This window comes from Ignavibacteriales bacterium (genome assembly GCA_020635255.1).
In the GTDB taxonomy this organism is placed as follows: Bacteria; Bacteroidota; Ignavibacteria; order Tepidaquicellales; family Tepidaquicellaceae; genus JAEYVS01.
The window spans coordinates 1-230,686 of the sequence record JACKAC010000001.1; the positions used below are offsets into that span (position 1 = coordinate 1).

A 230,686-nucleotide genomic window follows, 5' to 3' on the forward strand; every position below is an offset into this window, starting at 1 on the left:
ACATATGTAGATAATCTTTAGTTATCCTTTATTGAAATCAAATTATATTAATAATTATATTAATATCCTATGAAATTTGTATTGTATTAAAATTATTAAGTTTGAGGAGAGCTTAAGTAGCATATTATTGACCTAAATTAATGAAAATGATTGTATTTAATACTCTCTGAAAGTTTTATAACTTACATGTTCTTTGGAATCAAAACACGAAATATGCAAACAGTCGAGGAAGCAGTAAAAGGATTTTTACATCATTGCAAATACGAAAAACAATTAAGCGATAAAACATTAAAGGCATATGGTATAGATTTGAATCAGTTCAGTGAAATAGTGCAAACCAATAAAAGGTTTTATATGGAAGAGGTTTCGAAGCTACAGGTAAAAATCTTCCTTCAGAAATTAGGTGAAAGGCATAAGGTTAAAACGATCAAACGGAAAATTGCTTCAACCAAGGCTCTCTTTAATTTCTATGAATATGAAAATGATTCTTTTATAAATCCATTCAGGAAGATAAGAATTAAGATGAAAGAACCTTTCAAAATTCCATCAGTTCTAACTGTAGCTGAAGTCAGCACAATATTGAATCAAATGTACGAAAGTAAAAAGCAGCTCCTTAATTCAAGCAAGTACTCATATAAAGTTTGGGTTCGTGATATTGCCATACTTGAGCTTTTATTCGCAACGGGATTAAGGGTTTCCGAACTTTCCCATCTTCTTAATGATGATGTGGACTTGGTTCAGGGGCAAATTAAAGTGACGGGGAAAGGGAACAAAGAAAGGATCTTGCATTTTGGAATCAAAGAAACAGCCGAAATACTTCTAGAGTATAAAACCTTGTTTAGAGACGGAGCCGACGGAATCAAATATTTTTTCTTTAACAGGCAAAAGAAACGCTTAACAGAAGCATCTATCCGTACTATTGTTAAGAAACATTCGAGCATTATTGATCAAAAGGTAACTCCTCATACATACAGGCATACATTCGCAACAGTATTATTGGATGAAGGTGTAGATATAAAACACATTCAGCATTTACTTGGACATAGCTCCATACTTACGACACAGATATATACACATGTAAGCAGTAAAATGCAAAAGCAGATTATAATAGAAAAACACCCCAGAAATTATTTTTCCTTTAGGTCAACGGAAAATTAATATGACAACGAAATTTACTTTATCCTCTCATATATCCCCATGACATCTTCGACGGCTTTTTGCATGTCAGGGATCTTTATGTGTTCGTTATGCGTGTGGGCGGTGAAGATGCTTCCGGGTCCGTACATCATTGGTTTGCCGAGGTTAGGAAGCTCAGGCGCGTCTGAACCGTAAGACACCACTCCTGTTTCAAAGCCGTCAACAATGTGAAATTCGATCGGGCGGTCTCCGTAAGCGAACTCTATCTTTGTCCGATCGTCCGTTATCTCGTTGACCATCTTGACGAGTATATCGTGAGTGAGGAAGGTCGTTCGGAAAAATATTTTCATAGAGACGTAATCGGAGATTATATTGCGCGCGTTATCGGATGAGAGGCTGCCGATATTATAGGTAGTTTTTCCGAGGAGCGGGTCTTCGGGAAATTCCAGTTCGTTCATCCTGTTTACAAAGTCCACCATTCTTTGAATCGCGTTATCACCATGTTCGGGGTAGCCTGAGTGGAAGGCTTTGCCGAAGAACTGCGCTTCAGCGAGCATGTTACCCTTTTGCGCTTTAATTAGTTTATTTTCTGTGGGTTCGCCGACGATCACGTATTTACATCCTTGGATAACTTTATTTGCGGCTTGCGCGCCGTAAGATCCTACTTCCTCACCGGCTAGCATAAGGAGACCGAAATTAGTCTCGCCTTTTTCATGGAGCCTTTTGCAGACTTCAGCGAGATAGGCTATCTGTCCTTTGGCGTCACATGATCCGCGCCCGTAAATGGTATCGCCTTCTATCCGGGGCGGAATGTACGGGGGTACGGTATCGAAGTGAGAGCAGAATATAACTTCCGGTTTTCCCCATTTATAGTAGAGATTTACCATTCCATTGTCTATATCCTGAATTTCCAGCTCCGCACCATCGGGGGAGAAGTTATCTTTAATGTATTCAGCCACGGAATTTTCCATACCGGAAGTGGATTCCACGCCCATTATTTCGATAAGAAAGTCTATCATTTTAAGTAAATTATGAGATTTTTATGCTAAAATAGTTATTTTAATATTAATCATCAGTATAGAACCGGAAATCTTATCTACTTGAAAATATAAATTAATAAGGTTAATTTAGTTGTTTACCAAAAGATTTGGTTAATATTAAGATAAAATGAAGAATATCCATCCAAAATACTACAGATGTGAAGTAAAATGCAACTGTGGTGAGACATTCGTGACCAGGTCAACCGTACCGGAGATCAAGGTGGAAATCTGTTCAGCCTGCCACCCGTTCTTTACCGGCACCCAAAAGATAGTTGACACCGCCGGAAGAGTAGAGAAATTCAGGAAGAAATACGGCAAGGTTCAGTCTGCGAAAACAACCGAAGCATCATAGTTAAAAGCATATATCAGAACTTAAAAGCCATCTTCCCGAACAAGATGGCTTTTTTATTTACTCTATATTGCGTTTATTTCTTTATATGATAATACAATAAGGAGTCCTCAATGAAGGTAATAATTTTTGAAGACAGGGGTTACGAAGACCTGTATCCAATTACGTACCTGCGCCCCTCCTATGCTTTGAAGAGCGGAGCATTTACTATCTTTGAAACGATGGAGAGGGAGATGGGCGAGGGGTATGAGATACTTCTTCACTGCAGAAGCTATATGTCGGCTTATCTGAAGGAATGCTTTCCGGACAGGATAGTAAATAACATTCCTTCAGAGGACGTAATGTTCCTAAACGGAAGGTTCCTTATGAGCAAGGTTTTACTACCGGCATTTTCCGATGCATCAAAAAAAGATACGGTCTGGACACATAACGGCGACGTATTGTTTGCTTATGTCTCTGCCGGGAAAGTTGCTCCACTGAAGGAGAAAGCGGAGAGCCAGGGTGATAACGTACTTTCTTTAAAGGATTTCACGGATGCAGGGCTAAACAGCGAGGTTATTACAAAAGAGGATTTTTCGAACGATATTATCGAAATAAAATATCCGTGGGACATACGCAGGTATTTTTCTTATCTGCTGGAGAGGGACATAATGTACAGGGTCAGACTTAACCCAACACTGCTCCATGTATATGACGGTATGCAGATAATCTCACGTGAAGACATGATGAACATTAATTTCGGTAAAGCCGTTAACTTTTATCCAAACATCGTTCTCGACTGTAAAGCCGGCGGGATAGTCATAGATGACGAGACCGAGATAGAGCCTTACGTTTTCATTAAGGGACCTGTATTCATCGGTAAGAACTGTAAAATAAAATCCGGCACTAAAATATACGGACCCTGCTATATAGGAGATCATTCTAAGGTAGCGGGTGAAATCTCCGCAAGTATCTTTCATTCATACGTTAATAAGCAGCACGACGGGTTCATTGGTGATTCATACATCTGCCCGATGGTTAATCTCGGCGCCGATACGGTAACGAGTAATCTTAAAAATAATTATTCGAACATTAAGGTAAAGGTAAGGGGTGAGGAGATCGATACAGGGACACAATTCCTGGGAAGCGTTATAGGGGATCATTCGAAATTCGGTATAAATACGATGCTTAATACAGGAACGTCGGTCGGGATATTCGCGAATGTATTTGGAGGGGGGTTTCCTCCGAAGCAGATAGGGTCGTTTTCATGGAATGAGATCGGTAAAAAGCCGGAAAAGTATGATATAGAGAAAGCTCTCGAAACAGCCGAGCAGACAATGAGCAGGAGAAATCTCGAGGTTTCGAGCGCATACGAGTCGCTGGTCAGGAAATTATATGAAGAAACAGCAGTTTAGGGAGTGGCATTGGGAAAAAATAAGGTAATTTGGATTGAAAAAAGCAGTATAAATCCTTATTTTTAGAGTTCTTGTCTTTAATTTAAAGTTTTTTGAGGGGCGGTTAGCTCAGTTGGTTAGAGCGCTACGTTGACATCGTAGAGGTCATTGGTTCGACTCCATTACCGCCCACATTTATTCAATAATAAAAAAGATCCGGTCATGGGCAAATTAAGATTATCTTTACTTTTATTGTTTGCAGTGATTTTTTTCTCTGCAAATAACGGGTACTCACAGTCTGATAACTTTATCACTCAGTACGACCCATATATTATTTCGTTAAAACAATTTACGTTTTACTATCCGGTCGATGAAGATCCGCTTAATGCAACATCTAACATGATTATCGTCATACAGGGTAATATAGGAACACAGAAGAACGCCTTCATAAAGTTCCTAACCGCCGATCAACTTTCATTCGTGAGCGCGAGGGAATTTGAAGACGGTTATATACAGGAAGTCGGTGTACTAGATAAGCAGGGGGCACTTATCCCTCCGTTAAAGGACATACAGGGGAAGAATTTTCTCGAACTGACCATAAGCGGTTACGCAGACCTGACCCAAAGTGATTTTGATAAGATAAAAAGCATTGCAGGGGCAGGATTATTAGCGGTTTCAACTTCACTTCGGGATCCATTTCTTGGAATTTATAAAAACTATCCCCAACCTTCTGAAGTTCTAAAGCCTACCGACGAAAGGTGGGCTGAAGCAGAAGCATTCCTGGCAGGTATGGGAACAAGGAAGAAAGTGAATCTCGGTTCTGTTACACTGAGCATCCCTATGGTTACCGATGTTAAGAATATTTCGGGAGGGGATAACCTTGTTGCAGGTGATAAGACAGTCTCCGAAGAGAAGGGCAGGACTATTGCAATTGTTAATTTCAGAGAACTTGATGATGAGCGCATTGTTGCCGACCAGGAATATTCAACGGAACTATACCAGATGTTTCTAAAGCATGCCGGTACACCGTCCAATCAATCAGCTCTTACAGGGGATATGATAGAGCTGACAGATTTCAAAGCTGAAGGATTCAAGGATAAGAACGATGTTTATATCAATCCAGAAGCAAAGAAACAGCTGGGATACATTCTTGAGGTATTAATAGCGGCAGTACCGATAAAGAATGACACCGTTGAAACAACCACTGCAACTCTGCCTCTTGAATTGCAGATAGCGCTGGATTATTTCCGCACGAATATGACACAGGAAGAAACGAGATTTAATAAGTATATATTTGAAAGGTATATAGCTGATGAATCAAGTAAAGCAAAGCTGAAAAGGGAGATAGACAGGATCAGGAAGTATTACAATTACATGAACTAATTAGAGACATTACTTGGCAGATAAAATTAAAATAACGTTTCCGGACGGGAACAGTAAAGAGTACGATAAAGGCGTAAGCTCGTTCGATATAGCTAAGTCAATCAGCAACGGGCTGGCTAACGATGTGCTTGTGGCTGAGGTTAACGGGAAAATGACAGACCTCAGCGCTCCTTTGGATGAGGACTCTGCGGTCGTATTCCATAAATTCGACTCGCCGAAGGGCAGGGAAGTTTACTGGCATACTACGTCTCACCTTATGGCTCAAGCAATAGAGGAGCTATTCCCGGGGGCGAAGTTTGGTGTAGGACCTCCCATAGAGGGCGGATTTTATTATGATATAGATTCTGAGCATAAGTTCACAGAAGATGATCTGAATAAGATCGCAGAAAGGATGAAGGAGATAGCCGCGAGGGATCTTCACCCGGTGAGGGAAGAACTGCCAAGACAGGATGCAATAGAGTATTTTAAGACTAAGAGAAATGATCCGTACAAAGTAGAGATACTCGAGACTATTGCAAAGGATGAAGATGTTGTTTCGCTTTATCACCAGGGAGAATTCACTGACCTATGCAGGGGACCGCATCTGCCTACTACGGATAAAATAAAAGCGGTCAAGCTGATGTCGGTGTCGGGTTCTTACTGGCGCGGTGATGAGAATAGGCAGATGCTTCAGCGTATCTACGGTATTTCATTTCCGAAAGAAAAGGAACTGCAGGCATATATCGATAAGATCGAAGAAGCAAAGAAGCGTGATAACAGGAAACTCGGGCATGAGCTGGAGCTGTTTATGATATCGCCGAATGTCGGAGGCGGGCTCCCTATATGGCTGCCAAAAGGCGCGGTGCTGAGAATGCAATTGGAAGATTTCCTTAAAGCGGAACAGCAGAAGCGAGGTTATTCACCGGTCTATACACCTCATATAGCTAAGATAGATCTTTATAAAACGTCGGGGCATTATCCTTATTACAAGGATTCGCAGTATCCTCCGTTGCAGTTCGAAGATGAGACGGGGAAAAAGGAAGAGTACCTACTAAAGCCGATGAACTGCCCGCACCATCACCAGATATATTCTCATAAGCCAAGAAGCTACAGGGACCTTCCCGTAAGGCTGGCTGAGTTTGGAACGGTATACAGATACGAGCAGTCGGGTGAGCTTAACGGACTGATACGAGTTAGAGGGTTTACTGTAGACGATTCCCATATATACTGTACACAGGAGCAATTGATGGACGAGCTGTGTGATGTGATAGAGCTTACGACATTCGTTTTTTCAACATTAGGGTTTAAAGATTTTAAGACTAGGCTTTCGTTCAGGGATCCAGAGAACAAAGATAAGTACGGCGGTACAGACGAGATGTGGGAACAAGCAGAAAAGGACGTAAAGGAAGCCGCCGACAAAATGGGTCTGAATTATTTCATCGGTATCGGCGAAGCGAGCTTTTACGGACCGAAGCTGGATTTTATTGTGCAGGATGCATTAGGCAGACCATGGCAATTAGGTACAGCACAGGTCGATTACGTGATGCCGGAGAGGTTCGATCTTACGTATGTAGGAAGTGATGGGCAGAAGCACCGCCCGATAATTATTCACCGCGCGCCATTCGGTTCAATGGAGAGATTTATCGGTGTGCTGATTGAGAATTACGCGGGTAATTTCCCTGTGTGGCTCGCGCCTGTTCAGGTACAGGTTATTCCTGTTTCCGAAAATTCTAATGATTACGCTGAGGAAGTTTACGCTACATTAAAGGCGGACAAGATACGAGCTGAGATAGACCTTAAAGGAGAAAAAATAGGATATAAGATACGTGAAGCCGAAAGCATGAAAATTCCGTATATGCTCATAGTTGGGGACAAAGAAAAGGAAAACAGGACGGTTTCTGTGAGAAAACACAAAGAAGGCGATATAGGCGTTATGGCATTGAATGAGTTTATGGAAAAGGTTAATTTAGAAATTTCCAAAAAATCAGCGTAAACAGCTGGTATATAAAGTATTATTTATTAATTAATTAAAAATAACTTATTAAAGATAACAGAAGAGATCCGCGAAGAAGAGCACCACGTGAGAGGGTGAATGAATATATTCGGGCTAATGAAGTCAGAGTAATCGATGAAGAAGGTAATGCGCTTGGAATCATGGCTCCGCAGGAGGCGTTAAGGATCGCACAGGCGAGAGGATACGATCTTGTAGAGATCTCGCCAAATGCAAAACCGCCTGTATGTAAGATAATAGATTACGGAAAATTCAATTACGAGAGACAGAAGAAAGAGAAGCAGGCAAAGAAGAATCAATCAGTAATGCATGTAAAGGAAATTCGTTTTAATCCTAATACAGATGAACACGACGTAGATTTTAAGACGAAGCATTTGAGAGAGTTTTTGATGGAGGGACACAAAGTAAAAGCAACGGTAATGTTTCGGGGAAGAATGATAACACATCCGGAGATAGGGCGCGAGCTAATGGATAATGTTCTTTCAAAGCTGGAAGATATTGGGAAGCTGGAAGCACCTCCTAAAATGGAAGGTAAACAGCTGATCGCTTATCTAACTCCGGACAGAGGAAAGATAAAATCTATGCAGGACAGAATGGAGAAAGAGAAAAAGATGGAAGAGAAACTCCGCCAGAGAAATGACGAGGGGGAAGAAGATGGAAAAGCAGAAGAAGATAAAACCGGAGATAAACAAGAAGATCAATAATTAACAAGGATATATAAAAATGCCAAAAATGAAATCAAACCGCGGCGCATCAAAGAGATTCAAGGTGACCGCAAACGGCAAGGTGAAAAGGCACAAAGCCTACGCCAACCACATCCTTACCAAAAAGTCGCCGGGCAGAAAGAGAAAACTGCGCGCTGCTGCGATGGTAACGGAAGCGGATGCAAACAGAGTTAAGAGGATGCTCTTAGCCGAGTAGTACCAATCTATTTTTTTAACAAGAAGAGGTTCACAAATTCCTCATAATATATTTCGGGGATGCCTCAATTTTAAAAACGAAAGGAAGTAAAATTAATGCCACGTTCACGAAACAAAGTCGCTTCACACAGAAGAAGGAAGCGCATTCTAAAATCAGCCAAAGGATACTGGGGTGCCAGGAGTAAAGTTTACACGGTTGCCAAGAACGCAGTAGAGAAAGGCTTAACCCACGCTTACAAAGACAGAAAGCAGAAAAAGAGAGAATACAGGAAACTGTGGATCACCAGGATCAATGCCGCAGCAAGAATGAATGGTATGTCCTATTCGCAGCTGATAGGCGCTCTCAGAAAGAAAAACATAGATATTAACAGGAAGACCCTGGCAGATCTGGCTTACGACAATATGGATGCATTCAATGAGATCGCGAAGTTTGCCAAGAGCTGATAGACCCGCCGGGTTTTATTGCTGAAATTATAAGGCGGGATAACTATACCCGCCTTTTTTATTTACAAATATTTACCGTCCGCGACAGGCTAATATGATAGACAAAATAGAAAAGTTAAAAGAAGAGATACAAAATTGTAACGGCAGTATTAATGATGCCGGTGCGCTTGAAGATTTTCGTCTGAAATATCTCAGCAGGCACGGGCAGATCAGCATTTTATTCGAGGACTTTAAAAGCGTTGATAAAGAGAATAAGGGCAAGGTGGGTAAGGCTCTCAACGAGCTGAAGAACCTGGCTCAGGGCATTTATGATGAAAAGAAAGCATCATTGGACAGCGGAAGCGCTGGAGAGAGTGGTATAGATATTACACTCCCCGGAAGAACCTTCAATGTTGGGACGAAACACCTCGTAACGCAGGCTCTCGAAGAAATAACTTCCATATTCGCGAAGATAGGATTTACAGTATATGACGGGCTGGAACTAGAGGATGAGTACCATAACTTCGATGCTTTAAACACGCCAGAATACCATCCGTCGCGTGACATGCAGGACACATTTTATCTGAAAAATCCAACCGGTGACGACAAGAGATATGTATTGAGGACGCACACCTCCCCGGGACAGATCAGGGTAATGGAAGAGAATAAGCCCCCTGTTAGAGTGATAGTTCCGGGCAGATGTTTCCGCAACGAAGCAATAAGTGCAAGAAGCCTGGAAATGTTTAACCAGGTGGAAGGGCTGTACGTAGATAAGAATGTGACTTTGAGCGAGCTAAAAGCCACGCTTCAGTATTTCGTTCGGGAATTTTACGGTAAGGACCTGAAAACGAGATTCCGTCCGAGCTATTTTCCATTCACGGAGCCATCTGCTGAGATGGACGTGGAGTGCTATCTATGCGAAGGAAAGGGATGCAGAGTATGTAAGTACACGGGATGGTTGGAGATACTTGGATGCGGTATGGTAGACCCGGAGGTGTTTAAACACGTCGGGTATGACCCGGAGGTTTATACCGGGTATGCGTTTGGCATGGGTATAGAGAGAACGCTTATGGTAAGGCACGGAATCCCTGACATTAGAATGTTTTATGAAAACGACATAAGATTTTTAAAACAATTTAAATAATTTTAAATTAACCAAGGAGAATCCAAAATGCTAAAGGGATCTTTAGTAACTCTCGCGCTGGTACTATTCACATGCATGGTGCTGATTGCATGCGGTGACAAAAAGAACGAGACTTCAGGCACCACCAACAAAACAGATCAAACAACAACAACAAGTAATACTACTCAAACCAAAACCGATGGTACAATGACTGACACAACCAAAAAGGAAGAAGCAACCGACAAGAAGAGCGGTTCAGAAAGCGACATCGTAGTCGTAGAAACAAACATGGGTACATTTAAAATAAAGCTATTCTCAGAAAAGGCTCCGATCACCACATCGAACTTCCGTGACCTGGTAGAGAAAGGATTTTATAATGGAATTACATTCCACAGGGTAATAGACGGATTTATGATTCAGGGCGGAGATCCGACAGGAACAGGTACAGGCGGATCAGACAAGACTATCCCGGACGAATTCGATAAGAGCTTAAGGCATAATAAAGCAGGTATTCTCTCAATGGCTAACAGAGGACCAAACACCGGAACATCTCAGTTTTTCATTACGCTTGCTCCTCAACCGCATCTCGATGACAAGCACGCAGTATTTGGGGAAGTGACAGAGGGAATGGATGTAATTAAGGCGATTGGAAAGGTAGAAACAGGTCCCGGAGACAAACCTGTAACGCCGGTTGTTATGGAAAAAGTCTATATGGAAGAATAATCCAAAGTTAGATGCTTAATTCTAAAAGGGCAGCCTCGGCTGCCTTTTTTATTGCAATAAAAAAACCCCGCAATCAAAGAATGCGGGGTTTGGCAAAACCTATTAATATGCTACTGTATCGGGACTGTTTGTAAGAATTGGTTTATCCCTGCAGTATTTATTTTTACGTCGACTGTAACCCTAAATGGAAATAACCCGCCTGCATCGGAAGTACTCTTAAGATAGAGCATACCGTAAACAGGTTTGCTTGTAATTCCACTGGTATACTTACCTTCAAGGTAGAATGCATATACCCTGTGGGATGTGAGTGGATAGTTGAAATATTCAGATCCGGGGTATTTAGTTGTTTGGTTAGCAAAATCCAAAGCAGTTAATGTGTCAGCATTTCCAGTCGATTTCCAGATCCTGGAAAGTGTATCCCATTGAGCTTCAGTGATATCTTCCCATTCAATAAACTGACCAAAGAGAGTCTTTTTACCTTGGGCGATATTATCGAGTGATTGATCACCAGATCTCCAGAAAAAATCAAATCCTGAACCATTTGGATTTAAGCCGTCGCTTACTAAAGCGACATCTTTATTTGTAGATGCAGAACTATCAACTAGTCCTAAGAGCAAGTTTAAAGCGGAAGGTGAAGCTCCTCCGAAACTTCCATTATTAGGGTCTACTTCCTGGACTACAAGATTGCTAAATACCATAACATTCGGATCATTTTGTGTACCGCCCGATGTACCTGAATCTTCGCAGTCGCCACCTGTTAAAGTGATTCCTGCAATAATCGCTATAATTAATGTTAAATAGATCTTTTTCATTTTATACGTTTGATTAATAAAGAATCTTATGTTTAATGAATTGCTCGATGAGTTTGTTCCACTCTCAGAATGGTAAAATTAGCCAAATACCCTGAAAAATAAAATGTTAAAGATGATCATCGGCTTGTAAAACATTGATTTAATAATGTTTAAAAACATGCTTTATGTCTACTTTACAACACCAACAGTCAGCCCGTCGCCAATTGGGACAAGAAGTGACTCTATCCGAGGATCGGTTCCCATGAGGTCGTTAGTAACCTGTATACCGCGAAGGTCGGGGTCACCGGAGGCGTCTTCTATCACTCTTCCGTCCTTAATCATATTATCGAATGCAATCACAGTGCCTGTATTGGATAGCTGTAATGCAAACTCGAAATATTTAGGATAGCTTATTTTGTCAGCGTCGATAAAGATGAAGTCGAATTTTTTCCCGTCAGCAACAAGATTTTCCATAACGGATACAGCATCGCCCACAATCCTTTCGACTTTATCCCCAAGTCCTGCTTTTTTGAAATAGACTCCGGCAAGCGCAGAATTTTTTTCTTCTATATCTACGGTCGTAAGTTTGCCCCCGTCTTCAAGACCGCGGGCAATATACATTCCACTGAATCCTGTCAGTGTGCCAATCTCCAGAGCATTTTTAGCACGTGCCATTCTGCAGAGGAGATACATAAACTTCCCCTGTTCGGGAGCAACCTGTATCAGCGGAATTTCTGCTTTCTCGGTTTCCACAATCAATTCATCAAGCAGCGGATCTTTTTCGACAAAGGTATCGAGAATATAGTTATATAGTTCCTTATTCAAAGGAACACTTTTCATTTCTTTCATAAGAATCTAGTTGTTTTCTGGTTTTGATCGCCTCTTTGCCTTTCTTGTAAGGAATACCACAAGTCCTATAAACAGCCCGTATACCATTCCAATAAGAACGGATGCAATTATAATAAAGAACTCAGGTGCCAGGTTCTCGGGCATTTCACTAAGCCTTTCGAGCACGTTAGGATTATTCAGAAGGTACTTTTCCCAAAAAATGGCGGTGACGAGTCCATTAAACAGTGAGTCCAGGAATCCAACTAAAAAACCCTGTGTAACAAGAAGCCGTTCGGAAGTTTTTTCTATAACAAGTGCCGATATCAGGGCTATTACCAGCCATAGGATCCACTCCAGCCCGCTGGTAACTCCGAACACATTTAAAACTCCCATCAATATCCCAAAAAGGGAGAGTGGGAGAACAGATTTCCAATTCATGATATATATTTAAATTAATTGAATATTTGTTTTAGATGGTGCTCCATGTGATCAACGTAATCAGTAATCAGCCATTCAGTATCAAAGATCTCACCTGCGATGTCCCATTTAACGGAAAGTTTATCCTCAGGGTAACGGGATAAAATGTGAAGAATGTGTGTATTATAAGCCTTCCATAATGCGACGATGTCCGCAGTACTTTCATCAGCATATTTTTGATTTATTACCCAATCATCCTGCGCATATTTAATAAGTTTAAGGGGCTCACCTTCGAAGAGGGGTCTTACGAATCGTGAATGATTATTACAAGCGGAGTCGATCAGATGTCCAAGTATCTCTTTTTTTGACCATTTACCGGGAGCCGGTTTTGTACTCACAGTCTGCTCGTCGAACTCAGAGAATTTGACCGGAACATCATTAATATGCTTTCTAAGTCTTTCTAAAGCGTCGGAAATCATAATATTTGGGCGATTTTTTTAAGTAATATTGAAGTTACCAAAGGAAATAATCAGGTGAAATCTAAAATTCAGGGTAGAAAACTCTTTTAATGCTCTTGGCTTTGCCAGTCTCAGTAAATATTTCGCAAACTACTCCGGCAAATCGGAGGTCTCCGTCAGCGACAATATGTTTTTGCGGAGTACCGTACTTGAACCTCTTAATTGACTGTTCTTTTTTCATTCCGATGACAGAGTCATACGCTCCTGTCATGCCTACGTCGGAAATATAAGCTGTACCTTCGGGAAGTACTCTGTTATCGGCAGTAGGAATATGGGTATGTGTACCAACCACCACACTGGCTTTACCGTCGGCGTACCATCCGAAAGCCATTTTCTCGGCGGTAGCTTCTGCATGGAAGTCAATGAAAAGGATGTTTGTCTCTTCTTTTATTTTTTCATAAGCCCAGTCGAATGCTTTGAAGGGACACTCCAGCGGTTTCATTAATGCTCTTCCGAGCAGATTTAATACACCAATTTTAATTCCCGAATCGGGTATTGTGTATATGCCATATCCCCTTCCGTAAACTCCTTTCGGGTAATTTAGCGGACGCAGGACGTTGGTGGCATCATTAAAATACTTATGGGCCTGAATCTTGTCCATTGTATGATTCCCGCCTGAAAGGACATCGATACCGAGAGCGAGAAGGTTTTTAGCATCTTTCTCGAGCGTACCCATACCTTCGGTAATATTTTCTGCGTTAGCTATTACAAAGTCCGTTTTGTATTTGGTCTTAAAGCTGGGGAGGAGAGATTTGGTAAGATTATACCCGGGTTCCCCGATAATATCGCCGATGAATAAAACGTTAATAGTTTCTTTCAAAGAGAAAAGAGATTATTGATAAAATTCGAATTTGAGATTAAAAATATTCATCAACGTCCAACCCGCGCCACTCGCAGTAGAGTTTTAGATCCGACTGCAATGATTTAAAAATGGCGGCAAGCGCTACGGCATCATCGGTGAGTCCCAGTATAGGGATAAAATCAGGCATCAGGTCCAATGGATTAAGAAAATATAAAATACCAATACTGATAAGCCCTATACTTCTCCACGGTATTTCAGTATACCGCTTGGCTTTATAATCTTTTATCATCTGGAGGGCAAGTCTGACCTGCATATACAGTTTTTCAAAGTGATTCCTGTTAAGCTTTTTGGTCTTTTGCTCGATCTCCTTTTCATGGACGATAACTTCGTCGATCTTTTCCGGGGTTACCTCTTTACTTTCCTGCTCAATCTTTTCTATAATTTCTTCTTCGGTGACCTCAATATTATGCTTATTCATATAACCATCGTGTTTTGTCTAATATATAGTAAATTAGTATTTTATTCAATCCGATACAGACTAAATCTCCATAGATATGATCCTATATCCATATTCTCTAAACAAAATTTCTTTGTTTAGGATGCCCTCTATTTCGACAGAAATAGGGAATATCTCAGCCAGCGGACAATTTGGGAACCAGCGACGTTCCTCCGGAACGATAATGAAGAGTCCTTTATCATCCCCAGTCGCTGTGAAGGTTTTCAAATCACCCGTGAAGAGAGGCAATGAAAGTTCGTTATATAATTTATCGTAGAACTCTTTAACATTTTGGACGGGCATGCCGATCTCGCTGACGGAGCAGATGCTTCTACCGGAAAATTTTTCATTCGAAGCATTATCCAGTCCGTGTCTCGCAATAAACTCGATTATATTCCCAACCGGATCATAAAAATAGATGGAGTGAGCATTCCAAGCTTTGAAGTCAAAGATACTTTGACCGTCGAGTGTAATGAGGTTTGCCTTTCCTTTGAGCCACTCGATTGAATCGTCAAGCTGATTTTCGGGTATATTAAAAGCAAAATGATAAAACGCTTCGGAAGATGCAGTGTCATTCTCAAATGTAAGCAAGGTACTGCCTGCTTTTACAGAGAAAGCATTAGTATCTGAGTGAGTAATCTCCATTTCCAGTACGATCGAATAAAAATCGTAGAGTTTGGTGAGGTCATCTGTTTTAAGTGTTATACTTTGTATATTCATAAATTAAAAAAAGCATCTTTCTAGAAGATGCTTTTGGATTGTAAAACTTTTATTAAAAGCCCTGCTAAGCCCCTGTTGCAGGTTGTTCTTTTTTCTGACCGTAAACGAGAGCAATGCCTATTGTAGCTAGCAACGTCATAAATCCAATTATGACAGCATCAACTATTATTGCCTGCCAATTGCTGATCTGCATACTCGCATACATGTAGAAGATATATGGAATAGATGAATAAAAGCCCAGCCATATACCGCATGTAAATCCCTGTCCTGCCGGAGATCCGCCTTTATTGAAGAACTTCGAGTAAATAAGGCTAATCAATAGCGCTTGCAGAAGATTAGCTACAATGATAGCCCACATTCTGAAGGACGCCATCGGTCTCGCTATATCTCCATAGGCAACCTCAAGATACTTAGCAAATAAGATACCGTAAAATAACCATCCAAGAAGAAACAGTACTAAGAAACCAACAATTGTAGAGATTATTAATTTCATACCCTTACTCCTTTTGGTTAATAAAATTTTTTTAAAAGGACCTTCTATTTTTAAGATGGAAAGAAAAGAACAACTAATGTCAAAGTTACATTATTTAATTTTAAATTACCTAACAAAAAGATGATATGAAGGATATGAGCAATATTAAAGAAGTGAGAACTTATTGTAATATGGTGCTTAACACGGACTTAATCCGATTACCCACAGACCTGCTTAAAAACACGCAGAAAGTTAAGACCGAGTATTTTGCGGACATCATCCTGGGTATAACCCTCTTCAAGCATTTTCTTTGTAAGATTGGGATACATTGTTACGTCCGCTAATTCGGAAGGAGGATTGATACCGCCGTCAAAATCCGAACCTATACCTACGTAGTCCACACCTACAAGATTTTTTATGTAGTCAATATGGTCAAAAACCTTTTGAAGCGTGGATCCACCGAGAAATGTCTCGTGAAAGCTTACCTGTATTACGCCGCCGGATTTTGCAATAGCCTTTATCTGTTCGTCGGAGAGATTTCGGTAATGCGGATTTATAGAATATACGTTTGAATGTGAGGCTATGATGGGATTTTTGGAAGTTTCTATCACATCCCAGAAAGATTCTTCACCCAGGTGAGAAACATCAATAAGCATCCCGACCTCATCCATTCTTTTGATTACCTGCACACCAAAGTCCGTAAGCCCACCCTGAATACCTCGTTCTACCTCATCACGCGCAGACGAAGCGATGGAGTTAGAATTATTCCATGTCAGTCCGATGTATCGTACGCCCATATCGTAAAATCGGTTTATATTATCGAGATCTCCCTCGACAGCGGTACCACCTTCTATGCCGATCAGTCCGCATATTTTCCCTTCTCCAACTATACGCATGATATCGTCATAATTTTTTGCGAACTCTATATCATCAGGAAAATCTGTCTGGAGAGAATGAAGCCTGTCTATCTGCTCAACCGCAAACGAATAAGAGTTCCTGACCTTGCTCATAGGTATCCAGTCAGAAAAAACCTGAACGTCCAGTCCGCCAGCGCGGAATTTAGGCAGGTCCGACTGTGTACGGGGATTATCTTTCCCGAACTTTGCGTTACGGTAAAACATCTGGTAAACGAAATCATTATGTGTATCAACCAATATTGCATCGTAATGAAGCTCTTCAGGTGTTAGCTGTTTTGTGGAATCTTCCATTTTTACGGAGATGTCTTTTGTTTCGGATTTGATGCTTGTTTGCTTTACTTCGGGCTTATTGCATAACACGGTGCTCTTTAGAATAAAAAACAAAGAGGTGCAGGTTACAAGAACTATTAATATTATGCTTAAAGTTTTTTTCATTTTAATATTCCAGGTCATCTCCCATCATAGATGATCGATCAGTGTTAATTGCTGTGAGAGCGAATTCATAATGAGCGGGGAAAACAAAGAATTTAATAGGTTGCTTCATTGCCATGCGGGAAAGCGGTGAATTGAATATTTCAAGAGTCATTGTAGCATTACTGTCGCCAGTAACTTTAAATGGGATATCCTCATCATTAAGCTTGGCTTTTATAAGCTGAGCCTCCATGGGGTCATAAGTAACGCAAAGTTCAACAAGATCGCTCATAGTCTAAAAATTATCTATCCATATGATAAAATCAAGATATTATATGTCAATTTCATTTCTGCATAATATGGCGGCTTTTTCGGCGGCATCTATATATTTATCCAGAACGGTTATATGCCCCATCTTTCTGCCAATACGGGTTTCATTTTTACCGTAAATGTGAACATATGTCCTAAAATTTTGAAGAGCAGATCCAAGGCGGGTAAGCTTTGCGGCAGCATCTTTCTCACCGAGGATATTGATCATGACGGCTGACTCTTCCCTCATAGTTACATCACCCAGCGGAAGGTCAAGAACCGCCCTAATATGGTTTTCGAATTGGGATGTGTAGCACCCCTCTATGGAGTAATGTCCTGTATTGTGTACCCGGGGAGCAAGTTCATTCACAAGGATAGAGTTATCCTCCATTAGGAACATTTCTATCCCCATTACGCCAACGTAATCCAATTTTTCCAGGATCGTTGAAGCAATATTATTCACCTGTTCTTTAATTTCCGTGAATTTCTTTTCGGAAGCTTTAACGATGTGACAAATGTGATCTTTTTGGATAGTCTCAACAACAGGATAAATTTTCATCTCACCACTCTTACTCCTTGCTGCCTGGGTAGCAATCTCGATCTTAAAATCCACAAATGATTCGCACATAAGTTCGCCTCGTGCGCCGATGGTTTCAAGGGCAGTGTCAATATCATTTTCCGAGTCTATCTTGTAATTACCCTTCCCATCATATCCCATTGTCCTAGATTTCAATATCACAGGGTAGCCATGAACTCCAGCGAAGGAAGTGATGTCCTCCATTGTCTTTACCGGTACAAAATCCGCAACCGGTATACCGAGGTCTTCAAGAGTTTGTTTCTGAATTAATTTGTCCTGTATAAGCTTGATAATTTTTGAGCAGGGATGAACTGCTTTACCCAGAGATTCCAGGTACTCTATTTTTTGGTAGTCAATAAATTCATTTTCGAGTGTAACTATATCACATGAGTCAGCAAACTTGTGAAGGGTTTCATCATCGTGCCAGTCTCCAACTATCTCATCTTTTGTCAACATCCCGGCCGGGGACGAGGCAGTCTTCGAAAGAATTACAAATTCAAAGCCGAACTTGTAACAATCTTCCATAATCATCCGGGCTAGCTGCCCTCCGCCTAAAATGCCTATTCTCAAATTTCCCCCTGTTATGTTAATTATTACTTAGAAAGCAGTCTATTATATTCGGCAGGATCATTGATTATATTCACTGCCTTTTGAAGCTGTTTATCCGTCGGGAAAGTTGCCTCGATCTGGGCAAACTCTTCGACAAGTCTTTTGTTGATCTCTTCAGAGATGCTTCTTATTATTTCTTCCCTGGCAGATTCGAGTTCGCCCGATTCCGAGGACTCCACTTCCTGCATGATCTTATCCAGATATGTCATGTAATCAGATGAGAAATCTTTATTATTTGCCATATCCTTAAGCTCGTTGACCTTTTTCTCAGCCTTAGATTCGTAATTGAAACCATAGCTGGAGAGGAAGTTCTTAAAATCCTGGAATACAACATCATCAACAGTAACAACATTTACACCAGGGTGGGATTCCAGGTAGTAATCTGCGTATTTGAAGAACATGTCTTTATTTACAAGGGCCTGATGAACCTCGCTTTCGGGTTTGACGTCAACCTCGACATCCGGTGTAATGCCGCCGTTGGCGTAAACGGTTCGTCCGTTTAGTGTGCGGAACTCCTTTTGCAAGAATTGTGAAGTATTGAGGAACACGCCGCTTTTGTTTTCAGTGAAATAATCCTTGCTCTGTATCCATCTACCCGATGGAGTAAAATATCTCTGGTTAGTGATCTTAAGTTGTGTATCGTTATTAATGTCTTTTATCTGCTGGACGAGACCCTTTCCAAAAGATTTTGATCCCACTATGACACCTCTATCCAGGTCTTGGATAGCGCCTGCAACAATCTCAGATGCCGAGGCAGTATTTTCATTTATTAGCACAATCAGAGGAACTTCGTCGCCTGCAAGCGGATCTTCTTTAGAGAAATATTTCTTTTCAGAATCTTCCTGTTTACCTTTAGTAATGACAAGCAGGCTGTTCTTTTTGACGAGCTTATTAAGAATGCCCGTTGCGGCATCCAGGAGACCTCCGCCGTTATCCCGCAGATCAAGTACAATGCCCCTTAGATTACCAGATGATTTAAGAGATTTTATTATGTTTTCAACTTCGTTTTCAGCATTGCGAGTAAAACGGTCAAGCTTTATATATCCAATGCCTTGCGCGTCCCCAGTAAGGTATCCATAATAGGAAACGTTTTTTAGGCTTATCTCTTCCCGTGTGAGAGTGAAGTCAAGTATATTACCGTCTCTATCTACCTTTACATTTATTTGTGAACCTACCGGACCTCTTATAACGTATCTTAACTTATCCAGGTCAATATTAGATGTATTTTGCCCGTCTATTTCGATAATTTGATCGCCTCTTCTCAGACCTTTGCGCTGGGCTTCATACCCGCTTAATACATCTGTAACCCTCAGGATACTATCGCGAATCTCCACAGTAATGCCTATACCGCCGTATTTGCCTGTAGTAATAAGTTCAATTTGATCCCTGCTGTCTTCATCGTAAAACACAGTATATGGATCGAGAGTGGAAAGCATTCCATTTATACCGGCTTTGACGAACTTATCCATGTCGATGTCATCGACATAATTCAATGCGATCTCTTTGTAAACATTTCCGAACTCGTCGAGATTCTTATTTATCTTATCATAAATATCATCCTGAGGTCTTCCTCCGTCTGCAAGGGCGTACCCGTTGAGAGTGGTTAAGAAAAGGATCAGAATCAATGGTTTGATAAAAAATCTAAGTCCCATAAATTTGCTTTTCTTGTATTGCATAACAATGTCCTTCCTGTTAATAAAAATTATTTTATTCTTTTATTATATATTTCTACGATATTTGAATGGATATGTTCGATACTTTCTCGTCCATCAAGTAATTTTACTCTTCTTTTATTTTTAGATGCAATATCGAGATATCCGTTTATAACTTTGCTGAAGTAACTACTTTTTTTTTGTTCGATCCTATCGTATTTACGTTTGCCTTTCTTTCTCTTCAGCGATTCCTTGTAAGATATATTAATTAAAAAAGTTAAATCCGGTAATAAGTTTCCGGAAGCAATCGAGTTCAGTTTTTTTATCGTGTTAAGGTCAACTTTTCCGCCATATCCTTGATATGCCGTGGATGAATCAAAATACCTGTCGCAAATAACGGTATATCCTTTGTCCAGATGCGGTTTTATGACTTCCTGAGTCAGCTGGCACCTTGCAGCAGAAAATAGCAGGAATTCTGTCATATCGTCCACTTTTGAATCAGACTTATGAAGAAGAATATTCCTAATTTGTTCTGAAATTGCTGTACCGCCCGGTTCCCTGAGGAGGATGACCTTTTTTGTTTTCTTCTTTAAGTATTTAAAAAACAACTTTGCCTGCGTGGATTTTCCGCTCAGGTCTATCCCTTCAAATGTGATAAACAAAAATAACGACTTTTATTAGCAAAAGGTAAATTATATAATTTTGTGTAGATTAGCAAAATAATTATTTGTTAAGGAATGCCCACTTAAATAATTTATTTATTGAAATCTTTAAATTTACTATTTTCCATGAATACCTTAGGGGAGATTATTGAATTATATATACAGAATATTCTTACTTTTACTGCTGGCAATATTTGCTTCAACTGCCTATTCCCAGGAGGAAGAGGAAGAATCTTCCCCCGATACACTCACTGTAGGAATGTATGTGTTTTCCGTCTATGACATTGATTTCCCACAGAATCAGCTAAATGTAGATTTTTATATCTGGTATACGTTTAAAAATGATAGTCTCAATCCTTCGGAGACGTTCGAGCTTGTGAATGATAAGCAGTATGAAAAGCAAACAGTATTTACGGAGGATTACGGGGAGGTGAATTACCAGACCTTCAGAGTGAATAGTGTGATCAGGGAAAAGTGGGATATATCCAATTTTCCATTCGATGAGCATACGATAGAGATAGTAGTGGAGGATTTTGACGATAAGAACAGCGTTGTGTTTATACCGGATCTCGCCGGGACTAAACTGGATAGCGGAGTAATGAATTCGCTAAAGTACTGGGAGCTGGTGGACTATGGAATAAAAGAGGTGGATTATGTTTATGAAACAAACTACGGAGACCCAACTGTATCATCAACGGATTATCCACCGTATTCAAGAATAGTATTTTACTTCACCATTAAGAGACAGGGATTCAGTCTGTTCATAAAGCTCTTTGTAGGGCTATTCATATCTATTTTACTTTCGCTAATAACGTTCCTCATAAATCCGATGGACCTCGACCCGAGGTTCGGATTGTCAGTGGGTGCACTTTTTGCCGCGATTGCTAACTCATTTGTGATTGCGTCAACACTGCCAGAATCCTCCAGCTTTACATTTGTGGATATACTGCATAACCTTTCCTATGTATATATCTTCTTGTGTATATTTATTTCCGCAATCTCCCTTAAGCTGTGGGAATCGGGTAAACAGGAAGCATCCAAACGTCTTGACAGGATATCACTAATTGTAATGTCCGCTACTATTGTAATTATAGGGGTGTTCTTCTATTTCTCGGTTACTTAAGCAAATCCAAGGTTCTCCTCTCAAAACATTGACTAAAACTATGCCTTTTTATATATTTGTTTAGTAGAGTTGATATGATAAATCAAACATCGGGTATATCAAAAGACTATTATTATTATTTATCCTGCTCTTTCTGGAAATAACCTCATTTTTACTTATATCCTATATGAGGTATAACAACCAGGGTCTAATGCTGGAAAGCCTGGATTTTATGAAGACGGGCAATCTGATTAGCATAATTTTCTTTGGACTGATCACCATTCTTATTACCATCAATATATTCATAAATTCCGATATCAAAGATTCATCGCTTATATTATTAAATATTGTGGCGGCTTCGAGTCTTTTTATATTATTTATATTCGGCAGTATATTTTCGAAAGACGACAAAGTATATTTTACCTTTGCCTTTATTGCAGGAAATATATTCGTTCTTCTTTCTCTTCTCTCACTGACATTTTCCAGATCGAAAAAGTTACATCCGGTAAAGAAGATATTTTGGACGGTTTTAGTGCTTTCGGTGTGTATCTTTATAATTTTTTTACAAATATATAATTATAAAGACGACTCAGGTAAATATCTTTCAGGTAATAAGGAGAAAAACGTTGCTGATGCGGGAATAATATTCGGCGCGGCGGTATGGGGAGGTAACCGACCTTCACCGGTATTACGTGAAAGAATAAACAAGGGATTTGAGATCTATGATGCCGGGCTGGTTCCATTGCTTGTGCTGACGGGGAGTGGATCCCCAGAAGAGATGACCGAGTCAGAAGTAGCCCGCAACGAGTTAATAAAATACGGCGTAAAAGAGAAGGACATAATTTTTGAGAAGGTGACTAATTCGACGTTCGAGCAGATAACTTATGTGAGAGACAATTTATACAGGAGGAGGAATTGGGACAGGATAGTGGTCGTATCAGATAATTATCATTTATTCAGGATAAAGGAAATATGCAAATTTAACGATCTGAATACGATTACAATAGCGTCAGATACGCCGCTTTCGACACAGGGAGGCATTCTTTTTTGCTTAAAAGAGAGTGTAGCAGTATTAATGTACTGGGTACTTGGATTTGGTTGATTAAGATTTATCTTTATAGATATAATAATTATTAATAACTTCAGGTAATGGTATCCAAAAGACGAGAAGTACGGATAAAGGTAATGCAGGTTCTTTACGCCAGCGAAATCTCCAAGGAGCCGTTGGATAAAATTAAGAACGATCTTCTAACTGAGATAGAGGATGAGGATAGTATTAATTTTTCCAACAATCTAATCGACAAGGTTTCGGAAAATATTCCCATGCTCGACGAGTTTATCGTAAAGAAAGTAGAGAACTGGGAGTTCGAACGCATTGCCATAGTAGATAAGATCATTCTTAGAATGGGTATAGCCGAGCTTTTGTTTTTTCCGGACATCCCCCCCAAAGTTTCCATAAACGAAGCAATAGATATAGCTAAGGATTTTTGTACCAAGAACAGCGGAAAGTTCGTCAATGGTGTACTTGATGCGGTACTCGATGAGCTTAAGAAAGAGAATAAGCTGGAAAAATCAGGCAGGGGATTGCTGGATCTGAAAAAGAAAAAAGAACAGCATTCGGGTACGAAGTAGTTTGTAGTTTCTTAATACGGGTTCCTTTCACAATTTTAACTGTGCATGAAGAATAAATCCAGGGTTTTTGCGTGGTCTTTATTTGACTTTGCTAACTCATCCTATGCAGTTATAATTGTTGCTTTTGTCTTCGCCGTATATTTCACGACTGTTATCGCTGGTAATGAGTCCATAGGTGACTTTTACTGGGGTATTGGAATAAACATTTCAATGATAATTACCGCAGTATTGAGTCCTGTCTGCGGGGCAATAACCGACCTTACTCACACCAAGAAAAAATATCTCTTCTTTTTTACTATGTTGAGCGTAATAGGCACGGCACTTATGTATTTTACCGGACCGGGAACGGTCTTTTACGCGCTGGTATTATTTATCGTATCAAATACAGGATTTCAGACAGGGCTCGCGCTATATGATGCGTTTATCCCGGAGATGGTGGATGAGAAGTATTATAACAAGGTGTCGGGAATAGGTTACGCTGTAGGATATATCGGATCACTTTTATCGGTTGTTTTGGTTTTGCCTTTTAAGGATGACCCTAATATGCTATTCGTGATATGCTCTGCAGTTTTTTTTATATTTGCCCTTCCATTGTTCCTCTTCGTGCCGGAAGAGAAGCCGCTAGCACCGGTTGAGCAAAAAAAACTTTTTAAATATGGTTTTAAAAAGGTTATAGGAACAATAAAGAACATTAATGAGTATCCGAATTTAAGGAATTTCCTATTGTCTTTCTTTTTCTATATCGATGCAGTGAATACTATAATATTCTTTGCGGGTATATATGCAGCTAAGACATTAAACTTTGATGTGCCTCAACTGGCGATATTTTTCATTATCGTTCAACTTACGGCGATGGTAGGATCTTTCCTATTCGGATTTATTGGGGATAAGATAGGAATATTGAGATCTATCACAATAAATCTTATGTTCTGGACTTTGATTGTAATATATATTTTCTTTTTTATAAACAAGGATTCAGTTGTAATGATCGCGGGAATGAATATACACCAATTTTTTATAGTGGGCGGCTTTGCAGGGTTGTTCCTCGGTTCTACTCAAAGTCTGTCACGGGCTATGATGAGTAAACTTGTGCCATACGTATCTAAAACTGAGTTTTTCGGATTCTATGGGCTAATGGACAAAACATCCACGCTTGTGGGACCGCTTACTTTTGGAGCAGTATCGTTTCTTTCTGGGGGTAATCAAAGTTTAGCAGTACTATCTGTGGGGGTGTTTTTCGTTGTAGGTATGCTGTTACTTAAAAAAGTCAAAGAAACTTAATCCAAAAAATATGAAAAGAACAAAAGACCCTCTTCTTCCCAATGGTGAACTTCAACACCTTATCAAACTGCTTGATGACGAGAGTGATTTTGTTTATGAAAATGTAAAAGAGCGCCTCATTTATCACGGCGATAATTCAATTAATTTTATCAAGGAATATGCCGATCTAAAAGACCCGCTGATAATGATGCGGGCAAACGAGATCATTTCCATGATAAACTTTGACCAGCTTTACGAGAAATTCAGAAACTTAAGACTAAGGAACAATAAAGACCTGCTCGAGGAGGCAGTATTTCTAATCTCAATGTACGGATATCCGGACGTGAATATCGAAAATTATAAAATGATCCTGGATAAGATGGCATTGGACATAGAGAAAAGGATCGATGACAGGGGATTGCTTAATCATTCGACTCTGGATACAATCAACATCATTAACGATTATCTTTTTGTAGAGAGAAAGTTTTACGGGAATTCGGACAATTATTATGACCCGGACAATAGCTTTATAAATAAAGTACTTGATAAAAAAGTAGGCATACCGGTTACAATATCTATACTATATATACTCCTAGCGAAGAGGCTTAACTTGCCTATATTCGGAGTGAATCTGCCGTCCCATTTTATTATAAAATACCAAGATAGCAGTGAAGAGTTTTTTATCGATCCTTTCAATAAGGGAATAGTTATTTCAAGAGACGAGGTGATACAATTTTTAGATAAGCTGGGACTAGACGAGGAAGAGTTTAATCATATTCCTTATTTGAAAATTGCTGAGGACAAGGAGATAATAAAGAGGGTATTCGCAAATCTGATTAATGTATACGAAAAGGATAAAGACGAGCTCCGGATTTCACAAATAAAGAAGCTATCATCGTATTTTGATTAGGTTATTCGAGGTCGAAGTATTTTTTGAAGTTATTCCTTAACTCATCCGCAGATGGAGATACGGAGTCATATTCCCGGCGGGATACTATAATAGTCTTGCCTTCTTTTCTTTCGCGCCTGTATCCGAACAGGTGGAAAATATTCATCACTAAAAAACGAGCAATATTAGTGTTAATTATATAAGAACTGGGCTCGTTGGGGTTTTTGTTTATTCCGGGCAGAATACCGAGAAGCTTTTCAGCATGGAGTTTGCGCATGAAGCCGGAAATCCCCAGCCAAACCGGATTTATTAGATTTACAATGAAGAATCCCTCCCCGCCTAATTTCTGATACAATGGCATAAAAATATTTCCGTACCGGGGAGACTTTATATCACCATCTTTATTCTTTGCAAGAATCTCACCTTTATTTACGATCTGAAAATTTACAAATCCCGGCTTCATTACAAAACCCTCGTCCTTTTTTAGCCTATATACATATGATATTTCGTATATCTTTCTCTCACCGGGTGAAGTTTTGGCAAGCGTGTGGTAATATTTATTAAAGTCTGGAATATCATTCAAGTTAATGCATCCGGCGTTTTTGAGGAACTCCCAGATGATGGAAATGTGATTTTCAATTGAGGATAATGAATCGTGCTGACCTCCTTCAAATATTACAGATGTGAGTCCGATCTCATTCAAACTGCTAAAAAGCGTGCCGTCCATTCTTTCCTCTAATCCTAATATAATAGGAGAAGGGATATCTTTGACCATCTTTCTGCTTCTGAGAGTATCGCTGATCCCAAGGAAGGGGATACTTTCGGCAGAAGTTGTATGAAGGTCAAATAGAACCGGCCTGCCGTCGCTTGAGGAAATTATCTCGTAAATGGTTTTAATTATTGAATCTCTTTCAGATAATTCATGTATCCCCGTTTCCTCTCCATTTTTATCCCATAACCTGTTGAGGTCTTTATCAATGTATCGTTCACTTCGTCTGAGAGCTTCGAGGTTGCCGGCAAGAGCGTACATTGTTCCGTTGAAGGGGGGTTTTATTTTATTTAAGGTATGCAGTACATATTCTAGAGCAAATATACCTGATGGTTCATTTCCGTGCATACCCCCCAAAAAAATCGCCAGCGGACCCGGGGAGGTCCCGCCATACTTACCGATAATTCTACTTACTTTTACTTTTTTGTCTAATGGTTTACTATAAACTTCAATCAAAACGTTACTTGAGTTCTTTAAAAAGTCTTCGCGTTATCTTTAAAAAATCATGCTCTGTTATGAGGCCAACTATCTTATTGTCTTTTAATACAACTGTGCAACTGAGGTTATTTTTCCTCATGTGACGCAGTACATCCTCAGTAAGAGCATAAGGAGGTACTGAATAAACATCCTTTTGCATAATATCGGCGATTGTAAGGTCCTCCGTTGATTCCCCTTTCCTTTTTGCGAAGTGATGCATAATAATACCGGCAGTTACAATACCAACGAATTCACCATTTTTGTTTTCAACGGGTACGTGACGAATTTTTCGCCAGTCCATAATATTAACTACCAGTTCTATAGGATTGTCTTCATATACAGTTATCAAATCCTTAGACATTATTGCATGGACTTCCTTAAACCTGTTCACCCACCCTGCTTCATCTATATCCGCCGGTTCCCACTCATGAACGGGTGTATTTTTTTTCTGCCTATTATAGATACCTGCAGTAAGTGCTATTACAGATTCGTCTTTGGTGGACTCCTTTTTCAGGTTATTAAATGAATCGGAGATCCATTGTGAACCGGTCCGTCCGGTTTTTACCCGCTTTTCTATGATTCCAAGATATTTTGTAATGTCATCACTATCGACATTTGCTTTTATTAAACCGCTTGCTGCTATCGGGAGGAGCTCATCCAGTATCAGGTTTTGCGGGGTGACCGTTTTATCGTTTACCCACTTGAATTGTGCACCTAATCCTTGTCTTGCAGCACGAATAAAATTATCTTTTGCATCATCAAAGTCCATCATAGATGAAATATTCTCGTATTGTTCAGGTAGACCGCACATCATACCCAGCCAAAAAGCTGAATTTGCTGTTTCATCAATAATAGAAGGTCCTGAAGGTAATACCCTGTTTTCGATCCTGATGTGGGGCTTTTCATTGTAAACACCGTAGCAAACCCTATTCCATCTGTAGACAGATCCGTTGTGTGTTCGCAAGGCTGTTAGTTTGGGTATCTTTCCCTTTAAAACCAATTCCATTGAGTTTTCTTCGATCTCCGGCTTTATCAAAACTTTGTGACGCGCAATGTCCTCCCTAAATATCTCAACAAAAGAGCTTCTCACCCACTCATTTCCAAAAGTTACCCGCGGCAATCTATCCCTTATTGAACTGTCGGTTTGGCGGACATCCACAGATTGTTGAAAAAGAGCTATTCTGGTTTCCCACCATAGTCTCTTTCCAAGTAATAGAGGGGAATTAGTAGCACTGGCGACCAAGGGAGCTGTTATTGCCTGCGCCCAGTTATACATACTTGCAAATTTTTCAGGATCTATTTGGAGATGTACTTGAAAACTCATATTACTGCTCTCAAACATTACGGAGTCCGAACGGGTTATCAATTCATCAATACCGGCTATCCTGAACTCGAATGACTCACCTCTTAGTTTTTTCAACGCATCATCCAGAGCTTTATACCGTGGAATTGGTGTGATATTTTCAATTGTTAAATCGGAATGTCTTATTGTAGGTAGGATTCCTACCAGCATTACTCTATACCCGTCTTCTTCTATTGCTTCTTCAGCTTTTGCAATCTTTGCTGAGAGATCAGTTTCCATATCAGAAAAGCACTTACCCGTTAATTCCAGAGGGTCAAGATTGATTTCCAGATTGAACCGTGCAAGTTCTGTTGTATAGTGGTCATCGTTAATTTTATCAAGTGATTCCATAATTACAGGAGCAGGTCTGTATGATGAATCAATGAAACAAACTTCCTGCTCGGCACCCATCCTGCAGATGCCGCTCTCCAGCATTCCATTTTCCAGCATAATATCGAGAGCTTTAATGTCATCGAGAAGATGCTGTATAAATGAATTACTTTCTTTAGGATCTATTGCCTGTACTTTCCTATCTGACATTTTGTTGGTTAGGTCTTATAATATACTGACACTATTGTCTTAATGGCAATGATATATGTCACAAGGTAATAAAAAAGCCTTTAAAGCATTGCTTTAAAGGCTGGTACCCGGGACCGGGGTCGAACCGGTACTGCCCTTGCAGGCAACAGGATTTTAAGTCCTGCGCGTCTACCAATTCCGCCACCCGGGCGCTTAGAACTGTCAAGTTACCATTTTTGCGGGTTTTTTTCCATACTAATATATATAATACATTAGGATATTATATAGTTATAATGCTATTGAAGGTCCAGATATAATTAGGGTTAGTGATATTAGTATTGAATAAACAATATTTATTTCGCGCAACATTATGGTAGAAGTGGCATGGTAATTGTAATATTATTATTTGCAATGGGATTATTATCTCTTAGACGGTTTTTATTTTAACAAAAAATTTATATATTCATGCAGAATACTGCTGTAAATTCAGACCTCAAAAAACCAGGTATGAGCAATACGATAAAAGTTGTTTTATCTATTATTGTAGAAGTAGCTATCATTGCTGTATGGCTTATTGTGCTTGCTCCCTGGTATAATTCAACCCAGATCATAGCTGAAAATATTTCAAATTCCGGCACAAAGGAATCTATTTATAATCCTCCTATTAGTGACATTAAGCAATACCGTATGATTTATAGATATAACGGATCAAGAGATTTGATCATTGACCTAATGGAGGAAGATAGAGCAAAATTTGCAGTTGTATATCATGGGGATTCTAATTTTGAACTGACATTGCTCACAAACGAGAGACAAGAGTACAGAATTATTACCGATCAAAAAGGACCGTTTGAATTTGTTCAGTCAGTTGACGTTCCCTATACAGGACCTTACCTGATAAAAGTGCAAACAGTTGGTGATTGGTCAATAGAGCAAAGATAAGGTAGTTTGCACATTGAAAGAGTTTTAAAGTAGTAAAAATAAATAGGGTAAGTAAAGAAAAAGGGTGTTAGTTTAACACCCTTTTTTTATTATCTATATTAGAATTATTATTGTACTATTTGTAGAATATCTTAATTCGGTCTATCTCTTTCGAGAGTTCAGGTATGTATTTAGGGTTTAAGCGCATTGCAATTTCCCAATCTTTCATTGCTTCCCTGTATTGTCCGGTAAGTTTATAAATAACACCTCTATTGTAGTATGCTTTAGCAAGTCTCGGGTCTATCTCTATTACCTTTGTATACATTATGAGTGATGAGTCATACTGCTGTATGTAATCATAAACGACACCCTTATTAAAATAAGCAATTGTATCATCAGGTCTGATGAATATTGCCGTATCATAGTCTCTTAACGCAAGCTGATAATGCTTTAGCCTTTCATGAGCATTACCTCTATTATGGTATGCAGAATTATTTGTCTTTACCTGAGCAATGTATCTATCATAGTCTCGGATAGCTTCTTCATATAGTTTTATGTTTTGCAGATGATTTCCTCTATCCAGGGATGCCTCTGGGCTAAGTGAATCCCTGTCACCAAGGTAGTTATTTTTTTCCCATTCGTGAATATTATAAACCTTGTAAATGCTATCACGGGGAATGTTATACCCGTCATGGAAAGTATCTAAAGTATCCTGATAATCATAATATCCCTTTCCATATACGTCAGTACTATCATAATATGGCTGGTTAGTACCCGGGACTGTAGAACCAGTTAGCTTAGACACATCCACACTGACTTCTGAAGCAGTATTGTTAGCTTTCTGGCATCCTGTTAAGACAAGAATTATAAACAGGATCAGATTAATTGCAAATACAAAATAATATTTTTTGAGTATGCCCATAATATAAATTAAAGTTTATTATATCGATAGTTTAGCAACTATCCTGGACTTAATAGACTCTCAAGAAAGCAGAATTTTACTACTTCTCTGGAGTCAGTTAAGTAACAAGATAACAGTAGCTTGCCCACTTTTTAGGGAATAAGTTGACAAAAAACTATCAAAATATATACAGTAAATTACAATTTTTGTACCAAAAAAAGCTAATTCATCATGAATTTTACAAAATCTCTAGAGGTAATAGGACCAAAGTAATGATGCATGTCCACCTCATCCAGAATCCTTTCAATTTCAGTTTCTTCAAATTTGGTGTTAATTAAAAGTTCTTCGATCTCGAGCATTTCGCCATGAGCCAGAAAGTCTCCATAGATCTTTATATCAGTAATAATCCCATCTTTTACATGGAGTCTCATATCAACCTGCCCGAATTCAAACCGGTTTATTTTTTTGATATTAAATTCGGGTGACCTACCGTAATTCCAGTTCCATGCGCGGTATTTCTCATTCGATAGTTTATCGACCTTTTCCCATTCCTCATCACTAAGCTCATAAACCGATGAGGGTTCGTTTTCAAAAATCTTCTTTATCAACCTTTCTCGGAATTCTTCAATTGTAATAATTTCCGAAAGAAATTCGGTAATATTTGCAACTCTACTCCGGACTGATTTAATACCTTTGCTTTCAATTTTATCTGTTTTTACATTTAAAGCTTCAACAACATCCTCAAGAGTTGAATTAAAAAGAAGAGTACCGTGGCTGAGCATCGATTTTGTATTGGAGAATTGCGCATTGCCGGAGATCTTTCTCCCCTCAACAATAATGTCATTTCGTCCGCTGAGTTCTGCGCTCACTCCCATGTCTTTCAGAGTATCTATGACCGGCTGAGTAAATTTTTTAAAATTATGAAGGCTCTTAATATCATACTTTGTCATAAAGCTGAAATTAAGGTTACCGCGATCGTGATAAACTGCACCGCCCCCGGAGACACGCCTTACAACGTGAATATTGTTTGCTTTGACGTAGTCAGAATTGATTTCTTCAATTGTGTTCTGATGTTTGCCGATTATAATGGAAGGTTCATTGATGTAAAAAAGCAGGTAATTCTTTCCCTCAAAGTCGAGATTGCGTACACAATATTCCTCGAGAGCAAGATTAATCGTCGGATCGTTAATGTCTTTATTATTTATTAACTGCATAGAGTAATTATGGTTTTAAGTTCTTTGTAATATCATCCAGCATAGGCTTAAAGTCCTCCTGAAAGAATTCGTAATAGGTCTTATCGCCCTGTATATCCATTATGCCAGTTTTTTCTATCGTTTCTTTATATGTTTCATAACATAAAAGTCCGTCTTTCATTTTTTGTTTATCTTCTTCGGTAACGTCAATAGCGCAGTCCAGTATATCATCCGATGAACCATTAATATGGAAGATATTGTCTTCGTTTGCTTTTTTTGCATCTTTTTCACTCAGTGTGAAGAATGCAAGCCTTTTTAGATAGTCCGCTCCTTCATCTTTCATTTGGAGATAGACTCTTTTAACAACGGCATGCTGAACCAGGTGGTCATGGAAACCGCTTATTCCGTGAACTGGATAGGTTACCAAAATATCAGGTTTGATCCTCTCGATTTCCTCGCGCACTATTTTTTCGATTTCGCGGGGATCCATTTCCTTTAGCCCACTGTCAGGTAGATCTAGGACGGTCATGCCGGTAAGCCCGAGAGCTTTCTCAACATTAAGCATCTCTTTATACCGGACTTCGCCCATTTCTTCGACAGATAAACCAAGCTTATGTCTTTGCTTTGTAGCCCCTCCTTTTGTAAGTGTGAGGAGGTATATCTCATGTCCAGCTCTCTGCTGTGCAGAGATACCCAAGGCAGGTCCAAACGATTCATCGTCTGGGTGTGGAAATATATAAAGTATCTTCATTCTTAATTCCTTAAAATTTTGTTTTGTTTATGAATTACATCTCTAAAATTATCTTGCTTTGTGAATCCGTAATTGTGTCCGTCCTTTGACCATCCTTGTGCTTCGAATGACCATAACAGAAAGCCTTGAATACCCTTTTTGAAATACTTTTCCATTTCGTTCTCTACTATTTTTATCCGATCGAGTTTCAGATTGTTTTTGTAGCCAATCTCTCCAAGGTAGAAAGGTTTTTTTAATTCCCGGGCAATAGAGATATTCTTGCCTATGTAATTTCTCCACAGCCACTTAAGAGTGAATGGAAAGGTAATACTCTTCCCGAATTTTTTCAGCCATAATCTTTTTACGAGGAGCGGTATATATGTAATATAATAGTTTGTAAGTTCAAATAATTTGGCAGAATAATGTTTTCCCTTGAATCTGTATAAAGTATCAAGTCTTTCAGCTATTGTCGCGTCAAAACTATAATCATGAACAGAGACTGCATCGAGAAAGGGTATTTCGTAGAGTTTCCGAAAGTTCTTTGTAGAAAAACGTGTAAGCTCTCCTCCATATTTACTTCCCAGGCCTCCTATCGTGCCTATTGAAAGCAAATGATTCTCATCTGCTTTCTTTATTCGAGTGGCTACATCGCGAATGAAGTTATAGAAAACATCGAATGAATCGGATTCAGGTTCATTAATTACTTCCCAGAGCAGAATTACCGGTGTATCCTTGAGAGCAGATACCATTTTTATCGCATATGGGAGATAAGTATTTTTATAACCTGTAGCAAACCATTCATCATTCACAACATAATCCTGCATATAACCCCATTTATCTGCAAGTACAGGAATCAGGTATATAGAGAACTTGTTTGCTGTATTACAAAGATCGATAAGCTTTTCAGGTTTAAGAGGTTCAAATGCCCAGAACCTTATGACTTTGAATCCTTCATTGAACGCATCTTCTATCATCCTGTCCGAAACATTCTTTTCCATAAAAGCCAGTTCATACATATTACATCCTACAAAACGGAATGGTTTACTATTAACGGAAAAATTTCCGTTTGTATTTTTTACAAAGCTAGTCAAGTCGGTTGATGTTGTAAACAAAAAAAGCAGTCCCGGAATCCGGAACTGCAAATTGTAAAGATAAACTTCTCTAAACTTTTTCTATCTCTTTAGTTCCAAGCAGTCCCGTCGGTTTAAATATCAGGATTATTATGAGTATCGCAAATGCTACCGCGTCCCTGAAAGTAGGGGACAAATATCCAACTGTTAAAGTTTCTACTACGCCAATGACTAAGCCACCTAGTGCCGCACCCGGAAAATTGCCTATTCCACCAAGAACCGCCGCAATGAACGCTTTCAACCCGGGTAACAATCCCATCAGTGGGTCAATGCTGGGGTAGTTTATACTATATAAAATTCCTGCCGCCCCTGCTAGAGCCGACCCTATTGCAAATGTGAAAGATATAACTGTATCTATGTTGATTCCCATTAAAGATGAAGCAGTCATATTATTTGAGACAGCGCGGATAGCTGTTCCAATCTTTGTCTTCATAACAATAAATCTCAAAGCGAGCATCAGAATTATCGCAGAAATAATAACGACGATCTGGTTTGAATCTATTTGCGCACCGCCAACGGAAATTTTATACCCCTCAAGGATATTTGGGAATGACCTTGGCGCGGCTCCAAAAATAAGCTGACCCGTATATTGAAGAAACAGGGAAACACCGATGGCAGTTATGAGAACAGTTAGTTTGGAAGATCTTCTAAGCGGGCGGTAAGCAAGTTTTTCTATAGTTACACCAATGGCGGCTGTGATTATCATCGTCAGCAGAAGAATTATCAACGCCATAGGGAGGTTACTGGTATCAATCCCGAATGCTTTTGCAAGATAATATCCTGAGAAAGCCCCAAGCATAAAAACCTCACCGTGGGCAAAGTTTATGAACTTAAGTATTCCATATACCATAGTATACCCCAGTGCTATGAGGGCATAAATGCTTCCTAGTGAAAGACCGTTTATTAGCTGTTGAATAAACTCACTCATATATTATGGGGCGATCGTTTCTTTATAAGTGAACTTACCGTCTTTTATCTCCATTACAACCGCAGGCTTTATAGCGTTCCGCTGATCATTAATGGTTATTGTTCCTGTCACACCGTCATAGTTTTGAGTCGATGCTAATGCATCTCTTATCTTTTGCCCATCAGTTGAGCCAGCCCTCTGAATTGCATCAAAAAGAATCATTCCGGCATCATATGACAGAAACGCCATAGCGTCAGGTGTCGAACCGTATTTTTCTTTATACTTTTTAATAAAGTCCTGTATCTTTGGGTTAGGGTCTTCTATCGAAACGTGAGTAGAAAAAAAGCAACCTTCCAACGCATCCTTTGCTTTTCCTTCTAGCAGTTTTTCCGATTCCCAGCCGTCACCACCAAATAATGGAACTGTGATGCCAATTTCTCGCGCCTGTATCCCGATGAGGTTCATCTCAGTATAATATCCCGGAATAAAAATGGCTTCAGGGTTTAATGCTTTAAGTGATGTGAGCTGAGCTTTAAAATCCTTGTCACCTGCAGAATATTTTTGCTCACCTACTATCTCTCCACCCATTTCTGTAAATACTCTTTTAAAATTGTCTGCCAGCCCAGTAGAATAGGCATTCTTTTGATCTACGAGCAGGGCAACTCTTTTAACTTTCATTGAATTTAGAGCAAACTTGCTCATTACGGTTGCCTGGAATGGGTCAATGAAACATACTCTGAAAACATAATCACCAACGTTTGTTACTTCCGGGTTAGTTGACGCAGGGGTGACCATTGGGATCTTACTCTGCTGGCAAATCGGTGCTGCAGCGAGACTGAGTGATGAAGCAACTTCACCAACGATCGCAACCACCTTATCTCTATTGATGAGCTTCTGAACGACAGTTTGTACTTCATTTGTCTTTCCCTGATCGTCTTCACTTATTAATTTTATCTGCTTTCCGAGCACTCCACCTTTATTGTTTATTTCTTCAACGGCAAGTTTAAGTCCGTTATCGGAAGAAATTCCAAATGTAGCTTTATCTCCTGTGAGCGAGGCATATTCGCCAATTAGTATCTCATTCTCGGAGCCGGCATTTTTGCAGGAATAAAAAATGCCACTGAAAGCAAATACAGCTAAAATTAATAAAAGAAGGGGTAACCTTAGTGTATGTTTCATAATGATTTTATTGGTTTTAGGTATGGAATTGTAAAAAATAACGTAATTCGTTAATAAATACAATAAATAAGAGATTGAGGAAATATTGAAAGATTATTTTTTGGCGGATTCCAGGTATAGATCTAGGGCATTTTCAATAAAATCGTCTAATTCCCTGCCGCTCATTTTCTTTAGCCTGTCTTTGATATATAATGATGCTAGTCCGTGGACGAATGCCCATGTCGATATTGTTGCTGTCATCAGGTCATATCCTTTAAAATAGCCGGCATTAATGCATTCCTGTATATTTTCTTTTAAATAATCGAATGATTTATGACTCACATCCGAAGTGATTTCATCGTAATAATCCTCTAAGGGTGCTTTCATAAGAAACATTAATTCAAAATACTCTGGATTTTCGACCGCAAATCGAATGTAGATCTTACCGCTTTCTTTTAGCTTTTCGAGGGGATCGGTAATATCATCAGCTTTGATCTGTTCTGCATAAAATGCATCGAATGCCAGAAAACACAAAACAAAGAATATTTGACCTTTACTCTTGTAATATAGGTAGATCGTACCCGGACTGTACTCTATTTTCTCAGCAATTTTCCTGATGGATACATTTTCATATCCATCCTTCATAAATAGTTCTCTTGCAGCATCAAGGATTTTTTGCTGCATTTCAAGCTTTTCACGCTCTTTTCGCTCTTTTGTACCCATTATCGGATTTATTAAACATGATTTAAATTACTGAACACCGTTCATAGTTACAACTGAAAAATAAGATTAACAAACGATAACCATAAAAATTTTGGCTTTTATAATAACTAATTTATTCTGATTTTTTTATATGAAATCCAGAACCTTTATATCTTCGTTAATTTTCGGTTTAATTCTTGCAATTCTATTGATAGGTATTAAATCACTGGAATACACCTATTTTTCATATAAGATAGGATTGGATGTTTACATTGGGATAATAGCCCTGGCGTTCCTTATAATCGGGGTTTATTTTGGAGCAACATACAGCAGGAGAAAGGAAGCGAAATTTCTAATTAAGCTTAGAGAAGAATCTAAAAGAGCCGGATTCACTGAACCCACTATAAATTTTGACGCGGTTAATGGTTCAGATCTCAGTAAAAGGGAATTAGAAGTATTACGAGAGATAGCTATGGGATATACCAATAAAGAGATAGGAGAGAAGCTTTTCGTTTCAGAGAATACTATAAAAACTCATTTAAACAATATCTACATGAAGCTTGAGGTTAATAGGAGGACCCAGGCGATCTCCCGTGCGCGTGAATTGAATATTATTACCTGATAATTTTACCTAAACCCTGTATTTCCAATCTCCATTTTAAAATCATACTTTCGGGTGATGCATTGAATTCAATTCGATTGTATATTTGTAATGTATTTAAAAAATAAATATAACATAATGCATACAACGGCAATTCGACATGGTATTTTTGCAGCAGGGATAATGATCCTTGTTCTGGTAGTCCTTTATTTTCTTTTCAGTCCATATACTCTTCTAGATCTTGGAGAGGTCATGGGATATGCTACTATGGTGATAGCAATGTCCATGATATTTATCGGGATAAAAAGGTACCGCGACAATGAATTAAATGGATGTATTACTTTCAAACAAGCATTTGGATTGGGAGCGTATATAGCGGCTATAGGCTCTTTCATTTATGGAATTTTTGAGGGGCTTTTTTACGAGTTCTCCGATTTCAAAGAACTGTATTTGGATTTTTATATCGATAAGATTAAAAACAGTGGGCAAAGCCCGGAGGCTATTCATCAGCAGCTTCAGGAGATGAATCAACAGTTTGCAATGTGGGATAGCCCTTTTATGATGGGCTTACTAATGTTTCTTACTGTATTTATTATTGGTTTACTTATAGCGCTTATCTCCGCTGCTATTCTGAAAAAGTATCCGGAGACTGTAGCACAAACCTGATAAAAGGGATTAATCCTTGTAATATTCCTGAAGGCTTTTTACGCTGAGGTTTCCTTTTTTCATGTCGCGGATCCCCTGAACGACAGAGCCTGCTGCGGATAAGGTTGTAATGAATGGTATTTTATACTGCACAGCCGCCCACCCGATCGCATATTCATCGAAACGGGACTCTTCGCCAAGCGGTGTATTTATTACGAGGTTTATTTCTTTGTTTTTTATCATATCGACTACATTAGGACGTCCTTCGTTCACTTTGTAAACAGCTTCCGATTTTATCCCGTTGTCATTCAAAAACTTACTTGTACCGCTGGTTGCAACGATTCCAAATCTAAGCTTTACAAATTCTTTTACCAAATCAACTGCCTTCAGCTTTTTATCGTTATTATTAAGGCTGACGAAGATGTTTCCTTCGAGCGGAAGGGAATTGCCGGTTGATTCCTGTGACTTTGCCATAGAGGAGCCAAATGATTTTGAGATTCCCATTACTTCGCCTGTCGAGCGCATCTCCGGTCCGAGGAACATCTTTGCTCGCGGGAATTTTTGGAAAGGGAAAACGGATTCTTTTATACCTATGTATTTCAAGTCTTCCGGATCTTTCAGCTTACCCATATCCTTAAGCTTCTTACCGATAATTACTTTTGCAGCAATAGATGCTATTGGAACGCCGGTGGTTTTACTTACAAATGGTACCGTTCGCGAAGCTCGCGGATTTGCCTCTATAACATAAACTACGTTGTCCTTAATAGCATATTGAATATTTATCAGCCCAACTACATTCAATGCTTTTGCTATTTTCTTTGTGTACGATCGTATTTCTTTTAAATTCTTTTTTGTGAGAGAAACAGGGGGAAGTATCGAGGTACTGTCGCCCGAGTGTATTCCCGCCTCCTCGATATGCTGCATGATACCTGCAATATAAACATCCTTCCCGTCACTTACTGCATCGACATCTATTTCACGTGCTTCCTCGAGGAAGTCATCTATCAATACCGGGTGTTCCTCAGAATACTTAACAGCTTCATGAAAGAATTTGGTGAGAGATTCGTTATTATAAACTATCTCCATTGCTCTTCCTCCAAGTACATAAGATGGACGAACAAGTACGGGGTATTCTATCTTATTTGCAATGCGCAATGCAGTGCGGAGTGTCTTTGCTGTGCCGTATTCAGGTTTTGGAATGCCAAGGCTGTCTAAAAGCTTCCCAAACTTTTTCCTATCCTCAGCAACATCAATATTTTTTGATGAAGTTCCCAGTATCTTAAGCCCGTTCTTTTCGAGCTCCTTTGCAATCTTAAGAGGAGTTTGACCGCCGAAACTTACAATTATTCCCTTAACGTTTTTTTGATAACGAACGATATTCAACACATCCTCGGTAGTCAGGGGTTCAAAGAAAAGTTTATCTGTCGTGTCATAGTCGGTCGATACTGTCTCCGGGTTGCAGTTTATCATGATAGTCTCATATCCCTCTTCGCGTAAAGCCTTTACACATCTCACACAGCAATAGTCGAATTCGATTCCCTGGCCTATCCTGTTGGGTCCGCCTCCAAGGATTATAACTTTTTCTCTGTCTGATGATTCGGTCTCGTTGAATTTTTCATATGCAGAGTAATGGTAAGGAGTGTTTGCCTCGAATTCTGCAGCACAAGTATCAACAGTTTTGTAAATAGGATAGATCTCATTCTTATTCCTGAAATCTCTTACTTCTTTTTCAGTGGTCTTTAAGATGTAAGCTAACTGCTTGTCGGAAAAGCCGTATTTCTTTGCTTTTAATAGCAGTTCGTTGGAGATCTTCTTCATCTAATATATTGTAACGTATTTTCTCATAAAAAATCCCGACTTAAACCGGGATTTGAAACTGATTATTTAAAATAACAAGCATTATTCTGCTGTCACCATTGGCTTTTCACCGACAACTATCCCATGGCTTCCAACTGTTTCATAATCATATCCTTCCATTCCGGCGATCGAATTGCTTAGCTCCATAAACACTTCCTCCGAATCATCGAAGCTGAAGCTGTGTCCCATTACCGAAGCAATGTTCTTTATCACTTTCCATGCCGGACGGGCATTGAACTTCTTGCCGTGTGTCCATCTGTCATTATGTGCTCCGAACTTATCCCATCTCGATACTGAGTATTCACCGATCAGCCTTTCCTGATCGAGAGTTGTCACTGCCGGCCTGATCCTCTGCACCCTTTTCTGAAAATTCACGAAAGTACCGTTTATCTCGGCATAACATGAATCCGAGAAAAGCACGTTCGCTTGGTCAGTATAATTGTTCCTTCTTTGAATATGCTGAATGCTTGTCTGTATGTTATGGATATAATTTTCAGCTCCCGGCATCCTCATAGCGTCATCATTCAGAACATATAATAACTTGTATTTTCCGCTTTGTAAATCTGCGAGATCTTTGTCGTTTAACTCCCTTATGGCGAGTAGCTTTAAACCGGCTGAATTTGGAGTCATGTCAGATTTTCTGAGCAGGTCGTCTCCGAAACTTCCATCAATGTGCGGGATATAAACTATATTTTCTGTTCCTACAACATCCTTAGCCAGTTTTTTAAGTGTATAGTTGTCTTCAAGAGTAGAGAATGGCGAGGCAACAAATAATATTTCGTCAGCCGAATAATTTTTCAACTCGTTTACAGCCTTGGAGATCGCTTCGTCCCAGCTGACCTGTATTTGCCTGTCTTCACCGCTGTTTGATTCCGATTCTGAAAGCTTTATTTGCGGTTCGTCAATTCTTTCATCTGAATTATTAACCCATTTGTATGTGTTCAGTCTTCCCCAGTCGCATAGCCAGTATTCGTTCACGTCCATATTTTCTCTCGGCTCTATCCTTAGTATCTGGTTGTTCCTGACACCGATTATTGAATTACATCCTCTGGAACATCCAGGGCATACACTGTCGGTGAAAGACATTTCCCAAACTCTCGATTTGAAGCGGAAGTCTTTTGATGTTAGTGCGCCTACCGGGCATATCTCGATCACATTCATCGAATACGGATTGTCTAGCTCTTCTCCGGGGAAGGTCTCAATTGTTACCTTCTCGCCTCTTTGCACGAAAGTCAGTTGTGGTGATTTTGCGACCTCATCGCAGAACCTTATACACCTGGAACAGCTGATACACCTTTCCTGATCGAACATAATATTAGGACCAAGATCGACTCTTTTATCTTTATGATTCTTTTCCTCATCATAGCGTGAATACCCGACACCGTATTTATATGCGTAATCCTGCAGCTTACACTCGCCGGCTTCATCACAAATAGGGCAGTCGAGCGGGTGATTGATAAGCAGGAATTCCATTACAGCGTTCTGTGCATGGATTGCTTTTTCATTAGTCGAATGAACCACCATACCTTCAGCTGCTTGTGTCGCGCAAGCTATTGATAGCTTTGGTGTGCCCTCGATGTCAACCAGGCATATCCTGCAGTTACCCGATACCGATAATCCTGGGTGCCAACAAAAGTTAGGAAGGGTTATTCCGGAATCCTTTGCTGCTTTGATAATTGTGTCACCCGGGTTGAATTCTATTTCGCGGTCGTCTAATGTAAACTTGGGCATAAATTATTGATATTAAAGAGGAAAGACATTCTTAAAAATCTATCTGACAAAATTACTATTAATTTTATCCTTTATCAATTCAGAATAAATGACAAATTTGCGCTATGGATCCCGTACTTTACATCATTTTAGCCGTTCTGCTGGTAGCCGTCATTCTTTTGTTTTTCCTGGTAAAAAAGTCCGGCTCGACGCAATCTGATACTAACCGTCAGCTGGTCGATGTATCCTCAAAATTGCTTGAAAGCATTAATGAACAGAAAACCCAGATTGCTATCCAGAATGAAAAGCTTGAAAGCCAGCGAAATGACACATTTAATGCTCTGAATAAATTCCAGTCCGACATAAATGCATTCCGCGAAGAGGTTTCGCGCAATCTATCGAATGCAAACTTTCACCTGCAGTCCAGCAATAAGGTCATCGGCGACGTGAAAGAACGTTTCGGAGAAATTATGGAAACAACGAAACACATCTATAACGTCGGTAAAAATATTTCCGAACTCGAAAACATTCTCAAAGCACCAAAACTAAGGGGCAACCTTGGCGAATACCTGCTGGAGGAACTGTTGAAACAGATACTACCGTCGGAAAGCTATTCCAAATCACATAAGTTTAATAGCGGTGAGCGGGTCGATTTCGTTATTCATCTTGGTGATAAGCTGGTGCCGGTTGATTCGAAGTTCCCGCTGGAGAATTTTCGTAAATACCTTAGCAGCAAGGATGAGCAGGAGAGGGAACTCTTTTACCGCGAATCTTTGAAAAATGTCCGTAAGCACATTGACGACATAGCGAAGAAATATATCCGTCCTGATGAAAAGACCTTCGACTTCGCAATGATGTACATTCCTGCTGAGAATGTCTATTATGAAGTGATCGTACGTGATACGGTTTACCGTGACGAAAAGAGTCTCTACCTCTATGCTATGGAAAAACGTGTCATACCCGTTTCACCTAACAGCATGTTCGCATATCTGCAGTCTATTCTTATTGGATTAAAAGGAATGGAAGTAGAAAAGAATGCCGAGCAGATCATTTCTAATATGGCAATGCTGAATATTGAACTTGATAAATTTGCGGATGAGTTTAAAGTGATGGGTTCTCACCTGGTAAATGCCGGAAAGAAATACCGTGATGCAGAAAAACGTCTCGACCACTTCGAAAACAAGCTTGGAAACATCATGCCAAAGGATCAGCTCCTGGGCAGAGATGAAGATGAACTCGATGATGGTACCGAGCTCCGCCTCATAAAATAATTAGTTCAGATACTCTTCCGTTAGATCTTCACCCGTCTTTCTTGATAAAAACCTGAATTCGTCCAGTGAGATTTCACTGTCAGCTTCAACCTTTATTCTCAATTTATACTTAAACGAAAGTTTTCTTATTCTGCTGAATAGACCGTGAATAAGATATGCCTCGAGTATCGGGTTTACCTTTAATTCCAGCGGATGTATCGCATGACCGCCCTTGTATCTTTGTATCCATCTTTCGAGGTTGGTCATGAAGCTGGTCCTCGACAGAACTGTGCCCGTGCCTTTACAGAGCGGGCATGTATCATATACCCTGTGAAGTATGTTCTGCCTTATTCTCTGACGGGTGATCTGCACCAGGCCGAACTCGCTCATGGGAAGTATTGTCGCTTTTGCTCTGTCCTTCCGGAATTCCTTCCTCAATTCATCGTAAAGTTTTCGCCTGCTCTTCTCTTCATACAGGTCGATAAAGTCTATAACAATTATACCGCCAATATCCCTGAGTCTCAGCTGCCTGACGATCTCCTTACCGGCTTCTATGTTAGTATTGAGAGAGTTAACTTCCTGGTTTGAGCTACGGGCATACTTACCGCTGTTCACATCGATTACCGTCATCGCTTCAGTTGTTTCGATGATGATATAGCCCGCTCCCTTTATCCATACTTTCTTGTTTAGGGAACTGTCTATCTGGCGTTCTATATTATAGAGATCGAATAAAGGCTGGTTGCCGGTATATAGATCGAGTTTTTTTACAAACCCCGGGGATGATTCTTCCAGGTTGGTTTTTATTTCCCGGTAAAGTTTTTTCGAATCGATTACTATTTTACTTACGTCCTCTTTAAAGAGGTCCCTTACCACTGATGAAGTAGTTGAAACGTCCTTATATAATATCGTCGGTGGTTTTTGTGTCTTAACCTTGTTCTCGATCTCGTTCCATGTCGATAAAAGCTTGTTGAGGTCATCGAGTATAAGCGAATCTTCCTTTCCGCTTGCGACGGTACGTATTATTAGCCCGTATCCTTTTGGCAGGGCTGATCTGACAAGCTTTCTGAGTCTGTATCTCTCTTTGGAGTTATAGATCTTTCTTGACAGCCCGACCTTTCTGTGGAAGGGCATCAGTACCAGGTACCTGCCTGGTAACGATACCTTTGAAGTTACTCTCACACCTTTGTTTGCGACAGGCTCTTTTGTGATCTGGACTATTATGTCCTGCCCGCGTGTGAGGTTTACATCGGGGTTCTTGCTGTATCGGTTATCCCGCTTGCCCTGGTATTTCTTTGGAGGCTCTTTTACCTGTTCTTCTTCTTCCTCGTCGTCATCATCTTCATCGAATTCATCTTCGCCTAGCAGGCTGTAGTATTCATCTGATGTGGTTATATCGGAGAAGTGCAGGAACGCATCCTGCTGGAAACCGATGTCGATAAATGCCGCGCGGATCCCTTTCATTACCTTTGCAACTTTGCCAAGGTAAATGTCTCCTACGTTCCTTTCGTTTTCGGGGCTTTCCGTAAAATATTCGGTGAGCTTTCCTTCCTCTAAAATGGCTATACGTCTCTCATTAGAGCCTGAATTGATAAAAATCTCTTTTTTCATAAAGTCTAAATTAGTTCTTCACTGCAAGCGTGTGCTCTAGGAGTTCATGGATGCGAGGAACTCTTCATTAGACTTTGTGCCTTTCATCTTATCGAGGAGGAATTCCATTGCCTCAACCGGGTTGTAATCAGAAAGAAGCTTCCTGAGGAGCCATACCCTGTTGAGTGTGGCGTCATCGATAAGCAGTTCTTCTTTCCTGGTACCCGATTTGTTGAGGTCAATAGCCGGGAATACTCTTCTGTCGGACAATCTTCTGTCTAGAACTATCTCCATGTTACCCGTTCCTTTGAATTCTTCAAAGATAACTTCGTCCATACGGCTTCCGGTCTCGATAAGAGCCGTCGCTATTATGGTGAGGCTTCCGCCTTCATCCACGTTACGAGCCGCGCCGAAGAATCGTTTGGGTTTATGGAGTGCGTTTGCGTCCACACCCCCGGAAAGTATCTTTCCGCTGTGTGGTATGACAGTATTGTGCGCTCTGGCAAGTCTTGTGATACTGTCTAGCAGTATCACCACATCCTTTTTAGCTTCTACGAGCCTTTTCGCTTTTTGCAGTACTATTTCCGAAACCTGTACGTGTCTTTCCGGCGGTTCGTCAAATGTCGAGCTCACAACTTCGGCATTTACGTTACGGCTCATATCCGTAACCTCTTCTGGTCTTTCGTCTATGAGCAATACGATCGGATGGATCTCCGGGTGGTTTCGCGTGATGCTGTTTACTATTGTTTGAAGCAAAATCGTTTTACCGCTTTTGGGAGGTGAAACAATGAGACCTCTTTGTCCTTTACCAATTGGTGTGAACAGGTCCATTATTCTCATCCCGTACTCGGACGGCGCTGCCTCCAGCTTTATCTGTACGTCGGGATAAAGCGGGGTCAGGTTGTCGAAAAGTGTTCTGTCGCGTATCTTATCGGGATCGCCAAAGTTCACTTCCTCGACTTTCAGCAGTGCAAAGAATCGCTCTCCTTCTTTCGGAGGGCGCACCTGCCCGCTGACCGTATCGCCTGTTCTCAGGGAGAACTTCTTTATCTGCGAAGGTGATACGTATATGTCGTCCGGTGACGGCAGATAATTGTAATCCGCCGATCTTAAAAAGCCGTACCCATCGGGAAGCACTTCGAGAACACCTACAGCATAGGCGTAACCGTCCTTGCCGTCTTTCTTCGTTTGCGCTTCCACAATTTTGTAAATGAGTTCCTGCTTTTTAAGATCGCTGTAGTCGGAGACTTTCAGTTCCTTTGCGATCGCCAGTAGCTCGGATACCTTTTTCGATTTCAGTTCAGCCATGTTCTTGGCGGCTGAATCATCCATTTCCTCAACGCCCTTTGTGCCGTTGGTTTGGTTTTTAGTTTTCGTGTCCATTAATATGTCCTTTTGTTAAAGTATGCTTACCGTAGAACCGGTAGAGCGGTGTGCTATAAAACGTGAGATAAGTTTATAAGTTGGATTAAATATTTATTTAAAACGTAATTTATATTGAAGAATATGATTCAGATCTTGGTGTGTAGGTCTGATGTAATACAAAACTATACTTTCTAAGTTAAAGTTTCAAGTAAAATATATACGTGAAAAAAACCTCCTTTTTGCATAGAAATCCTGCGGTCTGGAATTAGTTTAAAATTGAATTTGCCTCCCTAAATAATTAATTTAGCCTCATGTCGAAGAAATCTCCTGCTGGAAGAAAGCAATCCAGGCAAACCCAAAAGAAACAGGCTTCAAAAAGCATCATTAACTTCGAGATCCCGTTCTCACCTAACCGGAATCAGAAGATAATGATTTATGCCGGGATATTCATTTTGGCCCTGGTTTTGCCCATTATTTACATTAATTACGCCGTCGGAGTGAATGGTGGATTTGGCTTTCCGCTCGATGACCCATGGATACACCTGACCTTTGCAAAGAATCTTGCCCAGTACCGGAGTTTCTCATATTTCAAAGATCAGATGGCTACTGCCGGATCTACGTCGCCGATATATACCTTTCTTGCCGCAATAGCTTTCATTTTCACGCAGAACGAGATGGTGCTGAGTTATGTGCTGGGCATTTCATTCTTAGTGCTTTCTGCTCTGGCTTTTTACCGCCTCAGCTCATTCGAGTTCGGTAAGGAGAATATTTTTGCCATCGTCTGCGCGGCGATCTTCGTCCTGGATAAGTGGATGAACTTCATTTCCGTATCCGGCATGGAAACCACCATGTACATTTTCTTCCTTGTCGCCTGCGCATACTTTTATAAAAAGCGTCACGCTATACCGTTCGCGATTTTCCTCGGGCTGATACTCTGGGGCCGTCCCGACGGTGTCGCATTCATCGGAGCGCTCGTTGTGGATTACTTCCTTGTGCGATATTATTCTAAATCCGATTCCGCGCTCACGCTATTTAATAAACAGGAATTGATAAAGATTGCTGTCATCTTCGGCGGTATCATAGTCCTGTACTTTATAATGAACTATATCCTCTCCGGTTCGTTACTTCCGAATACTTATAATGCCAAGCTAACCTATTATTCACCCGAGTTCCGAAGCAGGGGAGATTTCCTTCATTTCGAGGTCTGGGATTACTTCACTAACGGCGCTTATGCTGTCATTATGGCAGGGTTCATTTTCTCTGTGCTTAAGCTTCTCTTCGATTTCACAAAGAAAAAATACAATACGAATTTTCTCTATATACTATTCATCTTTGCACTGGTTTTCATTTACTGGTATAAACTTCCTTACGCGCACCGTTTCGGGCGTTACATGATGCCCATCATCCCGTTCTTTATACTCGTTTCTACTCTTGGTATACGCGATCTCGGAAGGCTCATCGGTTCCTTTATGAAAAGCAAGGAAATAGGCAACGGGATTGTTTTCATATCATTAGCGGTTATCCTATTCATGGGATATGGTAATTACAACGACAACAAAGAAAACTACGCCATCGAAAATAAATACATCAGCGATCGGCAGGTAGCCGCCGCTATGTGGCTAAAAGAGCATACAAAAGATGGCGACGTCATCGGTACACACGATGTCGGCGCGATTGGCTTTTACAGCGGTCGCAAGATCGTCGACGTTGCGGGACTCGTTACACCGGAACTTATTAATAAGATCAATGATAACGACTACGTTACCTATATGGAGGATTATATGAAACAGCAGGGGGTTACACACCTGGCGTTTCTTCGTGAGTGGTACACCGTGGTCAACCAGACACCGCTCTTTACGACCGGTTCCACACTTCCGCCGGAAGTGATGGAGATATATGCTTATATCCCCGATTCTACACTGATTGTATCAAAGGAAGTAAAGAGCATGCTCCTGTATGCCCGTGAAATGCTTGCCCAGAAAGCTCCCCAGCAGGCTATCCAGGTACTGTTGCAGGCTGTACAAAAAGAACCGCGGTCGTCTTACACGTATTTCCTTTTAGGTTATGCATACTCTATGATGAACGATCCAAACGGCTTCGAATCCAATATGCAGAAGGCTGTAGAGTATTTCCCGGATTACACTGACGCACTCCTTAATCTCGGCAACCTTTATCTCAGCCGGCAGGATTATTCAAATGCTAAAACTTTACTCGAACGGGCAAAGAATACAGCCCCGGATAATCCAAAGGTTTTGGAATTATATAATAAACTTCCCGATTCCCTCAAGGCGGGAGGCTAACAGTTAACTTGCGAATACAAAAAGAGTGACGATGAATAAGAATAGCGATGATAGTTTTTTTGGAAAAGCTGCAAAGCTCGGTAGAGACTTCCTTACCTATATAAAGGATGAAGTAATACCCTTTGTGTCAAAACACCTTGATAAGATTCCATATAAAAAGATTCGGATTATTTATCCTTTCGCGCTGGTATTAAACGTCCTTCTTTTTATTTTTATTATTTACAGTGTCTTTTTTAATAAGAATACCTGGCAGGGCGACAATGACAGGCTTATCACTATTAGCAAAGGATCAGGTCTTAACGAAATAGCCGAGCTCCTCTCTAAAGAAAAGATCATTGAAAACACTTACACATTTAAACTTGCCGCCCGGCTTTCCGGCAAGGACAGGGAAATACTGCCCCGAAGATATATTTTTGTAAGCGGGTTGACGAATAGAGAGATACTCAATCTTCTTACCGATAAAGACCTAGTACAGACCGTGAAGTTCCGTGTACCAGAAGGTGTTACTATTAAAAAACTCTCGTCACTTGTGGAGCAAAAGCTTCTTCTTTCTGCAGACGAATTCAAACACGCTACTGAGAACAAAACCATAATTGATAAGCTTGGGCTTGGAAGCGAAGTGAAGAACCTCGAGGGATTTCTTTTCCCTGATACATATGTGATATCTATCAACCTCGATGAGGATGGTTTAGTTAAAGTTTTTACGGATGAATTTATTCAAAGAGTAGTGGATGATGACCAGATATCTTCTGCGCTTAAACGCAGGAAAGAAACTCTTCTTAAGGCGATAACAATGGCTTCTATTATAGAAGGGGAAACCTACCTCAAGGATGAGATGCCCGTCATATCAGGGGTATATCATAACCGTCTAAGGAAGCACATGCGCCTTGAGGCTGACCCAACTGTCCAGTACATTCTCCCCGATGGACCCAAAAGCCGCCTGCTGTATGAAGACCTTAAGACAGACTCACCCTATAATACATACCGCAATTACGGTTTACCCCCTGGACCTATAAATAACCCCGGGTTCGATGCGATCAAAGCCGCGCTGAATCCCGATTCTCATAACTATCTTTTCTTCGTAGCTACAGGAAAAGGAGGGCATAAATTTTCCGAAACATACGAACAGCATAAACAGGCAGCTGATGAGTACAGGAAAGAGTTAAAGAAAAAGCAAAACAACAAATAGATATTGCAAAGCGGTAAAGTAAATACCGGAGCGCTATATTCACTTTTTTTAAGACTGGACTTCAGGGATAAGCGCAGTGTGGGGTTTAAGAAACTGATCGGTGTTCTCATTGCATATTTTTTTGCTAACTTCTTCCTATCGTTTGGAAACTTCAGAAACTTCGATGAGGTAAGTTTTGTAATACTGTCGATGTCCACTAATGCGTTTTTTCTTTCCTTCATACTTCTCAATGACTTTATTAGTCTCTTCCTTGTAAAAAGTGAATCTGAAACCATATACGCTCTTCCCATTAAACAGGAGGACATATTTCTATCAAAGTTTTTTGCTGCATACAGCTTTATGGTATTTTACGCGGCAGCCATTATTCTTCCCCAGGTTATTTTCTTCTATCAATATAATGAGAATATTATAGGCACTCTTGCTTTTTTATACTCAGTGTTCCTTTTTAATATCTTCATTATTTCCTGTCTTGCACTGTTTTATATCTTCATTTTGAGGTATTTCGTAAAGTTCTCATATACGTTTATTTACATGATCAACATTTGCTTCCTGGTTTATGTCTTTTATTCGAGTACGGTAAGGGGGAGAGCCATGGGAGAGGGAAGGTCATCGGTTTTCTCATATTCTTTTGTAGATATCCTTCCGCAGACTTTGTTCGCGAAAGGTGTCGCAGAACCTGTCTGGCTGATTATTCTTACTTTGATCACGATCGTTGCCGCCGGTTTATTTTATCTTCTTTTGAGAAAAAATTACTCACGTATTACCTCCGGTGTGCAGGCAATTAATAACAGGGCAAAGAACCGCTCGGCTATTAATCCATTCACAAAACTGGCAAATGCCATTGATAAGATCATAACTACGGTCTTTGTGCGCAATCACCTCCAGCGGGCGTCATATTATTTAATGAGAAACCAGCTTTCCAATTCACGCGTTTTCAAACTGCGCTATTTTGTCTTTCTTCTTATGCCGCTTGTATTCACCGGGATTGCAGTCTTCTCGGGACTTGCCGGAACTGTGATATTTGAGAAGGGGGATATGTCATCTTACTCGAATGTTCTCATCCTTAGCCCCTCTATACTCTTTATATATGTCCTTTGTGCACGCCTTATAATTTCAAATACACGCATAGCTGACACAAATTCCAATGATTCCGAGTGGATATACAGGTCGCTTCCTGTAGGCGGTGTTGTGCAGATGCGTCTCGGCATACTTAAGTTCATTATGTCCCATCTCCTTATCCCCATGATAATTGTAGTCGGTTTGTTGTTAAGCTATCGCATGGACCCGCTCAGTATAATACTTAACTTATTGTTTGCGACTGCGGGGGTTTTCTTTATTAGTAGTATTCTTTACAGGTTCGATAAATATTATCCTTTCACCCAGGACAGCTCAAAGATGGACTCGGCAAGCAAATTCATCGAAGTTCTTTTCACCATCTTTCTAGCGCTTATTATATTCATTTCTCAGCTTTTTATTTTTAAAAATATTATATTTATCATTACATCCATTCCGGTGCTTTTTTTACTGGGAGGTATTATTTTGAGAACTCAAAGAACCTGATATCTAAAGGGGAGTAATATCATGAATGATCAACAAAGCTCTGTAACAACACAAACTGAAACTGCTCCGTTGATCCGTACTTTCGACGGTACCGGCAGGAATATCATACTGGCAATGACAGGGACCAGCGGAGCTATCTACGGACTCCGCATGCTCCGCGCTCTCCTGCTAAATGAGTTTCATGTAGATCTTATCATGTCTGACTTCGCGCAGTTCACCCTTTATAAGGAATGTAATGTTGAAATAAAAGCAAGCAATGTGACCGGTCTTTTCCCCGATGTACCGGCTCACAAAGTTTCCATCTCTGTCCACAGTAATCTCGATCTGAAATCCAATATCTTCACTAACGAATATAAATGCAGTGGGATGATCGTCTCTCCGTGTGCTATGGGCATCCTCGCGGGTATCGCTAACGGTAGCGCGCGCAACCTTATAGAAAAATCTGCGGATTACGCCTTTTCATACAGGTCGCCACTGATACTGGTGCCTCGCGAAACGCCGATCAATAAGATACATCTTCATAACATGGAGAAGATAATGGATAATGGAGGAATGATCGTTCCGGCTATGCCGAGCTTTGAATACGCTCCAAAAGATTTTAATGATCTTGCTGACTTTGTCGCGGGAAGGGTGCTCGAACTTCTCTGTACTAATGACAAACCATTAGCCTAAGATCTCGCTTCTAAAAATCCCAGCCAAAAAAGAATTGGTGGAATAACCCGCTTTGGAGGTGTGTGAAGTTGTTCTCTATCCTTTTACCTACGTCATATCTTAATATCAAAAATCCGAAAGTATTAATTTTTAGGCTTGCCCCTATACTGCCGAGCGTTTCGCCGTAATTATCGAATTCATCCCACGTATTACCGGCATCGAAGAACAACGCTCCCCGGATTCCCGGGATAATATAGTTAAATCCTAACGGCAGGTCCTTATCGTAAAGATTCAGTATTGGAAATCTCAGCTCTGCATTCGTAAGCCACATCTTCGTTCCTTTCAGCCCGTTCCTTGTCCATCCCCTCAGTGACCATGTACCTCCCATGAAAAATCTTCTCGGATTCTTTCCCTCGTTCATAAAATACTGTCCCCGTGTCGCGAATGTGATTGACTGAGCCAGACGGAAGTATTTCCTGTAATCAAATAGCAAACTGTAATAGTTCACGTTGGAATTTTCGATATCCGTAGTATATCCCAGCGTAAGGTTAAGCCTCTCTCCGTCCACCGGTCCCGTCATTCCCCATAGCGCATTGTCTTTTACATAGCTGATACGGTTTGTTAAAAGTGTCGATCTTTCCTTGTCTGTGATATCGATGTCCTTGAATGACTGTGCTAAACTTACCGATGCCTCAAACCGCCTGAATTGTGACAGCGGGTATGAAAAGCTTGCGTAACCGCCGAATAAACGCTCGTAATATGATTCATCCGATTCCGCCAGGTCATACCGCTTTCCTGAAAGATGAAAGACTCCGTACGCGTAATTCAATCTTTTCTCCAGCGACACTTTTGATACAGCGACATTGAAGCTCTTCCAGAATTCCGAGTTATCGTCCGAGTTATTATAGAGCAGGAAGTAATATTTCTCATTGCCAAGCATATCGCTGAGAGAAATGATCCCGCCGGCGTTTGTGCCGAATACAGGGTCACTCGATACAGAGGTCGTTGCGAAGTCCAGCGAAAAGTCTTTCTTGTAAACCTTATTGTTCTTTTCGGGTACTCCCTCTATCCTTCCGCTAACCCAATTTATACCTCTGTCTGTATAGTCGATGTCAATTACTGCCGTGGAGTTATCAGCCTTTGTATTTATGGAATCTATCATTCTGATCGCGATAGATCTGTTCTCGAATGATGAAAATATTACAGTGTCGTTTCCGATCCATCTCGGGTCGTACGCCGCAGTGGTGAAGTTCGTCAGCCGTTTCATCTGCACCCCGGAGAGATTTTCATATGGGTTTTCCGTATCCGGATCATTTCCCTGTGTGCCTCTTTGAGTGATGTTGCTTGTCAGGTCTATCATCCAGATGTTCTGTGCTCCTGTGGCATTAGATGTAAATACTATCTTCTTTCCATCCGGGGAGAATTGCGGCGAGTAATCTACTCTGTCGCCGTTAGTAAGGTAGCTTATCTCGCCCGAGCGGAGGTCATACAAAAACAGATTGTACCTGTTCTTGTATCCGTATGAAGTCCTGTCAGATGAGAATACCACGTAGTTGCCGTCCGGTGAAAAGTCAGGGTCTCTGTCGTCGTAAAAATCGTTCGTCAGCCGGGTCAGCTTTTCCGTCCGCAGGTCGAGTATGAATAGATCGCTCTCTCCCGTAAATTCCCTCGCCGGGAATAACAGCTTCTTCCCGTCGGGGCTCCATGCAGGGGAGCCTATGTTCACTATATCCTTGAATGAGTAATCCGCTGTCTTTTTCCTATGTTTCATGTCGTATATATGTATCGCATCGGTTTCTCCCTTCTGAGTGATGAATGCAAGCTTGCCATCAGGTGATGCATCCATTCCGGTACGGAAGAAGTGGAACTGCTCGAACTCGTCGCTGTTTTCACCTTCCACTACAAGATCCGGACTCCTGTCCGTCGAATGCAGATCAACCCTGAACACGCTTGTATAGCCGTATTCATTTCCAATGTAATATATCTCGTCCTTTCCGTTTACTACTGCGTGAACGGGCTTGTGAGCGAATCCTTTTGAGTAAATGTCTATTGATGCTTCAGACGGGTTATCTGTTTCAGCGGAATCGGAGAAGTACAGGCTGTCCAGAAATGACAGGTATCCCTTGTCGAATTCTTCATAATCTTTACCGATCGTCAGTTTCATAACTTCGGAAAAATTGTCGAACTGGTAAAAGTTTTCCATTAGCTGGAGTACCTTCTCCTCGCCGTAAGTGTTTGCTGTGTATTCCAGTGCCTTCTGACCCATCTTGTACATCAGGTATGAACCGTAAAGCTTTTCCCAGTTATCCAAACCCACGATGTATTTGTGGAGCACTGCATCCTTCAGCGCCATGTCGCTCTGTGTATCCCATTCGCTGGACCAGTATTCAGCTAGTCCCTCTGTGAACCATAAAGGAACATCCTTGTCACCGACCTGTCCATGTATTTTCTGTTCCGAAATGAGTTTGCTTGTCATGAATACATGCACCAGTTCGTGGCGTATTACGTGTTTGAATTGTCCCAGCGAACCCTCGAAAGGTATCACCACGCGCCCCTTTATAAATTCGAAGAAACCGCCCACACCGTCCGGTACGAAGCCCGGCGTTGTATTGGTCTGTTTGAAGTGCAATGGTGATGAGTAGAATATCAGAGGCACGCGCCCGTTGAGTGAGTGTTTGAACTTCTGCTGCAGGAGCGTGTAGCTCTCCTCAGCGAAGAATGCTCCCTGCTCGGCAAGGTCTTTCGCGCCTTCGTAATAATATATTGTGAAGTGCTCCGTGGTGAGCGTGTTCCATTTGAAGTCCGAGTACTGGACCTTATTCCGCCCAAAATCCACGAACTGCGCCTGTGACGTTCTTACGTTAAGGAGTATGAATAAGAGGGCAATATGTATAAATACGGTAGATTTCATCAGTATCTTTATAATGCGCCCCCATTATCTAAGAAATGCTCAAAATGCCGTTGAATTGTATATTGTGAATTATTCTCAATTTAGTCAATACAGAATACTGGTTAGTAGGAGAAGGGATTCTGTCATCTTCTCACTTTTTTCACAGAACAAAAATCCATATTTTAGGTTTTATTTTTATAATATCCTTTATGAATCCTGACGAACCTAAGTATAAATTCAAAGAACTCAAGGTTTACGCCGAAAATGAATGGCTCATTAACAGCACCAAAAAGTACCGCCAGGTCTTTGAAGAATCCGAAGTAACATACATAGACGCGGAGTTCTCCGCTTATAATAAACTATTCGATGAGGAAGACTGGGAGATTGATGTGGTCTTTAAGGTCTTCGACGGTAAAGGTGCAATGCTCACACAGATTCCGTTGAAGAAGACCATCACCAAAGACCAGAACATTATCTATCTCCGCCAGGGCTGGGGTAACAAGAACCCGGGCTCTTACTGGAAACGTGGCGCTTACCGATGGGAAGTCTGGATTGGTGATGCCGTCATCGGTACCTGCAACTTCTACATCGAAAACGAGGGCGAAGTAACGCGCGAGAAGAATCCTTACCTCCGCGTAAAGTCTGTTCGCCTCTTCGAAGGTCCCGATGCCATCGTCGATGAAGCACAGCGAAAATATTTCCTGACGTTTAAGCAGGATACCACTCGTTTCATCTGGTTCGAGTTCACCGCCGAAAATCTTGTCAAAGACAAGGACTACTGGGCTTGTGAGCTATTCTTTAATTTCAAAACAGACATCGGCGAACACAAAGGCGGAAATACTAAATTCCGGTTCGTATATAAGAATGAAGATACCTTTACCATTATCGGCGGCTGGGGAAGTGATAACCCCGGTACCTGGTATGAAGGCAAATACATACTGGAAATTTCCTTCATGGAGACATTGCTTCTTCGTTTGCCGTTATACATCGGGCTTGATAATATCGAGGCGACTGATGAGGAGTTTATGTCCGGCACTGTCGAACAGGAAGTCGAGAACACCGAGGCTCTCTCCGAACCAAAGGAAGAGGATTTCCAGAAAGCCTTTGAAGAGCTCGACTCACTCATCGGACTCCAGCAGATCAAAGACCGCATTAAGGAATATACAGATTATATCAAGTTCCTGAAGATACGCAGTGAAAAGGGGCTCGACGAATCCACGAAGATAAGCCTTCACGCCGTATTCACGGGTAATCCCGGCACGGGGAAGACCGTCGTCGCGACGCTCCTGGGCAAGATATACAAATCACTCGGTCTGCTGAGCAAGGGACACGTCCATGAGGTGGACAGGGAAGCGCTCGTCGGCAAATACATCGGGCACACCGCTCCGATGGTTAAGGATGCCATCCGCGCCGCGCGAGGCGGGATACTCTTCATTGATGAAGCATATGCCCTCTACCGTGGAGACGACGACTCCAAGGATTACGGCAGGGAAGTCATCGAGATATTGATCAAGGAAATGTCCGACGGCGAAGGTGACCTCGCGATAATTGTTGCGGGCTACCCTCACGAGATGATGACCTTCCTGGAATCGAACCCCGGTCTTAAGTCTCGTTTCAATATGCATTACAACTTCCCGGATTACACTCCCCAGGAATTAAAGGAGATAGCGATTTACCATGCAAAACGAGTTCATGTGATAATCAGCCCGGAAGCGCTCGATGAAATGTACGAAGCAATCGTGGAAGCGTACCGCAACCGCGACAGGACCTTCGGTAACGCCCGTTTCGCAAATTCTCTTGTTGATGAATCTAAAATGCGAATGGGACTCCGCCTTGTAAAGCAAAAGGATGTCGATAAACTTACAGAAGAACAGCTGTCTACTATAGTTGTAGAGGACGTGCAAAGCGTCTTCGGCAAGCAAAAGAAGAATATCGCCGACATTCCCATAGATGAGGATTTGTTGAGAGACGCGCTGGTCAAGCTCCATGCGCTCCTCGGCCTCGAAAACATAAAGAATGAGATAGACGAAATTATAAAGCTCGTACGTTATTACCGGGAGACCGGTAAAAATGTTCGGGAAGTATTCTCACTACACACTGTATTCGTCGGCAACCCGGGTACCGGTAAGACAACCGTCGCGCGTATACTCGCCGAACTGTACAAGGCTCTCGGAATACTCGAGCGCGGACATCTCGTTGAGTGCGACCGTTCCCGCCTCGTTGCCAGCTTCGTCGGCCAGACTGCAGTAAAAACAGCCGAGGTGCTGGATGAAGCGATGGGAGGTGTTCTCTTTATAGACGAAGCTTATGCTCTGAGCATGGGCGGTGAGAATGACTTCGGCCGTGAAGCTATCGAGACCATCCTTAAACGTATGGAGGACCGCCGCGGTGAGTTCGCGGTCATCGTAGCAGGTTACCCACAGGAGATGCAGTACTTCCTCCAATCTAATCCCGGTCTTAAATCCCGCTTCGATAAAGTATTCGAATTCCCTGATTTCAATGCCGATCAGATGTTTAAGATAGCGGAGATAATGTTCGCAACGCACGATCTAGAAATGGATAAGGATGCGGCGATACACATGAGACAGTATCTCGATGTACTGGATAAGAACCGCGACAGGTACTTCGGTAACGCGAGGGAAGTAAGGAAAATCGTAGAGGAAGCGACAAAGAACCAGCACTTACGCGTGATAGACATCCCGAAGGAGCAAAGAAAAGGCAAGGTAATGAAGACTGTCACGCTGGATGATCTGAAGGAGTTCGACCCGTCGGCTTACAAGACAAAACCGAGAATGGGATTTAGTCTGGATAATTAAATTTAATATTTTATGAGAATACTAAGTTATGAGATTGATAAGGCATTTGATGAAATATTTGTATATTTAACCCCTAATGAAGCGAAAGAATTAGTTGAAAGATTAAATGGTTTAACAGACGATCACAGTATCCATCATATCCATTTAGATACTGATGAATTGAATGGGCAATTCAAGAAAATGCTAACAATAGCGATATATACTGAGGACAACCTGGATGATTTTGATGAAAGAAGTAAAAAATTGATTTTAGAAGATAAATAAAAAACCCCGCGAGTCGCAGGGTTTTTTGTATGCCAGATGGGGATTGTGAAATGTACGATCTGTGAATTAGTTGAATTGCTTATCCACGATCGTAACTTCATCTCCCGAGAAGAAAATTCCAAAAACTTCCATTGCGGGAATCGCTTTTAATGTCACTCTTGCCGGCGAACCACTTACACCACCTAATGCTAATGCAAGTTTAACAACTCCCTCATACCCAAGACTGTTAAAGAAATCCATCAGGTTAAGCGTCATATTGATAGGGATGGTTGCTGTCTGCCCTGTTCCCGGGACAGTAATCTTGCTGTCCATAATCCCGCTTATGGTTTGTTTACTATCTATTAGCAGTTTCCAATCCATTCGTGTTACAGCAGATGTAGTATTTTGTGAACCGCCTGGAGTATTAGGGTTTCTTGCGAGCACATTGAGTGTGAACTTAGCCGGCAGGTTGTTGTTAGCAAAGCCCTCTGTAAGAGCCAGTATGTCGGTAACAGAAAAGTCACCAATGCTATTCTTGTTAGTAAGGTTTATCCCTGCCAGTGAGAAGTTATTTATACTTCCGAGTTTAAACTGAAGACGTTGGATATTTGAAATCGCATCGATCGTCGAGCATCCCGTATTCAACTGAGATAATAGACCAACGATAAAAACAAATAACAGTACTGAGAAAACTCTGAATCTAGAGAAGATCTTCATATAGCGACAATTTTGATTTTAAAGGGCTAAAATCAAATATAGTTATTATGTGAGATTTTTGAAAGAAAGTAAGATGTATGTTGGGATTTTCATAATGTTTATGGGGTTTCCGACTTTATTTACGTTTCGATGCATTGAATTACCGTAAAATATACGGTATATTCGTGCACAGTTATTCTACCTACCATTGGGATAACTGCAACTTTTATAAACTTTTAAAGGTAAGAAATGAGAAAACTTTTTTTTAACACGATCCTACCTATACTATTTATAGGAGGGTTGACCGTATTTGGTATTTCGGTCGGAAATATATATTACGGCACCCTTGGGGATAATAATGTGTTTGCTGACACTCTGGATGATCCTCCTGCTGGAGTATGGTTTAATGTAGGCGGGATGTTTAACGAAAGGGGATTTTCAACCTCAAATTCGATTAGTTATGATGAAAATGAGATTATAAATAACTTTAATGGAAATCTTCAATATTCATTTCCTCTATATCACTATGACGGGCCAGGTGATCTAGATTTCGATATGAGTCTCACTTATAACGGCTCAATAGCCCATACTTTGTTTGCTGCTGATTCCAATATATCTACAGCCCCAGGAGTATTGCCACAACACAACTTTAATATTCCAGGATGGATTTTTAGTGTAAATGGAATTGCAGTCCAGACATTGAATTTCGAAACAAAAATGTTTACTCAAGAAATTTCTGGACAAGCCGAAAACAAACAGGTAAATCTATTAATGACTGGCTATCAAGTTACAGATAGAAAAGATCCTGCAAATTACTATGACTATATTAACTTATTAATGGGGGACGGATCTTTACTTAGACTTGAAAATAAAGTTAATGGTCAGGGAACGCATGTTTCAACTGGAGATTACTATGCTGTAAATAGAAAAGATTACACAAAAGCAATAGTTACATATAGGGATACTCTTCCTGGAGATTCAGCGTGCAAAAATAGACGAATTGAATTACTGCGAGGAGACGGGCTAACTTTTATTTTTAAAGAGTATGGGATTGATTTTTATGATGCTCCTGCAGCAGGTATGGAATGTTATGATTCAGCACAGGTTATAAGATTGGATTCGGTAATAGATAGATTTGGTAATGCAATGACTCTTCAATATAATGATTATGCTAGTTTAAGAGGAAGGCCAACGTTAGAAAGAATCGATTTTCCGGGGTGGTCATCTCAATGTAGATATATCGAATTTATTTATAATCCATTTGTAAATAATGTTGGAGAGATTTCAGTAGGAAATGACGTTGATGGGTATTATGAAATATTTACCACAGGCTTTACCTTTGCGGCTTTTGATAACTCGAATGATCATAGGGCAATGGTAACTCGTATTATGGGGCTAAATAATGATACTTTGGGGGCATTTCAATATCAGGATTATAACAGAACTGAAACAAATCTAGCCTATTCACCATCAAGTACGTTTACTGTTAAATTCGACAATGGACATCTAAAAAGAATGTCAAAATTTACTAATAAAAATGGGGGAGAAAAGATCTATACATATAAAGGTAGTATTACATCTTCCATGGATATGTTAGTTTCCGATGGTCAATATGGAATACATAGTTCTGATTTTTATGGACAAGGCAGGGATGCATTCTTTGAGAATATGATTGAGAAAGTTGAGTATAAGCAGGGTACAGATACATATAAAAAAATTGAATATAGTTATCCATTCTCTGATAATGGTACTTCCTTTGCAGAAGAACCTGTGGATGCAAGTGATGATTATCGTACCGAGCAGTTTACTATTAACCTAACAACTGATACTATTGAAACCCCAAGCAAAATTGGGACTAAGTATTACTATAAAAATTATAAAATATTCAACCTTGCTCAAAACTTAATGGAGAATTATGATTTTCCAGGTGAAACAAAATTATTGAAAGAAGAGCACGTTAAAGGTGAACCGGAATCGTTAATAAAAACAGTTGAATATTTTGCTAATATAGAGGGGCCGGTCGGAACTTATTCTACTTACGGTGGTTCCTTTTTAGATACTTTAATAAAAGAAACTATAAATGGTGCAGTAAAGGAGTCTGAATATAAGTACGAGTTTTACTCAGATTATCCATTTACAGGAGCAACCTACAAGAATCCAATAAAAAAAATTACTACTATTGATCCATTTGACAATAAGAGTGTTGTCGAGTATGAGAAAATGGACGGTATAAGTAAGCACTATAACGACGGAAGATATATTCTTGGTGTTTCTACATACAAAGAAACCCCCTTTTTTAATCTAAATCTTCCAAAATATGAAGAGACATATGATAATGCCGATAATCTTACAGCGAAAACCAATTATTCATATATTTGGGGAAACGACACAGACTCCGGATATATAGGTCAATTAGTTAGCACCAAGATTATTGATCCTAGCAATGGAAATATATTCAAAGAATTTCAAAATGAATTTTATAAAAAGGATACTGTAGGTGAATGGATGTATGTTCAAGCTGGCGAGCACAAACCAGGAACAGAAGGGAATCTAAAAAAAACAATCGATCCTACTGGCAATGAAAAATTTTTTTATTATAATCCGATTAGTTTTAGTGAAAGTTCATTACTGGGTAACAGAGATGAAATTGATTATTTTGGTGAATATTATGATACTACCGATGCTATGGGTCAACTACCACGAGTAGCTTATTACAAGGCTTATGAAAACGGAACCATAACAGTGTCAAATTCTTTGTGGCACGATAGAAGAATGCCCACAAGAACAGATGCTTTTGTAAGCCCCGGTTATTCATTGACAGAATATAATCTATATACTGCATCAGGAAATTTACTTAATAATATTAATTCTAATAGATATTTGAGCTGTTTTTCCTATGATGCTTTAAATAGGATCACTCACGCGGTTGCTCCGCACGACCTTGCGCCGTTCGTTCAGGATACTATAATTGATACGGTTATTGAGACTGTCGCAATCGATACTTTGACCAACCTGATCGGGTCCTATGATTATGTGGCGGATCATTTTTACTACAGGAATATGACTGAGCCAACACCAGGTGACGCAAGCTATTTCTTTAATATCAGAACCGAGGAGGAATATGAAGATATCCAACAGGAAAATCTTCCGTTGATCGGGTTTCCAACAGGACTTTTCAAGGAGTTTGTGTCGATTGACAGCGCTTCATTGATATTATATCCGTACCAGTTACATAGATTAACAAATTCAGATACGTCAATTAGTAATGTAAAAATGATAGTAAGGGCGGCCGATTCTTTTAGTGTAAGCGGACCTCTTGTAATAAATCCTAATTCAAGCTACCAGTACCAATTAGCGTTGCCCCACGAACAGCCTGTGCAGGTATGCAGTACATCTGTTTATCAGGAAAACGAATTTGATATTAAGGATCTTTTGACGTTGCATATGATAACACAGGGAAAGCAATTTGCCGGGGTTCAATTGGACCTTACTTACTCCGGAGGGGTACCCCCTGATTATAGCGAGTATATTCTGTATTTAGGACAAAACATTGATAATAGCAACTGTATAGCATTTAATACATGGAAGGCGGATTATGCGCCGAGGATAAAAGTATATGGTAAGCGCAGAAAGATCACCACATATATTAAAAACGAACTTTCAAACGCAAACTATAATTTTGAGTATGCTGATGACAGTAATAAGGTAAGAACACTGACAAAGCTCAGCGTGGGAAATTATAAAAAGAACGAAACTATATTTGACGGGTTTTACAGACCTATTCAAAATAAAATGTACACCGGCGCTACGAGCTTTAACAGCACTACCACGGAGTACAATTACCTGGATAAACCGTCGAAAACCACCGATGGAAGAGGTATTGAAACGAAATTCTCTTATGATGAATTTGGAAACGTAAAGAAGACCGAGAATCCGGCTGATACAAGCGCCAGCCTGATGACAAGTACATTCCAGAACGGGCTGACATATCACTGGGGATCAGTGTCGGGCATAGTGAATAAACAGGTATTCGAAGACGAAGTCGGTAACAAATTCATAAAATTCTTTGATATGGTGGGAAATCTCCGCAGGGAAGTGAAATTCGTTGATGCGGGAACACCCAGCTCACCAGTGACAGATTCACTGATAACGGACTACAGGTATGATTCGCTCTATAGAGTAACGAATGTAAAAACCCCTGCCAACAAAATAATTTCATATAAGTACGATGCATTCGGCAGGCAGAAGGAGAGAACGACCGTCGATGCCGGTACGGAGAATTTTAGGTATGACAAGAGTGATAACCTTCGCTTTTCGATGGATGCGGTGCAGTCCGGTCCGAATGACTTTACATTTAGAGGGTATGATGGAATTAACAGACTGCTGTATATAGGAATAGGGAATCTTACTTTTGAATCGACCAGGTATGACTGGACGGACCTGAATCCCGATACCTCTTATTCATTTGAGAACTATTCCACGGATTCAATACGGTTCCTTACGGTCAATGTGTATGATACGCTCTCGACCTCGGTTGCTTCGGGACTATTCTCACCGCCGGGAGATTATTATTCTGTAAAGAATAATACAAAAGGTAAGCTGGTAGCAACGGCGTACAAGACGAGGACATCGGAAACGAAGTGGAACTTTAAATACTACAGGTATGACGGCAAAGGCAGAATGATAAAGATGTGGAACGTATTGAATGGGCTTGGCACGAAAGTATTTGATTATATATTCAACTCTTCCGACCAGCCGGCATATATGACATATCAATACGGCGACAGCACCGGATTCAAAAAGTTCAGGTATGACTATGACGATGCGGGAAGGCTCTCCGATGTGAAACTGTACGATCCTCAGAATCCCGCAGGAGATACATCGGATGCTGTTGGGCAGTACAGTACATTCGCGTCATATAAGTACAATGAGAATTCGATGATAGATACTGTGAAGTATAATAACGGCGGTTATCTTTTCGAGAATATTTATAATAACCGTAACTGGCTGTACCAGATAAACGATCATACGCCGGATAAATTTAACGAAGAACTGGAGTATGAAAAGAATGGGAATGTTAAACATCAAACCCTGGGTGGAACATATTCCGATAACATGGGGACTACCGGAGATCTGTCATTTACTTACACATATGATAGGTCAAACAGGCTCATAGGCGTAGATCAGGCCTCCGGTGATGAATGGGATATGCAGAATACATTTGATAAGGACGGCAACCTCACTGCAATGACAAGGAATGATAGTAAAGGTAACCTTGAAGATAATTTCGATTATGCTTATTATTCAGGTACGAATAAACTTTCTCATGTAACGGGCAGTTCAGCTCAATTTACTTACGATGCAAATGGCAATGTTCTCACTGACCAGCTGAGCGATATATTCGATATGAAGTATGACCACAGGAACCTGATGACGGAATACAAGTACGTGTATTCTGAAAACTATAATGCTGTCACCAGGATGTGGTATGATGATGCCGGTAACAGGATACGGAAAATATCCGTACTAAACTTCGTAGGCGGAGGCGGGGGCACAGATCCCGACTGGGACAGCCTGGAGACATTCCCGCCGTATGACGATCAAGCCCAACCTCCTGCAGGAGAGGGAGGAGGAGATAACTGGCAGACACTTGCCGATGAATGGTATGTAAGAGATGTAGCTGGTAATGAAGTTGCTCTTTATAATAGCACGGACCTGAAGCAGTGGAACGTGGGTAAAGAAGGAAAAATAGATGCGGATCAGAAGAAGTATTTCTTCATCAAGGACCACCTGGGCACTGTAAGAGCTGTGATAGATACAGCATATAATGTAGTGGAGGCGAACGATGTGGATATATGGGGCTACAGGCTAATGGACAGGGAATATAATTCATCCGTAACCGATAATGACTACTTATTCACAGGTAAAGAAAGAGATAATGAAAAAAGTGATTATGATTATTTTGGAGCGAGGTACTTCAATAGCAGGATAGGAAGGTGGTGTGGTGTAGATATGTTAAATGATAAAAATGTATCCCATAGTCCCTTTCAATATGGAAAGCTAAATCCGCTAATCCGTATAGATTTAGATGGCAAAGATGATATTTATGTTTTTACGGGATTTGACGAGAATGATCCTGGAAATTCTAATAAAATTGATGAGAGTGACTATAGCCCAGATTCCCCAGTTGGTGCACTATCTTTACTTTATAACTTGTCTGAATATATAAAAGATACAGATAAGAGTGGTGAAATTACCTTAGAAGGTTACGATGGTTCTGCTGGTTTTAATACAGGTGATATTGTTGACCATATTATTGAAAATTTAAGTGGGAAAAATGAAAAAATTATTCTTTATGGATATAGTATGGGCGGATATAACGCAATTAGAATTGCAAATTTGTTAGCTGAGAAAGTTGAAAACCCTATATATCTTTTTACTGTTGATGCTTACTTTCCTATAGAGTTGGCAGCTGCTTTTTCTCGCCCTGAGGATTTAATGCCTTTTGTGATTTCGTCTAAAATTAAGTCAAATATAAATTTCTTTGAACTAATAGATGAAATACATGGATCACCTAATCAAGAAGAATTTGAAGGTGCAAAAAATATTACTAATTTTGGACCTTATGAATGTCTTCACTTAGAAATTGATGAAGTAACACAATCTACAACTATGAGATTAATTAAATCCGTAATAAAGGCAAAAAACGCGCAATATGAAGAAATTAATTAATACTGGCTTATTGTTGTTGAGCAGCCTTAATTTATTAGGATTTTTGATGTTTACTGGTTCACTCAGTGGTTTTTTTTGGAGAGAATATATTTCTGATTCTGTATCTTTGGTTTATATTTCTATTTTAAATTTATTTTTGATATTATTATTGGGCATATTGATATTATTAACAAAGAAGAACACAAGTACTTTAAGGTTTATTATATATTTAGATATTCTTGCACTGAATGTACTTCCGACTACTTATATGCTTTTAGTTTCTTTAGCTTTGATAAAATTACCAAAGTAGGCACTCCTTCCGGAGTGCCTTTTTGCTTTTAAAACGAAATGAAAAAAATTACAAAATCCCTCTGCCACAGAACATCATATAAAAACAACACCGATCTTCCGGCTTTGGACAGATTTTCTGTAAGCGGTTGATTTTACAGCCGGTGTGGATTATTTTATTTAGGTAATGAATTTGCTCTTTACAATAGCACGGACCTGAAACAGTGTCCCGTAGGGATGCCTTCGGCAGAATGTGGGTAAGAAGGTAAGATAGACTCGGATCAGAAGAAATATTTCTTCCTCAAGGACCACCTGGGAACCATAAGAGCTGTGATGGATACTGCCTATAATGTGGTAGAATCGAACGATGTAGATATCTGGGGCTACAGACTAATGGACAGGGAATATACTTCATCCTTAACGGATAATGACTATTTATTCACAGGTAAGGAAAGGGATAATGAAAAGAGCGGTTATGACTACTTTGGAGCGAGGTATTTTGACAGCAGGATAGGAAGATGGGGAACTGTAGATCCGATGTCTAGAAATTATATTTCATATTCTCCTTATAACTATGTAGCTAATAATCCATTAATTTTATATGATCCTGATGGAATGGTTATAGACTTTTCAAATTATGAAAGACAAGATCCAAATTCACAGTTAAATCTAGATTTATTATTAACGGAACTAAATGGACTTACAGATCTTGGATTAAAAATTGAGAATGGCTATTTAACTTATGATGAAGAAAAAGTAAAATACCTTTTGACTTAAAAACTAAGACTGGGATTGATGAAGGTACCGGTATTAGTTCAAGTAGCAGGTACACTTTTCATACAGCAAAATAACCAAATATGATTAGCTTGATCATCTTAGTAGGTCTTAACTTATTTACTCAAACTTCCTATGAGGGAGATAGTTTGAAGTATTGGAATGCCTTTAACTATATTAAGAATTCATCAGAAATAAAAGAGCATTTTAAGAAATATGGAATGAATACTCTGCGAATTAAAGTTTCTTCACAGATCACTCATGCAGACTTAATATATTTTTTGGATGAGGTATCCGAATATGAACTTTCAGATTATAATTCCACAGAGAAAGATAGCATCTTACATTTATGGGAAAGAGAATATTATTCCAAGGATCTGGTTATGAAAATCGATTCCTCTTTAGATAGATTGAATTCAGATCCATACTATGACCTGTTGGTGTTCTTTTCCGAAATTGAGAATAATAAGTTGTATGCTAACATAGAAATATTCTTTATTTATGAAGACTTATATGATATAATTAAATATAGCAGATCCTCCATAGTGAAGTTATTATTTTATTTTGATGAAAATGATAATATCAAAAAAGTGTTTATTAATTATTTAGCAAGATAAATATTGAGTGGATTAAGAAAATTCAAAAGGCACTCCATCCGGAGTGCCTTTTTTGTTTTTTAAAGAAGTATAAAAAAATTTATAAAACCCCTCTGCCACAGAACATCATATAAAACAGTACCGATCCTACGGCTTTTGGCAGATTTCTAATAAGCGGTTGATTTTACAGCCGGCGTGGATTATTTTTATTCTTGTAATGAGATCGCTCTTTTATGCCACAACCCTCAAAAAAGCCGGATCAAGATGGACCACCAGCTTAGTGATTTTTTTAGAATTTGTGAAAAATATAGAAAATATATAATCAAGATCAATATTAAGGACGAAGTGTATTATTTTGTTTGTGGTATAACGAAGGATTATCAAGATAAAATACTTCTAGATAAAGATAATAAAATTCTTTTCTTTACAGAACAAAAATTAATATTTGAGTATCTAAAAGAAAATAATCCTTACTGGGATAAGAATGAATTTAAGTTGTGGATTGATGAAGCTTCAAGTTTTCTTTTAAACCAAGACAAAAATATGCTTCTGTCCAATGTATACGCTTCTATTGATATTAACCGGATAAGGCTTTTGTTCGTGGACATCGATAATATTGAGGCACTTTCATATGATTCCGTATCAATCAGAGAATGTTTGTTATTCTTAAATTTTCTATTTGAATATGGTACCCAAGTAAATGATAAAGAGTTAACTGAATATCGTAACTCAGATGATATAGATATCCTGTATGAATTTTTTTATGATTTTAAGTTTTGGGAAGCTCCAGAAGTTGATAAAAGAGAACTTATAGAGCGAATTGAACGTCAATGGAATGAATTGGAATTTAAAGAGACCTTATCTTTTTTAATCGAAACATTTTTCACGAAAATTAGAATCTATTAATAAAAGGCACTCCTTCCGGAGTGCCTTTTTGCTTTTAAGGAAAAGTATAAAAAATTTATAAATCTCTCTGCCACAGAACATTATATAAAAAAACAGCACTGAGCAGATTTTTTGTAAGCAGTTGATTTTACAGCCGGGGTGAATTATTTTTATTCTGATAATAAATTTGCCTTAAATTCTACAAAAAATGGATAATTTTAATTCTTTATCAGACATTCTTCAGGAATTTAGTAACAAATTAACTGATATAGCTCCTGAATTGGAACCAAATGTTCAAAAAGTATACTTTTTCCTTAAGGCAACCTATATGGACTTTTGTTTTGAGAGAAACGAACTTTATGATACGGAGGGCAGTTCCAAAATTTCTCAAAAATTCGCTCTAAACAATTTTGCTCGAATGTGTGAGGAAGTAACTCGTTATGCTAAAGAAAAAGATTTAGATAGTTTAGGGGTTTGCCTTGCTAACTTTGATGTAAAGTTTGATAACTTATATTTGAGATTGACGGAGGCAAGCATTGCCTTAAAAAAACTGATTGAAGAATATGAAAAGATGGAAGACGAATAAAATTAAAGACTTAGGTATTCTTGATTAACTTAAAATAATAGTATGAATGACTTTAAAGAAAAATTAATTGTTATAAATGAGTTGGTGAATAGTCTAAGTGAATTACATCCAAATTTAAATGACGATATTGATATGCTAAGAGTAAGTTTAATGTATGTATTTGAGAAAACTTCTCCGGGAATATCAAGAAGTTTATATGATTTATGCAAAGAAATTTCTTTAAAAACCAACACTAAAGTAAATGATAATATAGGTATAGACATTATAATGATGGGTCAGGTATTGGAAGAAATGAAAGATTTCATTGATGACGGAATTAAAAGTTTAAGTAAGCTTGAAAATGCAATTTATAAAACCTAAATTGATGTAAATCACATAAAGAGGCATTTTTAATGCTTGCTTTTGTTACGGAGGCAAGGATTGCCTTAAAAAGCCGATTGAACGAAAAGATGGAAGACGAATAAAGTTATTGCTAAAAAGGCACTCCTTCCGGAGTGCCTTTTGCTTTTAAGAAGAATAAAAATTTATAAAAATCCTTCTGCCACAGAACATCATATAAAAACAACATCGATCGTCCGGCTTTGGAAAGATTTTCTGTAAGCGGTTGATTTTACAGCCGGAGTGGATTATTTTTATTGTAATGAAATGGTATCTAGCAAATCTTATTGAGTACGCGCAAATCTTTGATAAGAAGAACAAAAAACTACTCAATGCTAATTACTTGCCGTATTATAATAATACGATTTTAATTAAGGCACGGAATTCTGAGGAAGCCTATAAAAAGGCTTTAAAATATGGAAAATTAGGTGAAAGAAAACATTTAAATCCGTATGATGAGATTGTTCGATGGAAGTTTGCCGGAGTAGAAGAGTTAGTTGAAATTTACGGCGAGCTGGAAGATATGGAAGAAATAGCATATTCAGAAGGTTATGTTAGATCAGTGGATAATATTAAGAAAAAAATACCCAGGAAAAGTGAACTTGGAGTTTTTTCCTGGGAAAATGAAATGAAGAAAAGGAAACAGAAATAGAATTACAAAAAGGCACTCCTTCCGGAGTGCCTTTGATTTTTACAAATAATAAAGCTCCCCTTTAATTGTTACTACCCTGTGATGTGTGATCTCGTAGAATTCAGTACCGAAGTAAGATGAGAAGCACAGTATTATGAAGGGACTGAGCGTCTCATACTCTCCTTTGTAGATCTTCTCCACATAGATGGTCTCAATGTCCTGGTCATATGATATCTGTTGGAACGAGATACCATAGAAATCAACTAAGGTCTTAAAGTTTGTTTGAAAGGTTTTTGTCAGTTCGGAGTAATTCCGTTTTTGCATTTTGATCTCTCTGCATTCCGGCAGACGATTGACTTTTACCATTGGCAGTATTCCTCATTTTTTGAAAAGGTTAGTAAATAAACATTTAAAGTTTGCCAGATAAAGAAATTGGTAGATTTTGTGATAGAAAACTAATTAGTTATAATATAACCTAATGTATAGAACCAACAATATATTGTCAATGAAGTTTTGAAAATAACAATTGGGAAAAATATAGATTTAGTGGCGGATTCTTCAACTAAGAAAGATCCGCATTTCGATGGCAAAATCTAACAAATTAATAACGTCTTGCTTCCCACATACCGGAGGCGTCCGGCGAGCGGGTCGTGTCATTCCAATTTCCTGTGCCGGTAACGATACCCAGTATCTCACTCAATGCGCCGGAAACGGAACCCGTATTCCCAACATTGCAACTGTCCGCAAAATTACCGGTTAATGTGCCGTCCGATCCTACATTAGCCATAAAATAAACAGAGTCTCCCGAAGCAGATATCCTGATCTTATCACAAATGGTCCCGTTATCCTGCAGAGTAACTGTCCCTTCTCGCAAAATATTTCCTGAATTATTTTTGAATGCAATGATCCACCGCCCGCTAAACTGATTTATCTGGTCGAGGGAGGTTTCATCGCATGATGACAAAAGAAGTAATATTAAGGGAATAATTAATTTTTTCATAACAGGGAGAAATTATAACCGATCATAAAGGTGACCACGCCGTTTTTGGCACTAATATTTTGATCTAAAGATGGATCTGAAATAATATTTACAAATCCCGCGCTGTACCTGCCTTCTATTACAAAGCTGGATATTTGAACACCGCCCGTCACAAGAAAGCCAAAATCCGTTCCTTTTATGGAATTCGAGATGTCTCTTCCGGTTGTCAGTGACTGCTGGAATGTCGATGCCTGCACTTCCTCTTTTGCATTTGTCAGGAAAGCCGCGTATAATCCTGCACCGCCAAAGAATCCGAAGCCTGGCGTTTGATCGATAATAAATTTTGGAATGAGCGCGAACTGGATGTAATCGAGATTCGTCGTATAATCCCTATTCACTGGTGTCAAGTTCTGCCCGGATAAAGTATTTGCCTCAACCACACCGCCTTTGTTTACAAACATTCCTTCAAATTGTAAGCCAAAATAGTTGATCATTTTAACATTAAACGTTATTCCTCCTGTTATGCGGGGTATATTGCCTGAGGAAAGTGATTCATCGAGAATCGTCGATCCAAAATTCACATCACGGGAATATGACGCAAGAGTTAGTCCTCCGCGTATACCGATTGACATATCGATAAGCTGGGCTTTCGCATTAGATGGTAAATAAGTAAAAAGGCTAAATACTAATAATATTTTAAATGTTTTTGGCATGGCAGTAAATGTCTATATAAGATAGACGAATCAATTAAAAAAGCAATTAAATAATTTGTGTTTTTAGTAGAAGATAATCAGCATTACTACAGCAGTAATACCAACAATAATTGTGAGGGGTAATCCGACTCTGAAGAAATCTTTGAAAGTATATCCGCCGGCTCCCATTACGAGCATATTCGACTGCTGTGAGACCGGTGTGACAAAACCGGTAGATGCACCATAGGCAACAGCCAGCATGAGTATATAAGGATCGAATCCATGAGCAATGCCGGTCTTAAGAGCAATGGAACCAATTATCGCGGCTGATGCAATGTTTGGAATAGCGGAACAAAAGAGAACAGTTATAATAAAAATTATAATCACAAGTGGCACTAAACCTATATCAGCAACAGGAGAAAGTATAGTCGAGCCGATGAGATTTGCCGCCCCGGTTTTTTCTAGTGCGGTGCCAAGGGGTAAAACACCCGCCATCAGGAAGATCATTCGCCACTCAACACTCCTGTATGATTGTTCCATAGTAAGGCACTTGGTTAATACCATTAATATAGCGGCAGACAGCATGGCAATAGAAACAGGAAGTATCTTTAATACAGTTACCACTAAGGCAAGGATAAGTATTATAAATGCCATCGGCTTTTTTCGCTGTTGTGTAAAAGTCTCCGTTGTGCTGGTGACTATGAGGTCAGGATCATTTTTAAGAAGATTAAGCTTAGACCATTTACCCTGAATGAGGAGCATATCTCCTACCTTTAGAATTACTTTCCCAACCCCGGTGCTAACGGTCTTGCCTTCTCGCCATATACCAATTACGTTTGCTCCGTATTTTTCTCGGAAGTTTATCTCGCTTAGAGAATGCCCCTCGAAAGTAGAGCGTGGAGCAACGATTGCTTCAAGCAATCCGGTATCTACACGGGACAGATTAATCAGCGAATCGGGATCAGACGGCTTGAGTCCAAGAGAGAGGCTTTCATCGGCATTGTGAAGGGATTCTACACTTCCTGTGAGCAGGACCCTGTCCTTGGGAAGAAATTCTGTTTCGGGAGGCGGATTTACCATAACATTTCTTCCTCTTATGATACCGGCAACGTTTACACCAAAAAACTCACCGAGTTTACTTTCGTCCAGGGTTTTGTGAGCAATTTTGCATTCGGGAGTGATCCTGGATTCGTATATAATTTCATTTATGTGATAGAGCTTGTTGAGTTCTGAAAGCAGGTCAAACTTACGAAGGTTTTTTTTATCTGAGTGATCGGGAAGAAGCTTTCTTCCAATAAATGCCATATACATTACCCCAACGACTAATATTATTATTGCAACCGGGAAGAAATCGAACAATGTAAATCCATGATTCCCATTCTGAACTATTAAGTCTGTCACGACTAGATTTGGGGGTGTACCTATTTGAGTCAGCATTCCACCAAGGATACTGCCATATGCAAGTGGTATTAGAAGTTTGGATGCTGGGACTTTACTTTTTGAGGATATGGTAATCACAGCTGGAAACAATATCGAAGCAGCAGCTACGTTGTTCATCACACTGGAAAGGGCTGCAACCAGGAGCATTATTACAATGATAAGTCTTACCTGGTCTCCCTTACCGAATCTCCAAAGAATGCGTGCCATATTATCAGAAACACCTGTTTTATCGAGGGCCGACGAGATAATAAAAATAGCAAACACTGTAATAACGGCCTGGTTACTAAATCCATCCAGGACTTCATCTACGGTTAGAATCTTTGTGGCGGCAAGTGAGATAAGGATTAGCATTCCGACGATGTCAATCCGTACTTTGCCAGAGAGGAATAGAAAGAATGCTATTCCGAGGATTGCAAGTACTATTCCGATATCAAGAGTCATGCTATTTCAGAAAATCCATAATAAGTGTGATAACTTTTTCTAGTGCACCAGTCGTGCCCTGAAAAGGATGTACTGCTCCGAATGTATGTCCGGTTTGTTCCATAATGATTAGCTGTTTATTTTCATCGCTCCCGGTATTATATAAGGTTTCTGCGTTTGAATAATCTACTGCTAGATCCTCAGTACCATGTATAATGAGCCACGGAACGTCTATTTTTGCAGCGGCTTTTTCTATGTCGAGACGGTCCTTGTTCTTTTCAAGATCTTCTAGTAGAGAATAATTCAGTCTCATCTTTTGTTTTGTGCGCATATTTAGTATCTCAAAATACCCGCGATCTTTCCACTCTTTTTTGTGTCTTTCGGAATAGCGATCGAATCCTGAAACGGAAGCAAGGGAAATAAGTTTTTTAACTCGCTTGTCCTCGGCGGCTTTAAGAATTACTATTCCTCCTCCCCGTGAATGTCCTATAAGGGTAAGATCGTCGAAGTTATAAGGAAATGTATTCTTATTTGCTTCCAGGTAATCTATTACACTACCCAGATCATCGAGCTCGCGTGAGAATGTATTATCTGCGAATAGGTCAAGTCTGGTAAACTCGGACATTGTCTCGGGTGTATCACCGGTGCCGTTGTAGGAGAAATTGAAGGATACTACAAAATTTCCTGCTGAAGCAACCTTATCGAAAACATATGGGAAAGATCCCCAATCTTTAAATCCTTTGAACCCATGACAAAAAATTACTAGAGGAAGGTCGTCTACCTTCGGGTAATAGAAATCCAAAAAAAGATCGTTATCGTGAGAGTTTTTGATTACAAGAGAAGTTTTACTTACGTTGTCTGTCATTGATCGGCTTTAGTCTTTTTGTATTAATTAAGCACAGAATTAGTTATTTTTCGCAAATATATATAAAATATCAAATATAAATTTCGCATTCAAAGTAATTACTGACTAATTGCTTAACATTGAACTAATATTACTAATAATACCTGCCCTAATAATTATCAGTATAGTACTTACAAAGTTTACTGATAATGCCGGGATACCTACTTTAGTACTTTTCTTAAGCATAGGAATGGTTGCCGGATCGGATGGGTTAGGACAGATTTACTTTGATAATGCCGAGCTCGCACAGTCTATCGGAATAATCGCTTTGATTTATATACTTTTCTCGGGTGGATTAGATACAAACTGGAATGTAGTTAAACCTGCGTTTAAGAATGCTACATTACTTGCAACTGTTGGAGTGCTTATTACAGCAATCAGTATAGGACTTTTTGTATATTTTGTACTAGGATTTACATTATGGGAGGGAATGCTAATAGGCGCAATAATATCGTCAACAGACGCATCGGCTGTTTTTAGCATAATTCGCTCAAGAGAGGTAAAGCTCAAAGGTGACTTACAGCCTATATTGGAGCTTGAATCCGGAAGTAACGATCCAATGGCAGTCTTTCTTACTATTGCAGTGACTGGTATAATGGCAGGGAAGGGACTAGACCCGTTAAGTCTTGTATTACTTTTTGTTATGCAAATGGGGGTAGGTGCTTTAACCGGTTTATTTATTGGAAAAGGGACTTTGTTTCTACTTAATAAATTTAGACTTAGCTATGAAGGGTTTTATCCGGTCTTACTTCTATGTACTGCGGCGATGGTTTATGGTGCTGCTGATCTATTAGGGGGAAGCGGTTTCCTTGCAGTTTATGTTGCTGGTGTAGTTCTTGGTTCTGGGGAATTTATTTATAAAGATTCCGTTATGAGGTTTTTCGATGGGTTCGCTTGGCTTGGTCAGATATGTATGTTCATAACGCTTGGGCTATTTGTGTTCCCATATGAGATTCCTCCTATAATGGGAATAGGTCTTGCAATATCCGCTTTCATAATTTTCGTGGCAAGACCTGTGAGTGTATTTATCTCTCTAGCGTTTTCCAAATATAATCTCAAAGAGAAAACTTTTATATCGTGGGTAGGTTTGAAAGGTGCAGTACCGATAATATTGGCAACATATCCCTTAGTCGAAAATCTTCCTGATGCAAATGAAATATTTAATATAATATTCTTTATTGTTGTAACGTCTGTGCTTATACAGGGATGGTCTCTGCCAGCTGTAGCGCGCATGCTGGGGCTCACAAAGGAGGATGATGCAAATTAATTTAATTCTTAATATCTTGTGGTTAGCTGAAATATATGAATATTGAGATTATAATAGTATTAGCTTTAGTGGTTGTTGCGGTGATACTTTTCTCCACCGAAAAGATCCCAATAGATCTTACTGCTTTGTTGATAATGACAATATTAATGGTGTCGGGTATTATTACGGTGGACGAAGGTGTATCCGGATTCAGCAATGATGCTACTGTTACTATTGCAGCGATGTTTGTTATAAGCGGGGCTTTGATAAAGACAGGTTTTGCAAACCTGATGAGCACATATATAATACAGCTATTCAAGAAGAGAGGATTTTGGGTTAGCATTATAATAATGATGCTAATGATAGCTTTTGCATCAGCATTTGTAAATAATACCCCAATAGTAGCAGTTTTTTTGCCGGTTATGCTAAAAGTTGGTGATGAGATCAATATAAGCGGATCCAAACTTTTAATGCCATTATCATTCGCGGCTATTTTTGGAGGTACAACTACATTAATTGGAACTTCAACAAACATACTAGCAAGCTCCATTGCAAGTAGCAGGGGTCTGGAACCATTCCATATGTTTGAGTTTACAAAGTTAGGATTAGTCTTTTTAGCTATAGGAACATTGTACATGGTTCTAATTGGGATACGTTTAATTCCGGAACGAAGGAAAAAAGAAGATCTAACGGGTTCATTCGAACTGAGGGAGTTTATAAGTGAAGTTGTTTTGCTCCCGGATGCAAATTCGGTCGGGAAAACAATTAGAAACTCATCTCTTGTAAAGGACACAAATGTTTCAATAATTGAGATTCATCGTGCAAATAACGAGGTAGTTCTACCTAGGGCTGATACCTTACTGGAAAAAGGTGACGTGCTTGTTGTGTCGGGAGATCTGGATAAAATCAAAGCATTGCAGGAAATAAAGGAGGTTGCATGGAAGCACGAACACAAGCTTAAAGATTCTGATATTGTCACTGGGGATATTATTTTAATAGAAGCGATCATATCTTCAAATTCTTTTCTTATAGGACGAACCTTAAAATCATCTAATTTTAGGAATCGCTACAGAGGAATGGCAATTGGTTTACGTCATGGCGGAAGACCTGTAACAAATAAAATAGGTGCCACAAGATTGCAAGCAGGCGATGCACTTCTTGTAGAGGTAAGAAAGGATAACTTAGCTTCCTTCAATGATAGCAATGATTTTGTATTTATTAATAGGATTCATGTGGTTACTTATAAGCGTGAGAAAATGATACCGTCACTTTTGGTATTAGCCGGTGTAGTGACCGTAGCAGCTTTTGGGTGGACATCTATCGTCGTATCTGCGATTGCAGGAAGTGTGTTGCTCGTATTAATGAAAACAATAACCCTTGAGGAAGCTTATAAAGCCATCGATTGGAGGGTGATATTCTTGCTTGCGGGTGCCATTACATTGGGGATTGCACTTGACAAAACCGGTGCAACAAAGCTTTTTTCCGAAGGAATCATTTCTACAATTGGACCGGATAATCCATTCCTATTAGTCTCTGCTTTCTACTTCATAACATTCATACTTACATCAGTAATGTCAAACACGGCAACGGTTGCGCTGCTAGCTCCTATTGCTATATTTACCGCGCAGAGCATTGGCCTGGATGCCAAACCGCTTTTAATAGCTGTTATGTTTGCCGCTTCTGCAGATTTTATGACACCAATTGGGTATCAAACCAACACAATGATATATAGTGCGGGGAGATACAGATTTTTCGATTTTTTTAAGGTGGGTTCCCCTCTAGATCTAATATTCTGGATTACTGCTTCCTTACTAATTCCTGTATTCTTTCCTTTCAGCTAGCGGCCGTCAGCGGGCTTCCTTTTTCTTCTCTTCGTAGTAGCTTCTATGAACCGGATCAAGTTGAATTAGTTTGTCGTAAATACTTCGATTTCCATAATCTAAGAATATCTTTCCAATCTCTTCATATTTTTCTTCAAAGAAGATATCGATATTGTAAGCTCTTACTTCCTTCTTTTTTATAGCTGCGATCTTTTCAAGAGCATTTAATATATGGCTATATGCATTTTGTCTTTGGATGTTAAGAGAATCCAGTCCCATCCAGAAATATTCAAAATAACCTTTCCGAAAGTTAGTGAAATTTGTATTCAGTAATTCCTGTACAAGCTGGAGTCTGGATGGCTTACTTCCGCCACCTGTTTCCGCCCAACCGTTTTTGATATCTCCGGATATTGGTTTGTTACAGATGTCAAGTGCTTTTTGAAAATATCTAGAACCCCCGCTTGGATAATATGAATCTTCATCAAAACCAACAATCATATAGGCATAGTAATCAAGCAAACTAAGGAATGAATTAAAGATCACGTCATTCTTTACAAATTGCATAGATCTGCTATAATCAAAAGTACATCTTTCATCTATATATCTAAATGTGACAGTGTACTCAATAGGGTCCTGTTTATTCTGTCTGTAGATTTCCCTCTGGCTAAAAAGTATAACCTTTGCGGTGTACTGGTCGAAACCATTCGTACCAGTGAAATTAAATGAGAACGTGCATTTTATAGGAGGTATCGCATTTTGATGATATTTAGTCCTATTAAGATAATCTTCTACTTGCCTTTTAAAATCATTTAATCTTTCCCGATCAGCTTGATTTGTTATTCCTTCTAGATTAACATCAACGGTTGCTTCGAGGTCCTGCGCAAATGATCCTGCCGGGAGCATTAATAAAAACAGCAATATGGTAATAAATAGGATCTTCAAATTTTGCATTATAATTGCGTTTGTTTAACTTATACACTAATTTTGTTTACTTAAATTAATTTTTCAATTCAATTGTATATTTTACAGTTAATTTCTTCCCGAATTTATTAAAATGAATTTTATGCTTAAAAGTTTCATTGGGAGAGAAAAAGCTGTTTTTATAGAAGAAATATGAAGTATTTGGTTGTAGGTGAGCCTTGTATTGACATAATACACAAACATAATGGTGAGACAATTCACAGCTATGGGGGTATATTGTACTCACTTTTAGCAATGTCTGTTTTTTGCAGGAATACTGATGAGATATATCCAATAATGAACCTGGGTGCCGATGAATATTCAAATGTAATGAATTTGCTCAGGCAATATAAGAACATTTCGACCGAAGGAATTAAGAAAGTTGAATTTCCTACCAGGAAAGTTTTTTTGGATTATAGCCTTATGAATAGCAGTCAAAAGGAAAGGTTTGAAACATCATCACATCCAACGTACCCAATCGAATATGAGGACATTGAGAGATGGCTTCCGGGTACAGATGCAATTTTGATCAACATGGTCTCAGGAGTTGATATTGGGCTCGATACATTTAGAAAGGTCCGGGCAAACTTTAAGGGGTTTATTCATATTGATATTCACAATATTGTAATGCGAACTAATGAAGATGGTACAAGAGAGCATGTAAAAAATAGGGAGTGGGTAGAATGGTGTACGAGTACTGATACAGTACAAATGAATGAAACGGAAATGACCTATCTGTCTGATGAAAAAATGAAAGAATATAAGGTTGCTGAAGAGGTACTTATTAATTCGAAGAGGGATGTGAAAGCAGTGATTATTACACGAGGTATTAATGGTGTCTCATGTTATACAACTAAAGAGAAAACATACGGGAGTGAAAGCTTTACAGACATTGACAAGAAGGATCTGAGCGCCATAGAAAATCCCGAATTTATGGATAGTACAGGTTGCGGTGATGTTTTCGCCGCAGGTTTCGTTTATGAATATACTCAGTCAAAAGATCTCAGTAAAAGTCTTCATTTTGCAAACAGGATGGCATCATACAATACTTCCCTCGAGGGCATAGATCAATTATATAAACTAATCAGCTAGAACGGATTTGAAAACAGTATTTATAACCGGAGCAAACGGGCTGCTCGGTCAGGCAATAATATCATTATTTACAAGAGAGACTGACTACGAGCTTATTACCAGTTCAGTGGAAGACAAACCTTTTCTCGAATATGGACATAAGTATGAGAAACTAGACATCACGAATAAAGAGGAAGTAAAAAAGCTGATCGGATATTATGAGCCCAATGTTATTATTAACTGTGCTGCATTTACGGAAGTTGATAAATGCGAAACCGAAAGGGAATTATGCTGGAGACTGAATGTTGATGGTGTAAAGAACATTATTATTGCCTCCAAGAAATGTGATGCAAAGATAATACACTTCTCAACCGATTACATATTTGACGGGAAGAACGGACCTTACACTGAGGATGCCACTCCAAACCCGCTCTCCTTTTACGGCAGGTCAAAACTTGCAAGCGAGAATGCCCTTATTTCAAGCGGTATTGAGCATGTAATTATCAGGACAATGGTTCTTTATGGTATTGGCAATAGTATAAAAAAGAATTTTGCACTATGGCTTGTTGAAACTCTTAAGAAAAAACAGCCGGTAACCATTGTAACCGACCAGATAGGGAATTCTACTATAGCTGACGATCTTGCCTACGGAACATATAAAATAATCGAGAAAAACAGGACAGGGATATATAACATTGCTGGGAAAGATATCCTGTCAAGATATGACTTTGCACTTAAATTATGCGAGGTATTCGGTTTTGATAAAAAACTTGTATCACCCATACTTACCTCCGATCTCAGTCAGCCGGCTCCGAGACCTCTGAACTCAGGATTGATCGTCCTGAAAGCCGAGGCGGACCTTGGAATAAAATTGATGGATTCACTCGAGAGTTTGAGATTGCTTAAAATTCAGCTGGGGGTTTAGTTCTTCAGACCATATCCGGATTCGATCAGATCTTTCATATAATTAAACATCCTTATTCCATTCACGCCGTCGTTGAGCTCGTGTTCAGCCGACATTGTAATACAAAGAAAATCATCTTGCTCCACCTTACCGTTTATCCTTGTGTATTTTTTGTGAATAGAACCAATCGTCATGGTCATTGATGCAGGAGATACGGGCATTCCCCAAAATTGCCCTTTGATAACCGTATGAAGTGAGGTTACACCTGTGGTACCGAAGTATTTGCGCGAATGCTTTGGGCTTCGAGATATATATTTTAAAATTGCCCTTCTAACAAATGCCGGAAGAGATGCGAAGAAGCTTATCTTTCTATCATACATGATCTCCCCTAAGGGTGTATTCTTAGCGTTGATCAATTCTTGATTGACTTCTGCCGGAGATTTTGTGTCGCAATTCCTTATTATGTAGTTCATCGGGTATTTTTCTCCGTCGAGTTCTCTTTCCACTATTACGGATACATCTACTGCGCTATACGTGATAATCTTGTTTCCCTTTTTCATTGAATTGAAACTTTTAAACTCTTTCATACTATTCGCATAGCAGTATATCAAGTAGCTTAGCAGTGATACACGTGGATTTTTGTTGTCATTATATTTTTTTAGGTATTCCCTGGTCCCGGAGATATTGACTTCACATAGACCGTGTATCAGGCTTTTCTTTTTACTGAGCCACATAACATCGGTAATTAGATTGCGTGACTTGGGGAATTTTGTGACGGAGTAATTGTTGCTTTTCATGTCCGCCTCGCATTTAAATTGATTGTCACTTTCCCGGATGGTTTCAGTGTTAGTGATGACGACTCTTTTATTTTGCCGTGAATGGTAAAGTTATAGTCGTTGCATATATATCTAAGAGCGGAATTGACCTGCATACGTGCAAAGACTTCACCCATGCACGACCTTTTCCCTGCCCCAAAAGGAAGGTATGTAAATCGGTTTACGGGCTTATTCACGGAATCCCATCTCTCGGGTATAAATTTTAACGGGCGATCAAAATATCTTTCATTCCGCTGGATCAAGTAAGGGGAAATTATTATTGAAGATCTCGCAGGAATAAAGTGATTCTTGTATCTATCCTCTTTGTCTGTAATACGTGTAATTGAATGAGCAGGTGGATACAGCCGCAGTGCCTCCGAGATAACCATTTCTGTAAATGAAGAAGATTCTTCTTCAACAGAGGAACGAAGATTTTCCAGTACAGATGGATTCTGACTGAGAAGTATTAAAGCCCAGGTCAGAGTACGCGCGCTGGTATCATAGGCGGCGAAAAGAATGGTTACAAGCTCATCACGTATTTCCTTATCCGAAAGGACCTCTCCATTTTCATCACGTGCAGAGAGCAATAGTGAAAGTATGTCGTTACACCCTTTATCGGTACACATTCTTTCTTCAATTACAGAGTATATTATCTTATCAAGATTTTCCACAGAACGGGAAAAATTTCTCGCCCACGTGAACGGCAGCTTCCGTGCAAGTTTCGGCATTCCGATAGATACCAATGCTTTATAATCATAGGTAAGTGAATCAAAGAATTTAACGGTTGGGATTAATTCACCAGGTAGTGCATTTCCAAACAGCAGTCTGCATATTATGATGAGAAATAGATCTACTGAGTTGTTTTGCAGATCGATTTTCGAATTCCATTTTGAAATCTCTTTTTCGACCGTATCATTGATCAGTTTAACATATCCACCGATAGATGACCGGTGAAATGACGGCTGTATCATTGCTCTGTGTTTTTTCTGAATTGCTCCGTCAGTGGACAGAAGACCGTCCCCAAGCAGCATTCTTAAACGGGTAAAGCCTGTTCCTCTTAAATAATTATCCGGATTTGTGATTAAAATGTGTTCAATAAACCCGGGGTCATTTACCAGAAAAATATTTTCATTACCGGCTTTGAAAAAGACTACATCTCCATACCGTGACTGCATTTTCCGGATAAAGTTCAGGTAGGAAGTGTAATAGGGTATAAGAATATTTAATCCAAAGAAATACTTCCTCGGTCCGGGGGTAACTCCACCTTCGGGTTCGTATACAATTTCCAGCGGGATGTCTGATGAAAGGCTCATTTTTTAGATTTTACTAAGGCAGAACTTCCTTTAATGTTACAAGCATTAATAGTATTTTTCAAGTTATTAACTCTACAAATTTATTTATTTATGCTTGATATTAAATTGATAAGGGAGACCCCTGACATAGTCAGACAAAGCCTGACAGCCAGGGGTGAAGATACAACCCCTATTGACAGGATTTTAGAGATGGACGGGGGAAGGCTTGAAATTATTCACAAAGCAGAGAAACTTAAAGAACTCAGGAATAAGGTATCTGACGAGATAGCCATGATGAAAAAGAATAAAGAGAATGCTGATGATAAAATAGCTGAGATGAGAAAAGTTTCAGACGAAATCAAGGTTCTTGATGAAGAATTAAGGGAAATTGAGAATAAAATAAATAGCGAGCTTATCCATGTTGCAAATATCCCGGCAGGTAATGTTCCGAAAGGAAAAGACGCGACTGAGAATGTGGAGGTACGTGTTTGGGGGGAGAAGAAGAATTTCGAGTTTAAGGTAAAAGACCATTTAGAGCTTTCGAAGTTACATGATATACTTGATTTTGAACGCGGAGCTAAGATAACAGGAAGCGGATTCCCTCTTTACAAAGGAAAAGGCGCAACACTTGAGAGAGCGTTGTGGAATTTCATGCTGGATACCCACATTGCAAACGGATATACGGAAGTCATCCCGCCGATCCTTGTAAACAGGACGAGCATGGAGGCGACGGAGAAAGTTCCAAAGTTTGAAGAGGATATGTATCACATAGAGAAAGACGACCTATATGCTATACCAACTGCTGAGGTACCGATAATCAACATTCACCGCGACGAGATATTCAAGGAAGATGATCTGCCGGTGAGATATTGCGGGTTTACTAACTGTTTCCGCAGGGAGGCAGGGAGCTACGGAAAAGATACAAAAGGCTTTTTAAGGACGCACCAGTTTAACAAAGTAGAGCTTGTTAATTTCTGCAAACCTGAAGACAGTTACACTCAGCTGGAGGCAATGCTCAATGATGCCTGTGGTATAGTGGAAGCCCTTGGACTTCACTACAGAGTTATAGAGCTTTGCACCGGGGACCTTGGATTTTCATCGGCTAAAACATATGATATTGAAGTCTGGTCTTATGGAGAGAACTCGTGGCTGGAAGCTTCTTCGGTAAGCAACTTCTCGGATTTCCAATCGAGGCATGCAAAGATTCGCTATAAAAAAATGCTTGAAGGTGGTAAAACAAAGACAGAGCTAGTGGATATACTTAACGGTTCCGGACTTGCTACGTCTAGGCTTATTGTTGCTTTGCTTGAAGCGAATCAGGATGAAAAAGGCAATCTGACTGTGCCGGAAGTACTTAGAAAATATACCGGCTTTGACAGAATAGAAGCGTAATGACAATTACACTAAATAGTGCGCAAAGAAAATGGGGAGTAATTTTATTACTCCTTTTTCTTTGCGCGGTAAAGATACCTCCTATGTTTAATGCTGACATACAGCCCTGGGATGAGGGAATGTATGCGGCACGAGTAACTTCGATCCATATTAATGGTGACTTCTTCGACCAGAGCAGTCATTCGGTGGCTGGATTCGAATCGGGTGTACATCCGCCGTTATTTATATGGGTAGGGTACGGTGTTACGAGTATATTTGGAACAGATGAAGTTGTATTCAAATTGATCGCATTTATATTTGGGCTGCTGTGTGTTTTGTATATTATTAAACTTGGTGAACAAATCCATTCGTTCGAAGCAGGCTTCCTTTCGGCAATGATATTCTCAGCGACTTATGTTTTCTCTGTTTATGCTAAGAGGTTTCAGTTCGATATAGCAATTACGTTCCTGTTCATACTGTGTTTTTATTCCATTGTAACGTATCTTAATGGAAATGGTAGAAAATATTTGTATTGGGGAGCAGTAGTGTTCGGTTTATGTATGCTGACGAAGTCCCTGTTTGGCTTGTTCATTCCATTTACATTGTCAATATATCTCTTCGCTCAGCCCCGCCCATGGAGGTTTAGATTCTCAGATCTCGTAATATTTTCCACAATCGGGTTAATCCTTGCATTACCCTGGCATTTATATATGTATTTGAAGCATGGGAATGAGTTTACCCAATACCTTTTCGGTTTCCATCTGTTAAAAAGAGCTACTGAGGGAATTGGCGGAAATGCAAAACCAAGCGGAATCTTTTATTATTTCAGCATAATAATGAATAATATTCCGTTCGGTATTATAGTATTTTATGCACTAATACGGGATTTTATCCCATTTAAAAAACCGGATTGGAAGAAAGTATTATTGTGGAGCTGGTTCCTATCAGGATTTGTTGTAATTTCACTGTTCACAACCAAGATAGAGACGTACCTGATGCCGTTCCTTATTCCGGCATCTTTATTACTTGTTTTATTTTTCTTTAGAGAAAGAAAATCAAGCACAGGAGAGATGTTTATAATTTTGACACTCTTCATAATAAATCTATTCTGGTACGTGACCCCGGCTGTGAGGAATGAAATTAAAACTTACGTAATGTCTCCTGTTGGGGGGATAATTACACTTACTGTTCTGGCACTGGCTATGACACTACTCTTCTTGTTCTCAAAGAAATTCTCAGAAAGGGTAGATCTAAAGAAAGTATTCATTTATGTTACCGTAATTTTCTTTCTTGGAGCAAACATTTACTATCTGTTTAATATATCCATGTTTGAGGATGGATTTAAACTTGCCGAAATAAAGAAGCTTTCAGACGAAAGCGGTCGTAATGAATTGATCTATATAGGAAGCAATTACGAAATGAATCCGCAATTCTCATATTATTTTAATGGAATAGACCTCAACACAAAAGGAAAGTACGAATATAAATTATTGGATCTAAAAGACGGTACTGAAAGTGTTAAAAATTTTTTACACGGACTGGATAAAGGAAAGTATATAATCCTTCTGGAAAGAGATCAGATCAATCCGGGTGAAGAATTTGATGCTAAACTTTTTATCCCGGAAGGTTCACAGCTTAAAAAAAAGACTCACGGTTACGAAATGTATTTGAATTAATATGAGCCATTGTTTAGTCATAGGAGGGACCGGCATGCTGAGAGAAGTGAGTAGACAGCTTGCCTATGAATATGATATTGTTTCGGTGATTGGTCGTAATCCTCATAAAATGTACTCTCTCAGACGTGAAACAATGCATCTTTATGGCAATCTCGATCCTATCCTTCTCGATTACACTGATTATAAAAAATTAGAAGAAGAAATAAACCTCTCAATCGAAAGATACGGAGATATCTCACTTGCCATTAGCTGGATACACTCGACTGCACCGGATGCGCCTTCTTTAATTGCGGACACAATAAATAATAAGAGTGAAGAGTTCCGTTTTTTTGAAATATTTGGGTATGAATATGCTAATCCCTCGGGAGAAAGTTATACACCGGGCTTTGCAAATCTTGATCACATAAAGTACAGGCAAATTATACTTGGGTTTATCTTGGATGGAGAAAATTCCAGATGGCTGACCGATGAAGAGATCTCATCAGGAGTATTAAGAGCTGTAAAAGAGGATTTGGTTAGATCTACGATTGGTGTGGTAGAGCCCTGGGACAGGCATCCGTAATTATTCGAATTTCTTTTTAGCCAGTACTACCGCGCCTACAATAGCTGCAAGCAGAAGGAACGCTGCAATCTCAAACGGGAAAGAATAATTTAAGATCAATTCCTTACCAAGGTTTTCGACAGTACCTATCTTTACTGCTTCAGGGCTTTGGGGTGAAAATTTATCCAGGAAGCCGTAATAAACTGTATAAGCAAGAAGGCTGAACATCAGGATCGAGATCAGGACTGCGGATAACTTTTTGTAAGTAAGCTGTTCGGAAAGTTTCTTTTCGTCTTGAAGATTTAATAGCATAATTACAAATAAGAAAAGGACCATTATCGCACCCATATAAACAAGAACTTGTATAACAGCGAGAAACTGTGCTTTAAGCAATAGAAAAAAGCCAGCAATTGTTAAAAAATTCAAAATAAGATATAACGCACTATTTATGGGGCTTCGTCGGGTAATCATCATAATTGCCGAAAATACCGAGATGACTCCTAAGGAAATGAATAAAATGGTCTCTAACACTGTAGTTCTTAAATTAGTAATTATATAATATAATTTATTAAATCAAAAAGTGTAATTTAAAAATCCGTCTTTTTGACGGAATTGTAACTTTTGCACTTAAAACTGCGTTGTAAATTGAAGAGGTAAAGTTTATTTTTATACTTGAGATTATGCCTAAAAATGTGAAAATATCAATAACATACCTGTTATTTACACTCGTTGTATTGACCTCAGGATGTTCAGGTGGAGGAGATTTTGATGAATCTGATGAAATCACACCCAATAAAGAAAAAGCAGAACAGCTTTTTATCAAAGGCAAGCTCGCCGAAATGAAATATAATTATTACGAAGCCCTGGAAAACTACAATACCGCATTAAAATATGATAAGTCACCCGGGATTTACTATGCTCTCTCAGAACTTTATTTCGACCTCGGTAAATACAATGAATCATTCCTGAATATTCAGAAAGCGTTGGATTATGACCCTAATAACATTAGCTATTTAGAACAGGAGGCGAATGCATATCTTGGTCTGGATAATCTTCAAAAAGCGGCTGATGTATATGAAAGCATTTTGCGGAAAGATTCAACTTATACTTATGGGCTTTATACCCTTGCTCGTATTTACCAGGAGTTGAGCCAGCCATCGAAAGCAATCGTTATATATGAAAAAATAACCGACAGAATTGGTTACGACTATGATGTTCTGAGAAGGATGTATGAGATTTATTATGGATATAAAGAATATGATAAATGTGCAGACATGCTTAAAGCTGTGTTACAACTCGATCCATATGATTCTGAGATAATAGAACAGCTTGCTATGTTGTATATTCGACAAAACAAATTTCAAGAAGCAAAAGATATTTATGAGGAGCTAATTAGGCTTAATCCAAATAACCGTGACATGCAGACTGAGTTGGTTAAGATATACTTTTATCAGGATGAGACTGATAAAGCATTCAAGAAATTTGGTGATCTTATAGGTAAAGATTCTTTAACTTTTAGAGAAAAACTCCAGGTTGGGGAGCTCTATTTTAACCAGATAACTAACGATGTTAATTCACTTAACATCGCAAAAAATATTTTTTCAAACTTGCAGAGTAATTATCCTGCTGAGTGGCTTCCGTATTATTATCTTGGTACTATATACATGGAAGAAAATAATCAATCCATGTCAAATGACGAATTTTCAAAAGCTATTCAGGTTGCAGATACATCCCTGGACGCTTATGTACAGATCGGGTTGACATACTATAATAAGGGAAAGAATGAAGAAGCAGAGAGAATATTACGAGAAGGTATTTCAAAGGATGAGCAGGATTTTCGTTTGAATTACCTGCTGGGCTTAACCCTACAGGCGGGAGGTAAGACATCTGAAGCAGTTACCTATTATGAGAGAGCTGCAAAAAATAATTCCGCCGATATTAATGTGCTTTCTGCCCTCGCTCTCGCATATAACAGTATTGGTAAATATGACGAATCTAACTTAGCATATGAAAAAGCATTAAAGTTAGATCCCAATAACCCTCTAATATTAAATAACTATGCATATAATTTATCTGAGCGGGGTGAAAAACTGGATAAAGCACTTGAAATGGCTAAGTTAGCAATTGATATTGAACCGGAAAACGCGTCATATTTAGATACTATAGGATGGATTTATTTTAAGCTAAAAAAATATAAACTTGCTGTTAAATACATTCGCAAGTCGCTTGAGATAAATGGAGGCAGTGCTGTAGTAAATGACCATCTCGGTGATGTATATAAAGAAATGGGTGAAAAAGATAATGCACTTATATACTGGCGAAAAGCTCTCGAACTGAGCCCCAGCGATGAGAGGATTAAAAGTAAAATTTCAAATAATAGTTAAAATAAGTTAAATGTCAGATTCAACAAATCACACAAATCATCATAAGGTGATTATAATTGGTTCAGGACCGGCTGGATTTACTGCAGCTCTTTATACAGCGCGGGCTAACTTAGATCCGATAATGTTCGAGGGTAATCAACCCGGGGGACAATTAATGATTACAACAGATGTTGAAAATTATCCGGGGTTTGAACACGGGATCATGGGACCTGAATTGATGGATGTTATGAGAAAACAGGTGCACAGATTTGGAACTAAGTCGATATACAGATATATCAAGGAAGTGGATTTTTTAAACAGACCTTTTAAGCTAACAGCAGATGATGGAACGATTTACACTGCAGATTCGGTGATCGTATCAACGGGTGCCAGCGCAAAGCTTCTTGGACTGGATTCAGAAAATTATTTTATGGGATACGGTGTTTCGGCATGTGCCACTTGCGATGGGTTTTTCTTTAGAAACCAGCGTGTTGTAGTTGTTGGCGGTGGTGACACAGCTATGGAAGAAGCTGTTTACCTTACAAAGCACGCTAGCGAAGTTACCGTGATTCATAGAAGAGAAGAACTGAGAGCATCCAAAATTATGCAGGAAAGAGCTCTTAATAATCCTAAGATCAAATTTTTATTTAATACAGTTATTGATGAAGTGATGGGGAAGACTGAAGGAGAGAAAAAAACCGTTACCGGAATTAAACTAAAGCACACAAAGACCGGTGAGGAAAGTGAAATGGACGTCGAGGGAGTATTTATCGCGATCGGACACCAGCCAAATACACAAATATTTGATGGACAGCTGGATATGGACGATGTGGGCTATATTATTACAAAGAAATCTTCTAGCGAGACAAATATCCCTGGAATTTTTGCATGTGGTGATGCACAGGACAGTATTTACAGACAGGCTATAACTGCTGCCGGTACAGGATGTATGGCCGCAATCGATGCAGAGAGGTATCTAGAAAAACTGGAACACGCAGCAAAGCATGAAGCACAAAGCTAAAATAAGGCAGTAAATTAAATTATAAAGATATGCCGTATTATTATAAAATGGGAGAGATCCCACAGAAGAGACATACTCAGTTCAGACAGCCCGACGGTTCTCTATACAAGGAAGAACTATTTTCAACTATAGGATTTGATAGCATTTATACAAATGCTTATCACATCAATTCACCCGCAAGGATAGAAGGTATAGATGATAAGGTCGAAAGGATCGTTATACAGGAGTGGGACGAGTCATCTCTTCGTCCTTACCACTTCAGGACAAAGGAACTCGAGCCACAGGGCGATGTCCTTACTGGCAGAAAACCGATAATGTATAATAACGACTTTGTCATGACGGTTTGCAGGCCATCGGACAAGATGAATTACTTTTACAAAAACGCTATGGCGGATGAGGTGATTTTTGTCCATGAAGGACAGGGTGTGCTTGAGACAAATCTTGGTTATCTTCCATACAAGGAAGGTGATTATATCGTTATCCCGCGAAGTGTCATTTACAGACTAAACTTTGATACACAGCCTAGACTGTTGATATTTGAAGCAAATGGTCCAATAAGAACTCCGAGCAGGTATAGAAACCAGTTTGGTCAGCTTCTCGAACACTCACCGTTCTGCGAACGGGATATACATCCTCCGACAGAACTGGTCACGATTGACGAGAAAGGTGATTTTGTTGTAAAAGTTAAGAAGGGCGAGAAAGTAGTATCCATACATTATGATTTTCATCCGTTCGATGTAGTCGGATGGGACGGATTCTATTATCCGTGGATATTTAATATAAACGATTTTATGCCTATAACCGGAAAGATCCATATGCCTCCTCCGATACACCAGACATTTGCGGGTCCTGGATTTGTAATTTGTTCGTTCATGCCAAGGATGCTTGATTATCATCCGGATGCTGTGCCAATTCCTTATAACCACAGCAACGTTGATTCGGATGAAATGCTGTATTATGTGGATGGTAACTTCTCCAGCAGAAAAGGTGTAGAATTCGGGTCGATCAGTCTTCATCCAAACGGAATACCTCACGGTCCTCATCCCGGCACTGTAGAGAAAGCGCTAGGAGCAAAGGAAACGAAGGAGACCGCTGTTATGCTTGATACTTTCCGTCCTGTTAAGCTGGCAAAGTTTGCAGAAACCATTAATGACCCAAGTTATTACCTTAGCTGGAGGGAAGAATTACAACAGCTCGTGGATGATGAAACATCCGGTTAGATTAATAAATAAATTTCCATGAATATTTGATACATCCTGTAAAAGCTGCAATAATAGATCTATACGACAACGAACCCAATCAGGGTATGCGTTGTATTATGGATATCCTTAATGCTACCGACTGCAAAGTTCAGGAGATTCCCCTTGAATATAAAAGATTCAATACTCGCGCCGACAATGAACTACCCGGTTTAGATTATGACATTTACATTTCATCAGGCGGTCCCGGAAGCCCTTTCTCTGGTGAAGGGCAGGAATGGGAGAAGAATTACTTTAACCTTCTTGATAAGATCATGCAGAATAATGATACTTTCGGAGCTGGTAAGAAGTTTATTTTCTTTATATGTCATTCGTTCCAGATGATGTGCAGGTATTTCCAGCTTGCCGAAATAGTTAAGCGGGAGAACCGGGCGTTCGGTATATTTCCCATTTTTAAAACTACTCAGGGCGAAATGGATCCTTTATTTGGTCCTCTTCCAAATCCATTCTACGGTGCTGATTTTAGAGAATGGCAGGTCCTTTATCCTGATAAGAAGGTTTTCGATGATTTGGGTGCGAAACTACTTGCCATTGAAAGGATACGGGAGAAATATCCAGATAAAAGAGCTATCATGGCTGTTCGTATCTCTCCGGAAATTGTAGGCACACAATTTCATCCTGAGGCAGATCCTCCTAGCATGTATCACCACTTTAGACAGCCGGAGAGAAAACAACAGGTTGTGGATGAATACGACGAAAAGACCTATTTTGATATGATTGCTCACCTGGAAAATCCTGATAATATTTCTTTAACGAGAGAAACTGTGTTACCTGAGTTTCTTTTCAACGCTATCGGCAGTCTAAGACTAGAAGAACTTCCTGCATAATTTGTTTCCTTTATACTCAATTCTATTTTAGTTAAATTACCTTTTGATTTCTCTCCTATGATTATTAAACATATAAATATATAATAGCTTAATGAAAAAAATTGGTATATTATTTGGTCAGGAAAACACTTTTCCACCTGCATTTGTGGACAGAGTAAATACTAAACTTCGTGAGATGGGGATTGATGATATATATGCGGAATTTGTAAAAATAAATAAAGTTATACAATCTGAACCCACAGGGTATGCTGTTATTCTGGATAGGATTTCCCATGATGTACCTTTCTACAGGGGATACCTGAAGAATGAGGCAATTACTGGAACAGCCGTTTTGAATAATCCCTTTTGGTGGAGCGCCGACGAAAAGTTTTTTAATAATGCCCTTGCCGTAAGGTTGGGAGTCCCGGTTCCAAAGACCGTATTACTCCCGTCAAATAAAAATCCCCAGGATACCAGCGCAGAATCGTTCAGAAATCTTGAATTCCCCCTCGATTGGGAAGGGATATTCAATTATATTGGATTTCCAGCTTATTTTAAACCCTTTTCCGGTGGCGGCTGGAAAAGCGTTTACAAAGTCGAAAGCCCAGAAGACTTTTTTGAGAAATATGAAGAAACAGGTGACCTTGTGATGATGCTTCAGGAGGAGATAAAGTTCGAATCATATTTCAGATGTTATTGTATTGACAGGCGCGATGTAAAGATAATGCCATATGAACCTAGGAACCCGCACCATCTCCGTTATATCACTGATGAAGTGCATACGGACCCGGCTCTGCTTGAAAAGATTCATGAATATGTTCTTATTTTGAATAACGGACTCGGGTACGATTTTAATACCGTTGAATTTGCCGTAAGAGATGGCATTCCGATCGCGATTGACTTTTGTAACCCGGCGCCCGATGCTGATCTAAATTCTGTCGGGACAGAGAATTTTGAATGGGTGGTCGAAGCAGCGGCAGATATGGCAATAAGAAGAGCATTACGTCATAAAGACGGTATGAATAATCTTACTTGGGGGGATTTTATAAGGACATATTCAAATGATATTCCTTTTAAAACGTTGGCATGATGCTCATGTGTAAGTATGAAAGACTATAGAAAATTATTTATTGTCAAAAGAAAAGGTGGAAAGGCATGGAATTATGAAAAAGATCTATACCAACAGGAAGGCTGGAATGAACATGCACAGTTTATGAACGGTTTGGCTGAAGAGGGATTCGTTCTGTTAGGTGGCCCAACTGGTAAAAATGGTGAGACTACACTTATAATTGATGCAAATGATGAAGCTGAAATAAGGAATAAATTCGCGGATGATAGTTGGAGCAAAACGGATTTGCTTGAGATTGCAGAAATCATACCGTGGATCATTTTGTTGCAGCATAAAAGTAACCTTTAAACGCAGTAAATAAAAATATGCTCTATACATTAGGAATAGAGGAGGAATTTCAGATAGTTGATCCTGAATCACGGGAATTGCATTCTCACGTCCAGCAGATATTTGACAGCTCGGATGAAAATTTGAAGGAGAAGCTGAAACCGGAAATGCACAGGTCCGTTGTCGAGATAGGTACGAATATCTGCAAAGATATTAAAGAAGCACGTGAGGAAGTTATAAATATGAGAACATCGGTTGCTAAACTGGCAGCCAATAGTGGTTTAAAGATCGCCGCTGCAGGCACACATCCTTTCACACACTGGAAAGATGTTCTCATAACCGAAAACCCGCGGTACGAAGAGATAGTGAACGAGATGAGGGAAGTCGCGAGAGCTAATCTTATTTTTGGACTTCATGTTCACGTCGGAATTCAAAACAGAGAGCTTGGAATTCAGATCATGAACGCAGCACGGTATTTTATTCCGCACATATTCGCGTTATCTACTAATTCACCATTCTGGCTGGGAAGAGATACAGGATTTAAGTCTTACAGGGTAAAGGTTTTTGATAAATTTCCCCGCACCGGCATTCCTGATTACTTCTCCAGTGTTGCCGATCACGATAACTTTATAAATCTCCTCATTAAAACCAATTGTATAGATAACGCCAAGAAAGTCTGGTGGGATATACGTCTACATCCGTTTTTTGACACATTGGAATTCCGAGTTTGTGATGTTGTGATGAGAGTTGACGAGACTATTGCGCTAGCTGCATTAATACAGGCTGTTGTAGTGAAGCTGCACAAACTCATCCAGCAAAACCTTGGATTCAGAATATACCGCAGAGGGTTAATTAACGAAAATAAATGGAGAGCTTCAAGGTATGGGATTGGTGGTAAGCTTATAGATTTTGGTAAGCAAGAAGAGGTAAATTTCATTTCTCTTGCCCATGAATTGCTTGATTTTATAGACGATGTTGTGGATGAATTAGATAGTAGAGAAGAAGTTAGTTATATTTTCAAGATTCTGGAGGAAGGAACCGGTGCCGACAGACAGTTAAATGTTTATAATGAAACAAAGAATCTTAAAAAAGTTGTGGACTACATAATAGAACAAACATATATAGGATTGGATCTGGATTAGATGGCTATAGACATTACGGAAATTGATTTTGATACGGAGCTTTCGGAGGGAGCATACAACGCTGTAAATATTTGCTTGAGAGTTAAACCCGAAGAAAGAGTTACGGTTATTACTGATTCCGAATCCCTTGGTATTGCAGCGTCCCTCTCAGCTGAACTCGATAAAGTCGGCTCTGAATATAAAGTATTTGTTCTGGAAGATTATGTGAACAGGCCAACAAAATACATGCCTCACGATATACTCGATCATCTTTCAAAATCTAATGTTAGTATCTTTGCGGCACAGGCTCAACAGGGAGAATTACAGTCGCGGGTACAGATGACAGCGGTCGTCGATCAGTACAGGATTAGGCACGCGCACATGGTCAATATTACCGAAGCAATTATGAAAGAAGGAATGCGTGCGGATTTCCTTAAAGTGGATGATATTAGCACCAGGCTTATCGATATTGCCTCAAAAGCAAAAATAATAAAAGCTACCTCAAAAGGCGGAACAGACATTACTGCTGAATTTTCACCAAAACTGAAATGGTTAAAAACCAGTGGCCTTATAAGTGTAAATAAATGGGGAAATCTTCCAGGCGGTGAAATATTTACTTCGCCATTTACTGTAAACGGACATTTTGTTGTGGATGGAGTTGTTGGAGATTATCTTTGCAGAAAATACGGTGATTTGAATGAAACACCACTGTATATTGATATACAGGATTCAAGAATAGTAAAATTAGCCTGCGATAACGAAGAGCTGTTAAAAGAGTTTACGGATTATACAATGACCGACGAAAACAGTAACAGAGTAGGGGAGTTTGCTATAGGAACAAATATTGCCTTAAATGGAGTAATAGGAAATATTTTACAGGATGAAAAGCTGCCAAGTATACATATGGCCTTTGGACATCCATACTCAGAGCATACAGGCGCTAACTGGTCTTCCTCCACCCATATCGATTGTGTAGGTACACAATTCGATATTTGGGCTGATGATAAAAAAGTAATGGAAAATGGGGAGTTCCTAATTTAAAATACTGATATATGAAAGCTAAATTCGGTTTTTTAGTTTTATTATTCTTGGGTCTTTCTTTATGCTCCTGCAATAAAGACGAAGGCAATGATGTAACGGGGACGCAATCAGGAGGAAATCATAATCCCAATACACCTTCAGATCCTAACCCATCCGATGCTGCAACGGGAGTTAATAGAAACTTGACTTTATCATGGAATTGCTCTGACCCCGATCCCTCTGACACAGTTAGCTATGATATTTATGCTGGAATATCTAATCCTCCGAATACCATTATTTCAAATGAACAATTATCTAAAACTTTATATGTCGGAATTGTTGCGGCTAATACAAAATTTTACTGGAAAGTTGTTGCTAAAGATAACCATGGTCTATATACCGATGGTCCAATTTGGAGTTTTACTACATCACCGTAATATCGGTTGCGCATGATAAAAGAACTTAGGGATAAATATAACAGAGAGTTTTCCGAAACTAGATATAATGAATTTATTGAAGACCTGAACCGGAAAAACGGTACAAAGATAGAGTTTCGAATAGCTGAAACACCAATTTTTTTACCAAATGATCTGAAAAAGAGAATATTTAAAGGCATAGATGACATTGTAGGCACATTAACAAGAAGTGATTACTTAAGCAAAGTAGATAAAGCTGTCCCTTCTATTTTGATGGTTCCTAATGAAACTCCTTATACTGAAACTCTCTCAATAGATTTTGCAATATGTAAGGACGATGATGGGAATCTTGTCCCAAAGCTGATTGAGATGCAGGGGTTTCCTTCTCTATATTTTTATCAGCTTTTATTGAACAGGGAATACCGAGAGTTTTTTGACATCCCGGGAGAAATGGAAAATTATTTCAGCGGATTAGATGAAGAAGGCTATATTGCTAAAATGAGAGAAACAATAGTAGGTGATACACCTGATGAGAATGTTATTCTGCTTGAAATAGAGCCCCAAAAACAAAAAACGTACATTGATTTTGTAATGACTGAAAGGATGCTTGGGATTAATCACGTTTGTATTTCTGACGTAATAAAGGAAGATCGAAAACTGTTTTACAATAAGAATGGGAAGAAAATTCCTATAGAAAGAATCTATAACAGGGTTATCTTTGATGAGCTCTTAGCAAGAAAAGATATTGATTATAAATTCAGATTCCAGGATGATCTCGATGTAAAATGGGTACCTCACCCAAATTGGTTTTTTAAGATCAGCAAATACTCACTTCCTTTTCTAAAGAGTGAAGTTGTACCGGAAGCGGAATTCCTAAGTGATTTTACTGAATATCCACCTGATCTTGAAAATTATATTTTAAAACCATTGTTTTCTTTTGCTGGAAGTGGTGTAGTATTTGACGTTACACCCGAGATTCTTGATGCAATATACGATAAATCATCATATATATTACAAAAGAAGATAGAGTATACCCCGGTCATTGAAACAATGGATATCCCGGCAAAAGCTGAAATAAGAATTATGATGATATGGGATAAAGAAAAAGAAACCTATATTCCCGTTATAAACCTTGTAAGGCTGGGCAAAGGGAAAATGATGGGAGTAGATTTCAATAAAAACAAAACTTGGGTCGGTTCAAGCATTGGCTACTTTGAGCCGGATTGATCATTTTAATTTCTTTATTGATATCTCGTAATAATCAGACGCAATAGTCATATCCTCCACTTTTCTTAGGTCACATTTCTTATATTCACATTTTAGAATAGACACTATTTTTTCCTTAAGATCTTCATCTAATTCGATAGATATTTCCTTTCCATTAAAATGGATATAGATTGATGTTGATTGAGAGTCCGCCATAATTTGCTTTTTAATTGGCAAAATGGTAGTTATAGCTTCACTCGTTTTGTTTAGTTTACGAAGGCTGTGGTAATTGTTATATTAAATTTCCTGGTTTAAATCCAAAGAATCAATATTAATAAAATACGAAACCCTTTATTTATAATACTCTTCTTCGTATCCAAAGCCGTCATCTGAAGAAAACATACTCCCGACAAGATCTTTATATGATGTAATAGAATCAAAAACATCCTTTGCAATTTTTGAATTTTGATGTAAACCGTCCAGCACAAATTCCATCAGCGACGCAAGTTCATATTCCGTTTCAAAGTACTGTGGGTATTTCTTTACGAAATTTTCGAGTCCCTTGACTTTCTTTAGCTCGGTGAAAAATTCCTTAAAACTCATATTATCTTTTATCGTCAAAGTATTTCCATTCTGAAACCATTCGACGATTTCTTCATATGGGCTCTTATATTTTGGATCGTTTTTCTTTCTTCTTTCCAAAGGATCAGGAAAATATTTCTTGTAAACATCTCTTGTTGCTTTTGAAAGTATGGATCTCGCTACTTTTGAAGACCCTTCCTGTTCTCCCTCGAATACAAGCTCAACTTTCCCGGTGATCCCCGGCAGGATGGAGTTGAGGTCTGCTATCCTGGGCATGATAAAATCTTCGTTGTTAATGATCGACCTTCTCTCAGCGTTGCTGATCAGGTTTTCCATTGAGGATATTGTTAGTCTCGCGCTCACACCGGATTTTTGATCTACGAATTCGCTTTCCCTTGCTTTAAAAGCCGCCATCTCTACTATCTCTTTAAAATAATGCGGGATATTAAGGGTCTGTTCGTCATTTCGCTTGGTCCATGCTTGACTCTCCGTTATTTTTATTCCGTCCTCCAGTACTTTCGGATAATGTGTGATGACCTGTGAATCTATCCTGTCCTTTAAAGGAGTAATTATATTACCTCTGTTTGTATAATCCTCGGGATTAGCAGTGAATACTATCAAAAGATCGAGAGGGATTCGTATATTAAAACCCCGTATCTGTATATCTTTTTCCTGCATTATATTCAAAAGTCCGACCTGTATCCGGGGTTGTAGGTCAGGAAGCTCATTTATCACAAAAATACCTCTGTTTGTTCGAGGTATGATCCCGTAGTGTATTGCTCCTTCGTGTGAGTAATGTAACCTCTGGTTTGCTGCCTTGATTGGATCAATATCGCCTATTAGATCGGCAATATTGACATCTGGGGTTGCTAGCTTCTCACTGTACCTGCTGTCTCTACGGATCCACTCTATCTCAGTTTCGTCACCTTTCTTACTAATAAGATCGGTTGCATATTTTGAAACAGGATGAAACGGATTATCATTTATCTCCGAACCTTTTACAATTGGAATGTATTCATCTAAGAGTAAAGGTAGCATTCTTGCGATTTTTGTCTTTGCCTGTCCTCGTAATCCGAGCAGCAAAATATCGTGTTTAGCAAGTAATGAATTTTGTATCGCTGGAATAACTGTATCGTCATAGCCTATTATATCTTCAAATACTATTTCCTTTTCCTTGAGTCTCTTGATGAGATTGTTTCTGATCTCATCCTTAACTGATAACACCTTGTACCCGGATTTTTTAAGATCACCCAGTGTCTTTATTTCATTTATGCTTATCATCTTTTATAAGTGTTATTATGAATCGCTTTTTATTTGTGCTAAATTCTTGTCGTTAAACTTTACCCTATTCTCGCTTTGGTACAATTCGTTTATTATGGATTTGCTTGGCGAGAGTTCTTCTTTGAATAAACTTGCAATTGCCGTTTTAACATTCTTTTTTATATCATCTGCCATTAGTGCAAGATCCAGCTTGGCTAAATTCAATGCCACAATAAATAATACAGCATGAAATACTATTGAGTACCAGATTGAAATGTATGGAGTGCCATGCTTAAAATCACGTAATTTTGGTTTGTCATAGTTCATAATTCCTCGCGAATTCTATCCTTTTCGAAAGGGAAGGATGCGAATGGAAAAGAAATTCTATAATTTTATTTGGAGTCCTCTCTGATAAATTTTGCTCGGCAAGTTTCTCCATAGAGGAAATAAATGCCGCTCTATCACGGGTTGTCTCAAGAGCATAAGTATCTGCTTCCCATTCGTATTTCCTTGAAAATATATTCGTTATTGGAGTAGTAATCAATCCGTAAATACTTAAATAAAGGAATAACAGCGGGAGCGCGGCTATTTCATATTGATTTGTAAAGCCGAATAGACCTAGCGTATTACTAAATAGTAGGGAAGTTATATATAACCCTAAAAATGTACTAACTGTGGAGATTAGGACAAGCTTTGTTAAGTGCCGGTTTGCATAATGTCCCATCTCGTGAGCAAAAACAAACTCAATCTCCTCAGGGGTGAATTTTTCGAGTAATGTATCTCCCAAAATGATTCTTTTGGATTTCCCCATGCCTGTAAATGCAGCATTGGCTTTCTTTGTATTCTTGCTCATATCAAAGCTAAAAATTCCTTCCACATTAATTCCTGTTTTTCCACAGAGTCTCATTATCCTTTCTTTTAATTCCTCATCATCTAATGATTTGAACTTATAAAATAGAGGCATGATCAGGACAGGAGCCAGTCGCCCGATCCCCACCGAAAGCAGGAACATATTGCTTTTATCCTCCATAAAAACTTATAACAAAATTACCTCTAAAATAATTTATCCGATTGAGATGGTTGCTACAAAACTTGTAAGTAGCGTCCAGATTATCCATAGACCAAATACCATTCCGTACGCTTGTCCTTTACTTATTTTCCCTATATGGACAATACCTATTGAAACCACTACAAAAAACCAGATTGAAAAAATGTCAAAGGAAGATACTATACTATAAAGGGCACTTCCTAATTGATCGGATGAAAGAAATATTCCAAGTCCAACAGTTACCATTTTGCCCATTAGTATAGATAGTAGTGATGAAACCAGATGTTGTATCCCGGATATAAGGAATGCAAGTCCAATGACATTGAGAATTCCCGAATAGTTAGCCGGGGATTTTAGGATTTTTAAACCCAGGAAATATATCAGCCCGAGTATAAATAATTGAATAAAAGGCCCTATTATACCGGCGCTATATCCGAATGCTATGAATACAGGCGATGAAGGATCGGAGAATTTTTCCTGCATTTCTATTGCCTTTTCACCCTCCTCACGTGAGATTTCATTATTCTTAATTTTTTCCTCTATTTTCTCTCTAGCTTCTGACATCCTTTCATCCATCATGTTTCCCAGTATCTCTGGATCTGAAAATGTAATAAACGTAGCGATTAAGTTGAGGACAATGAATATTATAGTAGGTAGGATCCAATAATTTCTCTGAGGATCTTTGCTAATAGTCTCGAATGTCTGTCCTGGTTCGGTAAATACACCTATCATTGCATCTGTTGAGGAAAATTCTTCTGGTGGTTCAGGAGGAAAATCGGATTCTTCGGTAACATTTTGTAAATTTTCTTCTTCCATTTTAGTAGGGTTTTATTTGAAAATTTATTTTAGTCGTTGTATAGATTATTGTCGTATATATACTTTTCGACCTTTGAGTTAACAAGGTATTTTATTGACTTATCATGTGAGACATGATCTCTTATTAAAGATGATGATATCTCTATGAGGGGTGTACTCAGGAATTTTACCCGTGATGTATATTCCGGTTTTGCATCCTGCACAACAAAATTAGGACGCGCAATTATGACTACCTCAGACAACAAGAATAGCTTTTCCGGCTGTTTCCATTTCGGAAATTCCAATAGGTTATCTATACCGAGTATCAAATATAATTTAACAAAATCATCCTTATATTTCTCCTTGAGCTGTATCAATGTATCTACTGTATAGCTTTTACCGTTTTCGTTTCGTATTTCTATGTCGGAAACTTCAAAATTCTCGTCGTCTTGAAATGCAAGCTTCGACATGTTTAGTCTGTGTTCTGCAGCGATGGTTTCATGCTCTTTCAATGGATGTTTACCTGAAGGTATAAATATGATTTTATCAAGATGCATCTGCTCCCTGACATCATCAGCGAGTATGGAATGTGCTATATGAGGTGGATCAAACGCTCCGCCAAAAATCCCGTATCGTTTCATTTTTGATTGTATGAAAAAAGATAATAATAGTCTTTTTCAGATAACAGATAAAATTAAATAATGGAAATTATTCATTTTCCCATATTTTTCTTATGCTAATTAACTTATATTAGGTTAAATTATTATTAATGTTGTATTATTGAAGAGCCGTACTGTTGCATATATCGAACTATTCCTCGCCGCTATTACATGGTCTTCGTTTTTTATTTTCTCTAAGGAGTTAGAAAAGGTTGGTCTCGAACCGGTAAATATTATCAGTGCACGCATGATTTTTGCAGCACTCATTTATGCTGCCATTGCTCTTCCTTTGAAGCTTAAGATTCCCTCAATTATTAAAAACCCCTTATTAATTACTCCGGGGCTTACTTTCTTTGTCGCCGCTGTAATGATTGCCACCGGGGAGGAAGGACAATCTCCGGGACTTACCGCTTTTATAGGGTTTTTAGTACCCATCATTATCAGCCTTTTTTTCCTGGAAAAGCTTCATATTAAACTTTCACATCTAGGCATCGTTTCTCTTATAGTCGCCATTATTGGGTTTACTCTGACAGGTTTTGGCGACGAGATCAGAATGAACCTTTCAGTCATTTACACCTTTATTGGAGCATGCTTTGCAGGTTTATATTTTGTTACCCAAAAATTCCTTGTTAAACAGCATGGTCCGTATGTAGTGACATTCTTTGCTTTCTGGGGAGCCGTTCCCATCGCAATCTTTTTTATCCCCTCGTTTTTAGGGCAGGTATCCCTGATGAATGGGTATTCATGGATAATGCTTATGGGTTTAACGATTTTTTCTACCCTCATACCATTCTTTTTATATACTCATGCAATGCGAGACTTAGGTCCGGCTGAGGGAACCGCTGTTAACCTGCTTATTCCTTTTGCTGGTAGTTTACTTTCTTTTGCGATAGGTGGGTATGGATTAACCAGTATTTCAGTTATTGGAGGTTTGCTCACCTTGGTAGGAGTTTGTTTCTATGTCTTTAAAGGAATAAACAGGCAGGACGATCCCGTTAAATAGTTTTGATATGATATGGAAAAGCGCACTATTGCTTTTGTGGAACTATTTCTGGTTGCATTAAGCTGGTCATCCTTTTTCCTTTTTCTCAAAGAATTGGAAAAAGAGGGTGTTTCTCCTGTGAATATCGTTGTCGGGAGAATGGTTATCGCTTCTCTCATAATGATAGTTGTAGCTTTAATTTTAAAAACTAAACTTCCTCCACTAAAAGATTTTGCTTTATTATCTTTTCCGGGTCTTTCGTTTTTTGCAGGTGCGTGGTTAGTTGCACGGGGAGCTGAAAGCCAACCACCTGGGATAACCGCTTTTCTCCAATTTGCGGTTCCTATCTCTATAAGCTTATTCCTTCTGAAAAAACTGGATATTAAACTTACCGTTATAGGTGTAATTGCACTGGTACTGGCGGTAGCGGGACTCCTTATCACCGCAATGGGGGATACCTTTACTATCAATATCTCGCTGGGCATTATCTTTCTTGGTGCCGCCTTTATTGGATTGTACCTTATCTCTCAGAAATTCCTCGTAAAGAGGTACGGTCCCTTTATAGTAACTTGTTTTGTTTTTTGGGGCTCGTTACCCCTCGCTGTTTTCTTTATCCCTGATTTCATTAAGCATGTACCGGGTATGTCTGGAGAGGCATGGTTTATGATGATAGGTATGGTAGTTTTAGCCTCGATTATTCCTTTTTTACTCTATAATCATGCTATGAAAGAACTCGGTCCGGTCGAAGGTACTGCGGTCAATCTGATTATTCCTTTTCTTGGGAGCCTTGTCTCATTTGCATTTGGAGGATTCGATCTGAGTAACGAAACGCTGATTGGAGGGATAGTGACATTTGTGGGGGTAGGATTCTTTGTTGGTAAAGGAATTTTACGGCAGGATGAAGTTAAGAGCTAACCTCACTATATATATTCATTATCATATTGGTCATTTCTTTTTCATCGTATTTCCTTGCTTCTACAGTGGCATTTTGAGATAGCTTATTTCGCTTTGGTTCATCACTCAGCAAAGTTTGTATCTTATCTTTAAGTTCTTCTTTGTTTTTTAGATCAAACAACTCTCCGGTTTTACCATCTGTGATCAATTCACGATTTGATGGAATATCACTCGCTATAATACATCTTCCTGATGCCATTGCCTCTATAAGTGTAATAGACAATCCTTCCCATAAAGAAGGGAACACAAATATATCTATTAAAGGATAATACTCTTCCACGTTCGGTACTTCACCTGTAAAGATGATTTTTTCTTCTATACCAGATCTTTTTACCTGCTCCTTGCAATTTTCTAGAAATTGTCCGTCACCTGCCAATAATAGTCTTAATTTATCATTGCTCGATGATAATTCACTAAATGCATCTATCAGCATTCGCTGGTTCTTCTGGAAATCAAATCTGGAAATATTACCGATAACGATGTTATCATTTTGTATTCCTAACTTTTTCTTTAGGTCACTGTGAACTTTACCGCCGGAAAACCTGCTCACGTCGATCCCGTTCTTTATTATGGCAGTTTTTGATGAATCAATAATTTTCATTTTTTCAGCAAGTTTTTTATCTTCATTAGATACACATATAAATTTGTCAGTGTATTTTACTAATGACTGTTCGATCGAATGTGAAAACCATTTACGCAAAAAATTCCTTGTTCGTGTGTAATGTATTCCGTGAATTGTATGTACAGCTTTCACTTTTTCGTACTTTTTCTTGTAAAACCGGGCATACATCCCGGCTACCCCGCCATGCGAATGAATTATCTGGATATCGCTATCAGTTACTATTTCGTCTATTGCTTGAAGATACTTTCCTCTATATATCTTCGGCAGGTATATACCGGTGAATTCAAATCCGCGGTGTATTGTTTCTTCTTTGAATTTTCCGTTTGATGAACCGGCTATGATTGCGTTAAATTTACTTTTGTCGATATTTTTTGCGATCGAGAGTATATGAGTCTGCCCTCCTCCCAAAAAACCTCCGTCTATTAATTCCAGAACATTTATCATGGTGACTTTCTTAGCCCAATCGTTAATAAAAATATTTTCAGGTTAATGCTTTTGAAACTAATTAAGTATTTAAAGCTGAATTTTACTGTAAGATAAATCCTGAGAAAAACTCTATCACGTAAGTCATTGTGTTTTTCATAATAAAGTAACTGGGACTTCTTTGCGTAAAAATAAGTTTTGCCGGTGAATTCTTCATTCACATTCTCACCTTTGTAATGCGTTATATAAGAGCCCGGATAAAAAACTATTTTGTATCCTTTGTCTTTTAATCTTTTACAGAGGTCTGCATCTTCGTAAAAAAGGAAAAAATTTTCATCGAATCCGCCAATCTCTTTAAAAACGTCTTTTTTGATCAGCATTGCCGCTCCGCTTACCCAGTCTACTTTACTTACCGTTGAATGTTCATTCTCTATCTTTCTTATAAATTCCTTATCCCTTTGTCTGAACTTTGCCTCACTGCCTTTGTTTATCTTTTCATTACCGAATGTATTTTCTTTCCAGAATGACAGCTGAAAGGTTCCGTCAGCATTATACATTTTCATTCCGACTGCACCTACTTTTTCTTTATCAAGAATCTCTACTGCACCCTTTAGCGAGTCATTTTTGACAACTGTATCGGCGTTTAGGAAAAATAAATACTCGCCCTTAGCCTCTTTAGCCGCAAGGTTGTTTGCTTCGGAAAATCCTTTGTTTGCATTTGGGATCACTGTTGCGATTTCCTCGAGATGGCGCAGGTCCTGCTCCGGTGTATTGTTTACGATCAGTATTTCATAATCGGAGTGTATGTTATTTTCTATAGACTTCACACATTCCGATACGAGATCCCTCTGGTTATAATTTATAATTATGATCGATACCATCAGTCCCTGCTTATTTCATAAACTTTTATCCTGACTATCCTGCAATACAGTATTGAAAAGAAGTTCGCAGCCTTTTCAATGAAATTGTTCCCGTTGAATACTTTCCCGCTTATATATTTCAGCACTTCACCGTCTTTTACTTTTCCATAACCATTTAATAATCGCCTCTGTTTCTTTATCCATGCGGGGTTCCCGGCTATCCAGAGGTAAGCCCTCAGCAACCCTGCCGTTGAGTAACTGGAAGAGAAAAAGGACAGCAAAAGCTTCATAAAAAAATTATTTATTAGGTAAGGTATGTACCTTAACTCAAATCCGCCTGAAAAAAAGATCAGAAAATTTAACAGCCTGTTCCTTTCTCTGTAAAAGTATAAACGCGACGATATCTGCTCTTTTGCAGTTGCATTTCCCTTATGATAGACGATCGATTTTGATGTGTGCATGATCTTCTTACCATAAAACAAAACTTTTAAGGAGAGGTAAGTATCTTCCGCGTATGCAAAATATTCTTCCGGAAATAATCCTCCCAGCTCTTCTACAAGCTTCCATCTGATTATGAGAGAGCATCCGTTTGCCTGCAGTATTTCGCCCCTTCCATCCTCGCCTATATCAAAAAATCCCATTACATTATGCCCTAAAAGGTTTATTGTGCCGTTCTTTTTGTAATACTCTGCCGGTATTCCTTCTGTGATCACCGATGACTGTACAATTCCAATGTTTTCATCACTCTCTATTACATCCACAAGCTCTTTTAGCCAGTTCTCATTTACCCTCGTATCATTATTGAGGAGCACAACGAATTCTCCTTCGGCATATTTGTATCCTAGGTTGTTTCCTCCCGCAAAGCCCAGATTCTCTTTTGAAAGTGCGAATTTAATTCGTTCGTCATTATAGTTTTCCACAACATGATCCACGCTCCCGTCGGAGGAACCGTTATCAACGAAGATTAACTCGAAATCCCTGTAACTCTGCCTAAGTACCGAATCCAGGCACTCCTTTAGCAGATGTTTCCCGTTATAATTTACTATTATTATGGATACCTTCATTCAGAACTTTATGGGGTAAAAAGGCTTTCGATGTATTCCGGTGAGACTTTTGCGTTCTGCTGTATTTTTTTTCTTTTTGAATATGATTTGGGCATTTCCATTAATCCCTTAAAATACCCCTTTACCGCGCTCCAGAAAACCTTCTTTGGCTGGTTTTGATAAAATCCATAGTAACGTTTGAACCTCACTACAAAGAAATAGGGAAGATAACGAAGATAGATCGACGATGGATAATTTTTTAATCTGATAGCAACAAGATTTTTTTCACAAAGCATTGTCTGGAAACCATGGTTTCCCTCTGTCGAAGCGCCTCTTTTGTGATAACATACAGCCTTAGGATTATAAAAACATTTGTATCCTGCCAGTTGCATTCTGAAGCTGAAATCCACATCCTCGTAATAAGCAAAAAAATCCTCGTCGAAGTATCCTATCTCATCGAAAATACCGCTTCGGTACATCGCTGCTCCCGCGCATGGACCGAAAATGAACTCTTCTTCGTTATACTGACCCTGGTCTATCTCGCCGTGTCCCCGCGCGTATGGAGACCCTTTCTTCTTAATAAAATCTCCTGCGTCATCTATCTTCATCCTGTTGTAATAGTTAAGCATCTTGCATGCTACGCTTCCGGTATCTTCCGTTTTAAATCCCTTAGCCATCTCCTCCAGAAATGTAGGAGTACACTCGATGTCATTATTTAGTAATAATATATAATCCGGGTTAAAATTCTGTGCGAACCTTATTCCTTCATTTACACCTCCGGCAAATCCCCGGTTGGTCTCGAGCTCCAGCACCCTTACCTGGGGAAACTTTTCCTTTACATAAGCAACTGAGTTATCCTCCGAACTATTATCCACCATTACGACCACATAATTCTTATGTGTCTGCTCGAATAAAGACGGGAAGCAGTCTTTAATATGCTCCAGCCCGTTCCAGTTTGGGATCACTATGTATATCAACTCGTTAATTTTCTTCTCTTTGTAATTTTAGAAAATACCTGTGCTTTTTGAGCCTGTATGACTCTTTTCCACCGAATAGTCGTTTTAGGTTCTCGATTGAAATTATTAAAAATGAATTTATAAAAGTAGATACTTTTAAAAGGAATGTTCTCATCCATCCGTAGTTTTTACTGAAAAAGTATTTCATCCCTGTGATGAATCTCCCGTACAGCCACCAGTTATCTTCCGTTTTAAAGCTCTCTCCGCCTAAATGTGTAACGCGAAGTGAAGTATCTACGCCAAGTTTAAATTTTTTATGTATCTGGTAGCTCAGGTCTACATCCTCAAAAAATAATTTGTAACCTTCATCCATCTTGCCTGCACCTTCAAATATCTCTCTTGTTGTCATAAAGAATGCAAAGGGTATTTGCTCTACTTCTTCTATCTTTCCTGATTTTGTATCTATATCTTGATTTTCGAGGTACCTGTTCATAAGGGACGGGAAACGGTGAAAGAATTTCCCGAATATTGAATGGAATAGAATGAACTGCATCAGCGTCGGATACCTTTGAAAATAATTTCTCTGAAAATTCCCATCTCTTCCGACTAAAAGCGGGCACACTGCCCCTAACTCTTTATCATCCTCGATGTCATTCATTAGTTTTTGTAAAATGCTCTCAGTAAATATTATGTCCGGGTTCATAACAAGAACATATTCACCCGACGTTTTATCATACCCAATATTGTTTGCCCGTGAAAACCCATCATCCTTCTTTAAAAAGATCGCTTCAACATTTGAATATTTCTTCGCTATTTCTTCTATTATCCCTGGTGAGTCATCAGTTGAACCGTTATCAACAATTATCACTTCGAATAATGAGGTATCTTCGTATTTAAAGACCGATTCCACGCATTCCTGCAGGATATTGCCGGTATTAAAATTCACTATTACGAAAGATATTTTCATTCTCTGTTTATTTCCTGTTCGGCTAATTCCAATAATCTGTAATAATGCCTTTTGAAATTAAATAAATTCATGATTCTACTGCCCTTTGTTTTCCCCTTTGCTGTTTCATAATCCTCCATCTTTTTATCGAAAACATCTCCGAACTCCTTATTATGTACCTTTCCTGTCGCATGATAAACGATTACATTTTTTAATAACCCGAATTTAAAACCCTTCGCTATTACCCTGTTAGCGTAGTCTTCGTCCTCCATGAAAAACATTGCGTCCTTATGTTGAGCAAGCTTGCCGATCTTATTGTATACATATCTCGATATCATAAAACACCATCCGCCTGCCGGACCCACTTGCAATGCGATATTGCCGTTATCATATGTTTCGTCTCTATACATCTCATCCGGCTGCTTTGCACCGTCTGTTGTTTCATCCTGTACTACATTCGATGACATGTAGCCCATAGCAGGTATCTTTTTATATGCCTCTACCATTTTCTGAACCCACCCGTCAGGATATTCTATTACATCATCATCTATTCCTATTATGAAATCGCCTCTCGAAAGTTCTATTGCTCTGCCTTTGGCATTTGTACCTATGTTTTCCGGGTGAAATACTACTTTTACCCTTTCATTCCCCTCCAGTGTTTTCAAATACTCTAATGTCTCGTCATTTGAAGCGTTGTCCCATATTATTAACTCATAATTGATATCCCTTATAGTCGGGAGAAGAGCGTTTATGCATTTCTTTAGCATTCCTGGTCTGTTGTGCGTTACTATGCATAGGCTTACAAGCTCACCGTTATATTCTTTTCCTTGATAGTTTAGTGCTATCTTTTCATTTCTCTTCACTACAAGTGACCTAAGCGGTAAAAGCTTCATTAGTATTTTTGTTAATACTATCTTGTCATTTTCATTAAGGTACTTCAACCGCAATATAGTGAATGTAAATGCTCCGAGGTAAATTACTCCAAATGGGATCAGATAAACTAACCCGCTCACCCTGCCGGTTACCGGGTAAATGCTCTTGCTAAGGAATAGGTAAGCTAGAAAAAGCACTATTCCATATCCCGTTGCAACCGCAAAAGGTTTGAGGTATTGCTCTTTCAATAATGTAATGTAGCCTCTTTCAAAATACCGCGACGAAACTATATAGATATAAAACGACGATATCGCTACAGAGATGGTATTCCCGATCGCGGCCCCAACTATGCCGTAGAATTTGATGAGTATAAAGCTCAACACAAGATTAAATCCGAGATTGATAAGTCCCTCATGCATCTGGAATTTCGGAATGCCGATATTTGGTGTTATGGAATTTCCCGGCGCAGAAAATATCATATTTATCAATTGCCCTATGACAAGTATCCTCAATATATATACCGATATGTCAAACCCGGCTCCCATCCATGAGTATATGATTACGTCAGCGAATGCGAAAATGAAAATGAAAATGGGCATGGATACTATTGTCAGATACCTGGTAGTGTCAGCGAACAACCTGTTTAGTTTCTCATGCTCTTCTTTTGCCTTTAGCTCAGCCGCTACCGGGGCTACCTGTGGAACCATCTGATAGGGGACGAATCTTCCCAGTCTTGCTACCCTTGCTCCAATATTAAAAAACGCCACATTGTTCATCACCGAATAGAATCCAAGCAGGAACTCATCGTATTTGTCAGATGCGAATGATGCCAGCTTCGATACCTGCATCTGCAATCCAAATCCTGTCATTTTCTTTAATGCGTCTTTTCGGAAATTGCTTACGCGTATTCTCATTTCCGGGAGAACTTTCTTCGCCGCGATGTAGCTTATCAAAATACTTATCGTTACCGCTCCCAGCTGGCTCAGTAACATCCCGATTAATCCATATCCGTTTAACAGTAAGAATACTATCGCACCTACGTTGAGAAAATTTAATACGATCCCGTATATATTCGTGATGTACATCTTCTGCATACTGATAAGGATCGAATTAAATATTCCAAATGCGTTCGTAATGAAAAAGATAAGGATACTTATCCTGAATGCCATAAGGCTTAATGCCTCAAGATCCGGTGGTATGTTTAGCAGGGAAACTAATGGCTTCGTGAAAACAAATCCTACTATGCCAATAAGTATAGAGAATATAATATAAAACAATAACCCTGTGGATATTGTCTGGTTGAGCTTTTCCTTTTCGCCTTTATTGTAATTTTCCGATATGAATTTAATAAATGAGCTGGATATGCTGAGGTCGAATAAAGCGAATGTTCCGGAAAACCCCATAACAAGGGCATAGATTCCGAATTGGACTTCACCGATTACTGATATTATAAAGGGAGTTAAGAAAAAAGGAAAAACAAATCCTAGGATCTGTGCTGCGAAGTTGTAGAACGTATTTTTTATGACCTTGTCTGTTAGAGACATATTATCTGATAATGGATACTATCATAAACCTGGTAAATAAAATAGGTATAAGTATCACTGACATAAATCCAAAATTATTCCTGTAATATCTGTAAACATCTTTATACATGATCTTTCTTACTGCAGGGGGAGCCTTTTTTGTGGAGTAACTCCCGTGATGTATTACCGTCGCAGTATGTATAAAGTGTATCTCATATCCCGCTTCATATATCTTCTTGCATAGATCCACATCATTATAGAGTATTCTGTACTTCTCGTCGAAGTAGCCTATCTTTTCCAACACTTCTCTCCGTGCCATCAGAAACGTCGTCGCTATCTGGTCCACCCTTATCGTCTCATCGTAATTGAACGACGCCATATCATAGTCTTTATTGAATGAATCGAGGGAAAGATAAACAAACACCCCGTTCATTAGTGTAGGGAATTTCTTGCAGTTTCCCTGCTCCCTCCCATCCGGATAAATAAGCTTGCATCCAACCGCTCCCGTCTTCGGATTCTCATCGAGGAATTTAATACATTCGGTCAGCGATCCGTCCGTCAGTTCAGTATCGCTCCCAAGCAGTAGAACATACTTGCCCGATGCCATTTCCATTCCCTGATTGCATGCAGGCGCGTAACCTGTATTCTCATCGTTACAGATGAGAGTTACATCAGGATACTTTTGAGAGATCTCCTCTGCAGTCCCATCCGAGGAAGCATTATCTATGACAATTATTTCTATCTTTTCTTTTAAAGAACCGTAATCTTTCGTGTTGTAAATTGATTCAAGACACTTCAACGTTAATTCTTTCGTATTCCACGTAATTATTACTATGCTTAAAAGCGCACTCTCCATTACTGACTCTGTAGGTTCGGATCTTTTGCGTTTTTGACCGGCAGACCTGCATTGTAAAACATCATTTGGATTTTGTACCTGTAGCTTTCGACTTCTTTCAGGTATACAGTTTGCCTGTTCCCGGTTGTGCTCTTGTACTGACTTTTTCTTAACGCCAGTACGATAGATGTCTTAACGTATTCCTTTTGATTTATACTTGTATGAAGCCACCCTTTCTTATTCCTTTTGGTAACAAAAGGCAGATGCAATAAATGCTCTGACGGTATTACCCCGTTTATGGATTCGTCCTCGAGTTCTCTGTGTATTGTCTTTCCTTCCATGTAGATAGCGATCTGGAATATCGCAAAGATCGCGACGAAATACATGATAAGGAATAAGAATCCGAGTATAGTCGTGTCTTCGAAACTAACGCTCGCGTTCCATGCGAAGTGCAGGAATACAGCGACCGCATAACCCATTGGTATCAATAACAGCTTCCATCCTATACCTTTGAATTTAGCATACCCGATGAACGCGCCAAGTGTAGCTGTGGACATACAGTGCATTACTGCGGAGAACAATGTTCTGATAACAACAATAAATAACCATGATGCAGGTGTCGTGCCGTAAGAAAGAAAATACATGAAATTTTCCGTCATCCCAAATCCAAGTCCGATAGCGCCCCCGTAAACTACTCCGTCTACGATTCCGTCGAATCGTTTGCTCATAGCGATTATCAGGAGGAATACTCCCTTGGTCGCTTCTTCCACTATTGGAGCAACAACCACAGCGCCGGAGAGATCTATAAGGTCTGCGGGGTCATTGGAAACGGTTACTATCAATGTTGCTAGCGGGATCTGGAATAGGATACTGCCGATTATTGCAAGAATAATTGCCCCCGTTCCTCCCCAGACAAAACACAAAAGTACCATCCAAAACGGCTCACGCTCGTTCCTGTCGAGCCACCAGATAATAACCATGTATGTGAACATGGGTACAACAGCTGCGATGAGTGATGCAAATGCTAATACCAGTCCCATTGTTTTATTATTTAATTAAACTTTAAGCCTTTTTTTCTTCAAGTGTAATTAAAAGCTGCCCCTTATCCACCGAACTCTTTTCGCTGACATTAATTGACTTAACAAGGCAGTCGCTCTCGGCTTTGATCTCATTTTCCATTTTCATCGCTTCCAGTACCAGCAATACATCCCCCTTGCTTATTTCTGCGCCCTCAGTTACGTTTATCTTCACAACTGCTCCGGGCATAGGCGAGATGACCTTATCTTTAAACCGGGACTTATCCGGTCCAATGTATTTTTCTTTTATTATATCCAGCTCACTCTTACATGACACGTTGTATTTTTTCGCGTTGCTGACCAGAGCGTAATCCGTTTCCTCGTTAGATTCAAGCCTTACAATATGATTTTTCCCATCTATGCGAAGTAGTGCTACATTTTCTGAGAGTAATTCATAATCGAAATCGAATTCCTTACCGTCATACTCCGCTTTCTCATTGGAAAACACCGTCATCACCTTTTGCTCACCTTTCGGAAATTTTACTTCGAATTTTCGTCTCATTTTGTTCTGTAAGTTTCGAATTTCATTTTTGACCATTTGGAAACGCCGTTATTCTGTATCCTGTTTCGCCCTCTGCTTGTATTCTCCTCGCGAGCCTTGAATAAACATGCTCCAAGCGCAATTGCCCTTTCCGTCTCCTCATCACTTAACTCGTTTCCTTTTTCATATATTTCGGGTATGAATGTCTTCTCTACATATTGAGTATCATATTTGCCTGTCTTAAATCCTCCTGAGTTCAAAAGCGAATACAGGAACTCGATATTTGTTTTCAATCCGGAGATAATGTAGTTCTCTAATGCCTCTCCCATCTTGCTAATTGCTATCTCTCTTGTCTCACCGTGCGCGATCAGCTTTGATATCATCGAATCATAATAAATCGATATCTCGTTACCTTCCTCTATCCCGGTATCTTCTCTCATTCCGTTACCTAGAATATTCTTTATATAGTCCATTTTACCTATTGAGGGCAGGAAATTGTTGTCCGGATCCTCTGCGCATATTCTGCACTCGATAGTATGCCCGGTGAAAGTAACATCTTCCTGAGTGAATGACAGCTTCTCTCCCGATGCTATCAATATCTGTTCCCTCACAAGGTCTGTATCTGTTCTCATTTCTGTAATGGGATGCTCTACCTGTAGCCTCGTGTTCATTTCCAGGAAATAGTAATTGTTATCCTTATCCACCAGAAATTCCATAGTACCTGCATTTGTATATCCAGCTGCCTTTGCGAGCCTTTTTGCGCACTCACCCATTTCCTTTCTTAGTGAATCATCCATCACTACTGAAGGGGTCTCTTCTATAATTTTTTGGTGCCTTCTCTGCATAGAGCATTCCCTCTCGCCGAGGTGAACTGCATTTCCATGCTCATCAGCCAGTATCTGAAATTCTATATGCCTTCCGCCCACCACATACTTTTCGATAAATACGCTCTCATCTCCGAATGATGAACGAGCTTCGTTTTGTGACATCCTGAGCCCGCTCTCGAATTCCTCCGGGCTTCTAACTATTCTCATACCCTTACCGCCTCCGCCTGCGGATGCTTTAATAAGTAAAGGGTATCCTATACTATCGGCGATCTTCTTACCTTCTTCGAGATCCTTTATCGGCTCCTCAGTGCCGGGCACAGTAGGAACGTCATTTTTTACGGCAAGTATCTTCGCCTTTGTTTTATCACCCAGCATCTCTATCGCTTCTGCCGGCGGTCCGATGAATTTTATTCCGTTATCCGCGCACATCTTCGCGAAATAGCTTCTCTCTGAAAGGAATCCATACCCGGGGTGAATTGCGTCAGCCCCACTCATCTTCGCAATTTCGATTATCTTGTCAGCAAGGAGGTAGCTTTCTTTTGCCGGTGGAGGACCGATATGATATGCCTCGTCAGCTAGCCGTGTATATAAGGAATACTTATCAAAATCGGAATAGACTGCAACGGTCTTTATTCCCATTTCTTTCGCGGATGAGATTATTCTCACCGCTATCTCGCCTCTGTTCGCTATTAAGATCTTATTTATCAATTAACTCCTTTACTTTGCTTCCATTCGAAAAATTTGGATTCGTCCTCGACAAGTTTTTTTATCAGCTCATCGAAACTAATGTCATATTTCCAGTCGAGATTCTTCTTTGCTTTCGAATTATCTCCGTAGATTATTTCCAGATCTACCGGCCGGTATAGTTTCTCGCTGAATTCCACATGCTTGTCATAATCAACCCTGTTTTCGGCAAAAACTTTCTTTGTAAAATTCTCCAGCGTATTTGCCTGCCCTGAACATATTATATAATCGTCAGGCGTTTCCTGCTGCAGCATCAGCCACATTGCCTTAATATACTCGGGGGCATACCCCCAATCACGGCTTATACTAAGGTTGCCCAGGGTGATCTTATCGAGCATTCCTTTTGATATTCTTAATGCTCCTTCCAGTATCTTCTTTGTAACGAAATTCTCTCCCCTCAGTGCCGACTCGTGGTTAAAAAGAATTCCGCACACCGCATAGAGATCGTATGCTTCCCTGTAATTTATCGTGATCCAGTGCGCCGATGCCTTTGAAATACTGTACGGGCTCACCGGGTGAAGCACCGTCTCCTCAGTTACTGGGAGATTTTCCGGTCTTAACCTTCCGTACATCTCACTGCTCGACGCATTGTAAAATTTTGTCTCCGGTTTTATACTTCTTATTGCCTCGAGCAGATTTGCCGTCGAGATAATATTAAATTCCAGCGTTCCGATAGGTTGCTGGAAAGACAATCCTACCGAGCTCTGCGCGGCAAGGTTATATATCTCATCCGGTGCTGTATCCTTGATTACCCTGAGAAGATTTGAAAGATCGAGCAGGTCTGCCTGAATAAGCTCTATATCATTTAAAATACCTAAATAGCTAAGGTTTGTAGTTCTTATGTCCGAACCGTCACGTGTGATACCTTTTACCTCGTATCCCTTACCGAGCAATAGCTCCGAAAGGTAAGCCCCATCCTGCCCTGTTACTCCCGTTATTAAAGCTTTCTTCATTTACTTTCTTCGCCGGATTTTTCTTCCTCTTGCTTATCTTCCTTCTTCTCACTCGTTGATTCACCTTTTTTCTTCCCCATATAAGTTCCACCGATTCCTGCGATCAGTAATAGCACCACAAATATATTCGCTGCAAGGCTGACGGATTTACCCGTCGCATATGATTGAGGCTCGAATTTGAATTCTACTTTATGCTGTCCAGCCGGTACCACTATTGACCTGAATAGATAATCTGTCTTGTAAACCTTCGTTTCCTGTCCGTCTATATAAGCGTTCCATCCTGCCGGGTAATATATCTCACTGAATACAAGCATATTATTACCGGTAGCGTTTACATCATATTTTATATGCTGAATTTCGAAATCAGTCATTGTTATACTTGCCCCGGAATCCGGTTTCTGTATCTGAACTCCCGGATCTTCTTCCAGTAAAGCAGTCGTCTTTGGATCGAATGTGCCATTCTTCATTGCGTTCAGAATATTAATTCCGCTCTCGATTTTATACTCATCAACAAAGAATGCTCTCGGCAGATAATTCTTATTTTCGTAAACCAACCTTGTCCCCTGGAATACAGGTACATATCCTGCTGTGTCTTCCAATGGCTTATCTGTAATTAAGTACTTCACATCAGCCACATCTAGTAGAATTGGATTCATGTCCCCGGCAACATCGATTGCATCCTGATAATTTCGGATCTTTGCACCTTGGTATCCGTTAAATTGATGAAGTCTGTAAAATGCTAAAAAGTTATTTGTTGTCAGTTTTCCGCCGCTGTACTCTGCGGTTCTATAACGGTATGTGTCAGGGTCGTTAGTCAAAATAAAATTCACATAGTCACTTTTCGCAAACATCTGTTCCTTATCTTGTGCATTATCCCAGTGTAGTGTTTTTGAACTTATATTCCAAAGATCAAAGACTGCCAGCATTATAACAATACCTCCAAAGATTCCAGGGGATAATTTCTTCTGGGTGTAGAAATACGCAGCGATTAATACACCAAGAAGTAATATTGAATGCAATCTCATATCGGCGGTAACGTTTTTATATGCTTCGGGAGCTATCTGTTGATTAAAATATTGGTCGACCTGCTGTGGTGGATATCCTTGTTGTTTGAGTTCGCTTGCCTTAGGTCCCGTTGCGACGGATTCTTTATAGGAACCTTCAAACCCTATTAATGAAATTATGAACATTAGTCCGGCAAGCCCCATTAAAACAAAACTTAGCTTCTTGAATTTATTTTGCATTACTTTGTCCTTAGCAGCATCCAGGATAGATTTGAATCCATATCCTGCCAAAATCAAAAACGCAAAGTCTAGGAAATAGTGAATCATAACAGGTGCACGGAAACTTCCAAAGAGCGGGAAATGATAAAAAAACAGGTCGAAAATTATCGGCCAGGTCCTGCCAAATGAAAGAAATAAAAAGAAAACCACTATAATAGTGAGCGCTTGTGCGGAGACATTCTTTCTAAAGTTCATAAATATTCCTACAAGAGCCAAAAGGAAAACGATCACCCCGAAATATACCGGTGAATCCGTGAACGGCATCTGCCCCCAGTATGTATTTGCTCTCTGCCCGTTAACCTCCACATTTCCAAATCCATAATAGTAAGGTAATATAAATGTCATTACTTCACCCGGGCTAAATGACCAGTTAGTCGCGTACTGGTAATCGAGAGGGGAGTCGTTCTTTGTCGCAGGGTTGTTCAACTGTTCTATGTTTGCCTGTCCCCGGATCGAATATTTATTATACTCTTTTACCGATAAGATTATATTTGCATCCATCGCAACGGCAATAAGACCGCCCGCAATTAAAACAAGCCCGGCTTTTACCATCACCATATACTTTTCCTTTTTGATGATCTTGTATATAAGCGTATATCCGTAATAAATTGCTATCATCATGTATGCATAAAACAGCATCTGAATATGATGAAAGTGGAGCTGCATGTACATCAATATTGCAAGTACCGGCAGGTATATTAAATATTTCCTCCAGTTTGTTAATCCGGAGTCGATCGTCTTATCTATAGTTAGTAATATCAGCGGAAAAAAAGAAAACGTCATCATTTTAGTATGGTGTCCAACTATGATTAATTGGATCGTACCAGTGGCTAGTACCCCACATAATGCACAAAATAATGCGATTGTATTATTCTTAAATTTATAACGGATGTAAAAGTATGTAGAAATAGCAAAAAGAAAATAATAAGGAACTGTTAACTTGAATAAGTTATCACCTGCAAGGCCGTTAATTATGTTATCCCAAATAAAAGAGAAAAAATTATTCGAAGCAGGAAGGCTCATTGTTAGTGATGCTAAGGAAGGCATCCCACCGAATATATAGGGCAACCATAAAGGAAAGATTCCGTTTGCTTTTGCATCTTCCAAAAATGTCTTAAAGCTATATGGTGATAGATTATCCGGAGAGGCAAAGATCTTTCCGCCAAATATTCCATCACCAAAGAAAATTAAGATTGCTAATACTATGATTCCTATATAAATATAATCTTGATACTTCTCAAATGGGGATTCACCCTGGCTTTTCTTAATGTCTGTTAGTGTCTTGGAGTGCTGTTGCTTTTTATGAGTGGATTTAGCCTTTGATTTTGCCATTAAATAAGGAGATTATGTTCATAAACTATTCAAAATACGATTTTTCAGCACTCTAATAAATACTAAATTAAATTTTTTAAATTGATACTACATAAGGAAGTAAGTAAATTGAAAATTAATAGTTAAAGCAAATTTTTCGCTTTGGGGCGAATTCAGGCGCAAGCTTTAAAAAATACTGTTTTTTCCTACATTGGACTGGTCTTAGGCTACCTTAATGTGGTAATATTATTTCCAGCCTATTTTAGTGTAGAAGAGTTCGGCCTTATACAATTACTTGCGGGAATGGCGATCGTTTATTCCCAGCTTTCTGCTCTAGGACTGACAAATGCTATAGTTCGTTTCTTCCCCTTTTTCAAGACTGACGACAAAAAGCATGGCGGGTTTCTCTTTCTGGTTATGCTCATTGCAATAGCCGGGTTTGTGATTGTTACCCTTATTTATGTAGTTCTCAAGCCCTTTATCTCAGCCCAGTTCATAGAAAATTCAGCACTGTATGTAGATTACTACTATTTTCTAGTCCCGATTTCATTTTTCCAGCTTCTATTTACCGTGTTTGAAGGCGTAACTCGCGCCGTTCACCAGACGGTCTTCGCCGTTTTTTTAAGGGATGTACTCTTTCGTGTCTTGACCACTGTTGGAATTTTCCTTGTCTTTTTCAAAGTTATCGATTTCTATCAGTTCCTCGTGTTTTATGTTTTGATAAACGGTCTCGTCGTGATCCTCTTATTGGGCCAGGTTGTCTTCACCCGTGAATATAAGCTCATTGTCGGTTCTAAACTCCTAAACAAACTCAGAGCAAAAGAGGTTATCCGCTACGGTCTGTTTACTTTGCTCGGAGGTTCATCATACTTCCTCGCGCAAAACATTGACAAGATTATGATCGGCTCTATGGTCGGTCTGAGGATGGTGGGTATTTACTCGCTATTCATTTATATTGCTACTGTAATATTCTTCCCTGCACGATCCCTTTACCGTATTACAATGCCGACTATTACCGAAGCATGGAAGGAGAACGACGTTCAGCTTATATCAGCTCTTTACAAAAGAACGTCTCTGCTCTTACTCATTATTGGTAGCATTGTCTACGTCGGTATTGCGATAAACAAGGAAAATATACTTTACTTCATTAAACCTGAATACCGGGAAGGTTTTGTTTTCTATTACTTCCTCGGTTTGTCTTTTCTGATTGACATGACAGGTGGCATAAACTCAGACATTATTTCTACATCAGTTAAATACCGTTACGACACTTTGTTCAATATAATTTATGCCGGCTTATGTATCCTTCTTAATTTCATTTTCATTACACTATACGGTGCTATAGGAGCCGCCATTGCCACAATGCTATCTGTATTGATTTTCAACCTGCTCAAATGGGGCTTTCTCTTCAAAGAATACAAGATGCAGCCCTTCGATTCTAAAAACGTTATCGTTGTGGTATTAGCCGGAATTACTTTATTAATAGGGCTTTTCCTGCCCGCACTTGGAAATGTCTATCTGGATATAGTATATAGAAGCGGGATTTGTACCGCTTTCTATCTTGGCTTATTGCTTTTGCTTAAAGTCTCTTCCGACATAAATGAGAAATTTGATAAGTACGCCCGTAAATTAAAGCTGATAAGATGAAGATTGTTTATGATCATCAGACTTTTGCTATGCAGAGATATGGAGGTATCTCCCGCTATTTCTATGAAACAATTAAAGATCTGCTTGGAAGTGACTCCCTGGATATCTCGGCTTTTATGGGTTACTTTATAAATGAATACGGGCTTGAGGATTTTAAGGATGCTTTTACGCATTTCTGGGGAAAGAAATATAAACCCCGGTTTAAGACCAAGCTCCTTTTTCTGAAACTAAACGAATATCTCCTCCCGCGTTTCATTAATAAATATGATTTTGATCTTTATCACCAGACCTATTACAATTATCTCTGCCCATCATTTAAAGGTAAAAGGGTAATGACTGTCCTTGATATGACGCATGAATTTTTTCCCGATTCATTTTCTCCTTTGGATAAAACTTCCGAATGGAAAAAACAGTCTATTCCCAAAGCCGATGGACTTGTATGTATCTCGGAGTCAACACGCCGCGATTTGATTAGGGTATTTAATGTGCCTGAAGAAAAAACCAGGGTGATCCATCTGGGAAACTCCATCGATCCTAATGTCAAGGGTGAACGGATTATAAAAGATGATTACATCCTTTTCGTCGGTGATAGGAAAGGTTACAAAAATTTTACGTTGCTTGCTAATGCTTTTGTTGCTTTACCTGATATTAATAACTCGTTCAAACTCGTTTGCTATGGAGGAGGTCCACCTTCGGCAAAAGAGCAGGAGTTTGTTAAGACAAATGCCCTTGAGGGTAAAATTATTTTTGATGGGGGTGATGATAAACGCTTAGCAAATTTTTATAAATATGCATCTGTCTTTGTTTATCCATCTAAATATGAAGGTTTTGGCATCCCCCCTCTTGAAGCAATGACTATCGGCTGCCCGGTGATTGCCTCAAATATAAGCTCGATTCCCGAAGTAGTAGGGGATGCCGGTTTATATATTGACCCGGATAGCCTTGAAGATATGAAGGAAAAGCTATTACTTATGCTTAATGGCGAAAAGACCCGGTTAGATTTTATTAATAGGGGACTTGAACAGCAAAAGAAATTTAGTTGGAAAAGGTGTGCTGAAGAACATATAAAATTTTATAATGAATTGCTAGAAAGATGAAACAACCTGTCATCAGCATAATAACCGTTGTCTATAATGGTAAGAAAGTTTTACCAATGACTATAAAGAGTATTGCCACGCAAACGTATGACAATATAGAATATATAATTATAGATGGTGCGTCCACTGATTCTACACTGGATGTTATTGAGAAAAACAAAAATATTGTTTCGAAGTTTGTTAGTGAACCGGATAGAGGCATCTATGATGCGATGAATAAGGGACTCAAAATTGCCACAGGTGATTATGTATGGTTTCTTAATGCTGGAGATGAAATATACTCTTCGGATACTATTTCTAAAGTATTTGAGCTGGAGGAAGCTGATGCTTATTACGGGGATGTCGGTTATATAGATGAAAACGAAGAAGACCTTGGAACACGTACTTTAAAAACTCCTCCTGAATCTTTTAGCTGGAAAGATATGATTTGGGGAATGGTCGTTAGCCATCAGTCCTTTATTGTAAAAAGAAAATATGCGGTAAACTACGATCTAAGATATAAATATACCGCCGATGTTGATTGGATGATAAAAACTTTGAAGAATTGTAAAACAATCGGAAATACTAAGTTGATATTATCTAAATTTCTCGTCGGTGGATTCTCCAAGAAAAATATAATCAGCTCAAATCGAGAGCGATTTTCTATCCTTAGAAAACACTTCGACCTTTACGAAGTCCTAAAAAGCCACGCCCTTCTTTCGAAAGATTTTATTAAGTACTATCTATCCAATAAAAAGAAATATTATTAGCGGGACAGTTAGCTGCCCCGCCAAATTATTGTCTTATTTAACCAGTACCATCTGTTTGGTTTCAACAAAATTTCCAGCTGTCAATCTGTAAAAATAAACGCCGCTGGATAGATTTGCTCCGTTAAAGCTGAACTCGTAACTCCCTGCATTCATCTGGGTATTTATTACTTCCTGTACATCCGAACCCCTCATATCATAGATTGTCAACCTAACATCAGTATTTTGTGACAGATCGAATTTTATCTTCGTTGATGGATTGAAAGGATTCGGATAGTTATTATATAGCTTATATTTATCGGGTATTGAGTTTCCTGCCTGGATATTTCCTGTTACTAGTACTGCAATCGTATCTGAATACGCGGAATTAGAAGCCCCATTAAATGCATATACCCTATAATAATACAAATTTGTAGGTGATATCCCTGAGTTATCTGTAAAGTTCTCCGCGTTGGCTCCCGTTGTACCGACAACCTGGAAATTATCAGGAGTGCTTAGACTCCTTTCGATCTTAAATCCTTGCTCATTACTAGAATTATCAAACCATGTTAAGTAAATAGAACTGGTTGACAATGGAAATCCCAGTAGATTGGATGGCGCCGCAGGGGCCAGGCTGCCTCCCGTTGATGTATATAAAATTTTCCCATCTCTTCCTACTACCCATCCCTTATTTGTTGTAACAAAATCTGTTGAGAAAAACCACGTCGTTGTTCCTGGCGGAGTTACGCATGCCCAATTAAGGCCGCCGTTATCTGTCCTGAATATGTCTCCGGCATCTCCTGACATCATCCATACATCGTCTGTTATGTAGTCAATGCATCGCGCGCTATGTAGAGTTCCATAATTTTTCGGTGACCATGTTGTACCGCCATCTGATGTCTGGTAAAAATTAATTGTGCCGGGAACTCCTACCGTTACGATTCCAGTGTTTGCATTTAAAAATTTAATGTAGAGTAGCTCATCTATGCTTGGAAAGGATCCCTGGGAAAACCAGTTGATCCCGCCGTTGGTTGTTTTTCTTACCTTTCCAGTAAATCCGGCAAGCCAGCCTGTACTCTGGTTTAGGAAACATATTGACCACAAGTTTGCTGTTGTTCCACTTATCTGTGGATTCCAGTTTATCCCACCATTAGTAGTTTTCCGTACTTCTCCCTGGTAACCTACATAATAGCCCGTGTTTGCGTTGTTAAAGAAAACGGATTTGATTGTCTGGGTTATTCCACTTGGAAGTGAAAACCAGTTAATTCCTCCGTTAGTTGTCTTCCTTAATGTTCCACTGGATCCGCATGCGTATCCAGTATCATTGGTCAGGTTCGGGAACTGTATACAAAATAATGTGTCACTTGTTCCGGTGACCTGCATAAACCAAGTGCTTCCGCCATTGGTTGTCTTGATTATGATTCCTCCCTCACCGCTACAGAATCCGGTTGTTTCATTTATAAACTGGACACACCAAAGGTCATTTGTTGTACCGCTGTTCTGTGTGACCCAGCCATTTTGTGCATTGGAAATTAAGCTTGTCGATGAAAATATAAGGATTAATAGATAGATTCTCATTTTAATTGCCTCCATAGATTATAAATTGAGTTTTTAGGTGGGAGCTCCGATGGCTTAAAATAATTAAGTTGAATATTTCTCTCTCTTAACCTAAATTATGTTAAAATAATCAAATGAGCAAGGACTTTTTTGTTAAATATTTGTTAAAAAGTAAGATTAGCCTGCCTATTGCTATTTTGCTACTCTTGCTCACTAATACAGCCTTCTCACAATACGGATGGCATCAGCTCAATTCCGGCGCTACAAACAACCTTCATGGTGTTAAGTTTTACTCGGCAAATTTTGGTATGGTAGTCGGAGAAAATGGTAAGATTCTTAGAACAACGAACGGAGGTCTGAATTGGTTTTCGGGGACGGTTGTATCGTCATTAGCGATGTACAAACTTGCTTATGTAGACTCATTGCGATGGACTATTGTTGGGCAGAATGGATTGATTCTCTATTCTTCTAATGCCGGTTCTTCTTGGAATGTTAATGGCACCGCCGGTGTAAGTGTTAATCTTGCTGATATTCAATTTGTTAAAACAGAGGGAGTCACTTCTGATACTGGCTATATTGCCGGTGTCAATGGTACCTTGTTACGGACAACAAATGGAGGAGTGACCTGGTCACAGGTTCCTGTTATCACATCAAACAACCTTTATTTTGTACACTTCGTGGGTCAAAATACCGGATTCGTTGGCGGATACAATGTTGCTATAAAAACAACGAATGCCGGTGTGAATTGGACTACGGTAACACCTGCTCCAAATATGGAACTAAGCCGGGCGGATTTTAAAGACTCGGATAATGGTATCATAGTTGGAGGCACGGATATCTCTAATGATGGGGTAATATACAGAACTTCAAACGGAGGTGCTAATTGGTCAGAATACCTTACTCCTTTTGAAGCGCTGAAATCGGTCATATATTTGACCAACGGGAATATTTCGATTGTTGGTAATAATGGAATAATCCTGATGTCATATACTAATGGGAATAACTGGGAGATTCAAACAAGTCCTGTTACGACCTTTCTGAGAGATTCTTACTTCGTAGATACTTCGACAGCCTATGCCGTGGGAAACTCAGGTACTATTATCAAAACAACTTCTGCCGGTGTGATTATAAATGTTCATCAGATTTCCTCGGAGATTCCTTCTTCGTTCAGACTATATCAGAACTATCCTAACCCATTTAATCCCAGTACGAATTTTTGGTTTGATATACCCGTCAGTGGCTTGGTTTCTCTGAAGATCTATGACTCTCTGGGACGGGAAGTCAAAACCGTCTTAAATAAGGTCTTACAGGCTGGAAGATATGAATATACATATCAGGGTGAGAATATTCCTAGTGGACTATACTTCTATACATTGACAGCTAATGACTTCTCACAGACAATGAAAATGATACTCGTGAAATAACCTTACAGCCCCTTTATCTTCTCCATATCATCATCACTCACATTAAACAGATCTACCTTTGGCAATCTCATCAGTAGTTCTCGCCAGTTAGCATCCTTTGAAAATACTTCTTTGAATATTGGGAGTGACTCATCCACCTTTCCTATCCCTGCAAGAGTTACCGCGTGCCAGAACTTCATCTCCAGGTTGTCCGGGAACATCTCTTCTGCCGTCGAATACTCTTTCAATGCCAGTTCTATATCTCCCTTCTCTATTGCCAGGTCGCCGTTGTTCATATGCTCATATGCCCTGTGAACTTTCAATAGCCTTCTCAATTCCTTCACCGGCTCATCACTGTCTTCCACCCTTAGGTCTATTAACTTATCTTCCCACTTATTCCCTGTTGATTCGCCCCTTACTATTAGGAGACTTGCCGACTGTTTTCCTCGTATGTCGCCGCCCTCGTTCTGTGCCGCTTCCAGGGTAGCTATTAATCTCTCCGCTAGCGGTCCGGTCGAATTCTCGAATGCATCTGCCATCGCTCCCCACACAGTGTTATTCAGCATCATGTTTGCCTGCACTGAGTAATTCTCTCCAACCTTATTGCCGGCTTCGGGTATACACTTCTTACCTGTATATGACGCCGCATTCCCCTTTGAATCAAGTACAGCTAATTGCCTCTCATCTCTGCCTTCATCAGTTGAGATCAGTTCATCAACTACTTCCTGAGGTGTCTTGCCTTGTTTGAGAAGCTCCAGTCCCCGTAATCCAAATGATACATTTACAAATGACTGCGTCGCAATTACACCAACCCCTGCCTCACCCCACGCCACGATAGAGCCAACCGAAAACCAATGCGACTGTACGGCTACTCCCATTTCTCCGGTAACCGGGTCCCGCGCAACTATCGAGTATGTATGTGCAAACGGCTTACTATAAAACTGTGCCTGAGAATTTGATATCATTAAAAAGAAAATAAATAATATGAATAATGTATGTTTATTCATACTCCGTAACTTATTTTATTAACATCATCTTCTTTGTCTCTGTAAAATCGCCCGCACTGATCCTGTAAAAATATACTCCGCTTGATAATTTCCCACCATCATAGTTCACTTCATAGCTTCCTGCATTCAGTTGCGAATTGACTATTTCATCGACCTCCTGCCCGCTCATGTCATATACTTTAATATTCACAAACGCATTTCCCGGCAGGTCGAATTTTATTTTTGTCGTCGGATTGAATGGATTAGGATAATTATTGTAAAGCCTGTATCTGTCCGGTATCTCGCTTCCGGTCTGAAATAGAGTAGTGAGTACAATTGTTTCAACATTTGAAAATGCTGAATTCCCTGCGCCGATAAAGGCATAAACTCTATAATAGTATCGGGTACCATAAACTAATCCGCTTGTATCAATAAAATTGGGTACACCAGCTCCTACGATTCCTACCAGGTCAAAATTTGTCGGCATTCCGACGCTTCTTTCTATTTTAAATCCTTGCTCATTATTCGAATTGTCAAACCAGGACAGGAATATTTGGTTTCCGGAGACCACAGACCCAATAAGATTTGTTGGAGCTGCCGGAGGTTGTGTTCCGCCGTTTGTAGTTCGCTGTATGTCTCCGTTTGGACCGGCTTTCCAGCCGTCAGTCGGAGTTACAAATGAGATTCCGTAAGCCCAGGTTCCGTTTGCTCCTGATGCCCAGGTTGTACTCCCGTTGCCCGTTGTGTAAAATGTACCAACGTCGCCTCCTACATATCCGTAAAGCCCGCCTACAAAATCTACGCACCTTGTAGTATAGGTGTTTCCAAAAAACTGGGGTGTCCACGTTGTTCCGCCATTATCCGTAATATAAAAATTTACGTTTGATCCCGAAAATGTGATCACGGCTTTGTTTGCGTCGACTATGTAAACACTGGTCATGGGTCCGGAGGCGCTTACTGTTTGTGTGAACCAGCTGGATCCGCCATTAGTTGTCTTCCGGATAGTGCTTTGTTCACCTACTGTATAGCCTGTGTTTGCATTAAGGAAGTGAATTGAGTTTAGATTGGATATTGTACCAGCGGATTGTGTGAACCAGTTTATTCCTCCATTTACGGTCTTTATTACCAGACCGTTATCCCCGCATGCAAATACTGTATTAGCATCTACAGCATATATCGAATTCAGATCTATGTTGAATCCGCTTGTAAGTACAAACCAGTTAGTTCCGCCGTTTATGGTCTTACGTAAAACACCAGAATCACCGGCAATGTAACCTGTGTTGCTGTTAACAAAGGAAAGCCCGCGCAAAGTTTGAGACGTGCCTGCCGCTAAAGGTGACCAGTTAAACCCGCCGTTAGTGCTTTTCCTTACGGTGCCTGTTTCACCTACCACATAGCCGGTTGAAAGATCCGTGAATTTTATTCCGTTGAGTGTTTTTGTTGTTCCGCTGTTCTGGTTTATCCAGTATTGGGAATAGGAAGTCGAAAATACTAAAGAAAATAATGCCAGAAAAAATGTAAATAGTTGCTTCATACTATTTACCCCCCTTTTGATTTACCCTTACTATTTCTAAGTTATAAGAAAATTTGTTAATCTACAAGTAACATCTTCAATAATGCAATTAGCATTCCAAAGGAATTAATTATTGGAAATCTATGGTTTATCGTTTTAGCACTATAGTAAATTTCCGTAAGGTGTCAAACTTAAAATTTAACTCTGTATAAATTTAATTTAGTTTAGTATTTTCCTTTATGCCTCACGAATTTATACATCTTCACAATCATACTCATTATTCGCTCCTTGATGCGATTGCAACTGTTGACGGTCTTGTGCAGGCTGCCGTTGATAATAAAATGAAAGCAGTTGCGCTGACCGACCACGGCGTAATGTATGGTGCAATGGAGTTCTATAAAAAATGCCGTAAGAATGATATCAAACCTATCATCGGTTGTGAAGTCTACGTCGCGCAGTCGGGTTCACGTCTTGAGCGCGGTAAAAAAAATGATACCTCTGACGAGGTCCGCTCCGAAAATTCCGACGGTCTTTCTTCTACTAATATTAATTACGCGCACCTTATACTCCTCGCAAAAGATGAGGTTGGTTACCGTAATCTCTTAAAGCTTGTCTCCATTGGGCACACAGAAGGCTTCTATTATAAGCCGCGTATAGATCTTGAAGTATTAAGCCAGTATAATCAGGGACTTGTTGCCACCTCCGCGTGCGCCGGAGGAGTGATTTCCTGCTATATTACCCGAAATGACATGGACATGGCGCGTAAGATGGTTGGACAATACAAAGACATCTTTGGCGATGACTTCTATCTGGAAATTCAAAACCACCTCACTATTGATGCCGAACAGAAAGTTCTGGAGTGGATGCCTAAGCTTGCAAAAGAGTTCGGACTGAAACTGATCGTTACAAACGATTGCCATTACATAAAACCAGAGCATGCCATCGCTCACAATATATATCTGCACATCAGCGCTAAGCAGTCCAAAGTGCAGGACAGTTATGAGATTCTAAACAATCTCCGTTACGGAACTGACCAGGTTTATTTTAAATCCGCGAAAGAGATGTGTGAGCTCTTCCGTGATTATCCTGATGCGATTAAATCAACCCTTGAGGTAACCGAAAAATGTAACCTCGACCTCGATCTGTCTAAAAACCACATGCCCCGTTTTGAGATTCCAAAAGAGGACGAAACCGAAGACCTGGATGAATATCTGAAAAAGCTCTCTTATGAAGGACTGGAAAAAAGGATAAAGAACCCAGGCAAAGATGAGCACGATCGCCTTAATTATGAACTTTCTGTTATAGAAAAAATGGAGTTCGCAGGATACTTCCTTATTGTGCAGGATTTTATTCGTGCCGCTAAGGAGAGAGGAATTCTCGTTGGTCCCGGTAGGGGAAGCGCGGCAGGAAGCCTGGTATGTTATGCCCTGGGCATCACCGATGTAAATCCGCTCGAATACAATCTCCTCTTCGAGCGTTTCCTGAATCCCGAAAGAATATCTATGCCTGATATAGACGTTGATTTTCAGGATGATCGCAGGGATGAAATTATACAATACGCGAAAGAAAAATTTGGCGATAATTCCGTTGCCCAGATAATCACCTTCAATAAACTTGCTCCCCGTGGCGTTCTAAAGGACGTCGGCCGTGTTCTCAATTTCCCGTTCAACGAAATTAATGACCTTACAAAGCATATCCCCATCGTCTTCGGAAAGGTAACACCTCTTACAAGGTGTATGGATGAAGTGGAAGACTTTAAAAACTACTTCAAAAAATCTCCTCCCGATTTAAAAGATGAGAGAAAAAAACTATACGAGTATTCACAGGTTCTTGAAAATCTCAACAAAAATTCCTCCATCCACGCGTCTGGCGTTGTAATTGCTCCGTCTGACGTTGTTGACTATGTACCGCTGTCTAAGGTCACGGGCGAGGAAGATGTCTTCTGCACGCAGTACGATATGAATCAGCTCGAGGATGCCGGGCTCATTAAGATGGACTTCCTTGGGCTCAAAGAATTAAAGGTAATTGGCAGGACTCTCAAACTAGTCAATGATCACCACAATACCGATCTCACAGTCGATAAGATCCCGCTCGATGACGAAAAAACCTATGAACTCTTCGGCTCCGGCTCGACCGTTGGTATATTCCAGTTTTCAAAAAGCAAGATGCGTGAGTATCTCGCAAAGATGAAGCCCAAGAATATCAACGACCTCGCCGCTATGAACGCGCTCTATCGCCCCGGTCCGATGAAGCTTATTCCCGATTTCATAGAAAAACGTTTCGGTCGCAAAGAGGTTACGTACCTTCACCCGCTTATGGAAAACTCCCTAAAGGAAACTTACGGAATTATTGTATTCCAGGAGCAGGTGATGCAGATCGCGCGTGAAGTCGCGGGTTTCACCATGGCGCAGGCTGACAATATGAGAAAAGCCATGGGTAAGAAGATAAAAGCAATGATGGATGAGGTAAAGGTTCACTTCATCAAAGGTGCTGAAGAAAATGGAGTACCTAAAAAGACGGCGGAACAGATCTTCTCTTTAATACTGGATTTTGCCGACTACGGCTTTAATAAATCGCACGGCGTCGCTTACTCGATTTTGGCGTTTTACACCGCGTACCTCAAAACACACTATCCTGTCGAATTCCTTGCCGTCTCCATGGCATGTAGAAAGGACAGTGAGACTGAACTGCAGGAGCTTGCCTTCGAATGCAAAAAAATGAATGTCGATCTTCTCTCTCCAAACATTAATAGTGGCTCGGTTGATTTTACGGTTAAGTATCTCGACGAAGGAGACAAAGTAGGGGAGATTATCTACGGGCTTAGCGCCATAAAAAATGTCGGCGAAAAAGCCGTACAAAACATTGTCGAAGAGCGGGAAGAGAATGGTCCTTATAAGAGCTTTGTGGACTTCCTTAAACGAGTAGATTTACGGCTTGTAAACCGTAAAACACTTGAAGGGCTTATCTTTGCCGGGGCTTTTGACGATATCGAACCCAACCGTAATAAGCTCTATTCAAATCTTGAGCGTACCGTCGCCTATGCGCAGAGATATAAGACCCTCCCCGAATCACAGGGGCAGGAAGGTCTCTTTACTATGGGTAAAGGTGGTAACGAATACGAAGATAGTTTCATTCTCGGCGATGCGCCGGAGTTTGAAAAAGTGGAAAAATATATACGCGAAAAATCTGCCATTGGCTTTTATCTTACGGGACATCCGCTGGAGAACTATAAAGAGGAGATTTCTCTCTTCACCAACCTCGATTTCGGTGTTGATGTTAATGAACTCGACTTCAATTCCCTTGGTACTGTAAAGGTCTGCGGGGTTATTTCCAATTTCCAGCCCAGGATATCTAAACGTGGCAAAAAATTCGCTACTTTTGACCTTATTGACACATACGGCTCAGCGGAATGTATCGCTTTTGAGAGTATTATTGTACAGTCCGGTAATTTTTTAAAAAATGATTCTGTTGTATATGTTACCGGCAGAGCTGACGAGAACGGAGATTCGATAAAACTTGTTATAGAGGATATATTCCCAATGACCCAGCTTAGAGAAAGGCTGGGCAGTTATGCCCTCATAAAGCTCAATGATAAAGAAGATGATGTTTTTGAGAAACTTGAGAAAATAAAATCCGTAGTATCAGAATACCCGGGAAATTGTTTTTTATACTTTAGAGTAAAAAACAACGGCTCCTATCAGGACTGGAAATCCCGTGAATTTAAGCTTAAACTCTCTGAGGATTTAATTTCCAACTTGAAAGAAATTGTTGGGGAGAGTAATTTAGAAATAAATTAAAAATTGAAAGGATTCTACAAATGGCATTAATGGAAATCACTGATGGTAATTTCGAAACTGAAGTTAGAAATTCCGATAAACCTGTGTTGATCGATTTTTGGGCAGTATGGTGCGGACCATGTAAAATGATCGCTCCTATCGTTGAAGAGATTGCGACCGAGTATGATGGACAAGTAAAAGTCGGTAAGCTTGACGTTGATAATAATCAGCAGGTAGCAATGGAGTTTGGTATTAGAAGTATCCCAACACTTTTGATCTTCAAAGGCGGGCAGGTAGTTGACCAGATAGTCGGCGCAGTTCCAAAAGATCATATTATTGGTAAGCTTAGCGCTCACCTTAATTAACTTTACCCTAACCATAAAACCGGAGCTATGATGATCACTCTATTTAGGAGTATTTTCCTCGTTTTACTTTGTACGTCACTTTTGACCTTATCCTCCTGTGGTAAAAAAGATACTACTTCTTCAGGAGATAAAGAATCAACCGAGAATAGTAAATCCGAAGATGAAGGAAACGATGGTAGCTCGAGTGGCGATATTGATATGTCTACCGGGAAGTTCATGATTGAATACGCGATGGAAGGTCCTAAAATGAGCGGTACGATGACACTGTATAGAATGGGTGAGAATTTTAAGACAATTATGGAGGGCAACTTCGGTGGAATGGAAGGCGGTGAAAGTGTTGCGCTCTATAAAGATCCTTATGTTTATTCCGTTACCAATATCGGCGGTAAGAAAACCGGCATCAAGATGAAAGTAGATGAATATAAGAAGGATGAGAAGAATTTCGACATGAAAGATATTGAGGAACAATTGGATAAATATAAAAAGATCGGGACGGAAGAGATACTTGGCAAAGAATGCGAGATATATGACATGGGTAACGGTAGTACGATTTCTGTTTATGATAAAAAAGCCGTCCTGCGCATGAAATCAAAAGAGATGACTATAACCGCTACCAAAATGAATGACGGTTCCGGTATTTCTGCATCTGACTTTGATGTTCCAACGGATGTCGAGTTCATTGATATGGAAGATATGATGAAGGGCATGAAAAATCTTAAAAGCCTCGAAAAGCTTAAAGACATGAAAATGCCCGGCAAATAAATAAACTTTTAAATGTCGTGACAAACAAAACCCCGGTTCTCCCGGGGTTTTTGTTTTAAAATCCCCTCCGACGGAGGGGTGGTCCCGATTTATCGGGAACGGGGTGGGTTCCCACGGTAAATTTCCTACCACGCCGTCAGGCGAAAGGCCGAAAAAGCGTTGTCATTCCCGCGAAAGCGGGAATCCAGACCTTTGCTGTGATCGTTGCTAGAAGCTAAATTCGGTCTCAACATTATATGCGATTTACATCTGGCGGTGCATTTTGCTTCTTTTGTGCAAGCAAAAGAAGGGATGAGAAAACCATTTATTTACACCGATAGGCAAGAAGTAAATTTACAATTTCTCCTTTACTTCAGATTCGAATATGTGTGAAATTTCCTTGAATGATTTCCAAAATCTCACCACCTTACCCTATGCACAAAATATATTGGTACGGGTTCAAACGCCAGCTGATCGAGTTTTATCAGCTCTTGCGCTCGGAAAACATTATAGACTGTGACATTGATGAGTTTTTCTCACATTTTACGGGTAAGAAGCTCGCTATCGAGGATGACTATACCTCTAAGATAAAATGGCAGGGAAGTGCTGAATCGATGCAGATTATTATAGACCACCTTGCCGGAATGAGATTTTTGCAGGGTGAAGATACAAATCTAAAGATATTCCAATCGCATTTTCGTGTTACCCCGGAGCCGAACAGGGTGAGGCAAAAGCTTTTACAGAAGAAACTCGAATTTTTATTTCCCGCAACATCCGGCTACAGGTGCAAGGAAAGGCTATTCTACAAAGCAAGAAACAAAGAAGAAAGCATGTCAAAACTGCTAAACGATCTTGAAATTGTACCTAAGTAAGGTTGGGAATTTTACTCTATTTTAAAATAATACCAGTTGTCAGTAATCTTTTTAACTATTGATGTAGACGGGATTCCAGTAATTTTTGTTCCTATTTTATCCAAATAAAGCAAACCCTGACTGTACATAATATCTATTTTTACAATATCACCTTCGGTATTCTTTTCTATTCCGAAAATTTCTAATTCAAAGAGAAAATCTTTTAAATTCAGAAACAGGTTTATGTCAATTGAATTATTATCTAAAAAAGATGCAAAGGATTTACCTTCATTTATAATACTATTGATATTATTTTTTTTCCAAAAATCAATTTCCGACATATTAAGAATTGTAATTCGAAACATTCCATTCTTAGCAACAATATCATAAACAACTTCATAAGAAAAATACTTTCTAGAAATATCTATTAAAGATTTTTGATTCAGGAATTTTCTTGCAATTTCGTTAAATCTAGATTCATTATTAACTAATATTTCTTTGGCATCATCATAAGATACCTCAAGTTTCTTGTGCCTGGAACTACAACTGAAAAAAAATAATGATAGTAAAACTAATGTTAGGTAATACTTAATTTGACTTTTCATTTTTCGATCATTTGTCATTCCCCGATTATCTTCACCAGCACTCTCTTTTTCCTCTTCCCGTCGAACTCCCCGTAAAATATCTGCTCCCACGGTCCGAAATCCAGCTCCCCGTCCGTTACGGCCACTACCACTTCTCGACCCATTATCGTCCTTTTTAGATGCGCGTCGGCATTATCCTCGTATCCGTTGTGCTTATATTGTGAATGCGGTTTCTCCGGGGCGAGTTTCTCCAGCCATGCCTCATAATCCTGGTGCAGTCCGCTCTCATCATCATTTATGAATACGCTTGCCGTAATGTGCATCGCATTACAAAGTACGAGCCCCTCCTTGATCCCGCTTTCCTGTACGCATCTCTCCACATCCGGCGTAATATTGATCAGTTCTCTCCGCTTCTTGACCTCAAACCAAAGCTCTTTTCTGTATGATTTCATATGTAAGATTTTTTCTATATAATAAATCTTTAAACTTAATATTTAAACTCATTCCAAAACTCCGCCTACAGGTGAAGAGTTACTCCGCCATTATGGAAATCGGCGTGAAGAAATTACCCGGCTTCAAACGTTCTCCGATGAAATCGGAGACGGACGGGTACTGTCTGAGCGAGCGTCTAACTTTCTGATCGTATAGTGAGCGAGTTTAGCCGTCTGAGTGCAGAACACGGGTAATTTTAGCCGATTTACATCTGGCGGTGCATTTTGCTTCTTTTGTGCAAGCAAAAGAAGGGATGAGAAAACGATCTGTCATGCCGATAGGCAAGTATTTTCCCTTCAGGCAATGTCCATCCCAAAATTATTCAATCCCATCTAAGATCCATTCTCCCTATTTTTATATAAACCCGCAAAATGAGCCCAAAGCAAAAAAAGAAGCTCATCATACTTGGTTCCGGCTTTGCCGCTTACGGTGTTATTAAAAAGATCGACCTCGATTCCTATGACGTTGTAAATATCAGCCCCCGAAATCACTTCCTTTTTACTCCGCTCCTTCCCAGTACAACAGTTGGTACGATAGCTTTCCGCAGTATTATCGAACCCATACGTTCCTTACGAAAAGTCCGCTTTTTCATGGGTGAATGCCTCAGTATTGATCATCAGAATAAAAAAGTAAAATGTTTGGATAAGGATTCCGGCGAAAAGTTCGATATGGATTATGACTATCTTATCATCGGGGTAGGTGAGATCACGAATACTTTCGGCATCGAGGGTGTGAAAAAATACGCTTACTTCCTGCGTGAACTTAGCGACGCACGAAAGATACGTGTTAAAATAATCGACTGCTTCGAGGATGCGAACCTGCCCGGCTTGAGTGAAGATGAGATCCGGGACAAACTCCGTTTCGTTATCTGCGGGGGAGGACCTACCGGTGTGGAGTTCGCTGCTGAATTAAATGACCTTCTGGAAGAGGATATCAAAAAGAAATATCCCGGTCTCCTCCAGTATACCGAGATCATCCTCGTTGACGCGGCGCAAAAAATACTCAGCTCGTTTAGTCAAAAGCTCAGTGAGTACGCGATGAAAGTCTTCAACCGTGCCAAGATTGACCTCAAAATGAATTCCATTGTAACCGACGTGCAAAAGGATTGCCTGACTTTGAAAGACGGCACTATAATTAAATACTCCATGCTGGTTTGGGCAACAGGCAATACCGCGCTTCCTTTCGTAAAGGACACACCATTCGAGAAAGATAAGAATGGCAAGATTATAACGGACAATTACTTCAGAGTCCCGGGATATGACGGGATCTTTGCGGTCGGCGACTGTTCTGAAATTAAAGACAAACCTCTCCCCGCAACAGCACAGGTTGCACAGCGTGAAGGATATTTCATCGCAAAATACCTGAACAAAATTGCAAAAGGGAAGGAGTGCGGCCCCTTCCGGTATAAAAATCTTGGAATGCTGGCTTATATTGGAAGTAATAAGGCGCTTGCTGATACTCCCCAGTTCAAAGGCTCCGGTTTTAATACATGGATCTTCTGGCGAAGTGCTTATCTGACAAAACTCGTCGGACTCCGAAATAAGATACATGTCTTGTTCGACTGGATAATGACCTCCGTATTCGGCCGCGACCTCAGCAACTTCTAACTCCTCTTTATCATTCGTGATAATTTGTGGTATAAATCTTTTTTAAATTTTCCTTATATTTTTAAGTAAATCAATATCTAACCTTCTATGAAAAAGATTCTACTCGCTCTATTTATACTTTCTGCTTCGACGGCATTCTCTCAATGGCAGCAGGTCATTTCCATGAATCCTGCTCAGTCACTGCATGAGATCGAATTCTACGATTCTAATACCGGCTATACCGTCAGCACCCTTTATAACGGCTCCACCATGAATATATATAAGACCACTAACGGAGGTCTTAACTGGACCGCGCAAAATTCCGGCTATACCGGTACCCGCCTGATGGCAATAGAGATACTGCACCCGGACACGGTTTATATCAGTGGCAATTATGGTATTATCTTAAAGACAACCAACGGTGGGCTTAATTGGATACGCCAGCCAACCGCTGATACCACTACCCAGCTATGGGGACTTAAATTTACCAACTCCTTCACGGGTTATTGTTGCGGAAGCGGGGGAGTCATCTACAAAACAACTAACGCCGGTGCCAACTGGAACCTCCTGAATTCCGGCAGTAATACACAACTGTATAAACCATTTTTCGTAAACGAAACTACCGGATATGTCAGCGGTGCGCCCGTCGTCTTGAAAACCACTAACGCCGGACAAAGCTGGTTCCCGCTGGATGTGGGTGTCATTCCTCCGGTCGAATTCTTTCGTGATATTAAGTTTACTTCGGAAAACACAGGTTACCTCATCGCGGATGTAGGCAGAATTCGTAAAACCACAAATGCAGGCGTCAATTGGACACTCCTAAGTACTGGTACTACGGAAGCGCTGTTCTCAATTAGTTTTCCAACACCTGATACAGGTTATGTGGGAGGCGATCACGGCATAGTACTTAAGACCACAAATGCGGGCGATAATTGGACTATCCAGCAGACCTCTTTAAACGAATTCATATATGGGATTGCTTTTACTTCCCCGGTTGAAGGGCTTGCTTGCTCATGGAGCGGAAAGATCCTTAAAACAACCAATGGCGGTGTCGTTACGTCTATATCAGACCCTCTTATTATTCCTGAAGGATATTCTCTCAGGCAAAATTATCCTAACCCATATAATCCTTCGACGGATATTGAGTTTAGTATCTTAAAAAATGAGTATGTAAAATTGGTCGTATATGATTATCTGGGTAGGGAAGTGAAGACTCTTGTCTCAGAACAGTTATCACCCGGCTCCTATTCTGTATCCTTTGATGGAGAGAACCTCTCCAGTGGTGTCTATTACTATAAACTCACTGCCGGGTCGTTCACTGAAACAAAAAAGATGACTTTACTCAAATAAGGTGTTATCCTAGACAACTTGGTAATTATAAGATATCTGAAATTACTTAGAGGAAAAGTTTTTCAATTAAAAAAGCTAAACTACCTAATATTAAAGAAATGATAATTATTTTCCAATCTTTTAGGTTAATATTCAGTTTTTCTTTATATTCTTTTATGGATGAGTTTAGGAGTAGTTCATAGCTTTTATAAGTGAGAGTTTCATAAATTAAATATACAGTAGAGAAAGACCAAAGTATAACTGTAACAATAATAAAAGTAGAATTTTTTAAATAATCTACTACGTTACTTATAACAGCAGCATATAGGGCAAGTATTACAGGTATTGCATATAATACTATAGAGGGTAGTAAATCTATTTTTGAGATTCGTTTAGGAAACTTAGCTAATAATTCTCTAACCTTATTGTATGTAAATTGTAAAACCTCATTATCTTTATCGGATATTCTTATTTCACCAATTACGTCTTGAGTAATAAGCCTAATTTCTAATTTTGCTTCTAATTCAAACATCAGACCACTTGTTTCAGGTGGGTGATATGATGTACCCCCTATACCACCTTTGAATATTCTTGTCGAAAAGTTCATAAATGCTTTTATGTAAAAATTATTTGTACTTGTCTCATCGTAAAATTCAACTCTTAGTGAATCTATATTATCAGGTTGCACTACACGGTTATTAACTACAATCTCTTTTATGACTAACCTTTCCTCAATTATCTGTATTAGTTTTTTAAATACAACTAGATCAATTCTAAAAGATTTTAATTGGAATGTTTCTGATTTATTTTTTAAATCTAATTTAGTATTGGACATTTTTATTGTTGATGGTAAGAAAGATTACTTAATTGTTAAAGATAACACCTTTATTATTGTTTTGAAATTAATAATAAAAAGGGAAAAATAACATAATAAAAACATGGTAATTATCCTATTTAAAATTTTTAAAAGTAATGTTTATCGTCCAGGTATTACTGATGTGAAATTGAAACCAGTTGATGGAGAGAACCTCTCCAGCGGTGTCTATTATTATAAACTCACAGCCGGGTCGTTCGCAGAAACAAAAAAGATGACTTTACTCAAATAAAAACCCCCCTCCGACGGAAGGGTACGACGAAGTCGGGAGTAGGTCCCAAAGTAAAACACCAATCACGCCGTCAGGCGAAAATACAAAAAAGTATTGTCATTCCCGCGAAAGCGGGAATCTAGACCCTTTGCTTTGAGCGTTGTGGTTAGCTATATTCGGTCTCAAACATTACATGCGATTTGATTCATATATCTTTCATCTGGCGGTACATTTTGCTTCTTTGTGCAAGCAAAAGAAGTTGCCTAAGGCATAATAAAAGTAAATATTACTATCACGCGGTAGGCAAAAAACTTTATCTATCTCCCCTTTTACAAAGGGGAGAAGACATGACCGGCGAAGAATGAGCAGCTGTCATGTCAGAGGGGTTAAAAACATTCTAGCGAAAACAAAAAAACCCCCTCCCTTTTCGGGGAGAGGGCTAATAATCTCATTTTTTTGTATTTTATTGGAAGTGTATGCTGTAAAGTATGTCTTCCATCATCTGGCTGTTTGCCTCGAATTGATCTGTTGGTGTATAAATATAGATCACATAATTTCCCGCGCCGTCTGCCTCGATTGCCGACATAACGTACATCATCATGTCCTGCCCGTTGATATTTCCTCTTGCTGCCGTAATATAGCCTTCGATGTTGCCGACCTGTATTTCGTTTGCTTCGCCGTCCGGTTCATAATCGAAATCGCCTAACGCTGCTTCCAGCAGATCATCCGAACTTATCTTGTCGTTAGGGAATATTACAAGAGTAGTTCCCATTGTCTTGTCTTCGCTTAGTGTCGAGAACTTGTTCGTTGAGTTTTCTTCAACTGTCCATTGTGACGGAAGGTAAAATGTTACTTTGCCGTCTGAAGTAGCGAGAGCAGTCCAGTCCTCAGGTGCTTCCTTCGTTACGTCCTGCTTTGGTTGTTCGGACTTTTTGATTTCTTTTTTCTTACCGGATGATTGGTTCTCGGTCGTCTTGTTCTCTGTCTTCGGTTTGTCTTCGGTTTTTGGGGCTTCGTCTTTTTTGCCACATCCTGTCAGTATCAGTGAGCTTATTAATAACGAAAATACTATTGCCCGTGTCTTTCCGGGCAGGGAAGATAAAAAGGTTTTGTGTACCATTTTTTGTGCGGTTTAATTTTGGAATCCGTTGCAGTATGCAATGGAAGAAATACCTCCAAAATTACCAAAAATAATTTTAACTTTTTTTAGAATTTTATAAGGAATTGTAAAACCGAGGATTAATCAATTTTGTCATTCCCGCTAAAGCGGGAATCTAGACCTGGTATCTCAAGCGGTTTTTAAGGTTATTTCTTTGCAGGTAATTCGGGCGGTGTTCTTGAAAATTCTTGTCTCCTTCGAGGCTATACTTTACTTCTTCTTCGGCTTGTAAAAATGCGTGCTCTCTCCGAAAAATACCTCCGCCGCCTCCATGACAGTCTCCGATAATGTCGGGTGTGGATGTATTGACATCTTGACGTCGGTAAGTGTAGCCGCCATCTCCACCGCCAGCACTCCCTCTGCTATCAGCTCTCCTGCACCCGGTCCTGCAATACCAACTCCGAGAACCCTCTCTGTCTCAGGTTCTACTAGTAGCTTTGTCAGCCCGTCCGTTCTTCCAAGTGTACCTGCCCTTCCTGATGCCGCCCAGGGAAATTTTGCTATTCCAACTTCGATACCCTTCTCCTTTGCTTCAGTTTCTGTCAGCCCGCACCATGCTACCTCCGGGTCGGTAAATACGACTGCCGGTATCGCCGATGGCTCGAAAGCCGCTTTGTGCCCCGCAATAACCTCCACAGCAGTTCTTCCCTCATGGGAAGCCTTGTGCGCCAGCATCGGTTCTCCCACTACGTCGCCTATAGCATAGATTGCTTCATCAGCCGTCTGCATCTTATTATTCACCTTTACAAATCCCTTCTCCGTAACTTCCACTTTGGTATTTTCCAGCCCGAGGTTCTCTGAATTCGGTTTCCTTCCCACCGACACGAGCACCTTATCGAAAGTCTCTGTCGTCTGCTTCCCATCCTTATCTTCCATCGTTACATCTAATCCCTTTTTGCCCTCTTTAAGTTCGATAACTTTTGAATTTAGCTTTATCTCCTTCACTTCCTTCTTCATCTTTGTCTCGAGCTGTCTCGCAAGGTCCCTGTCAGCGCCATTCAGAATATGAGGTAGCATTTCTATAACCGTTACTTCCGTTCCGAGCGCCGCATACACCGATCCCAGCTCCAGCCCGATGTAACCCCCGCCGATGACAAGCATCGTACCGGGCACGTCCTCTATGTTGAGCGCCGATGTCGAGTCTAGTACGTTTGGATTATCTATTGAGATGTTTGGTATCTTTACAGGTCTGGAACCCGTTGCAAGTATTGCCTTGTCGAATTCAACCTTCTCCGTTCCGCCGTCGTGTTTTGTCACTTCCAGCGTATGTGAGTCGAGGAACTTCGCTTCACCCCTTATGTATTCTATCTTTCTCTGCTTAACCAGTATCCCGAGCCCGCCCGTGTTCTTGTTCACAACTTCATCTTTCCATGCCGTCAGTTTCTTTGGTGTTATCTTAGGCTTGTTAAAGTCCACGCCCCAGTCCTTCATCTCGCTTGCTTCACGGATCACCTTCGCGATGTGAAGCAGTGCCTTTGACGGGATACACCCCCTATATAAACAAACTCCTCCGGGATTCTCTTCCTTATCTAATAATGTCACCTTCATTCCGAGGTCTGCCGCCAGGAACGCCGCCGCGTATCCTCCCGGTCCCGCCCCGATTACTACTATCTCTCTTTTACTCAATTAAACTTTCCTTTCTTTACAATTGTCATTCCCGCGAAAGCGGGAATCTAGACTAGTCACATATTTACGTGAAATCAAAGTGTATTCTATCCCTTACTGATTTGCGTCGATTTATTAAAACACTCGTTCCCAAATACCGATTTGGGAACGCAAACTGAAATTACTATAAAAAATAGGATTTAATCCTCTTCCTTATAATGTATAATGTTCCCATTTAAAGTATGTGTACAGCACTTACATAATGCTTCTATAGTAGCAGATGGGTTTACTTTCTGAAGTATATTGTTTTCATCAATATATAATTGATGGTAATAGGTTGATTCACCCACTCTGACTATTCCAAAAAATTTATCATTATTGTCGTTTTCGTGTTTTGTATTAGGTCGTTCAACTATCCAAAAAATTGGTTCTTCTTTATCTAACCTTGAGATCGCTTCGCTAAAAACTTCATCCCAGTTTTTTCCAACCTTAGAGAGTAAAAATCTAAATAAAGGAGTATAATCCATTCCTTTACTTTGTTTACTCTTCATACCTAATTTATTGCCGTCAAACTCTTTTATTTTTTTAGAATTCTTCTCGTCTTTAAAATGGTTTTTTATGAAACCATGATTAAAAGCGGTCTTATTAGCTTTTCTATATAAAGGTTTTTTATTTTTTCTATCAACTTTCATTTTTATAGCATCATAGAGAAAGGCGACTCGAGCGCGCTGCATATCCACCTCAAAAATCTCGCCGCGTCCGCTCCGTCTATTATCCTGTGATCATACGTTAGCGACAATGGCATAACGAACCTCGCCACAAACTCGCCGTCCTTGTAAACCTGCTTGTAGCCTGCCCTCGATACGCCGAGTATCGCTACCTGCGGTGAATATACGATCGGCGTGAAACCCGTTCCGCCTATTCCGCCGAGGTTCGATATGGTGAAGTTACCGCCGTCCATTTCTTCCGGCGTTATCTTTCTGTCTCTTGCCTTTGCCGAGATTTCCGCCAGCTCGACCGATATGTCGGTTAGGCTCTTCTCGTTCACATTCTTTATTACGGGAACAAGCAAGCCCCTGTCCGTATCGACCGCTATACCGATATTAAAATACTTCTTATAAACGACTTCTCTCTTTTCCATGTCGATGCTGGTATTGAACTGCGGGAATTTCGCCAGCGCCGCCTCGCATATCTTTACCAGTATGCCCGTTACCGTAAGGTTCCCGCCCTTCTCCTTTATTGCAGGTCCGTTCTTTTTCCTGAATGCTTCTAACTCCGTTATATCAGCCTCGTCGAATTGTGTCACCATAGGGGTTGTGTTCCACGCATAGCTTAATCCTTCTGCGGTTACCCTGCGAACGTTTGACATAGGTATCGATTCCGTCTCACCCCACTTCGAAAAATCCGGCAGCGGTTTATGAGCAATACCGCCTCCGCTTGCCGTTGAACTAGGTGCGCCCTGTTGCATTAGACTCTTTACGAATAGCTTAACGTCTTCATCGGAGATTCGTCCTGCTGGACCCGATCCTGGTACTTCGTTAATATCGACCCCCAGCTCCCTTGCCAGTCTTCTTACAGATGGAGACGCCGGTGCCGGAATACCATCCCGCTTTTCTCTCTTCACTTCGGTCTTGGCTTCAGCTTTGGGTTCTTCTTTCTTCGGCTCTTCTGCTTTTACTTCTTCCTCGATGGGTTCGTCATAAACTTCCTCTATATGCTCTTCCTCTACTGGTTGTTCTTCTTTTACTTCCTCCTTGGGAGGTTCTTCTTTCTTCTCCCCACGGTCCGATGTGTCGGATTCTTTGGGCTCTTCTTTTTTCGGAGCCGTGCCGTTCCCATCGACTGTCAGTATAACGTCGCCTATCTTTATCTTATCACCCTCTTTTACCTTTATCTCGGAAACAGTTCCGCCTTCCGTTGCAGGTATCTCAAACATCGCTTTATCTGTCTCCAGTTCGATTATCGGCTGGTCCACCGTTATCGTGTCGCCGACATTGACCAGAACCTTAACTATGTCACCCGTTTCAACATTTTCCGATACTTCCGGTAATTTGATCTCTTTTGCCATAGATTAGCTTATTATCGGATTTGGTTTGTCCTGTTTTAATTTTAGATCTTTTATCGCTTTTAATGCCAGGTCGGTTTTTACCTTTCCCTGTTTCGCCAGCATGCCCAGCGTAGCGGCAACTATATATCTGGCGTCCACTTCAAAAAAGTCTCTCAGCCTGTCCCTGCTCTCGCTCCTGCCGAACCCGTCCGTGCCCAGCATTGTGAAAGGTCCCGGTATCCATTGTGATATTGATGCCGGAAGCGCCTTTATATAATCCGACGCCGCAACAAAAACACCCTTCTCATTCTTCAGCGTCTGCTGTATGTAATTTTCTTTCTGCTCTTTCTCCGGGTTTAGCATGTTCCATCTTTCGATATCGATAGCGTCACGGTATAGTTCTTTGTAACTGGTGATGTTCCACACGTCGGCGCTCACACCATAATCTTTCTCCAGCATCTCGGCTGCCTTAATAGCCTCGTTCATTATCGTTCCGCTTCCGAATAAATGCGCCTTCACGTCCGTACCGTTGTTATCCGACTTCTTAAACCTGTACATCCCTTTTAATATCCCTTCCTTGATACCTTTTCTTCTTGGCATCTCAGGCATTGGGTAGAACTCGTTCATCACCGTGATATAATAAAACACGTCCTCGCCCTTCTCATACATTCTGTAAAGACCGTCCCGCACGATCACCGCTACCTCGTATGCAAATGCCGGGTCGTATGCTTTTAAATTCGGCACCGAGTAAGCGAGTATGTGGCTGTTGCCGTCCTGGTGCTGTAAACCCTCGCCCGCAAGCGTCGTCCGTCCCGATGTGCCTCCCAGCAGGAAGCCCTTTGTTCTCATGTCGCCTGCCGCCCATACCAGGTCGCCTATACGCTGGAATCCGAACATCGAATAATAAATAAAGAAAGGTATCATGTTCACCTTGTGAGCTGAATATGACGTACCCGCCGCTATGAATGACGACATCGAACCCGCTTCAGTGATTCCTTCTTCCAGTATCTGCCCGTCCTTTGCCTCTTTGTAATAAAGCAGGCTTGCCTTGTCAACCGGCTCGTAAAGCTGTCCCGCGTGTGAATATATTCCCACCTGCCTGAATAGCGATTCCATACCAAACGTTCTTGCCTCATCCGGTACTATCGGCACGATGTATCTGCCGATTCCCTTGTCTTTTAATAACTTCGACAGCAGATGCACGAAAGCCATCGTCGTTGCAACCTCTCTGTCTCCCGATCCTTCGTAAAACTCCTCGAATAAACTTTCCGGTGGTGTTTTTATTGGCTGTGCTTTCGTATTCCTTTTCGGGATGAAGCCGCCCAGCGCTTTTCTCTTTTCGCGGAGGTACACCATCTCCTTGTCGTCGTCATCCGGTTTGTAAAACGGTATCGTGTCCACCTGGTCGTCTGATATCGGTATGCCGAACCTCGATCTGAAATCCCTCAGCTCGTGTTCGTTTAATTTCTTCTGTGAGTGTGTAATGTTCCTTCCTTCGCCTGCTTCACCGAGACCGTATCCCTTGATCGTCTGTGCAAGTATCACCGTGGGGGAACCCTTGTGTTCCACCGCCGCCTTATAAGCTGCGTAAACTTTTTCCGGATCATGCCCGCCCCTCGCCAGCTTCGACAGCTGTTCGTCGGAATAGCCTTCTACCATTTCCAGCAGTTCCGGGTATTTACCGAAGAAATCCTTCCTGATGTAATCACCGTCCGATACACTGTACTTCTGGAACTGTCCGTCCACAACCTCGTTCATCCTCTTTACAAGAAGCCCCTTCTTATCCTTTGCCAATAGCGGGTCCCAGTCACTTCCCCAGATGACCTTGATCACGTTCCATCCTGCGCCTCTGAATATCGCTTCCAGTTCCTGTATTATCTTTCCGTTTCCTCTCACCGGTCCGTCAAGCCTTTGCAGGTTGCAGTTAATAACGAAGATTAAATTCTCGAGCTTTTCCCTCGATGCCAGCGTTATCGCGCCGAGCGTTTCCGGTTCGTCCGTCTCACCGTCACCGATGAAAGCCCACACCTTTTGCTTAGAAGTGTCTTTTATTCCTCTGTCCTTCAGGTACTCGTTAAATCTCGCCTGATAGATAGCCATTATCGGACCAAGTCCCATCGATACCGTCGGGTATTCCCAGAAATTTGGCATTAGCCACGGGTGCGGATATGAACTCAATCCCTCGTGCGACGGGTTAAGCTCGCGTCTGAAATTCTTTAAATGCTCCTCCGACAGCCTGCCCTCGAGAAAAGCCCTCGCGTAGATTCCCGGTGAGGCGTGACCCTGGAAATAGATGATGTCGCCGTCGCTGTCACCGTCTTTGCCTCTGAAAAAGTGTGTGAACCCGACCTCCAGCAGTGTTGCCGATGATGCGTATGTCGAGATGTGTCCGCCGATACCGCTCGATTCGCGGTTGGCTCTAACCACCATTGCCATGGCGTTCCATCTTATGATGCTTTTTATAGTGCGCTCGATCTCCCTGCTTCCGGGATATGGCGGCTGTTTTGTTGCAGGTATTGTATTGATGTAGGGAGTATTTGCGGAAAACGGTGCCTGTACTCCGCTCTTCTTTGCGTGTACGTGAAGTCTCTGGAGCAGTTCGCGTACTCTCTCAGGTCCTTCCGCCTGCTGTACATAATCCAGTGACTCTAGCCATTCCTGGTTTTCCAGTTCACGCTCGTGGTCGCTCATTTTTCCGTTTGCTCCGTTTGAGCTGATTCCTTTTATCTTGTCTAAATCACTGTTGCTCATAATATTATTCCTTTTAGATGCTTAGGTATTGTTATACGAACTCAAAATTAGCCATTATTTAAGAGATAATAAATGACATTACGAATGAGCATCGCGAATGAGTAATGTCATTGCGAGGAGTCAGCTTGGCGGACGACGCGGCAATCCCCTCAAATCCCGGATACATTTAACAAAAATTTTATTTGCCTATTGGTTACCGCCCTGCTATTTTTCAGTACCAGCCTTCTGTAAAATCTCACAAATTTATTTCGTTTGTTAGCTCTTATTATAGGTTTTTTCAAACAGCTAAACACAAAAACAATATGAGATTCAAATCAAAAAAACAGAGAGGCTATACCATTTATGCCATTACAGGCGTAAACACAATTTCCTTTGCGATAGACCCGGGATTTACGGAGCCAAAGAACAAAAAGGCTGATACAAAAGGATTGCTTGGCTTTGCAATGGAACGCCACGACCACATGGAGGATGAGCGCTACTTCATGCCGGGTTTCAAAGTATTTGAAAGTATCATTTCGGATCCTGTGGAGGATATGCTGCTCAGCACGTTCGATTTTCCAGTCCAGAGTTTTGTGTGGGATGATTTTACGGGTAAGCCGGGCTATAAGTACACATATTACTTTTACCCGGTAAAGGGTAAGCCAAAGAATCTCATTCGCGAAAAACCGATCGAGATCACCGTTCACACGGAGCCGATGTTTTCATCGCTCGAAAACGACGTTTTCTTTAACCGCGGTGTTGCCTCCAGCCAGGCGTATGCGAAGAAGTTTAATAACATTCCTCCCGATAAGATAACAGACGACAAAAAGAAAAAAGAAGCCAAACAATGGCTGAGCCGTGAACTGGACGACTCGATCATTGGGTTTATACGTGATGCGGAAAAAGGCGACACTCTTCTGGTCTGCTATTATGAATTTCATTACCAGGACATCGTAGATGAATTTGCTAAAGCAATAAAGAGGAAAGTCGACGTGCAGATAATTGTCGATGGAAAGGATAACAAGGAGAGGTTTCCGCTCGATAAGAATATGAAAGCCATCAAAACCGCTAAGATACCTTCAAAGAACGTCACTTACCGCAGTTTCAATAAGAGCTACATAATGCATAACAAATTCATTGTTCTGCTCAAAAACGCCGGTAAAAATAAACCGAAAGTCCCCACTGCGGTCTATACGGGTTCGACCAACCTCTCAGAAGGCGGTATCTTCGGGCAGACAAATGTTGGTCACTGGATACGCAACGAAAAGGTAGCGGAGGCTTATGAAAAATACTGGAACACACTGAGCATCGATCCGGGCAGCTCTCCCGATAAAAAGAAAAAAACCAAAATGACGAGCGCCAAATACAAAGAGGCTAATGAAGCTGTCTCCGGCGATATTGCTCCTGAAGACATTAAAAAGATCCCGCAGGGCTTTACCCCGGTGTTCAGTCCGCGTAAGACGGTCACCATGCTTAATACCTACGCGAAGCTTCTCGACAGCGCCAAACGATCTGCTTTCATTACTCTTGCCTTCGGAATAGGGAAGGTGTTCAAGGACGAGCTCATGGATAATAAAAAGGACAGCCACATCGTTTTCATGCTACTGGAAAAAGAAGATAAACCCGCTAAAGGGAAGGAGAGTGAATTCGTCCGGCTCGGCATCGAAAACAACATTTACCAGGCGTACGGCTCATACCTCGCCGAGCCTCTTTACAAATGGACGCGCGCGGAAACAAATCCCTTGAAGCTTGGACTCAATAAACATGTCAGCTACATCCATTCTAAGTTCCTGCTCTCTGACCCGCTCTCCGGCGACCCCATCGTGGTTTCCGGTTCGGCTAATTTCAGCGAAGCGTCCACGATAAAAAATGATGAGAACATGGTGATAATACGCGGTGATATCCGAGTTGCCGACCTTTACTTCACCGAATTCAACCGCCTCTTTAATCACTACTACTTCCGCGCCGTGTACAATAAAATGAAACAGCAGAAAAAGTCCGGCGCTAAACCCAAAGGCGGTAAAAAGAAGGGCAGTACAAATGATTCGCTTTTCCTTGCTCCCGATGACTCATGGCTTGGAAAATATAAAAAAGGCACGTACCGCTTTAAGCGTGTCAAAATGTTCGCTGAAATGGAAGGTCTTACCGACGTAAAAATGCTCCCGGATTAGAAGTTTTTTTAAAATCTAATAACAATATCATGGAAAACCCACGCAATAGTTCCGAACGCTTTATCACCGCTCCTTTCGTTTCTTCGGGTGATAAGCTGGATGTAACCATTCGGGGGGCAGTGCTCTCTACCCCGGATGGACCTCTGTTGGAAATTTTGCCCGGTATTGTGCTTAGGGTAGATTGGGATGCCAAGGAATCGAGGAAAGCAAAATTTTTATTCCTGTCCATCGCGGATAAGGATACCGCGAAAAACCCTGTCACGGACGAAATAGACTATGGCTCGGTCAAAGAGTTCAGCGTCCGGCTGAGATCCGGTGATACACCTATCTCCGGATTTTTGAAAGAAGGTAATGTCAAAGTTCCTGTTGAAATGAACATCATTTTCGAAACCGGGAGCGGGACATACACCTCTCCTCCCATAAAAGCCTTTCTCAATTCCACTAAAAAATCCGAAAAAGCTTTTATGAAAAGCTACGGCGACGCATTATTCACCACCACGGTTAAAACCGGTATAATATTTCCTCTCGGCATAGTCTGCTTCTTTATCTGGTGGATCACTAGCGGGATCTTTTGGACGAGATGCGTTGGCGGATGCCTCCCGGTTGTTACGAATTGCAAATGCTTTTCACCGGTTTCTTTAAAATGGAAAACTTTCTGCGGAGGCTGGGTCCCGTGCTTTTGCGTACCCTGGTTCATCTGATCCCTGTAACTCTACTGTCATTCTGTCCCAGGGACTCCTACGGAGAGCGAAGCGAAGAATCCCCGGCTTATCCCGTTTATTAACCCACGATCACCGAAGGTGATTATTACGGCATTATGGGAATTCACGTCCGGAGGAAAATTTCACGGCTTCAAGCGTTCTCTCCCGAGAACTCGGGGGAGACGGACGGGTACTGTCTGAGCGAGCGTCCTTTTCATTCATTGAAGCGAACGAGTTTAGCCGTCCGAGCGCAGAACACGGGAAATTTTAGTAAATTCCCATTAAGCCGCGCCTTTTGCTTCTTTTTGCGTAAAAAGAAGCCGTCGGAGACAAACATTCCTTTCACTTTTCGCTTTTGCCCTCTCACTTTTTAGTATATATACGTATCTAACCTTTTTCTCATTTAAATGAGTGAGCGGCAGTGTTATTTTATAGCGGATATTGCAAAATAACACTGCCACTATGAAAAAACCCGAACCCGTCGTTCTCTCACGGGAAGAGATCATCGCCGAATACCAGCGCGTAAAAACATCACTCGGATACCAGCCCTCGCAGAGGGAGTTCGTCTCCAATGCAAGTGTCACGTCGTACAACATGGTAAGGATCTTCCGCACTTACAGCCGTCTCGTAAGATCAGCCGGGGACACGCCCCAGATTGCCGTCGCCCGCGAATCCCCCGATGAAGAAGTTTACTTCGAAGCCTTCGGGCAGTACCTCCGCGCGCACCGCGCCCTCCCCGCAATGAACGACTGGATATATCACGGTATCTCACCCGGTTACAGGTCATTCCTGTGGAAGTTTAAGTGCAGGTGGTCCGAGTTCCCGTACATATTCCTTGCCTGGGCATCCGTCCGCCCCGCCTGGAAGGATGTCCTCTCCCTCATCCCGCCCCGTCACGTCCCCCAAAAATATTCCGGAGAATGGGGACCCGCCGACCTCCGTTTGCTCGACTCGATCCCTCCGATCCTCCATGACATCACACGCCTTGCCTTTGGAGACGGCGATCCCGCGCAATTCGAAAAACAGTGCGCCCTTGCTCTCCGTGTGCTCGGCTTCGAAGTCCATGAGATGGGAAGCCTTGCGGGCAGAAATCCCGACGGCATCGCGAGGGATGCCCGTGAAAGGTTCGCCGTGATATACGACGCCAAATCCAGGAAGGATTATTATACCATCGGCACCGATGACAGGCAGTTCACCGAATACATACTCAGCCACAAAAAAGCTCTCGATATGCAGGGCTTTCAGACGGTCTTCTTCCTTATCATCTCCGGACGCTTCGGCGGTATGAGCCCCGTGCCCTTCCAAAACGTCCAGCTCGCCACCGGCGTCACGCTCTCCTGTATCACCGCCGAAAACTTACTCCGCATCATCGCAAGCAAAATACTAAAACCCCTCACCTACGACACCGCAAAGATCAAACAACTCCTCATAACCGGCGGAGAGGTCACAAAAACTAACATAGAGAAGGTGTTTAAGCAGTAGCAGAAAAGACTCCACAAAAATTATTATTAATTAGTATTTAACAAAATCAATAAGTATACTGTAAACAAAGTATCTTAGCTAAAGAATTAGGTTGATTTGAACTCAAAAAATCTCTACTTTTAAGCTATGTTAATTTGTCATAATGGAAAGAAATCATTACATTAAAGATACCATAAATATTTATAGGTTTAACAATATGAAAATTTGGAAAAACAAATCTGTAATTCAATTACTGAGTGAAGAAAGTAAGAGTGATCCTGTAGAAATTATTAAGGAGAGAGCAAAGAAATTAGTTGTAGAATCTATTGATAAAGGATGGAAAGGGCCACCGTATAATCCACTCGATTTAGCAAGGTTTTTAAAAATTGATATTTCCCCAAATGATAATGTTATTGATGCGAGGACAATTCCAATTGGAAAAAATAAATTTCTGATTGAGTATAACCCATTTGAGAGAGAATCTAGAATAAACTTTTCAATCGCACATGAGTTAGGTCATTTTTTGTTCAGTGATTGTAGCGATGAAATCCGCAATAGAGAGTCAAAAGTTGCTTATGGAAAGGGTGAACAATGGGAGCTTGAATTTTTATGTAATGTAGCCGCATCGGAGATTCTCTTACCTTATGGTTCTTTTATCGAAGATGCAAATAAAGCAAATTTAAATATACACTCTTTGATTGAATTATCAAATAAGTATAAAGCTTCATTGGAAGCAGTAATGCTCAGATTCACAAGTGTTACTAACAAGTCGTGTGGTATTGCGTTTGCTACTTTCAGGAATGACTCCTTAATAGTTGATTACTCGAAAACCTCAAAGGATTTTGGGGTAAACTTCTCAAAAAATTTTGTAATACCTTTTACATCGGAAGCATATTCTTGTAAGTACTCAGGAAGAACCTCAAGCGAAAATGTAAGGTGGGAAATTCTTGACGGTAGACATTTTAGACTAAGTTATGTTGGTCTTCCCCCTTTGCCTCAACAATCAAATCAAAGAGTGGGAATTTTCTTTGTTCCACTTGACATAGAAAGTATAAAAGAAAGCAAAATAAAAATAGAGTTTGGAGATGCTCGTGAGCCGTTGGGAGCCGGAAATAAAATAATAGCACAGCTAATAAATACAAGTGGAGGGGTTGGCTTTGGATTTGGGAGGGCTATGGCTGAGGCTTGGCCAGAAACAAAACATTCCATTGCAAACTGGAAAAATGATACAAAAAACTTTCGCTTAGGTAAAACAAAAATGTTTGAATTGGAAAAAGGACTTTTTGTTTTTCAGATGTTAGCACAACAAGGAATTCACGCTAAAAGGGGAGAAATTCCTTTGAAGTACTCGGCATTAAGATTATGCCTTAAAGAATTAGCTAAATCTGCGCTAGAAATTAACGCGAGTGTACATATGCCTCAAATCGGTGCAGGGCAAGCTGGGGGGAATTGGGATATAATACAGGAAATGATATTCTCTGAATTAGTTTTAAAAGAAATAGATGTAACCGTCTACATACTACCAGGTAAAATTTCTAAGCCAATCTTTAAAAATACTCTTTCATTATTTGACGAAGAATCTCTATGGCAGAAAGAAAATTAATCTTGTTGTTGAGTGGCGAAATTGCCTCGGGTAAGACAACCCTGTCTAAGAATCTTCAGGATAAATATGGATTTAAGGTATCAAGAACCAGGGAAGGAATTAAGAAAAGATATCATGCTAGTAGATCACGTGAAGATTTGCAGATTTTCGGAGAAAAATTGGACAAAACAACCAAAGGGAGATGGGTCTTAGAACATTTTCAAGATGAATTCTATACAAGTTTTTTCGAAAATGATTTTTTTGTTATAGATTCAGTTAGAATCAAGGAACAGATTGAACAATTTCGAAGAGCATATGGTTATTCAGTTTTCCACATTCATTTATTGTCATCAGATGCGACTTTGTATGATAGGTTCATCAAAAGGGGTGAGAATAAGGATTTAGGAGAAAGGAAATTAAAAAGAAAATATTCTGAGTTTAAGAAAAATAATACAGAATCTCAGGTTAATGAGCTAGCAGATAAAGCTGATCTTGTAATTGATACTGATAGATGTAATGCCAACGATGTTTTTGTTAAAGTAGTTTGTTTCCTGAAGTTGCTACCTCCTAATGATAGTGAGTTAGTGGATATAATTGTTGGGGGTCAGTTTGGATCAGAGGGCAAAGGTCAAGTGGCGGCATACTTATCGCCAAATTATGATTGTTTATTGAGGGTCGGAGGTCCAAATGCAGGCCATTCGGTTTATGAGGAACCGATACATGATGTTTTCCATCTTTTACCTTCCGGGACCAACAGAAATAAAACGGCGAAGCTTATATTGGGTCCAGGGTCAGTGATTAATCTTAAAAAGATTTTAGAAGAAGTAAAGAAATTTGGTATTGAGGATAGGAAGAGACTGATTATTGATGAGAATGTTACAGTTATATCAGAAGAAGATATTAAAAATGAAAAAAAATACAAGAAAAATATCGGTTCGACAACTCAAGGAGTGGGATATGCTACTGCCAAAAATATCATTGAAAGAATTAAAGGCAAAAATTCTCATAAGGCCAAGCACTTTAAGGAACTAAGTTCTTTTATAGGATCTTCTTTTGAAGAGTTACAATTCTTGTTTAGACATAATAAGAAAATACTATTGGAAGGCACCCAAGGAACTTTGTTAAGTTTACACCATGGTATCTATCCATATGTTACATCAAGAGATACATCTGCGTCAGGGTGCTTATCGGAAGCGGGTATATCACCGAAAAGAGTAAGGAAAATTATTTTAGTTACAAGAACATATCCTATAAGGGTAGCGGGTAATTCAGGTCCTTTTTTGAGCAATGAAATTGGTTGGAATGATGTCTCAAAGAGATCTAGGATTAAGATAAATGAATTACTGAACAGGGAAAAAACAACAACGACAAAAAGGGATAGGAGAGTAGCAGAATTTTCTTGGCCTTTATTCCAAAAATCATGTGAATTAAATTCTCCAACCGACATTGCTTTAACTTTCTCTGATTACATCTGTATTGAGAATAGGAAAGCCAAAAGGTATGAACAACTAACCTCAGAGACAAAAAGAATGATAGAAGAAGTTGAAAGGTGTGCGGGTGTGCCTGTTAGCCTAATAAGCACTTCATTTGATTATAGAGCAATTATAGACAGGAGAAATTGGATTTAATGGACTTAGAGCAATTTATAGTTGATAGACCATATCTATATCATTTAACAAGTAAGGAGAATTTTGACTTAATTAAAAAAGACAGAATTCTGTATAGTGCAAACAAGTTATTTAAATTCTGTAATTTAGACCCTTTGCAGTACAGAATTAAGAGAAAAAAGCATCTTTATATTGAGAAAAAGGGTAAAAAGATTATGATTAGAGATCAAAGACCACTAAGTGAAATTGCTTTAGCAAAGTGTTTGGAAGATGGTTGGTTGTGTAAGGATTATTATTATTATTTAAACGATAGAGTGTTTTTCTGGCCAACTCTAGAAAGATTAAACCCACATTTCAATAGATATGAAGATGAAAAACCTTTAATAATAAGATTAAATACACGAGATGTTATAACGCTAAACAAGAATGTTAAGTTTTCGAGATTAAATTCTGGGGCTACCCGTCCAAATGCCTATCTTGGTGGAATCGCACCAAAGAGAGGTAAAAATACTTTTGTTGTAGCACCCTCGTTTCAATTTCCTATTAGAAAAGTTGCCGAGGTTACTTTTGACGTGAAGTGTGTTTTACCTCAAAAGGTAATGTATTCATCATCACCTGTAGGATCATGGAAAAATGTTTAAAATAACTTGAGATGCCTATTTCCTATTCAAATCGTTGTAGCTATTCAATTCATCAGCGCGTACACAACGATATTCGTACCCATCTTAAAACTTTCCTCTCTCTTTTCGGGAGGATCATTATGCTCCTTTGTATCTGCCCACCCATCTGAAATGTTCGTCTCATAAGTATAATACAGACACATTCTCCCGTTACTATACACCGCGAAGCCCTGCGGCGGCTTACCATCATGCTCATGTATCTTCGGCAGACCATGCGGGAAGTCATACTCACTGTGATATATCGGGTGATTAAATGGAAGCTCCCTCATCTCATCCGTAGGAAATATTTTTTTTATCTCGCGCCTGAACGACTCGTCCATACCATAATCATCATCCACATATAAAAACCCTCCTGCCTCGCAGTACCGCCTCAAGCGCACTGCCTCATTCTCGCTCAGCTCTATATTACCGTGCCCCGTTATCATTATAAAAGGATAATCGAATATCTCATCCGAGTTCACGTTCACCGAATAAAATTTCGCCTCGTCCACGTCTATCACTGTGTTCTTCTTAAGATACTCCATCATATTTATCTCAGCCGAAGGATCATTATACCAGTCACCCCCGCCCGAATACTGTAGCCGCGCTATCTTGAACGGGGAACTATCCTTCCGCTCACCCCGCGGATCGTTCCCCTCCTGCGCCTTTACAATAATAAACGCTACTAATAAAATGACGGGTATGATAATAAATCGTTTCATAATACTCACCGCTAAGAACGCGAAGACCGCCAAGAAAAATACTTATTATGCTTAGCGTACTTTGCGACCTTTGCGGTTAAATCTTTTTTTATTTAATTAGTATAGCTTTCTTGATGTCAGTGAAGCTTTTTGTCTCCAGCTTATAAAAATACACACCGCTCGGGAGCGCAGAAGCATCCCACGTGAACGAATACTCTCCCGCCGGGAGGTCCTCCTTCACCAGCACAGCGACCCTCTCCCCCAACAAATTATATACGCTTAACTCCACGAATGTGTTTCCCGCGAGCGCGAACTTTATACTCGTCGCCGGATTAAATGGATTCGGATAGTTCTGCGAAAGAGAAAACCTATCAGGTATGCCTGAATTCGAGTTTTGAATCCCCGTCGGAATGTCGAGTTTTTGGGTTCCATCACGGCGTGAGTTGCCTTTGTATGTGCTCCATGTCTTTTTTGGGGCGGGGTCCCACAGCCCGGGCGTATCCCACGCGTAGATCTTTCTGTCGTTGCAGGGAGCGAAGAGCTCGACGTCACCATCCCCGTCGATGTCCACCATCGTCGGGTTAGAGTTAAAAGCATTTAGTACGGTAGCTTCACTACTGAGCGGGAATCCTGCAGCGGAATCACCGGTTGCGGTGATAGCGTACATTTTTCCCTGGTTAGTGCCGCCGATAATTTCGGGGATACCGTCTCCGGTCACGTCCGCGATGGCAGTATTTCCGTCTACCCAGGTAGCAAAAACACCTCTCGGAAAACTGGGCAGCATCGTTCCGTCTAAATTGAAACACACAATTTTGCCGAGGGAAACCGCCTCCACTGTCCCGAAAGCGATCTCGACCTCACTATCACCGTCCACATCACCGATGGAAACACCGGCGTAAGGATGTCCGGACGGAACGGGGAACGGAAAATTAGGGAGTAGTGTGCCGTCGGGATTGTAAGCATAAATTCCATTTATGTCGGAGGTGTTTAGGTCTTTGAGACGTATTACGACGTCCAGTTTGTTATCGTTATTCAAATCGTAGAGCACTGGTGTGCCACCGACCGAGTAAGGTCCGCAAAGTTTGGGCCAGCCGGGTTTTACAGCGCCGTCGTGAGTATAACACATTAGGCGTCCTTCATAGCTCGACCCCGCGTCATATCCCGTCCCGAAGAATATCTCGGTCTTGCCGTCATTATCAACGTCCGCGGCAACGGGCGCAGATGATGATGCTTTAAGGTAGTCTATCGGGAAGCCGGGCATTTCCGTCACCGTTCCGGTGTTCCAGCTGAGCAGGTGCAGGCGCGCGTTTAAGTCATTACTTCTGTCAAAGGATATTATCACGATCTCAAGTTTGTTGTCATTATTCACATCGACCAAGCAAGGTGTCGAGTGTTCGCTGACCGCTCCGGTCGAGAAGGGAAATCCCGTTACCATCGATCCGTCAAAATTGTGTGCATACACCTGTCCATTCTCATCGGCATGGACAACCTCCATCTCGCCGTCTCCGTCTATGTCGCCGAGGGCAGGTATCTCTATCGAGCCGGACGTTTGCAACGAACCGAACGGTATAGAGTACGGAAAACCGAGAACGAAGGCTCCGCTGGCTTTGTAGCCATAGAGCAAGGGAGTTCCGCTAGAGGTAAATGAGTGTGTCGCGAAAATCTCGTAAGTACCATTGCCATCCATATCGGCAATTGTCGTTGATGAGTTGTACCAGGGCCAGTCTATCGAGGATTGGCGAGGCCATCCGAACTGGTACGGGATAGCATCGGTCTGTAGCTGCTGTGTCTGCGGAATGTATCTGTATTCCTGAGTTTTTATAATATCAAAGCGGGAATTTCGCAGAGCGCCAAGCTGTGATGAATTACATATAGCGGTTACGTAGCCATTATCCTGATTATAGATGAATTTCCCACTAGGGGTAATTTTTACGTCATCAAATTCCTTGACAAGTGTTTGCAGGTACCGGAGATCGTTGTCGTTATTTATTTTTATCCAGACGGCGTAATCGCCTGCGAAGGAAGTTCCTGCTAATAGCAGGAGTATTATTATAGTGTAAAAAGTTTTAAGCATAGTTTTTCATTTTTATTTAATTATGTACTTTTGACCGCCCAAAAGTACCAAAAGGTAAAGCTGTTGATATATATAATTTGTAAAGTCAAAATAAAATTTAGGGATATTAGGAGATAACATCAATGTACGATGAATTATTACTAAATATATGTTTATGCGTTAAAAATTATACCGTGGGATGAAATATATAATTGATAAAAATGACTTTAAAAATTCCTAAAACATCAATATTTTAACTCCAATCATATCATTACAACTTCAATGTAGCCGGGGGATGAACGAAAAAGATGGTAATGCAATGAGCAGTTGTCTCAATATAGAAAATGAAAGAGATTTTTTACAAAATAGGTAACACCTTAAATAAACTATCCGGACCCGGGGTATTTTTCACTGCTTTACTACTTTCCTTAATAATAGGTTCCGCAGACCTCATCACAGGTAAGAAGTTGTTAATTTCATTTTTCTATTTCATCCCGGTAGTAATTTCCAGCATTTACGGCGGACGCAGAACGGGTATCCTCATCGGTCTGGTGAGCGGAATAATATATTTTGTTACCGGGGTTTTTGCAAATTCGTGGAGCACACCGGTGGACTCTATATTAAATCTCATACTTCCTGCAATTATCTTTATGACAGCGGCGGCATTTATTTCGACGAGGCGTGAGGAAAAGCCAGCTTCGTCTAACGAACAAATACCGGCGAGGTTATCGAGCAACGGCATGGGAAGTAACGGAACGAACGGACACGGAGAGAGAGATTTCAGGAAGTTTTTCGATAACGCGATAGACGCGATCTATGCAACCGACGAACAGGGAAACCTGGTTGTTGCAAACAGCGCTTTTTTTGACATCACCGGTTATTCCGAAAAAGAAATATCCAGCCTGAACTATAAAAATCTTGTTTCCCCATCACACAGGAAGAAGGTAGATACTTTTTATAAAAGGCAGTTTATAAACAGGACACAGAATTCATACATAGAGTTTCCGATACTCACCAAAAAGGGTGATGAGAAATGGGTGGCGCAGAACACATACATGATACAGGAGAACGGTTCTGTTTCGGAATTTTATTTTGTTACGCGAGACATATCTGAGCAGGTAAAGAGTAAGAAGTTCGCAGAGGATAATGAAAAGAAACTGAGACAGATAATAGACCTGGTACCACATTTTATTTTTGCGAAAGATATAAACGGGAAATTCATATTAGCCAACCAGGCAACTGCTGAGGTTTACGGTACGACAGTGGAAGACCTTCTTACAAAGACCGACGCCGATTTTGCAAAGTCAAAAGAGGAGGCGGAGGGCTTCAGGAAGGATGACCTGGAAGTAATAAAAAGCGGAGAGGCGAAATTTATACAGGAAGAAAAGATAACGGATGCTGAAGGAAACGTAAGATATTTACAGACAATAAAGATCCCTTACACAGAGCCGGAAACAAATAAAGCAGCAGTTCTTGGTGTTTCTACGGATATAACAGAAAGGAAGAGCTTCCTGGAGGCATTGCTGGAGAGTGAAACAAAATTCAGAAGTTTTGCAAAGACTGCCCCTGTGGCATTGACGAGGTATGATCCCCAGGTACAGAGGTATGAATTTGTAAACGATGAGTTTATCAGGCAATCGGGGTATGCCAAGGAAGAATTTGACATGCTGAGTGAAGAACAGCTCCAGGATATGCTTCATGAGGAAGACAGGGAGAAGATATATAAGAGCTTTAAGAAATGGCAGGAAAAAGGTTACAAAGGTATCGAGCACCTCGATTACAGGATAACAAATAAGACAGGCTCAATAGTCTGGCTTGATACATATTTTTACGCCGACCGGGGTGAGGATGGTAATCTAAAATACATAAACCAGATCTGTGTCGATATTACCGAGCAGAAGCTAATCGAGCAATCGCTTAAGCGAAGCGAAGAAAGATACAAAACATTTATCCATCACAGCACGGAGGGTATTTACAGGCTTGAAATGGAAAACCCCGTTGATATAAGCCTCGATGAAGAGGAATTCGTAAAGGGAGTATTCGATAACGCTTACATTGCAGAGTGCAACGACGCGATGGCAAGGATGTACGGTTTTGAAAATACAGAGGATGCGCTGAACAAAAAGCTCATAGAGCTTCACGGCAGTGGTGACGTAACCGAGAACACAAATACATTCCTGAGCTTTATCCGCTCCGGTCTAAAGATATCAAACGCGGAAACGATAGAGATGGATAAGGACGGCAATAAGAAATATTTTAATAATAATGCCGTCGGTATGGTAGAGAATGGTATGCTGATGAGAATATGGGGATCACAATCCGACATTACCGAGAGAAAAGAAATAATAGAGCAGAACAGGAAACTCTACAGGGCGGTAGAACAAAGCTCGGCATCGATCATTATAACGAACACATCCGGTGTTATAGAATATGTGAACCACAAGTTTTCCGAGATAACGGGATACCCGGCTGAGGAAGTTCTCGGAAAGGTCGCGAGGATTTTTAAGAAGGGAACGATAGTCGGGCTGGAAAATAACCGGGAGCTTATAGACATAATAGCCGGGGGTGTCGAGTGGAGCGGTGAGTATCTAAACAGAAGAAAGAACGACGAGAACTACTGGGAATACGCAAACATATCACCGATAAAAAATGACAACGGCGAAGTAACCCACTTCGTTGCAATATGCGAGGACATTACGGATCAAAAACTGACGGAAGACTCTATCAGAAGAAGTGAAGAGAGGTACAGAGCGTTCATTACTCACAGTTCCGAAGGTATATACAGGATGGAGCTGAGAAAACCAATAAACATAAATTCATCACTGGAAGAGCACATAAACCATTTCATGGACCATGCCTACCTGGCGGAATGTAACGACGTTATGGCGAAAATGTACGGCTATGAAAAGGCTGAAGAAGTGGTGAATAAGCAGGTGAAAGACCTTCTCGGGAACAGGGAAGAAAGCCAGGCATCTAACAGTATTTCTTTTGAGTCGTTCGTAAAGGCAGGGTACAGGATAAACAATAGTGAAACAAAAGAAATAGATAAGGAAGGCAACGTAAAGTATTTCCTCAATAACGGTGTCGGTATAATAGAGAACGATCATCTGGTACGACTATGGGGTACACAGAGAGATATTACCCAACTGAGGATGATGCAGGAGGAACTGAGAAAACTATCGAGGGCTGTAGAGCAAAGTCCAGACTCAGTTATTATTACAAACACCGAGGGAAAGATAGTTTACGTGAATCCGAAGTTTTCAGAGGTAACAGGTTTTACTCCTGCTGAGGTGCACGGCATGTACCCGTTCATATTGCTGAAAGGTGAGGCACCGAAAGAGATATATAATGAGATATGGGACGCAATGAGAGAAGGCAATGATTGGAAGGGTGAGTATTTTAACAGGAAGAAGAACGGGGAAAGATACTGGGAATATGCTACGATATCTCCGATCAAGGATGAAGAAGGCAACATCACCCATTATGTATATGTGAAGGAAGATATATCCGAGCGTAAGGTATTCGAGAACGAACTCCTCAGCGCGAAGGAAAAAGCAGAAGAAGCAAGTAACGCAAAGAGCCGGTTCCTTGCAAATATGAGCCACGAGATAAGAACACCGATGAACGGGATAGTGGGAATGGCACAGCTATTGACCCTGACGGACCTGAACGAGGAACAGTCGGAATACGTCGATATGATACACTATTCATCAGACGTGCTATTGAAGATCATAAACGACGTACTGGACTTCTCAAAGATCGAATCAGGTAAGTTTAAGCTGAACGAAGAAGAGTTTAATATAATAGAATTACTCGATAATACATTTAAGATACTCAGGTCGGATGCCGAGAGCAAGCGTCTAAAATTCGTTTTCGACGTGGACAAGGCGCTCAATATAAAAGTGCTGGGTGACCGTTACCGTCTGAACCAGATACTGACCAATCTTATCAGCAACGCGATAAAGTTCACACAACAGGGCGAAATCAGAGTAAAGGTTAAAGAGGCTGCCCGCAAGGGATCTAAGATAATGCTGGAATTTATAATATCTGATACCGGAATCGGAATCCCAAGCGACAAGTTCGAGAGTCTTTTCGAGAGCTTCACTCAGCTGGAGAATCCATACGTCAAGCAGTACATGGGTACCGGGCTGGGACTTTCCATTGTTAAGAGACTGATAGACATGATGAAGGGTGAAATAAGCGTAACGAGTGAAGAGGACAAGGGAAGTGAGTTTACGGTGAGGCTGGATTTTAAATTGGTGAAGTAAAACTTAAGGGGAGATAGATTTTAAAAAAGGAGGCACAGACAGTGCCTCCTTTTTTTTGTATTAGTTTTCGGGTTTGTCGTGATTGAACATCCAGTTGACACCGAACTTATCAGTACACATTCCGAATTTAGCACCCCAGAAGGTGTCCTGCAGAGGCATAGTTACGTTTCCGCCTGCAGAGAGATTGTCAAAAGTTTTTTTCTGGTCATCTTCATTGTCAAAATTAAGGCTGAGAGAGATGTTATTGCCGGCGGTGAAGGGCTGACCGGGCATAGAATCGGAAGCCATAAGAGTGAGATCACCTGCTTTTAGGGTTGAGTGCATGACCTTGCTCTTATAGTCTTCGGGAACTTCCATGGGAGCGCCTTCGAAGTTCATCATAGCTTCGATCTCGCCGTCGAGGGCGTCCTTGTAAAAGTTCATTGCTTCCTCGCAATTTCCGTTAAAAGTAAGATAAGGAATAATTTTGTACATAATAGGTCTTGTTTAATTAGTTAAAGATGGATTTAGCGTAAGGAGTTAAATATAATATAAGTGACGGAGATTAACAAAATAGAAAGGAATTCTAACCAAACCTTTATTTAATAGAATATTCCCAGCCGGGCATTTTAATCACTCCACGAGTTCGATCTCGATGAGTCATGGACCTGCGGTGATTATGGGTTTTGTGAATTGTTAAGTTTGGATTAATAGGGTAATTTTTGGGTATGGCGAAGAGTACGCAAATGGTAAAGGTAGGGAAGCGGACGCTGGAGCTTTCCAATTTGAAGAAGGTGCTTTTTCCGGATGATGGTATCATCAAGGCGGAAGTGATAGATTATTATCTAAAAATAGCCCCGACGATACTAAACCACATCAAGGGGAGACCGCTTTCGCTGATAAGATTTCCGGACGGTATATACGGCGAGCGGTTCTTTCAGAAGAACAGACCGGAGTGGGCGCCGGATTGGATAGAGTACGTTCCACTCGGGAGCGAAGATAAGAAGGACTACATACTTGCCACGGAGGAGGCGTCGCTGGTGTGGCTGGCGAACCTTGCCTGCCTGGAAATACACCAGATGCATTCCAAGAAACCGGATTACGATAAGCCGGATTACATGGTATTCGATATAGACCCGCCGGAGGGATACAAGTTCACGGACGTTGTAGAGATAGCGCTGGAATTGCGGCCGTTTTTGGAGAACCTGGGTTATCATGCTTTTGTGAAGACGACGGGAGGAAAGGGTGTGCACGTGGTGACACCGATAGAGCAGAGATGGGATTTTCATACGGTATTCGAGACGGCTCAGGAGATAGCAAAGCCCTTTGTAGAGGAGAGATCGAATTTAACTTTACACATAAAGAAAGAAGCGAGGAAGGGCAGGGTGCTGGTGGATATATACAGGATAAGGCAGGGACAGTCCATCGTTTCTCCATACAGTCTGCGCGGCAACAAGGGAGCGCCGGTGTCTATGCCGTTGACATGGGAACAATTGGAAACGCTGACTGACCCCATAGAATATAATCTGATGAACGTACCGGATATGGTGATGACGGAAGGCGACGCGTGGGAAGGAATATCGGCGTACGCAGTGGAGCTTCACACCGAAAGAAGGGCAGCTGCCAAACCAAAAAAACTAGGACCTAATCCAAAACATAAAACACCGGAACAATTAGAGAAGTATTCCAAGAAGAGGGACTTCGAGAAGACACCGGAGCCGGGCGCGGAGGTATTCGATGGTAAGGGAAATAATTTCGTAATACACAGACATCACGCGTCGAGACTGCATTACGATCTGCGGTTAGAGCAGGATGGGGTGCTTAAGTCGTGGGCAGTACCAAAGGGACTTCCGCCCGCGCCGGGAATAAAGAGACTGGCAGTGCAGACGGAAGATCACCCGATGGAGTATCTTACATTCGAGGGCACAATACCGAAGGGACAGTACGGCGGAGGCGACATGTGGGTTTACGCGGCGGGCAAGTACGAGATAACAAAAGAGAAGAAGGACGGATTTTATTTCAGGCTTCACAGCCCGGCAGTGAGCGGTGAGTACAGGATGTACATGATAAACAAGAACAAGAAAGAGTACCTTATGGAGCGGGTGGGAAATCCGCAGGTGGACTGGCTTCACTCGGATATAGAACCCATGCTGGCACAAACGCGAAAGGACGTTCCAACCGGAGACAGGTATCTATACGAAGTGAAGTGGGATGGTATAAGGGTTATGGTTTCGCTGGATGAGGGAAAGGTTACATTGCGGACGAGGAACAATAATGACATCACGGCGAAGTTTCCGGAACTACTGAGCGCAGAAAAATCCTTCAGAGCGACGTGCGGATTATTCGACGGTGAGATAGTATGCCTGGATGAGGAAGGCAGACCGGTATTCAAAGACGTCATTAACAGGATGCAAAGGTCATCGGAAGGAGACATAGAGCGGGCGATGAAGAAACAGCCGGCATTTTGTTACCTCTTCGACGTGTTGTACCTGGACGGGAGGGCAGTGGTGAATGAGCCTTTAGAGAGGAGACGGGACTGGCTGAAGGACGCTATAAAGAAGGATTCATCATACAGGATAAGCGAGACGGTGGATGACGGTAAGGCGCTGTTTGACGCGGCAGGGCAATTAGGGCTGGAAGGAATAATGGCAAAGGACAGGAGCAGTAAATACTTCCCGGGAAGGCGGAGCGATAGCTGGTACAAGATAAAGGTGAGACAGACGACTGAGAGCCACATTATTGGGTACACGAAAGGTAAGGGGAACAGAGAGGCGGTATTCGGCGCGCTTCACCTGGGTGACATAGACGGTAAAGGCAAGATAACATACAGAGGAAAGGTTGGAACGGGCTTTAATGATAAGCTGATGAAGGAGATCAATAAGGATATAAAGAAACTTAAGGAAGTGAAGAAGCCGATAAAGGAGAAGGTGCTGGATGAGAAGAATACTACCTGGATAGAGCCTAAGCTGGTTTGCGAGATAGAGTACGCTTCGATGACCAAGGATGGCGCGTACAGGGAGCCGGTCTTTGTGAGGATGAGGCCGGATCTTTGAAGTTAAAAGTTGAAAGTTTAAAGTTAAAAATTACCTCACCCCCAGCCCCTCTCCTTATAAAGGAGAGGGGAGCTAGTTTACCTACGTTTAGGAGTTTGTGGCACCAGTCTCGCACTTTATAAAGGGGGAGGGAAAACCAGTCAGTAAGTTCTATGTATTTTAAAATATACCACATCAAATCTTGAACCAGAAAGGAAAGAGAATATTGATAATCGGGGCTAATGGAGCGGGGAAGACTGTTCTCGCAAAGAAGCTGGCATCGCATTATAATATTAAATTAATCGAGTTGGACAGGTTATTCTGGAAGCCGAAGTGGGAAAGACATACAAGGGAGGAGTTTTATGAAAATGTTAAAAAAGAATTGAGTTTGTACAAGGAGTGGATAGTCGATGGGAATTATTATAGTAATGTCAGTGAATTGATCTGGAAGGATGCAAATGTGATTATCTGGCTCGATTACAATATCGGATTAGTAAGCAGAAGGGTAATTTCGAGAACCGTAAAGAATATTGTTTACAAGAGAAAATTGTTCGATAATAATTATGATTCCTTCAGGAGAATGATCACCCCAAAGGATTCGATAGTTGTGTGGTCTTTGAAGACATTTAAGAGTAAGAGACAAAAGTATTCTCTATTATATGAAAAGCATTCGGATGATGAGGTTAAGTTTTACAGGTTTAGGAAGCCGGGTGAGACGGAGGAGTTTTTGAGGGATATAAGTAAAGATTAGTTATTTATTGTATCCAAGTATTGTACTTTTGCCTTGTCGCAAAAAATTGCTAATAGGCCTTAATAAACTAAGATGTACTTTTGCCTTGTCGCAAAAGTACCAAAAAGACAGCCCTAAATTAAAACAGCTAAGTTTCTCGTGTTTTCGTTCGGAGAAAATAAACTCGGTCGACCCCCGGTAAACCGGGTAAGACCTCCCTCAGACAGAATTTTCTCCGCCCGACTTCGTCGGAACACTCAAAGCCTCAAAATTTTTTCCGCTGTTTTAATTTAATGGGCATTTTGAATCACTCCACGAGTTGGATCTCGATGAGTCATGGACCTGTGATGACTATGGATACCTCACCCCCAGCCCCTCTCCTTATAAAGGAGAGGGGAGCTAGTTAGTCTTTGCCAAACGACAATTGTATGAATTGAAAATGGGGATACCTTAAGTAATTAAGGTATTTAATTAACAGGGAGTTAAAGTTATACTTAAGATTGTGTGGTAAAAGTGTTGAAAATAAAGGTATTAATATTTAATTTAAGGTTTAGATAAAAGGAGGCACAATGCGCTCAATATGGAAAGGTCACATCAGGTTTTCACTCGTAACAATTCCTATCAGGATATATAACGCTATCGAGACGTCGGAAACGATCAGTTTCAAACAGCTTCATAAGGAAGATAACGGTCCAATCGGCTATGATAAGCGATGCAGGAAGTGCAACAAGATCGTTAAGATGGAAGATATCGTGAAAGGGTATCAATACGAGCCGGATCAATTCGTAATCATAGACCCTGAAGACCTTGATAAGCTGAAACTGAAAAGCACAAAGGTGATCGAGATAGAGGGATTCGTGGATGCGAGCGAAGTGCCCGCGACTTTATATGATTCACCATATTATGCGGGACCGGACGGCGACGTTGCGGCGAAGACGTTCGCTCTATTAATAGAGACATTAAAAGAGAGCGGCAAATTAGGAATAGGTAAAGTGGTGCTTAGGGACAGGGAGAGTGTAGTGCTATTAGCGCCGGAAGATAACGGACTATTATTGTATAAGCTGAGATACCCGAATGAGATAAGGAATATATCTGAAGTTCCGAAACTGGATGGGTTGAAAGCCGATAAGAAAGAGCTGGAGCTGGCGAAGACACTGGTAGATTCGATGACGAAGAAGTTCGATGACATAGAACTCAAAGATACATATAAGGATGCTGTGAAGGAATTGATACAGGCGAAGATAGAGGGAAAAGAGATCGTTACTATCGAGGAAGAAGAAAAACCGGTCGTGGATATAATGACTGCGTTGAAGCAAAGTATAGACAACGCTTCAAAGAAACCGATGAAGAAGGCAACCGGCGAGAAACCGGCGGCGAAGACAAAGACGGCAAAGACCACGAAGGCAACAAAGAAAAAGAAAACTGCATAATTAGTACATGGCTAATATAATCCAATTCCCGTCGCAAAAAGGACAGTCGGGACTTAAGCGTGTAAAGAAAAAGACCAAGGTAGAACTTAAGCGTTCAAACCAGATAGATCTTTTTACGGAGGACGGTCCGCAGGCGAACATATATATAATGCCGACGGATATGAGCCCGTTCGAGCGCGCGCTGATACTCGATGAGAAGGGCGATGAGGGAGCGAAGGCGGCTTACGAGAAGGCGCTGGAGAATGAGGATTGTACAGCCGACGCATACTGTAACCTCGGGATACTGGAATACGAGGAGGGGAGCACTGTTAAGGCGATTGACCGCTTCACTCTCTCGCTGAAAGCAGACCCGAGACACTTCGAATCACACTACAATTTAGCAAACCTATACTCTGAGCTGGGCAATCTGCCCTTAGCGAAAACGCATTACGAATTCGCGAAGGAGCTTCAGCCGGACTTTCCGGATATATGTTTTAATCTCGGAATAGTGTACGCAATGATGCGGGACTACGAATCTTCAGTGAAGGTATTATCCGAATATAAGGACATGGTGCCTAAGGAAGAGGGCGAGAACGCAGAGAGGCTGATAGAGAGTATAAGGAGAATTACGGGGTAATCCTCCTACTGTACTTTTGCTCGCACAAATGATGCCTTTGGTATAGTTTTGTTTTGATGTACTTTTGTCTTGTCACAAAAAAAATGTGATGCCTTTGGCATAGTTCTTTTGCCTTGATACAAAAGAACCAAAAAATCAAGGCTCAGCGTAAATACGCCTAACAATTGTTACGTTTTTTGCTCGAAGAAAAAAACTCCACCGATTTGCCTCGATCGTCAATCGGTGTCAAACAATTTTTCTTCGCCCTCCGATAAAATCGGAGGAACGCAAAAAGCCTCACAATTTTACTTCTTCCCGACAAGTCGGGATTCAGCCGGCGATTTCCGCATGGCCGTTTTTGAACTCTCTACGGATCTTTTCTGCAAAGCATAGATCGACCTAATGAGTCGTAGACCTGCGGAGTTTATGGGAAGGAGATTCTTCGTTTCACTCAGAATGACAAAACAATTATTTAGTCTTAGCTATCCAGGTTTTTATTTCATCACAAATCAATTTTATTACTTCGCTGTCCGTGAGCTTATTGTCTTTAGGGACATGGAATGAGTGATCTGCTCCATCGACGGTATAGAGCGTGGCTTTTTTCCCGAGTTTTTTGCAGAGGGGTTTTATGAGGTCGAAGGAAGCGAGAGCGTCGCGTGTTCCCTGCAGGAAAAGCATCGGTACTTTCACGCTGAAGAGATGCTCGGCGCGGTCGGATGACGGTCTGCCGGGAGCGTGGAGCGGGAACCCGAAAAAGACTATGCCTTTGATGTTGGAGAGCATATCTTCAGATGCGGCGGTGGATGTCATTCGTCCGCCAAAAGATTTACCGCCTGCGAAGACGGGCAGTTTCGGGTAGAGTTCGTGCGCTTTTTCCACAGCGGCGGCGACTGCGGCTGTAGCGACGGGCTTGCGGTCAGGGACTTTCTTGCCTGCTTCCATATATGGAAAATTAAATCGCAGTGTAGCTATGCCGAGGTCACCGAGAGTATTCGATACGGTCTCCATGAAACGGTTCTTAATCCCCGCGCCGGCACCGTGAGCGAAAACGAGGATAGCGGTTGGCTTAGCGGGTGTATATAATAGAGCGGATACGGAGCCTATTTCCTTGGAAACTTTTACTTTCAGGGATTTTTTGGTGAGAGGCATAGTGTTGGTTTTAATTTATGTAATATTAACAAAATAATTGCATTCTTTAAACTACGAAATGAGATTGGGATTGGCAGTGTTTTGGAATTGAAATAAAGTTAGGTATTCACAATATTGTACGTCTATTATTTAGGGGACAGGTAGCTCAGTTGGTAGAGCAACGGCCTGAAAAGCCGTGTGTCGCCGGTTCGATTCCGGCCCTGTCCACGAAAGCGGTATGAAATTATTCTTTATAACCCGGTGTATTCTGGCAGCTCCGGGTTTTATTAATCTCCAAACATTGCGAAAAGCAATGTTTTAAACAAAAGTTAATTCAAATGAAATCACATCGAACTAACAATCCCCCTTACCCCTACCCATAAATATGCCTTTGTAGATATCTGACTGTCACATACATCTATCTTTATATGGCTGATCTCACGCTTCAAATACAATGGAATTGAAAGTATAGGAATAAACTCTGTCGAAGTTCCCACCCATTCATTTAATGCGTTATATTGTTCAGCGTTACACAACCCTTTTGATAAAAGATTTTGGTAAAAATTGTCATAATCACGCCTTACTCCATCACGGTTTGAACCAAACTCTAATCCAATTCGTTTTCCGAGTTTATCAGAAAAGTCAAGATTCAACGAAACCAAACTATGATTGTCAGAAGTAGAAATTAATTCTTTCAGTAAATCAAAATTACCGGTCCAATTGAGTTGACGTAAAAACTCGACAATATTTTCAGTATTCATCTCAACACACAGTCTTAAAATTATAGGATCACGTGAAAATAAAATCCCTATATGTCGAACTCTTCCTAAACTGTTAAAAGCAGACAATGCATTTTTGAATGCGCTTATATCAATTTGGAGAAAATTATACTTGCTAAAAATTAGTTCTAAAGCATCAGCTGTTTCAAAAATATTTGAATAGTTATATTCTTTTTTATAGCTTACGAAAATAGAAGGTAATTTTGAAGAGTCTATACCAGAGGTCGAACCATCATATTCTAACCATATTGCATGAATTGATTGATTACTCTGAATCAAAGAATCCAAATCTTTTACTATACTAGTTAAAATAGTACTATTTGGAAACATTCCATTACTAAAAGAATTCAACCAGCTTTTAAATTGGAAATTAGTGCCTTCGTACTTTGCAAAACATAATGCTATATCAACTTGTTCTATCCTTGGCAGAATCCTACATTCTAGAACTATAGAAGATGCCGATCCTTGAATCTTATCAACTCCACTTATTATTTGTTTTAATGAATCTTTAGATAATAGTGCTGGATTACAATATGGTAAAACAAGATTTAATATTTCTCGACTTGAAATAAATGGAAACATAGAGCAATAAACCTTTTTAAGTATAAATTACTCAAATAATTTTAATTCCAACATTGCTTTTCTTGGTAATTAAAAAACCAGCATACATTAACCAATCCACCAAATGCAGATTTCATACAATCTACTGTATAGTCAAATATTTCACCTTCATAAATGCCAATCAATTCATCTGTAATAACTTTATGATGAAGATAGTCGCCATAAACATTCTTGCATAAATCATAATATCGAACTGAATCTAAAATGAGCACTTGCCAAACTGCATCTACACTTGAAGCTGGAGTCAAAGGATATTTAGCATCAGGGAAAAGTAATTTAAGAGCAAAAAATCTTTTGAATTCCCTAATTAATGCTGGGACAAGATGTTCTTTAAATTGCGCTCCAAACTCTGGTCTTCTAACACATGATCGAGCAATCATCTCCTCCCTCTCCATGTCAAATGAATCGAGAATTTCAAGTTTTTGTTTAACATCAGCAGATGTTTTAAAAGTTGGAAGTAGCCCTAAGGGTCCAAGTCCTAGTTGGTCATAATCAAAATTTTTAGTTTTCATGAATTATATGTTTTAGTTAATATACAAAAGTTTCAGTTATTAGAGTAATGACGTAGTTAGAAAGCTATAGTAAATATACATTTTTTTTAATAAAAATTTTGTTTTTTTTTAAGTTAATAAAAATTTGTTTTTGGACAATATATATTTTGTGGAACTATTGATGATATTTTAACAGTTTAGGGATATGTGACGGATATCATTGCAATCTCAATCCAAATGCGGTAATTTTGTATATATGGCGGAATTCATAAGAAAATACAGGCGTTTATTCGCGGTCATGAGTATATCCGTTGCGGCGGTATTTATGCTGACGACGGTATCGATAGCGTATACGTCTATTTTCTGTAAGATGAACAAGACATCAGAGAAACGGGTAGTAAAGAGCTGCTGTCATCCCGAAGGAAAGGAAATCGAGGTTAAGTCAGAGAATAACGACTGTACGATGTACGTCACCAAGAACGGACCAAATCTGACAAGGGAGAGGCACAAATGCTGCTGCAGTATCTCCAAAACCGACACTCCATTGACACCAAGTTCATCCGCGACTCAAACGAATTTAACCCACACAAAGATACAACAAGGAACATTAGTAAGCATACTTTCTAATCCTACAAATAATAATTCTTCAATTTATACTTCAACCGGGGACAGAGCTCCGACACAAGGGCGAAGTATATTCATTTTAGTCTCCAATTTCCGAATTTAGATTTATCACACCTGCACAATTATGGTTCTCATAGTCAGGACCACTATGCATATTTTCTTTTATAAAATTTTAAAAATTAATTACAATAATGAAAAATCTATTTTTATCAGTCATAGCTGCGATAGCGATCTTTGCAATTTACAATACAATTTCCTACGGATCAGTTCAGGATGATCCAAAAAACATGAAGGACTGTTCATGCTCTTCATGCGACATGAAATCAGACGACTGTAACAGCTGTACAGGTTCAGGATGTGACATGACGATGAGTGAGTTTAAGAAAGAGCCTATGAAACAAAGCTCAGGAATAAGCGGTGATTCACTCGAATCAACAAGCGCAGGAGTATGCCCGGTTAGCGGTGAGCCACTCGGAGACAACAGTATCTCATATACATATCTCGGAAAGGAGTATAAATTTTGCTGTGAAGGATGCGTCGGAAAATTCAAAAAAGAACCGATGGATTACACGGAAGATCTTCAATGCCCGGTAATGGGCGGCGCGGCTAAGAAGGATGTCAGTACAGTGTACGATGGTGTGAAATATTATTTTTGCTGTAAGGGATGCGACAAGGAATTCATGGAGAATCCAGAGAAATTCATGAACGGAAACAATAGCGAAGAAAAATAAAAATCTTAATGGAGAGAACAATGAAAAACTTAAAATTATTAATACCGGTACTGGTGTTTGCGGTGGGAGTATTTTTAGCAGGATGCAGTAAGACACAGGAAAATACAGACGCAACCAATAAGGACGGAAACACAGAAACAACAACGCAAACGAGTAACGATAATATGATGGAAGGTGAGACAGTGATGATAAACCTTCCTTCGATGCAGTGCAACACATGTAAGAAAACGATAACAACTGCAGTAAAAGAAGTTGACGGCGTAAAGGACGTCGATGTAAGTGTAAAGGATAAGACAGTGAAAGTGGTTTTCGATAAGTCAAAGACAGACCTGTCGAAAATAGAATCGTCCATTACAGGCGCAGGATATGACGCAAATGATAAGAAAGCGGATAAAGAAGCATATGACAAGCTGGATGATTGCTGTAAAGTTCCTGCAGATCAGAAAGACAAAGATATGCACATGTAAAATGTGAGATATTTTGAGAGACACGTTAAAAAAATATCGCAATTTATTATTAATACTGCTGGTAATTACCGTTAATTCAAATTACGCGGTAACAGTCGGATTGTGTGCAATGGGCATGGATCATAATGACAAATGCTGTTGCACACATTCGACACCCGGCAATGAAAATAAAGAAACGGCTTTTACAAAACCCGACTGCTGTGCCGAGGTAACGACTGAATTTTCAAACAAAGCAGATTTCGAGTCGGTCAAAAGGCTTGAAGTAAACGAGATCGTATCTCTTTTTCCGCTTAATGTGTTTGAAGATCATTTCGGCAAAGAATTTTCCAAATCCATTTACGTACCACACAGGATAGAATTTCCTCCGGGTGAGGACATACCCATAAAACACTCCTCATTACTTATCTAAAATAGGTTTCATTTTGTAAAGCGTGTCTCCAGGGGCGCGATATATTTTATTCTTTTAAACGAATAAAAAGATGAAATCTATAATAACAATATTAAATATAATTCTGCTAACAGCAGGCATATCATACGGACAGAGCGACAGCGTGTTTGTTCCCCACGGGCTGAACGACCTTATAGAGTCGGCAGTAGTGAGGAATTCCGAACTCAGCCCGGTAGAATACAAACGAAGGGTAGAGCTAACGAAGAAGACCCAGGTGAGCATGCAGCCTGCTCCTAACCTCGAGCTTATGACAGATCTGATACCGGTAGATCTGGAGGGACGGCCGAGGTACAAAGTAATATTGTCGCAAGGGATAGTCTTGTCCGACAAGCTGGGAGAGAGTGAAAAACTTGTCGAGGCGAGCGCGAAGGACCAGGAAATAACAAAGGACGTAATAAGATTACAGCTTACAAGAGATATAAAGCTGAATTATTTCAGGCTCTACCTGACGGAGAAAATGCTGGAGTATAATGAGGAGTATGCAGAGATATTACAAAGTGTGATAAAGTCACAGGAGATAAATTACTCGGTAGGCAAGGGTGTCCAGAACCACATATTGAAGAGCAATAATGAGCTTCAAAAACTGGAGCTGGAGAGAATGGACCTCGAGTCAATGCGGAGGGTATATATAAATAACCTGGAAGTGCTTTCTAACACGACTCTGGACACATCATTCAGTACTCAAAACGTGAACCTTATTCTTATATTGAAAGCTCAGATGCCTGACACGACGGAGCTGATAGCGGATATGCTGACCAACAATCCGGAATTTAAGCTGATAGACAATAAGATATTAAAGAATAAAATACAAAAGAATCTGGCGGGGACCGAAAGGACTCCCGACCTCATGATAACAGGCGGGTACAGCTATAACGCTCAAATGTATAAAAGTTTTATAATGGTCGGGCTGGGGATATCGCTTCCCTTTGTGCCGTGGAACAGCAAGCGCATCGATGCAAAAGTAGAGGAGACGGAGCTATTAGATAAGCAATACCTGGAGGAGTATAAGACCACCTCGCAATATCTCATCAAAGACATGAGGAACAGCCTGGAAAAAATCAGAACGTCTTCCGAAAGGTTAGAATATATAAAGAACGTTCTTTTGCCGCAGACGGACCAGACATTTAAGTCGAGCCTGCAGGCATACGTCAGCGCGACGGACGATTTTCTGAACCTGCTGGACTCGTACAGGTCATTGCGGGAAGCAAACCTGATGCTATTGGAGGAGCAGGCTGATTATTTAATGCAGGTGAGTGATCTAGAATTCATAATTGGCAAGCAGATATTCAAAATCAATTAAGGGCAGAGTAAAATGAAAAACAAAATAATAATAGGCTTAATAATAATAGCGGTATTAACGGGCGGTGTGCTGGCATACCAGTTTTATTTTAGGCACCTGCTCGAAAGGAAAGAGCAGGTCACCGGAGAGCTGTATATATGCCCGATGCACCCTCAGATACAGGAAGACCATCCGGGTGTCTGTCCAATTTGCAATATGGAGCTTGTATTAAAGGGTAGCGGTGAAACTATGAAAGGCATGGAAGAATATGGAGATGATGCAAATCACGAGCTTGGCGAGATAAAGCTTTCGCCCTCGGAAGTTGTGCTTGCCAACGTTCAGACCACAGTCGCAAAATATGGGGATTTCGATTTTTCATTACAGGCAGACGGAGTTGTAAGGGCGAGAGATGATGCTTACAGGCAGATATCATCTCCGGTAGCAGGAAAGATAATGAGGCAGTATATAGATTACGAAGGTCAGTGGGTGGGCAAAGGACAGAGGGCATTCGAGATATATTCGCCGGAGCTCGTTGCTACGCAAAAGGAATATATACTTGCCTATAAGAATATGATGAATGTAAAAAATTCGGAATACACGAGAGTATATGAGAACGCAAAATCGATAGTGGATGCAACGAAGGAGAGATTGAAATTATGGTTCATTACCGACAGGCAGATAGTGGAGCTGGAGGAATCCGGTCAGGTAAGGAACTCGCTGACATATTACGCGGATTATTCGGGAGTAGTAACGAAGAAGTATGTGAACGAAGGAAGCTGGGTAACAGAAGGAATGACGATAGCGGACGTGGTAAATCTTGGTTCAGTATGGGTGGTTGCAAACGTTTATGAAAATGAGCTGGGAAGTGTACGGGTTGGGCAGTATGTGAATATCTCCCTTAGCGGGTATTCTGACCAAACGATTCGGGGAAGGATCGATTACATAAATCCATTTATAAACCCGGAAACTAGAACAGCCGAGGTGAGGGTCACAACTTCAAATCCCAATATGATGATGAAGCCGGGGATGTTCGTGAGAGTCGGGATTGAGACGAATAAGACATCAAGATATATAGTAGTGCCAAGGAATGCGGTATTGAGGACAGGAAAGGAAGACATTGTCTATATAAAGAAGGGTGATAATGTATTTGCTCCGAGGAAAGTGGTGATAGGAGGGGAAAGAGACAGAAGCTATTTGATTAGTTCAGGAATAAATGAGGGGGACGTGATAGTTACCAGCGCGGGATTTTTGCTCGACAGTGAGAGCAGGATCAGGACAGGGAATATGGACAGTCATGATCACGGCAACATGGATATGAATGGAAACGAGCCGAAGATAAACAAGGACCAGGACGCGATGAAAGACATGGAAAACAAGCGTTAAGGGGAAAAGAGATGATAGAAAAAATTATAGATTTTTCGGTAAAGAACAGGTTTGTGGTAGGTGTTTTGTATCTCGGCATAATTGGGTATGGAGTTTACTGTATGATACATACGCCCGTGGATGCAATTCCCGATCTTTCGGATAACCAGGTAATAGTGTGGACGGAGTGGAAAGGAAGGAGCCCCCAAGTAATCGAAGACCAGGTTACCTACCCACTTACAACGAGCCTGCAAGGGATGCCAAAGGTCAAGGCAGTGAGAAGCCAGTCGATGTTTGGAATGAGTTTTATATATGTGATATTCGATGATGATGCCGATATATACTGGGCAAGAAGCAGGGTGCTGGAGAAGCTTAACCAGGTGCAGGGATCTCTGCCCGAAGGGGTGACGCCTGTGCTGGGTCCGGATGGAACGGGAGTAGGACACATATTCTGGTATCATCTCAGCAGTGAAAAGTATGACCTTGGAGAGCTGAGAGCGATACAGGATTATTATCTGAAGCTGGGTCTGCAATCGGTAGAGGGTGTGGCGGAGGTAGCGTCGGTGGGAGGCTTTGTAAAGCAATATCAAATAGACGTCGATCCGAACAGGCTGAACGCATACGGATTGTCTATCTCGGACGTTAAGAACGCGGTAATGATGAGTAACAGGGATGTTGGTGGCAGGAATATCGAATCATCCGATATGGAATATTTTGTAAGAGGGCTGGGGTATATTAATAATGTGGAAGACATCGAGAGCATAACAATAAGAGCAAGCAAAGACGGAGTTCCGGTAAGAGTGAAAGACATCGCAACAGTACAGGTAGGAGCAGACATACGCCGGGGACTGCTGGACCTTAACGGTGAGGGAGAGGTGGTTGGAGGAATCGTTGTTATGAGGTACGGCGAGAATCCGCAGGTAGTGATAGACAGGGTGAAGGAGAAGCTTACCGAGCTGGAGAAGGGACTGCCAGAGGGAATAAAAATCGAAGTTTCGTATGACAGGAGCGACCTGATTTCAAAAGCTATCAATACATTAAAGTATGCAATAGTAGAGGAAGCGATAATCGTCAGCCTTGTTGTGATGGTGTTCCTGTTCCACTTCAGGAGCGCGGTGAGGATATTGATAGAGATACCTGTCGCAATATTAATCTCGTTTATATTGATGAAGCAATTTGGAATAACATCCAACATAATGAGCCTGGGAGGTCTCATTATCTCGATCGGTGTGATGGTGGACGCTTCAATTGTAATGGTGGAAAACGCTTACAGGAATTTCCACCAAGCACAGTTATTAGGCGGAGATGTGAATTATATAGAGATAGCGGCGAAATCTGCCAAACAGGTTGGACGGGCGATATTCTTCTCGGAGGCGATAATTGTAGTATCGTTTCTGCCTGTATTCATGCTTCAGGGACAGGAGGGAAAGCTGTTTCATCCGCTTGCATGGACAAAGACCTTTGCTATTGCGGGTTCAGCACTAATCACTATCACACTGGTTCCTATGCTGATGACCTTCTTTATGAGGGGAAAGTTTTACAGTGAGGATAAGAATCCTGTATCGAATTTCTTCGTGAAGCTTTACGCACCGTTATTGAGGTTTGCTTTGAAATACAGGAAGTCGGTATTGGCGGTGAACGTACTGGCGCTTTTGGTAACAATTCCCATAATAATGAATACGGGAAGTGAGTTCATGCCGCCGCTGGATGAAGGAAGCATTTTGTTCATGCCGACAACATTCCCGAACGTGTCGATAACGGAAGCAAAGAGGATCATGCAGGTACAGGATAAGATAATAAAGAGTGTGCCGGAGGTGGAGCGGGTACTAGGTAAGGTCGGCAGGGCTGATACTCCCACGGATCCTGCCCCGGTAAGTATGATAGAGTCCATTATCATATTGAAAGACAGATCGGAATGGAGAAAAGGAATTACTAAGAAGGATATCATTGCGGAGCTTAACTCAAAGCTTTCAATACCCGGAGTCAGTAACGGATGGACACAGCCGATAATAAACAGGATAAATATGCTTTCGACAGGTGTGAGGACAGACCTGGGGATAAAGATATTTGGTGACAATCTAGATACTCTGGAGAGACTGGCAATAGAAATCGAGAAGCTTGTCAAACCGATACCCGGTGCGGCGGATGTATTTGCGGAGCGGGTTCAAGGCGGTACATATATCGACATAGATATAAAGAGGGACGCGATAGCGAGATACGGGCTTAACGTCGAGGACGTGCAGGATGTTATAGAGATAGCAATCGGTGGTGAGAACATAACAACGAAGATCGACGGAAGAAGGCGCTTCCCGATAAGGGTGAGGTATATGAAGGATTATAGATTTGATGTAGAAGCGTTGAAGGATGTTTACGTTAATGCACCCCTAAACACAATGGGTACGATGCCGGATGACAGCAAGACGGTAAATCTCGGAGGGATCAATATATCAGGCAGGCAGATACCTCTTGGAGAAATAGCGGATATAAAAATCGTACCGGGACCGCCAATGATATCGTCAGAGGACGGCAGGCTGAGGTCGATCGTTTTTCTAAATGTAAGAGACAGGGATATGGGCGGATTTGTAAATGAAGCGAAGGAGGTGATGGATAAGAATCTGAAACTGCCTCCGGGATATTATTATACATGGAGCGGACAATGGGAGAACCAGATAAGAGCAAAGGAAAGGTTATCGGTAATTCTCCCGGTAGTGTTCGTCATTATATTTGTGATGCTTTACTTTACGTTTGAGAATTTTCTCGAGGCGTCGCTGGTAATGCTGTCAGTTCCGTTTGCATTGATAGGGGGAGTGTATTTTATGGCGATACTTGGGCTTAATTTTTCGGTAGCGATCTGGGTAGGGTTCATCGCGCTTTACGGTGTAGCTGTAGAAACAGGTGTGGTGATGGTAATATATCTGCATGAGGCTCTGGACAAGAAATTGATAGAGAAAAAGGGCAATTTATCCAAAGAAGATCTTATACAAGCGACGAAAGACGGGGCAATATTGAGACTAAGACCGAAACTGATGACGGTTGCTACGTCGATGTTCGGATTAATACCTATAATGTGGGCTACCGGAACGGGAGCCGACCTGGCAAAGCCTCTGGCAGTGCCATTAATAGGCGGTATTCTGACTTCGGCAGTACACGTGTTATTTGTAACACCGATAATATTCGTAATTATAAAGGAATATATGAGGAAGCGCGGAAAATTAAAACAATCGGATATGGCGAAATTTATGGTACATTAGAACAAATACGTTAAAAATAACGTTTAATAAGTATGTATGTTTCTGCTTTAAATTTAATTAAATTTTATTAAGTTATTATATATTAAGGAGCAATTGAAAATGAAGAGAATATTTATTGTACTGGGGGTGATATTATTTTTCAGCCTGGGAGCTAATGCGCAGGTGAAGGAGGCAGTAGTTGGCGTCGACGGATTTACATGTTCACTTTGTGCAAAAGGTGTAGAAGGTCAGCTGGAAAGCCTGGACTTTATCAAATCAGTAAAAACCAATCTGAAGGCAACGACCTTTACATTAACATTTGTAAAGGGTAAAAAGATAAATCTTTCGAAACTTGAGAAAGCAATAACCGACGGCGGATTCACTCTGCGCGATATAAAGGTAAAGGCAGACGGAACGCTTGCCGGTGATGCGGCATCGGGATTTTCATTGAATACGGGAAATTCACCAAATCTCAACCTGAAAAATGCGCAGGGAAGTTTTGATAAGGGTGACGCTGTATCGGTTTCCGGAATGGTGACCCTTCCCAATACCTTAAACGTTTCTACAATTAAAAAGAAGTAAATAAATAGAATGAATTTCAAAAGATTTTTATTTTTAATGGTATGTGCGTCCATCGGGGTGCACATATTTTTTTCATGCGGAGACGACAAGCCAAAGGCACCGTTTTCCGATATAGATACAAATAGGATTATACAGCCGAGCGGTGTAAAGCCAGAGGAGATGAGCAGTAAAGCGGAAGACAACACGGTCAGGTTTACGGCGGCTGTAAATGACATGTATGATTCATACGGCAGTATATCATACAGTATGTACTATAACGATACGACAAGGGTGAGAGGCGCAGTCAACATGCTTTTGAATTACATGGCGATGACAGAAAATCTGCTGGAGCAGGACCCGAAGTTTAAGGCAGAACTGTCGGAAGAAAAGATGAATGCATGGAACGATCTGAAAGTAAAAATTTACATTCAGGCAAACCATGTTAAGAATGCTTTTTCGATCGAAGCAAAGAGAAAAGAGTATTCTATTTTGAGTGACCTGATGCTTCAGCTGGTAACGGAGTTCGGATTGACGAAAGTATCAGATATAAATGTATATTATTGTCAGAAGGCATTGGACGGTCAGGGCGCTTACTGGATCAACAGGGTTCAGAACGAAGACTATATGAATCCGTATTCCACGATGGAGCAACATGCTAAGGGCAAGGACAGCTGTATGACATTGGTGAAGACCTTTAAATTCGACTAAATCAATCGCCTTTTAAGGGATCTATATAAATTTAGTCGAATAAATTCAATGTAATATTAATAGCAGTAATTTGGTAAAGTTTTTCCATAGAAAAAATTATTTTAATTGATTAGTTTACAGGATTAATCAGGATGCATGAAGAAACTTCTACTCGATTACAATCTTAAAGTACGAGTTCCTATAGTTCTATTTGTTGCTATTTCCGTCTTTGCAATTACCTACTATGCTTCCTTTGCCGAAAGAAATGGAATAGGCTATTCTCCAGAACAACCGATAAAGTTTTCCCACAAATTACACGCAGGCGATATGCAGATAGACTGCAAATATTGCCATTCCGGTGTGGATAAGTCATCATTTTCCAATGTGCCATCCGCAGAGACATGTATGAATTGCCATTCACTGGCAAGAACCGACAGACCGGAAATCCAGAAATTGACTCAGTATTACCAGGAAGGAAAACCGATCCCATGGAAGAGAGTTCACAGGGTACCGGAATTTGTGTATTTTAATCACAGCTCGCATGTGAATAAAGGTATAGATTGTAAGAACTGTCACGGCGATATAGCCAAGATGGAGCAGGTGGGTCAGGTGCATTCATTTACGATGGGAGCATGCCTCGACTGTCACAGAAATCCTGATAAGAACATAGCGGAATTTCAACAAATAAAGGATAACCTCAAAAAAGGTCCCCAATACTGTAATGCCTGTCACAGGTAGAAATCAGAATATGAGCAAGATCAAAAGAAAAAGTTTTATAGTAATGCTCGGAGCGTCAGCGGTGGGAGCGTATTCGCTGATCAAGTCTCCATGGGAGATATTCAGGGCAAAGATCGCGTCAGAAGATAAGAAGATCAAGGCGAAGTCATCTGTGAAGTTTGTTGAAAATCCAAATTCCATTAAAAGGAAGAATAATTCTTAATCTATAGAATGGATAAAAAGAATCTAGATATAAGTTCACACATTCTGAAAGACGATGTAAAGGATTTGCAAGAGGAAAGCAACGGGAAAGATCCTAACTACTGGAGGAGCTTCGGCGAACTATACAGGGATCCCGCTTTTCTGGAAGCAAAGAAGTATGAATTTACCGAGGAAGCTGAAACAGCTCCGGATGTATCCAAGATGTCAGGCATATCAAGGAGGAAATTCCTTGCCTTAATGAGCGCATCGGCGGCTTTGGCAGCGGCAGGGTGCTCGAACTTCAGAGATAAAGGCGAAATCGTCCCTTACAATAAACAGCCCGAAGGCGTGGTAATCGGAGAGCCGAACTACTTCGCTTCGACTTTTGTATATAACGGTCAGGATTACGGAACGCTGGTAAAGACAAGGGAAGGAAGACCAATAAAGCTGGACGGCAACCCGGATCACCCAGTAACAAACGGAAAGACCACCGCAAAGATACAGGCAAGCATACTAAATCTATATAATCCGGACAGGCTGAAAAATCCTCAGTACAGCGGGGACAGAAAAGAGTTTAAAGACATAACATGGCAGGAAGCCGACGGTAATATCATCGGCGACCTTGCGGCGGCGGCGGGATCCGGAAAAGAGATCGCAATTATTTCCGACCAGGTAATATCACCCACACAGAAGAAGCTATTCGCAGATTTTCAGAGGACATATCCGACGGCAAAAGTTTATGTGCACGAGTTATTCAACGACAATGCAAAGGACGCGGCATTCGAGAAATGCTATGGCATCAAGAAATTCCCATTAATAAAGTGGAACGAAGCTAATATAATAGTAGCCCTGGAAAACGACTTCCTCCTTACAGGCGGAAACGTGCCGGAGCAAACGAGACTATATACAGAGAGAAGGGATGTAATGAAGGGTGCCGACTTTAACAGACTGTACGTTGTGGAAGGCAACATGTCCCTTACAGGAATGAACTCTGATTACAGGCTGAGACTAAGGACAGACGCGATAGAAGAGTTTGTAATGAATCTGGCGGCGGAACTCTCGAGAAGGGGCGTGGTAATGAACGCCAACCTTGGAGGATACAATCTCGATGATTTCGCTTCAAAATATATGCTGGACAAGGAAGCGCTGGAGCAAATGGTGAAAGACCTCTTTGCAAACAGGGGTAAATCGATCATTACTGCGGGAAGTATGCTTCCCGAATCGACACAGATCGCAGTTAATATGCTGAATGATGCATTGGGAAATACAGCAATGTACTCATTCGATAATATAGTAGATGGAGCAACAACTCCTACAACAACGGCGGCTGGGGAAACACAGACAGAAACAACTACGGCACCTCCTCAAACGACAAACAGCGGAAATCTAATAATGATGAATACCAGGGCTAACCTGGATAACCTGATGAGCGACATGCAGGCAGGTAAGATAGCGGTGGTGATACATTTCGGCACCAATCCTGCATTTACGATGCCGGCTGATTACAACTATGCAGAGGCGCTGAACAATGTGAAGACGGTTGTGACAATGACAGAAGGAGCGAGCGATTCATCAGCAATAAGCAATTATATACTTCCGACAAACCACTTTCTCGAGTCATGGGGTGATTTCCAGACAAGGGCAAGCTATTACAGCCTTCAACAACCGGTAATATCTCCTCTATATAATACGAGGCAGAAGGAAGCAATGTTTCTAAACTGGTCGAGCGGAAGTCCTAACGAATACAACGATAACATCTATCATTTATATTTAAAGGATAACTGGGAAAAGAGTATTTATCCATCGCTTAATTCAAGCGTAGGATTTAACAATTTCTGGCCTGCGTCACTTCATGACGGTGCGGTGCTGACGAATAAGACTTCGTCCCGGACACTGCAATTCAATGCATCGGCATTAGGCTCAGCGGGAAAGATGGAAGCCGGAAGCGAAGTGGTAGTGATGCTGAAAGAGAGCGAGTCCATAGGTGACGGAAGATATGCGAATAACGGATGGCTTCAGGAATACCCGAACGCGGTTTCAAAGATAGTGTGGGACAACTACGCAGCGATATCTCCCGATACTGCAAAAGGTAAGGGATTGAAATCGAATGACGTGATTAAAGTTACTATTGACGGAAGAGAGCAAAACATGCCGGTATTTGTACAGCCGGGCATAGCTGACGGACAGATAGTGATAGATCTCGGCTACGGTCAAAAAAACGCAGGAACGGTAGGAAGCGGTACAGGCGTGAACGCCAACGTGCTGGTTGGAAAAGCCCCGGCTATTTCATACTGGCTATACAACGGCGCAGGTATGGAAAAGACAGGCGAGACTTACACGCTAGTTTCGACAGTCGAACACTATCCAATAGAAGATCCTCAATATAAAGACATACAATTCAGACGTCATATCATACAGGAAGGAACCGTAAAGCAATATAAAGAGAACCCGGCATTCCTCGCTGAGAGAACAGAGCATTTAAAAGAAGAGAATGAATTCCCGACAATAAACGGACAGGAGTTTGAATACCCCAACGTGAAGTGGGCAATGGCTATAGACCTCAACAGATGTATAGGATGCGGTGAGTGTATAATGGCTTGTAACGTAGAGAACAATATACCGGTTGTCGGTAAAGAGCAGGTAGAGAAGAACAGGGAAATGATGTGGCTGAGAGTGGATAGATATTACTCAGGAACAGTACAGAACCCTAGATCGAGCTTCCAGCTGATGCTTTGCCAGCAGTGTGATTTTGCACCTTGTGAGAACGTATGCCCGGTCAAGGCAACGGTTCACACGGATGACGGTCTAAACGGAATGGCATATAACAGATGCGTAGGAACAAGGTATTGTGCGAATAACTGTCCATATAAAGTAAGAAGGTTCAACTACTTTAACTTCCGCGGAATGTTTAAGGACGGATATCAAGAGCAGGAACCGCTCAATCAGATGATGAATCCCGAAGTAACGGTCAGATCGAGAGGGGTTATGGAGAAGTGCACATTCTGTATTCAAAGGATAATGCACGCGAGACAGGTTGCTACACAAGAAGGACAGGTATTCAATGGTGCAGGTGTTACTACTGCATGCCAGGATGCATGCGGAACGGACGCGATAGCTTTTGGAAACGTAAACGACAAAGAAGCGAAGATAAACGAATACAGAGAGCACAAGCTTGGTTATACAGTGCTCGATTCATTGAAAGTAAGACCCAATGTAACATACATTGCAAAACTTAGAAATACCGAAGAAGAAATTACGGAGGTTGAACATCATTGAGTTATAACGAGACATATACTGCAGAGCTTCCGTTAGTTCAGGGAAAAGACTCATTCAAAGAGATCGATGATGCGATACTGGCTCCTACCGAATGGAAGCCGGGTAAATCCTGGTATATGGCATTTGGTATAAGCGTGGTAGCGTTATTGATAGGCGCGGTGTCATTATGGCTGACGGTTTATTATGGTATCGGAATGTGGGGTAACAACAGCACTATAGGATGGGGATTCGGTATTATTAACTTTGTATTCTGGATCGGTATCGGTCACGCAGGTACGCTGATCTCCGCTATATTGTATCTATTCAGGCAGAAGTGGAGAACAGGTATCGCGAGATTTGCTGAAGCGATGACGATATTTGCCGTTATGACGGCGGGACTATTCCCGATATTTCACACAGGACGTCCATGGCTGGCAGGTTACCTGATACCATATCCAAACCAGAACTCACTTTGGGTAAACTTTAACTCACCTCTACTGTGGGACGTATTCGCGGTTTCGACATACTTTACCATTTCGCTGGTATTCTGGGGAATCGGTTTGGTACCTGATATCGCGGCAATGAGGGAGAGAGCAAAGAGCGGAATAAAGAAATTCTTTTACACGATAGGAAGTCTGGGCTGGAAGAACTCGAACAGGAACTGGCAGAATTACGAAAGAGCTTACCTGATATTAGCAGGTCTTTCAACTCCGCTGGTGCTTTCGGTACACTCCATAGTTAGCTTTGACTTCGCGGTATCGATATTGCCGGGATGGCATACAACGATATTCCCTCCATACTTTGTCGCGGGCGCTATATTCTCGGGATTTGGTATGGTGGCGACGGTGCTGATATTATTGAGAAAGGCTTTTCATGTAGAGCATATCATTACTATCAATCACCTCGAGACGATGAACAAGATATTGCTTGCGACGGGTACAATGGTAGGTTACGCATACGGAATGGAGCTTTTCATTGCATGGTACAGCGGAAATCAATTCGAACAATTTGCATTTATTAACAGGATATGGGGTCCGTACATGTGGGCTTACTGGATCATGGTCTCATGTAACGTAGGATTCCCGCAGTTATTCTGGTTTAAGAAAGTAAGAAGAAGTATCCCAATAATGCTTGTGATCGTTATACTGGTTAACGTTGGTATGTGGTTCGAGAGGTTTGTTATTATTGTTACGTCGCTTCACAGGGACTTCCTGCCATCGAGTTGGGCTATGTTTTACCCAACGCTCGTCGATTTCGGATTGTTGCTGGGAAGTTTTGGATTCTTCTTTACGTTGTTGTTATTATTCCTGAGAGTACTGCCGGCTGTCTCGATAGCAGAGCTTAAGGCAGTTACACCGCAAGCTCAGCCCACTATACATTTGAACGGGCATAACGGACACGCGGAGGAAGTTCATCTAAATCACGAGAACGCATAAGCAGATGCTTAATAAGATAAAAGAAAAAATAGCCGAAATAGATAAGGACATGGGTATCGATCCCCGGTCTAACGAGATTTATTGCGTAGCCGGGCTGTTTAATACTCCTGACGAGATCATGATAGCCGCAGACAAGGTGTCTTCGGAATACAGTGATTTCGACGTTCATACTCCTTACCCTGTACACGGTCTGGATGACGCGATGAAATTAAAGCCGACGAAGCTCGGTTATTTCTCGTTTACGTTCGGTCTGATAGGAACCATTTCTGCGTTATTGATGATAGGATGGATGTCGGGAATAGATTACCAGAGTATTGTAGGCGGTAAGCCGTTCTTCACTATTCCTCCGGCAATTCCGATCACTTTCGAGCTTACTGTGTTATTGTCCGGCTTAACGACGGTTGGAGTTATGTTATTCCTTTTGAATAAACTTCCGTGGACTAACAACCCGTTGATGGATACCGAATACATGAAGAGGGTGTCATCGGACAAGTTCGGTGTAATAATAAGAGCAAGCGATCCGAAGTTTAATAAAGAAGAAGCAATCAACTTCCTGAAAAGCGCGGGAAGCTATGACGTAAGCATTATAGATAAGTTCGAGCGCAGAGAAGACAATACAAGAGCTCCGATATTCGAGAAGAAGTTCCTCGGAATACTGGTGATGACTGCGATAGTGGTGGCGCTTGGTACATACGTGACATTGAACTGGGTGTTGTTCCAGCCTCCGTTCGATTTTATGTGGTCACAGGAAAAAGTAACACCACAGCAACCTTCGACATTCTTTTCGGATGGATTTTCAGAGAGGATCCCGCCGGAGGGAACAGTGATGAGAGGTGTGCTTCCTTATGAATATAAAGGGCTCCCGGATTCGGTGGTTAAGTATCTGTCAAACCCGCTTCCATTCTCTAAAGAGGTTTTGGAAAAGGGTCAGAACAGATTTAACACTTTTTGCAGCCCGTGTCACGGTTATTATGGTGAAGGCGACAGCAGACTGAGGGGACAATTCCCGAACCCGCCGACGCTTCAGAGTGAAAAAGTAAGGAACTGGTCAGACGGAAATATTTATCACGTAATTACAAACGGACAGAACGTAATGCCCAGCTATGCGAGCCAGGTGTCACGCGAGGACAGATGGGCAATTATACATTATATAAGAGTCCTGCAGAGGTCAAAGAATGCAACTGATCAGGATGTCGGCGCAACGGATTCGACCTCGACGACAGTGCAGACGCAGGACACAACTAAACAGATTCAAGCAGACACTACAAAAAAATAATGGAATATCAGCAAAAACCTTTACCGGGTAAAGTAATGACAACCGGTTTTATACTGTTAGCAATTGGAGCCATAGGGATAGGGCTGTCCTTTGTAGTGGACAGCGAAAGGGCGATGTTCAATTATCTCATTATGTACATGTTCATTTTGAGTATCTCGGTAGGTTCGCTTGGTCTTGTTGGAATGGAGTATCTCACGGGCGCTTCATGGAGCACACCGTTTAGAAGGATAAGTGAATTTTTGTCGTCGGTGATCCCATTGCTTATAATATTAGTGGTTCCGTTAATATTGGGATTACATACTCTATACGAATGGTCTCATAAGGAAGCAGTTGCGAACGATCCGTTACTGCAAAGTAAGGAACCGTATCTGAATGTAACGTTCTTCATAGTAAGAGTAATAGCAACATATCTGATCTGGCTTTTGTTCTATTTTGTTTTTATAAGGAACTCAAGGAAACAAGATACAACAAAAGACCCGAGACTTACAAAGATCAGCGTAAGGTTTTCCGCTCCGTTTGCTCCGTTGTTTATGATAACGCTTACGATAGCGGCAATTGATTTTATAATGAGCCTGGAACCGCACTGGTTTTCGACGATGTTTGGTGTTTATTATTTCGCAGGCACGGTGCTGTCGGCTTTCGCGGCTCTGACACTTGTATCGGTGATGCTTAAGCAGAACGGTTACCTTAGTTCAAAGATATCCAATTCGCATTTTTACAGTATGGGTGTGCTGATGTTCGCATTCACTGTATTCTGGGCCTACATAGGATTTTCACAGTTCATGCTGATATGGTATGCAGACATGCCGGAAGAGACATTCTGGTTTATGCTCAGGACACACGGTACATGGAAAATGGTATCGTACGGATTGCTGGTGATTCATTTCATTATTCCGTTCCTCGTGCTTATTCCAAGATCGGTAAAGACGAATATATCAAGATTAAAGGTCATGGCGATATGGCTGTTATTCGCACACTACTATGACCTGTACTGGATGATAATGCCGACATATACTCACAGAATGGGAAGCGAGAACGCGGTGTTTGGATGGATAGAGATAGTGTATCCGTTAGCCGCGGTAGGTTTATTTATGATAATGTTTAGCATGCAGGCGAAAAGAAATAACCTGATGCCTATAGGTGACCCGAAGCTTGAGAGCGGATTGAATTTCCATCTTTACTAAAGAAAATTTTATAGTCTGTAAATGGACAATATTAGAGAATACGAAATAAAACCCGATGAAGAGGTAATAAAATCTCCTAAGGAGAGAGTTAATCTCACGGGAGTTTATGCTCTGATCTATTTTGTTGTGCTTGTTGCCATAGTCAGCATCGGCACGATGTATCTCAGCAAGCTCGGCTACATGACATCGACGAAGATGGTTCCATTTACGATATCCGATACCGCGCAGGTGACACCATTGGGTGAGCTTCCCGTAAAGAAGGGCAGTACTACAGAACCAGTAGATGTTTCGATGTATCAAACTCCCGACGCAAGGATAATCGAGACAGGCAAACAGCTTTTCGCGTCTAACTGCGCGAGCTGTCACGGTGAAACAGGCCAGGGAAACGGTCCGGCAGGGGCTTCTCTGAATCCTCCCCCGAGGAATTTTACGAGCCTGGATAACTGGAAAAACGGTTATACTATAGAGGGAATGTACAAGACTTTGATGGAAGGTATACCAAACACGGGAATGGCATCGTTTTCGAATCTTCCGCCGAAGCAAAGGCTGGATCTGATCTCTTATGTGAGAACATTTAACCCGCAGTTCCCGCCGATAACAAGCGCGGATCTCCAGCAACTGGATGCAACATATCATTTATCAGAAGGGGAGAAACAGCCTAACCAGATCCCGGTAAGCATGGCAATGGATAAACTGCTTGAGGAAAACAAGCCTGTAAATACCGAGATCAAAGATGCGATCGGAAAAATTGAAAATGATAATTCAGCCGGAGCGGAACTGCTGAGAAGGGTAAGCAATGATATAGCCAAGACAGTTACCGCGCTGTTTAATGATAAAAGCTGGGCTTCAAGCGAGGGCACATTCGTTGCATTCGTATCGACAAACCCGCTGCAAAAAGGATTCAGAGCGCATGTGGACGATTTTACTGCAGAAGAGTGGACAACATTGTATGCGTATTTAAGAAGTGTAATAAACAATAATGTACAGGTGGAGGAAAATAATGGACAAGAAAAACAGACGACACAGAACCAGGTACAACCGAAGTAAGTCTATCTTTTTCTTTGTAATTCTTTTATTAAGTTCTATAACATATACTGCTCACTCACAGGAGCCACCGCCAACACCGGACCAGGTAGGTATAAGTGAAAAGCTCGGAGAGACAGTGCCGATGGACATGGTATTCTATGACGAATACGGGAAATCCATTACACTGGGAGAGCTAATAGGTGACAAGCCTACTGTGATCTCCATAGTTTATTACCGCTGTCCGGGTCTATGCAGTCCTCTTCTTTCGGGGCTTGCTGACGTGGTAAATAAGGTGGACCTCGAACCCGGCGATGATTTTAACGTGATTACAATAAGCATGGATCCGAGCGAAGATTATCACATGGCGTCGGAGAAGAAGAAGAACTACATTGCCTCGATGACACGCAATGTGGACTTCAATGACTGGAGATTTTTAACGGCTGACAGTGTGAACGCGAAGAGGATAACCGAGGTGGTTGGCTGGAATTATCAGAAGCAGGGAAATGATTTTATGCACGGCGCTGCAATAACGGTTGTATCGCCCGAAGGCAAGATAGTAAGATACTTATTCGGAACGGATTACAATGTATTCGATTTTAAGATGGCGCTGATAGAAGCTTCCGAAGGAAGAGTAGGAGCTTCGATCGCAAAGGTACTGCAGGTGTGTTTTAGCTATGACCCGGATGGAAGAAGATATACGCTGGATATTACCAGGATAACGGGCGGAATGGTATTATTTTTTATCGGAGTATTTGTTGTCGTATTTTTAGTTAAGAAAAAGAAAACAGTTCAAACATAATGAGGACTAAGAAAAATGGCTAACGGAACTATCGCTACAGGTGCTGAGGAAGTCTCGTTTTACGAGTACAAGGGAAGATTCAAAGGAATAGCAGGCTGGTTACTTACCTTAGACCACAAGCGTATAGGGTTATTGTATTTAATGGCAATGCTTTCATTCTTCGCGGTCGCAGTGAGCCTTGGTGTGCTTATGAGACTGGAGATGCTGACGCCCGGCGAAACTATAATGAAAGCTCAGACCTACAATTCTATATTTACGCTTCACGGTGTAATAATGATATTTCTGTTCATCATTCCGGGAATCCCGGCGGTTTTCGGTAACTTTATTATGCCGATACAGATAGGCGCTCCCGACGTAGCTTTTCCAAGACTGAACTTAATGTCATGGTATCTATATATTATCGGCGGTGCTATCGCTATAACCTCATTATTTACCGGAGGCGGAATAATGGATACGGGCTGGACTTTTTATGTGCCTTATAGTGTAAGAACGACGACTAACATTTCGCTATCGGTATTCGCGGCATTTGTCCTCGGGTTTTCTTCGATTTTGACAGGACTTAACTTCGTTACCACGGTGCACAGGATGCGCGCAAAGGGAATGACATTTTTCAGGATGCCTTTATTTGTGTGGGGACTTTATTCGACCGCATGGATACAGGTTCTCGCAACACCGGTTATCGGAATTACATTAGCATTAATAATATTAGAGAGGACTCTTGGGGTCGGAATATTCGACCCGAATAAAGGAGGCGATCCTCTACTTTACCAGCACTTGTTCTGGATTTACTCGCACCCCGCGGTTTACATCATGGTATTGCCGGCTATGGGTGTGGTCTCGGATATTATAGCGACATTTTCCAGGAAGAACATTTTCGGATACGTTCCGATCGCGATGTCTTCACTGGCAATTGCATTTGTGGGTTACCTGGTATGGGGACACCACATGTTTGTAAGCGGTATAAGCGATACTGCAAGGATCATTTTCTCACTGCTGACATTCCTAGTTGCTATACCGACGGGTATAAAAGTATTTAACTGGGTGGCAACCCTTTATAAAGGTTCGATCGTAGTCAGGACGCCGATGCTGTATACACTTGCATTTATAGTTGTATTCTCCATCGGAGGTCTTACGGGACTTGTACTTGGTACACTCAATACGGACATACACCTTACGGATACATATTTTGTAGTAGCACACTTCCATTATGTGATGTTTGGAGGCATGGGATTCCTGTTCTTTGCTTCGCTTCACTACTGGTATCCTAAGATGTTCGGCAGGATGTACAATGAAAAGATGGCTAAGCTCGGATGCTGGGTGTTTGTGATCGGATTCAACGTACTTTATTTCCCGATGTTTATAATGGGATATATGGGAATGCCGAGAAGGTATTATGATTACCTGCCGGAATTCCAGCCGTATCACATTGTTTCGACAGTCGGATCTTGGATACTGGTAACAGGACTAATATTGATAGTAGCGAATTTGATAAGAGGCTTGTATAATGGTGAACGCGCGCCGATGAATCCATGGGGAGGAACAACTCTCGAGTGGAAAGTGCCATCACCGCCTCCGCTTGAAAATTTTGAGGAACCTCCCGTAGTAATAGGAGAGCCTTATGATCATGAAAAACCAAATGCCATAATGAAAGGAGCATAATGAGCAGTCAAAACCCGGAAATAGCGGCTGAGCATTCACACGCTCACGGACAGATCCACAGGGATGATACAGGCTCCAAAATGGGGATGTGGCTCTTTTTGTTCACAGAGGTACTTCTTTTTGGTGGCATGTTCATTTTGTATGCTGCATACAGGTATGAATACTCGGATGCATTCGTTGCGGCGGCATTAAGGCTTGATCCGATACTTGGCGCAATCAATACTGTTATACTTTTGACAAGCAGTCTTACTGTTGTATTGGGCATCGTATCAATACAAAAGAAGAAAGTTAAGCTGTGTATGTTCTTCCTCTGGGTTACGCAGGCATGCGGTCTGATCTTCCTGGTGAATAAGTACTTTGAATGGACGCATAAGATCCATTTAGGGCTTTATCCGGGCGGTCCAATGATGGAAGAGCTTTCAAAAGGCGAGACAGTGTTCTATGGTTTGTATTATGTGATGACCGGACTGCACGGGCTCCACGTTATAGTTGGTATGAGTTTTATAGGTGTAATAATGTATTTCATTGCAAAGCAGAAGATAACACATGATAATTTCCAGAGGCTCGAAAATTCGGGTCTTTACTGGCACCTTGTCGACGTGATATGGATATTCTTATTCCCATTATTTTATTTAATTCATTAAGATGGACGAAAAAACTTTTGAGAGAGATGTACAGCACAATTTAGGTGTGCAGGAGCAGGGACCGGAAGACGCGCATGAGGAGGGTCATGACGTTGGGTACGGAACATTTGTGCTCATCTGGCTTGCTTTGATCGGCTTGACTGCGATCACGGTGACGATAGCCGGTATAAACCTCGGCAGTCTGGCTCTTGTTGTTGCTATTATTATTGCTATGACGAAAACATCTCTTGTGATGAATTATTTTATGCACGTAAAGTTTGACTCGACCATATTCAGAATATTCATTTTGGTTTGTATTATAATTTTTCTTACAATGATACTTTTAACTTTTACAGATCTAATATATAGGAATCCACTATTATGAGGCCAAACATAGGTCATGAAACAGATATGACGTTGCTTCTTATACTGGGGATAAGCTTTGTGTTCCTGATGATCATTGTTGTCGCAATGTTTTATTTCCTATATAAGTACAGCGCAAAGAGAAATCAAAAGTCTGAGAATATACACGGTAATACACCGCTTGAGATAATTTGGACTGTCATCCCGACAATACTTGTTTTAATAATTTTCTTTTATGGATGGAAAGGATTCGAAAACATAAGGGATATACCCCCGGATGCAATGCCGGTGAAAGTAACAGGACAGATGTGGAAGTGGAATTTTGAGTATGAAAACGGCAAGAAGAGTGATACTCTATTTGTACCGCTTTCCAAGCCTATAAGAATAAACCTTTATTCGATCGATGTTAACCACAGCTTTTTTGTGCCGGCATACAGGGTAAAGGAAGATGCTATTCCCGGAAGGGAAAACAGGCTTTGGTTCCAGCCGACGGGTCTCGATACGCTGGTAATTACCTGCGCGGAATACTGCGGGCTGGATCACTCTATTATGATGACGCATCTTATCGTGCTTCCTGATGATGTATTTAATACATGGTATAATATACCAAATCCCGTGACGACGACCACGACTACAACAGATTCGACGGGTACGACAACCGACACAACAAAGACTATGAGTACCGACACGACCAAAGTTCAAAGCGGTACAGATACATCAAAGACAGATACAACGAAATAGCAGATGAGCAGTAAATATCTAAATACAGCCGTTAATAGTCATGCCTCAGCACGAAGCGAAGCATATTCGTTCGTGCAGGACATGCTGGAGCTTGTCAAAATAAAGATAACGCTCTTTGTCGCTTTTACTACAGCGCTGGGATATATACTTGCCACTAATTCGTTTACGATAGAATTTATTTACCCGGTTGCGGGGATATTCATACTTGCGTGCAGTGCCGCGGCATTGAACCATTACCAGGAGAGGCATTACGACAGGCTGATGGCTCGAACCATGAACAGACCGATTCCCGCCGGAAGAGTAAGTGAAGGGACTGCGCTGATAGTTTCACTCCTGCTTCTTGTAACAGGTTCTGCGGTTCTGGTTGCGGGAGCTAACCTGATGACTCTTGCTGTCGGACTTGCGACTTACGTGTCTTATAATTTTGTCTATACTCCGTTAAAGAGAAAAATTTCACTGGCTATAATTCCCGGTTCGCTCGTGGGGGCTCTTCCTCCTGTTGCAGGATGGGTAGCCGCCGGAGGCAGTCTTCTAGATGAAAAGATATTGCTCGTTTCGGCGTACTTTTTCATCTGGCAGATACCGCACTTCTGGTTGCTGCTTTTAAAGTACGGTAAAGAGTACGAGGGAGCAGGATTCCCGGTTCTTACATTATCGCGTGAGAGAATAGCCAACATGGTTTTCTTTACGTCGGTATTGACGGTAGTGCCGGTCGTTATTCTGTTCGCCGGGGGAATGTTAAATTACTTTATAACGGGTTTACTTCTTTGCGTTGCATCCGTATGGCTTTTGACGAGCATGTACAGGTTCAGCCGTTCGGATCTAAATAACAAACAGATCATAAGGTCGTTCATAGGAATTAATTTTTATACGCTGATATTTATAACGCTGATGTCATTAGATAAATTAATAAATCTAATCTAGAGTTTAAGAATGAATTTTTTCGATCAAATAGCAATACCGCCGTCAACGCACCATCTGGAGTTGATGAACTTCTTCCTGATAATATCACTGCTGGTGTTCATTCCGTTTATTTCGATGGTGTTCGGCGCTTCAACTTTATCGTTTATCTTTAATATTATCGGTAGGAAGAAGCATAATCCGATGTATATCCGTTTTGCAAAGGATATACTGGATAAACTGGCTGTCAATAGAAGAGTAGGACTCGGACTTGGAATATTGCCTGCGTTCTCGATAGCTTTTGTTTATGTTCAGCTCATGTACGATTCTAACTCGATCGTACCGGGTACGTTGTTCTTTGGGTGTATATTGATGTCTATAGGTTTTGCTCTTTTATACAGGTTTAAAACGACATTCCAGGTAGAAAGTGTGATCGAATCATTAAAAGAATACACACACTCTAAAGATCTGCCGGAAGATATCGTTGAATACAAAGACATTCTCGACGAGTCAAATGAGAAAAGCGGAAGGTACGCATTTATTCTGATATTCTTTGGCTTATTCTTCTTCATTGGTGGCATGACACTGGCTTATCTGCCGGAAGACTGGGCAAGTATGACTAATGTAATGCAGTTTTTCATCGACGGTGAAAGTACTATACATTTCTTTTACTTCCTTTCACTGGCAGGCACAGTGGCAGGTATAGCAATACTGTTCTTCTTCTTTATCTGGCAGGGCGGTATCAAAGACATGGATGAAGCTTATAAGAAGTTCGCAACGAAGTTCTCCGTGCTTTTATCATTCTTCTCGGTTATTGCTCTTATACTATGTATGTTCTTAAAGTTCCTCATGTACCCACAGGAAGCATTATCTTTCAATGTATTCTTCTACACGGGAATTACATTCCTACTTCTTATCCTGGTAGGGAACCTGCTTTATGCAATAATAAGGAACGCGGAGGTTAAATACGCATCCGCGGCATTCATAATAATGTTCTTCGCGATAACATTCTCGACAATAAACGATGAGATGGTATTGGGTAATGCAATAGATGATCACATTGTAAAGATCTCTGCGGAAGCCGATGCCGAAGATCAAAAGAAACTTGCGGCAGTGGTGACGACCACAGACATTAATGCCGATGAGATATATAATACGAAATGTATCGCCTGTCATAAGTTCGACCAGAAAGTAGTAGGTCCTCCTTATAATCAGACTGTTCCTAAATATAACGGCAATGTCCAACAGCTTGCCGAATTTATTTATAACCCGGTGAAGGTAGATCCGGGATTTCCACCAATGCCAAACCAGGGCTTAACCAAAAAAGAAGCTACAGCGATGGCGCAATGGTTGATTCAGCAGGTGGAAGCCGGAAAGTAAATACTATATAAGGTTTACAATTTTTGAAATGCAACCTCAGCGGTTGCATTTTTTATTAATAGCAAAGGAAAAGAAAATGGAATACGGAATTTCAAAGTCAAGCGGACTGGGTTTCGATGAAACCATAGAGAAAGTAACCGAAGAACTCAAAAAGGAAGGTTTCGGGATACTCACAACCATAGACATAAAGGAAACGCTTAAAAATAAACTTGGTATAGATACAGATAAATATATGATTCTTGGAGCTTGTAACCCAAATTTTGCTCACAAAGCGCTGGAAATGGAGCAGGAGCTGGGACTATTGCTTCCATGCAATGTGATAGTATATGAAAAAGACGGCGATGTACATGTTTCGGTCATGAACCCGGAGATAATGTCTTCAGTGACAGGTAATGAGAAGCTGGCTGAAGTCGCGGGTGAGGTAAAAAGTATACTGGACAACGTAATAGCAAACGTTTAGATGCAGAAAATAGTTGTCCTGACAGGAGCGGGAGTCAGTGCGGAGAGCGGTCTTTCCACTTTCAGAGATGCCGGCGGATTATGGGAAGGGTACGATGTTATGGAAGTAGCTTCCCCCGAGGGATGGCACATGAATAGGGAGCTTGTGCTGAGATTTTATAATGAGAGGCGTAACCAGCTAAAAACAGCACAGCCCAACGATGCTCATAAAGCGATCGCTTCACTCGAAGAAAAATTCGACGTAACCGTTATTACACAGAATGTAGATGACCTGCATGAAAGAGCAGGCTCGACAAAGGTAGTGCACCTGCACGGTGAACTAACAAAGGCAAGAAGTTCGCTCGACAGTACATTGGTATATGATATCGGCTATGGTGAAATAAAAGCCGGGGATAAATGTGAAAGAGGATCACAGCTCAGACCGCATGTTGTGTGGTTTGGAGAGATGGTACCCATGATTGAAGTGGCGGCGCATATCTCGGAAGATGCAGACATCTTCATTGTAGTAGGCACATCTCTTGTTGTGTACCCGGCGGCAAGTTTGATAGAATTCACACGACCGTCCATAATTAAATATATCATTGACCCTGTAAAGCCTGACATGTACTACTTTGATGACAACTTAATTTTCATTGAAGAAAAAGCGGGTTTGGGAATGCCTGAGCTTGCCAGGAAACTTCTCTCAAATTGATAATGGAAAAGAAAAAGAACAAAATATTAGTTTATGGTACCGGAGCAGTGGGCGGCTTCTTCGGGGGTAAGCTGGCGCTTAACCCGGAGAACGATGTGAGGTTCATAGCGAGAAGCAACTACACTCACTTAAACGCAAAGGGATTAAAAGTAAAGAGTGTAGACGGGGATTTCCATATCAAAAAGGTAAAGGCTCATAAATCACCTTCCAATGCAAAGTTTATACCCGAACTCGTGATATTAGCCATGAAATCCTATGACACTGATGATGCTATCGCGAAATTAAAAAAGGTCGTCGATAAGGACACATATTTTCTAAGCCTTCAAAACGGGCTGATGAATTACGAAAAGCTTGTAAAGGCGTTCGGCAGAAAAAGGGTGATCAGGGGGTTTTGCTATGTTGGATCGGAGATGCTGGCAAATGGGATCATTAAGCATTCATCCAACGGAATAATCATTATCGGTGAAAGTCCCGGCATCAGCTCAAAAGTAATAGACCGCTTTCACAATATTTTTACTTCCTGTAACATAAAAACCCGCATTGCCGAAGACATTGTTCACGATATCTGGGTGAAATATATGTGGAATTGCATTTATAATGTTTTATGCATGATTATCGGAAAGAATACGGATAGCCTTTTTTCGAATAAAACGTCAGAAGCATTTGTGAGGGATCTGTACAAAGAATTAGCCAGTGTAGCAAAGGGTTATGGTGTTAAATTGACTCCAAAGGATGAATTAAGTGTCATAGACAGGGTTATTAAGACAGGGCCTTTTAAGCCATCCACACTTCAGGATAGAGAAAAGGGCAAAACCCTTGAATATGAGACATTTACAGGCGATATATTAAGATTTGCGTCTAAAAAGAAAGTTTCTGTTCCAATAAATACCGTACTATATTCACTATTAAAAGCTATCGATAGCTGAGTTTATCCTATTGAAAAGTATGAATTAAGGTGAGTATTTGCACCGCTTAATACATTGCTAATCAAAATGATTATGCATAAATTAATAAAATTTAATTTATTAGATGGCAAAAGGATTTAATGTTCTGTTTGTTTCCAGTGAAGTTTATCCTTATTCCAAAACGGGTGGTCTCGCAGATGTTTCAAATTCCCTCCCCCAGGCTTTAAACTCATTAGGTAATGAAGTAAGAATTATTACCCCAAAATATGGTCCTCTCGACGAGAGAAGACTGCAGATTCATGAGATTAAGCGTCTAAAAGATATTGGCGTTGATGTAGATGGCAAGTCGTGTAAATTTAATATTAAGTCATCATTTATCCATGGCAAGAATACAAAAGCACAGGTATATCTATTAGAGAATCAGGATTTTTTCAAAAATAAGGGTGTTTATCAGAATATCCGGACAAAGAAGGATTTCCCGAATAATGACGAGCGTTTTACATTCTTTTGCAAAGCTGTGCTGGATGTGCTTGAGATACTTCAGTGGAAACCGGATGTGATTCACTGCAATGATTGGCAAACCGGACTTATCCCTGCCTATATTAAGACTCTGTACAAAGACAATCCACACATTAAAGATATCAAAACCGTTTTCACTATACACAACCTGGCTTACCAGGGAAATTTCCCCAAGACCTCTTTTAAAAAGACAGGACTGCCGGAAGAAGTGCTGGAAAAAGCAACTCACGACGGAAAGTTTAGTTTTCTTAAAACAGGTTTAGCCTATGCAGACAAGATAACGACCGTTAGCCAGAAGTATGCTGAGGAAATCAGAACCGATAAAGACTACAGCTGTGGAATGGAAAAGATTTTGGATAGCCGTAAGTCTGACCTCGTTGGAATATTGAACGGAATCGATCATTCGGTTTGGAATCCAAGTTACGATAAGGTCATTACATACAGATATACATATCAGGAGATTCCGCTTAAGTATGAGAATAAAAGGGAACTGCTCAACAAGTATAAATTCGAGTACAGTGAAGACGTTCCCCTTATCGGCATGATTACAAGACTTGTCGACCAGAAGGGTTTTGATCTAATGGAAAAGATACTTCCTGCCCTGATGAAGGAAGATATTCAGCTTGTAATACTCGGAACAGGTGATGAGAAGTATCACAAATTTCTGAAGAATGCTAAAAAGAAATACGCAAAGAAACTTATTGTGCACCTCGGATTTGATGAAGACCTTGCTCACCACATAGAAGCAGGGTGTGATATGTTCATAATGCCATCTAAGTACGAGCCGTGCGGTCTTAATCAGATGTACAGTCTGACTTATGGTACAGTACCAATAGTAAGAGATACAGGCGGCCTTTCGGATACGGTTACAGATTATAAAAAACCGGACGGTAACGGATTTTTATTCGAAAAATATGATTCCAATGAACTCCTCAAAGCAGTTAAAACTGCAATAGAGGTATTCAAAGATAAAAATAAATGGTATAAGATAATGAGGAACGGTATGGCTCTTGATTTTTCATGGAAGGTATCTGCTAAGAAGTATATGAATCTTTACAGCAAGCTCGCAAAGTAACTACCCCATTAGAGTTACGTATAACGATATGAATAAGGCGGTATTTTTAGACAGAGATGGCACAATCAACGAGGATGTAAATTACCTTACAAGTAAAGAAGAACTGGTTATTTTTCCCGGAGTAAAGGAAGCGCTGACGCGTTTAAAAGATCTCGGCTTTCTGAATCTGGTTATAACAAATCAATCCGGGATAGCCAGGGGATATCTTTCCGAAGAAGATCTGGCTGAAATTCATAAAGATATCGATAGAGTTCTTAACATAGACGGTAAACCTTTGATTGACGATTATTTTTACAGCCCGTATCATGTTGATGGTGTAGTGCCTGAATATTCGAAACACAGCGAGGACAGAAAGCCCGGGACAGGTATGATAGACAAAGCTGTAAAAAAGTATGATATTGACGTAAAAGAGTCTTTTTTAGTAGGTGATTCACTTGTTGATATGAAAAGTGCTGAAAATGCGGGATTAACGAAGATATTAGTAAAAACCGGGTACGGAACTAAAACCCGAAAAGAATGTATTAATGAGGGAATAACAATTAATTATTTCGCTGAAGATCTGGACGATGCATCTGTTTATATAGAAAATTTGGATAGAAAAATAAGTAAATTTTAAATTGATTTAGGATAACTATATTTGTACAGTAGATTCAGAATTTAAGATTAAAGACTAGCAATTTGAAGAAAACAGGATATTTATTTGTTTGGGTATTATTGTCCGCGCTGATATTCTATTCATGCGAAGAGGTGACATCCGACCTTGGACAAAATTACATTTCACCGGACGACACATTGGGAACTAAGCTCCTCGATTCCAAAACCGACTCGCTCACCATTTCAGTAAATGACTTTAAGCAATACATTAACACTTATATTTCATCGCAGATGCTAGTCGGTCAGTATCAGAATTATCAGGCAAGGTCACTGTTAAAATTCAACAACCTGCCTACAAATTATGACAGCGCGACTGTTGTCTCTGCAAAGATAAAACTGAAATATACGAATTATTTTTATCAGGATTCGATGGGTACGGTTTCATTCGATGTGTTCAGGTTAAAGAGCCCGTTGAACTTTCCAACAATAACATACGACTCGATCTCGTCTGCTGATATAGACAATACAATACAGGGAAGTTTCTCCGGAAACCCGACGGACTCATCGGTAATTACGATCACTCTGAATAACCAGCTTGCAAAAGACTGGCTCGAATTTGCCGCTGATACTAACTATTCTGTGAAAAACAGGGGAGTGATAATGATACCTAATGGCGGAACAACTATCAAAGGATTCTTTACTTCGCAGTCAGGAGATGAAAATCTTTACCCGGCGCTCGAGATTATCGTCACCAAAAATTCACAGACAGACACGCTTACACTTAAAGAATCGGATGGTATGTTCGTATCGGACGCGCCGAATTCTGTGATACAATCCGACAGGATATTCCTTCAGTCAGGAGTGGCATTCAGGAGCATAATGAATTTCGATCTTTCGAAACTTCCTAATAACGTCGTGATAAACGACGCGCTCCTTACACTGACACTGGATACGGCAAATTCATATATCACACAATACTCCGACCAAAGACTTGTAGCGGCAATGGTGACGGATACGTCGACAAAAACTGATTCTCTGGGATTCATAACGTTAAATAGGGTAGGAAACGTTTACTCTATCCGGTTTATCGTCATTATGCAGAATTGGAATTCGGGAATAGCTCCGAATTATGGTCTGGCTCTGAGAAATGTATCGGAGACAGGCACAATGGACATTTTCTCTTTCTTCGGTCCGAATTATGCGGACACTTCGGTTGTACCTAGATTAAGAATTAGATATACACTTAGAAACTGAGATGAAAACAACAGGATTATTGATATTGACCATTATGATGTTGTTAGCCGGGAATTCCTCATTCGCGCAGAATGAAAATGACGAATTCGATGGCGGATCCCCTTATACGATCTTTGGAATTGGGGATCTAAGATACAATACCAGCTCACGTACCTACGGTATGGGTGTCCTCGGTATAGGATTAACCGGGGACTACATAAATAATCTAAATCCTGCCGCTAATTCTAAGCTCGAATTTACAAAGTTTTCTCTGTCGGCGGACTACGGATACTTAAAGTCAACCGACGGCGTACTTACTACAAAAGTAAACGAAGGAAATATAAACGGGCTTAATATTGGTATTCCTATTAGCAAAGATCAAGGCTGGGTTGTGAATCTCGGTATCAACCCAATGAGTTCGATCGGATACCAGATAATAGGAACAGGGGTATCCGAAGGCGAGAATTATACGAATACATTCAGCGGCGAAGGCGGTTTGACAAGGATAAATATCGGAATGACATATACGCTGTTTAAAAGCCTGAGCATAGGCGCTGAATACAATTACGCTTTCGGTAATATTATATCGCAGAGAACGATCGATTTTGAAAACACAGCATTGTTTGATTATTTTTCAAGGACAGAAACAGATCTCAGTAAATCATTTGTAAAGGGCGGAATGTTATTCTCTCTGGAAAATCTTGTAAATAAGAAAAGCAAGAATCTTCGTTTCCTTAAATTTGGATTTGTTTACCAGATGGGTATAGACCTTTCTGCAAATGAAGAGTCAATAATACAATCCAGCATCAATACTGATTCTAATATTGTACAGACCGGTGTGGTGAAAATCCCCGCAGCATATGGTTTCGGTATTTCCAATAGATTTGGTGACAGGGTGAATGTAGCCGCTGATGCATATTTCCAGCAATGGAGCGATTATACATATTTCGGCATGACCCCGTCTAATTTTGTAAACTCTTCCAGGTACAGTGCGGGGTTAGAGCTATTGCCATCCCCGGACCGTGATAAAAGCTTTTTTCAGAAATTGACCTATAGGGCTGGCGCGTTTTATGACCAGGCGTATTACACTATAAACTCCGAGAATATAAACACACTTGGCTTTAGACTGGGCTTCGGTATCCCTATTTCCGAGCTTAATTCGATCGACCTGAACCTTAGCTACTCCATACGCGGAAAAGAAGGCAACGGCTTAATAAAGGATGAACTGTTCAATGTATATCTGGGTGTAAATTTCGGAGAGATCTGGTTCCTCAGACCAAACGACGATTTTTAATAATACAGCAATGAAGATAGCAATCGGTTCAGATCACAGAGGAGTAAATTATAAGAAAGCCATCAAGGAGATGCTGGAGTCCGAAGGTGTCGAAGTCGAAGACCTGGGCACTGATAGCGATGAGAGCGTTGATTACCCTGATTATGCTACAAAGGTCGCGCAGGAAGTAGGCAAAGGAAATGTGGATTATGGTGTGTTGGTATGCGGAAGCGGGATAGGAGTGGACATTGTGGCAAATAAAGTGACCGGAGCCAGGTCGGTAAACGCCGTCAACGAAAAAATGGCTGAAATGTCACGCAGACATAATAACGCGAACGTGATCTCGCTTGGAGCGGACCTGATAGACCTCGATACTGCATTAAAGAATGTTCAGAAGTTTATCAGCACGGACTTTGAGGGAGGCAGACATCAGAGGAGAGTTGATAAAATCCACACACTTACCGGTCGTTAACCCAACATGTCTGTTCATTTTCTATATTCCTTGTCTTTTAAATATCCTGCTTATAAATCAATCTAAACCATGAATATTGATCTAAAGACATTCGATTCAGAGCTTAATTCCGCAATTGACGGAGAAAAGAAAAGGCAGGCTGAAAAGCTTGAAATGATAGCTTCCGAAAATTTTGTTTCGGATGCGGTAATGGAAGCGCAGGGATCCGTACTTACCAATAAATACGCGGAGGGTTACCCGGGTAAAAGATATTACGGCGGATGCGAATACGTGGATATCGCAGAAAACCTCGCCATAGATAGAGCTAAGCAGATATTTGGCGCGGAATATGCCAACGTTCAACCGCACTCGGGCAGTCAGGCTAATATGGCTGTTTACTTCACGTTTTTAAAGCCGGGTGATAAGGTAATGGGAATGGACCTTTCCCATGGAGGGCACCTTACTCACGGATCGCCGGTTAATTTTTCCGGTAAGCTGTATAATTTTACTCAATACGGCATTAATCCCGATACCGAGATGCTGGACTATGACATGGTAATGGATGCCGCAATGCGCGAGAAGCCTAAAATGATAACTGTTGGAGCCAGCGCTTATTCGAGGAATATAGATTATAGCAAGTTTAGAGAGATAGCAGATAAGGTAGGAGCATTCCTTTTTGCGGATATCGCACATCCTGCCGGATTGATCGCGAAAAAACTGCTCAACGATCCCGTACCGTACTGCCATGTCGTTGCAAGTACAACCCATAAGACTCTACGCGGTCCGCGCGGGGGTATAATATTAATGGGTAAGGATTTTGAAAATCCATTCGGTATTGTCGCTCCGAAATCGGGAAGAACAAAAATGATGAGTGAGATCCTGAATTCTACGGTGATGCCGGGAGTACAGGGCGGTCCTCTGATGCATGTTATCGCCGCAAAAGCTGTTGCGTTTAAGGAGGTTCTAAACGACGGCTTCCTTGATTATGCAAAGCAAATTATAAGTAATGCGCAATCACTCGCGGCTAAATTAAAGGAACATGACTTTCATATAATATCGGGCGGTACCGATAACCATCTGATGCTTATTGATCTCCGGAATAAAGGATTATCGGGAAAACAAGCTGAGGAAGCGCTCGATGAGGTAGGCATAACATGTAATAAAAATGCCGTTCCATTTGACGATAAGAGTCCGCTTATTACAAGTGGTATCAGGCTCGGAACACCGGCTCTTACGACGAGAGGAATGAGAGAGTCCGAGATGGAACAGATAGCAGGAATGATAAATAGGGTAATATTTGCTCATGAAGATGAAAAAGTAAAAGAGGAAGTGTCGGCTGAAGTAAAAGACCTTACGTCGAGATTTGATCTGTTTAATTATGAAACCAAATAGATTTTGGTAGTTGGAAGAAGACAAGGAAATAAGAGATCAGGAAGATCAGGCTGATAATGATGAGATGGGGTTTCTCGACCACCTGGAGGAGCTAAGGTGGAGGATCATAAAATCGGTTATTGGCATAGTCATTGGTGCTATAATAGTTGGTATTTTTATTGATGATATAATGAAGTACGTAATATTTGCTCCCGCAAAGCATACAGAACCCCCCCTGACCATTATAAACCTCAAACCTTACGGGCAGTTTACTCTATATATGCAGGTAATTATTATTGGTGGTATTATAGCGAGCATTCCAAATATAATTTACCAGTTCTGGAAGTTCATCGAGCCTGCACTTATGCCCAGGGAACGCAAGTATATATCCGGTATAGTGTTTTTTACGTCACTTTGCTTTCTGATCGGGCTCGTATTCGCGTATTTTGTTCTCTTGCCCACAGCGCTTAACTTTTTCGCTACATTTGGTACAGATATTATAGTAAACCAGATAGATGCGAATGAATATATACAGTTTGTGATGTCTGTATGCCTTTTAGCAGGGGCGGTTTTTGAACTGCCAATGGTATCATATTTCCTCTCTAAAGTAGGTATATTGAAACCTGAATTTATGAGGAAGTACAGGAAGCACGCTATTGTCGCTATTTTGATAATAGCAGGAATTATGACACCTTCTCCTGATATTGTCAGCCAGATAATGCTTGCAGTACCGTTATTTATACTATATGAGATAAGTATTTATATTTGCAAAGTCTCTCAAAAGAAAAGGGAGAGTCTTGTTACAAATGAAGATTCTGTACAAACAAATCAATAGAGTTTGAATTTAAAAGAGATTACAGCCCCCATAAAAGTTGAGCTGGGTGAATTTCAGGTAAGGTTTGCTGAAGAGTTGAAGTCTAAGGTCGCCCTGATCGACATGATCACCAAATACATTCATAAACAAAAAGGGAAGCAGGTTCGTCCTACGCTGGTGCTTCTTTCAGCTAAATTATGCGGTGACATAACCGACAGGACATATATCGCCGCGAATATGGTTGAGCTTCTTCACACCGCGACACTTATCCATGATGATGTCGTTGATGAAGCAAAAGAGCGAAGGGGCTTTGCATCTATAAATGCTGTCTGGAAAAACAAGGCGGCAGTACTAATAGGGGATTTTCTTCTTTCCAAAGGCTTACTGATAGCTCTGGAGGGAAAAGAGTTTGAATTTCTGCATGCTACATCTGAAGCAGTGAGAAGAATGAGTGAAGGGGAACTATTACAGATCCAGAAGGCAAGGAATTTTGATTCTACGGAAGAAACATATTTCAAAGTTATCTCCGATAAAACTGCTTCACTCATAAAAACATGCTGTAAACTTGGCGCGGTAAGTACCACAGATGATCCCGATAAGATAAAGAGATTGTCGGATTTTGGTGAAAACCTTGGGATCGCATTCCAGCTCAGAGATGATTTGCTGGATTACATAGGTCGCAAAAAATTATTGGGAAAATCTCCCGGCAATGATGTCAAAGAAAAAAAGTTTACTCTCCCTCTTATAATTTCCCTCGAGAGAGCTCCCGGCAATAAGTCGAAAGACATTATCAAACTTATTAAAGGAAGATCATCTAAAGCTTTTGAAAAGGTATATGATTTTGTTTCTGAGTATGGCGGGATAGATTATACCTGTCAAAAGATCAAAGAATATTCTACTCACGCGCTCGAATCTATCTGTACTTTCCCGGAAAACGATGTAAAGAGATCTTTAAAAATGCTTGTAGAATTCGTCGAAAAACGCGAGTTTTAACTCCCATTAAGTACTTAGTTTAGAGATATTTAATCCTAATTGACCGTTTTTGTTACATTCCAAACAAATTTTCCATCCCAAAGGCTTGTTTTTACTCTGTAATCACCACTTTTACTGTGTTTTAATAAATTTGGGTGCTGAATAATTTACAATAACTTCGAATAAATTTATTTGAGAAGTAATAATCTTCTTCTTAAATTGAATAAGTAGTACTTGAGGGATTTCCGTACAAAAAAATCCCTTGGGTATTTCCACTAAAGATATGTGATTTTAAAAGACATATCAGAAAAAATTATAAACGTTAAGGAGAACTTCAAATGAAAAGAGTGCCAACGCTTTTATCATTACTTGTAATGGTAAGCATAATTTTTTGCGGTACGGCTTTCTCTCAGACAGAAACAGGTTCATGGCAGAATCAAACTGACTGGACGGGAAACAACACACAGGTGTCAGGTGAGCTGACAACTATGAGTCCTCAGAGGACAGTTACTGCACAAGAATTAGCAATTGAAAACCGTATTCTTGAAATTAAAAGAACAGGAAACGGTACAAAACAGGAAGTAATCCAGCTGCAAAAACAACTGGATAATATTAATGGTATCAATGCGACAGTTCAGACTTCACCCATTCCGGGTGCGGTTGTCGAGGCGCCCCGTGATAACCAGCCTCCATTCCAGCAAGACCTCGGTAGAACCGAGATAATCAATACAGGTACTAACCTGGTTTCCGGTATGGTTACATTTACCGAGCAAAACAGCAATAACGCAGGTAGGCTATGGGCTTGCATTGCTTTCAGAACGACCGGCAATCCGGACTCTCTCAGGCTTTACTCTTCTACTGACAATGGTATTCACTGGTCATTAAGAGCTCTTGCTTCTCTTGGTGGAACCAATAGGATCAACTATGATCAAATGGATATGGAAGTAGTTGCGAATGGCGACTCCGCTTTTGTATGGGTAACATTTGGCTACAGAGTAAATGCGAACGGAGACTGGCTTTGTGGTGGTATGATTATCAGACCAACTCCTTTTGGTGGAACGGTCTTCTCGATGAACTGGCCTGGAACAAGTGCTAATAACAGGTATTACAGACCGAGACTAACATCGGATAATGCGCAATATGGAACAAATGCATATCTTTATATCATTGCGTCTTACGATTCTGTAACATCAGCTCCAAATAGAAGAAATTCACAAAAATATGCGCGCGTTTTAGACCCGTATGTAACATCAGCACCTACTTTCAGCTATTACGGACCTGGATTTTACTGGAGTACTTCACCCAGTGATGGTAACCAAAGGGATCTTCACTCGGATATTGCGTACTTCAGAAATGGAAGTGATAGTATTATTGTTTCTTACTCCAATATGAGGGACAGTACAAAAATCTTCTTTGCAAAATGTAGTATTGGTGCGCCTGTACCTCAAACTGCTGGTGGACCCATTGGTGGCAGTGAACCCACACTACATAAACAATATGCAAATCTGTCAACAAACAGTAGCGGCAATGGTTCAGTAGTTTGTTTATTCAGGCAGTTTGTATCAGGATCTCTATGGGGTGTAAAATATTTCAGAACTACAAATTACGGTAACTTTAATAATATAACCGGAGAAAGCATATTGCTTCCAAGAGGTTCGATATCAAATGCATTCGCGCCGTTTATTGTGGGTGTAAGAAACGGTGACGCGCACTACTTTTGCCTAAGAGTAGATTCGTCGCCCGATTCTCTGGCTTACACAAGATTAAATGGCCTCACAGGAGCATGGGATCCTGACAACATTAATATGAACCAGGGTGGTCTTACGACACTGAGCGGTACTGTATTTCCTCAGCCGGGCTTTAGATATGCAAGCGGCGATAGTTGTTTTGCGATCTATCCTGATACGGGACCCTATGACATGTATGCAGGCACAGGATGTTCAGGCTCGGTTACTAGCGTTCATAATAACCAGATCCCAGTAAAGTATAGTCTATCACAAAACTATCCTAACCCTTTCAATCCCAGCACGAGCATCCGCTTTGAAATTCCTAAAGACGGCCTGGTAAAACTCGTTGTTTACGACGTGCTTGGTAAGGAAGTAGCCACTTTAATAAATGATAAGAGGACGGCAGGTACTTACCTCGTTGATTTCAATGCCACAGGATTATCATCAGGTGTATATTTCTATAAACTGATTACGAGTGACTTTACAGATGTCAAGAAAATGACCCTGATAAAATAAAGTGATTTAAGTTATATCTTAACCCGGGATGAGAATTCATCCCGGATTACTTTAAATTAATAGATTTCCGAGGGCTCTCACATTTAAGTGTTTAATTTACAATAGTTTATCCCTAACAAGACGATTTTCATTACATTCCAATCAAAATTTCCTTACCAAAAGCTTGTTTTTATTTCATAATTAACGTTTTTACTGTATTTTAACCATTTTAAGGCTAAAGATTTTAAAATAACTTCAAATAAATTTATTTGAGAAGTAATAATCTACTGCTTAATTTGAGTGATGTAATACTTATGAGATTTCCGCACTAATGAATCCTCTGAGTATTTCTATTGGAGATATGCGATCTTAAAAGACATATCAAAAAAAAATTATAAAACGTTAAGGAGAACTTCAAATGAAAAGATTCTTTTTACTTACTTTGTTTCTATTGCTCATTCCGATCTTGTCCAATGCGCAAGACGATAATGGAAGCAATAACCAGGGACTACCTACTGAGGGCAGTTATTTCACCCCTCAAACCTCCGAATCACTGTATCCGGTTGAATGGGACGATCAGCTTAAACAAGCTATCGAGTCCGGAAATACTTCCGAGGAAATGCGTTTAAGAAACCTCATTAATTCCAAAACCAGTCATTTAAAAACAATTCCTGATCTAAATGATGCCGACCAGCTTATTTCATACGGAGTTCCATACAATACTCCTGACTGGTTGAGTTCTGATATTCTTATTTATTCAGGAGACATCGGACAGACAAATACCGGTGGAAGAAGAATTGCAATGGTAATGGGTGAAGATGGCAACCTTTATGTTGCATACATTGTAAGACCTGTTACGGGAACTAACGGAAGGATTAACATTGCTTACTCTCAAAACGGCGGCTTGACATGGCAGGCTGTAGGTTCTGTCACAAGCACGACAGCGTATTTTGGACAATTAGCGATGACAGTTAACGTGAGAGGTACTTCTCCCGATTCAGCCAGGGTTCATGTGTTTTATTCACGTTCAACAGATGGAACCAACTTTAATGACGCAACAATTAACTGGGTTTCCTACAGGTCTAACGGTACTGCCGCAATGGGCGGTGTTACAGCAATTGCACCGTCATCAGGCCGTAGAATGTGGTATCCTACTGCATATAGTGACGGCTGGTACTGGACTACCAGTACCTGGATTGGGGTAGTAGCAGGAGAGTATAGTAATTCCGGCGATACCTGTATCAGTCTCAGAAAAGCCAGAACAGACGACTGGGGAGCAACATACACAGTTACCTCACTAACTGATAGTTATCCTTCATGGGGTGACTATGTTCCTTCTGCGGCTTTCAAAAGAAATTCATCCACTTCGACAGATAGTGTATATATTGCTGTCGAAAGAAGGTTTCCGGCTTCACCGAGTATAACAAGAATTCTTGCAACTCCGTGGAGCAATACTGCTACACTTCATAGATATTCAGTCCCAACAACTGGAGGACCATATACAAATCCATGTATCACAATAGTTCAATCCGCGTCAGCCTTTAATAATAGCAGGATCATATTCGTTTCCGCGCTTCTAAATAACCAGGCAATTTATCACAGGAGTGAAAACGGCGGATCGACGTGGACAACAAATTCATCTCTTGGATTATCAGGTGAGATCGTTCCGGACTTCACATTTATTTCTTCAGATACAAGCCAGTCGGGACCGGGCAACATAATCGCTTGCTATCAGATGGGCAATGGCGATACAATTGTGATCAGAAGAGGAACAACAGGTGGTAGTCTTGGAACAAGAGAATACAAGCTAAATGAGTTCAGATCTTCTAACTTTAATTCACCTGTAGTAGCTGTCTATAATGACGGTGGAACAAGGTATTCCGCATTTTCTTATACGGGAATAGTCTCAAATTACACAAGCAATGTATACTTTGATCAGGAAAATCTTACAACAGGTATAACTAATAACAATGGGATCGTAAACGGATATCAACTTAGCCAGAACTATCCGAATCCGTTCAACCCCTCTACTTCGATAAATTTCAGTATTCCCAAAAGTGGAAATGTTAGACTAGTCGTGTACGATTTGCTTGGAAAAGAAGTAGCTACACTTGTGAACGAGAATCTGACTATTGGAAACTATACAGTTGATTTTAAAGGAACATCGCTTGCATCAGGTGTATATTTCTACAAACTGATAACGAATGACTTTACAGATATTAAGAAAATGACTTTGGTAAAATAGTACTTTAGCTATTGTTTAATCCGGGATGGATGAAAATTCCATCCCGGATTTACGTTAATTTTATTTGGTTTTTAGTATAGATTTACCTATTTTTAACTATCTCCCATAATTAATTATCTCCCAAAATAATTTTAATTTTTTACAAATTAGAATTATTTTCCGAAGTTTTTTATCGATTTCAGGGTTGTAACGTAAAAATTTGAACTAACGCACTATAAAAATTGCCGATTCTGGTTAATTTTTATAAAAAATTTTATTTGTACAAGCGTTTAAAACTTTGTAGCTTTAATTAGAATTCAATAATTCTTTTGACATTAAACTTTATTTGGTATGTGCGACCAAATATTGTTGACCCAAGAGAGAGTTCAATCATTTAAAATAAAAAGGAGGAATTTAAAATGAAAACCTTTCCATTTGTTATCTTACTACTTTTTTCTTTTTTCCTTTCACAAAATGCTTTTCCGCAGTCGGATATGAATCAGAATAGCATTATTCTTTCGGATATGAAAAAGAATGCCCATTCTGAAGAACTGGCTCGCGAAAATAGCGTTAAGGTTGAAAGGAATATTCCACAGTCTTTACTGGACCAGATCGAAACTGCAAAACAAAATGATGATTACGATGAGGTTCAGAGACTCGAAGGTATAGTTAATGATCAGTACAGAGACGGTATTAAAGTCGTTAATTCCGGTGATTATGTAAATGAAGATCAACCGGTTTATTCTGACGGAAGCAATCCGCCTTTCAACGGTGACTGGCTTGGAACAGATGTTACACTGAGAACCTTCACCGGTCAAAACAATAGTCCGAGAACTATGGATATGGTTATGGCTGAAGACGGAAATCTATATGTTGCCTTTTGTACTGATGAAAGTCCAAACAGGTTTATAAGATTTTACCGCTCCTCAAACAGTGGTGGCTCATGGACACTGGTGGGTGGTTTACAGACCACGGGATACATTTCTTCTATTTCCATGGTATGTGACCGCAGATCGGCCTCAGATAACGATTCTTTGAGGATCATTTGTTATTATACTAGAGCATCTGCTACAACTAACGACGGAGCTGTTCTTGCGTTTGTTTCTTTAAAACCAAATGCATCATCACCGGATTACATAATACAGACTATCTCTACACCTGCCTCAGGAAATGAGTTCAACTATTGTTCGGCATTTAGTGATGGTCAGTATTTCTCTACTGCTACATATCAAGGCGTTGTAGCCGGTGAGTATAATAATGCAAACGATGATCTTATTTCATTCCATTACCTGAGAACAACTAACTGGGGCACTTCGCATACTGAAGTATCATTCCTCGGCGGTAATGATGATTTTTACCCTTTTGCTCAGTTTGTTGGAACTACTTCTGATTCTGTCTTCATTGCAGTTGAGAGAAGATTTACAGGCTTTAATGAGATTAGGCTAATAAAGACACCGTTTGTTCCTACAGCCGCAACAAACACGGACTTCCTTACTTCCGGAGGTTCAGGCGTATTTTATGAAAAACCTGTACTGAACGTTCAGCAAACAGCACAGACTATTACCCATAGAATGATGATAACGGTGATAAAAGACGATGTTGCCAAATATCTTAATTCAGCTAACGGAGGAAGCTCGTGGGGTCTGGACTTTACATTGGATCAGACAAATAGCGTTTCCTGTTCTTACACATGGTGTGCTTCGGATACTAACCAGACTACAGGTTATTTCTGTGCGATCTGGAGAAAAGGAAGCGGTGACTCCATTAATGTAAGAAGAGGACAAAGCGGAAGCCTTGGCTCGACGGATTATGATGTAATGAGCAATACTGCAACTGGAACGGCTTTCCCTGTATGCGCGGTTTACCATAATAGCGACTATTCCGTAAAAAGAAGCGGTGTTGCAATTTACGGATTTGGTGGCTTCGGTACCGATGCATTCTATAATGGTGAAAATCTGCCCACAAGCATAACACCTGTTAATAACGTTGCGGACAATTACTCACTGAACCAGAACTATCCTAATCCATTCAATCCATCGACAAGCATAAACTTTAGCGTTCCAAAGAGCACTAACGTGAAGCTCGTTGTTTATGATATGCTTGGTAAGGAAGTTGCAACTCTGGTAAATCAGCAATTGACACCTGGTTCATATAATATTGACTTTAACGGTACTAAGCTGTCATCGGGTGTTTATTTCTACAAACTCATAACAAGTGAGTTCACGGATATTAAAAAGATGATGTTGGTGAAATAATTTAATCCTTCTTTATTTTCAAAAGCCCGGACGAATTTTATCCGGGCTTTTTATTTCCTACAATACGAATATTGTTTCCTATAGAAAAGTCCGTTTTTAGCTTAAAAATAAACTTTTTAAAGATTTTCTGGTCTTAAAAACAACAATTATGCAAAATATTCCCCAAAAGATTTATTTGTTTGGCGTAGTAGATTGGGTTAATTTTGGTTAATTAAATTTTAAGCTAATTCTAAATCAAAAGGAGAATCAAAAATGTTTTTCAATAAAAAGAAATTTGAGGAAGCAAGAAAAGATCCGAACAAAGCAATTGATCAAGCAGATAAAACCATTAATTCGGGAGTAACTGGTTTTCTTACAAAAACCTTTATGGGTAAGGATTTTGTTGACCAAACAAATCAATCACTGCAGACAGCAAAAAATGCAATGGGCGGTAATACTAATCTTAGCATGACAGGAGTTCCTGCAACGGCTGATGTGCTTTCTATCGAAGATACAGGTAAGCTTGTCAATTATGACCCGATAGTAAGGCTTAAACTTGCTGTACAGCCTTCATATGGAACACCATTCGAAACTACGGCAGAAGTGCTGGTTTCTAAAGTTGCAGTTCCAAGAGTTGGAGACAAAATAAACATTAAGTATAATCCCGTCAATAACGCTGAAGTAATGATCGTATAAGATCTATGAGTGTAGTAGAAGGTTGAGTTAATCTACTGAGATACCCCGTAAACCCCGGCTCCATGCGGGGTTTTTTTATTCAAAATTTAACTTCCTCATCATTTCATATACCGCAATACCGTACGCTACAGATACGTTCAGAGACTGTTTCATCCCCATCATGGGTATTTCGAATGAGATGTCAGCCTCATCTATCAATTCTTTCGATACACCGCTTATTTCGTTTCCTATTATCAAGCAAATAGGGAAGTCAGCCTTGGTCAGATTCCAGTAATAATTCTTCTCTGTGGTTATCTCCAGTACCGCTATCTTTATACCCTTCTTTTTGAGATCCTTCACTACTTCAATTGCGTCTTTATGATATTCCCAGGGAACGCTGTTTGTTGCCCCAAGTGCCACTTTTTCTATCTCCTTTCTCGGAGGATATGGGGTATATCCGCATAGATATACCTTTTCTATAAACGCGCCGTCGGATGTCCTGAATACTGATCCTACGTTAAAAATGCTTCTTATATTATCACAAAGGACGTATATTGGATTCCGATTATACTCATGGATCTTTTCTATGTCCTTACGCTCGGCTTTTATTTCAGGATGGGAAAGTTTTCTCATAGGTTCAAAATTAAGCTTTATATATAAGAATATCAGTTCATTATGACCTAATGCCATAAATTTTTATAGTTAATTGAATTGCTTTATTAAGTATTTTCAGGGCATGGATCTTAGAGAAGAGGTTATTAATTTTTTTAAAGAAGGCGGTATCCTTTCGCAGAAGTTTGAGAATTATGAATACCGAAAGTCTCAAGAGGATATGGCGCTTGCAATACTTGACTCACTTGAGAATAAGAACCATATCTTTGTTGAGGCGCCAACCGGCGTCGGCAAAAGTTTTGCTTACCTCGTTCCAGCGATCCTGTTTGCCAAAAAATACCAGCGTAAGGCGGTCATTTCAACCCATACAATAAATCTCCAGGAACAGCTCATATATAAAGATATTCCATTCCTCCATGAGGTTATGCCCGTGGAGTTTAAAGCCAGCCTTATGAAGGGAAAGGCTAACTACATCTGTCCCAAAAGACTGCGTCGGGCTAACGACTCATCGAATACACTTTTTGAAAGTGATGAACAGATATTCCTCGACCGCCTCAATCTATGGGTAAATCAAACGAATGATGGTACCCGGTCAGATATTGCTTTTCCGATATTAGAGAATGTGTGGAGCGATGTCTGTGCCGAAAGGGGAGTTTGCAGTACAAAGACATGCGGTGTTAAAGACACAGAATGTTTTTTCCAAAAAGCGAAATTGGAGCTCGCCGATTCGGACGTCATAATCGTAAACCATCACCTGTTCTTTACACTGTTCGACGGCATACTTGATGAAAATTCGGAAGGCTATCTATATAAGAATGATTTTCTGATCTTCGATGAAGCGCACACACTTGAAGCTATTGCTGCGGATCACCTTTATCCGAGGCTTACCCGTGAGATGCTGAGATACAATTTGCTAAAACTATACAACGAAAAGAAACGCAAGGGATTCTTGCTCGCCTTTCCTTCCCTGCACATTTTTCCCATAATTCACAATCTTCTCGAGCTAAACCAGGACTTCTTCTCCGGCTTAAAAGAAAAGCTCTTTCACATGTCCGGAGGCAGGATGGAGCGCCTCGCTGAGCGTGTTTACGAGCCTCACGTCACGGAAAACATCCTCGACGGAGAACTTACACATCTGCTTGACTCCCTGCGAAAACTCCGCCAGAATTGCAGGGACGAATGGATGGAAAATGAACTCAACGAGTATATACTTAGGTTCAGCCAGTTCCGCTACCTTATAGCCGATTTCATCGAGATGCGCAAAAACGAGGAACGGAAGGACGAATTCGTCTACTGGGTGGAGATCGCGTCCCAGCGACCCGACGCGAATATTTCCATCTGCTCCTCCCCGATAGACCTGTCCGACTTTTTTCGCGAGAATATCTTCCGCGCGGACCATACCGCTGTCTTTACGAGCGCCACGCTCACCATAGACAATAGGTTCATCTATTTCAAAAAGCGCTTCGGCGGAGAGATCGCCCGCGAACTAAAGCTCCCGTCGCAGTTCGATTTCGCGTCCCAGGTCAAAATGTACATCCCGCGAAATATCCCCGCCCCGTCCAAAGAAAACAATGAACTCTACCAGCAGGCGCTCACAGACAATATCGAGCACTATATAAATCTCACTGGCGGTAAAGCCCTCGTACTTTTTACTAACTCCTACCTCATGCGCAAAACCGCCGATACCATTCGCGAGAGGCTGAATGGTGATGGAATGGATATACTAATACAGGGTGAAGGAATGTCGCGCCGGCATCTGCTCGACGAATTCAAGAATAACATCGATTCCGTTCTATTCGGGCTGGACAGCTTCTGGCTTGGTGTGGACGTGCCGGGGGAAGCCCTAAGCAATCTCATCATCACTAAGCTCCCATTCCAGGTTCCTGATCATCCTGTTATTAAAGCAAAAATGGAGTTCATTGATTCTCGGGGTGGTAATAGCTTCATGGAATACTCATTGCCCGAGGCTATACTAAAATTCCGGCAGGGGATTGGCAGGCTTATTAGAAGCAAAGAGGACAGGGGGATCGTCGTGATACTTGACTCCCGCATACTATCTAAATTTTACGGTAAATACTTTTTGAATTCGATCGATGAATGCGAAATTATCTATCCGGATCAGTTTTCCCAGTAGTTCTTTATTACAATGTCACCGTTCTCGGAGAGACTGCTCAGTCCTTCTAAAAGGTAGGGCTTGTGTGCGAAACCGCATAGTACTACTATCCTGCTTCCTGAAAAATCCTTAACATAGTTTTTTATATTCTCGATCATAGCGTCATTTCTCATCAGCCAGAAGTCATTTACTTCTTTCCAGTAGTTTCCGTATGAGGAGAGTGCGGGTGTCATTTCTATTATCTTGCTTACTGCTTCAAAATCGTAGTAATTTATCTTTTCGATTATTTCCCTGTTCTCGTCTCTGTTGATGTTAAACGGAGTGCTCAGCGTCATTGATTGCGCGTCGCTCATGTTAGTGATTAGATCATCTGTTAGCTGGATCGCATCTGGCGTTAGTTTCCCTTCGTCATATAGGTCCGAAAGATCATCAAAAAATGCCCGCTCCGTTCTTCGCCTGTTAGTGCTGAAAAGGAATTGATCCCGGTTTTCGAGATCGTATGGCCTGAGCAGGGGATTGCTATTCATCAGGTATTTCGTTACCGCTTTCGTCTCATTCGCAATGTCTTCATAGCCGGGTCTCAGCTTAAAATCCTCCGTCAGATACGAGGCGTCCGATTCCAGTAAGATTACGTTTGGTGTGATTTTGGTAAATATGTTGTACAGTGAATCCGGGGTGAAATTATCTGTTTCGTAATGCACCGTTCCTATAATAATGACTTCCGTAGTATCCGCAAATAGCGGTTTACTTAGGAATATAAGCGTCACCCATAAAATAGCTGTCTTTATCATCGTATTCCTTTTTTTAAATAGAACAGGAAGGCATTTATATAAGTTTTGCACTTTAAATGTCATTTTTTATCTAAATGTAAATGACTAACTTAAGTTTATGGAAAATAAAGAGAATTTAAAGGAAAATATTAAAGAGCCGGTAAGCAAAAAGCCCGATACCAATTATAAAACGCTTTTTTCTGACGCAAGGTCATGTACTGTTAAAATACTCTGCCGCTGTGAAAGGACAGATTCCTATCTGGATAAGCTCATAGATGCCGAAATAAAGAAGAATGTGCTCAATGACTTCGATAAATCGCTTTTGAATGAGATGGCTCATGGTGTTATTCGCTGGAAAAGACGTCTCGACTGGTTCCTTAATGGATTTTACAGAGGCCAATACGAAAAGACCCTTCCTGAGGTCAAAAATGCCCTGAGAGTAGCGCTTTACCAGATACTATTCCTGAATAAGATCCCATATTCTGCCGCTGTAAATGAGGCGGTCGAATTCATAAAAAAAATTCACGGTGATAAACATGCCGCGGTTGTAAACGGGCTGTTAAGAACCATAATCAGGACTCTGGACAGTCTCGTATGGCCGACCAGAGAGATAGATGAGGTGAATTACCTTGGAATTATACAGTCACATCCTAACTGGATGGTGAGGCGCTGGATAAACAGGTTTGGATTCGACGATGCCGAGAAGCTTTGTGAAGCCAATAACAGGCGTCCGTTCCTGAGCCTGCGTGCGAATTCTCTGATGATAACGCCGGATGAACTCGCTGAGCATCTGAAATCCAGGAAGATTAACTACAGAGTATCGGAGCATCTCGACGGTTACTTTAGCATAAAGATAATGTCAAAGATATATGCTGATGAATTCTTCAAAAAAGGCTACTTCTCTGTGCAGGATGTAAGCGCTGGTTTTATGGCGCGTCTTCTTAGCCCAGGGGAAAACGACTATATACTTGATGCGTGTGCCGCTCCCGGTGGGAAGACTTCGCAGATGGCTGAGCTCATGAATAATAAGGGCAATATTCTTGCTGTGGATAAATATCTTTCCAGGGTGGAGACTATGAACGAAAATCTTAAAAGGCTGGGCATTGAGAATACTAAAACTCTGCATGATGACATAAATGATTCACAGAGTCCTGAGTTAAGCGAGGAGATGGTTGGGAAATTTGATAAGATACTCCTTGATGTTCCGTGTTCCGGGCTTGGTGTATTATCCAAAAAGCCTGATATAAAATGGAAGAGGGAACTCGAAGATATTAAAAAACTTCAGATCCTCCAGGCTGAGATACTGGAAAACACAGTAAAATACTTAAAGCCGGGTGGAGTGCTCGTTTATAGCACCTGTACCACGGAGAATGAAGAAAATGCCGACATTGTAAATGCTTTTCTGGAAAATCATCCTGAATTTAAGATCGATAATGCTAAAAATTATGTACCTGAGAATGTTGTTAATGAGCAGGGATTTATTGAGACCTTTCCGCACATCCACGGAATTGACGGAGCATTTGGAGCAAGATTAATAAAAACTTCATAAGAAGAGTTTAAATAAGGCATAAAAAAACCGGGCATAAACCCGGTTTTTTTATTAAGGTATATAATACTCTTTTATTTTTCATCGAAGTAGTCACCGATCTTAAACCTTGCGTTAACAAGTATCGTCAGTGCGCCGAAACCTCCGGTATTTGTCTTACCTAACCTGATAGAAGGTCCGAATGCAAAACCAGTAAATGCGAAACCTTCGCCTATACCGGATATCAATGTCTCAAACAATACCTGGAAATTTCTTTCACCTGCAACAAGGAAGTCCATTCTTAGGTCAAATATAGAACCTGCAAGCCTTAACTCTCTACCGCTGTAACCAACGTGTGTTTCACCTAAATATCTTGCAACGTAAACTTTTGCCCTTGTTGAACCAAAGGTCCTAAACGGATATCTGAATTCCCAGTTAAAATAACTTCCGTTTACAACTAGGTTTGGCATATAGGTAGTATCACCTGAAGCAAAACTTTCTTCGTTTGGAACCTGGATCGGAGGATCGTATTTACCTGTATCGATCGTGCTGTAAAAACCAACTTCGAAGAAGTTACCGAATGGAATTACATATGACGCCTCTATACCCAGATTTGGATAGAACATGTTATTGTAATTCGCAAAACTTACGGAATTAGATCCTGATTCTACAACTGAATCTCTGGATTCCCTGCTTCTTGTAAACTCTTTTATTCTTGTGTTAACACCTATCTTTGCTCCAAGTAAGTGGAAGTATCCGGAGACAACTTCACTTTCCAGCGGACCGGAATAAGGAGTACCTGTCGAGAATGAAAAACCAAATGATCCCTTTAGTGGAATTCCAAGAGGCTCACCTCCAAATATCTGTAAGTATGGATTTATATAGGAGGTTGTATTCTTGATCTCCCTCAGCTTTTGCGGAGGTGCGATCAATTCTTTTACTTTGATCTTGGAAATTACATCTGTAAATACCGATGCATAGGTTAATTTTTTCTGATTGAGGTTTTCTTTGTTTGTCCCTGTCCATGCAATAAGCGAGTTTTGTACATCTTCGGAAAGCTGTGACCACGCATATCGCTGAGCGTCAGGAGATGCCTCGTCACCTAATACTATGTATTGGTTTAGCGGCTCTGGATCCTGAATGTTTACTGTAATTACGTATGTTTCCAGTTTGGGATCGATCAAGAGGTCGTCCTGTAGCTTTACGAATACGCTATCATCCTGAGCTCTTGCAAAGACGCGGAAGTATTTCCATGTCCTCGGATCGTCATCTCTCTCTGACTGAGCATGCACTACGGAAGTAAAAGTGACCAGGAGTGCAGCAAGTACAGCAAAGGTTGAAATAATTTTTTTAAACATTTTTCTTTTTCAGTATGGTTAATGAATTTAATTCTTCTTTATATTACCGGAAAAAATTTAATATTTAATGTTACCAGGTTCCAAACTGGAATATACCTGATTGAGTTAAGCTGTGACCTGCTATCCTGTCCTTTACAGAGATCTGGAATCCAACTGTGTATGGTGAATCTTTACCGTCTGTGTAATTGTCAAACTGAGTTTCTGATCTTAAGAAATTCAGCGTAATGTCATAGGTCATTTCGCCTGCTTGTTTTACCGTTACAGGACCTGAGAAATTGACGTCCAGTTGACCGGGGAAATCGTCGTTTATTTCTACGCGGTATCCTGTTGTACTTTGTATTCTTCTTACCGATACATCTTCACCAGCCGGTACGAGCCTTGTGAGCTTAATGCTCGGTTTCTGATTTTCTTTTGTACTTACCGTTTTACTTTGCTCACCCTGCTTAAATGTTACACTGCTTTGACCACCCATTGTAAATGTCTGGCTTCCGCCGGGAGGGATCGATGCAAGCGTTTTTCCGTCGCTTCCTATTATTTCAAGTGCCAGGTTGCCTCTGTTCTGTACAGTGTTTTGAGTAAACTGCGTCAATTGCTGTACCTTCAGTGGCTGTACTTCTTTTATTTCAGTCTCAAGCTCGGGATTTTGCTCCTTTTGCTCTATCTGAGGAGTTGTCTGCGTTACATTAATATTCGGCGATGTAGTGCTGACTGTAAGTGTCGGATTGTTTTGCTTGAATACTAATAACTGTTGCTGCATTTCCTGAAGCCTTTGCTTCATTTCCTCAGGGTTGCTGAATTTTTTCGTTGTATCGAAATTGATCTCAGGTACTAATCCAAGTGCAAGAAGTGAATCGATAAAAGTTTTTAATGAGTCTGCATATTGTTTCTCGACCACGTTTTCCTTTTTGATAACCTCGGAAAGGTCGAGACTTGCTCCCTTTAGAGCGATAACGCAGACTACGAATATATAGAGTACCTGGTATATTACGAATTTTACGTCTTTACTACTGCCTCTTTCTGATGACATGGCTATGTAATTTAAATTTTATTTAATCTACCTCTTGCCAGCCAGGTACACTAAGTTTTCTAAACTCTTTGTGGCTGACGAATCTTTCATGTTATTCATAGTCTCACTCAGGAAGTGAGCTGTTATCTGAAGTTCTTTCAATACCTTCTCATCCGGTAAGTTTATATTATTGATCTCCGATACTATTGTCTTTACGGAGCTCATGTTTGTTTGTAGTTTTTCCGAATACTCGGTCGATCTCTGAAGTATATCCGTTACCTTTCCAAGGCTGTCCCCGATCTTATCGAAGTCGCTCATTGTTTGCGGATTAAGGATATTTGTCTGGTTTAATTGAGATACCGTTGCATTCAGATTTGCAATGTTCTTTGCAAATTGATCGTTTACTTCTGATGTGCTCTTTACTACTGACCTTATTTCTTCGAGCTGTTCGCGGGTTATTTGAGGAATAGCGTGTGCTGTGCCTCCGTTACCCATTGCTGATGATTCACGTAGTTCCTTTAATTCTGCAAGTGTTGCAAGTCTTGTCGATTCCTCTTTCTCAAAATAATACTCTTCTTCTATCTTATTTATTTCTACTGCGATCTCCTGGAACTTCAATGCCTGCGAGCTGAATACTGAATCAAACAGCTTCGCCATAGCAAGTACCACGATTGACTTTACCTCGAAAGGTACTGAAAAGCCTAAGAATATCGTCGGTCCTTCTTTAATAGAAACGAGCAGGATAGCCGCACCAAGTAGAGGAAGCGCTGTACCGATAGCGTCTACTATACCGCTGTACCTGTCTATGATCCTCGAGATACTTCCCTCGGAAACACCTCGTAATGCGATCTCTTTCTTTAATGAATTGTTTGATAGGAATGCGCAGAATAAGAAAATTAGGTAGGCTACTAATGGTAACCACCAAAATTGTATTGGTTCGACACCCTGGTTTAGTATCTCTGTTCCCGGGAAAAGCATTGATGCAAATTGGTTTGCCACTTTTCCTATAAACGGAACGTAAGCAATATCTACAAAGAAGGACAGTATAAGAAGTATAAAAGAAGGAAGCGCTGCTTTGAATAATGTTGAAAAGCCTTCGTTTTCGATTTGCTTGATCTTTCTATCAATGACAAAATTTCTGATTTCGGAAAGTTCAGTGTCTGCATCACGCAGGCGAGATATTTTTTCCTCAATGTTGCTGTATTCCGGCGTGTAAAAATCTTCTGCGGATTTTTGTTCCGGATTGTTTGTGCTTAAGTTTTCCGACATCCTGGTATAATGTTTAGGTTAATAAAAACTAAATATTTTTTAAAATTTTTTTGAAGTTATTAATTTAATCCTCCAATCGCAAACTAAAGTTTGCCAATAAATAGAAGTCTGTCTTTTAAACCCGAATCACTTACTTTCGTATTTTCATAGCCTTTTATACCCCTTTGGCTAAAATCCTATATTAACTAATTCAAAGCTTAAAACCAAAACAGATTGGATTCTTTTTTTAGCTGATTTTATGGAACTTCCTGACACAAAATTAGCTTCATTGCTTAAAATCAAAGAACTTTGGAAAAAAGTAATCTTACTTAGATATAGCCCAAATATAAGTTGATTAGCTATGTTCCCAATCTAATAACTTCCATTTTAATTGTCAAGATTAAAATTTATTTTTTTCAAAAAAATTAGGGGTGTGGTTTTTAAGGCTGGAATTTCGGATTAACTTACTAGCGTGATTGGTATTTTTCGTATGCTTCTATTATATCTTTCACCAAACGGTGTCTTACTACGTCGGACTTCTCAAATCTCACAAACGATATCCCTTCGATATCTTTCAAAACTTCCTGTATCTGAACTAATCCCGATATATCCTTTTTAGGAAGGTCTATCTGTGTGACATCCCCTGTTACGATGGCTTTTGAATTTGCTCCCAGTCTGGTCAGGAACATCTTCATCTGAGTGTCGGATGTGTTCTGCGCTTCGTCCAGTATTACGAAAGCATTATTAAGTGTCCTTCCGCGCATGTAGGCCAGCGGAATGACTTCTACTATGTTTCTCTCCAGGTAACTCTTCAGTTTCTCGAATGGAAGCATCTCATCCAGGGCATCATATAGAGGTCTCAGGTATGGATCGACCTTCTCCGAAAGATCTCCCGGCAGAAACCCCAGGCTCTCACCCGCTTCCACAGCTGGACGTGTGAGAACTATCTTCTTTACCGTCTTATTCTTTAGCTCCGCTACCGCAAAGGCAACCGCAAGGTATGTCTTTCCCGTACCGGCTGGACCTATTGCGAATACTATGTCGTTTTCCTTGACCTTCTGGGCGTACTCTATCTGTGTCTTCGTACGGGGCTTTATATAGTCATCCTTACGGAATAGGATTATGTTGCTTATCTCTTCGCTTTTAGGAAGGCTCTTGCCCGGTTTATCTCCGTCCTTTTGATCTACGAGGTCCAGTACCAGCTTCACGTCATCCACCGAGATGGATCCCTGCCTCTTCTGAAGGAAGATAAGCTCGTTTATTACCTTCTCTATTGTTTCCAGCTCCTTCTCGTCGCCTTTTAAAATGACGTTATCGCCTCTCAATACGACCACTGAGTCAAAGTAATCTTTGAGAAGGTTTAGCTTTTCGTCGTTAAGTCCGGTGAAGTTTAATAGGTCGATACCTGTTAGAGGAATGGTCTTTTCTGATGTATCCAAATATAAAGTAAAATGAGTTTATTAAATATAAGTATGTTTATCGAAAATAAAAAGCCCGCCGTAATGTGACCTGGCGGGCTTTACATCTATTGATAGAATATACTCAAAAGAAGATAAGACAAGATTACTTCTTCTCGTCTTTCTTCATATCGTCTTTTGGAGTAGTAGTCTTTTTCATTCTTGTTTTAGGCTTGTAGTACTTTCTCCAGCTGGTGCTGAGAGTCTTTTTCTTAAGCTCTTCAGTCATTGTTGGGATTCTAAGTACTTGACCCGGATAGATTAAGTTCGGATTCGGGATAGTCTTAGGTGTCCTTGCAGGAGCGCTTACTACACCGTCTCTGTTAGCTTCCCAGATTGCAGGCCATAGTCTTGGGTTGCCATAGTGTTGCTTCATACCGGCAATTTTCCAGAGGCAGTCACCTTTTACTACTGTGTAACCGGAAGGACCTACGTTCCAGTCAGCAAGTTTCTTCTTCATTGCTTGATACCTGTCCCAGAATTCTGGTAAGCATCTGATCTTTGAAGCTTCGATCTCAGCGAATTCTTTTTCAGCATCTTCTTTTGATCCTGATTTGCTGTTGATCTTCTTTTCAAGAGCTTCGAACTTCCTTCTGTAGTCAGCTACTTGTGACTTTGTAGCGCCTACTGAAGCGTATAGATCGTTCTCTGCTTTTTCTAATTCGCCGTCTTTGTTCTTATTCATTTGCTTAAGAGCATCAACGTCTGAATTTAATGAGTTTAATTGGCTCATTAAATCGTTCTTCCTTGTGGTCAGTTCATCCATTTGTCTTTGCCACTCTTCTTCGTCCATTTCTTCCATACCATCATCATCATCATCGTCGTCGTCCTGTGCAAGCACTGATGAAACTGAAGTCGTCAAGGAGAAAGCTAAAAACAATATTGCTAGTTTATAGAATTTCATTTTTCTTAAATCTCCTTTTAAGATTTTAATTTGTTTTTAATTTTAAACTCTCGTCACTGATTTACGGACACCTTTTTTGTACTGCTGCGATATCATTAAGATATTGCTTTATCTTTGCGTCCTTGTCAGCGATTTGTCTCTCTAATTGAGACTTTTCATCTTGCTTTGCATTGACTTGAGACTGTAAAGACTCAACTTCAGCCCTAAGGTCATTGAGCTGCTGCATTTGCTCTTCACTTACTCCACCACCACAACCGGTTAGGAATGCTGTACCGGATATGAAAGCAGCTATCAGTAAGGTAAGAAACAGATTCTTGCTTTTTGCCATTTGAATACCTCCGTATTTTTTGGCGGTTTTTGAAAAGTTGTTAATTAAAAATCAATTTACTACAAAAATACGTCTGTAATTTGCTAAAATCAAGTCTTATTCTAAAAAAGTGGACACTTTAAATCCAGAATTTTCCGTAAGTAAGCAAGCGATTCCGATTTTTGAGAAAACACCCCCCAAAAAAACGCTGAAAATGCAGTTTATTACCGGAGGGTAATAAAAAACCCGCTGCAAATTGCTTTACAGCGGGCTATGAATTTCTTTGGACTTTTTATTATTTCTTTTCGTCCTTCTTCATGTCGTTTGTTGTTGTCTTTGGCTTCATCATTCTCATTTTCGTGCGTCCTCTTCTGTATTTTCTCCAGCTGTCGCTGTTCTTCATTGCATCGTCTCTCATTTGTTGTGTTAGAGAAGGAACTTTAAGAACTTGACCCGGATAAATTAAGTTTGGATTCGGGATAGTCTTTGGAGTTCTTGCTGGTGCGCTTACTACTCCATTCTTGTTGGCTTCCCAAAGTGCAGGCCATAGTTTCCAGTTGTCATAGATGTTCTTCATGCCTGCGATCTTTGATAGGCAGTCACCTTTTACAACTGTGTATGTTGAAGCTCCGCCCCAGTCGGCAAGTTTCTTCTTCATTGCTTGATACCTGTCCCAGAATTCGGGTAAGCATCTGATCTTTGAAGCTTCGATCTCAGCGAATTCTTTTTCAGCATCTTCTTTTGATCCTGATTTGCTGTTGATCTTCTTTTCAAGAGCTTCGAACTTCCTTCTGTAGTCAGCTACTTGTGACTTTGTAGCGCCTACTGAAGCGTATAGATCGTTCTCTGCTTTTTCTAACTCACCGTCTTTGTCCTTGTTCATTTTCTTAAGGGCATCGACGTCCGTGTTTAATGAGTTTAATTGGCTCATTAGATCGTTCTTCCTTGTGGTCAGTTCATCCATTTGTCTTTGCCACTCTTCCTCATCCATTTCTTCCATATCGTCATCATCATCGTCGTCGTCCTGTGCAAGCACTGATGAAACTGAAGTCGTCAAGGAGAAAGCTAAAAACAATATTGCTAGTTTATAGAATTTCATAAAAATTCTCCTAAAATTTTTTAAATTTTTTTTAAAATTTTAAACTCTTTAAAAATGCTTCTCAAATAAGCAAAGATTACGGACACCTTTTTTGTACTGCTGCGATATCATTAAGATATTGCTTTATCTTTGCGTCTTTGTCAGCGATTTGTCTCTCTAATTGAGACTTTTCATCTTGCTTTGCATTGACTTGAGACTGTAAAGACTCAACTTCAGCCCTAAGGTCATTGAGCTGTTGCATTTGCTCTTCGCTTACTCCGCCGCCGCAACCGGTCAATAATGCTGTGCCGGATATGAAAGCAGCTATCAGTAAACTTAGAAACAGATTTTTGCTTTTTGCCATGTTTTAGTACCTCCGAAAATTTTGGCTTTTTGGAAAACTTTTTTAATGTTATGACTTTATCAATATAGCGGTAATGGGTTTGAATTTCAATACGAATTCTAAAAAAGTAGACAGTTAGAAATACTATATTTACTATAGTTTATGTAGAAGTGTGTATAAAATGAGACATGATTATTCCCATTCTATTGTTGCGGGGGGTTTGGAGCTTATGTCATATACTACGCGGTTTACTCCCTTTATCTGGTTTATTATCTTGCTCGAGACCCGCGACATAAACTCTTTATCGAAATGATAAAAATCTGCTGTCATTCCATCCTTGGAAGTTACCGCTCTGAGACCAACCACGTTCTCATAGCTTCTCTCATCTCCCATGACACCGACTGTCTGTATCGGAAGAAGTACGGCAAATGCCTGCCAGATTTCGTCATATAGTTTGCTGATTCTCAGCTCGTTTATGTAGATCTCATCTACCTCTCTTAATATATCGAGCTTCTCTTTTGTTACGTCGCTCAATACTCTTATAGCGAGACCCGGACCGGGAAAAGGATGCCGTCCGATAAAACTTTTCGGAATGCCGAGCTTTGTTCCTATCACCCTCACTTCATCTTTGAATAGTTCTCTGAATGGCTCGATGAGTTTAAGGTGCATCTTCTCCGGTAGTCCGCCAACGTTGTGATGCGTCTTTATAGTTGCCGAGGGACCTTTGAATGAAATCGATTCTATCACATCCGGATAAAGCGTACCCTGTACGAGAAAGTCTACGTTCTTATACTTCTTCGCCTCTTTCTCGAATACTTCTATAAATGTGTTGCCGATTATCTTTCTCTTTTTCTCCGGGTCGAATACTCCTTTCAATCTTTTGAGGAATAGCCCCGATGCGTCGACGAGATTTACATTCAGATGAAAATGTTTCTTAAACATCGCTATTATCTTTTTGCTCTCATCCTTTCTCATCAGCCCGTTATCTATATGAATACAGATAAGGTTCTTCCCTAGGGCTTTATCTACCAGAACCGCCGCAACCGATGAATCCACACCCCCGCTGAGAGCGCATATAGCCTTTGACTTTCCCGCCTTTTCTTTTATTTCTTTTACTGTGGTCTCTATAAATGACGCGGGTTTGAATAAGTTCGTTACCTTGCACACCCCGAATACAAAATTTCGTAGTATCGTTTCCCCGCATTCGGTATGGTTTACCTCGGAATGGAATTGTACTGCGTATAGCTTTAGCTTGTCGTTTTCGAATCCGCTTATGACACCGCTCTGGCTTTTTGAGGTAATTTTGAATTCTTTTGGCATGCTGTCCACCGAATCGCCATGGCTCATCCACACCACCAGTTTCCTTGGCGTAGATTTGAATAATTTTCCCGGCGAAAGTATCTTAATCTTTGTATGACCATACTCGCGGTTTCTTGATTTATGTATCTTTCCCCCGTAGTAATAAGCGAGTAACTGCAGTCCGTAACAAACGCCCATTACAGGGATGCCTTTCTCTATTAAAAGGTCAATGTCTTTCTTCTTGATCCTTGGTGACTTTTTATCCAGTACGCTGGACGGACCTCCCGAAAGTATGACTCCTTTGAGATTGTATCCCGGGTTGTCTTTTATATACTTTGATATGTTAAGGTTGTATGGATGTATCTCGGAATACACCTTAAACTCTCTTGTTCTACGCGCGATCAGCTGTGTAAACTGTGATCCGAAATCGAGTATTAGGATGAGGTCGGTTTTTTTCAAGCTTTCTGTTGATGGTTTTTTGCGAAAAATTTTTCTGCCAGCAGTACCGCTCCGTAAACCGGAGGTTTTCTTTTGACTACTACTTTGACGTTTTTAAACTCTTTCTTGATTTGTTTCTTTAGCCTTTTGGAAAGTATGTTGTCGTTCTCTATTATACTGCCTATAAATGCCAGTTCTATCGGCTTCCGCCTCCGCGTCAGCTTAAAGAAAAGGGCGATGTGTTTCACCAGCTTTTCCACCGCTTCATCCACTATCGCCAGGGCTTTTTTGTCCTTCGCTTCCGCGCACTCTATTATCATTGGGGCGAGCTTTTGTATCTCGAAATCCTGGTGAAAAACTTTATCCAGTATGCTCATCTTCGTTATATGAAACCGCCTGTCAGCCTCCCGCGTGATCATTGAATACTCCTGCACTTCCTCCTTCCCCACATCCAGATCATACTCGTCCACCACCACCTGCAAGCCTCTCTGCCCCAGCCAGTACCCGCTTCCAGGATCCCCAATTATCCTGCCCCAGCCCCCGATTCTTACCATGTCGCCTTCATTTATTGCGTACAGCACCGACCCCGTCCCGCTTATCAGTATTATTCCCTCCCCCCCCTCGAATGCTCCGTAAATCCCCGTTAAAGTATCAGTTTCCACCGCGATGTGGCGGAATTTTAGAGTGCGGGAGAAGGATTTGCGGAGTTTGGCGCGGTCGGTGGCCTCGCGGGCGCCGGCGAGCCCGATGCAAATCCCGATACAATTTTTCAGGGAGAGTTCTTTATAGTGGAGGAGTGAGTTTATGTATTCGGAGATCTTTTGGGCGACGATCTCCGCATTGCAGACCGAATAGTGAAAAGCTTTAAACGCCTTCTTTATTATGGGTTTTTTAGAAGAATCGGCTATTAAGATTTCGCATTTTGTGCCCCCGGAATCAACGCCAATAAAGAATTTAGGGTCTGGTGTGCTCATGATACGGAAAATACGAAATTTTCTTCCAAAGATAAATTCCTTTATAAATAGTATTTAGGTACTACTTTATGGATTTATAAAGACACTGTAAATACTTACAATTTATAAGTAAAATACTTGAATATAGTTAATAATGGATTTATATTTACTCATAGATAGTCAAAAAGGGTCATGAAAAAATATTTACTGGTTACAAAAATTTTGGTGATAAGTTTTGCACTAACGGCGATCGCATTTGGTGCAGTAACACTCCAATACTTTACAGCAAAATCTAACAGTGAAGGAATCCTAGTCGAGTGGAAGACAATGGAAGAGAACAACACCGTTAAGTTTGAGCTGGAACGAAGCGCCGAATCCCCGGACAATTTTATCTATGTCGCAACAATCTCCGCAACAGGTAACAATTCTTTTTATTCATATCAGGATAACTCAGTTGATTTGCGAAGCACGGACGTTTACAGATACAGACTAAAATGTATCGACAACAGCGGTAGCACGTCTTATACGCAAAGCATCTCGGTTATTCACGAAGTTTCCGGAATAAGAAGCACCTGGGGGAGTATAAAAGCGATCTTCAGATAAAAAATTTTTGGAGTAAGATCGATTTCAAAACAAACCGGTTAGCCGGTGAGTATGTTCGATACAAAGATCATTATTTTCACTCCTCTTTTATATAGTTTGCCGCATGATCTTGCGCAGTTACCTTTAACTTTTATCCGAGTTAATAAATTCTTTAAATAAAAAATAAAAATCATGACCGAAACTACAAGATCCCTAAACATTACCCCGGAAGAAATCGAATCCGGTAAAACGATGGCAGTTGTGGCATACATTATTTTCTTCGTGCCTCTATTGATGGAGGATGCGAGGAAGAATAAATTCGTTATGTTTCACACAGAGCAGTCAATAGTTCTTGTAATTGTAAACGTAATAGGTGTAATCCTGGGCACAATTGGTTCAATGTTTTGTATCGGAGTGGTATTTTATCTAATCAACCTCTTTGCATTTGTGCTTGCGATCATGGGTATTATAAACGCTATTAACGGAAAAGCAACTCCTCTGCCATTAGTTGGTCAATTCGGGGAAAAGTTCAATCTTGTAAAGTAGATCTACTTAGCTTAATATTAAAGCAATCCTTCCTTTTCGGAAGGATTGCTTTTTTTATGAATCAAATTTTTATGAATATAAAACGCAGATATGCCTTCACAATTAAGTACAGCTAAAACATTTTTTCTAGTATCGGCTATAGTAAACATAGGTTATGCCCTTGTGCTGGGTATCTATGCCGCGATAACGGGTTTATTCACATGCGGTATAGGATGTTTTTTATTTGTGATACCAATAATATGCATCGTCAGCTGTGTGATGGATTTTATAGCATACAATAAACTCAACACGCTGAACCAGCCGGGCACATATAACAGCATCCAGTTTGCGGCTATCATGGAGATAGTAACAGTGCTGGCGGGAAACCCAGTGAGTTTGATATTCGGTATTATCATACTGGTTTACCTGAACGATGAGAACATCAAATCTTATTTAGTACAGAAAGGAATATATTAATTAGTATGTTTGAAAAGCTTGAAAAAGTAAAGGAACGTCATTCCGAGCTATCGGCAATGCTGGCTGATCCTGAAGTAATAAAGGACCAGAACGAGTTTAAAAAACTGTCGAAGGAGTTTGCCGGTATAGGTGAGGTAGTGGAAGCTTATGATGAATTTCAAAAGGTGGAGAAGAATCTCGAAGAGAATAAAAAGCTTTTATACGAGACGAACGATGACGAGCTCAAGGAGATGGCTAAAGAAGAGCAGTTACAACTCGAAGCAGAGTATGAACGTCTGGAGCAAAAAATAAAAGACCTGCTTGTTCCCGTAGATCCTGCTGATGAAAAGAACGCAATACTGGAAATAAGAGCGGGTACGGGAGGGGAGGAAGCGTCGCTATTCGCGGCAGACCTGCTAAGGATGTACACGCGTTACTTTGAGGTGAAGGGATGGAAGGTAGAGATGATGGAATATAATGAGTCATCCACTCCCGGCGGTATCAAGGAAGCGGTGCTCAACGTAAGCGGTAAGAAAGTTTACGGCGACCTGAAATATGAAAGCGGTGTCCACAGGGTACAGCGTGTACCGAAGACCGAGGCAAGCGGGAGGGTCCACACATCAGCGGCGTCCGTGGCAGTACTGCCTGAGGCAGAGGATTTCGACGTGGAGGTGAACGAGAACGATCTGAAGATAGACGTTTACCGAGCAGGAGGCGCCGGCGGTCAGAACGTTAATAAGGTGGAGACGGCAGTCCGCATAACGCACATTCCCACGGGAATAGTAGTTCAGTGCCAGGATGAGAGGTCCCAGCTGAAGAACAGGCAAAAGGCAATGAAGGTCCTGCGTTCGAGGCTATATGATAAGGAGCTGGAGGACAGGGACAAGGAGATCTCTGCACAAAGGAAGCAAATGGTAAAATCCGGTGATAGAAGTGATAAAATACGCACTTACAACTTCCCTCAAAACCGCCTTACCGACCACAGGATAGGTCTAACTCTATATAATCTCACGGACGTAATGGAGGGCGACCTGGACGAGATAATAGACAAGCTAAAGACCGCCGACAGGGCATCCCGCCTGGCTGAAACCGGATAAGCAAATATATTGTTTTTCTCATTGTATTTGATATTCCTTTAGTGGAAATTAGGCTCAATCCTTAATAAACTAAAATGAAAAAGAATAGATTTTTTTTACTTATTTCAGGGGGAATCTTGTTTTGTTTGTTCCTTTCCGGGAACATCTTTTTTGATAATAACTCCGGTAATCCGGAGAAGTATTCTAAAGTAAAGATACATCTCAGCTCACTCTCCGACATACAGAGACTCGAGCAGAACGACATTATAGTAGAACATTTTCAGGGAGACATTAAAACAGGTATAGACCTTGTTTTAAATTCATACGAACTCCAGCGTCTGGAGGGAACGGGCATCCCTTACGACGTTACGATCGCTGACATGGACCAATATTACGCAGACAGACTACCGCCGACCATACAGGAGCTGAACAATTCGAGGCAGATAATGCAAAGTGATGACATCAGCAGTTTTACATACGGCAGTATGGGAGGTTTTCATACATACGCAGAGATGGTACAGAAGCTCGACTCTATGAGGCTTCAGCATCCTACGCTTATTTCTCAAAAGATAAATATTGGGACATCAGTGGAGGGAAGAACTATCTGGGCAGTAAAGATCTCGGATAATCCCGACATAAGCGAAGCATCGACAGAAGCGCCAGTTTATTACGACGCGCTTCACCATGCGCGCGAACCGATCTCAATGGAGGCAATACTCTATTATATGTATTACCTTCTCGAAAACTACGGCACAAACCCGGAAGTAACCTACCTGGTGAATAACAGGGAAATATTCTTTGTACCCATAGTAAACCCCGACGGATACGAATACAACCATTCGACCAATCCTAACGGAGGCGGAAACTGGAGAAAGAACAGAAGGAATAACGGGGGATCTTTTGGAGTGGACCTTAACAGGAATTACGGTTACGGTTGGGGACTGAACAGCGGCTCAAGCGGTACACCTTCATCGGACACATACAGAGGTCCGTCAGCTTTTTCCGAGCCGGAATCACAAGCGGTCAGAGATTTTACAAACAGTATACATCCAAAGATAGGATTTTCGATGCACTCAGTTGCAGGCAGATATCTCAATCCTTACGGCTATACTGATACTGCTATATCTTATGAGGTATATTCCGACTTCAGCTCGGAGTTTGCACCCGTTAATAATTATCTTTACGGAACGGTTATTGAAATGCTTTCCTATTACTCCAGCGGTACAACGCGCGACTACCTGCATTCACAGGGATCCTACGTATGGACACCTGAGCTGGGCGGAAGCGGATTCTGGCCGAACGTATCCGAGATAATACCTATATGTTCAGAGAACCTGACACCGATGAAATATCTCGCATGGGTATCGGGAGCATACGCAAGGATGCAGAATTACAGAATACTCGGCAACGGTTATGTATTAAAGAACGATACTTTAAGGCTCGAGGTCGGTCTCAGAAATAAGGGACTTTCGATGACCTCGAAGAACGTGAATGTGACCCTCTCCACTACGTACCCAAACGTAACGGGTGTAGTTACAAGTGTAAACTATGACAGTATACAGGCAAGACAGCAAAAAGTAAATACTGCTCCGTTCAAATTTTACGTAAACAATTCCGCATCCGTAGGTGATGAGGTAAAATTCATTTGCTCTGTTAAGCAGGAAGGAGTAGAAACCTCCGTAGACACAATTTCCGTGGTTATAGGAAAGGGTGTAGAGCTTTTCAAGGATAACGCAGAGAACGGAACAGGCAACTGGACAAAGAGCGGAACGGGGTCATTAACCGACACGACTTTCGTAAGTTTCTGGGACGGCACAAAATCATTTGCCGATTCCAGGTACGGTAACTCCGCCGATAATACGAACAGTTATTTCACAATGAATAACGGTATTCTGCTTTCGGGTGTGAATGCACCGTGGCTTGAGTTTAATGCTAAGTGGGCGCTGGAAGACGGCTTCGATTATTCGAGGGTACAGATAACGACGAACAACGGTTCGACATGGACTACGCTTGCGGGAAAATTCACCGCAACAGTCAGCGGTCAGCCATCATATAACGATATAAAGTACTGGGTACGTGAGAGGATCAACCTTCAGCCGTACATAGGACAAACAGTAAAGGTTAGATTTTATCATCATACGGATAACGGACTGCCGGGAGACGGATTCTACTTCGATAATTTCCGTATAGTAGATTACAGGGATACACTTACTTCAGTCGTGGGCAATTCGTCCGTAATACCGGAGACATACAGCCTGTATCAAAACTATCCGAATCCGTTTAACCCGTCAACGACGATCAAGTTCGACATACCAAAGCAGTCGTTCGTGAAACTGGTTATATATGACGTACTTGGAAGAGCGGTAGAAACTCTCGTGAATGATGAGTTTTCACCGGGCAGGTATGAATTTAACTGGAACGCATCGGCATATCCGAGCGGAATATATTTTT

General features: G+C 40.6%; 202 protein-coding genes and 3 tRNA genes (1 of these 205 cut by a window edge). 119 read left to right on the forward strand and 86 right to left on the reverse strand.

All coding sequences use genetic code 11. The features are described from left to right. The first annotated feature begins 186 nt into the window (after positions 1-186). Positions 187-1,158, forward strand: a complete 972-nt coding sequence (locus tag H6614_00005; GenBank protein MCB9242036.1) for a tyrosine-type recombinase/integrase — start codon at positions 187-189, stop codon at positions 1,156-1,158. A 14-nt stretch (positions 1,159-1,172) separates the two neighbouring features. Here H6614_00005 and H6614_00010 read toward each other — a convergent pair whose 3' ends face one another. Further along, the gene (locus H6614_00010) at positions 1,173-2,156 is read right to left on the reverse strand and encodes a M20/M25/M40 family metallo-hydrolase (GenBank protein ID MCB9242037.1); all 984 of its coding nucleotides are present in this window, start codon (positions 2,154-2,156) and stop codon (positions 1,173-1,175) included. 148 nt (positions 2,157-2,304) lie between these two features. On the opposite strand from H6614_00010, the gene rpmE reads away from it, so the two are divergent. The 10 genes from rpmE to H6614_00060 all read left to right on the forward strand — a co-directional run bounded on the left by rpmE (position 2,305) and on the right by H6614_00060 (position 10,461). Continuing rightward, positions 2,305-2,529, forward strand: coding sequence for a 50S ribosomal protein L31 (gene rpmE / locus H6614_00015; GenBank protein MCB9242038.1), 225 nt, complete (start codon positions 2,305-2,307; stop codon positions 2,527-2,529). A gap of 110 nt (positions 2,530-2,639) precedes the next feature. Next, positions 2,640-3,920: a hypothetical protein gene (locus tag H6614_00020; GenBank protein MCB9242039.1), complete on the forward strand. Its 1,281-nt coding sequence runs from the start codon at positions 2,640-2,642 to the stop codon at positions 3,918-3,920. 97 nt (positions 3,921-4,017) lie between these two features. Further along, positions 4,018-4,091, forward strand: a tRNA-Val gene (locus H6614_00025). A gap of 30 nt (positions 4,092-4,121) precedes the next feature. Continuing rightward, on the forward strand, positions 4,122-5,282 hold the full coding sequence (locus H6614_00030) for a hypothetical protein (GenBank protein MCB9242040.1): 1,161 nt from the start codon (positions 4,122-4,124) through the stop codon (positions 5,280-5,282). A 13-nt stretch (positions 5,283-5,295) separates the two neighbouring features. Then, positions 5,296-7,254 carry a threonine--tRNA ligase gene (gene thrS / locus H6614_00035; GenBank protein MCB9242041.1) on the forward strand — a complete coding sequence of 653 codons (1,959 nt, stop codon included), beginning with the start codon at positions 5,296-5,298 and terminating at the stop codon, positions 7,252-7,254. 95 nt (positions 7,255-7,349) lie between these two features. After that, on the forward strand, positions 7,350-7,976 hold the full coding sequence (locus tag H6614_00040) for a translation initiation factor IF-3 (protein ID MCB9242042.1): 627 nt from the start codon (positions 7,350-7,352) through the stop codon (positions 7,974-7,976). A 19-nt stretch (positions 7,977-7,995) separates the two neighbouring features. Then, positions 7,996-8,193, forward strand: coding sequence for a 50S ribosomal protein L35 (gene rpmI / locus H6614_00045; protein ID MCB9242043.1), 198 nt, complete (start codon positions 7,996-7,998; stop codon positions 8,191-8,193). Between the two features lie 95 nt (positions 8,194-8,288). Then, positions 8,289-8,636, forward strand: a complete 348-nt coding sequence (gene rplT, locus H6614_00050) for a 50S ribosomal protein L20 (protein ID MCB9242044.1) — start codon at positions 8,289-8,291, stop codon at positions 8,634-8,636. Positions 8,637-8,730: 94 nt separating this feature from the next. Next, positions 8,731-9,759 carry a phenylalanine--tRNA ligase subunit alpha gene (gene pheS, locus H6614_00055; GenBank protein MCB9242045.1) on the forward strand — a complete coding sequence of 343 codons (1,029 nt, stop codon included), beginning with the start codon at positions 8,731-8,733 and terminating at the stop codon, positions 9,757-9,759. Between the two features lie 27 nt (positions 9,760-9,786). Continuing rightward, positions 9,787-10,461: a peptidylprolyl isomerase gene (locus tag H6614_00060; GenBank protein MCB9242046.1), complete on the forward strand. Its 675-nt coding sequence runs from the start codon at positions 9,787-9,789 to the stop codon at positions 10,459-10,461. A gap of 110 nt (positions 10,462-10,571) precedes the next feature. Here H6614_00060 and H6614_00065 read toward each other — a convergent pair whose 3' ends face one another. From H6614_00065 to tmk, 13 genes are all read right to left on the reverse strand, one after another. Next, on the reverse strand, positions 10,572-11,273 hold the full coding sequence (locus H6614_00065; GenBank protein ID MCB9242047.1) for a hypothetical protein: 702 nt from the start codon (positions 11,271-11,273) through the stop codon (positions 10,572-10,574). Positions 11,274-11,441: 168 nt separating this feature from the next. Further along, the gene (locus H6614_00070; GenBank protein ID MCB9242048.1) at positions 11,442-12,101 is read right to left on the reverse strand and encodes an O-methyltransferase; all 660 of its coding nucleotides are present in this window, start codon (positions 12,099-12,101) and stop codon (positions 11,442-11,444) included. A gap of 6 nt (positions 12,102-12,107) precedes the next feature. Continuing rightward, a complete protein-coding gene (locus tag H6614_00075) occupies positions 12,108-12,518 on the reverse strand; it encodes a hypothetical protein (protein ID MCB9242049.1) in 411 nt (136 codons plus the stop codon). A gap of 14 nt (positions 12,519-12,532) precedes the next feature. Beyond that, positions 12,533-12,976 (reverse strand): DinB family protein, encoded by a 444-nt coding sequence (locus H6614_00080; protein ID MCB9242050.1) that lies wholly within the window; start codon positions 12,974-12,976, stop codon positions 12,533-12,535. 61 nt (positions 12,977-13,037) lie between these two features. Then, on the reverse strand, positions 13,038-13,835 hold the full coding sequence (locus H6614_00085) for a TIGR00282 family metallophosphoesterase (protein ID MCB9242051.1): 798 nt from the start codon (positions 13,833-13,835) through the stop codon (positions 13,038-13,040). Positions 13,836-13,872: 37 nt separating this feature from the next. Beyond that, the gene (locus H6614_00090) at positions 13,873-14,295 is read right to left on the reverse strand and encodes a DUF1232 domain-containing protein (GenBank protein ID MCB9242052.1); all 423 of its coding nucleotides are present in this window, start codon (positions 14,293-14,295) and stop codon (positions 13,873-13,875) included. A 60-nt stretch (positions 14,296-14,355) separates the two neighbouring features. After that, the gene (locus H6614_00095) at positions 14,356-15,033 is read right to left on the reverse strand and encodes a hypothetical protein (GenBank protein MCB9242053.1); all 678 of its coding nucleotides are present in this window, start codon (positions 15,031-15,033) and stop codon (positions 14,356-14,358) included. Positions 15,034-15,097: 64 nt separating this feature from the next. Beyond that, positions 15,098-15,526: a hypothetical protein gene (locus H6614_00100; protein ID MCB9242054.1), complete on the reverse strand. Its 429-nt coding sequence runs from the start codon at positions 15,524-15,526 to the stop codon at positions 15,098-15,100. A gap of 197 nt (positions 15,527-15,723) precedes the next feature. Next, positions 15,724-16,713 carry a membrane dipeptidase gene (locus tag H6614_00105; GenBank protein MCB9242055.1) on the reverse strand — a complete coding sequence of 330 codons (990 nt, stop codon included), beginning with the start codon at positions 16,711-16,713 and terminating at the stop codon, positions 15,724-15,726. Between the two features lie 145 nt (positions 16,714-16,858). Next, positions 16,859-17,125, reverse strand: a complete 267-nt coding sequence (locus H6614_00110) for a hypothetical protein (GenBank protein ID MCB9242056.1) — start codon at positions 17,123-17,125, stop codon at positions 16,859-16,861. A 39-nt stretch (positions 17,126-17,164) separates the two neighbouring features. Further along, positions 17,165-18,289, reverse strand: coding sequence for a 5-(carboxyamino)imidazole ribonucleotide synthase (locus H6614_00115; protein MCB9242057.1), 1,125 nt, complete (start codon positions 18,287-18,289; stop codon positions 17,165-17,167). A 23-nt stretch (positions 18,290-18,312) separates the two neighbouring features. Beyond that, positions 18,313-19,980 (reverse strand): S41 family peptidase, encoded by a 1,668-nt coding sequence (locus H6614_00120; protein MCB9242058.1) that lies wholly within the window; start codon positions 19,978-19,980, stop codon positions 18,313-18,315. 50 nt (positions 19,981-20,030) lie between these two features. Then, entirely contained in the window at positions 20,031-20,642 is a 612-nt protein-coding gene (tmk, locus tag H6614_00125; GenBank protein ID MCB9242059.1) for a dTMP kinase, read from the reverse strand. 148 nt (positions 20,643-20,790) lie between these two features. Between tmk and H6614_00130 the strand changes: the two genes are divergently transcribed. The 5 genes from H6614_00130 (at position 20,791) to H6614_00150 (ending at position 25,546) form a co-directional block, all read left to right on the forward strand. After that, complete coding sequence (locus H6614_00130) at positions 20,791-21,765, forward strand: hypothetical protein (protein MCB9242060.1); 975 nt, start codon at positions 20,791-20,793, stop codon at positions 21,763-21,765. 166 nt (positions 21,766-21,931) lie between these two features. Then, on the forward strand, positions 21,932-22,846 hold the full coding sequence (locus tag H6614_00135; GenBank protein MCB9242061.1) for a YdcF family protein: 915 nt from the start codon (positions 21,932-21,934) through the stop codon (positions 22,844-22,846). 47 nt (positions 22,847-22,893) lie between these two features. Next, positions 22,894-23,376, forward strand: a complete 483-nt coding sequence (gene nusB, locus H6614_00140) for a transcription antitermination factor NusB (protein ID MCB9242062.1) — start codon at positions 22,894-22,896, stop codon at positions 23,374-23,376. Between the two features lie 45 nt (positions 23,377-23,421). Next, positions 23,422-24,657 (forward strand): MFS transporter, encoded by a 1,236-nt coding sequence (locus H6614_00145; protein ID MCB9242063.1) that lies wholly within the window; start codon positions 23,422-23,424, stop codon positions 24,655-24,657. 10 nt (positions 24,658-24,667) lie between these two features. Further along, positions 24,668-25,546, forward strand: a complete 879-nt coding sequence (locus tag H6614_00150; protein MCB9242064.1) for a hypothetical protein — start codon at positions 24,668-24,670, stop codon at positions 25,544-25,546. Position 25,547: 1 nt separating this feature from the next. On the opposite strand, the gene H6614_00155 is transcribed toward H6614_00150, so the two are convergent. The 3 genes from H6614_00155 to H6614_00165 form a co-directional block, all read right to left on the reverse strand. Then, complete coding sequence (locus H6614_00155) at positions 25,548-26,642, reverse strand: succinylglutamate desuccinylase/aspartoacylase family protein (protein ID MCB9242065.1); 1,095 nt, start codon at positions 26,640-26,642, stop codon at positions 25,548-25,550. Positions 26,643-26,754: 112 nt separating this feature from the next. Next, positions 26,755-28,653: a CBS domain-containing protein gene (locus H6614_00160; GenBank protein MCB9242066.1), complete on the reverse strand. Its 1,899-nt coding sequence runs from the start codon at positions 28,651-28,653 to the stop codon at positions 26,755-26,757. 101 nt (positions 28,654-28,754) lie between these two features. Continuing rightward, positions 28,755-28,843 (reverse strand) — tRNA-Leu (locus tag H6614_00165). A gap of 254 nt (positions 28,844-29,097) precedes the next feature. Between H6614_00165 and H6614_00170 the strand changes: the two genes are divergently transcribed. Beyond that, positions 29,098-29,574 (forward strand): hypothetical protein, encoded by a 477-nt coding sequence (locus H6614_00170; protein MCB9242067.1) that lies wholly within the window; start codon positions 29,098-29,100, stop codon positions 29,572-29,574. Between the two features lie 115 nt (positions 29,575-29,689). Here the strand turns inward: H6614_00170 and H6614_00175 are convergent, their stop codons facing one another. The 7 genes from H6614_00175 to H6614_00205 form a co-directional block, all read right to left on the reverse strand. After that, entirely contained in the window at positions 29,690-30,475 is a 786-nt protein-coding gene (locus H6614_00175) for a tetratricopeptide repeat protein (protein ID MCB9242068.1), read from the reverse strand. 200 nt (positions 30,476-30,675) lie between these two features. Next, the gene (locus tag H6614_00180) at positions 30,676-31,668 is read right to left on the reverse strand and encodes a lipoate--protein ligase (GenBank protein ID MCB9242069.1); all 993 of its coding nucleotides are present in this window, start codon (positions 31,666-31,668) and stop codon (positions 30,676-30,678) included. A 7-nt stretch (positions 31,669-31,675) separates the two neighbouring features. Then, entirely contained in the window at positions 31,676-32,398 is a 723-nt protein-coding gene (locus H6614_00185; GenBank protein ID MCB9242070.1) for a PIG-L family deacetylase, read from the reverse strand. A gap of 2 nt (positions 32,399-32,400) precedes the next feature. After that, positions 32,401-33,489, reverse strand: coding sequence for a cellulase family glycosylhydrolase (locus H6614_00190; protein MCB9242071.1), 1,089 nt, complete (start codon positions 33,487-33,489; stop codon positions 32,401-32,403). A 49-nt stretch (positions 33,490-33,538) separates the two neighbouring features. Beyond that, on the reverse strand, positions 33,539-34,435 hold the full coding sequence (locus tag H6614_00195) for a branched-chain amino acid ABC transporter permease (GenBank protein ID MCB9242072.1): 897 nt from the start codon (positions 34,433-34,435) through the stop codon (positions 33,539-33,541). A gap of 3 nt (positions 34,436-34,438) precedes the next feature. Beyond that, positions 34,439-35,593: an ABC transporter substrate-binding protein gene (locus H6614_00200; GenBank protein MCB9242073.1), complete on the reverse strand. Its 1,155-nt coding sequence runs from the start codon at positions 35,591-35,593 to the stop codon at positions 34,439-34,441. Positions 35,594-35,686: 93 nt separating this feature from the next. Next, positions 35,687-36,295: a TetR/AcrR family transcriptional regulator gene (locus H6614_00205; protein ID MCB9242074.1), complete on the reverse strand. Its 609-nt coding sequence runs from the start codon at positions 36,293-36,295 to the stop codon at positions 35,687-35,689. Positions 36,296-36,425: 130 nt separating this feature from the next. Here H6614_00205 and H6614_00210 point away from each other — a divergent pair, with 130 nt between their 5' ends. Next, on the forward strand, positions 36,426-36,896 hold the full coding sequence (locus H6614_00210) for a response regulator transcription factor (GenBank protein ID MCB9242075.1): 471 nt from the start codon (positions 36,426-36,428) through the stop codon (positions 36,894-36,896). Positions 36,897-37,013: 117 nt separating this feature from the next. Beyond that, complete coding sequence (locus H6614_00215; GenBank protein ID MCB9242076.1) at positions 37,014-37,541, forward strand: DUF4199 domain-containing protein; 528 nt, start codon at positions 37,014-37,016, stop codon at positions 37,539-37,541. A gap of 9 nt (positions 37,542-37,550) precedes the next feature. Here H6614_00215 and carB read toward each other — a convergent pair whose 3' ends face one another. Both carB and H6614_00225 read right to left on the reverse strand, forming a co-directional pair. Further along, positions 37,551-39,338 (reverse strand): carbamoyl-phosphate synthase large subunit, encoded by a 1,788-nt coding sequence (carB, locus tag H6614_00220; GenBank protein ID MCB9242077.1) that lies wholly within the window; start codon positions 39,336-39,338, stop codon positions 37,551-37,553. Between the two features lie 81 nt (positions 39,339-39,419). Next, positions 39,420-41,108 carry a (2Fe-2S)-binding protein gene (locus H6614_00225; protein MCB9242078.1) on the reverse strand — a complete coding sequence of 563 codons (1,689 nt, stop codon included), beginning with the start codon at positions 41,106-41,108 and terminating at the stop codon, positions 39,420-39,422. Positions 41,109-41,212: 104 nt separating this feature from the next. Here H6614_00225 and H6614_00230 point away from each other — a divergent pair, with 104 nt between their 5' ends. Continuing rightward, positions 41,213-42,358, forward strand: coding sequence for a DNA recombination protein RmuC (locus H6614_00230; protein MCB9242079.1), 1,146 nt, complete (start codon positions 41,213-41,215; stop codon positions 42,356-42,358). Here H6614_00230 and H6614_00235 read toward each other — a convergent pair whose 3' ends face one another. Next, complete coding sequence (locus H6614_00235; GenBank protein ID MCB9242080.1) at positions 42,359-43,945, reverse strand: Rne/Rng family ribonuclease; 1,587 nt, start codon at positions 43,943-43,945, stop codon at positions 42,359-42,361. It lies immediately after the preceding gene. Positions 43,946-43,981: 36 nt separating this feature from the next. Then, entirely contained in the window at positions 43,982-45,307 is a 1,326-nt protein-coding gene (gene rho / locus H6614_00240; protein ID MCB9242081.1) for a transcription termination factor Rho, read from the reverse strand. A 293-nt stretch (positions 45,308-45,600) separates the two neighbouring features. Here rho and H6614_00245 point away from each other — a divergent pair, with 293 nt between their 5' ends. Genes H6614_00245 through H6614_00260 form a run of 4 tightly spaced genes read left to right on the forward strand, consistent with a single transcriptional unit; the run spans position 45,601 to position 51,010 of the window. Continuing rightward, entirely contained in the window at positions 45,601-47,589 is a 1,989-nt protein-coding gene (locus tag H6614_00245; protein ID MCB9242082.1) for a tetratricopeptide repeat protein, read from the forward strand. Positions 47,590-47,620: 31 nt separating this feature from the next. Next, positions 47,621-48,778: an endolytic transglycosylase MltG gene (gene mltG, locus H6614_00250; protein ID MCB9242083.1), complete on the forward strand. Its 1,158-nt coding sequence runs from the start codon at positions 47,621-47,623 to the stop codon at positions 48,776-48,778. A 3-nt stretch (positions 48,779-48,781) separates the two neighbouring features. Next, positions 48,782-50,338 (forward strand): hypothetical protein, encoded by a 1,557-nt coding sequence (locus H6614_00255; GenBank protein ID MCB9242084.1) that lies wholly within the window; start codon positions 48,782-48,784, stop codon positions 50,336-50,338. Between the two features lie 21 nt (positions 50,339-50,359). Then, positions 50,360-51,010, forward strand: a complete 651-nt coding sequence (locus tag H6614_00260; protein MCB9242085.1) for a UbiX family flavin prenyltransferase — start codon at positions 50,360-50,362, stop codon at positions 51,008-51,010. A 10-nt stretch (positions 51,011-51,020) separates the two neighbouring features. On the opposite strand, the gene H6614_00265 is transcribed toward H6614_00260, so the two are convergent. Then, a complete protein-coding gene (locus tag H6614_00265) occupies positions 51,021-53,900 on the reverse strand; it encodes a PD40 domain-containing protein (GenBank protein ID MCB9242086.1) in 2,880 nt (959 codons plus the stop codon). A gap of 188 nt (positions 53,901-54,088) precedes the next feature. On the opposite strand from H6614_00265, the gene H6614_00270 reads away from it, so the two are divergent. Both H6614_00270 and H6614_00275 read left to right on the forward strand, forming a co-directional pair. Further along, positions 54,089-56,695 (forward strand): AAA family ATPase, encoded by a 2,607-nt coding sequence (locus H6614_00270; GenBank protein ID MCB9242087.1) that lies wholly within the window; start codon positions 54,089-54,091, stop codon positions 56,693-56,695. A gap of 12 nt (positions 56,696-56,707) precedes the next feature. Beyond that, the gene (locus H6614_00275; protein MCB9242088.1) at positions 56,708-56,959 is read left to right on the forward strand and encodes a hypothetical protein; all 252 of its coding nucleotides are present in this window, start codon (positions 56,708-56,710) and stop codon (positions 56,957-56,959) included. Between the two features lie 66 nt (positions 56,960-57,025). Here H6614_00275 and H6614_00280 read toward each other — a convergent pair whose 3' ends face one another. Beyond that, positions 57,026-57,655 (reverse strand): hypothetical protein, encoded by a 630-nt coding sequence (locus tag H6614_00280; protein MCB9242089.1) that lies wholly within the window; start codon positions 57,653-57,655, stop codon positions 57,026-57,028. Between the two features lie 228 nt (positions 57,656-57,883). Here H6614_00280 and H6614_00285 point away from each other — a divergent pair, with 228 nt between their 5' ends. The 7 genes from H6614_00285 to H6614_00315 all read left to right on the forward strand — a co-directional run bounded on the left by H6614_00285 (position 57,884) and on the right by H6614_00315 (position 68,504). Further along, positions 57,884-64,366, forward strand: coding sequence for a hypothetical protein (locus tag H6614_00285; GenBank protein MCB9242090.1), 6,483 nt, complete (start codon positions 57,884-57,886; stop codon positions 64,364-64,366). Between the two features lie 600 nt (positions 64,367-64,966). Then, positions 64,967-65,410, forward strand: coding sequence for a hypothetical protein (locus H6614_00290; GenBank protein ID MCB9242091.1), 444 nt, complete (start codon positions 64,967-64,969; stop codon positions 65,408-65,410). A 146-nt stretch (positions 65,411-65,556) separates the two neighbouring features. Then, positions 65,557-66,024: a hypothetical protein gene (locus H6614_00295; protein ID MCB9242092.1), complete on the forward strand. Its 468-nt coding sequence runs from the start codon at positions 65,557-65,559 to the stop codon at positions 66,022-66,024. A gap of 243 nt (positions 66,025-66,267) precedes the next feature. Beyond that, the gene (locus tag H6614_00300; protein ID MCB9242093.1) at positions 66,268-66,909 is read left to right on the forward strand and encodes a hypothetical protein; all 642 of its coding nucleotides are present in this window, start codon (positions 66,268-66,270) and stop codon (positions 66,907-66,909) included. Positions 66,910-67,096: 187 nt separating this feature from the next. After that, a complete protein-coding gene (locus H6614_00305; GenBank protein MCB9242094.1) occupies positions 67,097-67,474 on the forward strand; it encodes a hypothetical protein in 378 nt (125 codons plus the stop codon). Between the two features lie 42 nt (positions 67,475-67,516). Then, positions 67,517-67,834 carry a hypothetical protein gene (locus H6614_00310; GenBank protein ID MCB9242095.1) on the forward strand — a complete coding sequence of 106 codons (318 nt, stop codon included), beginning with the start codon at positions 67,517-67,519 and terminating at the stop codon, positions 67,832-67,834. A gap of 280 nt (positions 67,835-68,114) precedes the next feature. Beyond that, positions 68,115-68,504, forward strand: a complete 390-nt coding sequence (locus H6614_00315) for a DUF4288 domain-containing protein (protein ID MCB9242096.1) — start codon at positions 68,115-68,117, stop codon at positions 68,502-68,504. A gap of 39 nt (positions 68,505-68,543) precedes the next feature. Here the strand turns inward: H6614_00315 and H6614_00320 are convergent, their stop codons facing one another. From H6614_00320 to H6614_00340, 5 genes are all read right to left on the reverse strand, one after another. Continuing rightward, positions 68,544-68,849, reverse strand: coding sequence for a hypothetical protein (locus tag H6614_00320; protein ID MCB9242097.1), 306 nt, complete (start codon positions 68,847-68,849; stop codon positions 68,544-68,546). Between the two features lie 235 nt (positions 68,850-69,084). Then, positions 69,085-69,483: a hypothetical protein gene (locus tag H6614_00325; protein MCB9242098.1), complete on the reverse strand. Its 399-nt coding sequence runs from the start codon at positions 69,481-69,483 to the stop codon at positions 69,085-69,087. Then, the gene (locus H6614_00330) at positions 69,480-70,175 is read right to left on the reverse strand and encodes an outer membrane beta-barrel protein (protein MCB9242099.1); all 696 of its coding nucleotides are present in this window, start codon (positions 70,173-70,175) and stop codon (positions 69,480-69,482) included. Before H6614_00330 ends, H6614_00325 begins: the two co-directional genes overlap by 4 nt. A 63-nt stretch (positions 70,176-70,238) precedes the next feature. Further along, positions 70,239-72,035 (reverse strand): SLC13 family permease, encoded by a 1,797-nt coding sequence (locus tag H6614_00335; GenBank protein ID MCB9242100.1) that lies wholly within the window; start codon positions 72,033-72,035, stop codon positions 70,239-70,241. 1 nt (position 72,036) lies between these two features. Further along, complete coding sequence (locus H6614_00340; protein MCB9242101.1) at positions 72,037-72,879, reverse strand: alpha/beta fold hydrolase; 843 nt, start codon at positions 72,877-72,879, stop codon at positions 72,037-72,039. A gap of 109 nt (positions 72,880-72,988) precedes the next feature. Between H6614_00340 and H6614_00345 the strand changes: the two genes are divergently transcribed. Then, complete coding sequence (locus H6614_00345; GenBank protein MCB9242102.1) at positions 72,989-74,185, forward strand: potassium/proton antiporter; 1,197 nt, start codon at positions 72,989-72,991, stop codon at positions 74,183-74,185. A gap of 35 nt (positions 74,186-74,220) precedes the next feature. After that, on the forward strand, positions 74,221-76,005 hold the full coding sequence (locus tag H6614_00350; protein MCB9242103.1) for an SLC13 family permease: 1,785 nt from the start codon (positions 74,221-74,223) through the stop codon (positions 76,003-76,005). 6 nt (positions 76,006-76,011) lie between these two features. Here H6614_00350 and H6614_00355 read toward each other — a convergent pair whose 3' ends face one another. After that, on the reverse strand, positions 76,012-76,926 hold the full coding sequence (locus H6614_00355; GenBank protein MCB9242104.1) for a DUF4835 family protein: 915 nt from the start codon (positions 76,924-76,926) through the stop codon (positions 76,012-76,014). Positions 76,927-77,097: 171 nt separating this feature from the next. Between H6614_00355 and H6614_00360 the strand changes: the two genes are divergently transcribed. Together H6614_00360 and rfbD are read left to right on the forward strand one after the other, a co-directional pair. Continuing rightward, positions 77,098-78,036, forward strand: a complete 939-nt coding sequence (locus tag H6614_00360) for a carbohydrate kinase family protein (protein ID MCB9242105.1) — start codon at positions 77,098-77,100, stop codon at positions 78,034-78,036. A 22-nt stretch (positions 78,037-78,058) separates the two neighbouring features. Then, complete coding sequence (gene rfbD, locus H6614_00365) at positions 78,059-78,940, forward strand: dTDP-4-dehydrorhamnose reductase (GenBank protein ID MCB9242106.1); 882 nt, start codon at positions 78,059-78,061, stop codon at positions 78,938-78,940. Here rfbD and H6614_00370 read toward each other — a convergent pair. Further along, complete coding sequence (locus H6614_00370) at positions 78,937-79,716, reverse strand: 2-oxo acid dehydrogenase subunit E2 (protein MCB9242107.1); 780 nt, start codon at positions 79,714-79,716, stop codon at positions 78,937-78,939. The genes rfbD and H6614_00370 overlap by 4 nt on opposite strands. Then, positions 79,713-81,047: a cytochrome P450 gene (locus tag H6614_00375; GenBank protein MCB9242108.1), complete on the reverse strand. Its 1,335-nt coding sequence runs from the start codon at positions 81,045-81,047 to the stop codon at positions 79,713-79,715. The genes H6614_00370 and H6614_00375 overlap by 4 nt, the downstream gene beginning before the upstream one ends. Positions 81,048-81,137: 90 nt before the next feature. On the opposite strand from H6614_00375, the gene serS reads away from it, so the two are divergent. The 3 genes from serS to H6614_00390 are packed head-to-tail and all read left to right on the forward strand — an operon-like array spanning position 81,138 to position 84,635. After that, positions 81,138-82,418, forward strand: coding sequence for a serine--tRNA ligase (gene serS / locus H6614_00380; GenBank protein MCB9242109.1), 1,281 nt, complete (start codon positions 81,138-81,140; stop codon positions 82,416-82,418). Beyond that, entirely contained in the window at positions 82,418-84,073 is a 1,656-nt protein-coding gene (locus H6614_00385; protein ID MCB9242110.1) for a glycosyltransferase family 39 protein, read from the forward strand. Before serS ends, H6614_00385 begins: the two co-directional genes overlap by 1 nt. A 1-nt stretch (position 84,074) precedes the next feature. Further along, complete coding sequence (locus H6614_00390) at positions 84,075-84,635, forward strand: hypothetical protein (protein ID MCB9242111.1); 561 nt, start codon at positions 84,075-84,077, stop codon at positions 84,633-84,635. On the opposite strand, the gene H6614_00395 is transcribed toward H6614_00390, so the two are convergent. Next, positions 84,636-85,088: an NADH-quinone oxidoreductase subunit J gene (locus H6614_00395; protein MCB9242112.1), complete on the reverse strand. Its 453-nt coding sequence runs from the start codon at positions 85,086-85,088 to the stop codon at positions 84,636-84,638. It lies immediately after the preceding gene. Positions 85,089-85,306: 218 nt separating this feature from the next. On the opposite strand from H6614_00395, the gene H6614_00400 reads away from it, so the two are divergent. The 10 genes from H6614_00400 (at position 85,307) to H6614_00445 (ending at position 95,243) form a co-directional block, all read left to right on the forward strand. Next, positions 85,307-86,998, forward strand: a complete 1,692-nt coding sequence (locus H6614_00400) for a tetratricopeptide repeat protein (protein ID MCB9242113.1) — start codon at positions 85,307-85,309, stop codon at positions 86,996-86,998. A 10-nt stretch (positions 86,999-87,008) separates the two neighbouring features. Continuing rightward, complete coding sequence (gene trxB / locus H6614_00405; protein ID MCB9242114.1) at positions 87,009-87,998, forward strand: thioredoxin-disulfide reductase; 990 nt, start codon at positions 87,009-87,011, stop codon at positions 87,996-87,998. A gap of 29 nt (positions 87,999-88,027) precedes the next feature. Next, complete coding sequence (locus tag H6614_00410; protein ID MCB9242115.1) at positions 88,028-89,218, forward strand: homogentisate 1,2-dioxygenase; 1,191 nt, start codon at positions 88,028-88,030, stop codon at positions 89,216-89,218. Between the two features lie 26 nt (positions 89,219-89,244). Next, positions 89,245-90,084, forward strand: coding sequence for a GMP synthase (locus H6614_00415; GenBank protein MCB9242116.1), 840 nt, complete (start codon positions 89,245-89,247; stop codon positions 90,082-90,084). 91 nt (positions 90,085-90,175) lie between these two features. Then, entirely contained in the window at positions 90,176-91,153 is a 978-nt protein-coding gene (locus H6614_00420) for a hypothetical protein (protein ID MCB9242117.1), read from the forward strand. Between the two features lie 15 nt (positions 91,154-91,168). Continuing rightward, entirely contained in the window at positions 91,169-91,480 is a 312-nt protein-coding gene (locus H6614_00425; protein ID MCB9242118.1) for a hypothetical protein, read from the forward strand. A gap of 17 nt (positions 91,481-91,497) precedes the next feature. Next, positions 91,498-92,601 carry a carboxylate-amine ligase gene (locus H6614_00430; GenBank protein ID MCB9242119.1) on the forward strand — a complete coding sequence of 368 codons (1,104 nt, stop codon included), beginning with the start codon at positions 91,498-91,500 and terminating at the stop codon, positions 92,599-92,601. Continuing rightward, on the forward strand, positions 92,602-93,621 hold the full coding sequence (locus H6614_00435) for an aminopeptidase (protein ID MCB9242120.1): 1,020 nt from the start codon (positions 92,602-92,604) through the stop codon (positions 93,619-93,621). Between the two features lie 11 nt (positions 93,622-93,632). Continuing rightward, positions 93,633-94,037: a hypothetical protein gene (locus tag H6614_00440; protein MCB9242121.1), complete on the forward strand. Its 405-nt coding sequence runs from the start codon at positions 93,633-93,635 to the stop codon at positions 94,035-94,037. A gap of 12 nt (positions 94,038-94,049) precedes the next feature. After that, complete coding sequence (locus tag H6614_00445; protein MCB9242122.1) at positions 94,050-95,243, forward strand: hypothetical protein; 1,194 nt, start codon at positions 94,050-94,052, stop codon at positions 95,241-95,243. On the opposite strand, the gene H6614_00450 is transcribed toward H6614_00445, so the two are convergent. The 6 genes from H6614_00450 to nadD form a co-directional block, all read right to left on the reverse strand. Then, entirely contained in the window at positions 95,244-95,438 is a 195-nt protein-coding gene (locus tag H6614_00450; GenBank protein ID MCB9242123.1) for a hypothetical protein, read from the reverse strand. A gap of 135 nt (positions 95,439-95,573) precedes the next feature. Continuing rightward, positions 95,574-97,085, reverse strand: coding sequence for a sigma 54-interacting transcriptional regulator (locus tag H6614_00455; GenBank protein ID MCB9242124.1), 1,512 nt, complete (start codon positions 97,083-97,085; stop codon positions 95,574-95,576). A 15-nt stretch (positions 97,086-97,100) separates the two neighbouring features. Then, on the reverse strand, positions 97,101-97,391 hold the full coding sequence (locus H6614_00460; protein ID MCB9242125.1) for a hypothetical protein: 291 nt from the start codon (positions 97,389-97,391) through the stop codon (positions 97,101-97,103). Then, entirely contained in the window at positions 97,381-98,094 is a 714-nt protein-coding gene (locus H6614_00465; GenBank protein ID MCB9242126.1) for a M48 family metallopeptidase, read from the reverse strand. The genes H6614_00460 and H6614_00465 overlap by 11 nt, the downstream gene beginning before the upstream one ends. Positions 98,095-98,127: 33 nt before the next feature. Next, on the reverse strand, positions 98,128-98,928 hold the full coding sequence (locus tag H6614_00470; protein ID MCB9242127.1) for a YIP1 family protein: 801 nt from the start codon (positions 98,926-98,928) through the stop codon (positions 98,128-98,130). Between the two features lie 29 nt (positions 98,929-98,957). After that, positions 98,958-99,548, reverse strand: coding sequence for a nicotinate (nicotinamide) nucleotide adenylyltransferase (gene nadD, locus H6614_00475; GenBank protein ID MCB9242128.1), 591 nt, complete (start codon positions 99,546-99,548; stop codon positions 98,958-98,960). 139 nt (positions 99,549-99,687) lie between these two features. On the opposite strand from nadD, the gene H6614_00480 reads away from it, so the two are divergent. After that, positions 99,688-100,569, forward strand: a complete 882-nt coding sequence (locus H6614_00480; GenBank protein MCB9242129.1) for an EamA family transporter — start codon at positions 99,688-99,690, stop codon at positions 100,567-100,569. A gap of 12 nt (positions 100,570-100,581) precedes the next feature. After that, positions 100,582-101,463: an EamA family transporter gene (locus H6614_00485; protein ID MCB9242130.1), complete on the forward strand. Its 882-nt coding sequence runs from the start codon at positions 100,582-100,584 to the stop codon at positions 101,461-101,463. Here the strand turns inward: H6614_00485 and H6614_00490 are convergent. From H6614_00490 to H6614_00545, 12 genes are read right to left on the reverse strand one after another with little or no spacing between them, the layout of a single operon-like run. Next, on the reverse strand, positions 101,453-102,568 hold the full coding sequence (locus H6614_00490; GenBank protein MCB9242131.1) for a glycosyltransferase: 1,116 nt from the start codon (positions 102,566-102,568) through the stop codon (positions 101,453-101,455). The two genes, H6614_00485 and H6614_00490, sit on opposite strands and share 11 nt — an antisense overlap. After that, the gene (locus H6614_00495) at positions 102,565-103,428 is read right to left on the reverse strand and encodes a glycosyltransferase family 2 protein (protein MCB9242132.1); all 864 of its coding nucleotides are present in this window, start codon (positions 103,426-103,428) and stop codon (positions 102,565-102,567) included. The genes H6614_00490 and H6614_00495 overlap by 4 nt, the downstream gene beginning before the upstream one ends. Then, the gene (locus H6614_00500) at positions 103,428-104,471 is read right to left on the reverse strand and encodes a glycosyltransferase family 2 protein (GenBank protein ID MCB9242133.1); all 1,044 of its coding nucleotides are present in this window, start codon (positions 104,469-104,471) and stop codon (positions 103,428-103,430) included. Before H6614_00500 ends, H6614_00495 begins: the two co-directional genes overlap by 1 nt. Positions 104,472-104,479: 8 nt before the next feature. After that, positions 104,480-105,427 (reverse strand): glycosyltransferase family 2 protein, encoded by a 948-nt coding sequence (locus tag H6614_00505; protein MCB9242134.1) that lies wholly within the window; start codon positions 105,425-105,427, stop codon positions 104,480-104,482. Positions 105,428-105,431: 4 nt separating this feature from the next. Then, the gene (locus tag H6614_00510) at positions 105,432-106,373 is read right to left on the reverse strand and encodes a glycosyltransferase family 2 protein (protein MCB9242135.1); all 942 of its coding nucleotides are present in this window, start codon (positions 106,371-106,373) and stop codon (positions 105,432-105,434) included. Next, positions 106,370-108,769: a glycosyltransferase gene (locus H6614_00515; protein ID MCB9242136.1), complete on the reverse strand. Its 2,400-nt coding sequence runs from the start codon at positions 108,767-108,769 to the stop codon at positions 106,370-106,372. Before H6614_00515 ends, H6614_00510 begins: the two co-directional genes overlap by 4 nt. A 1-nt stretch (position 108,770) precedes the next feature. Continuing rightward, positions 108,771-109,604 (reverse strand): glycosyltransferase family 2 protein, encoded by an 834-nt coding sequence (locus tag H6614_00520; GenBank protein ID MCB9242137.1) that lies wholly within the window; start codon positions 109,602-109,604, stop codon positions 108,771-108,773. After that, positions 109,604-110,623 carry a PrsW family intramembrane metalloprotease gene (locus H6614_00525; GenBank protein ID MCB9242138.1) on the reverse strand — a complete coding sequence of 340 codons (1,020 nt, stop codon included), beginning with the start codon at positions 110,621-110,623 and terminating at the stop codon, positions 109,604-109,606. The genes H6614_00520 and H6614_00525 overlap by 1 nt, the downstream gene beginning before the upstream one ends. A gap of 22 nt (positions 110,624-110,645) precedes the next feature. After that, the gene (locus tag H6614_00530) at positions 110,646-111,161 is read right to left on the reverse strand and encodes an acetyl-CoA carboxylase biotin carboxyl carrier protein subunit (protein MCB9242139.1); all 516 of its coding nucleotides are present in this window, start codon (positions 111,159-111,161) and stop codon (positions 110,646-110,648) included. Then, positions 111,158-112,675 carry an acetyl-CoA carboxylase biotin carboxylase subunit gene (locus H6614_00535; GenBank protein MCB9242140.1) on the reverse strand — a complete coding sequence of 506 codons (1,518 nt, stop codon included), beginning with the start codon at positions 112,673-112,675 and terminating at the stop codon, positions 111,158-111,160. Before H6614_00535 ends, H6614_00530 begins: the two co-directional genes overlap by 4 nt. Further along, positions 112,672-113,664: a GDP-mannose 4,6-dehydratase gene (locus H6614_00540; GenBank protein ID MCB9242141.1), complete on the reverse strand. Its 993-nt coding sequence runs from the start codon at positions 113,662-113,664 to the stop codon at positions 112,672-112,674. Before H6614_00540 ends, H6614_00535 begins: the two co-directional genes overlap by 4 nt. Next, complete coding sequence (locus tag H6614_00545; protein ID MCB9242142.1) at positions 113,661-116,279, reverse strand: YfhO family protein; 2,619 nt, start codon at positions 116,277-116,279, stop codon at positions 113,661-113,663. The genes H6614_00540 and H6614_00545 overlap by 4 nt, the downstream gene beginning before the upstream one ends. A 141-nt stretch (positions 116,280-116,420) precedes the next feature. Here H6614_00545 and H6614_00550 point away from each other — a divergent pair, with 141 nt between their 5' ends. The 3 genes from H6614_00550 to H6614_00560 are packed head-to-tail and all read left to right on the forward strand — an operon-like array spanning position 116,421 to position 119,751. Next, a complete protein-coding gene (locus tag H6614_00550) occupies positions 116,421-117,905 on the forward strand; it encodes a polysaccharide biosynthesis C-terminal domain-containing protein (protein ID MCB9242143.1) in 1,485 nt (494 codons plus the stop codon). Further along, positions 117,902-119,002: a glycosyltransferase family 4 protein gene (locus tag H6614_00555; protein ID MCB9242144.1), complete on the forward strand. Its 1,101-nt coding sequence runs from the start codon at positions 117,902-117,904 to the stop codon at positions 119,000-119,002. Before H6614_00550 ends, H6614_00555 begins: the two co-directional genes overlap by 4 nt. Continuing rightward, on the forward strand, positions 118,999-119,751 hold the full coding sequence (locus tag H6614_00560; GenBank protein ID MCB9242145.1) for a glycosyltransferase: 753 nt from the start codon (positions 118,999-119,001) through the stop codon (positions 119,749-119,751). The genes H6614_00555 and H6614_00560 overlap by 4 nt, the downstream gene beginning before the upstream one ends. Positions 119,752-119,784: 33 nt before the next feature. On the opposite strand, the gene H6614_00565 is transcribed toward H6614_00560, so the two are convergent. Continuing rightward, on the reverse strand, positions 119,785-121,305 hold the full coding sequence (locus H6614_00565) for a T9SS type A sorting domain-containing protein (protein ID MCB9242146.1): 1,521 nt from the start codon (positions 121,303-121,305) through the stop codon (positions 119,785-119,787). 113 nt (positions 121,306-121,418) lie between these two features. Here H6614_00565 and H6614_00570 point away from each other — a divergent pair, with 113 nt between their 5' ends. Next, complete coding sequence (locus H6614_00570; protein MCB9242147.1) at positions 121,419-122,708, forward strand: T9SS type A sorting domain-containing protein; 1,290 nt, start codon at positions 121,419-121,421, stop codon at positions 122,706-122,708. A gap of 2 nt (positions 122,709-122,710) precedes the next feature. On the opposite strand, the gene H6614_00575 is transcribed toward H6614_00570, so the two are convergent. Together H6614_00575 and H6614_00580 are read right to left on the reverse strand one after the other, a co-directional pair. Then, positions 122,711-123,694, reverse strand: coding sequence for a DUF1028 domain-containing protein (locus H6614_00575; protein ID MCB9242148.1), 984 nt, complete (start codon positions 123,692-123,694; stop codon positions 122,711-122,713). 10 nt (positions 123,695-123,704) lie between these two features. Beyond that, positions 123,705-125,207: a T9SS type A sorting domain-containing protein gene (locus tag H6614_00580; protein ID MCB9242149.1), complete on the reverse strand. Its 1,503-nt coding sequence runs from the start codon at positions 125,205-125,207 to the stop codon at positions 123,705-123,707. Between the two features lie 218 nt (positions 125,208-125,425). On the opposite strand from H6614_00580, the gene dnaE reads away from it, so the two are divergent. The 4 genes from dnaE to H6614_00600 all read left to right on the forward strand — a co-directional run bounded on the left by dnaE (position 125,426) and on the right by H6614_00600 (position 130,940). Further along, positions 125,426-128,983, forward strand: a complete 3,558-nt coding sequence (gene dnaE, locus H6614_00585) for a DNA polymerase III subunit alpha (protein MCB9242150.1) — start codon at positions 125,426-125,428, stop codon at positions 128,981-128,983. 20 nt (positions 128,984-129,003) lie between these two features. After that, the gene (gene trxA / locus H6614_00590; GenBank protein ID MCB9242151.1) at positions 129,004-129,327 is read left to right on the forward strand and encodes a thioredoxin; all 324 of its coding nucleotides are present in this window, start codon (positions 129,004-129,006) and stop codon (positions 129,325-129,327) included. A gap of 27 nt (positions 129,328-129,354) precedes the next feature. Further along, positions 129,355-130,089 (forward strand): hypothetical protein, encoded by a 735-nt coding sequence (locus tag H6614_00595; GenBank protein ID MCB9242152.1) that lies wholly within the window; start codon positions 129,355-129,357, stop codon positions 130,087-130,089. A gap of 413 nt (positions 130,090-130,502) precedes the next feature. Continuing rightward, positions 130,503-130,940 (forward strand): hypothetical protein, encoded by a 438-nt coding sequence (locus tag H6614_00600; GenBank protein MCB9242153.1) that lies wholly within the window; start codon positions 130,503-130,505, stop codon positions 130,938-130,940. Positions 130,941-130,951: 11 nt separating this feature from the next. Here H6614_00600 and H6614_00605 read toward each other — a convergent pair whose 3' ends face one another. Next, complete coding sequence (locus H6614_00605) at positions 130,952-131,614, reverse strand: hypothetical protein (protein MCB9242154.1); 663 nt, start codon at positions 131,612-131,614, stop codon at positions 130,952-130,954. Further along, positions 131,539-131,955, reverse strand: coding sequence for a YjbQ family protein (locus H6614_00610; protein MCB9242155.1), 417 nt, complete (start codon positions 131,953-131,955; stop codon positions 131,539-131,541). Before H6614_00610 ends, H6614_00605 begins: the two co-directional genes overlap by 76 nt. Positions 131,956-132,366: 411 nt before the next feature. Between H6614_00610 and H6614_00615 the strand changes: the two genes are divergently transcribed. Together H6614_00615 and H6614_00620 are read left to right on the forward strand one after the other, a co-directional pair. Continuing rightward, on the forward strand, positions 132,367-133,602 hold the full coding sequence (locus H6614_00615; protein ID MCB9242156.1) for an FAD-dependent oxidoreductase: 1,236 nt from the start codon (positions 132,367-132,369) through the stop codon (positions 133,600-133,602). An 87-nt stretch (positions 133,603-133,689) separates the two neighbouring features. Beyond that, positions 133,690-134,931 (forward strand): T9SS type A sorting domain-containing protein, encoded by a 1,242-nt coding sequence (locus H6614_00620; GenBank protein MCB9242157.1) that lies wholly within the window; start codon positions 133,690-133,692, stop codon positions 134,929-134,931. Positions 134,932-134,977: 46 nt separating this feature from the next. Here H6614_00620 and H6614_00625 read toward each other — a convergent pair whose 3' ends face one another. From H6614_00625 to aceE, 6 genes are all read right to left on the reverse strand, one after another. Further along, on the reverse strand, positions 134,978-135,745 hold the full coding sequence (locus H6614_00625; protein ID MCB9242158.1) for a hypothetical protein: 768 nt from the start codon (positions 135,743-135,745) through the stop codon (positions 134,978-134,980). A gap of 713 nt (positions 135,746-136,458) precedes the next feature. Next, complete coding sequence (locus tag H6614_00630) at positions 136,459-137,115, reverse strand: hypothetical protein (protein ID MCB9242159.1); 657 nt, start codon at positions 137,113-137,115, stop codon at positions 136,459-136,461. Positions 137,116-137,364: 249 nt separating this feature from the next. Beyond that, the gene (gene lpdA, locus H6614_00635; GenBank protein ID MCB9242160.1) at positions 137,365-138,780 is read right to left on the reverse strand and encodes a dihydrolipoyl dehydrogenase; all 1,416 of its coding nucleotides are present in this window, start codon (positions 138,778-138,780) and stop codon (positions 137,365-137,367) included. 179 nt (positions 138,781-138,959) lie between these two features. Then, the gene (locus tag H6614_00640) at positions 138,960-139,451 is read right to left on the reverse strand and encodes a hypothetical protein (GenBank protein MCB9242161.1); all 492 of its coding nucleotides are present in this window, start codon (positions 139,449-139,451) and stop codon (positions 138,960-138,962) included. A gap of 2 nt (positions 139,452-139,453) precedes the next feature. After that, entirely contained in the window at positions 139,454-140,827 is a 1,374-nt protein-coding gene (locus H6614_00645; GenBank protein ID MCB9242162.1) for a 2-oxo acid dehydrogenase subunit E2, read from the reverse strand. Positions 140,828-140,830: 3 nt separating this feature from the next. Next, a complete protein-coding gene (gene aceE, locus H6614_00650; GenBank protein ID MCB9242163.1) occupies positions 140,831-143,497 on the reverse strand; it encodes a pyruvate dehydrogenase (acetyl-transferring), homodimeric type in 2,667 nt (888 codons plus the stop codon). Between the two features lie 362 nt (positions 143,498-143,859). On the opposite strand from aceE, the gene H6614_00655 reads away from it, so the two are divergent. The 6 genes from H6614_00655 to H6614_00680 all read left to right on the forward strand — a co-directional run bounded on the left by H6614_00655 (position 143,860) and on the right by H6614_00680 (position 151,699). Then, a complete protein-coding gene (locus H6614_00655) occupies positions 143,860-145,707 on the forward strand; it encodes a hypothetical protein (protein ID MCB9242164.1) in 1,848 nt (615 codons plus the stop codon). A gap of 29 nt (positions 145,708-145,736) precedes the next feature. After that, positions 145,737-146,408, forward strand: a complete 672-nt coding sequence (locus H6614_00660; protein ID MCB9242165.1) for a hypothetical protein — start codon at positions 145,737-145,739, stop codon at positions 146,406-146,408. 462 nt (positions 146,409-146,870) lie between these two features. Continuing rightward, positions 146,871-147,890, forward strand: coding sequence for a hypothetical protein (locus H6614_00665; protein ID MCB9242166.1), 1,020 nt, complete (start codon positions 146,871-146,873; stop codon positions 147,888-147,890). A gap of 142 nt (positions 147,891-148,032) precedes the next feature. Then, positions 148,033-149,472 (forward strand): ImmA/IrrE family metallo-endopeptidase, encoded by a 1,440-nt coding sequence (locus H6614_00670; GenBank protein MCB9242167.1) that lies wholly within the window; start codon positions 148,033-148,035, stop codon positions 149,470-149,472. Then, entirely contained in the window at positions 149,454-151,079 is a 1,626-nt protein-coding gene (locus H6614_00675; protein MCB9242168.1) for an adenylosuccinate synthetase, read from the forward strand. Before H6614_00670 ends, H6614_00675 begins: the two co-directional genes overlap by 19 nt. Then, positions 151,079-151,699, forward strand: a complete 621-nt coding sequence (locus tag H6614_00680; GenBank protein MCB9242169.1) for a hypothetical protein — start codon at positions 151,079-151,081, stop codon at positions 151,697-151,699. Before H6614_00675 ends, H6614_00680 begins: the two co-directional genes overlap by 1 nt. 44 nt (positions 151,700-151,743) lie before the next feature. Here the strand turns inward: H6614_00680 and H6614_00685 are convergent, their stop codons facing one another. Together H6614_00685 and H6614_00690 are read right to left on the reverse strand one after the other, a co-directional pair. Then, positions 151,744-152,439: a DUF4159 domain-containing protein gene (locus H6614_00685; protein MCB9242170.1), complete on the reverse strand. Its 696-nt coding sequence runs from the start codon at positions 152,437-152,439 to the stop codon at positions 151,744-151,746. Between the two features lie 88 nt (positions 152,440-152,527). Then, complete coding sequence (locus tag H6614_00690) at positions 152,528-154,492, reverse strand: T9SS type A sorting domain-containing protein (GenBank protein MCB9242171.1); 1,965 nt, start codon at positions 154,490-154,492, stop codon at positions 152,528-152,530. A 323-nt stretch (positions 154,493-154,815) separates the two neighbouring features. Here H6614_00690 and H6614_00695 point away from each other — a divergent pair, with 323 nt between their 5' ends. After that, positions 154,816-158,739: a PAS domain S-box protein gene (locus tag H6614_00695; protein MCB9242172.1), complete on the forward strand. Its 3,924-nt coding sequence runs from the start codon at positions 154,816-154,818 to the stop codon at positions 158,737-158,739. Between the two features lie 60 nt (positions 158,740-158,799). Here H6614_00695 and H6614_00700 read toward each other — a convergent pair whose 3' ends face one another. After that, on the reverse strand, positions 158,800-159,213 hold the full coding sequence (locus H6614_00700) for a VOC family protein (GenBank protein MCB9242173.1): 414 nt from the start codon (positions 159,211-159,213) through the stop codon (positions 158,800-158,802). A gap of 233 nt (positions 159,214-159,446) precedes the next feature. Here H6614_00700 and H6614_00705 point away from each other — a divergent pair, with 233 nt between their 5' ends. The 4 genes from H6614_00705 (at position 159,447) to H6614_00720 (ending at position 164,526) form a co-directional block, all read left to right on the forward strand. After that, positions 159,447-161,771: a hypothetical protein gene (locus H6614_00705; GenBank protein ID MCB9242174.1), complete on the forward strand. Its 2,325-nt coding sequence runs from the start codon at positions 159,447-159,449 to the stop codon at positions 161,769-161,771. Positions 161,772-161,952: 181 nt separating this feature from the next. Further along, the gene (locus H6614_00710) at positions 161,953-162,501 is read left to right on the forward strand and encodes a hypothetical protein (protein MCB9242175.1); all 549 of its coding nucleotides are present in this window, start codon (positions 161,953-161,955) and stop codon (positions 162,499-162,501) included. A gap of 548 nt (positions 162,502-163,049) precedes the next feature. Continuing rightward, the gene (locus H6614_00715; protein MCB9242176.1) at positions 163,050-163,910 is read left to right on the forward strand and encodes a Ku protein; all 861 of its coding nucleotides are present in this window, start codon (positions 163,050-163,052) and stop codon (positions 163,908-163,910) included. 7 nt (positions 163,911-163,917) lie between these two features. Then, a complete protein-coding gene (locus H6614_00720) occupies positions 163,918-164,526 on the forward strand; it encodes a tetratricopeptide repeat protein (protein ID MCB9242177.1) in 609 nt (202 codons plus the stop codon). A 447-nt stretch (positions 164,527-164,973) separates the two neighbouring features. Here the strand turns inward: H6614_00720 and H6614_00725 are convergent, their stop codons facing one another. Continuing rightward, positions 164,974-165,654 carry a dienelactone hydrolase family protein gene (locus H6614_00725; GenBank protein MCB9242178.1) on the reverse strand — a complete coding sequence of 227 codons (681 nt, stop codon included), beginning with the start codon at positions 165,652-165,654 and terminating at the stop codon, positions 164,974-164,976. 134 nt (positions 165,655-165,788) lie between these two features. Here H6614_00725 and H6614_00730 point away from each other — a divergent pair. Next, positions 165,789-165,861 (forward strand) — tRNA-Phe (locus tag H6614_00730). Positions 165,862-165,977: 116 nt separating this feature from the next. Here the strand turns inward: H6614_00730 and H6614_00735 are convergent. Together H6614_00735 and H6614_00740 are read right to left on the reverse strand one after the other, a co-directional pair. Continuing rightward, positions 165,978-166,994, reverse strand: a complete 1,017-nt coding sequence (locus H6614_00735; GenBank protein ID MCB9242179.1) for a hypothetical protein — start codon at positions 166,992-166,994, stop codon at positions 165,978-165,980. Between the two features lie 41 nt (positions 166,995-167,035). Next, a complete protein-coding gene (locus tag H6614_00740) occupies positions 167,036-167,545 on the reverse strand; it encodes a hypothetical protein (protein MCB9242180.1) in 510 nt (169 codons plus the stop codon). A 235-nt stretch (positions 167,546-167,780) separates the two neighbouring features. Between H6614_00740 and H6614_00745 the strand changes: the two genes are divergently transcribed. The 38 genes from H6614_00745 (at position 167,781) to H6614_00930 (ending at position 210,206) form a co-directional block, all read left to right on the forward strand. Next, entirely contained in the window at positions 167,781-168,251 is a 471-nt protein-coding gene (locus H6614_00745; GenBank protein MCB9242181.1) for a hypothetical protein, read from the forward strand. 88 nt (positions 168,252-168,339) lie between these two features. After that, complete coding sequence (locus tag H6614_00750; GenBank protein MCB9242182.1) at positions 168,340-168,879, forward strand: YHS domain-containing protein; 540 nt, start codon at positions 168,340-168,342, stop codon at positions 168,877-168,879. A 20-nt stretch (positions 168,880-168,899) separates the two neighbouring features. Then, positions 168,900-169,346: a heavy-metal-associated domain-containing protein gene (locus tag H6614_00755; GenBank protein MCB9242183.1), complete on the forward strand. Its 447-nt coding sequence runs from the start codon at positions 168,900-168,902 to the stop codon at positions 169,344-169,346. A 13-nt stretch (positions 169,347-169,359) separates the two neighbouring features. Beyond that, positions 169,360-169,755, forward strand: a complete 396-nt coding sequence (locus H6614_00760; protein ID MCB9242184.1) for a hypothetical protein — start codon at positions 169,360-169,362, stop codon at positions 169,753-169,755. Positions 169,756-169,825: 70 nt separating this feature from the next. Beyond that, positions 169,826-171,094 carry a TolC family protein gene (locus H6614_00765; GenBank protein MCB9242185.1) on the forward strand — a complete coding sequence of 423 codons (1,269 nt, stop codon included), beginning with the start codon at positions 169,826-169,828 and terminating at the stop codon, positions 171,092-171,094. Positions 171,095-171,106: 12 nt separating this feature from the next. Then, positions 171,107-172,456, forward strand: a complete 1,350-nt coding sequence (locus tag H6614_00770; GenBank protein ID MCB9242186.1) for an efflux RND transporter periplasmic adaptor subunit — start codon at positions 171,107-171,109, stop codon at positions 172,454-172,456. Between the two features lie 11 nt (positions 172,457-172,467). After that, positions 172,468-175,686 carry an efflux RND transporter permease subunit gene (locus H6614_00775; GenBank protein MCB9242187.1) on the forward strand — a complete coding sequence of 1,073 codons (3,219 nt, stop codon included), beginning with the start codon at positions 172,468-172,470 and terminating at the stop codon, positions 175,684-175,686. Between the two features lie 99 nt (positions 175,687-175,785). Continuing rightward, positions 175,786-176,247 (forward strand): heavy-metal-associated domain-containing protein, encoded by a 462-nt coding sequence (locus H6614_00780; protein ID MCB9242188.1) that lies wholly within the window; start codon positions 175,786-175,788, stop codon positions 176,245-176,247. Positions 176,248-176,304: 57 nt separating this feature from the next. Further along, complete coding sequence (locus H6614_00785; GenBank protein ID MCB9242189.1) at positions 176,305-176,934, forward strand: DUF3347 domain-containing protein; 630 nt, start codon at positions 176,305-176,307, stop codon at positions 176,932-176,934. A 135-nt stretch (positions 176,935-177,069) separates the two neighbouring features. Beyond that, a complete protein-coding gene (locus H6614_00790; protein ID MCB9242190.1) occupies positions 177,070-177,651 on the forward strand; it encodes a cytochrome c3 family protein in 582 nt (193 codons plus the stop codon). Positions 177,652-177,661: 10 nt separating this feature from the next. Then, entirely contained in the window at positions 177,662-177,853 is a 192-nt protein-coding gene (locus H6614_00795; GenBank protein ID MCB9242191.1) for a hypothetical protein, read from the forward strand. Between the two features lie 44 nt (positions 177,854-177,897). Next, on the forward strand, positions 177,898-181,107 hold the full coding sequence (locus H6614_00800; protein ID MCB9242192.1) for a TAT-variant-translocated molybdopterin oxidoreductase: 3,210 nt from the start codon (positions 177,898-177,900) through the stop codon (positions 181,105-181,107). A 116-nt stretch (positions 181,108-181,223) separates the two neighbouring features. Further along, the gene (nrfD, locus tag H6614_00805) at positions 181,224-182,522 is read left to right on the forward strand and encodes a polysulfide reductase NrfD (GenBank protein ID MCB9242193.1); all 1,299 of its coding nucleotides are present in this window, start codon (positions 181,224-181,226) and stop codon (positions 182,520-182,522) included. 49 nt (positions 182,523-182,571) lie between these two features. After that, on the forward strand, positions 182,572-183,798 hold the full coding sequence (locus H6614_00810; protein ID MCB9242194.1) for a DUF3341 domain-containing protein: 1,227 nt from the start codon (positions 182,572-182,574) through the stop codon (positions 183,796-183,798). A 35-nt stretch (positions 183,799-183,833) separates the two neighbouring features. Continuing rightward, the gene (locus H6614_00815; GenBank protein MCB9242195.1) at positions 183,834-184,982 is read left to right on the forward strand and encodes a quinol:cytochrome C oxidoreductase; all 1,149 of its coding nucleotides are present in this window, start codon (positions 183,834-183,836) and stop codon (positions 184,980-184,982) included. 21 nt (positions 184,983-185,003) lie between these two features. Then, positions 185,004-186,029, forward strand: coding sequence for a cytochrome c (locus H6614_00820; protein MCB9242196.1), 1,026 nt, complete (start codon positions 185,004-185,006; stop codon positions 186,027-186,029). Beyond that, the gene (locus H6614_00825) at positions 185,983-186,807 is read left to right on the forward strand and encodes an SCO family protein (protein MCB9242197.1); all 825 of its coding nucleotides are present in this window, start codon (positions 185,983-185,985) and stop codon (positions 186,805-186,807) included. The genes H6614_00820 and H6614_00825 overlap by 47 nt, the downstream gene beginning before the upstream one ends. A gap of 15 nt (positions 186,808-186,822) precedes the next feature. Continuing rightward, on the forward strand, positions 186,823-188,466 hold the full coding sequence (gene ctaD / locus H6614_00830; protein ID MCB9242198.1) for a cytochrome c oxidase subunit I: 1,644 nt from the start codon (positions 186,823-186,825) through the stop codon (positions 188,464-188,466). Further along, positions 188,466-189,110 (forward strand): cytochrome c oxidase subunit 3 family protein, encoded by a 645-nt coding sequence (locus H6614_00835; GenBank protein ID MCB9242199.1) that lies wholly within the window; start codon positions 188,466-188,468, stop codon positions 189,108-189,110. The genes ctaD and H6614_00835 overlap by 1 nt, the downstream gene beginning before the upstream one ends. Before the next feature lies 1 nt (position 189,111). Then, complete coding sequence (locus H6614_00840; protein MCB9242200.1) at positions 189,112-189,474, forward strand: cytochrome C oxidase subunit IV family protein; 363 nt, start codon at positions 189,112-189,114, stop codon at positions 189,472-189,474. Beyond that, positions 189,471-190,193 (forward strand): cytochrome c oxidase subunit II, encoded by a 723-nt coding sequence (gene coxB / locus H6614_00845; GenBank protein ID MCB9242201.1) that lies wholly within the window; start codon positions 189,471-189,473, stop codon positions 190,191-190,193. Before H6614_00840 ends, coxB begins: the two co-directional genes overlap by 4 nt. Before the next feature lie 3 nt (positions 190,194-190,196). Further along, positions 190,197-191,117, forward strand: coding sequence for a protoheme IX farnesyltransferase (locus tag H6614_00850; GenBank protein ID MCB9242202.1), 921 nt, complete (start codon positions 190,197-190,199; stop codon positions 191,115-191,117). Positions 191,118-191,126: 9 nt separating this feature from the next. After that, complete coding sequence (locus H6614_00855) at positions 191,127-192,473, forward strand: hypothetical protein (protein ID MCB9242203.1); 1,347 nt, start codon at positions 191,127-191,129, stop codon at positions 192,471-192,473. Between the two features lie 76 nt (positions 192,474-192,549). After that, complete coding sequence (locus tag H6614_00860) at positions 192,550-192,933, forward strand: DUF302 domain-containing protein (GenBank protein ID MCB9242204.1); 384 nt, start codon at positions 192,550-192,552, stop codon at positions 192,931-192,933. Then, positions 192,934-193,623 (forward strand): NAD-dependent deacylase, encoded by a 690-nt coding sequence (locus H6614_00865; protein ID MCB9242205.1) that lies wholly within the window; start codon positions 192,934-192,936, stop codon positions 193,621-193,623. It abuts the gene before it with no gap. A gap of 2 nt (positions 193,624-193,625) precedes the next feature. Then, on the forward strand, positions 193,626-194,549 hold the full coding sequence (locus tag H6614_00870; protein MCB9242206.1) for a ketopantoate reductase family protein: 924 nt from the start codon (positions 193,626-193,628) through the stop codon (positions 194,547-194,549). 103 nt (positions 194,550-194,652) lie between these two features. After that, complete coding sequence (gene glgA, locus H6614_00875; protein MCB9242207.1) at positions 194,653-196,122, forward strand: glycogen synthase GlgA; 1,470 nt, start codon at positions 194,653-194,655, stop codon at positions 196,120-196,122. 28 nt (positions 196,123-196,150) lie between these two features. Next, positions 196,151-196,738, forward strand: coding sequence for an HAD family hydrolase (locus H6614_00880; protein ID MCB9242208.1), 588 nt, complete (start codon positions 196,151-196,153; stop codon positions 196,736-196,738). Positions 196,739-196,800: 62 nt separating this feature from the next. Continuing rightward, a complete protein-coding gene (locus H6614_00885; protein MCB9242209.1) occupies positions 196,801-197,970 on the forward strand; it encodes a DNRLRE domain-containing protein in 1,170 nt (389 codons plus the stop codon). Position 197,971: 1 nt separating this feature from the next. Next, a complete protein-coding gene (locus H6614_00890) occupies positions 197,972-199,243 on the forward strand; it encodes a hypothetical protein (protein MCB9242210.1) in 1,272 nt (423 codons plus the stop codon). A gap of 10 nt (positions 199,244-199,253) precedes the next feature. Next, complete coding sequence (rpiB, locus tag H6614_00895) at positions 199,254-199,694, forward strand: ribose 5-phosphate isomerase B (GenBank protein ID MCB9242211.1); 441 nt, start codon at positions 199,254-199,256, stop codon at positions 199,692-199,694. 69 nt (positions 199,695-199,763) lie between these two features. Next, positions 199,764-201,065 (forward strand): serine hydroxymethyltransferase, encoded by a 1,302-nt coding sequence (locus H6614_00900; protein ID MCB9242212.1) that lies wholly within the window; start codon positions 199,764-199,766, stop codon positions 201,063-201,065. A gap of 64 nt (positions 201,066-201,129) precedes the next feature. Further along, the gene (gene tatC / locus H6614_00905; GenBank protein MCB9242213.1) at positions 201,130-201,879 is read left to right on the forward strand and encodes a twin-arginine translocase subunit TatC; all 750 of its coding nucleotides are present in this window, start codon (positions 201,130-201,132) and stop codon (positions 201,877-201,879) included. Between the two features lie 3 nt (positions 201,880-201,882). Then, a complete protein-coding gene (locus H6614_00910; GenBank protein ID MCB9242214.1) occupies positions 201,883-202,851 on the forward strand; it encodes a polyprenyl synthetase family protein in 969 nt (322 codons plus the stop codon). 317 nt (positions 202,852-203,168) lie between these two features. Further along, positions 203,169-205,073 carry a T9SS type A sorting domain-containing protein gene (locus tag H6614_00915; protein MCB9242215.1) on the forward strand — a complete coding sequence of 635 codons (1,905 nt, stop codon included), beginning with the start codon at positions 203,169-203,171 and terminating at the stop codon, positions 205,071-205,073. 397 nt (positions 205,074-205,470) lie between these two features. Then, positions 205,471-207,297: a T9SS type A sorting domain-containing protein gene (locus H6614_00920; protein MCB9242216.1), complete on the forward strand. Its 1,827-nt coding sequence runs from the start codon at positions 205,471-205,473 to the stop codon at positions 207,295-207,297. 398 nt (positions 207,298-207,695) lie between these two features. Further along, entirely contained in the window at positions 207,696-209,531 is a 1,836-nt protein-coding gene (locus H6614_00925) for a T9SS type A sorting domain-containing protein (GenBank protein ID MCB9242217.1), read from the forward strand. A gap of 252 nt (positions 209,532-209,783) precedes the next feature. Beyond that, positions 209,784-210,206 (forward strand): hypothetical protein, encoded by a 423-nt coding sequence (locus H6614_00930; GenBank protein ID MCB9242218.1) that lies wholly within the window; start codon positions 209,784-209,786, stop codon positions 210,204-210,206. Between the two features lie 75 nt (positions 210,207-210,281). Here the strand turns inward: H6614_00930 and H6614_00935 are convergent, their stop codons facing one another. Next, positions 210,282-210,818, reverse strand: coding sequence for an RNA methyltransferase (locus tag H6614_00935; protein ID MCB9242219.1), 537 nt, complete (start codon positions 210,816-210,818; stop codon positions 210,282-210,284). 103 nt (positions 210,819-210,921) lie between these two features. On the opposite strand from H6614_00935, the gene H6614_00940 reads away from it, so the two are divergent. Further along, complete coding sequence (locus tag H6614_00940; GenBank protein MCB9242220.1) at positions 210,922-212,931, forward strand: DEAD/DEAH box helicase; 2,010 nt, start codon at positions 210,922-210,924, stop codon at positions 212,929-212,931. Here H6614_00940 and H6614_00945 read toward each other — a convergent pair. Continuing rightward, positions 212,916-213,701: a hypothetical protein gene (locus H6614_00945; protein ID MCB9242221.1), complete on the reverse strand. Its 786-nt coding sequence runs from the start codon at positions 213,699-213,701 to the stop codon at positions 212,916-212,918. The two genes, H6614_00940 and H6614_00945, sit on opposite strands and share 16 nt — an antisense overlap. 97 nt (positions 213,702-213,798) lie before the next feature. Here H6614_00945 and rsmB point away from each other — a divergent pair, with 97 nt between their 5' ends. Beyond that, positions 213,799-215,229 (forward strand): 16S rRNA (cytosine(967)-C(5))-methyltransferase RsmB, encoded by a 1,431-nt coding sequence (gene rsmB, locus H6614_00950; GenBank protein ID MCB9242222.1) that lies wholly within the window; start codon positions 213,799-213,801, stop codon positions 215,227-215,229. Positions 215,230-215,300: 71 nt separating this feature from the next. Here the strand turns inward: rsmB and H6614_00955 are convergent, their stop codons facing one another. From H6614_00955 to H6614_01000, 10 genes are all read right to left on the reverse strand, one after another. After that, positions 215,301-216,563: a hypothetical protein gene (locus tag H6614_00955; GenBank protein ID MCB9242223.1), complete on the reverse strand. Its 1,263-nt coding sequence runs from the start codon at positions 216,561-216,563 to the stop codon at positions 215,301-215,303. A 70-nt stretch (positions 216,564-216,633) separates the two neighbouring features. Continuing rightward, complete coding sequence (locus H6614_00960) at positions 216,634-217,590, reverse strand: hypothetical protein (protein MCB9242224.1); 957 nt, start codon at positions 217,588-217,590, stop codon at positions 216,634-216,636. 27 nt (positions 217,591-217,617) lie between these two features. Next, the gene (locus H6614_00965; GenBank protein ID MCB9242225.1) at positions 217,618-218,838 is read right to left on the reverse strand and encodes a hypothetical protein; all 1,221 of its coding nucleotides are present in this window, start codon (positions 218,836-218,838) and stop codon (positions 217,618-217,620) included. A gap of 446 nt (positions 218,839-219,284) precedes the next feature. Then, positions 219,285-220,256, reverse strand: coding sequence for a PhoH family protein (locus tag H6614_00970; protein ID MCB9242226.1), 972 nt, complete (start codon positions 220,254-220,256; stop codon positions 219,285-219,287). Positions 220,257-220,380: 124 nt separating this feature from the next. Beyond that, positions 220,381-221,178: a LysM peptidoglycan-binding domain-containing protein gene (locus H6614_00975; GenBank protein ID MCB9242227.1), complete on the reverse strand. Its 798-nt coding sequence runs from the start codon at positions 221,176-221,178 to the stop codon at positions 220,381-220,383. Positions 221,179-221,239: 61 nt separating this feature from the next. Next, complete coding sequence (locus tag H6614_00980; protein MCB9242228.1) at positions 221,240-221,506, reverse strand: hypothetical protein; 267 nt, start codon at positions 221,504-221,506, stop codon at positions 221,240-221,242. A 274-nt stretch (positions 221,507-221,780) separates the two neighbouring features. Beyond that, entirely contained in the window at positions 221,781-222,584 is an 804-nt protein-coding gene (locus tag H6614_00985) for a LysM peptidoglycan-binding domain-containing protein (protein MCB9242229.1), read from the reverse strand. A gap of 76 nt (positions 222,585-222,660) precedes the next feature. Then, positions 222,661-222,927, reverse strand: coding sequence for a hypothetical protein (locus H6614_00990; GenBank protein ID MCB9242230.1), 267 nt, complete (start codon positions 222,925-222,927; stop codon positions 222,661-222,663). 171 nt (positions 222,928-223,098) lie between these two features. Beyond that, complete coding sequence (gene guaA, locus H6614_00995) at positions 223,099-224,664, reverse strand: glutamine-hydrolyzing GMP synthase (protein ID MCB9242231.1); 1,566 nt, start codon at positions 224,662-224,664, stop codon at positions 223,099-223,101. Continuing rightward, entirely contained in the window at positions 224,661-225,617 is a 957-nt protein-coding gene (locus H6614_01000; GenBank protein ID MCB9242232.1) for a hypothetical protein, read from the reverse strand. Before H6614_01000 ends, guaA begins: the two co-directional genes overlap by 4 nt. 171 nt (positions 225,618-225,788) lie before the next feature. Between H6614_01000 and H6614_01005 the strand changes: the two genes are divergently transcribed. From H6614_01005 to H6614_01025, 5 genes are all read left to right on the forward strand, one after another. Beyond that, on the forward strand, positions 225,789-226,199 hold the full coding sequence (locus H6614_01005; protein MCB9242233.1) for a hypothetical protein: 411 nt from the start codon (positions 225,789-225,791) through the stop codon (positions 226,197-226,199). A gap of 171 nt (positions 226,200-226,370) precedes the next feature. Further along, positions 226,371-226,724 carry a hypothetical protein gene (locus H6614_01010; protein ID MCB9242234.1) on the forward strand — a complete coding sequence of 118 codons (354 nt, stop codon included), beginning with the start codon at positions 226,371-226,373 and terminating at the stop codon, positions 226,722-226,724. 90 nt (positions 226,725-226,814) lie between these two features. Beyond that, complete coding sequence (locus H6614_01015) at positions 226,815-227,180, forward strand: hypothetical protein (protein ID MCB9242235.1); 366 nt, start codon at positions 226,815-226,817, stop codon at positions 227,178-227,180. Between the two features lie 5 nt (positions 227,181-227,185). After that, entirely contained in the window at positions 227,186-228,256 is a 1,071-nt protein-coding gene (gene prfA / locus H6614_01020) for a peptide chain release factor 1 (GenBank protein ID MCB9242236.1), read from the forward strand. 74 nt (positions 228,257-228,330) lie between these two features. Continuing rightward, positions 228,331-230,686 carry the 5' portion of an immune inhibitor A gene (locus tag H6614_01025; protein ID MCB9242237.1) on the forward strand. The gene runs 56 nt beyond the window's last position, so only the first 2,356 of its 2,412 coding nucleotides appear in the window; its start codon is at positions 228,331-228,333; its stop codon lies off the right edge, out of view.

Bases quoted from the DNA above. Each gene is read 5' to 3' on its own strand.
- H6614_00005 (MCB9242036.1), top strand. From the start codon at position 187: ATGTTCTTTGGAATCAAAACACGAAATATGCAAACAGTCGAGGAAGCA.
- H6614_00010 (MCB9242037.1), bottom strand. From the start codon at position 2,156: ATGATAGACTTTCTTATCGAAATAATGGGCGTGGAATCCACTTCCGGT.
- rpmE (MCB9242038.1), top strand. From the start codon at position 2,305: ATGAAGAATATCCATCCAAAATACTACAGATGTGAAGTAAAATGCAAC.
- H6614_00020 (MCB9242039.1), top strand. From the start codon at position 2,640: ATGAAGGTAATAATTTTTGAAGACAGGGGTTACGAAGACCTGTATCCA.
- H6614_00030 (MCB9242040.1), top strand. From the start codon at position 4,122: ATGGGCAAATTAAGATTATCTTTACTTTTATTGTTTGCAGTGATTTTT.
- rpmI (MCB9242043.1), top strand. From the start codon at position 7,996: ATGCCAAAAATGAAATCAAACCGCGGCGCATCAAAGAGATTCAAGGTG.
- rplT (MCB9242044.1), top strand. From the start codon at position 8,289: ATGCCACGTTCACGAAACAAAGTCGCTTCACACAGAAGAAGGAAGCGC.
- pheS (MCB9242045.1), top strand. From the start codon at position 8,731: ATGATAGACAAAATAGAAAAGTTAAAAGAAGAGATACAAAATTGTAAC.
- H6614_00060 (MCB9242046.1), top strand. From the start codon at position 9,787: ATGCTAAAGGGATCTTTAGTAACTCTCGCGCTGGTACTATTCACATGC.
- H6614_00065 (MCB9242047.1), bottom strand. From the start codon at position 11,273: ATGAAAAAGATCTATTTAACATTAATTATAGCGATTATTGCAGGAATC.
- H6614_00070 (MCB9242048.1), bottom strand. From the start codon at position 12,101: ATGAAAGAAATGAAAAGTGTTCCTTTGAATAAGGAACTATATAACTAT.
- H6614_00075 (MCB9242049.1), bottom strand. From the start codon at position 12,518: ATGAATTGGAAATCTGTTCTCCCACTCTCCCTTTTTGGGATATTGATG.
- H6614_00080 (MCB9242050.1), bottom strand. From the start codon at position 12,976: ATGATTTCCGACGCTTTAGAAAGACTTAGAAAGCATATTAATGATGTT.
- H6614_00090 (MCB9242052.1), bottom strand. From the start codon at position 14,295: ATGAATAAGCATAATATTGAGGTCACCGAAGAAGAAATTATAGAAAAG.
- H6614_00095 (MCB9242053.1), bottom strand. From the start codon at position 15,033: ATGAATATACAAAGTATAACACTTAAAACAGATGACCTCACCAAACTC.
- H6614_00100 (MCB9242054.1), bottom strand. From the start codon at position 15,526: ATGAAATTAATAATCTCTACAATTGTTGGTTTCTTAGTACTGTTTCTT.
- H6614_00105 (MCB9242055.1), bottom strand. From the start codon at position 16,713: ATGGAAGATTCCACAAAACAGCTAACACCTGAAGAGCTTCATTACGAT.
- H6614_00110 (MCB9242056.1), bottom strand. From the start codon at position 17,125: ATGAGCGATCTTGTTGAACTTTGCGTTACTTATGACCCCATGGAGGCT.
- H6614_00120 (MCB9242058.1), bottom strand. From the start codon at position 19,980: ATGGGACTTAGATTTTTTATCAAACCATTGATTCTGATCCTTTTCTTA.
- H6614_00135 (MCB9242061.1), top strand. From the start codon at position 21,932: ATGAGGTATAACAACCAGGGTCTAATGCTGGAAAGCCTGGATTTTATG.
- nusB (MCB9242062.1), top strand. From the start codon at position 22,894: ATGGTATCCAAAAGACGAGAAGTACGGATAAAGGTAATGCAGGTTCTT.
- H6614_00145 (MCB9242063.1), top strand. From the start codon at position 23,422: ATGAAGAATAAATCCAGGGTTTTTGCGTGGTCTTTATTTGACTTTGCT.
- H6614_00150 (MCB9242064.1), top strand. From the start codon at position 24,668: ATGAAAAGAACAAAAGACCCTCTTCTTCCCAATGGTGAACTTCAACAC.
- H6614_00155 (MCB9242065.1), bottom strand. From the start codon at position 26,642: ATGCACGGAAATGAACCATCAGGTATATTTGCTCTAGAATATGTACTG.
- H6614_00160 (MCB9242066.1), bottom strand. From the start codon at position 28,653: ATGTCAGATAGGAAAGTACAGGCAATAGATCCTAAAGAAAGTAATTCA.
- H6614_00170 (MCB9242067.1), top strand. From the start codon at position 29,098: ATGCAGAATACTGCTGTAAATTCAGACCTCAAAAAACCAGGTATGAGC.
- H6614_00175 (MCB9242068.1), bottom strand. From the start codon at position 30,475: ATGGGCATACTCAAAAAATATTATTTTGTATTTGCAATTAATCTGATC.
- H6614_00180 (MCB9242069.1), bottom strand. From the start codon at position 31,668: ATGCAGTTAATAAATAATAAAGACATTAACGATCCGACGATTAATCTT.
- H6614_00185 (MCB9242070.1), bottom strand. From the start codon at position 32,398: ATGAAGATACTTTATATATTTCCACACCCAGACGATGAATCGTTTGGA.
- H6614_00195 (MCB9242072.1), bottom strand. From the start codon at position 34,435: ATGAGTGAGTTTATTCAACAGCTAATAAACGGTCTTTCACTAGGAAGC.
- H6614_00200 (MCB9242073.1), bottom strand. From the start codon at position 35,593: ATGAAACATACACTAAGGTTACCCCTTCTTTTATTAATTTTAGCTGTA.
- H6614_00205 (MCB9242074.1), bottom strand. From the start codon at position 36,295: ATGGGTACAAAAGAGCGAAAAGAGCGTGAAAAGCTTGAAATGCAGCAA.
- H6614_00210 (MCB9242075.1), top strand. From the start codon at position 36,426: ATGAAATCCAGAACCTTTATATCTTCGTTAATTTTCGGTTTAATTCTT.
- H6614_00215 (MCB9242076.1), top strand. From the start codon at position 37,014: ATGCATACAACGGCAATTCGACATGGTATTTTTGCAGCAGGGATAATG.
- carB (MCB9242077.1), bottom strand. From the start codon at position 39,338: ATGAAGAAGATCTCCAACGAACTGCTATTAAAAGCAAAGAAATACGGC.
- H6614_00225 (MCB9242078.1), bottom strand. From the start codon at position 41,108: ATGCCCAAGTTTACATTAGACGACCGCGAAATAGAATTCAACCCGGGT.
- H6614_00230 (MCB9242079.1), top strand. From the start codon at position 41,213: ATGGATCCCGTACTTTACATCATTTTAGCCGTTCTGCTGGTAGCCGTC.
- H6614_00235 (MCB9242080.1), bottom strand. From the start codon at position 43,945: ATGAAAAAAGAGATTTTTATCAATTCAGGCTCTAATGAGAGACGTATA.
- rho (MCB9242081.1), bottom strand. From the start codon at position 45,307: ATGGACACGAAAACTAAAAACCAAACCAACGGCACAAAGGGCGTTGAG.
- H6614_00245 (MCB9242082.1), top strand. From the start codon at position 45,601: ATGTCGAAGAAATCTCCTGCTGGAAGAAAGCAATCCAGGCAAACCCAA.
- mltG (MCB9242083.1), top strand. From the start codon at position 47,621: ATGAATAAGAATAGCGATGATAGTTTTTTTGGAAAAGCTGCAAAGCTC.
- H6614_00260 (MCB9242085.1), top strand. From the start codon at position 50,360: ATGAATGATCAACAAAGCTCTGTAACAACACAAACTGAAACTGCTCCG.
- H6614_00265 (MCB9242086.1), bottom strand. From the start codon at position 53,900: ATGAAATCTACCGTATTTATACATATTGCCCTCTTATTCATACTCCTT.
- H6614_00270 (MCB9242087.1), top strand. From the start codon at position 54,089: ATGAATCCTGACGAACCTAAGTATAAATTCAAAGAACTCAAGGTTTAC.
- H6614_00275 (MCB9242088.1), top strand. From the start codon at position 56,708: ATGAGAATACTAAGTTATGAGATTGATAAGGCATTTGATGAAATATTT.
- H6614_00280 (MCB9242089.1), bottom strand. From the start codon at position 57,655: ATGAAGATCTTCTCTAGATTCAGAGTTTTCTCAGTACTGTTATTTGTT.
- H6614_00285 (MCB9242090.1), top strand. From the start codon at position 57,884: ATGAGAAAACTTTTTTTTAACACGATCCTACCTATACTATTTATAGGA.
- H6614_00290 (MCB9242091.1), top strand. From the start codon at position 64,967: ATGGATACTGCCTATAATGTGGTAGAATCGAACGATGTAGATATCTGG.
- H6614_00300 (MCB9242093.1), top strand. From the start codon at position 66,268: ATGGACCACCAGCTTAGTGATTTTTTTAGAATTTGTGAAAAATATAGA.
- H6614_00305 (MCB9242094.1), top strand. From the start codon at position 67,097: ATGGATAATTTTAATTCTTTATCAGACATTCTTCAGGAATTTAGTAAC.
- H6614_00310 (MCB9242095.1), top strand. From the start codon at position 67,517: ATGAATGACTTTAAAGAAAAATTAATTGTTATAAATGAGTTGGTGAAT.
- H6614_00315 (MCB9242096.1), top strand. From the start codon at position 68,115: ATGAAATGGTATCTAGCAAATCTTATTGAGTACGCGCAAATCTTTGAT.
- H6614_00320 (MCB9242097.1), bottom strand. From the start codon at position 68,849: ATGGTAAAAGTCAATCGTCTGCCGGAATGCAGAGAGATCAAAATGCAA.
- H6614_00325 (MCB9242098.1), bottom strand. From the start codon at position 69,483: ATGAAAAAATTAATTATTCCCTTAATATTACTTCTTTTGTCATCATGC.
- H6614_00330 (MCB9242099.1), bottom strand. From the start codon at position 70,175: ATGCCAAAAACATTTAAAATATTATTAGTATTTAGCCTTTTTACTTAT.
- H6614_00335 (MCB9242100.1), bottom strand. From the start codon at position 72,035: ATGACTCTTGATATCGGAATAGTACTTGCAATCCTCGGAATAGCATTC.
- H6614_00340 (MCB9242101.1), bottom strand. From the start codon at position 72,879: ATGACAGACAACGTAAGTAAAACTTCTCTTGTAATCAAAAACTCTCAC.
- H6614_00350 (MCB9242103.1), top strand. From the start codon at position 74,221: ATGAATATTGAGATTATAATAGTATTAGCTTTAGTGGTTGTTGCGGTG.
- H6614_00360 (MCB9242105.1), top strand. From the start codon at position 77,098: ATGAAGTATTTGGTTGTAGGTGAGCCTTGTATTGACATAATACACAAA.
- H6614_00370 (MCB9242107.1), bottom strand. From the start codon at position 79,716: ATGAAAAGCAACAATTACTCCGTCACAAAATTCCCCAAGTCACGCAAT.
- H6614_00375 (MCB9242108.1), bottom strand. From the start codon at position 81,047: ATGAGCCTTTCATCAGACATCCCGCTGGAAATTGTATACGAACCCGAA.
- serS (MCB9242109.1), top strand. From the start codon at position 81,138: ATGCTTGATATTAAATTGATAAGGGAGACCCCTGACATAGTCAGACAA.
- H6614_00385 (MCB9242110.1), top strand. From the start codon at position 82,418: ATGACAATTACACTAAATAGTGCGCAAAGAAAATGGGGAGTAATTTTA.
- H6614_00390 (MCB9242111.1), top strand. From the start codon at position 84,075: ATGAGCCATTGTTTAGTCATAGGAGGGACCGGCATGCTGAGAGAAGTG.
- H6614_00395 (MCB9242112.1), bottom strand. From the start codon at position 85,088: ATGATGATTACCCGACGAAGCCCCATAAATAGTGCGTTATATCTTATT.
- trxB (MCB9242114.1), top strand. From the start codon at position 87,009: ATGTCAGATTCAACAAATCACACAAATCATCATAAGGTGATTATAATT.
- H6614_00410 (MCB9242115.1), top strand. From the start codon at position 88,028: ATGCCGTATTATTATAAAATGGGAGAGATCCCACAGAAGAGACATACT.
- H6614_00420 (MCB9242117.1), top strand. From the start codon at position 90,176: ATGAAAAAAATTGGTATATTATTTGGTCAGGAAAACACTTTTCCACCT.
- H6614_00425 (MCB9242118.1), top strand. From the start codon at position 91,169: ATGAAAGACTATAGAAAATTATTTATTGTCAAAAGAAAAGGTGGAAAG.
- H6614_00430 (MCB9242119.1), top strand. From the start codon at position 91,498: ATGCTCTATACATTAGGAATAGAGGAGGAATTTCAGATAGTTGATCCT.
- H6614_00435 (MCB9242120.1), top strand. From the start codon at position 92,602: ATGGCTATAGACATTACGGAAATTGATTTTGATACGGAGCTTTCGGAG.
- H6614_00440 (MCB9242121.1), top strand. From the start codon at position 93,633: ATGAAAGCTAAATTCGGTTTTTTAGTTTTATTATTCTTGGGTCTTTCT.
- H6614_00445 (MCB9242122.1), top strand. From the start codon at position 94,050: ATGATAAAAGAACTTAGGGATAAATATAACAGAGAGTTTTCCGAAACT.
- H6614_00450 (MCB9242123.1), bottom strand. From the start codon at position 95,438: ATGGCGGACTCTCAATCAACATCAATCTATATCCATTTTAATGGAAAG.
- H6614_00455 (MCB9242124.1), bottom strand. From the start codon at position 97,085: ATGATAAGCATAAATGAAATAAAGACACTGGGTGATCTTAAAAAATCC.
- H6614_00460 (MCB9242125.1), bottom strand. From the start codon at position 97,391: ATGAACTATGACAAACCAAAATTACGTGATTTTAAGCATGGCACTCCA.
- H6614_00465 (MCB9242126.1), bottom strand. From the start codon at position 98,094: ATGGAGGATAAAAGCAATATGTTCCTGCTTTCGGTGGGGATCGGGCGA.
- H6614_00470 (MCB9242127.1), bottom strand. From the start codon at position 98,928: ATGGAAGAAGAAAATTTACAAAATGTTACCGAAGAATCCGATTTTCCT.
- nadD (MCB9242128.1), bottom strand. From the start codon at position 99,548: ATGAAACGATACGGGATTTTTGGCGGAGCGTTTGATCCACCTCATATA.
- H6614_00485 (MCB9242130.1), top strand. From the start codon at position 100,582: ATGGAAAAGCGCACTATTGCTTTTGTGGAACTATTTCTGGTTGCATTA.
- H6614_00490 (MCB9242131.1), bottom strand. From the start codon at position 102,568: ATGATAAATGTTCTGGAATTAATAGACGGAGGTTTTTTGGGAGGAGGG.
- H6614_00495 (MCB9242132.1), bottom strand. From the start codon at position 103,428: ATGGTATCGATCATAATTATAAATTATAACCAGAGGGATCTCGTATCG.
- H6614_00500 (MCB9242133.1), bottom strand. From the start codon at position 104,471: ATGAAGGTATCCATAATAATAGTAAATTATAACGGGAAACATCTGCTA.
- H6614_00510 (MCB9242135.1), bottom strand. From the start codon at position 106,373: ATGAAAATATCTTTCGTAATAGTGAATTTTAATACCGGCAATATCCTG.
- H6614_00515 (MCB9242136.1), bottom strand. From the start codon at position 108,769: ATGTCTCTAACAGACAAGGTCATAAAAAATACGTTCTACAACTTCGCA.
- H6614_00520 (MCB9242137.1), bottom strand. From the start codon at position 109,604: ATGGAGAGTGCGCTTTTAAGCATAGTAATAATTACGTGGAATACGAAA.
- H6614_00525 (MCB9242138.1), bottom strand. From the start codon at position 110,623: ATGGGACTGGTATTAGCATTTGCATCACTCATCGCAGCTGTTGTACCC.
- H6614_00530 (MCB9242139.1), bottom strand. From the start codon at position 111,161: ATGAGACGAAAATTCGAAGTAAAATTTCCGAAAGGTGAGCAAAAGGTG.
- H6614_00540 (MCB9242141.1), bottom strand. From the start codon at position 113,664: ATGAAGAAAGCTTTAATAACGGGAGTAACAGGGCAGGATGGGGCTTAC.
- H6614_00545 (MCB9242142.1), bottom strand. From the start codon at position 116,279: ATGGCAAAATCAAAGGCTAAATCCACTCATAAAAAGCAACAGCACTCC.
- H6614_00555 (MCB9242144.1), top strand. From the start codon at position 117,902: ATGAAGATTGTTTATGATCATCAGACTTTTGCTATGCAGAGATATGGA.
- H6614_00560 (MCB9242145.1), top strand. From the start codon at position 118,999: ATGAAACAACCTGTCATCAGCATAATAACCGTTGTCTATAATGGTAAG.
- H6614_00565 (MCB9242146.1), bottom strand. From the start codon at position 121,305: ATGAGAATCTATCTATTAATCCTTATATTTTCATCGACAAGCTTAATT.
- H6614_00570 (MCB9242147.1), top strand. From the start codon at position 121,419: ATGAGCAAGGACTTTTTTGTTAAATATTTGTTAAAAAGTAAGATTAGC.
- H6614_00575 (MCB9242148.1), bottom strand. From the start codon at position 123,694: ATGAATAAACATACATTATTCATATTATTTATTTTCTTTTTAATGATA.
- H6614_00580 (MCB9242149.1), bottom strand. From the start codon at position 125,207: ATGAAGCAACTATTTACATTTTTTCTGGCATTATTTTCTTTAGTATTT.
- dnaE (MCB9242150.1), top strand. From the start codon at position 125,426: ATGCCTCACGAATTTATACATCTTCACAATCATACTCATTATTCGCTC.
- trxA (MCB9242151.1), top strand. From the start codon at position 129,004: ATGGCATTAATGGAAATCACTGATGGTAATTTCGAAACTGAAGTTAGA.
- H6614_00595 (MCB9242152.1), top strand. From the start codon at position 129,355: ATGATGATCACTCTATTTAGGAGTATTTTCCTCGTTTTACTTTGTACG.
- H6614_00600 (MCB9242153.1), top strand. From the start codon at position 130,503: ATGCACAAAATATATTGGTACGGGTTCAAACGCCAGCTGATCGAGTTT.
- H6614_00610 (MCB9242155.1), bottom strand. From the start codon at position 131,955: ATGAAATCATACAGAAAAGAGCTTTGGTTTGAGGTCAAGAAGCGGAGA.
- H6614_00615 (MCB9242156.1), top strand. From the start codon at position 132,367: ATGAGCCCAAAGCAAAAAAAGAAGCTCATCATACTTGGTTCCGGCTTT.
- H6614_00620 (MCB9242157.1), top strand. From the start codon at position 133,690: ATGAAAAAGATTCTACTCGCTCTATTTATACTTTCTGCTTCGACGGCA.
- H6614_00625 (MCB9242158.1), bottom strand. From the start codon at position 135,745: ATGTCCAATACTAAATTAGATTTAAAAAATAAATCAGAAACATTCCAA.
- H6614_00630 (MCB9242159.1), bottom strand. From the start codon at position 137,115: ATGGTACACAAAACCTTTTTATCTTCCCTGCCCGGAAAGACACGGGCA.
- H6614_00640 (MCB9242161.1), bottom strand. From the start codon at position 139,451: ATGAAAGTTGATAGAAAAAATAAAAAACCTTTATATAGAAAAGCTAAT.
- H6614_00645 (MCB9242162.1), bottom strand. From the start codon at position 140,827: ATGGCAAAAGAGATCAAATTACCGGAAGTATCGGAAAATGTTGAAACG.
- aceE (MCB9242163.1), bottom strand. From the start codon at position 143,497: ATGAGCGACCACGAGCGTGAACTGGAAAACCAGGAATGGCTAGAGTCA.
- H6614_00655 (MCB9242164.1), top strand. From the start codon at position 143,860: ATGAGATTCAAATCAAAAAAACAGAGAGGCTATACCATTTATGCCATT.
- H6614_00660 (MCB9242165.1), top strand. From the start codon at position 145,737: ATGGAAAACCCACGCAATAGTTCCGAACGCTTTATCACCGCTCCTTTC.
- H6614_00665 (MCB9242166.1), top strand. From the start codon at position 146,871: ATGAAAAAACCCGAACCCGTCGTTCTCTCACGGGAAGAGATCATCGCC.
- H6614_00670 (MCB9242167.1), top strand. From the start codon at position 148,033: ATGGAAAGAAATCATTACATTAAAGATACCATAAATATTTATAGGTTT.
- H6614_00675 (MCB9242168.1), top strand. From the start codon at position 149,454: ATGGCAGAAAGAAAATTAATCTTGTTGTTGAGTGGCGAAATTGCCTCG.
- H6614_00680 (MCB9242169.1), top strand. From the start codon at position 151,079: ATGGACTTAGAGCAATTTATAGTTGATAGACCATATCTATATCATTTA.
- H6614_00685 (MCB9242170.1), bottom strand. From the start codon at position 152,439: ATGAAACGATTTATTATCATACCCGTCATTTTATTAGTAGCGTTTATT.
- H6614_00690 (MCB9242171.1), bottom strand. From the start codon at position 154,492: ATGCTTAAAACTTTTTACACTATAATAATACTCCTGCTATTAGCAGGA.
- H6614_00695 (MCB9242172.1), top strand. From the start codon at position 154,816: ATGAAAGAGATTTTTTACAAAATAGGTAACACCTTAAATAAACTATCC.
- H6614_00700 (MCB9242173.1), bottom strand. From the start codon at position 159,213: ATGTACAAAATTATTCCTTATCTTACTTTTAACGGAAATTGCGAGGAA.
- H6614_00705 (MCB9242174.1), top strand. From the start codon at position 159,447: ATGGCGAAGAGTACGCAAATGGTAAAGGTAGGGAAGCGGACGCTGGAG.
- H6614_00715 (MCB9242176.1), top strand. From the start codon at position 163,050: ATGCGCTCAATATGGAAAGGTCACATCAGGTTTTCACTCGTAACAATT.
- H6614_00720 (MCB9242177.1), top strand. From the start codon at position 163,918: ATGGCTAATATAATCCAATTCCCGTCGCAAAAAGGACAGTCGGGACTT.
- H6614_00725 (MCB9242178.1), bottom strand. From the start codon at position 165,654: ATGCCTCTCACCAAAAAATCCCTGAAAGTAAAAGTTTCCAAGGAAATA.
- H6614_00735 (MCB9242179.1), bottom strand. From the start codon at position 166,994: ATGTTTCCATTTATTTCAAGTCGAGAAATATTAAATCTTGTTTTACCA.
- H6614_00740 (MCB9242180.1), bottom strand. From the start codon at position 167,545: ATGAAAACTAAAAATTTTGATTATGACCAACTAGGACTTGGACCCTTA.
- H6614_00745 (MCB9242181.1), top strand. From the start codon at position 167,781: ATGGCGGAATTCATAAGAAAATACAGGCGTTTATTCGCGGTCATGAGT.
- H6614_00750 (MCB9242182.1), top strand. From the start codon at position 168,340: ATGAAAAATCTATTTTTATCAGTCATAGCTGCGATAGCGATCTTTGCA.
- H6614_00755 (MCB9242183.1), top strand. From the start codon at position 168,900: ATGAAAAACTTAAAATTATTAATACCGGTACTGGTGTTTGCGGTGGGA.
- H6614_00765 (MCB9242185.1), top strand. From the start codon at position 169,826: ATGAAATCTATAATAACAATATTAAATATAATTCTGCTAACAGCAGGC.
- H6614_00770 (MCB9242186.1), top strand. From the start codon at position 171,107: ATGAAAAACAAAATAATAATAGGCTTAATAATAATAGCGGTATTAACG.
- H6614_00775 (MCB9242187.1), top strand. From the start codon at position 172,468: ATGATAGAAAAAATTATAGATTTTTCGGTAAAGAACAGGTTTGTGGTA.
- H6614_00780 (MCB9242188.1), top strand. From the start codon at position 175,786: ATGAAGAGAATATTTATTGTACTGGGGGTGATATTATTTTTCAGCCTG.
- H6614_00790 (MCB9242190.1), top strand. From the start codon at position 177,070: ATGAAGAAACTTCTACTCGATTACAATCTTAAAGTACGAGTTCCTATA.
- H6614_00795 (MCB9242191.1), top strand. From the start codon at position 177,662: ATGAGCAAGATCAAAAGAAAAAGTTTTATAGTAATGCTCGGAGCGTCA.
- nrfD (MCB9242193.1), top strand. From the start codon at position 181,224: ATGGCATTTGGTATAAGCGTGGTAGCGTTATTGATAGGCGCGGTGTCA.
- H6614_00810 (MCB9242194.1), top strand. From the start codon at position 182,572: ATGGGTATCGATCCCCGGTCTAACGAGATTTATTGCGTAGCCGGGCTG.
- H6614_00815 (MCB9242195.1), top strand. From the start codon at position 183,834: ATGACAACCGGTTTTATACTGTTAGCAATTGGAGCCATAGGGATAGGG.
- H6614_00820 (MCB9242196.1), top strand. From the start codon at position 185,004: ATGGACAATATTAGAGAATACGAAATAAAACCCGATGAAGAGGTAATA.
- H6614_00825 (MCB9242197.1), top strand. From the start codon at position 185,983: ATGGACAAGAAAAACAGACGACACAGAACCAGGTACAACCGAAGTAAG.
- ctaD (MCB9242198.1), top strand. From the start codon at position 186,823: ATGGCTAACGGAACTATCGCTACAGGTGCTGAGGAAGTCTCGTTTTAC.
- H6614_00835 (MCB9242199.1), top strand. From the start codon at position 188,466: ATGAGCAGTCAAAACCCGGAAATAGCGGCTGAGCATTCACACGCTCAC.
- H6614_00840 (MCB9242200.1), top strand. From the start codon at position 189,112: ATGGACGAAAAAACTTTTGAGAGAGATGTACAGCACAATTTAGGTGTG.
- coxB (MCB9242201.1), top strand. From the start codon at position 189,471: ATGAGGCCAAACATAGGTCATGAAACAGATATGACGTTGCTTCTTATA.
- H6614_00850 (MCB9242202.1), top strand. From the start codon at position 190,197: ATGAGCAGTAAATATCTAAATACAGCCGTTAATAGTCATGCCTCAGCA.
- H6614_00855 (MCB9242203.1), top strand. From the start codon at position 191,127: ATGAATTTTTTCGATCAAATAGCAATACCGCCGTCAACGCACCATCTG.
- H6614_00860 (MCB9242204.1), top strand. From the start codon at position 192,550: ATGGAATACGGAATTTCAAAGTCAAGCGGACTGGGTTTCGATGAAACC.
- H6614_00865 (MCB9242205.1), top strand. From the start codon at position 192,934: ATGCAGAAAATAGTTGTCCTGACAGGAGCGGGAGTCAGTGCGGAGAGC.
- H6614_00870 (MCB9242206.1), top strand. From the start codon at position 193,626: ATGGAAAAGAAAAAGAACAAAATATTAGTTTATGGTACCGGAGCAGTG.
- glgA (MCB9242207.1), top strand. From the start codon at position 194,653: ATGGCAAAAGGATTTAATGTTCTGTTTGTTTCCAGTGAAGTTTATCCT.
- H6614_00880 (MCB9242208.1), top strand. From the start codon at position 196,151: ATGAATAAGGCGGTATTTTTAGACAGAGATGGCACAATCAACGAGGAT.
- H6614_00890 (MCB9242210.1), top strand. From the start codon at position 197,972: ATGAAAACAACAGGATTATTGATATTGACCATTATGATGTTGTTAGCC.
- rpiB (MCB9242211.1), top strand. From the start codon at position 199,254: ATGAAGATAGCAATCGGTTCAGATCACAGAGGAGTAAATTATAAGAAA.
- H6614_00900 (MCB9242212.1), top strand. From the start codon at position 199,764: ATGAATATTGATCTAAAGACATTCGATTCAGAGCTTAATTCCGCAATT.
- tatC (MCB9242213.1), top strand. From the start codon at position 201,130: ATGGGGTTTCTCGACCACCTGGAGGAGCTAAGGTGGAGGATCATAAAA.
- H6614_00915 (MCB9242215.1), top strand. From the start codon at position 203,169: ATGAAAAGAGTGCCAACGCTTTTATCATTACTTGTAATGGTAAGCATA.
- H6614_00920 (MCB9242216.1), top strand. From the start codon at position 205,471: ATGAAAAGATTCTTTTTACTTACTTTGTTTCTATTGCTCATTCCGATC.
- H6614_00925 (MCB9242217.1), top strand. From the start codon at position 207,696: ATGAAAACCTTTCCATTTGTTATCTTACTACTTTTTTCTTTTTTCCTT.
- H6614_00930 (MCB9242218.1), top strand. From the start codon at position 209,784: ATGTTTTTCAATAAAAAGAAATTTGAGGAAGCAAGAAAAGATCCGAAC.
- H6614_00935 (MCB9242219.1), bottom strand. From the start codon at position 210,818: ATGAGAAAACTTTCCCATCCTGAAATAAAAGCCGAGCGTAAGGACATA.
- H6614_00940 (MCB9242220.1), top strand. From the start codon at position 210,922: ATGGATCTTAGAGAAGAGGTTATTAATTTTTTTAAAGAAGGCGGTATC.
- H6614_00945 (MCB9242221.1), bottom strand. From the start codon at position 213,701: ATGATAAAGACAGCTATTTTATGGGTGACGCTTATATTCCTAAGTAAA.
- rsmB (MCB9242222.1), top strand. From the start codon at position 213,799: ATGGAAAATAAAGAGAATTTAAAGGAAAATATTAAAGAGCCGGTAAGC.
- H6614_00955 (MCB9242223.1), bottom strand. From the start codon at position 216,563: ATGTTTAAAAAAATTATTTCAACCTTTGCTGTACTTGCTGCACTCCTG.
- H6614_00960 (MCB9242224.1), bottom strand. From the start codon at position 217,590: ATGTCATCAGAAAGAGGCAGTAGTAAAGACGTAAAATTCGTAATATAC.
- H6614_00965 (MCB9242225.1), bottom strand. From the start codon at position 218,838: ATGTCGGAAAACTTAAGCACAAACAATCCGGAACAAAAATCCGCAGAA.
- H6614_00975 (MCB9242227.1), bottom strand. From the start codon at position 221,178: ATGAAATTCTATAAACTAGCAATATTGTTTTTAGCTTTCTCCTTGACG.
- H6614_00980 (MCB9242228.1), bottom strand. From the start codon at position 221,506: ATGGCAAAAAGCAAGAATCTGTTTCTTACCTTACTGATAGCTGCTTTC.
- H6614_00985 (MCB9242229.1), bottom strand. From the start codon at position 222,584: ATGAAATTCTATAAACTAGCAATATTGTTTTTAGCTTTCTCCTTGACG.
- H6614_00990 (MCB9242230.1), bottom strand. From the start codon at position 222,927: ATGGCAAAAAGCAAAAATCTGTTTCTAAGTTTACTGATAGCTGCTTTC.
- H6614_01000 (MCB9242232.1), bottom strand. From the start codon at position 225,617: ATGAGCACACCAGACCCTAAATTCTTTATTGGCGTTGATTCCGGGGGC.
- H6614_01005 (MCB9242233.1), top strand. From the start codon at position 225,789: ATGAAAAAATATTTACTGGTTACAAAAATTTTGGTGATAAGTTTTGCA.
- H6614_01010 (MCB9242234.1), top strand. From the start codon at position 226,371: ATGACCGAAACTACAAGATCCCTAAACATTACCCCGGAAGAAATCGAA.
- H6614_01015 (MCB9242235.1), top strand. From the start codon at position 226,815: ATGCCTTCACAATTAAGTACAGCTAAAACATTTTTTCTAGTATCGGCT.
- prfA (MCB9242236.1), top strand. From the start codon at position 227,186: ATGTTTGAAAAGCTTGAAAAAGTAAAGGAACGTCATTCCGAGCTATCG.